Source organism: Chryseobacterium sp. G0201 (assembly GCF_003815655.1).
Lineage (GTDB): Bacteria > Bacteroidota > Bacteroidia > Flavobacteriales > Weeksellaceae > Chryseobacterium.
The window spans coordinates 4,210,015-4,440,700 of the sequence record NZ_CP033917.1; the positions used below are offsets into that span (position 1 = coordinate 4,210,015).

The 230,686-nt window shown below is 33.6% G+C and carries 217 protein-coding genes, 1 other RNA gene, 1 pseudogene and 1 riboswitch (1 of these 220 cut by a window edge); of the genes and pseudogenes, 88 read left to right on the top strand and 131 right to left on the bottom strand.

Features of this window, described 5'->3' with window-relative positions; genetic code table 11:
- Window positions 1-28 carry the 3' end of a S41 family peptidase gene (locus tag EG348_RS18845; RefSeq protein ID WP_123984496.1) on the top strand. 983 nt of this gene lie to the left of the window's left edge, so the window shows 28 of its 1,011 coding nt (coding positions 984-1,011); its start codon lies beyond the left edge, outside the window; its stop codon occupies window positions 26-28.
- A 9-nt stretch (window positions 29-37) separates the two neighbouring features.
- A complete protein-coding gene (locus EG348_RS18850) occupies window positions 38-559 on the top strand; it encodes a GNAT family N-acetyltransferase (protein WP_123984497.1) in 522 nt (173 codons plus the stop codon).
- 1 nt (window position 560) lies between these two features.
- On the opposite strand, the gene pdeM is transcribed toward EG348_RS18850, so the two are convergent.
- The 10 genes from pdeM to EG348_RS18900 form a co-directional block, all read right to left on the bottom strand.
- A complete protein-coding gene (gene pdeM / locus EG348_RS18855) occupies window positions 561-1,205 on the bottom strand; it encodes a ligase-associated DNA damage response endonuclease PdeM (RefSeq protein ID WP_228414783.1) in 645 nt (214 codons plus the stop codon).
- Window positions 1,206-1,379: 174 nt separating this feature from the next.
- Window positions 1,380-3,776 carry a ligase-associated DNA damage response DEXH box helicase gene (locus EG348_RS18860; protein ID WP_164463344.1) on the bottom strand — a complete coding sequence of 799 codons (2,397 nt, stop codon included), beginning with the start codon at window positions 3,774-3,776 and terminating at the stop codon, window positions 1,380-1,382.
- 244 nt (window positions 3,777-4,020) lie between these two features.
- On the bottom strand, window positions 4,021-5,601 hold the full coding sequence (locus EG348_RS18865; RefSeq protein WP_123984500.1) for an ATP-dependent DNA ligase: 1,581 nt from the start codon (window positions 5,599-5,601) through the stop codon (window positions 4,021-4,023).
- Window positions 5,598-6,620: a ligase-associated DNA damage response exonuclease gene (locus EG348_RS18870; RefSeq protein ID WP_123984501.1), complete on the bottom strand. Its 1,023-nt coding sequence runs from the start codon at window positions 6,618-6,620 to the stop codon at window positions 5,598-5,600. Before EG348_RS18870 ends, EG348_RS18865 begins: the two co-directional genes overlap by 4 nt.
- Window positions 6,621-6,694: 74 nt before the next feature.
- Window positions 6,695-8,032 carry an MATE family efflux transporter gene (locus tag EG348_RS18875; RefSeq protein ID WP_123984502.1) on the bottom strand — a complete coding sequence of 446 codons (1,338 nt, stop codon included), beginning with the start codon at window positions 8,030-8,032 and terminating at the stop codon, window positions 6,695-6,697.
- A complete protein-coding gene (locus EG348_RS18880) occupies window positions 8,008-9,321 on the bottom strand; it encodes a lysine N(6)-hydroxylase/L-ornithine N(5)-oxygenase family protein (protein WP_123984503.1) in 1,314 nt (437 codons plus the stop codon). The genes EG348_RS18875 and EG348_RS18880 overlap by 25 nt, the downstream gene beginning before the upstream one ends.
- A 129-nt stretch (window positions 9,322-9,450) precedes the next feature.
- Complete coding sequence (locus EG348_RS18885) at window positions 9,451-11,871, bottom strand: GNAT family N-acetyltransferase (protein ID WP_123984504.1); 2,421 nt, start codon at window positions 11,869-11,871, stop codon at window positions 9,451-9,453.
- The gene (locus tag EG348_RS18890) at window positions 11,849-13,366 is read right to left on the bottom strand and encodes a pyridoxal phosphate-dependent decarboxylase family protein (protein WP_123984505.1); all 1,518 of its coding nucleotides are present in this window, start codon (window positions 13,364-13,366) and stop codon (window positions 11,849-11,851) included. Before EG348_RS18890 ends, EG348_RS18885 begins: the two co-directional genes overlap by 23 nt.
- A gap of 238 nt (window positions 13,367-13,604) precedes the next feature.
- On the bottom strand, window positions 13,605-15,836 hold the full coding sequence (locus tag EG348_RS18895) for a TonB-dependent receptor (protein WP_123984506.1): 2,232 nt from the start codon (window positions 15,834-15,836) through the stop codon (window positions 13,605-13,607).
- A gap of 291 nt (window positions 15,837-16,127) precedes the next feature.
- Entirely contained in the window at window positions 16,128-17,615 is a 1,488-nt protein-coding gene (locus EG348_RS18900) for a PLP-dependent aminotransferase family protein (protein WP_123984507.1), read from the bottom strand.
- Between the two features lie 67 nt (window positions 17,616-17,682).
- Between EG348_RS18900 and EG348_RS18905 the strand changes: the two genes are divergently transcribed.
- The 7 genes from EG348_RS18905 (at window position 17,683) to EG348_RS18935 (ending at window position 23,949) form a co-directional block, all read left to right on the top strand.
- Window positions 17,683-18,306 carry a hypothetical protein gene (locus EG348_RS18905; RefSeq protein ID WP_123984508.1) on the top strand — a complete coding sequence of 208 codons (624 nt, stop codon included), beginning with the start codon at window positions 17,683-17,685 and terminating at the stop codon, window positions 18,304-18,306.
- On the top strand, window positions 18,299-19,408 hold the full coding sequence (locus EG348_RS18910) for an aminotransferase class I/II-fold pyridoxal phosphate-dependent enzyme (RefSeq protein WP_123984509.1): 1,110 nt from the start codon (window positions 18,299-18,301) through the stop codon (window positions 19,406-19,408). Before EG348_RS18905 ends, EG348_RS18910 begins: the two co-directional genes overlap by 8 nt.
- Window positions 19,405-20,016 (top strand): dethiobiotin synthase, encoded by a 612-nt coding sequence (gene bioD / locus EG348_RS18915; RefSeq protein WP_123984510.1) that lies wholly within the window; start codon window positions 19,405-19,407, stop codon window positions 20,014-20,016. Before EG348_RS18910 ends, bioD begins: the two co-directional genes overlap by 4 nt.
- Window positions 20,016-21,029, top strand: a complete 1,014-nt coding sequence (gene bioB / locus EG348_RS18920; protein WP_123984511.1) for a biotin synthase BioB — start codon at window positions 20,016-20,018, stop codon at window positions 21,027-21,029. Before bioD ends, bioB begins: the two co-directional genes overlap by 1 nt.
- A gap of 113 nt (window positions 21,030-21,142) precedes the next feature.
- Window positions 21,143-22,435 (top strand): adenosylmethionine--8-amino-7-oxononanoate transaminase, encoded by a 1,293-nt coding sequence (gene bioA / locus EG348_RS18925; RefSeq protein WP_185145484.1) that lies wholly within the window; start codon window positions 21,143-21,145, stop codon window positions 22,433-22,435.
- Window positions 22,436-22,663: 228 nt separating this feature from the next.
- The gene (locus tag EG348_RS18930; RefSeq protein WP_123984513.1) at window positions 22,664-23,371 is read left to right on the top strand and encodes a YetF domain-containing protein; all 708 of its coding nucleotides are present in this window, start codon (window positions 22,664-22,666) and stop codon (window positions 23,369-23,371) included.
- An 11-nt stretch (window positions 23,372-23,382) separates the two neighbouring features.
- Entirely contained in the window at window positions 23,383-23,949 is a 567-nt protein-coding gene (locus EG348_RS18935) for a sugar O-acetyltransferase (protein WP_123984514.1), read from the top strand.
- 18 nt (window positions 23,950-23,967) lie between these two features.
- Here EG348_RS18935 and EG348_RS18940 read toward each other — a convergent pair whose 3' ends face one another.
- Both EG348_RS18940 and EG348_RS18945 read right to left on the bottom strand, forming a co-directional pair.
- The gene (locus EG348_RS18940; RefSeq protein ID WP_228414784.1) at window positions 23,968-25,230 is read right to left on the bottom strand and encodes a CynX/NimT family MFS transporter; all 1,263 of its coding nucleotides are present in this window, start codon (window positions 25,228-25,230) and stop codon (window positions 23,968-23,970) included.
- A 474-nt stretch (window positions 25,231-25,704) separates the two neighbouring features.
- A complete protein-coding gene (locus EG348_RS18945; RefSeq protein WP_123984515.1) occupies window positions 25,705-26,175 on the bottom strand; it encodes an Lrp/AsnC family transcriptional regulator in 471 nt (156 codons plus the stop codon).
- A gap of 143 nt (window positions 26,176-26,318) precedes the next feature.
- Between EG348_RS18945 and EG348_RS18950 the strand changes: the two genes are divergently transcribed.
- The 9 genes from EG348_RS18950 (at window position 26,319) to EG348_RS18990 (ending at window position 34,392) form a co-directional block, all read left to right on the top strand.
- Complete coding sequence (locus EG348_RS18950) at window positions 26,319-27,707, top strand: MFS transporter (protein WP_123984516.1); 1,389 nt, start codon at window positions 26,319-26,321, stop codon at window positions 27,705-27,707.
- 232 nt (window positions 27,708-27,939) lie between these two features.
- Window positions 27,940-28,524 (top strand): TIGR00730 family Rossman fold protein, encoded by a 585-nt coding sequence (locus tag EG348_RS18955; RefSeq protein ID WP_123984517.1) that lies wholly within the window; start codon window positions 27,940-27,942, stop codon window positions 28,522-28,524.
- A 235-nt stretch (window positions 28,525-28,759) separates the two neighbouring features.
- Complete coding sequence (locus EG348_RS18960; protein ID WP_123984518.1) at window positions 28,760-29,428, top strand: YEATS-associated helix-containing protein; 669 nt, start codon at window positions 28,760-28,762, stop codon at window positions 29,426-29,428.
- A 37-nt stretch (window positions 29,429-29,465) separates the two neighbouring features.
- Window positions 29,466-29,882: a hypothetical protein gene (locus tag EG348_RS18965; protein ID WP_123984519.1), complete on the top strand. Its 417-nt coding sequence runs from the start codon at window positions 29,466-29,468 to the stop codon at window positions 29,880-29,882.
- Complete coding sequence (locus tag EG348_RS18970) at window positions 29,879-30,973, top strand: hypothetical protein (protein WP_123984520.1); 1,095 nt, start codon at window positions 29,879-29,881, stop codon at window positions 30,971-30,973. Before EG348_RS18965 ends, EG348_RS18970 begins: the two co-directional genes overlap by 4 nt.
- 5 nt (window positions 30,974-30,978) lie before the next feature.
- The gene (locus EG348_RS18975; protein WP_123984521.1) at window positions 30,979-31,587 is read left to right on the top strand and encodes a hypothetical protein; all 609 of its coding nucleotides are present in this window, start codon (window positions 30,979-30,981) and stop codon (window positions 31,585-31,587) included.
- Between the two features lie 23 nt (window positions 31,588-31,610).
- A complete protein-coding gene (locus tag EG348_RS18980) occupies window positions 31,611-32,405 on the top strand; it encodes a caspase family protein (RefSeq protein ID WP_123984522.1) in 795 nt (264 codons plus the stop codon).
- A 23-nt stretch (window positions 32,406-32,428) separates the two neighbouring features.
- Entirely contained in the window at window positions 32,429-32,932 is a 504-nt protein-coding gene (locus EG348_RS18985) for a hypothetical protein (protein WP_123984523.1), read from the top strand.
- The gene (locus EG348_RS18990; protein WP_123984524.1) at window positions 32,929-34,392 is read left to right on the top strand and encodes a LytR/AlgR family response regulator transcription factor; all 1,464 of its coding nucleotides are present in this window, start codon (window positions 32,929-32,931) and stop codon (window positions 34,390-34,392) included. Before EG348_RS18985 ends, EG348_RS18990 begins: the two co-directional genes overlap by 4 nt.
- A gap of 52 nt (window positions 34,393-34,444) precedes the next feature.
- Here the strand turns inward: EG348_RS18990 and EG348_RS18995 are convergent, their stop codons facing one another.
- The 6 genes from EG348_RS18995 to EG348_RS19020 all read right to left on the bottom strand — a co-directional run bounded on the left by EG348_RS18995 (window position 34,445) and on the right by EG348_RS19020 (window position 39,472).
- Window positions 34,445-35,395, bottom strand: coding sequence for a bifunctional helix-turn-helix transcriptional regulator/GNAT family N-acetyltransferase (locus tag EG348_RS18995; protein ID WP_123984525.1), 951 nt, complete (start codon window positions 35,393-35,395; stop codon window positions 34,445-34,447).
- A 182-nt stretch (window positions 35,396-35,577) separates the two neighbouring features.
- On the bottom strand, window positions 35,578-35,748 hold the full coding sequence (locus tag EG348_RS19000; protein WP_123984526.1) for a lmo0937 family membrane protein: 171 nt from the start codon (window positions 35,746-35,748) through the stop codon (window positions 35,578-35,580).
- Window positions 35,749-35,867: 119 nt separating this feature from the next.
- Window positions 35,868-36,257, bottom strand: a complete 390-nt coding sequence (locus tag EG348_RS19005) for a hypothetical protein (RefSeq protein WP_123984527.1) — start codon at window positions 36,255-36,257, stop codon at window positions 35,868-35,870.
- A 269-nt stretch (window positions 36,258-36,526) separates the two neighbouring features.
- Window positions 36,527-37,522, bottom strand: a complete 996-nt coding sequence (locus EG348_RS19010; RefSeq protein WP_123984528.1) for an SDR family oxidoreductase — start codon at window positions 37,520-37,522, stop codon at window positions 36,527-36,529.
- A 530-nt stretch (window positions 37,523-38,052) separates the two neighbouring features.
- Entirely contained in the window at window positions 38,053-38,544 is a 492-nt protein-coding gene (locus tag EG348_RS19015; protein ID WP_123984529.1) for a hypothetical protein, read from the bottom strand.
- Window positions 38,545-38,791: 247 nt separating this feature from the next.
- A complete protein-coding gene (locus EG348_RS19020) occupies window positions 38,792-39,472 on the bottom strand; it encodes an XRE family transcriptional regulator (protein ID WP_123984530.1) in 681 nt (226 codons plus the stop codon).
- A gap of 294 nt (window positions 39,473-39,766) precedes the next feature.
- Between EG348_RS19020 and EG348_RS19025 the strand changes: the two genes are divergently transcribed.
- The 8 genes and pseudogenes from EG348_RS19025 (at window position 39,767) to EG348_RS19060 (ending at window position 44,961) form a co-directional block, all read left to right on the top strand.
- Window positions 39,767-40,543, top strand: a complete 777-nt coding sequence (locus EG348_RS19025) for a YHYH protein (protein ID WP_123984531.1) — start codon at window positions 39,767-39,769, stop codon at window positions 40,541-40,543.
- Between the two features lie 284 nt (window positions 40,544-40,827).
- A complete protein-coding gene (locus EG348_RS21955; RefSeq protein ID WP_228414785.1) occupies window positions 40,828-41,139 on the top strand; it encodes a toxin-antitoxin system YwqK family antitoxin in 312 nt (103 codons plus the stop codon).
- On the top strand, window positions 41,108-41,773 hold the full coding sequence (locus EG348_RS19035) for an SCO family protein (protein ID WP_123984532.1): 666 nt from the start codon (window positions 41,108-41,110) through the stop codon (window positions 41,771-41,773). Before EG348_RS21955 ends, EG348_RS19035 begins: the two co-directional genes overlap by 32 nt.
- Before the next feature lie 722 nt (window positions 41,774-42,495).
- Window positions 42,496-42,819, top strand: a complete 324-nt coding sequence (locus EG348_RS19040) for an ArsR/SmtB family transcription factor (RefSeq protein ID WP_123984533.1) — start codon at window positions 42,496-42,498, stop codon at window positions 42,817-42,819.
- A 5-nt stretch (window positions 42,820-42,824) separates the two neighbouring features.
- A complete protein-coding gene (locus EG348_RS19045; RefSeq protein ID WP_123984534.1) occupies window positions 42,825-43,298 on the top strand; it encodes an SRPBCC domain-containing protein in 474 nt (157 codons plus the stop codon).
- 65 nt (window positions 43,299-43,363) lie between these two features.
- A pseudogene (locus EG348_RS19050) lies at window positions 43,364-43,940 on the top strand (YdeI/OmpD-associated family protein).
- A 20-nt stretch (window positions 43,941-43,960) separates the two neighbouring features.
- The gene (locus EG348_RS19055; RefSeq protein WP_123984535.1) at window positions 43,961-44,350 is read left to right on the top strand and encodes a DoxX family protein; all 390 of its coding nucleotides are present in this window, start codon (window positions 43,961-43,963) and stop codon (window positions 44,348-44,350) included.
- A 50-nt stretch (window positions 44,351-44,400) separates the two neighbouring features.
- A complete protein-coding gene (locus EG348_RS19060) occupies window positions 44,401-44,961 on the top strand; it encodes a DUF4256 domain-containing protein (protein WP_123984536.1) in 561 nt (186 codons plus the stop codon).
- A gap of 122 nt (window positions 44,962-45,083) precedes the next feature.
- Here the strand turns inward: EG348_RS19060 and EG348_RS19065 are convergent, their stop codons facing one another.
- Window positions 45,084-46,043 carry a hypothetical protein gene (locus tag EG348_RS19065; RefSeq protein ID WP_123984537.1) on the bottom strand — a complete coding sequence of 320 codons (960 nt, stop codon included), beginning with the start codon at window positions 46,041-46,043 and terminating at the stop codon, window positions 45,084-45,086.
- 261 nt (window positions 46,044-46,304) lie between these two features.
- Here EG348_RS19065 and EG348_RS19070 point away from each other — a divergent pair, with 261 nt between their 5' ends.
- Together EG348_RS19070 and EG348_RS19075 are read left to right on the top strand one after the other, a co-directional pair.
- Window positions 46,305-46,802 (top strand): hypothetical protein, encoded by a 498-nt coding sequence (locus tag EG348_RS19070; protein ID WP_123984538.1) that lies wholly within the window; start codon window positions 46,305-46,307, stop codon window positions 46,800-46,802.
- A gap of 98 nt (window positions 46,803-46,900) precedes the next feature.
- Window positions 46,901-47,221 carry a hypothetical protein gene (locus EG348_RS19075; protein WP_123984539.1) on the top strand — a complete coding sequence of 107 codons (321 nt, stop codon included), beginning with the start codon at window positions 46,901-46,903 and terminating at the stop codon, window positions 47,219-47,221.
- A gap of 36 nt (window positions 47,222-47,257) precedes the next feature.
- On the opposite strand, the gene EG348_RS19080 is transcribed toward EG348_RS19075, so the two are convergent.
- Window positions 47,258-48,289 (bottom strand): threonine aldolase family protein, encoded by a 1,032-nt coding sequence (locus EG348_RS19080; RefSeq protein ID WP_123984540.1) that lies wholly within the window; start codon window positions 48,287-48,289, stop codon window positions 47,258-47,260.
- A gap of 85 nt (window positions 48,290-48,374) precedes the next feature.
- On the opposite strand from EG348_RS19080, the gene EG348_RS19085 reads away from it, so the two are divergent.
- Complete coding sequence (locus EG348_RS19085; RefSeq protein WP_123984541.1) at window positions 48,375-49,028, top strand: metal-dependent transcriptional regulator; 654 nt, start codon at window positions 48,375-48,377, stop codon at window positions 49,026-49,028.
- A gap of 74 nt (window positions 49,029-49,102) precedes the next feature.
- Here the strand turns inward: EG348_RS19085 and EG348_RS19090 are convergent, their stop codons facing one another.
- The 4 genes from EG348_RS19090 to EG348_RS19105 all read right to left on the bottom strand — a co-directional run bounded on the left by EG348_RS19090 (window position 49,103) and on the right by EG348_RS19105 (window position 53,503).
- Entirely contained in the window at window positions 49,103-50,281 is a 1,179-nt protein-coding gene (locus EG348_RS19090; protein WP_123984542.1) for an aminotransferase class V-fold PLP-dependent enzyme, read from the bottom strand.
- A gap of 159 nt (window positions 50,282-50,440) precedes the next feature.
- Window positions 50,441-51,580, bottom strand: coding sequence for a hypothetical protein (locus tag EG348_RS19095; RefSeq protein WP_123984543.1), 1,140 nt, complete (start codon window positions 51,578-51,580; stop codon window positions 50,441-50,443).
- Window positions 51,581-51,604: 24 nt separating this feature from the next.
- Window positions 51,605-52,441: a TssN family type VI secretion system protein gene (locus tag EG348_RS19100; RefSeq protein ID WP_262696690.1), complete on the bottom strand. Its 837-nt coding sequence runs from the start codon at window positions 52,439-52,441 to the stop codon at window positions 51,605-51,607.
- Window positions 52,442-52,561: 120 nt separating this feature from the next.
- Window positions 52,562-53,503, bottom strand: a complete 942-nt coding sequence (locus EG348_RS19105) for a type VI secretion system baseplate subunit TssG (protein WP_123984545.1) — start codon at window positions 53,501-53,503, stop codon at window positions 52,562-52,564.
- A 395-nt stretch (window positions 53,504-53,898) separates the two neighbouring features.
- On the opposite strand from EG348_RS19105, the gene EG348_RS19110 reads away from it, so the two are divergent.
- The 4 genes from EG348_RS19110 to EG348_RS19125 all read left to right on the top strand — a co-directional run bounded on the left by EG348_RS19110 (window position 53,899) and on the right by EG348_RS19125 (window position 58,055).
- Window positions 53,899-54,690 (top strand): S1/P1 nuclease, encoded by a 792-nt coding sequence (locus EG348_RS19110; RefSeq protein WP_123984546.1) that lies wholly within the window; start codon window positions 53,899-53,901, stop codon window positions 54,688-54,690.
- 590 nt (window positions 54,691-55,280) lie between these two features.
- Window positions 55,281-56,147: an RNA polymerase sigma factor RpoD/SigA gene (locus tag EG348_RS19115; protein ID WP_027385416.1), complete on the top strand. Its 867-nt coding sequence runs from the start codon at window positions 55,281-55,283 to the stop codon at window positions 56,145-56,147.
- A 199-nt stretch (window positions 56,148-56,346) separates the two neighbouring features.
- Entirely contained in the window at window positions 56,347-56,937 is a 591-nt protein-coding gene (locus EG348_RS19120) for a hypothetical protein (RefSeq protein WP_123984547.1), read from the top strand.
- Window positions 56,937-58,055, top strand: a complete 1,119-nt coding sequence (locus tag EG348_RS19125) for an FAD-dependent monooxygenase (protein WP_123984548.1) — start codon at window positions 56,937-56,939, stop codon at window positions 58,053-58,055. The genes EG348_RS19120 and EG348_RS19125 overlap by 1 nt, the downstream gene beginning before the upstream one ends.
- A gap of 69 nt (window positions 58,056-58,124) precedes the next feature.
- Here the strand turns inward: EG348_RS19125 and EG348_RS19130 are convergent, their stop codons facing one another.
- The 8 genes from EG348_RS19130 to EG348_RS19165 all read right to left on the bottom strand — a co-directional run bounded on the left by EG348_RS19130 (window position 58,125) and on the right by EG348_RS19165 (window position 70,934).
- Window positions 58,125-60,911 (bottom strand): multicopper oxidase domain-containing protein, encoded by a 2,787-nt coding sequence (locus EG348_RS19130; RefSeq protein WP_228414786.1) that lies wholly within the window; start codon window positions 60,909-60,911, stop codon window positions 58,125-58,127.
- A 90-nt stretch (window positions 60,912-61,001) separates the two neighbouring features.
- Entirely contained in the window at window positions 61,002-61,475 is a 474-nt protein-coding gene (locus EG348_RS19135) for a DUF3347 domain-containing protein (RefSeq protein WP_123984549.1), read from the bottom strand.
- Between the two features lie 112 nt (window positions 61,476-61,587).
- Window positions 61,588-61,965 (bottom strand): HYC_CC_PP family protein, encoded by a 378-nt coding sequence (locus EG348_RS19140; protein WP_123984550.1) that lies wholly within the window; start codon window positions 61,963-61,965, stop codon window positions 61,588-61,590.
- A 195-nt stretch (window positions 61,966-62,160) separates the two neighbouring features.
- Window positions 62,161-64,362, bottom strand: a complete 2,202-nt coding sequence (locus tag EG348_RS19145) for a TonB-dependent receptor plug domain-containing protein (RefSeq protein WP_123984551.1) — start codon at window positions 64,360-64,362, stop codon at window positions 62,161-62,163.
- A gap of 149 nt (window positions 64,363-64,511) precedes the next feature.
- The gene (gene kdsA / locus EG348_RS19150; RefSeq protein WP_066758312.1) at window positions 64,512-65,321 is read right to left on the bottom strand and encodes a 3-deoxy-8-phosphooctulonate synthase; all 810 of its coding nucleotides are present in this window, start codon (window positions 65,319-65,321) and stop codon (window positions 64,512-64,514) included.
- 213 nt (window positions 65,322-65,534) lie between these two features.
- Entirely contained in the window at window positions 65,535-66,062 is a 528-nt protein-coding gene (locus EG348_RS19155) for a DUF1697 domain-containing protein (RefSeq protein ID WP_123984552.1), read from the bottom strand.
- Between the two features lie 12 nt (window positions 66,063-66,074).
- The gene (locus EG348_RS19160) at window positions 66,075-67,427 is read right to left on the bottom strand and encodes a hypothetical protein (protein WP_123984553.1); all 1,353 of its coding nucleotides are present in this window, start codon (window positions 67,425-67,427) and stop codon (window positions 66,075-66,077) included.
- Window positions 67,428-67,448: 21 nt separating this feature from the next.
- Window positions 67,449-70,934: a DUF2723 domain-containing protein gene (locus EG348_RS19165; RefSeq protein WP_123984554.1), complete on the bottom strand. Its 3,486-nt coding sequence runs from the start codon at window positions 70,932-70,934 to the stop codon at window positions 67,449-67,451.
- 222 nt (window positions 70,935-71,156) lie between these two features.
- On the opposite strand from EG348_RS19165, the gene EG348_RS19170 reads away from it, so the two are divergent.
- The 4 genes from EG348_RS19170 to EG348_RS19185 all read left to right on the top strand — a co-directional run bounded on the left by EG348_RS19170 (window position 71,157) and on the right by EG348_RS19185 (window position 76,720).
- A complete protein-coding gene (locus EG348_RS19170; protein ID WP_123984555.1) occupies window positions 71,157-72,194 on the top strand; it encodes a PLP-dependent cysteine synthase family protein in 1,038 nt (345 codons plus the stop codon).
- A 72-nt stretch (window positions 72,195-72,266) separates the two neighbouring features.
- Complete coding sequence (locus EG348_RS19175) at window positions 72,267-73,529, top strand: aminotransferase class I/II-fold pyridoxal phosphate-dependent enzyme (protein WP_123984556.1); 1,263 nt, start codon at window positions 72,267-72,269, stop codon at window positions 73,527-73,529.
- Between the two features lie 79 nt (window positions 73,530-73,608).
- Window positions 73,609-74,487, top strand: a complete 879-nt coding sequence (locus EG348_RS19180; protein WP_123984557.1) for a DMT family transporter — start codon at window positions 73,609-73,611, stop codon at window positions 74,485-74,487.
- 40 nt (window positions 74,488-74,527) lie between these two features.
- Complete coding sequence (locus EG348_RS19185; protein ID WP_123984558.1) at window positions 74,528-76,720, top strand: B12-binding domain-containing radical SAM protein; 2,193 nt, start codon at window positions 74,528-74,530, stop codon at window positions 76,718-76,720.
- 244 nt (window positions 76,721-76,964) lie between these two features.
- Here the strand turns inward: EG348_RS19185 and EG348_RS19190 are convergent, their stop codons facing one another.
- From EG348_RS19190 to atpD, 3 genes are all read right to left on the bottom strand, one after another.
- Window positions 76,965-77,786 (bottom strand): hypothetical protein, encoded by an 822-nt coding sequence (locus EG348_RS19190; protein ID WP_123984559.1) that lies wholly within the window; start codon window positions 77,784-77,786, stop codon window positions 76,965-76,967.
- Between the two features lie 79 nt (window positions 77,787-77,865).
- Window positions 77,866-78,147, bottom strand: coding sequence for a FoF1 ATP synthase subunit delta/epsilon (locus EG348_RS19195; RefSeq protein ID WP_123984560.1), 282 nt, complete (start codon window positions 78,145-78,147; stop codon window positions 77,866-77,868).
- Between the two features lie 56 nt (window positions 78,148-78,203).
- Window positions 78,204-79,712 (bottom strand): F0F1 ATP synthase subunit beta, encoded by a 1,509-nt coding sequence (gene atpD, locus EG348_RS19200; protein WP_123985120.1) that lies wholly within the window; start codon window positions 79,710-79,712, stop codon window positions 78,204-78,206.
- A 206-nt stretch (window positions 79,713-79,918) separates the two neighbouring features.
- Between atpD and EG348_RS19205 the strand changes: the two genes are divergently transcribed.
- Complete coding sequence (locus EG348_RS19205; protein WP_123984561.1) at window positions 79,919-80,839, top strand: bifunctional riboflavin kinase/FAD synthetase; 921 nt, start codon at window positions 79,919-79,921, stop codon at window positions 80,837-80,839.
- Here EG348_RS19205 and EG348_RS19210 read toward each other — a convergent pair.
- A complete protein-coding gene (locus EG348_RS19210; protein ID WP_123984562.1) occupies window positions 80,836-81,189 on the bottom strand; it encodes an MmcQ/YjbR family DNA-binding protein in 354 nt (117 codons plus the stop codon). The genes EG348_RS19205 and EG348_RS19210 overlap by 4 nt on opposite strands.
- A gap of 97 nt (window positions 81,190-81,286) precedes the next feature.
- Between EG348_RS19210 and EG348_RS19215 the strand changes: the two genes are divergently transcribed.
- The gene (locus EG348_RS19215) at window positions 81,287-81,943 is read left to right on the top strand and encodes an NAD(P)H-binding protein (protein ID WP_123984563.1); all 657 of its coding nucleotides are present in this window, start codon (window positions 81,287-81,289) and stop codon (window positions 81,941-81,943) included.
- Window positions 81,944-82,080: 137 nt separating this feature from the next.
- Here the strand turns inward: EG348_RS19215 and EG348_RS19220 are convergent, their stop codons facing one another.
- The 11 genes from EG348_RS19220 to EG348_RS19270 form a co-directional block, all read right to left on the bottom strand.
- Window positions 82,081-82,659, bottom strand: a complete 579-nt coding sequence (locus EG348_RS19220) for a glutathione peroxidase (RefSeq protein ID WP_123984564.1) — start codon at window positions 82,657-82,659, stop codon at window positions 82,081-82,083.
- 24 nt (window positions 82,660-82,683) lie between these two features.
- Window positions 82,684-83,346: a histidine kinase gene (locus EG348_RS19225; protein WP_123984565.1), complete on the bottom strand. Its 663-nt coding sequence runs from the start codon at window positions 83,344-83,346 to the stop codon at window positions 82,684-82,686.
- Window positions 83,347-83,417: 71 nt separating this feature from the next.
- Window positions 83,418-84,146, bottom strand: a complete 729-nt coding sequence (kdsB, locus tag EG348_RS19230; protein ID WP_123984566.1) for a 3-deoxy-manno-octulosonate cytidylyltransferase — start codon at window positions 84,144-84,146, stop codon at window positions 83,418-83,420.
- Window positions 84,147-84,303: 157 nt separating this feature from the next.
- Window positions 84,304-85,557 (bottom strand): pyridoxal phosphate-dependent aminotransferase, encoded by a 1,254-nt coding sequence (locus EG348_RS19235; RefSeq protein WP_123984567.1) that lies wholly within the window; start codon window positions 85,555-85,557, stop codon window positions 84,304-84,306.
- Between the two features lie 46 nt (window positions 85,558-85,603).
- Complete coding sequence (locus EG348_RS19240) at window positions 85,604-85,966, bottom strand: four helix bundle protein (protein WP_123984568.1); 363 nt, start codon at window positions 85,964-85,966, stop codon at window positions 85,604-85,606.
- 33 nt (window positions 85,967-85,999) lie between these two features.
- Window positions 86,000-87,715: a phospho-sugar mutase gene (locus tag EG348_RS19245; RefSeq protein ID WP_123984569.1), complete on the bottom strand. Its 1,716-nt coding sequence runs from the start codon at window positions 87,713-87,715 to the stop codon at window positions 86,000-86,002.
- Window positions 87,716-87,732: 17 nt separating this feature from the next.
- Window positions 87,733-88,344, bottom strand: coding sequence for a hypothetical protein (locus EG348_RS19250; protein WP_123984570.1), 612 nt, complete (start codon window positions 88,342-88,344; stop codon window positions 87,733-87,735).
- A gap of 145 nt (window positions 88,345-88,489) precedes the next feature.
- Window positions 88,490-89,191, bottom strand: coding sequence for a GIN domain-containing protein (locus tag EG348_RS19255; RefSeq protein ID WP_123984571.1), 702 nt, complete (start codon window positions 89,189-89,191; stop codon window positions 88,490-88,492).
- A gap of 4 nt (window positions 89,192-89,195) precedes the next feature.
- A complete protein-coding gene (locus EG348_RS19260) occupies window positions 89,196-89,927 on the bottom strand; it encodes a DUF3667 domain-containing protein (protein WP_123984572.1) in 732 nt (243 codons plus the stop codon).
- A 7-nt stretch (window positions 89,928-89,934) separates the two neighbouring features.
- The gene (locus EG348_RS19265; RefSeq protein WP_123984573.1) at window positions 89,935-90,885 is read right to left on the bottom strand and encodes a glycosyltransferase family 2 protein; all 951 of its coding nucleotides are present in this window, start codon (window positions 90,883-90,885) and stop codon (window positions 89,935-89,937) included.
- 15 nt (window positions 90,886-90,900) lie between these two features.
- The gene (locus tag EG348_RS19270; protein ID WP_123984574.1) at window positions 90,901-91,497 is read right to left on the bottom strand and encodes a DUF4199 domain-containing protein; all 597 of its coding nucleotides are present in this window, start codon (window positions 91,495-91,497) and stop codon (window positions 90,901-90,903) included.
- Between the two features lie 131 nt (window positions 91,498-91,628).
- On the opposite strand from EG348_RS19270, the gene ffs reads away from it, so the two are divergent.
- Window positions 91,629-91,726, top strand: an RNA gene (ffs, locus tag EG348_RS19275) — signal recognition particle sRNA small type.
- Window positions 91,727-91,832: 106 nt separating this feature from the next.
- On the opposite strand, the gene EG348_RS19280 is transcribed toward ffs, so the two are convergent.
- The 5 genes from EG348_RS19280 to gyrA form a co-directional block, all read right to left on the bottom strand.
- Entirely contained in the window at window positions 91,833-92,519 is a 687-nt protein-coding gene (locus EG348_RS19280) for a metal-dependent hydrolase (protein WP_123984575.1), read from the bottom strand.
- 343 nt (window positions 92,520-92,862) lie between these two features.
- Complete coding sequence (gene menA / locus EG348_RS19285; protein WP_123984576.1) at window positions 92,863-93,792, bottom strand: 1,4-dihydroxy-2-naphthoate octaprenyltransferase; 930 nt, start codon at window positions 93,790-93,792, stop codon at window positions 92,863-92,865.
- A 70-nt stretch (window positions 93,793-93,862) separates the two neighbouring features.
- The gene (locus EG348_RS19290; protein ID WP_123984577.1) at window positions 93,863-94,699 is read right to left on the bottom strand and encodes a 1,4-dihydroxy-2-naphthoyl-CoA synthase; all 837 of its coding nucleotides are present in this window, start codon (window positions 94,697-94,699) and stop codon (window positions 93,863-93,865) included.
- 514 nt (window positions 94,700-95,213) lie between these two features.
- Window positions 95,214-96,245 carry a tetratricopeptide repeat protein gene (locus EG348_RS19295; protein ID WP_123984578.1) on the bottom strand — a complete coding sequence of 344 codons (1,032 nt, stop codon included), beginning with the start codon at window positions 96,243-96,245 and terminating at the stop codon, window positions 95,214-95,216.
- A 29-nt stretch (window positions 96,246-96,274) separates the two neighbouring features.
- Window positions 96,275-98,863, bottom strand: a complete 2,589-nt coding sequence (gyrA, locus tag EG348_RS19300) for a DNA gyrase subunit A (protein ID WP_123984579.1) — start codon at window positions 98,861-98,863, stop codon at window positions 96,275-96,277.
- Between the two features lie 148 nt (window positions 98,864-99,011).
- Here gyrA and EG348_RS19305 point away from each other — a divergent pair, with 148 nt between their 5' ends.
- Window positions 99,012-99,326 (top strand): DUF4286 family protein, encoded by a 315-nt coding sequence (locus EG348_RS19305; protein ID WP_123984580.1) that lies wholly within the window; start codon window positions 99,012-99,014, stop codon window positions 99,324-99,326.
- Between the two features lie 193 nt (window positions 99,327-99,519).
- Here EG348_RS19305 and EG348_RS19310 read toward each other — a convergent pair whose 3' ends face one another.
- The 3 genes from EG348_RS19310 to EG348_RS19320 all read right to left on the bottom strand — a co-directional run bounded on the left by EG348_RS19310 (window position 99,520) and on the right by EG348_RS19320 (window position 100,939).
- The gene (locus EG348_RS19310; RefSeq protein WP_123984581.1) at window positions 99,520-99,807 is read right to left on the bottom strand and encodes a hypothetical protein; all 288 of its coding nucleotides are present in this window, start codon (window positions 99,805-99,807) and stop codon (window positions 99,520-99,522) included.
- Between the two features lie 119 nt (window positions 99,808-99,926).
- The gene (locus tag EG348_RS19315) at window positions 99,927-100,421 is read right to left on the bottom strand and encodes a GNAT family N-acetyltransferase (RefSeq protein WP_123984582.1); all 495 of its coding nucleotides are present in this window, start codon (window positions 100,419-100,421) and stop codon (window positions 99,927-99,929) included.
- A gap of 5 nt (window positions 100,422-100,426) precedes the next feature.
- Window positions 100,427-100,939 carry a DUF421 domain-containing protein gene (locus EG348_RS19320; RefSeq protein ID WP_123984583.1) on the bottom strand — a complete coding sequence of 171 codons (513 nt, stop codon included), beginning with the start codon at window positions 100,937-100,939 and terminating at the stop codon, window positions 100,427-100,429.
- Between the two features lie 124 nt (window positions 100,940-101,063).
- On the opposite strand from EG348_RS19320, the gene EG348_RS19325 reads away from it, so the two are divergent.
- Window positions 101,064-102,146, top strand: a complete 1,083-nt coding sequence (locus EG348_RS19325) for an acyltransferase family protein (protein WP_123984584.1) — start codon at window positions 101,064-101,066, stop codon at window positions 102,144-102,146.
- 175 nt (window positions 102,147-102,321) lie between these two features.
- Here EG348_RS19325 and EG348_RS19330 read toward each other — a convergent pair whose 3' ends face one another.
- The 3 genes from EG348_RS19330 to uvrA form a co-directional block, all read right to left on the bottom strand.
- Complete coding sequence (locus EG348_RS19330; protein ID WP_082891208.1) at window positions 102,322-102,456, bottom strand: bacteriocin-like protein; 135 nt, start codon at window positions 102,454-102,456, stop codon at window positions 102,322-102,324.
- A 144-nt stretch (window positions 102,457-102,600) separates the two neighbouring features.
- On the bottom strand, window positions 102,601-103,005 hold the full coding sequence (locus EG348_RS19335; protein ID WP_066758194.1) for a hypothetical protein: 405 nt from the start codon (window positions 103,003-103,005) through the stop codon (window positions 102,601-102,603).
- 321 nt (window positions 103,006-103,326) lie between these two features.
- Complete coding sequence (gene uvrA, locus EG348_RS19340) at window positions 103,327-106,158, bottom strand: excinuclease ABC subunit UvrA (RefSeq protein WP_123984585.1); 2,832 nt, start codon at window positions 106,156-106,158, stop codon at window positions 103,327-103,329.
- 189 nt (window positions 106,159-106,347) lie between these two features.
- Here uvrA and EG348_RS19345 point away from each other — a divergent pair, with 189 nt between their 5' ends.
- The 3 genes from EG348_RS19345 to EG348_RS19355 all read left to right on the top strand — a co-directional run bounded on the left by EG348_RS19345 (window position 106,348) and on the right by EG348_RS19355 (window position 108,065).
- Complete coding sequence (locus EG348_RS19345; RefSeq protein WP_123984586.1) at window positions 106,348-106,920, top strand: Crp/Fnr family transcriptional regulator; 573 nt, start codon at window positions 106,348-106,350, stop codon at window positions 106,918-106,920.
- A gap of 140 nt (window positions 106,921-107,060) precedes the next feature.
- Window positions 107,061-107,741 (top strand): type 1 glutamine amidotransferase domain-containing protein, encoded by a 681-nt coding sequence (locus tag EG348_RS19350; protein ID WP_123984587.1) that lies wholly within the window; start codon window positions 107,061-107,063, stop codon window positions 107,739-107,741.
- A 24-nt stretch (window positions 107,742-107,765) separates the two neighbouring features.
- Window positions 107,766-108,065, top strand: a complete 300-nt coding sequence (locus tag EG348_RS19355) for a putative quinol monooxygenase (protein WP_123984588.1) — start codon at window positions 107,766-107,768, stop codon at window positions 108,063-108,065.
- A gap of 65 nt (window positions 108,066-108,130) precedes the next feature.
- On the opposite strand, the gene EG348_RS19360 is transcribed toward EG348_RS19355, so the two are convergent.
- From EG348_RS19360 to EG348_RS19370, 3 genes are all read right to left on the bottom strand, one after another.
- Window positions 108,131-110,014 carry a type VI secretion system baseplate subunit TssF gene (locus EG348_RS19360; protein WP_123984589.1) on the bottom strand — a complete coding sequence of 628 codons (1,884 nt, stop codon included), beginning with the start codon at window positions 110,012-110,014 and terminating at the stop codon, window positions 108,131-108,133.
- Between the two features lie 23 nt (window positions 110,015-110,037).
- Complete coding sequence (locus tag EG348_RS19365) at window positions 110,038-110,478, bottom strand: GPW/gp25 family protein (RefSeq protein WP_123984590.1); 441 nt, start codon at window positions 110,476-110,478, stop codon at window positions 110,038-110,040.
- Window positions 110,479-110,846: 368 nt separating this feature from the next.
- Window positions 110,847-112,262, bottom strand: a complete 1,416-nt coding sequence (locus EG348_RS19370) for an APC family permease (RefSeq protein ID WP_123984591.1) — start codon at window positions 112,260-112,262, stop codon at window positions 110,847-110,849.
- Between the two features lie 384 nt (window positions 112,263-112,646).
- On the opposite strand from EG348_RS19370, the gene EG348_RS19375 reads away from it, so the two are divergent.
- The gene (locus tag EG348_RS19375; RefSeq protein WP_123984592.1) at window positions 112,647-113,156 is read left to right on the top strand and encodes a DUF4920 domain-containing protein; all 510 of its coding nucleotides are present in this window, start codon (window positions 112,647-112,649) and stop codon (window positions 113,154-113,156) included.
- 58 nt (window positions 113,157-113,214) lie between these two features.
- On the opposite strand, the gene EG348_RS19380 is transcribed toward EG348_RS19375, so the two are convergent.
- A complete protein-coding gene (locus EG348_RS19380) occupies window positions 113,215-113,625 on the bottom strand; it encodes a nuclear transport factor 2 family protein (RefSeq protein ID WP_228414787.1) in 411 nt (136 codons plus the stop codon).
- Complete coding sequence (locus EG348_RS19385; RefSeq protein WP_164463323.1) at window positions 113,579-114,175, bottom strand: NADPH-dependent F420 reductase; 597 nt, start codon at window positions 114,173-114,175, stop codon at window positions 113,579-113,581. Before EG348_RS19385 ends, EG348_RS19380 begins: the two co-directional genes overlap by 47 nt.
- Before the next feature lie 97 nt (window positions 114,176-114,272).
- Here EG348_RS19385 and EG348_RS19390 point away from each other — a divergent pair, with 97 nt between their 5' ends.
- Complete coding sequence (locus EG348_RS19390; RefSeq protein ID WP_123984595.1) at window positions 114,273-114,644, top strand: winged helix-turn-helix transcriptional regulator; 372 nt, start codon at window positions 114,273-114,275, stop codon at window positions 114,642-114,644.
- Window positions 114,645-114,648: 4 nt separating this feature from the next.
- On the opposite strand, the gene EG348_RS19395 is transcribed toward EG348_RS19390, so the two are convergent.
- Entirely contained in the window at window positions 114,649-115,758 is a 1,110-nt protein-coding gene (locus EG348_RS19395) for a M14 family zinc carboxypeptidase (RefSeq protein ID WP_123984596.1), read from the bottom strand.
- Between the two features lie 839 nt (window positions 115,759-116,597).
- On the opposite strand from EG348_RS19395, the gene EG348_RS19400 reads away from it, so the two are divergent.
- The gene (locus tag EG348_RS19400; RefSeq protein ID WP_123984597.1) at window positions 116,598-117,143 is read left to right on the top strand and encodes a helix-turn-helix domain-containing protein; all 546 of its coding nucleotides are present in this window, start codon (window positions 116,598-116,600) and stop codon (window positions 117,141-117,143) included.
- Between the two features lie 352 nt (window positions 117,144-117,495).
- Here the strand turns inward: EG348_RS19400 and EG348_RS19405 are convergent, their stop codons facing one another.
- From EG348_RS19405 to EG348_RS19555, 31 genes are all read right to left on the bottom strand, one after another.
- Window positions 117,496-118,665 (bottom strand): proline dehydrogenase family protein, encoded by a 1,170-nt coding sequence (locus tag EG348_RS19405; RefSeq protein ID WP_123984598.1) that lies wholly within the window; start codon window positions 118,663-118,665, stop codon window positions 117,496-117,498.
- A 65-nt stretch (window positions 118,666-118,730) separates the two neighbouring features.
- On the bottom strand, window positions 118,731-119,660 hold the full coding sequence (locus EG348_RS19410; protein ID WP_123984599.1) for a UbiA family prenyltransferase: 930 nt from the start codon (window positions 119,658-119,660) through the stop codon (window positions 118,731-118,733).
- An 11-nt stretch (window positions 119,661-119,671) separates the two neighbouring features.
- Window positions 119,672-120,598: a mevalonate kinase gene (locus EG348_RS19415; protein WP_123984600.1), complete on the bottom strand. Its 927-nt coding sequence runs from the start codon at window positions 120,596-120,598 to the stop codon at window positions 119,672-119,674.
- Between the two features lie 192 nt (window positions 120,599-120,790).
- Window positions 120,791-122,953, bottom strand: a complete 2,163-nt coding sequence (locus tag EG348_RS19420) for a T9SS type A sorting domain-containing protein (protein ID WP_123984601.1) — start codon at window positions 122,951-122,953, stop codon at window positions 120,791-120,793.
- 296 nt (window positions 122,954-123,249) lie between these two features.
- On the bottom strand, window positions 123,250-124,740 hold the full coding sequence (locus EG348_RS19425; RefSeq protein ID WP_123984602.1) for an MFS transporter: 1,491 nt from the start codon (window positions 124,738-124,740) through the stop codon (window positions 123,250-123,252).
- Between the two features lie 107 nt (window positions 124,741-124,847).
- Window positions 124,848-126,026: an acetyl-CoA C-acyltransferase gene (locus tag EG348_RS19430; protein ID WP_123984603.1), complete on the bottom strand. Its 1,179-nt coding sequence runs from the start codon at window positions 126,024-126,026 to the stop codon at window positions 124,848-124,850.
- Window positions 126,027-126,075: 49 nt separating this feature from the next.
- Window positions 126,076-126,522 (bottom strand): hypothetical protein, encoded by a 447-nt coding sequence (locus EG348_RS19435; RefSeq protein WP_123984604.1) that lies wholly within the window; start codon window positions 126,520-126,522, stop codon window positions 126,076-126,078.
- Window positions 126,519-126,920: a hypothetical protein gene (locus tag EG348_RS19440; protein ID WP_123984605.1), complete on the bottom strand. Its 402-nt coding sequence runs from the start codon at window positions 126,918-126,920 to the stop codon at window positions 126,519-126,521. The genes EG348_RS19435 and EG348_RS19440 overlap by 4 nt, the downstream gene beginning before the upstream one ends.
- A 426-nt stretch (window positions 126,921-127,346) precedes the next feature.
- Complete coding sequence (locus EG348_RS19445) at window positions 127,347-128,729, bottom strand: nucleoside permease (RefSeq protein WP_123984606.1); 1,383 nt, start codon at window positions 128,727-128,729, stop codon at window positions 127,347-127,349.
- Between the two features lie 21 nt (window positions 128,730-128,750).
- Window positions 128,751-129,350, bottom strand: a complete 600-nt coding sequence (locus EG348_RS19450) for a bifunctional nuclease family protein (protein ID WP_123984607.1) — start codon at window positions 129,348-129,350, stop codon at window positions 128,751-128,753.
- 189 nt (window positions 129,351-129,539) lie between these two features.
- Complete coding sequence (locus tag EG348_RS19455) at window positions 129,540-130,487, bottom strand: electron transfer flavoprotein subunit alpha/FixB family protein (RefSeq protein WP_123984608.1); 948 nt, start codon at window positions 130,485-130,487, stop codon at window positions 129,540-129,542.
- A gap of 42 nt (window positions 130,488-130,529) precedes the next feature.
- Window positions 130,530-131,276: an electron transfer flavoprotein subunit beta/FixA family protein gene (locus EG348_RS19460; protein ID WP_123984609.1), complete on the bottom strand. Its 747-nt coding sequence runs from the start codon at window positions 131,274-131,276 to the stop codon at window positions 130,530-130,532.
- 150 nt (window positions 131,277-131,426) lie between these two features.
- Window positions 131,427-132,134 (bottom strand): SDR family oxidoreductase, encoded by a 708-nt coding sequence (locus EG348_RS19465; RefSeq protein WP_123984610.1) that lies wholly within the window; start codon window positions 132,132-132,134, stop codon window positions 131,427-131,429.
- 163 nt (window positions 132,135-132,297) lie between these two features.
- Window positions 132,298-133,677: a dipeptidase gene (locus EG348_RS19470; RefSeq protein WP_123984611.1), complete on the bottom strand. Its 1,380-nt coding sequence runs from the start codon at window positions 133,675-133,677 to the stop codon at window positions 132,298-132,300.
- A 310-nt stretch (window positions 133,678-133,987) separates the two neighbouring features.
- Entirely contained in the window at window positions 133,988-134,263 is a 276-nt protein-coding gene (locus EG348_RS19475; RefSeq protein WP_123984612.1) for a hypothetical protein, read from the bottom strand.
- Between the two features lie 55 nt (window positions 134,264-134,318).
- The gene (locus EG348_RS19480; protein WP_123984613.1) at window positions 134,319-135,470 is read right to left on the bottom strand and encodes a class I SAM-dependent methyltransferase; all 1,152 of its coding nucleotides are present in this window, start codon (window positions 135,468-135,470) and stop codon (window positions 134,319-134,321) included.
- A gap of 117 nt (window positions 135,471-135,587) precedes the next feature.
- Window positions 135,588-136,028 carry a DinB family protein gene (locus EG348_RS19485; RefSeq protein ID WP_164463324.1) on the bottom strand — a complete coding sequence of 147 codons (441 nt, stop codon included), beginning with the start codon at window positions 136,026-136,028 and terminating at the stop codon, window positions 135,588-135,590.
- A complete protein-coding gene (locus tag EG348_RS19490) occupies window positions 136,028-137,191 on the bottom strand; it encodes a methylmalonyl-CoA mutase family protein (RefSeq protein WP_123984615.1) in 1,164 nt (387 codons plus the stop codon). The genes EG348_RS19485 and EG348_RS19490 overlap by 1 nt, the downstream gene beginning before the upstream one ends.
- A 104-nt stretch (window positions 137,192-137,295) precedes the next feature.
- On the bottom strand, window positions 137,296-137,652 hold the full coding sequence (locus EG348_RS19495; RefSeq protein WP_123984616.1) for an FtsB family cell division protein: 357 nt from the start codon (window positions 137,650-137,652) through the stop codon (window positions 137,296-137,298).
- Between the two features lie 2 nt (window positions 137,653-137,654).
- Entirely contained in the window at window positions 137,655-138,269 is a 615-nt protein-coding gene (gene udk, locus EG348_RS19500; protein WP_066758117.1) for a uridine kinase, read from the bottom strand.
- 129 nt (window positions 138,270-138,398) lie between these two features.
- The gene (locus EG348_RS19505; protein WP_123984617.1) at window positions 138,399-140,243 is read right to left on the bottom strand and encodes a T9SS type A sorting domain-containing protein; all 1,845 of its coding nucleotides are present in this window, start codon (window positions 140,241-140,243) and stop codon (window positions 138,399-138,401) included.
- Between the two features lie 147 nt (window positions 140,244-140,390).
- Complete coding sequence (locus tag EG348_RS19510) at window positions 140,391-140,696, bottom strand: ATP-dependent Clp protease adaptor ClpS (protein ID WP_123984618.1); 306 nt, start codon at window positions 140,694-140,696, stop codon at window positions 140,391-140,393.
- 12 nt (window positions 140,697-140,708) lie between these two features.
- On the bottom strand, window positions 140,709-142,067 hold the full coding sequence (locus EG348_RS19515) for a hemolysin family protein (RefSeq protein ID WP_123984619.1): 1,359 nt from the start codon (window positions 142,065-142,067) through the stop codon (window positions 140,709-140,711).
- A 102-nt stretch (window positions 142,068-142,169) separates the two neighbouring features.
- Window positions 142,170-143,039, bottom strand: a complete 870-nt coding sequence (gene atpG, locus EG348_RS19520) for an ATP synthase F1 subunit gamma (RefSeq protein WP_123984620.1) — start codon at window positions 143,037-143,039, stop codon at window positions 142,170-142,172.
- A gap of 86 nt (window positions 143,040-143,125) precedes the next feature.
- A complete protein-coding gene (gene atpA / locus EG348_RS19525) occupies window positions 143,126-144,703 on the bottom strand; it encodes a F0F1 ATP synthase subunit alpha (RefSeq protein WP_123984621.1) in 1,578 nt (525 codons plus the stop codon).
- A 19-nt stretch (window positions 144,704-144,722) separates the two neighbouring features.
- On the bottom strand, window positions 144,723-145,154 hold the full coding sequence (locus EG348_RS19530) for a hypothetical protein (RefSeq protein WP_123984622.1): 432 nt from the start codon (window positions 145,152-145,154) through the stop codon (window positions 144,723-144,725).
- Between the two features lies 1 nt (window position 145,155).
- Complete coding sequence (gene atpH, locus EG348_RS19535; protein WP_123984623.1) at window positions 145,156-145,695, bottom strand: ATP synthase F1 subunit delta; 540 nt, start codon at window positions 145,693-145,695, stop codon at window positions 145,156-145,158.
- 2 nt (window positions 145,696-145,697) lie between these two features.
- The gene (locus tag EG348_RS19540) at window positions 145,698-146,195 is read right to left on the bottom strand and encodes a F0F1 ATP synthase subunit B (protein ID WP_123984624.1); all 498 of its coding nucleotides are present in this window, start codon (window positions 146,193-146,195) and stop codon (window positions 145,698-145,700) included.
- An 85-nt stretch (window positions 146,196-146,280) separates the two neighbouring features.
- On the bottom strand, window positions 146,281-146,475 hold the full coding sequence (gene atpE / locus EG348_RS19545; RefSeq protein ID WP_002979108.1) for an ATP synthase F0 subunit C: 195 nt from the start codon (window positions 146,473-146,475) through the stop codon (window positions 146,281-146,283).
- 46 nt (window positions 146,476-146,521) lie between these two features.
- Window positions 146,522-147,628 (bottom strand): F0F1 ATP synthase subunit A, encoded by a 1,107-nt coding sequence (atpB, locus tag EG348_RS19550; RefSeq protein ID WP_123984625.1) that lies wholly within the window; start codon window positions 147,626-147,628, stop codon window positions 146,522-146,524.
- A gap of 59 nt (window positions 147,629-147,687) precedes the next feature.
- Window positions 147,688-148,059, bottom strand: coding sequence for a hypothetical protein (locus EG348_RS19555; protein ID WP_123984626.1), 372 nt, complete (start codon window positions 148,057-148,059; stop codon window positions 147,688-147,690).
- A gap of 194 nt (window positions 148,060-148,253) precedes the next feature.
- Here EG348_RS19555 and ffh point away from each other — a divergent pair, with 194 nt between their 5' ends.
- Entirely contained in the window at window positions 148,254-149,612 is a 1,359-nt protein-coding gene (gene ffh, locus EG348_RS19560; RefSeq protein ID WP_123984627.1) for a signal recognition particle protein, read from the top strand.
- An 82-nt stretch (window positions 149,613-149,694) separates the two neighbouring features.
- Here ffh and EG348_RS19565 read toward each other — a convergent pair whose 3' ends face one another.
- From EG348_RS19565 to EG348_RS19585, 5 genes are all read right to left on the bottom strand, one after another.
- Window positions 149,695-150,339 carry an outer membrane beta-barrel protein gene (locus EG348_RS19565; RefSeq protein ID WP_123984628.1) on the bottom strand — a complete coding sequence of 215 codons (645 nt, stop codon included), beginning with the start codon at window positions 150,337-150,339 and terminating at the stop codon, window positions 149,695-149,697.
- Between the two features lie 98 nt (window positions 150,340-150,437).
- Window positions 150,438-151,100, bottom strand: a complete 663-nt coding sequence (locus EG348_RS19570; RefSeq protein WP_123984629.1) for an outer membrane beta-barrel protein — start codon at window positions 151,098-151,100, stop codon at window positions 150,438-150,440.
- 209 nt (window positions 151,101-151,309) lie between these two features.
- Window positions 151,310-151,819 carry a hypothetical protein gene (locus EG348_RS19575; RefSeq protein ID WP_123984630.1) on the bottom strand — a complete coding sequence of 170 codons (510 nt, stop codon included), beginning with the start codon at window positions 151,817-151,819 and terminating at the stop codon, window positions 151,310-151,312.
- Window positions 151,820-151,964: 145 nt separating this feature from the next.
- Entirely contained in the window at window positions 151,965-152,633 is a 669-nt protein-coding gene (locus EG348_RS19580; RefSeq protein ID WP_123984631.1) for a porin family protein, read from the bottom strand.
- A 190-nt stretch (window positions 152,634-152,823) separates the two neighbouring features.
- Entirely contained in the window at window positions 152,824-153,780 is a 957-nt protein-coding gene (locus EG348_RS19585) for a PhoH family protein (protein WP_123984632.1), read from the bottom strand.
- A 419-nt stretch (window positions 153,781-154,199) separates the two neighbouring features.
- Here EG348_RS19585 and EG348_RS19590 point away from each other — a divergent pair, with 419 nt between their 5' ends.
- The 6 genes from EG348_RS19590 to rplI all read left to right on the top strand — a co-directional run bounded on the left by EG348_RS19590 (window position 154,200) and on the right by rplI (window position 159,657).
- On the top strand, window positions 154,200-155,027 hold the full coding sequence (locus EG348_RS19590; RefSeq protein WP_123984633.1) for an S-adenosyl-l-methionine hydroxide adenosyltransferase family protein: 828 nt from the start codon (window positions 154,200-154,202) through the stop codon (window positions 155,025-155,027).
- A 63-nt stretch (window positions 155,028-155,090) separates the two neighbouring features.
- Window positions 155,091-156,410, top strand: coding sequence for a dihydrolipoamide acetyltransferase family protein (locus EG348_RS19595; protein ID WP_123984634.1), 1,320 nt, complete (start codon window positions 155,091-155,093; stop codon window positions 156,408-156,410).
- Window positions 156,411-156,642: 232 nt separating this feature from the next.
- The gene (locus EG348_RS19600; protein ID WP_123984635.1) at window positions 156,643-157,995 is read left to right on the top strand and encodes a chloride channel protein; all 1,353 of its coding nucleotides are present in this window, start codon (window positions 156,643-156,645) and stop codon (window positions 157,993-157,995) included.
- A 297-nt stretch (window positions 157,996-158,292) separates the two neighbouring features.
- Window positions 158,293-158,634 (top strand): 30S ribosomal protein S6, encoded by a 342-nt coding sequence (rpsF, locus tag EG348_RS19605; protein WP_066758064.1) that lies wholly within the window; start codon window positions 158,293-158,295, stop codon window positions 158,632-158,634.
- Window positions 158,635-158,663: 29 nt separating this feature from the next.
- On the top strand, window positions 158,664-158,966 hold the full coding sequence (rpsR, locus tag EG348_RS19610) for a 30S ribosomal protein S18 (protein WP_123984636.1): 303 nt from the start codon (window positions 158,664-158,666) through the stop codon (window positions 158,964-158,966).
- Between the two features lie 172 nt (window positions 158,967-159,138).
- On the top strand, window positions 159,139-159,657 hold the full coding sequence (gene rplI / locus EG348_RS19615; RefSeq protein WP_072406128.1) for a 50S ribosomal protein L9: 519 nt from the start codon (window positions 159,139-159,141) through the stop codon (window positions 159,655-159,657).
- A 330-nt stretch (window positions 159,658-159,987) separates the two neighbouring features.
- On the opposite strand, the gene EG348_RS19620 is transcribed toward rplI, so the two are convergent.
- Window positions 159,988-160,887 carry a helix-turn-helix domain-containing protein gene (locus EG348_RS19620; protein ID WP_228414788.1) on the bottom strand — a complete coding sequence of 300 codons (900 nt, stop codon included), beginning with the start codon at window positions 160,885-160,887 and terminating at the stop codon, window positions 159,988-159,990.
- Window positions 160,888-161,006: 119 nt separating this feature from the next.
- Between EG348_RS19620 and EG348_RS19625 the strand changes: the two genes are divergently transcribed.
- The 4 genes from EG348_RS19625 to EG348_RS19640 all read left to right on the top strand — a co-directional run bounded on the left by EG348_RS19625 (window position 161,007) and on the right by EG348_RS19640 (window position 166,523).
- Window positions 161,007-162,263: a TolC family protein gene (locus EG348_RS19625; protein WP_123984638.1), complete on the top strand. Its 1,257-nt coding sequence runs from the start codon at window positions 161,007-161,009 to the stop codon at window positions 162,261-162,263.
- Between the two features lie 5 nt (window positions 162,264-162,268).
- The gene (locus tag EG348_RS19630; RefSeq protein WP_123984639.1) at window positions 162,269-163,315 is read left to right on the top strand and encodes an HlyD family secretion protein; all 1,047 of its coding nucleotides are present in this window, start codon (window positions 162,269-162,271) and stop codon (window positions 163,313-163,315) included.
- A gap of 241 nt (window positions 163,316-163,556) precedes the next feature.
- Window positions 163,557-165,119, top strand: coding sequence for a hypothetical protein (locus tag EG348_RS19635; RefSeq protein WP_123984640.1), 1,563 nt, complete (start codon window positions 163,557-163,559; stop codon window positions 165,117-165,119).
- Window positions 165,120-165,161: 42 nt separating this feature from the next.
- A complete protein-coding gene (locus EG348_RS19640; RefSeq protein ID WP_123984641.1) occupies window positions 165,162-166,523 on the top strand; it encodes an aldehyde dehydrogenase in 1,362 nt (453 codons plus the stop codon).
- A gap of 37 nt (window positions 166,524-166,560) precedes the next feature.
- Here EG348_RS19640 and EG348_RS19645 read toward each other — a convergent pair whose 3' ends face one another.
- Complete coding sequence (locus EG348_RS19645; protein WP_228414884.1) at window positions 166,561-167,052, bottom strand: thioredoxin family protein; 492 nt, start codon at window positions 167,050-167,052, stop codon at window positions 166,561-166,563.
- Window positions 167,053-167,185: 133 nt separating this feature from the next.
- Here EG348_RS19645 and EG348_RS19650 point away from each other — a divergent pair, with 133 nt between their 5' ends.
- From EG348_RS19650 to EG348_RS19660, 3 genes are all read left to right on the top strand, one after another.
- Window positions 167,186-168,070 (top strand): lysophospholipid acyltransferase family protein, encoded by an 885-nt coding sequence (locus EG348_RS19650; RefSeq protein ID WP_123984643.1) that lies wholly within the window; start codon window positions 167,186-167,188, stop codon window positions 168,068-168,070.
- A 6-nt stretch (window positions 168,071-168,076) separates the two neighbouring features.
- Window positions 168,077-169,045 (top strand): glycosyltransferase family 2 protein, encoded by a 969-nt coding sequence (locus EG348_RS19655; RefSeq protein WP_123984644.1) that lies wholly within the window; start codon window positions 168,077-168,079, stop codon window positions 169,043-169,045.
- Window positions 169,046-169,263: 218 nt separating this feature from the next.
- Window positions 169,264-169,818, top strand: a complete 555-nt coding sequence (locus tag EG348_RS19660; protein WP_123984645.1) for a 3'-5' exonuclease — start codon at window positions 169,264-169,266, stop codon at window positions 169,816-169,818.
- A gap of 205 nt (window positions 169,819-170,023) precedes the next feature.
- On the opposite strand, the gene apaG is transcribed toward EG348_RS19660, so the two are convergent.
- The 8 genes from apaG to glgB form a co-directional block, all read right to left on the bottom strand.
- Window positions 170,024-170,398 carry a Co2+/Mg2+ efflux protein ApaG gene (apaG, locus tag EG348_RS19665; protein WP_228414789.1) on the bottom strand — a complete coding sequence of 125 codons (375 nt, stop codon included), beginning with the start codon at window positions 170,396-170,398 and terminating at the stop codon, window positions 170,024-170,026.
- A 94-nt stretch (window positions 170,399-170,492) separates the two neighbouring features.
- The gene (gene odhB, locus EG348_RS19670; RefSeq protein WP_123984647.1) at window positions 170,493-171,746 is read right to left on the bottom strand and encodes a 2-oxoglutarate dehydrogenase complex dihydrolipoyllysine-residue succinyltransferase; all 1,254 of its coding nucleotides are present in this window, start codon (window positions 171,744-171,746) and stop codon (window positions 170,493-170,495) included.
- A gap of 39 nt (window positions 171,747-171,785) precedes the next feature.
- Window positions 171,786-174,602 carry a 2-oxoglutarate dehydrogenase E1 component gene (locus EG348_RS19675; protein WP_123984648.1) on the bottom strand — a complete coding sequence of 939 codons (2,817 nt, stop codon included), beginning with the start codon at window positions 174,600-174,602 and terminating at the stop codon, window positions 171,786-171,788.
- A gap of 123 nt (window positions 174,603-174,725) precedes the next feature.
- Window positions 174,726-175,766 carry an SRPBCC domain-containing protein gene (locus EG348_RS19680; RefSeq protein ID WP_123984649.1) on the bottom strand — a complete coding sequence of 347 codons (1,041 nt, stop codon included), beginning with the start codon at window positions 175,764-175,766 and terminating at the stop codon, window positions 174,726-174,728.
- 220 nt (window positions 175,767-175,986) lie between these two features.
- Window positions 175,987-177,255 carry a glucose-1-phosphate adenylyltransferase gene (locus tag EG348_RS19685; protein ID WP_123984650.1) on the bottom strand — a complete coding sequence of 423 codons (1,269 nt, stop codon included), beginning with the start codon at window positions 177,253-177,255 and terminating at the stop codon, window positions 175,987-175,989.
- 17 nt (window positions 177,256-177,272) lie between these two features.
- Window positions 177,273-177,803, bottom strand: coding sequence for a hypothetical protein (locus tag EG348_RS19690; protein WP_123984651.1), 531 nt, complete (start codon window positions 177,801-177,803; stop codon window positions 177,273-177,275).
- Between the two features lie 3 nt (window positions 177,804-177,806).
- Window positions 177,807-179,213 (bottom strand): glycogen synthase, encoded by a 1,407-nt coding sequence (locus tag EG348_RS19695; RefSeq protein WP_123984652.1) that lies wholly within the window; start codon window positions 179,211-179,213, stop codon window positions 177,807-177,809.
- A gap of 3 nt (window positions 179,214-179,216) precedes the next feature.
- Window positions 179,217-181,166: a 1,4-alpha-glucan branching protein GlgB gene (gene glgB / locus EG348_RS19700; RefSeq protein ID WP_185145485.1), complete on the bottom strand. Its 1,950-nt coding sequence runs from the start codon at window positions 181,164-181,166 to the stop codon at window positions 179,217-179,219.
- A gap of 212 nt (window positions 181,167-181,378) precedes the next feature.
- Between glgB and EG348_RS19705 the strand changes: the two genes are divergently transcribed.
- The 10 genes from EG348_RS19705 to EG348_RS19750 all read left to right on the top strand — a co-directional run bounded on the left by EG348_RS19705 (window position 181,379) and on the right by EG348_RS19750 (window position 191,187).
- Window positions 181,379-182,500 (top strand): alpha/beta hydrolase, encoded by a 1,122-nt coding sequence (locus EG348_RS19705; RefSeq protein WP_123985121.1) that lies wholly within the window; start codon window positions 181,379-181,381, stop codon window positions 182,498-182,500.
- A gap of 5 nt (window positions 182,501-182,505) precedes the next feature.
- Window positions 182,506-183,921, top strand: coding sequence for a leucyl aminopeptidase family protein (locus EG348_RS19710; protein WP_123984654.1), 1,416 nt, complete (start codon window positions 182,506-182,508; stop codon window positions 183,919-183,921).
- Window positions 183,922-184,062: 141 nt separating this feature from the next.
- Window positions 184,063-185,274 (top strand): acetyl-CoA carboxylase biotin carboxylase subunit family protein, encoded by a 1,212-nt coding sequence (locus EG348_RS19715; protein WP_123984655.1) that lies wholly within the window; start codon window positions 184,063-184,065, stop codon window positions 185,272-185,274.
- An 8-nt stretch (window positions 185,275-185,282) separates the two neighbouring features.
- A complete protein-coding gene (locus EG348_RS19720) occupies window positions 185,283-185,561 on the top strand; it encodes a hypothetical protein (RefSeq protein ID WP_123984656.1) in 279 nt (92 codons plus the stop codon).
- A 48-nt stretch (window positions 185,562-185,609) separates the two neighbouring features.
- On the top strand, window positions 185,610-186,323 hold the full coding sequence (locus tag EG348_RS19725; protein WP_123984657.1) for an alpha/beta hydrolase-fold protein: 714 nt from the start codon (window positions 185,610-185,612) through the stop codon (window positions 186,321-186,323).
- Between the two features lie 51 nt (window positions 186,324-186,374).
- The gene (locus tag EG348_RS19730) at window positions 186,375-187,328 is read left to right on the top strand and encodes a RimK family alpha-L-glutamate ligase (protein WP_123984658.1); all 954 of its coding nucleotides are present in this window, start codon (window positions 186,375-186,377) and stop codon (window positions 187,326-187,328) included.
- A 29-nt stretch (window positions 187,329-187,357) separates the two neighbouring features.
- Window positions 187,358-188,476: a carboxylate-amine ligase gene (locus EG348_RS19735; RefSeq protein ID WP_123984659.1), complete on the top strand. Its 1,119-nt coding sequence runs from the start codon at window positions 187,358-187,360 to the stop codon at window positions 188,474-188,476.
- A 35-nt stretch (window positions 188,477-188,511) separates the two neighbouring features.
- The gene (locus EG348_RS19740; RefSeq protein ID WP_123984660.1) at window positions 188,512-189,345 is read left to right on the top strand and encodes a type 1 glutamine amidotransferase; all 834 of its coding nucleotides are present in this window, start codon (window positions 188,512-188,514) and stop codon (window positions 189,343-189,345) included.
- A gap of 175 nt (window positions 189,346-189,520) precedes the next feature.
- Window positions 189,521-190,705 carry a hypothetical protein gene (locus EG348_RS19745; RefSeq protein ID WP_123984661.1) on the top strand — a complete coding sequence of 395 codons (1,185 nt, stop codon included), beginning with the start codon at window positions 189,521-189,523 and terminating at the stop codon, window positions 190,703-190,705.
- A 23-nt stretch (window positions 190,706-190,728) separates the two neighbouring features.
- Complete coding sequence (locus tag EG348_RS19750) at window positions 190,729-191,187, top strand: hypothetical protein (protein ID WP_123984662.1); 459 nt, start codon at window positions 190,729-190,731, stop codon at window positions 191,185-191,187.
- Between the two features lie 49 nt (window positions 191,188-191,236).
- On the opposite strand, the gene cphA is transcribed toward EG348_RS19750, so the two are convergent.
- On the bottom strand, window positions 191,237-193,867 hold the full coding sequence (gene cphA / locus EG348_RS19755; protein WP_123984663.1) for a cyanophycin synthetase: 2,631 nt from the start codon (window positions 193,865-193,867) through the stop codon (window positions 191,237-191,239).
- 201 nt (window positions 193,868-194,068) lie between these two features.
- On the opposite strand from cphA, the gene EG348_RS19760 reads away from it, so the two are divergent.
- The 3 genes from EG348_RS19760 (at window position 194,069) to EG348_RS19770 (ending at window position 196,240) form a co-directional block, all read left to right on the top strand.
- Window positions 194,069-194,956: a cyanophycinase gene (locus EG348_RS19760; RefSeq protein WP_123985122.1), complete on the top strand. Its 888-nt coding sequence runs from the start codon at window positions 194,069-194,071 to the stop codon at window positions 194,954-194,956.
- 98 nt (window positions 194,957-195,054) lie between these two features.
- Window positions 195,055-195,897: an isoaspartyl peptidase/L-asparaginase gene (locus EG348_RS19765; protein WP_123984664.1), complete on the top strand. Its 843-nt coding sequence runs from the start codon at window positions 195,055-195,057 to the stop codon at window positions 195,895-195,897.
- Window positions 195,898-196,003: 106 nt separating this feature from the next.
- Window positions 196,004-196,240 carry a YtxH domain-containing protein gene (locus EG348_RS19770; protein ID WP_123984665.1) on the top strand — a complete coding sequence of 79 codons (237 nt, stop codon included), beginning with the start codon at window positions 196,004-196,006 and terminating at the stop codon, window positions 196,238-196,240.
- 50 nt (window positions 196,241-196,290) lie between these two features.
- Here EG348_RS19770 and EG348_RS19775 read toward each other — a convergent pair whose 3' ends face one another.
- From EG348_RS19775 to EG348_RS19810, 8 genes are all read right to left on the bottom strand, one after another.
- Complete coding sequence (locus EG348_RS19775; RefSeq protein WP_185145486.1) at window positions 196,291-197,088, bottom strand: class I SAM-dependent methyltransferase; 798 nt, start codon at window positions 197,086-197,088, stop codon at window positions 196,291-196,293.
- 115 nt (window positions 197,089-197,203) lie between these two features.
- On the bottom strand, window positions 197,204-197,743 hold the full coding sequence (locus EG348_RS19780; RefSeq protein WP_123984667.1) for a hypothetical protein: 540 nt from the start codon (window positions 197,741-197,743) through the stop codon (window positions 197,204-197,206).
- A 191-nt stretch (window positions 197,744-197,934) separates the two neighbouring features.
- Window positions 197,935-198,909: a PH domain-containing protein gene (locus EG348_RS19785; protein WP_123984668.1), complete on the bottom strand. Its 975-nt coding sequence runs from the start codon at window positions 198,907-198,909 to the stop codon at window positions 197,935-197,937.
- Window positions 198,910-199,015: 106 nt separating this feature from the next.
- Window positions 199,016-199,555 carry a PH domain-containing protein gene (locus tag EG348_RS19790; protein ID WP_123985123.1) on the bottom strand — a complete coding sequence of 180 codons (540 nt, stop codon included), beginning with the start codon at window positions 199,553-199,555 and terminating at the stop codon, window positions 199,016-199,018.
- Window positions 199,556-199,624: 69 nt separating this feature from the next.
- Window positions 199,625-200,281: a GNAT family N-acetyltransferase gene (locus tag EG348_RS19795; protein WP_123984669.1), complete on the bottom strand. Its 657-nt coding sequence runs from the start codon at window positions 200,279-200,281 to the stop codon at window positions 199,625-199,627.
- A gap of 4 nt (window positions 200,282-200,285) precedes the next feature.
- Window positions 200,286-201,638: a histidine--tRNA ligase gene (gene hisS / locus EG348_RS19800; protein WP_123984670.1), complete on the bottom strand. Its 1,353-nt coding sequence runs from the start codon at window positions 201,636-201,638 to the stop codon at window positions 200,286-200,288.
- Between the two features lie 154 nt (window positions 201,639-201,792).
- Window positions 201,793-202,254, bottom strand: coding sequence for an HRDC domain-containing protein (locus EG348_RS19805; RefSeq protein WP_228414790.1), 462 nt, complete (start codon window positions 202,252-202,254; stop codon window positions 201,793-201,795).
- 14 nt (window positions 202,255-202,268) lie between these two features.
- Complete coding sequence (locus tag EG348_RS19810) at window positions 202,269-202,601, bottom strand: single-stranded DNA-binding protein (RefSeq protein WP_123984671.1); 333 nt, start codon at window positions 202,599-202,601, stop codon at window positions 202,269-202,271.
- Between the two features lie 277 nt (window positions 202,602-202,878).
- Here EG348_RS19810 and EG348_RS22010 point away from each other — a divergent pair, with 277 nt between their 5' ends.
- The 7 genes from EG348_RS22010 to EG348_RS19840 all read left to right on the top strand — a co-directional run bounded on the left by EG348_RS22010 (window position 202,879) and on the right by EG348_RS19840 (window position 207,435).
- Window positions 202,879-203,013, top strand: a complete 135-nt coding sequence (locus EG348_RS22010; RefSeq protein ID WP_262696691.1) for a hypothetical protein — start codon at window positions 202,879-202,881, stop codon at window positions 203,011-203,013.
- A 10-nt stretch (window positions 203,014-203,023) separates the two neighbouring features.
- A complete protein-coding gene (locus EG348_RS19815; RefSeq protein WP_123984672.1) occupies window positions 203,024-203,620 on the top strand; it encodes an HPP family protein in 597 nt (198 codons plus the stop codon).
- 6 nt (window positions 203,621-203,626) lie between these two features.
- Entirely contained in the window at window positions 203,627-203,971 is a 345-nt protein-coding gene (locus EG348_RS19820; RefSeq protein WP_123984673.1) for a hypothetical protein, read from the top strand.
- A 26-nt stretch (window positions 203,972-203,997) separates the two neighbouring features.
- Window positions 203,998-204,906 (top strand): TIGR01777 family oxidoreductase, encoded by a 909-nt coding sequence (locus tag EG348_RS19825; RefSeq protein WP_123984674.1) that lies wholly within the window; start codon window positions 203,998-204,000, stop codon window positions 204,904-204,906.
- Between the two features lie 21 nt (window positions 204,907-204,927).
- On the top strand, window positions 204,928-205,500 hold the full coding sequence (locus EG348_RS19830) for a hypothetical protein (protein WP_123984675.1): 573 nt from the start codon (window positions 204,928-204,930) through the stop codon (window positions 205,498-205,500).
- Between the two features lie 52 nt (window positions 205,501-205,552).
- Complete coding sequence (gene nudK, locus EG348_RS19835; RefSeq protein ID WP_123984676.1) at window positions 205,553-206,134, top strand: GDP-mannose pyrophosphatase NudK; 582 nt, start codon at window positions 205,553-205,555, stop codon at window positions 206,132-206,134.
- Window positions 206,135-206,904: 770 nt separating this feature from the next.
- Window positions 206,905-207,435 carry a Crp/Fnr family transcriptional regulator gene (locus EG348_RS19840; protein WP_123984677.1) on the top strand — a complete coding sequence of 177 codons (531 nt, stop codon included), beginning with the start codon at window positions 206,905-206,907 and terminating at the stop codon, window positions 207,433-207,435.
- Between the two features lie 16 nt (window positions 207,436-207,451).
- Here the strand turns inward: EG348_RS19840 and EG348_RS19845 are convergent, their stop codons facing one another.
- The gene (locus tag EG348_RS19845) at window positions 207,452-207,913 is read right to left on the bottom strand and encodes an Lrp/AsnC family transcriptional regulator (protein WP_123984678.1); all 462 of its coding nucleotides are present in this window, start codon (window positions 207,911-207,913) and stop codon (window positions 207,452-207,454) included.
- 154 nt (window positions 207,914-208,067) lie between these two features.
- A riboswitch (cobalamin riboswitch) is annotated at window positions 208,068-208,252 on the top strand.
- 219 nt (window positions 208,253-208,471) lie between these two features.
- Between EG348_RS19845 and metE the strand changes: the two genes are divergently transcribed.
- The 5 genes from metE (at window position 208,472) to EG348_RS19865 (ending at window position 214,068) form a co-directional block, all read left to right on the top strand.
- A complete protein-coding gene (gene metE / locus EG348_RS19850) occupies window positions 208,472-210,787 on the top strand; it encodes a 5-methyltetrahydropteroyltriglutamate--homocysteine S-methyltransferase (RefSeq protein WP_123984679.1) in 2,316 nt (771 codons plus the stop codon).
- A gap of 128 nt (window positions 210,788-210,915) precedes the next feature.
- A complete protein-coding gene (gene dcm, locus EG348_RS19855; RefSeq protein WP_317126986.1) occupies window positions 210,916-212,103 on the top strand; it encodes a DNA (cytosine-5-)-methyltransferase in 1,188 nt (395 codons plus the stop codon).
- A gap of 3 nt (window positions 212,104-212,106) precedes the next feature.
- Window positions 212,107-212,292, top strand: coding sequence for a hypothetical protein (locus EG348_RS21960; RefSeq protein ID WP_228414791.1), 186 nt, complete (start codon window positions 212,107-212,109; stop codon window positions 212,290-212,292).
- A gap of 147 nt (window positions 212,293-212,439) precedes the next feature.
- Window positions 212,440-213,420 carry an MvaI/BcnI family restriction endonuclease gene (locus tag EG348_RS19860; RefSeq protein WP_228414792.1) on the top strand — a complete coding sequence of 327 codons (981 nt, stop codon included), beginning with the start codon at window positions 212,440-212,442 and terminating at the stop codon, window positions 213,418-213,420.
- A gap of 201 nt (window positions 213,421-213,621) precedes the next feature.
- A complete protein-coding gene (locus tag EG348_RS19865) occupies window positions 213,622-214,068 on the top strand; it encodes a KTSC domain-containing protein (protein ID WP_066757909.1) in 447 nt (148 codons plus the stop codon).
- Window positions 214,069-214,423: 355 nt separating this feature from the next.
- Here EG348_RS19865 and EG348_RS19870 read toward each other — a convergent pair whose 3' ends face one another.
- The 4 genes from EG348_RS19870 to EG348_RS19885 all read right to left on the bottom strand — a co-directional run bounded on the left by EG348_RS19870 (window position 214,424) and on the right by EG348_RS19885 (window position 220,754).
- Window positions 214,424-217,642: an efflux RND transporter permease subunit gene (locus EG348_RS19870; RefSeq protein WP_123984681.1), complete on the bottom strand. Its 3,219-nt coding sequence runs from the start codon at window positions 217,640-217,642 to the stop codon at window positions 214,424-214,426.
- Window positions 217,643-217,648: 6 nt separating this feature from the next.
- The gene (locus EG348_RS19875) at window positions 217,649-218,710 is read right to left on the bottom strand and encodes an efflux RND transporter periplasmic adaptor subunit (RefSeq protein ID WP_123984682.1); all 1,062 of its coding nucleotides are present in this window, start codon (window positions 218,708-218,710) and stop codon (window positions 217,649-217,651) included.
- A 9-nt stretch (window positions 218,711-218,719) separates the two neighbouring features.
- Complete coding sequence (locus EG348_RS19880) at window positions 218,720-220,069, bottom strand: TolC family protein (RefSeq protein ID WP_123984683.1); 1,350 nt, start codon at window positions 220,067-220,069, stop codon at window positions 218,720-218,722.
- A gap of 91 nt (window positions 220,070-220,160) precedes the next feature.
- Entirely contained in the window at window positions 220,161-220,754 is a 594-nt protein-coding gene (locus EG348_RS19885; protein ID WP_123984684.1) for a TetR/AcrR family transcriptional regulator, read from the bottom strand.
- Window positions 220,755-220,936: 182 nt separating this feature from the next.
- On the opposite strand from EG348_RS19885, the gene EG348_RS19890 reads away from it, so the two are divergent.
- Window positions 220,937-224,851, top strand: a complete 3,915-nt coding sequence (locus EG348_RS19890) for a T9SS type B sorting domain-containing protein (protein ID WP_123984685.1) — start codon at window positions 220,937-220,939, stop codon at window positions 224,849-224,851.
- 39 nt (window positions 224,852-224,890) lie between these two features.
- Here EG348_RS19890 and EG348_RS19895 read toward each other — a convergent pair whose 3' ends face one another.
- The 7 genes from EG348_RS19895 to EG348_RS19925 form a co-directional block, all read right to left on the bottom strand.
- Window positions 224,891-225,715, bottom strand: coding sequence for a S1 RNA-binding domain-containing protein (locus EG348_RS19895; protein WP_123984686.1), 825 nt, complete (start codon window positions 225,713-225,715; stop codon window positions 224,891-224,893).
- 128 nt (window positions 225,716-225,843) lie between these two features.
- Window positions 225,844-226,701, bottom strand: a complete 858-nt coding sequence (locus tag EG348_RS19900; protein ID WP_164463325.1) for a DUF4476 domain-containing protein — start codon at window positions 226,699-226,701, stop codon at window positions 225,844-225,846.
- A gap of 104 nt (window positions 226,702-226,805) precedes the next feature.
- A complete protein-coding gene (lpdA, locus tag EG348_RS19905; RefSeq protein WP_123984688.1) occupies window positions 226,806-228,209 on the bottom strand; it encodes a dihydrolipoyl dehydrogenase in 1,404 nt (467 codons plus the stop codon).
- A 102-nt stretch (window positions 228,210-228,311) separates the two neighbouring features.
- Window positions 228,312-228,794 (bottom strand): hypothetical protein, encoded by a 483-nt coding sequence (locus tag EG348_RS19910; protein WP_123984689.1) that lies wholly within the window; start codon window positions 228,792-228,794, stop codon window positions 228,312-228,314.
- Window positions 228,795-228,860: 66 nt separating this feature from the next.
- Complete coding sequence (locus tag EG348_RS19915) at window positions 228,861-229,211, bottom strand: hypothetical protein (RefSeq protein WP_123984690.1); 351 nt, start codon at window positions 229,209-229,211, stop codon at window positions 228,861-228,863.
- Window positions 229,212-229,273: 62 nt separating this feature from the next.
- Entirely contained in the window at window positions 229,274-230,356 is a 1,083-nt protein-coding gene (locus EG348_RS19920; protein ID WP_123984691.1) for a glycosyltransferase, read from the bottom strand.
- A gap of 7 nt (window positions 230,357-230,363) precedes the next feature.
- Window positions 230,364-230,663, bottom strand: coding sequence for a hypothetical protein (locus EG348_RS19925; RefSeq protein WP_123984692.1), 300 nt, complete (start codon window positions 230,661-230,663; stop codon window positions 230,364-230,366).
- Window positions 230,664-230,686 lie beyond the last annotated feature (23 nt).

The window sequence follows — 230,686 nt, forward strand, 5'->3', positions numbered from 1 at the left end:
AAATCTTATTAATAAATTAGAGGAATAAATGAATAGAATGGCATCAATTATCATTAATAAAGCTTCTCTTGAAGATTTTGAAACACTACAAAATCTTGGAATACAAACATTTTCTGAAACTTTTGCAGAAAGCAATTCGGAAGAAGCAATGAAAAAATATCTTGAAGAAAGTTTTAATACAGAAAAAATTAAAGCAGAACTTAATAATCCTGATTCATTTTTCTTTATCGCTTGGGAAGAAGATGATGCTGTAGGATATTTAAAACTGAATTCCGGCAAGGCTCAAACTGAATTACAGGATGAAACTTCGCTTGAAATCGAGCGTATCTACGTTAAGAAAAGTCATCACGGCAAAAAAGTTGGACAATTATTGTACGACAAAGCCCTGGAAACTGCCCAACAACAGCAAAAATCATATCTGTGGTTAGGTGTTTGGGAAGAAAACCTGAGAGCTGTAAGTTTCTACAAGAAAAATGGCTTCTTTGAATTCGACAAACATATTTTCAGATTAGGAGATGATGAACAAACCGATCTTATGATGAAAAAAATGCTGGAATAATTTAAATTTCATGAATTTCAGAATCCGTAAAAACATAGAATCTTCCACCTTTTGGAAGATTTTTTGTATCTAACCCTGTAAATTCGCTGAAAGCAGGAAGCAATAACTGATTTTCTGTCTGCACAAAACAAGGAAGTCTTATCCTTTTCACTGCAGAATTAAGTACAATTCCGGGATGAATATGACCCGTAATCTGAAAACCTTCGATTGATTTATCAAAGTCATGAACAAACACAAAATCATTAATTTTTAATTGATTAGCTCTAAAATCAAGACATAATTTTTGAACTAAAGTTTTTGAAATACGATCATGATTTCCTTCAACTAGATAGAATTTTATATTTGAATATTGATTTTTCCATGTACAAAATTCATCAACATCAGAATTATCTCCAGCGTGAAGAAGATCACCGACTACAATGAATTTCTCAGGTTTAAAATATTCTATTAAAATCGATAATCGCTCCAAATCATTTTTCATAATATGATTCGCCAAAGCAATTCCGTTTTTCCGAAAATGAGCTGTTTTTCCGATATGCAAATCAGATAAAATCAATGCTTTTTCCTTTTTCCAAAACAACGCACGCTGATTGGTTAAAGTGAAAATTTCGTTTTGAATAGTTGTATTTTTTGTTGCTAAATTCATTTTAATTCCTATAATTTCGACGATAGTTTTATCATTCTGACGAAGGAAGAATCTCCTGTGTGTTTATAGATTCTTCACTCCATTTCATTTTGTTCATAATGACAAGCTTGATGCATAATTTATCATTTACCTACCACAAATTCACTATTGACGTATTGATAATTCACAATTCCTTCACTTTTTCTTCGCCTGTTCAATTAGTTTTTTAATCCTTGAATCTAAGCCTTCACTTGACAGAGTTTGTCGCAAACTATCAACCTTAATCGGAAAACTCAAAGGTGTAAAAGTATTGGAAAATTTCAAAATAATTTTTGATTTCTCAATTCTTTTAAAAGCTTCAACGAGCCTTTGTTCCTGCAACTGCATATTAAAAACTTCGGTATAAGCCTGTCTTACCAAAAAATGATTGGGATCGTAATCTTCCAATACTTTAAAGATAAGACCTGCAGAACTTTGCAAAGCTTTATTTGAACGTTGTTGTCCCGGAAAATTTTGAATCACCATACCTGAAATTACGGCGATATCCCTAAATTTTCGCCGCGCCATTTCAGCAGAATTAATACTTGAAATCACATCAACCATCAAATTTTCTCGGGTTAATATTTTTTGTAAATTTTCTTCATTTAACGGAATTTGTTTATCACTGAACAATTCAAAACCGTAATCATTCATTGCCATTGAAAAGGAAATCGGAGCCAGTTTTGAAATCCGGTAGGCAATCAATGCAGCCATCACTTCATGCACCAAACGACCTTCAAAAGGATACATAAATAAATGATAACCTTCCCGATTTTTGATTAATTCAACCAAAAATTCATCCTCTTTTGGAATATGTGAACGTTCTTCCTGTTTTGCCAATAAAGGATGTAAAAATTTCAGTTCTTTCTCGGAAGCTTTCGGATTCAATGCTCCGGATAATTTTTCCCTTAAAAATCGTCCTAAATTTGAACTTAAAGGCAACCTTCCGCCCAAATAACTTGGTGCCAACGCTTTTCCTTTTGATAAACGAACGTAAACGGTCATGTCTTTTACCATTGCTACTTCCAAAACACGACCAGCCAATATAAATTTTTCTTCTTTTTTTAATTTTGAGATAAAATATTCCTCAACCATTCCGATATATCCGCCAGAAATAAATTTCACTTTCAACATTGCATCGCTTACAATTGCGCCCATATTCATACGATGAAGCATCGCGATTCTTCTTGAAGTTACTTTAAACAAACCATCTTCCATCACGACAACTTTGTGGTATTCTTCATAACTTTTTAAAGCACTTCCGCCAATTGTGAGAAAATCTAGAATACTTTTCCATTCATCATCGGTGATCTCTTGGAAAGTATAAATTTGTTTAATCCTTTCATACGTTTCGTCAGGATAAAATCCGTCGCCGATTGCCAAAGTCATTAAAAATTGAACCAAAACATCAAAGCACAAAACCTGAGGCTCGCGAGGCTCAATAACATTTTGTTTGACGGCTTCTTTCAAAGCAGCAACTTCAATCAACTCCAAAGAATGGGTAGGAACACAGTAGATTTTTGAGGTTTCGAAAGGGGAGTGACCGCTTCGTCCGGCACGTTGTAGGAATCTCGCAACACCTTTTGCAGAACCTATTTGTATCACAGTATCAACAGGTTTAAAGTCAATACCTAAATCTAAAGATGAAGTAGAAACAACAGCTTTTAATTTTCCATTACTCAAATTTTCTTCAATCCAAATTCTTAAATGGGCGTCAATCGAACTGTGATGAATAGCAATTTGTCCGGCAAAATCAGGATACGCTTCGAGCAACAATTGATACCACATTTCACTTTGACTTCTTGTATTCGTAAAAACGATCGTTGACTTTGAGTTTAAAATAATAGGAACTACTTTATCAGCTAATTTATGCCCAAGATGTCCTGCCCACGGCAAAATTTCTACTTCATCCGGAAAAACAGGAATAATATCAATCTTTTTATGTTCTTTGGCAGTAATTTTTGTTTTTTTAATGTCATAGGGAATTAAAGCTTCCATCGCTTCATCAAGATTTCCAATCGTAGCCGTTATTCCCCAAACCTTCAGTTTCGGAACATATTTTCTGAGTTGAGAAACGCCCAATTCAACAATAACTCCACGTTTTGAACCCAACAATTCATGCCATTCATCAATGACAATACTTTGCAGATTTTGAAAGAATCTTGGATGATTTTTTTGTCCAAGAAGCAAGTGTAAACTTTCGGGTGTTGCCACCAGAATTTCGGGCATATTTTTCACCTGCTGCTGTCTGACTTTCGGATCTGTATCACCGTTTCTTATACCTACTGCCCAATCCAAACCAATCTCGTCAATCGCCTCCTGCATTGCTTTTGCGATATCTTTTGATAGCGACCGAAGAGGAGTTATCCATACCATTTTTAATCTTTTCCCATATTTTTCGGGATGATTTAAAAAGTCTGAAATTAATGCTAAAAAAACGGAATACGTCTTCCCAAAACCCGTCGGAGCAACAACCATACCGCTGTAACCGTTACCGAATTTTTTCCAAGTATCGATCTGGAATTTAAAAGGGGAAATACCTTTATCCGCCATCCATTGCTGAATGACGTTGAACCCGTTGGTATTTTCAAATGTTGACAAACTATTTTATTTTATTGAATATTTTATCGCAAAGTCATACAAAGAATTAAAAAAATCAAAATTTTAAAAGATAAACAAAAGCATTTCATTTATCAAAGAAATACAATTGTATTAAGTTGATAAGCGAAGCGGCTTGCTTTAACTTATTATTAATTCCAAATAGAAGAATCTTTGTATATCCTTGCGATTAATTCTATTATTGTATCAATTTTTTAATCTCTTCCAAATCATCAATTTCATCGACAGTTTTATCTTTCCGCCATCTTACGATTCTCGGAAAACGTAGAGCTACACCGCTTTTATGACGATTGCTGAATCCTATTCCTTCAAAAGCAATTTCAAAAACAAGTTCCGCTTTTACAGTTCTCACAGGTCCAAATTTTTCTATCGCATTTTTATTGACGAATTTGCTGACTTCCATAATTTCTTTATCGGTCAATCCAGAATACGCTTTTGCTATCGTAACTAATTTATCTTCATTTTTCACAGCAAAAGTATAGTCTGTATAGTAAGCACTTCGTCTACCACTACCTTTTTGAGCATAAATGAGAACCGCATCGATCGTCAACGGATTGATTTTCCATTTCCACCAATCGCCTTTTTTCCGCCCGGAATGGTAGGGCGAATTCTTTTGTTTCAGCATTAAACCTTCGCTGTTTATTTCTCTGGAATTTTCTCTGATTTGGTTTAAATTTTCCCATTTTTCAAAGTCAATAACTTGAGAAATTTTTATGTTTTCAGGTTTTTCGTTTAATAATAATTCTTCCAACATAGCTCTTCTTGCAGAGATTGGTTTTTCTCGTAAATCAGTTCCTTCCAATTCCAATAAGTCATAAGTGAAAACTTCAATCGGAATTTCGGAGAGCATTTTTTTAGTTAACGTTTTCCTGTTTAATCTTTTTTGTAATTCATTAAAATTTAAAACTTTACCTTCCTTTACCGCAAGTATTTCTCCATCTAAAACAAAGTTTCCTTTCATCGTTTTTACAACCTCTGTAATTTCAGGAAATTGCTCTGTAATCAATTCTTCACCTCTTGACCAGATGAAAACTTCGTCATTTCTTTTAATAATTTGTCCACGAATTCCATCCCATTTATATTCAATTTGCCATTCATCAGGAGTGCCCAATTCTTGCAGTTCTTTTTCCAATGGATAAGCTAAACAGAAAGGATAAGGTTTGGAATTATCAGGGTTAATTTTTTCCGCCGAAATCAGCTCTTTAAATGAAATTTCATCAGGCAGCCATTTTCCCATTAAACTATGTGTCAACGTACTTGATTCCTGGTCTGAGAATTTTGTTAAAGCATTTATTAAAGTTTTATCAGAAACTCCAATTCGGAAACTTCCGCCTAATAATTTATTGAAAATCAATCGTTCCGTATAATCTAAACCATTCCAGGAGTTTAAAACAAATTCTTTTTTTTCAGTATCCGATTGAGTTTTTAAACCAATAATATCATTCATCCATTGAGAAAGTGTACGGTCAATTTTTTCCGTCGGAGGAGGCAGAATCAGCGAAAGTGTTTCACCCAGATCTCCAACCGAAGAATAGCTTTCCTGAAACAGCCAAAACGGTAATTTTGTAATTTCCAAAGCCCATTCTTTCATGTAGTTTGTATTGACATTACGCTTTGGTCTTTTGCCCGTAAACAAAGCAATAAACCATACTTTATCCTCATCCGGAGCACGTTCCAGATAATCGATGATCGCATCAATTTTGGCATTGGTTTTATTGGTGCTTTCCAAAGCGTTAATTAAATCTGCAAAATGTTTCATGGTTCAATATTTTCGATGGTTTCTTTTTCAGTTTCCTCTTCATCATCTCCATATAAAGTTTCCACGACATCGGATTTTATCCCGATTTCATTTAAATATTTAGAAAAAACTTCGGTTTGTCCGTGCGTTACGTGAATAATTTCCGCTTCTGTGGCTTTTATAGCTTGTAATAAACCTTTCCAATCAGCATGATCACTCATTGGAAATCCTGCATCGGCACTTCGCCATCTTCGGGCACCGCGAACCTGCATCCAGCCTGAACATATCGCTGTTGCAGCGTCCGGTATTTTTTTAATTACGTTACTGTCTAACAGAGCAGGCGGAACAATCACAATTTCACCCTGAACCTGTTTTACACTTTCTCTAAAATCGGGAATTTCATAATCAGGAAGTACAATTCCTACTTCTTCAAACGCTTTGTTGAGTTTACCAATAGAGTAGTGAACATGGATTTTTCCCATTCCCTCAACCGCTTTCATAATCCTTTGAGCTTTTCCCAAAGAATAACCGATAAAAACTGATGTTTTTTGATTTTCCTGATTTCGTAAGACCCAGTTTTGAAGTCTTTTATTAAGATCAGGAACTTCCAGCCAATTGTAAATGGGAAGCCCGAAAGTACTTTCTGTTACGAATTCATTGCATTTAACCAATTCAAAAGGTGTACTTAAACCATCATCCTGAACTTTATAATCACCGGAAATAACACTCACATATCCTTTATATTCCAAACGGATTTGCGCAGAACCAATAATATGGCCTGCGGGATGAAGTGAAAGTTTAACTCCATTCATATCGATAACTTCTCCATATTCAATACTTTGACATTCGATATCGGGAGAGATTCTCTGATGTAAAATCGGTTTTGTGAAGTTATGACAAAGATATTTTTTCATTCCCCAACGAGCGTGATCGGCGTGACCATGCGTAATGACCGCCAAATCAACAGGTCGCCAAGGATCAATGTAAAATTTTCCCTGCGGACAGTAGATTCCTTTATTTGTGAATGTGATTAGTTTCAAGGGTGTGATTGGTTTGAATTTTATCATTCAAAAATCTAACCAATCACATGATAAATTGATGAGAATTAAATATTTTAAGCTTTTTTCAGTTTGAGCTTATAATTATTTAACAAGAAAAAAGTGACGATTCCTACAATTAATTCGATCAAAGCACTTCCCCAATAAATACTTTTAATTCCGAAATAATAAGGCAAAACCAACATTAATGGAATATAAAGAATAATTTGTCTTAGAAAAACTAAGAAACTGGCTTTCTTACTATCATTTACAGCCGGATAATAGGAGAGTGCCAAAACCGTAATCGGCAGTAAAGGTAAAACGGAAAAAAATAATCTAAAATCCAAAATCTGATGATTATTTACAATATACCCCGGAAGCATTAAGGCAATTAATTGCGCCGGAAAAAATAAAGCAATAAAGAAAAAAGGAAATAAAATAGCAACTCCAGCCCAAATGTAAGTTTTCAAAAATTTTCTTGCTCTTAGATAGTTTCCTGCACCAAAATTGATTCCCACAACAGGTTGTAAACCACGCATTAAACCAAATAAAGGGGTTAATAAAAACAAGAAAAATCTATTTAAAACGGTGAAAAATGAAATGTCACTTTCAGTTCCATATCTTGCAATCGCATTAAAAATAATGATACTTTGAATAACTCCCATTACGGATAAAATCATTTCGGGAAGTCCTAATTTTAGAATTTTTTTTCCAATTTCAGGATTGAAAGAAACTGATTTCCAATTGGTTTTAAAAAAACTTTTTCCTTTTGCATAATAGAAAATTCCGAGTAAAGAATAGATAATCATTCCACAATTTGTCGCCCAAGCCGCACCGGAAACGCCCATTCCAAAGGTTGAAATAAAGATTGGTTTTAAGACAATATCAATGACAAGTCCGATTGCAATCATCATGGCTGCGGTTTTCATTTTTCCTTCTGCACGGATTAACATATTTAATGCTAAACCATAAATCCAGAAAATAGTTCCGATTAATGTAACTCTAAAATATTCAACTGCAATGGTTTGTAATTCTCCTTTTGCGCCCATCATTGCCATTAATTCATGAGCAAAAATATAGGCAGGAACAGTACAAAGCGCAGAGAAAAAAATACATAGAAAGTTAAAACTTCCAAATAAATTATACAGTTTGTCTTGCTTGTTTTCTCCAATCCACATACTTACTGCTGCACCCGCTCCGGTTCCGACCAATCTTCCGAATCCCAAAACAATTTGAGATAATGGGTAGGCCATTCCGACTGCTGCAAGCGCTTTTGTATTAATTAAATAGCCAACAAAAATAGCATCCAGAAAATTATTAATTCCGTAAAGAACAATCGCCACAACGGCAGGCCATGAAGTTTCCCACATGACCTTTTTGAGATCACCGTTTAAGATGAATGTTTTGCGGTCCATGCTTTTGTTGTGTTGAATTGTTGAAAGGCAATTCGCTTTTCCACTTTATAAATTTCTTTTTCGGCGATAGAATTAATGATAATTGCATTTCGATACGCACCCATTCCCAAATCCGGCGTTACAAAACCGTGCGTATGAAGTTCGGCATTCTGAACAAATATATTTTCTTCATTATCAATTGTATAATAACGACTTACATCAAATAAACCATCTTCATTTCTTTGAATCTGATTTTCAATTCCTTTTAAAAATTTGGGTTCTTTGTATTTATAACCTGTCGCCAAAATCACATAATCTGAGTCATGTGTAAACGTAACTTCATCCTGTACATGAGTGAAATTCAGTACATAAGAATTTCCTTCAGGATAAATGCTATCTAACTGACAACTAGGCTTTAATTCTACATTTAAAGGAACATTTCCAACGCTCATTTCGTACATGGTGTCGAAAATATCGTTGATTAATTCAAAGTTAATTCCTTTATAAAGAGGTGGTTGTTTTGCCAATAAATTTTTTCGTTGATTGGGTGACATTTGATAAAAATGATCAACATATTCAGGAGAGGTTAATTCTAGTGTCAATTTTGAATATTCCATCGGAAAAAAGCGATCCGGGCGGGTAAACCAACTCATAAATAAATCCTCCTCTGTTTCCGGAAGAAGATCCTGAAAAATTTCAGCTGCACTCTGCCCAGAACCAATAATAGAAACAGATTTTGCATTCAGAATATTTTCTTTGTGATTTAAATATTCTGAAGTATGAATGACATTTGGATAGTCTTTATCCTCCATGAATTCAGGCAATCTAGGCTGAGTTCCTGTTCCTAAAGCTAATTTTTTACTATAATATTTTGTAACATCATTATTTTTTAAATCTAACACTTCAATGATGTAAAGCTTTTCTGATTCATTAAAAATAATATTTTCAACCTTTTTTCCGAAAAGACAATTTGGTAATTGATTAGCTGCCCACCGACAATAAAGATTGTATTCTTTTCTTAAAATAAAGAAATCTTCTCTAATAAAAAATTTATATAAACGGTCAGTTTCCTTTAAAAAATTCAGGAAGCTGTATTTGCTTTTAGGATCTGCCATTGTCACCAAATCTGCCATGAAAGGCACCTGCAAAGTCGCATTATCAAGCATTAAACCCGGATGCCAATCGAAGCCATCCGCCTGATCTAAAAAAAGTGAATTAATAGATTCTACAGGCTCCAAAAGCGCTGCTAATCCAAGGTTGAAAGGACCGATTCCGATCCCGATGATATCGTATATTTTGTTATTTTCCAATGTTTTTGTTTTTTGAAATTAATCTAAAATTTGTGAAGATCCTTCGACTTCGCTCAGGATGAAATCGCTAATACTAACTGCTTATTTGCTGTGTCAGGCTGAGCGTTGTCGAAGTCTCTTATTAATTAGTTAAGAACTTTTCGCTTCTAATCTGCTTTCTGGGCATTTTCCCCAATATCCTTCACGGGTACAGAAAGTTAAATATGCCGTTTTGTGAGGCATTTTGATTACACCTTCTCGAGTGTAGCCCAATTTTGTAATGATTCTATCGGTCGGAACTGCATCAACAGACGCTTCACCGATACATTTTCCAACTTCAGGAAGCATGAAAATATAATCCAAAGCAACCTGAAATGATTGAAACGAAAGCTTCTTATCTTTCTGAGTTTCTGCAACGAAAAAGTGCGTTCCATAATCGGTCGGAAGTGCATCATAATAAGCTCCCACAACATCTCTCATCGGCCAGTAAGGCTCAAAGCTAAACTGCGGAATATCATTTACATAACCGATAAAACTGTGCTGTTCATCACTCGGAAGAATCGTTCTGAACCAAAGTTCAAGATCTCTTTTCGGACCATCCATTTTCCAGTAAGGTTTAGCGTGTTCCATATTGAACCATTCGTGGATCATTTCAAAATCTTTTTCAATGTCGAAAGGACGGATGCTGATGTTTACATTTTCTTCCTCAAAGTATCTTGAATAAACAATTTCTGTAGAGTCAGGCTTGATTAATTTATTTGAAAAGAAGTATTTACTTAAAGGATTTGGTGTATCCAGAAAAACGGCAGGATATTCCAGATTTTCGTCTGCTTCATTGATATTTTGAAGACTTGTGATTAAATTTCCTTTCGTATACCAATTTCTTTTATTGATGATGTAGCTTACCAATCCTGTTTCGTCCTCATTTTCAAGCTCTTTGAATGCTTTGTAAACTAAATTAATGAGTTTCCTTTCGTTGGCTAATCCGCTGCATCCCAAAGCATTCACAACGCCTAAAATATTATTCGTCACCAAATAATAGGTATATTTTGGAGCCAATGATTCTTCATCAATAATCGACTGGCTTTCGTCTGCAATTCCAGGAAGTGCATTGGAAACCAATTCTTTTCTGCCTTCTCTGAAGAAAAATCCCTGATTATCTCTGAAGTAAATCTTCGCAGGAAAACCTTTCTTATCAAGCTCTATCATTACGTTTTGCTGGTGGAATTCACAAGCTAATCCGTAGGTATTCAAAATTCCGACAATTGGTCTTACGCAAATATGAAGATATTGTTTAAACCAATCCAAAGCGACCTGTTCTACAGATAAATCAAGATTTCTGGCTGTGTTGATGATGATATTCTGAAGTCTCGAAGGTTGTCCAAAAATTCCGTCCTGACAAAGAGCAGCTAAAAGTGTTACATTTTTAGTCTTATTTTCACCTTGGAAAGGATTTCTTCTGATACTGATATTGAATCCATTAATCACTCTACCATTAAATTTTACAGCGATAAAGGCAGGATCGACCATAAAATCAATCTCAGGATAATCTTTCTGTAAATTTTTTCCCCAATCGGTTTTTAATAACTGACTGATGTCGTGACCACGGTGAAGTTCCGGATATAAATTAATTCTCTCTGAGTTCGTAATTTTGACATGAAGAGAAAATTTATACATCCATTTGCTATTTTCGCTGTAAACTGTTCTTACAGATGAAGTAGGAGTGAAGTATTCTCCGTAATGTCCCAAAGCAAACAAAATTCCCTGCTCATGCATGATCTGAACATCTTCCTGAACCAATAAATATTCAGCTTCCCAAGGATGCATCGGAACAATTTGATAATCCGGAAATTCATCCCATAATTTTTTATGTTCTGTATCTAAAAGAGGATAGATATTTTCACCTAATTCTTTGGTAATAGGCGTTCCATCTGCATTTTTCTCAATGATATTTTCAGGATTAATTAGGAAATAAAACAATTGAAATTGCCCAGAAGTTTCCGGAGAATATTTTAATAAATCTTCCTGATTAAAGCCTTGCTTTGATTTTGGAACCGGATGTAAAATATGTCCTAAAACAAGTGATTGTTCAGCCTCAATGAAAGACATTTCCAGATCATTGACCGACTTTTTATTTTCAACCAAATGATCTAAATAAGTAGAAAGATTTTCAATGCTGTTGTTTAATCTTTTTAAGACTGTTGAAGCATCAATGTTTGGATGAATTCCTTTTGAATATTCTGCCGTCAGCGTCATAAAACCGTAAATATCAACTTCTGAAACTTCATCTGTGTCGAGAACCCTTCTCAATACGGGAAAGTCAAAAAGATGTCTTCCGGTTTCTGAAAAATAATTTACCGGAACATACACATCACAACCGATCGAAGAAAAATCAATTCTGATATGTAAATCAGTTGGTGTTTTTTTCAAGTGTTTGGCAATTACTTCATCATACTTTGGAATTCCCAAATAACGGCTCCAATTTGTAAATTCTCTCATGTAACAGTTGATCAGAGCGGTATAGTTGATCTGTTCTGCGTATTCCTGATTAGTTAACTTCAATGTATTCATTTCCGTGCTTTTTTATGGTGTCTAATATTGATTTGATGTCTTCAACTGTCGTTAAAGGATTAAGAATGGTAAATTTTAAATAGAATTGTCCGTTGACTTTAGTTCCTGCTACAAGGGCGTTTCCGTTTTTATAGAGTTGTGATTTAATGTATGTATTAATCCTGTTCAGATCAAAAGTTTTGAACGGGTTTGCAGAATAACGGAAGACCAAAGCTGATAAATCCGAGCGGTTTAACAATTCAAAATTCGGGTCGTTTTCCAAAAGATTGGCGGCTTCTTTGGCAGTATGTATAATCCTGTCAATATAACCTCCCAAGCCTTTTTTGCCGATAATTCTAAGGGTAAACCAAAGTTTTAAGGCATCAAAACGTCTTGTTGTCTGTATCGATTTATTAACCTGATTGGGTATTTCATTTTCATCATGATCTTTTGGATTTAAATAATCTGCGTAATGAGTGATCAGTCCGAAATATTTTTTATCTCTGACGATAAATCCACTGCTGCTTACAGGCTGGAAGAACGATTTGTGATAATCTACCGTTACAGAATCGGCATCTTCAATTCCTTGAATTAAATGACGATATTTTTCAGTCAGAAGTAAAGCACATCCGTAAGCCGCATCTACATGAAACCAAAGATTATATTTTTTTGCAATTCCTGAAATATTGATCATCGGGTCAACGTTTCCAAAATCTGTTGTTCCCGCTGTTGCAACAACTGCGATCGGGATATTTCCGTTTTCAATTTCTTTTCTAACTGCATCTTCCAGCAACACGCTGTTCATTCTGAAAGAACGGTCGGTTTTAATTTTAACAATAGCCTGCTCGCCAAGTCCTAAAATAGAAGCACTTTTCTGAATGCTGAAATGTGCTGCATCAGAAACGAAAATCCTGAAACGATGGGCATCTTTTGATAATCCGTCTTTTTTAATGTTGTGATTTAAATATTTCAGAGAGTAATGATCTCTCGCCAACAACATTCCCATCAGATTGCTTTGAGAACCACCGCTGGTGAAAATTCCGTCTGACAGATGATCAAAACCTATTTCTTTACAAGTCCATTCGATCAATTTTTGCTCTATCAATGTTCCGCCAGCACTTTGATCCCAGGTATCAAGGGAAGAATTGATAGAACTGATCAACATTTCTGCTGCAATCGCCGGAATGACCACCGGACAATTAAGGTGAGCAACATATTTAGGATGATGAAAGGCAATCGCATGTTGTGTATATAATTCTTTAACTTCCTCAAAAACCTCTTCATAGGTCTGTGAAGGATCGTTAAGGTTGATATTTTCAAACTGTTTTCTCAGTTCTCGTGGAGAAATTCCGCTGAAAGGCTTGTGGGTGTCTTCCAAAAATGAAATGACACTTTCCTGCGCTTTGCTGACTGCATTTTGATATTCGTGAATGTTGAGATCACAAAATAAATTTTCCAGATTTGGGAAAAGACTTTCCTTTTCCGAAACCAATTTTTCGGTAATAACTGTGTTCATAAAATTCTGGATTGGTTGTTTCTTTTTACTTTTTAATTAGAATTTTTATTGAATTTTTTAATTTTAAGCCATTAAGATTTTATGTAAAACTTTAAAAATGTTAAGCAGATTTTTTATTACATTTTGTTTCATTCAGCATAAAACCGTGTTTGTCCTTTTGACTATAAAGAAATCTACTTAACGATCAAAAATTAAATCTTAATAGTTTAAAATATTCATCTAAATTTGAATTAAATCATTAATAATTTATCGTGTACCCTACAGAAAATGTAGTTCCGCGCCCTTGATAAGCAAAGGCCTTTTGAGGTGCTCCGTAGAAAAATACAGAACGCTGCCCCCAAATTGTTGTGTATTGTTTATTGAAAATATTCTGAACGCCAAAGTTGATCGTTCCTTTGTTCAATTTTACATCTCCGATGAAGTCGAATAGGGTATAACCTGTGATTTTCATGTCTGCTAAATCGGTATAGTTCATAGAATTCTGCATTTGTAGTCTTACAGAAAATCTCTTAGCGTTCCAGCCTGTAAAAGCCATGAATTTTGATGGATTTGTTGTGTAAACAGATTGATTTTGCCAGCCTTTATCAACGGTTTCCGTTTCAGATTGCATCAATAAAATGTTTCCTCCTAATTCCAAACCTTCTGCAAAACGATATCCTAAAGCTCCTTCAAAACCGTAATTTCTTAATTTTTGGTCAAGTAAAGAAATCGTAAAAGCGGCATTGTCTATTTTCAACGTTTTGTTGGAAAGGGCATAAAAAAATGATCCCTGTCCGTAAAATCCGGCTTCCGAAGTTCTGTTATGTCTGAAACCAAATTCCATTTGATCGGTTTTTATTCCGCTTAATGGCTGTTCTGCGATGTTGATGCTGTTCAATAAGTTCCAACGGTTATTGTCTAACTGATATTTTCCAAAACCGTAAGATTTTGCGGCATCTGGAACGGCAAATCCCTGAGAAAAGCTCAACCAAGTCTGCCAAGCGGGAGTAAATTTGTATAATAAACTAGCATTTAACAACGTCACATCGTAGTTATTTTTACCACCTTTTACAACATCTGCAGAATTTCCGTATCCGAAATGCATGTAAACCTGTTCTTTAAATCCAATAAAATCATCCAACTTCACATTAATGAATTGTTGTCTTACTCCTCCGGAAAAGGTTAGTTTTTTACTAATATTCCAATCTGCCTGAATGAAACCTGCCAATGTAAATATTTTTGTATCCGGATATCTTCCTACAAAAGCATCGGTTCTGTTGATCAAACCTCCTGATTCACTGCTTTTTTGAGGATTAAATATTGCCTGATCTCCTGTGAAGTTTTCAAAATCGGTATCGACTCCGTAAGTGAAATTGAAGGAATCCCATTTTTTAGACAAAACCACTTTTGCACCGTAAACATCAGTATTTCCTCTTGCCGAAGAAAGAAATACAGGAAGCGTAACTCCCGCAGGCGGTTTTGGAACTTCCGCAAAAGATGCCCCAAAATCGACTTCTTCTCGTCTTGCGTAAACCTGTAGAATTAAATTTTGACCGCCTAAAATATTTCGGTGATTATACTGTAAATTGACCATAAAACGCTCTGTTCTTGGGACAATATCAGAATCTGCCCCATCTAAAACATTGATTAAATCTGGATTTTTAGTAGTAAATCCAACAAAATTCTGCCCGAAAGACAGCCATTTTTTATTTCTAACCTTAGAATTATAATATTGTAAATCCAAACTCAAATCCTGATCCGGACTTAATTTAGCACTTATTCCTCCTAAAATGTCAATCGATCTGTTGTATTGAAAATCTGCTTGCTTAACATCCGTTATAATTTGATTTCCGCTCGCATCAAAAGCGCCTTCATTTTGGGTAAAAGCGGCTCCCAATCTGAATTGAATTTTATCATTTCCGCCTGAAACTGACTGTGCAATCCTTTTATCGAGATCATCTTTGTGAAAGCCTGATTTCAAACCAACTGAAGTTTCGAAAGCCAGTTGATTGGACTTTGGTTTCTTGGTAATGATATTAATAATTCCTCCTGTAGAATCACCTCCGTAGATTGCAGAAGCTCCGGAAAGCACTTCAATTCTTTCGATGTTAAAAGGATCGATGGCATCAAATTGTCGGCTTGTCGCTCTCGTGCTGTTCAAAGAAACACCATTCAACAAAACAAGAACATTTCTGCCACGCATGTTTTGGGCATAATTTGTTCTTCCCTGATTTCCAAAATCAAATCCAGGAATCATATTTCCCAACACTTCTTTCAACCCGGCACCGCCTCTGATCTGAGTTTGAAGCTCTTTATCACTAATCACCCAAACCGTTCCCGGAATATCACTAATTTGCTTTGGCGAACGTGAAGACACTAGGATAATTTCGTTGATGTCTGTGGTGTTTAAACTGTCCTGCTTACTCTGAGCAGAAGTATTTGCGGCTATTGTTGCCAGCAAGAATATAGAAAGCGCGTATTGCTTTTTCATTTATTTAGAATAATTAAAAATAACGAGGTAAATATAAATGAATCTTTCAATAAAAATCAAACTGATATTTGTCATATAATTCAAAATGCAGTGAACCAATGTCAACTTAAGCTTGAATTAATGGTCAATGCAAACGATTAACCATCTTTATAGAAGCAAAATCTGCAGTCCCAAAATGAGAAAATATTTTAGAAATTAATTATTTAAATTAACAAAAATGTAATATTGTAGAATTAATTACAGCATAAAAATGCTCAATATTTGACAAATTGAAATCCCCGAAATTGATACTTATGTCAGTAATTTTACACTTTCAGATAAGATTTCGATGCTTCTTTCCATTTCATCAAAATTTAAATTTCCAAAACCCAATCTCATGGCAGTAATGTTTTTATTCTGGTAAAGTGAGGTTTTAGGAATGAAGAGATTGTTTTGAGCACAATGACGGCTAAGTTGCATCAGGTTGATCGGAATATTCCATTCTGCCCAAATAGCGAGGCCTCCAGATGGTTTTTGAAAATTGATAGAATCTCCTAAGTGTTCATTCAACAAATCAGAAAAATGATCCCGTCTTTCCTGATATACTTTTAATGATTTCTTTAAATAACGATTAATTTCACCTTCAGCAATCATTTCTCCAAGGACTCGTTCCATCAAAACATCGCCCTGTCGGTCTATAATTCCGAGATATTTCCGCATTTCGATCATTAAATTTTCGGGAGCCACAATAAAGCCTGTACGAAAGCCTGGAGCAAGAGATTTTCCAAACGAGCCGATGTAAATAACCATTCCGTTCGTATCTGCACTGGACAAAGGAAGAATCGGACTTTTATCATAATGGAATTCGTAATCGTAATCATCTTCAAGAATGATAAAACCATATTCGTTGGCTAAATTAAGAAGTTCTAATCTCCGTTTTGCGCTCAGGGTGACTGTGGTAGGATAGTGGTGATGCGGCGTCAGATACAGCATTCTGATTTTTTGCTTTTGACAAGTTTCTCTAACACTTTCTACGATAATTCCTTCTTCATCAATAGGAATTGAAATAATATTAACTCCAACTTTTTGAAAGATCATATTCACAGAAAAGTAACTTAAAGCTCCCACCAAAACGGTATCGCCTTGCGCCAACAATATTTCAGAAACAATATAAATACTCATTTCCGTACTTCGGGTGATGAGAAGATTATTCTTTGAAATAGGTAATCCTCGTGATAAATTGAGATAATGAGAAAGATTTTTCTTAAAAAACTCACTTCCATCATGATTGTAATGTCCGAGCATTTTCTGCTGTGACTTTCGCTTCAAAATCGAACTGTAAAATTTAGAATGCTGATCAATTTGGGTTAATCGGATATCCGGAACTCCATCATTGAAAACAAATTCACACGTAGAATGTTCAAAAGGATTATCCAGAATATTTGACGTTTTAAATGAAAAACCTGTCGATTTTGGATAGTTTTCAAGATGATTTTCCTCAAAAGTTTTAATCTCTAATGGTTTATCCTGATTTTTCCCGATGACAAATGTTCCTTTATTTGGCAGACTTTCAACCCATCCTTGAGCAAATAATTCATCGTAAACCGCAACAATTGTATTTCGATGTACTTCCAAAATCTGACTTAAAGCTCTTGTTCCAGGGAGTTTTGTACCAAAAGGAATATAACCTCTCTGTATTGCATTGATCAATTGATTCGCAATTTGCATATAGATAGAAGTTTCAGACTTTCTATCAATTTTTACAAAACTTTTATAAGGAATCTCAACCGGACTATCCATAATATCAAAACTGGCACCATTCAACCATCCGGCAATATACTACATTTGGTTCATAAAATAAAAACATATGGAATTTTACAATCTGCTTGAAAAAATTGTGCAGGATAACGAAATGCACGCCAAATGGCTCAACACGCTTTCTTTCATGGAAAATGCCGGAGCACGAAAAATTTCTGCTTGTGAACATCCGACGAAAGTAAGTTTAATTCAGTTAAAACATGCTGCAGAAGAGCATCGCCATTCTTATTATCTAAAAAAACAAATAGGAAAATTAGATCCTGAATTTTGTAAAACCTATGATGGAAAAGAACTTTTGGCATCAATTGCAACAAGACAATATCTTCATTCTTTGGATGTTAAAGCCTGTAAATATCTTCAAAATAACTTCACTTTAACAAAGGAAGAATTGAAATATGCAGCATATCTTTTTGTGACGTACGCTATTGAAGTTCGCGCAGATGAATTATATCCCGTTTATCAGGATATTTTGACAAAAACTTCGTCAAAAATCATGGTTAAATCAATAATTCTGGAAGAAGAAGGACATTTGGAGGAAATGATTAATCAATTGGATGAATTTTCTGAAAATTGGAAACCTCACGCTGAAAATATTTTAAAAATCGAACATGAACTTCATGATCAATGGATCAATGCGATTATTGAGGAAGTTGCAAAGTTTAATTATGCTTAAAAATTTTCACCATTTTCAGGAAGCTTTAGAAAAAAGAAGGGAAGAAGGAACCTTGAGGATTTTACAGCCAAAAGCAGAAGGAATAGATTTTTATTCTAATGACTATTTGGGATTGGCGAGAAATAATGAACTACAAAATTTATTGTTAGAAAATATTATAACAAATCCCCAATTATTATCAGGAAGTACCGGATCAAGGCTCATTAGTGGAAATAGTTCAACCGTTATTGAAACCGAAAATCATATTGCAAAAGAGCATCAATATCCATCTTCTTTGCTTTTTTCGTCAGGTTACAATGCCAATTTGGCTTTATTTTCAACACTTCCAACTCGTCATGATACGATTATCGTTGACGAAAAAATTCATCGTTCTGTGCATGATGCCTGTAAAATGTCGCATGCAAAAAAGTTGAAATTTAAACATAATAGTCCTGAAGATTTAGAACAAGTTTTAAAAAGACAAAACGGAAATTGCTACATCGCAATCGAGAGCCTTTACTCTATGGATGGGGACTTTGCACCGATTCAGGAGATTGCTGAAATCGCTGAAAAACACAATGCTCATTTAATTGTTGATGAAGCTCATGCTTTTGGAGTTTTTGAATATGGTTTGGTTGAAAAATATCAATTACAAGATAAAGTTATAGCTACAGTTATAACCTATGGAAAAGCTTTAGGAGCGCATGGAGCAGTCATTTTGAGTAACGATACAATCAAATCTTACCTTATCAATTTAGCATCACCTTTCATCTACACAACCTCAGCTCAGGACATTCAGTGGATGAGTATAAAAACAAGTTATGAATTTTTAAAAGAGAATGAAAAATTATCACTAAAACTTCAAGAGAATATTAAAATTTTTCGTCAACAAAATTTGAAAACTCCTTCTTCTGAAAACAGCCCGATTCAGGCGATTTTAATACCAGATAATAATCGTTTGAAAATTTTAAAGGAAACTTTATTGAATGAAGGATTTTTAACCTATGCGGTTTTTAGTCCGACTGTAAAAGAAGGAACCGAAAGATTGAGAATTTGCTTGCACAGCTTTAACACAGAAAAAGAAATTATACAGCTAACGAGAATTATTAAAGAATTTACATGAAATTATTTGTAACCGGAATCGGAACAGAAATAGGAAAAACCGTTTGTTCGGCAATTTTAACTAAATATTTTAATGCAGATTATTGGAAACCAATTCAGTCTGGAGATTTGGATTTTTCAGATAGCATGAAAATTCAAGATTGGGTTGGTGAAAATGTTGTCATTCATCCTGAAACATATCAATTACAATTAGCAGCATCACCGCATCAGTCGGCCGCGCAAGAGGGAATTTCAATTAATATCAATGATTTCAATCTTCCTGAAACTCAAAATAATCTAATCGTAGAAGGAGCTGGTGGATTGATGGTTCCTTTGTCTGACAGTGAATTTATGATTGATTTAATTGAAAAATTAAATATTCCGGTTGCGCTTGTTGTGAGAAATTATCTAGGCTGTATCAATCACAGTTTATTATCGATCAAGGCTTTAAACCAAAAAAAAATTAATCTAAAATATTTGATTCTTAACGGAAATTTTCCACCAGATACAGAAAGAGTCATTTGCAAAAATATTCAACCGAAAACCGAAATCATCAGAATTTCTGACATCGAAAATATAACAAAAGAAAATATAGAAAGTATTACAAAACAATTAATAAAAATAGGATAATGGATAAAACAAAATTAAGGAATAACTGGACCAAAGAAGAAATTGAAGAAATTTATCATCAGCCTTTACTTGAATTAATTTATAAAGCAGCAACCGTTCATCGCGAGTGGCACAATCCGGAAGAAGTACAGATGTCAACATTATTATCTATAAAAACAGGTGGTTGTACTGAAGATTGCTCATATTGCGGACAAGCTGCACGTTATCACACGAATATTAAAGTTCAGGCTTTACTTCCAACAGAAAAAGTTATTGAACATGCCCAAAAAGCAAAAGATAATGGTTCTTCCCGCTTCTGCATGGCTGCGGCGTGGAGAGAAGTAAGAAATAACCGTGATTTTGACAGAGTAATTGACATGGTGAAAGGAGTAAATGAACTTGGAATGGAAGTTTGCTGTACGCTCGGAATGTTGACGGAAGATCAGGCCATTCGTTTACAGGAAGCTGGTTTGTACGCTTATAATCATAATCTGGATACTTCAGAACAATATTATGAAGAGATTATTTCTACCAGAACTTTTGACAATAGAATCAACACCATCAATAATGTCAGAAAAGCAGGAATTACAGTTTGTTCGGGAGGTATTATCGGTCTTGGAGAAACACACAGAGACAGAATTTCAATGTTGTTGACCTTAGCAACAATGCCAAAACATCCGGAATCTGTTCCCATCAATGCATTGGCAAGAGTTGCAGGAACACCACTTGAAAACAATGAGAAAATAGACACTTGGGAAATGGTAAGAATGATCGCCACTACAAGAATTGTAATGCCTTCTTCAATGGTTCGTTTGAGTGCAGGAAGAATTGAAATGACAGAATTCGAACAAGGCTGGTGCTTCATGGCAGGTGCAAATTCAATCTTCACAGGAGAAAGAGAAACCTTATTGGTAACGCCAAATCCTGGGGTTTCGGAAGATATGCAAATGCTGAATACGTTAGGTTTAAAGCCGATGAAGAGAGAAACAGAAAAAGTTATGGATCAGTTTGAAACTTGGAAAACTAACGCTTAGTCTAAATCTAAAATAATGAATTGTGAATACTTAATTGTTAATATAAAGCTGGAAAATTCACAATTCATTATTTACCATTCACCAAATTACTCATTACCAATTATCCATTGCTTATGAACTTACAAGAACGTGACAGAGCCGTCAACTGGCATCCGTACACCCAGATGAAAACCGCCAACGACGCCATTCCTATCGTTAGAGGAAAAGGTGTTCATCTTTATGACCATGAAGGAAAGCAATATATTGATGCAGTTTCTTCATGGTGGGTAACTCTGCATGGGCATGCTCATCCTTATATTGCACAACGTGTTTCCGAGCAGTTGAATACCTTAGAACAAGTTATTTTTGCCGGTTTTACACATGAACCAGCCATACAACTTTCCGAAAATTTATTGAAACTGCTTCCTGAAAACCAACAGAAAGTTTTTTACTCTGATAATGGATCAACAGCCGTTGAAGTGGCTTTGAAAATGTGCATTCAATATTGTTATAATCTTGGAAAAGAAAAAACGAAAATTTTAGCTTTTAAAAATGCTTATCACGGAGATACTTTTGGAGCCATGTCTGTAAGCGGGAGAAGTGTCTGGACAAAACCTTTCGGGGAAATGCTGTTTGAAGTTATTTTCATTGATACTCCAACTTCTGAAAATCTGGAAAATTTAAAAAATCAGATTAAAAAGTATGCAACTGACATAGCTTGTTTTATTTACGAACCCTTAATTCAGGGAGCGGCGGGAATGTTGATGTATGAAGCTCAAGATTTAGACGAATTAATGAAGTTTTGCAGAGAACAGGAAATTTTAATGGTTCAGGATGAAGTTTTTACAGGTTTTGGACGAACAGGAAAGCTTTTTGCAGCCAATCATCTTTCGGAAAAGCCTGATATCATGTGTTTTTCAAAAGGCTTGACAGGCGGAACTTTACCTATGGGAATTACCACTTGTTCGAATGAAATTTACAATGCTTTTTTGTCTGAAGATAAATATAAAACATTGTTTCACGGGCATTCTTTTACCGCAAATCCATTGTCGTGTACAGCAGCTTTGGCGAGTATGGAATTATTGTTGAATGAAGAAACTCAACACAATATCCAAAGAATATCTGAACAGCATTCTCAGTTTTCAATTCTTTTAAAACAACATTCTAACGTTGAAAATGTTCGTCAGACAGGAACTATTATAGCATGGGAATTTAAAACACATCAAGGAACTTCTTATTTTAATGAAATAGGGAAAATCTTATATGACGAATTTCTCTCGAGAGGAATTATCATGCGTCCTTTAGGAAATGTAATGTATCTGGTTCCGCCTTATTGTATTACTTCTGAGGAATTAGAGTTTACTTATAAAAATATTCTGGAGGTTTTGGATAAATTTAAAATTGAGGAAGAATTAATGAAAGCATAAACACACCTTGTCATTCCGGCGGAATATCCATGTCGTAAATAAAGCATAGTAGAGATTCCTCCGGAATGACAAACTTAATGGAAATTAAATGGTTATAAAAATAAAATCTTTGCGCTTTACAATTCTCCAACAAAAAAAACATTCTCTTCGAGTTTTTTATATAAGTTTAAAACAAATCCAATGACTGATTGGCTTATTTTTTGAACTCGTGATCATAAATAATTTTCTATGTTATCGACATTTTTATTAAACCTTAACTGGAAAGAATTATTAATGGGTCATGAAGAGTGGTCATTTATTTTGGAGATCATATTGCGTACGGCAATCATGTTTTTAACGATCATTATCGGATTGCGGATCTTGGGGAAAAGAGGAGTAAAACAACTTTCCTTATTTGAGCTTGTAGTGATCATCGGCCTGGGATCGGCAGCCGGAGACCCAATGTTCAATAAAGATGTGGGAATTATCTCTTCAATCATTGTTTTCATTGTCATTATTTTACTCTACAGTATTATCACTTATTTTATCGGAAAGTACAAAGGTTTTGAGCAATTGCTTGAAGGAAAATCCATCTGTTTAATTGAAAATGGCGAATTTGCAATAGATAATTTTAAAAAGGAAAATCTCGGAAGTGATGAATTTTTTGCAGAATTACGATTGAGAGGAGTTTCACAATTAGGTCAGGTAGAAACCGCCATAGAAGAAATTTCCGGAGAGATCAGTGTTTTCTTTTATGAAGATAAAGATGTGAAATTTGGTCTTCCAATTATGCCTAATTCATTAGAAAAGCCTTTAAAAAAGATAGAAAAAGACGATCATTATGCCTGCATTTTCTGCGGACATACAGAAATAAAAACTCCCGGAGACATTCATAAATGCAGAAAATGCCAAAAAGACGAGTGGATTCCCGCAAGCAATAAAAAAAGAATTACGTAAAAGAAAAATCTATGACTGAAAAAGAAAAATGCGCCCAAGGACTTTTATACAATGCTAATTACGACCAGGAATTAATTGATGAACGAGTGAAATGCAAAGATTTGTGCCATGAATACAATCAAACAAAAAACTCTGATACAGAAAAAAGAAATGAACTGATAAAGCAAATTATTCAACATTCAAAGGAGCAGTTTTTAATAGAACAACCCTTTTGGTGCGATTACGGTTATAATATAGAACTCGGAGAAAATTTCTATGCCAATCATAATCTTGTAATTCTCGATTGTGCTAAAGTAAGTTTTGGAGATAATGTTTTTGTTGGTCCCAACTGTAGTTTTTACACTGCCGGCCATCCCATCAATGTCATCCAAAGAAACGAGGGTCTGGAATATGCACATCCCATTTCTGTAGGAAATAATGTTTGGTTTGGAGGAAATGTAGTGGTTTTACCGGGAGTTTCTATTGGAAATAACTCCATTATTGGTGCAGGAAGTGTTGTCACCAAAGATATTCCGGATAATGTAATCGCTGTAGGAAATCCCTGTAAAGTTTTAAGGCAGATCACAGAAAATGATTAAATATAATCGAAATGTAAATTAATCTTCAACATTTTTGTTTTTTGCAGCCTTCATCCCAAAATAAAACATCAAAATCACCGTAACACTTAAAAAGTAGAACGAACTTTTCCAGGAAACATCCCAATCATGTAGTTTTCCGAAAACTGGTGGACCAAACGCAGCAATCAGATATCCTACAGACTGCGCCATTCCTGAAATTTTGATAGCATTCGCACTATTTTTTGTTCTTGTTGAAAAGAATAAAATGGATAAACTAAAAGACAATCCGTTGGAAATTCCGATGATAACAGCATTTACATAAATCCATTGAGATTGTAACCAGACAAACATCATCGTACTTGCAAACATTAAAGAGCAAATAAAAACAATCAAAATTCTCTGATTCTTCATCTTACTCGCAATGATTGGGCAACAAAAAGCAACCGGAATCATCGTGATCTGGATAACAAAAAGAACCCAGCCTGTACTTTCTGCATGCATATTAAAATCTGTCAGCAACGATGGAAGCCAGGTCATCAGACAATAATAAAATAAAGACTGCAATCCCATAAAAACACTGATACTCCAGGCTTGGGACGATTTAAACATATTAAAATCTGAAACACTTAAAGCCGTTTTCGTTTGATCAGTATTCTTTTTATTAAATATTATTTCAAGAGTTAATACTATAAGCCCCAAAATCGCAATAACCAACCAAATCCCTAGTGAACCGCGCCATCCGAAACCTGTCCATTCTCCGATTCTTACACTGAAACCTGATGCCAACGCCGCCGTAAGATTCATTGAAACAGCAAAAACCCCTGTCATTAAACCTATATGTTTTGGAAAATTATTTTTGACATATCCCGGAGTTACTACATTGCCGATGCAAATTCCTAAGCCTATAAATATTGATCCTAAAAACAACATCCAAAGAGAACCCGAAATTCTTAAAAACAATCCAAAACTTAAAATAATCAATGAATACATCAAAAACCGACTGATACTGAACTTATGCGAAAATCTGCTCACCAAAACCGAGCACGTCGCAAACATAAACAGTGGAATAGAGGTCAACATACTCACCTGAAAATTATCCAGATTCAAAGCTGTACGTATATCACTCAATACCGGAGCGACTGAAATAATAGGTGATCGAAGATTACTTGAAACCAATACTACTACCAATACATTAATAATCAGTAAAATATAAGAAATGTTTTTTCCTTTTTCAGTCTTTGTCATCGCAAGAGAATTATTTTGATGCAAAATTAATACTGTCAGTTTGTTTAAGTTTGCCATTTTTTAAATATGAAACGACAAATTGACTCGTTCATTTATAATTTAAATCATAAAAGTGTTAATTTAAATAAGAACTTAAAACATAATCACCAAATTGAGATATAACATAATGTATAAAATACAAAATTTTTGTTTTAAAATTAAAAATAAAATCATAAAACATTGAAAATCAATTATTTAAAATTTGGTTTAAAACAAAAAAAGACCTCCAAAAAGGAGGTCTAAAAAAACACAAATGATGAAAAAAAATTATTTCGATCCGCAAATATAGCAAATTATATTAGGTTTCACCTAAAATTTACATAATTGATTAAAATATTTATTTTATCTAACGAAATAGATGAAAATATCTACATTATTTTCTTAATTCAAATAAGATATATCATAAAAATAATTTCATAAATAACCGTTAATCATATTATTAAAATTAATTAAAATTTACAAATCAATTAATATTAAAACTATTATTAAAAATTAGAGTATCTGAGAACTTTCTTTAATACTGTTCATTACAAAGATGCTTTTTGTTTGTCCTATTCCTTCGATCTCAGAAAGCTGATTCACAAAAAACTCATGAAATTCATCCATATTGGGTGCTAAAATTTTCAGCATAAAATCAAATTCTCCGCTGATATTGTAAAATTCAACAACTTCTTTAAGCTTGCTTACTTCCTCTATAAATTTTGTTGCAATGCTTTTATTATGGGCATTCAGAGCGATCATGCAAACGACCATCATGCCTTTATTCACTTTTTTACGGTCGAGAATTGCGGTGTATTCTTTAATGATTCCCTGTTTTTCCATACGCTTGATACGCTCATGCGTTGGCGTTGGACTAAGATTAATTCTCGCAGAAATATCTCTAATGCTCAATTTTGCATCCTTCTGTAGTAAACGCAGTATAGAAAGGTCTTTTTCGTCAACTGAATAATTTTCGGTGGCCATTTGTTCTATTTTTAAGGTTTAAAAGATAATTAAAAGCACATTTGTTCTTTATAAATAGCTTAAAAAAATATATGTTCCAAATTTAACACATAATTTTCACAAACGTTCTAATAATAGTAATTTTGCCAGAAATTTAGAACAACATGCAATCAAGAAAAAACCTGATATTAATTTTAGCATCTATTGGAACTTTTGTGGAAGCCCTTGATATTGCTATCATTAACTTAACAATCCCATCCATTCAGGAGCAATTCGGTATTGGAGCGGATACTGTTCAATGGTTGCAGACTTTGTATGTTCTATTTTTTGGTGGATTTTTAATCATTGGCGGAAAATTATCTGATCAAATCGGACGAAAAAAAATATTCCTCATTGGAGGATTGATTTTCATGTTGACTTCTCTAGGCGCAGGGCTTTCAACTAATTTTCAGGTTTTAGCAATATTCCGTGCTTTGCAAGGATTGGGAGCGGCGTTTATTATGCCTTCAGCCATATCTATTGTTACGAATACTTTCAGAGAAAATCAGGAAAGAAACCGTGCTTTAGGCGTTTTCAGCTCATTTGCAGCGATAGGATCGGGTAGCGGATTGTCTATTGGCGGTATTATCAGTACTTACATGAGCTGGCATTGGGTTTTCCTGATCAATGTTCCGATCCTTTTAATTACTCTAATTCTTGCTTACCAATATCTACCAAAGGATGAAAAGAATACGATGGTTCAAAAAACAGATGCTGTATCAGGTATACTACTCGTTTTGGGACTGTTATTTTTAACGTATGGAACACATGAGTTATTCCACATCAAAGAACAGCCGATTCAGGTTATTGGTTCTTTAGCAATATCAATGGCGTTGTTAGGATTGGTTTTTTATCGATTAAAAACGGTTGCCCAGCCTTTAATTGATCTGCAATTATTCAGACACAGATCGTTGGTTATCTCTAATCTTACATTTTTTGCATTGGGAGCCTTTTTCATTTCATTTTTATTTCTGATATCATTGATGTTGCAGAAAGATATGAATCACAGCGCAGCTTCAGCCGGATTAATGTTGGTTCCGTTTAGTTTGATGTCTGCTTTGATCTCAAAATTTGTACTTCCTCATATTTCCAAGAAAATGAATCCTTCTCAAATGGGAATTTTGGGATGGAGTTTTATGTTAATAGGAGCTTTATCTTTATTTATATCGGTTTATATTGGTCATCCGTTAACAAGTGTTTTATTAGGCGCAGCATGTATTTCAGGAGTTGGAATGACGTTTTGTTTTACAAGTTTATCGATCTTGGGAATTCAGGATGTAGAATCTTCGGATTATGGAGTTGCTTCTAGTTTAACAAGTACAAGTTATTTCTTAGGCGCAGGGATAGGTTTATCTTTTATGACCTTAATGAGCCAGCTATTTCCATCAAAATGGGCGGTTGGGAATTTAAGTTTGGGAATTTTAACAACTTATGCAGTCTGTGCTATCGGAATATTGGCTTATTTAGTGGTAAAAGAAGTGAAAACTAAAAGAGCAGAAATGGCCATATCTTAATATATTTACTGTTGTATTTTTACATTTTGTTTTTCAAAAATAAGTGAAACGGCTTTGTTTATTTTAATTTTTAACTGTTGCTCATCAGATCTTTGTGTTTAAATTTATCGCAAGGATAAACAAAGAATTTTAAATAATAAATCTCTTAATTAAAGAAAAACAAAGGCACTTCGTTTATATAAGTAAAACAAAATTTAATATTGTTGATTTTCAATCCTTTAAAATTAAAGAAATGATAAAAAGACTCACTGTATTCTGTGGATCAAGTTTTGGAACTGATAAAATCTATGAAGAACAAGCTTACGAATTAGGAAAACAATTGGCCTCCGAAAAAATCGGATTGATATATGGTGGAGCCAACGTAGGTTTGATGGGAACCATTGCTAATGGAGTAATGGAACATAACGGAGAAGCCATTGGTGTTTTACCTCATTTTTTGCAAGGAAAAGAAATTGCTCACAACCAACTTAGCGAGCTTATCTTAGTAGAAACAATGCACGAACGAAAAACCAAAATGAATGAACTTTCGGACGGCGTTATTGTTTTGCCTGGCGGTTATGGAACGTTGGAAGAATTCTTTGAAATGATAACCTGGGCTCAATTGGGATTGCATCAAAAACCCATCGCTATTTTAAATATCAATGGATTTTATACCGAATTATTAAATATGATTCAAACAATGGTAGACAAAGGTTTTCTGAAAGAAATCAATCAAAAAATGCTGATTGTAGATGAAAATATCGAAGCTCTTTTAAATAAAATAAAAAACTACGAAGCTCCAAAAGTTGATAAATGGATCTCGAAAGATAAAGTCTAATTAAATTTTTTAATTAATATATTGTTTAAAACCATGGGAATTTCCTCATGGTTTTTTGTTTTCTATAGTTCAAAATTCAAATATTTCCCCCTTAAAAGTCTGTTTTATTATCTGAATTAATAATTATGAAATTCATCGTTACCACTCACGTTATTTTTCGTGTCATTCACGACATTTATTTGCTAGAACCCTGATTAATAGTAAACTTTGTCTCAGAAAACAAAAACTAATAACCATGTTAACAGCAGTATTTTTTTTAAGCGGGCCAACAAATAATCTCATTATTATCATGCTCATTTGCGGAATCGTTGGCGGAGTAGGAAACACATTGAGAGGTACAACCTGCAACTGGGTTGTCTTATCAAAAAATATCTGTCTTGGAATTATTGCTTCTATCGCCGTACCTCTTTTTTTAAATCTTGTATCCAGCGATATTGTAAAAAGTATTTATGTGAATGAAAAAAATCACATTTCCAATTATTTAATTTTTTCAGGCTTTTGCATCATTGCTTCTTTTTCGTCACTCACTTTTCTGAATACTATTTCAGGAAAAGTAATTCAAAATTTAAAGGAAGAAATTAAACAGGTAAAATCTGAAAACGAACAACTGAGCAAAACTGTAGAAACAATCGCCGTGAGCACAGAAAGTAATACACAAATGAATGCTAATGAATTAGAGAAATTCAAAACATCTTCTTATGCAGAAATCATGAATTCTATCAAAAATAAGGAGAATAAATTCAGACCTCTGGATCTCATCAAAACTGAAGTTAACCAAGACAATACCGAAATCGACAAAAAAATAGAAATCCTTAAAAACAACAATCTTGTAAAAGAAATCGAGCTTCGAAAAGGTGAAAAAGCAGTGGCTTTAACTGAGGATGCTGAGAAAATTATGGAATAAAACACTAAAAAACAATAACCAAATAAAAATCAGAATTATGGAAAAGTATGAAACAGGGAATACGAACAATAAGATCTATGCTAGTTTTAATTTATCTAATGTGATCGAACTATTTCCACTCCGCACATTTTTACAGCTTGAGTATAAACTAATAGGAGACTTGTATCTCCATAAAACAACTATTACATCGTCTAAAGATTCCAAGATTAACATACCTAAAACATTGATTGGTACAGAATCTTATCATAAAAAAGGAACGGTTGTAATTGAATCACATATTGGATATGCAGATGAAGACAATTTGGAAGATCTTTTAAAATTGCTTCAATTTAATTATAAAATTAGTGGTGGAAGCCAAGGAGATATTACTTATGATTCTTATGATAAGTTGATACCAATTCAAAGTGAAAGAGGAAATAAAGTGATTTTATTAAAAATTATAGATTTAATATGAAAACAACAATACAAACGATTTTTATATTTTGTTGCATACTTATAAAATCGCAATCTGGAACTGATCTGAGCATAAAAGATATTGATAATACTCAATCGGTTAGTATGGCTTTACTTGATAACAGCCCAAGTATAGTTTTCGCAAACTCTATACCTAAACAGCTAAGTTTAAATACCAATAACTTATCAAACCTTTCTGTAGAAGTCACACCTTTCTATTATCTTAATAAAAAGAAGTATGAAGGATATGAATTTTTTGGATTAAAAGATAAAGATTCAACTTTTAAATATGAAAGTAGTGGTTTTCATAATTTAAGTAAAATAACCCTTTCATTGAATGCTATCCCCAAAGATTCTGCAACAACTATAGCCTTTGGAGCAAGAACAAATATTTTAACACTATACAATTCTTCTCCTAAAGAGCTTCATGAGTTATTTGAAGCAATAGCTAATGATGATAAAATAACTGAAATGGCTAAAGTAAAACTTAAAGAAAAAGGTATTGATGAACCATCTGTAACTACAGACGAATATGAAAAATATACAATACTACTTGAAAAAGAAAAGGATAATATTAAAAAAGAATTGAAAGTTGAAGAAAAATTGTCAAGTTTTATAAATCAATTAAAAAACCCAATGGTAACCCTAGATGTATCTGGTGCTTACAGTTCAATATCTCCAAATAACAGAATTTCTTCTTTTAAAACAGATAGATATGGAATTTGGTCTACGCTTGGTTTATCTTTTAATTTAAATAAAGACTATACTCGTTTTTTTAAATTCTACTTTTTTCTAAGATATTTAAAAGATAATTACATCGAGGATAAAATACTATCTACCAGTCAATTTACAGATTTTGGACTTAAACTTCAGGTTGTTTTGAGTAAGAAATTTTCGACAGCTTATGAATATGTTAAAAGAAATGGTGATGGAGGAGATTATCGCTCTGTCGGACAAATTCAATGGAAATTCAGCGATGAATTGACTTTCAATGGAGGATTTGGAAAAAACTTTGAAATTTCGAATACCAATTTAATTACTTTTTTAGGAATTAGTTGGGGATTTGTAAACAATCCTAAAACAAAAAACTAATCACCATGATCCAGCCAAACATCAACAGCATTTTGCATGTTATGAATTCTAAAAAATACAGAATTTATAACACTCCAGAAGTAGATTGGAACATCAACATCGTGGGAATAAGAAATAAAGCATTAAGACATGAAAAATTTGACGATACTTTAGTTGTTTTTCATAACTTTATGGGGAACTGGCATGTGAATTATTATCCGATAACCACAGATCCTAGCACACACTATTTGAAAAATCCTGTTAACAGCAGTGGAACAGCTATTTTGGTGGAAGGGCAATATGTAGGAACACATTGTATAGATAAACATCAAGGAAAATATGATGCTGTTTGTCAAAGATTAGGAAATGTAAAAGTCTATCGGGATGATAATAAAAATGGAAATTTAGATATTAAACCAACAACAATAATTGATACTGGAATGTTTGGAATTAATATTCACAAAGGTCCGCTTAATGGAGATTGGAACTCAGACAATACTCAATTTTCAGCGGGATGCCAGGTTTTTGCAGATGCAAGACATTTTCAGGAATTCATGCTTAAATGTAAAAACGCAAGAAATGCTTTCGGAAATAAGTTTACCTACACCTTATTAAATGAAAGAGATTTTGGATAAAAACTAATAAAAAACTACATACCATGAAAAAATATTCGTTACACATAGGGTTAAATGAAACCCTGCTCATTAGTAACAATAGTCTAAATTCCCCGGAAGCCAATGCAAAATTTTACAAAAAAATTGCAGAAGAAAATGATTTCGAAGCAATTGAGTTATTGGGAGAAAATGCCACAAGTCTCAAGTTATTAAACACGCTTAGAACCATTTCAAAGAAAATAACTCCGGAAGATATTTTTTTCGTAACCTACTGCGGACATGGTTTTACTATTAATGATATTTCAGGTGAAGAAAATACGCATTATGATCAGATTGCAGTTTTGTATGATAGGTATTTCATAGATGATGAACTAAAAAACTGCTGGTCGTGGTTTCCCGAAAATTCTAAAGTAGTACTTGTAACAGACTGTTGTTATGGCGGAACTTTAAATAAAAAATCCGTTTCTCCAACCTTTAGTATCAAAAAAAGCTTTAACCTTCATTTACGTGATGTACTTCCTTTTCTCAATAGCTTTCAGTTGCATTTTAAAGAGTTAAAAGAAGCGAACATTTTAATGAATCATATTTCCTCTTCTCAAGATCGAAATATAGCTATGGACAGCACCGAAAAAGATCAATTAAGTCCTTTTACAGAAGCATTTAAAAAGATGTATAATGACGGTGATTTTATCGGAACTTTTAATGATTTTTTTGAAGGAGTAAAAAACGAAGTTGCACAAAGACTTCCCTATAATCAACCTTTTATAGACAGGGAAATTCAAAACTTTTTAGATAAAGAATTTTTTCTCACAAAAAAACTGGTCTTAAGCACAAACTAATAAACCATATAAAAAAGAAAACCATGAGTACAATTAAAATTGAAAAAGACTTCATAAAAGTTGAAGCAACATTGAGTGGAATTTCTAATGTAAGCCCTTTCAAATTTCGAGGTGTAAGAGTCTTGAATCTTAAAACAAAAGCCGGAAGTACTTTGAAAGGAGTTGTTTTAAATATCTCCAATGAAAACCCCGGAAACCCTTGTATTTCAGAAGGTACAGACACGGTTACATATGATTTTATGTTTAAAAATGACTTAGGGTGGAGCAAAGATGATAAAGTAAGAGTTTCATTTTTAAATGAGATTGATTACAGAGATTTTGAGAAATTAATCCCTTATTTTGAAGCAAGACTTAGAAAATTTGAGTATAACGAAATTATCACAGGAAAAGAATTTTTAGATTATTCTGATGAGTGGTCAAAATTTCATGAAGATAATCCGGTAGATGATATCTGTAGAGATGGGATGAGCCCCATCCCACGCCAAACACATGACGGAGGAGTCGTGAGAATAGAAGAACTTCCATGAGAATTATAAAATATATACTCCTTATATTTTCTGCAATCATCATTAAAGCTCAGAGTTTGAACGGTTATCTCGAGAATCAAAAATTTGATGAGTTCCCCAAAAATATAGTCATAGTAAAAAGGAATATTCTTAAAGAAAAATCCTCAATAGAGTTGGCAAAATACAACTATGTTTTGGGCAAAAATTTTGAATATCTCAATCAGGAAGACTCTGCGCTTTACTACTACATGAAAAGCAGGGATCTATTTGGAAAATTAAATTATAAAAATCAGTATCACGATTTGTCGCTGGAAATTCATAAAGTAATTTCTTCACAGGTAAACTATGACAAATATGGATATACTTTTTTTAATGATTACTATAATTATGCCTCCAAAACAAGGTCAAATGAAAGATTAGCATTAGCCTACAATCAAAAAGCAATTGAAAAATTTTATGAATTTGATTTTGATAAAAGAAAAAATGTCGATGTCATTGATTCGGCCATTAAAGTTTTAGATACTGCTTATTCTTACAGTAAAAGTTCTACTGATCTTGAAACAAGAGTGAAAATTTTAAATAATTTCGGACTTTTTAATTATACAAAAAAAGATTTTCAGGAAGCAGAAAAGTTTTTTATTCAGGGAATTGACTTAGCTTCAAAACATAAAATACAATATGAGTTATTCATTCTTTATTACAATTATGGAAATTCATTTTTCATTCAAAAAAAATATAATGAGGCTGTTTTTTGGTTCCTGAAAGCTGAAGCAGTTCCTATTGAACAATATGAATTAAAATCCAAAAGGCTTCTATATCAGAAGTTAAAGGAAAGTTATGACCATCTTAACGATCATTCAAACCGAAAAAAATATGATTCTCTTTACACTCATTTAAACAAAAAAATAAATGATACAGAGCAAAATATTGCCATTCATCAAATAAATACCCAATATCAAGTAGTTGAAAAGGATAAACAGATCTCCTCCCTAAAAAAAATAGCAATGAGTTATCAGGAAAATAAAATACTGTATTTTGTTTTGATAGGATTAGTTTTTCTTATCGCTATGTATTCCTTCATTCGATGGAAGAGGGTAGACCATACAAAGAAAAAACTGGATCTGGAAAAAGAATCTCTGCAAATTGAGCATACACAGACTATTCAGGAGCTGGAAAAGGTAAAACAATTGGTCATAGAAGATCATATTGTATTGAAAAACAGAACAAAGATCTACCTCAAGGAACTTTTGTATATCAAAGCCGAAGATCATTATTTACAGCTTTATACATCGAAGAAGAAAGAATTTGTACGAGGTAAAATTTCTGAGATTATTAAAGAATTGCCACCCAACTTCACGCAGGTTCACAGATCTTTTATTATTAACAAAAATTCGATTATTTCCAATAACGGAACCTCCGTTTTTCTGGAAGGGAAAATAGAAATTCCTTTATCTAGAAATTTTAAAAAGAATATTGAATAACTTATATTAAACTTCAAAAACTTGTCTCAAGCCTCCTATAGTGGAGGCTTTTTTATAGTATTAATTCCATTTGAATATTACAGCGTTTGTAAGGCGTAGCATGCCCGGCGACTTTTTCAAAACCTAGTTTATAATACAGATTAATAGCTGGTTTTAGGATCGTATTGCTTTCAAGATATAGCTTTGAAGCGCCTAATTCCCTAGCAGTATCAGCTACTTTCTTCCCAAGAAGCCAGCCAATACTTTTTCCTTGTGCTTTGGGTGATACAGCCATTTTTGCCATTTCAAAATCGTAATTTCCGTCATTCATTTTAATTAAAGCACAAACTCCCAAAGGCTCATCATGGTACAACGCGACAAATATTTTTCCGCCTTTATCTAAGATATATTCTTTCGGATTATCCAATGCTTTGTAATCGGCTTCTTCCATTTCAAAATAGGTTGAGATCCATTCTTCATTCAGAGATCGAAAAGCTTCCTGATATTTAGGCTGATATTCTACAATCTGTACATCTTTACTTTCGCGATCTTTTTTCTGATCCAGAACTCGTTTGAAGAGCGATTTTTTTTCTAAAAGAAACTCCCATTCTGCGATAGCTTCCCAAAGATTGTGTGTAGCTTCGGATGTCATCTTTTCAATCGCATTTTCTATATCTATATATTGAATTTGCAGGGTTTTGGAAATTTCAATTCCTTTTTTGGTCAATCCTACAACATTTCTTCTTTTATCGTCAGATTGTAATTTTGAATTTATGAGATCTGCTGCAGTCATTTCTTTGATAATCTTCGTAACAGACGGCTGGGAATGACCAATCTCTTCAGCAATTTCTGTAACTGTTTTTCCTCCATTTTCTGCCAGAATAAAAAATACAGGAAACCATTTTGGAGAAAATTCTATATTGTATAATTCATAGATTTTGGCAGCATCTTCAGTTACCTTTCCCGTAAGTAACCTTAATCTGCTTCCTATCGCCATTTTTCCTGTTCTGTTATAAAAATCCATATGCTTTATTTTTCATTTATAATTAATATAAAAATGCTCACTTTCAATTCATTTAAATAATTAATTACATAATCAGTTATGCAAATATATAAAATAATTCTTTACTGATAATTTTTCCAATAAAAAAGATGTCCATCAGCTGACGAACATCTTTTTATAATGTAAGATTAATTATTGAATTTTTAATCAAGCGGTTTTCTGCCCGAAATAATATTATAAAGAATTACAACAATGGCAATTACCAATAAAACATGGATTAAATAACCCGTACTGATTCCTGGTACAATACCCAACATTCCCAATAGCCATACAATAATACAAATGACTGCTACTAACCATAATAAACTTTTCATAATAGTAATTTTTTAAGTGATTCGATTAAATACTAGCATATACTATGCCTTTTATTAAATATGAATGCGTTTTTTTAATAATAAACACATAAATAGCGACTTATATTTTTATTTAAAATTTAAGATTTCTCTAAATTATCAGTAGATTTCAAAGCCCAGCCAATCAACGGAGCCTGCATAAAAAGCCTTCCCAATCTTTGGTTATCTGTATTCAAACCAAAAGAATCTTTTCTGTTCTGATATTGAGCAATATTTCCCGGAAGAACGGCAGCAAAGAATGTTGCAACAACTTTACCCATCGTCTTTCTATACTTTTTAGGAGTTGCAATGACTGCTGTACCTAAAAGTATTTCAGCAATTCCTGAATATACTACAGTATCATCTTTCTTTAAAGGAACCCAATCCGGAACCTGAGCCTGAAATTCTTTTCTTGCAAAGGTAAGATGACCAATTCCTGCAGTAATTAAAAAGGTTCCAAGAGCAATTCTTGATATTTCTTTAGCTTCCATATTTTATATTTTAGTGATTTTTGTTTTTGAAAAGGTATGAAAAGACAGTACGTCTATCATTTCCATTAAATACTTCCAATAATAAGACCAAAGAAGCCGATCATTAAAAATTTAAATCAAAATTAAATTTTTAACGGATCATATCAATTCATTTTTATCGATTGATTCATAAGTAGGTATGCCGGAATTTTGCATAAAATGAAAACAATTATACATCAAAAAACATCTCTCAATTTGAAAGATGTTTTTGCTATTTATTTCTCCTTTGTTTACTTTTTATTTGAAGACCGATTTGCCAATAACATATAGGCCAATCCAAGGCCAACTCCGGCTAAAACAGCCATTTTTGTTTTCTTTGAAGGAATCGGAAGCATGGTTTCACCATAAATTCTGTGAGGTTCTGATGATTGGTATAAAACATTTCCGTCATCGGAAGGAGCTTTTTTTACCTTCATCATTAATCTCATTCCCGCGGAGGCAATATTGATGATCGGTTTTGGAAATAATCCATACACATTTTTAAGAATTAATGAAACTGCATCCGGAAACAGATCTTTACGCGGATTTTTTGCTAATTCAACTATTTTCGCTGCGGTATCTCTTGGATCTGCGGCAAATGGGGGGATTTTAAAATCCAGTCCCGAATACTTTGCAGAATGCATATTACCTGTAGACCTTTGGATCTGAGGATAGAGGTTGCAAATATGAACATTTGGGAAATCTGAAATTTCTCCGTGAAGACATTCCATCATCCCACGAATTCCAAATTTTGTTGTCGAATACACCGCACTGTACGGAGCAGGCATAAATCCGCCAATCGAAACATTATTGATAAGAATACCTTCATTCTGTCTTTTGAAAATAGGCAATACAGAATAGGCACCATGCATATAGCCAAACAGATTTGTTTTGATCACCTGTTCGTTAAGCTTCATTGGGATCTCTTCAAATTTTCCGCTGGCCATTACACCGGCATTATTTACCCAGATATCAATTCTACCGTTAAACTGTAAAGCTGTCTGAGCCAGATTTTCAACCTGTTCCGCTACCGAAACATCTGTAGGCACACCGATCGCCGCCACATCCAGGTCTCTGCAAAGACTTACCGTTTCATCCAATGCTTCTTTACCTCTCGCAGCAATAACAATGTTACAACCTTCCAGTGCAAATGCTTCAGCAACCGCTCTTCCTACGCCGCTGCTTCCGCCTGTAATAACAACTGTTTTTCCTCTAAGGCTTTTTTCTAATATATGATCTGATTTCATGTTGTGAATGGTTTTAAGGATTGTACTTAACTAAAAAGAACCTATTATTATGCCATACACCTATAAAACTTTCATTATAATTGATTAATATATAAATATCTAAAATTTAGCCCTTAAAATAAAAATCATGACGTTCTGAATCTCAATTAAATATTTCGTCTTTATCTAAATTATTTATTATTTTTGATAAAAACCATTAAAAAAAATACTTCTAAAATAACTGAGCCTAAAATTCTAACCTTTCAAAATGCAAGATATAGAACTTGAACATTCTGAAGAGTTACAGATTTTCATCTAACATTTTTGGTATGACAAAAGAAAATTTGGAAAAGTAGAATAGAGGTTTTGAGTTAGTAACGAATGATACGAAGATTTTATCTCCTTTAAATTTAATAGACTTTGATTCTCGTACTTTGCAAACAAACATTTAATAATAAAAAACAATATGGAAAACCAAAACAGTCAAAAAGATAATCCAAATTCATCCGCTGACAAAATTCTAAATGTTATAGGAATTGGCGGAATTTAATTCATTTTTTTAATCCGATGGTCTTTAATGCTTTGGCAGTTAATGATATTTCATCTAAAACAGAAAATGCCTCAATATCTTTAAATGTTGAACATTTTAAATCATTCTTGCTAAAGGACAATTCAACGGAATTATTATTTGATTTAATAATACGCACAACAGAATATCCGTTGTACACCAATTCAAAACCTTCAAACAAGCAGTTTCTTTCTGCGGTTTGATATATCCTATATTCTTCAAAGCCAACAGCATCGCTTTTTTTTCCGTCATTATGCTCGAGCGACTTCCATATTGCATAGTTTTTTGGTTCCTTCAGCACATTCCCTTGTGGATCTACCGGAACAAACATTCCGAGAGTTAAAGGCTGTTTTAAGAAATTAGCATAATTATTCATCAAGCGTAATGTCTGAAGATCAGCATATCCTTCGTTTGAATAATATTCAATAACAAAAGTTGTCATCGGAATCAGCTTGTGAGACGCATCAGTCGGCATAACCTATCATTTTTTTTCGGAAATAAATATAATATTTTTATTTTACTGACACGAATTTGTTGCTTTAAATTTTTAGAAGTAAAATATATGGAAATCAATAACAATGATCAGATTTATAAAACCATAATCAAATATTTGATTATGGTTTTATAAATTATTTAATTTAAACTAATCAGTAGAGTAGACTTATCTTTCTGTTTCCAACTTATTAAAGGTAAAAACAGAAAGATAATTGATGTAATGTATATTAAAAATCTTGTGGGAAAATCCCAGATGCATACTGCCATACTTCCAGAATTTCTTCAAAAGGAATGTCATAAGGCTCATAAAATGTATTATCAGCAGCAACGGTGATAAAACCTGTATTTTTTGACTTTAATCTTTTGTAAGTAATTCCGTCGTTTGAGGTCACAAATATGTAAGAAGTTCCTGATTTTAAATCATTAATTCCTTCCATATATTTTCCAATGATAAACGACCCATCCTTAAATGGAGGCATAGAATCTCCACTGGCAGGAAAAGCCCTGAATTTTCCATTCTTCAAAAAAGGCAAAGAAATCGTTTCCAAACTTTCAATATATTCAGGATCACTATACCCCCTCAAATATCCCATAGAAGCCTTTTGAGGAATAATCTCAATACTTTCATTCCCTTTCTGATCTACCACAACAGGCAACACAATTCTATTATCCGGAAGTTTCAACATATCATCCAAAGGATATTTTATCAGATCAACAGATAGCAACAAATCAATGCTTACATGAAATAATCTTGAAATCCTGATCAATACATCGACAGGAGGTTTTGATCTGCCGTTTTCGTAGGAAATATATCGTGAAGTGGTTATGGTAATCTGCTCAGACAATTCGCGTTGGGTGATTCCTAATTTACCTCGCAAAAGCCTGATGTTTTCTGAAAAAATTGACATTATTAAAAATTAGATCGCGAAAATACAAATTGTTTATTCGACATCACCAATTTTATAGTAAAAATAGGCTTAACTGTGGATAAAAAGCTATAAATAATTTCATTAGCTTGGCTTATAAAGAACAAACCGTTTGATTATCTACAAAGATGTAAGACCATAAGTTATTGTTTTGTAAAACTTTCACATATTTGTGCATTAGCAAAAATATTTTGACCATTACATCTATAAAATCTGAAAATCAATTTTAACTTTTTTCAATTTTAATCGTCCAACAATAAATACTAATAAATTATTATGACCATTAATAAGACTAAAATCCAAAACCATGTACTTGCAGCTATTGCGGCACTTAGTATTTCATCTTGCAGTAAAGATGATGACACGACAACACCAACTAATGGGAATAATACAGTTTCAGCAGTTTATTCAAAAATTTATGGTGCAACAAGCATCACCAGTGATGGAACATTTATAACCATTAAAACCAATGGTGTACCTGACCATAAAAGTGCTTATTATCCAACAACAAATGCTTTATATGAAGCATATAGTGGAACAACTTTTGGAGGGGGAACTTTTACGCAAAACCCAAATAAAATTGCAACTCAAAATTTTACTTTTAAAATTCCCGTTAATCCAACTGTTACTACAAATCATTCAGCAACACCGCTTGGTGCTATCGGAGTAGCACTTAATGGAGTAGCTTTATACAATCAATATGCAGGCCCAAATAATCAAGTGTTAACTTCTGAAATTAATAGTTTTGATAAATATTATGGACACCCTACTGCAACATCGCAATATCATTACCATGTTGAACCTTTATATTTAACAACTGTAAAATCAACAAAATCAGGTTTAATGGGGTTTTTATTAGACGGATTTCCTGTTTATGGCCCACAAGAAGAAAACGGAACAACGGTTACAAGTAGTGCATTAGATGCTTACCACGGGCATACACATGCAACAGTTGACTTTCCTAATGGAATATATCATTATCATTTTACAGCAGATGCACCATATTTGAATGGAAACGGCTATTATGGAACACCAGGAACTGTTACGCAATAATGAGAATTATTTTTTATTTTAATTTATTTTTTTTGATTTGTTCATGTTCTCAAAACAAATCAAGAGAAGTTCAATTTTCAAATCAATCCATTCCTAAAATATACATACTGAAATCTTCAACAAACATTTCTATAAAAAATGACACTGTATTTTCAAATAACAAAAGATACTCAGGTTATTTGTATGAATTATATTCAAACAATTTAGACACATTATCTATTCAAGGCTATTTTAATGGTTTACAAAGTGATATCGAAAAAAAATGGTATCCTAATAGCAAAATTATGGAATATCGCATACACTCGAACGGGAAAAAGAATGGAAAACAAACTGCATATTGGGAAAATGGTAATAAAAAATTCGAGTTTATAGCAAAAGACGATGTGTACGAGGGACAATTGAAAGAATGGAATGTAGAAGGCAAATTAATTCATTTTGCTAACTACAAAAACGGGCAAGAAAACGGAACGCAAAAACTTTGGTACGATAACGGGAAAATAAGAGCCAATTATGTAATTATTGAGGGGAAAAGATATGGATTATTAGGAACTAAAAATTGTAGAAATGTATCGGATAGTATATTTATTGTTAAGTAGTGTTTTGTTTATAAGTTGTAATCAGAATCAGAATCAGAATAAAAATAAGAAAGAAAAAGTTGCATTGCCTTATTATAATGAACCTACATTTACACCCATTTTTGAGAGCAACAAAGCTTTGGTTGAGAAAAGAATTAGTCACAAAATTGATGATTTTTCATTCTTAAATCAAGACAGCGTTCTAATAAATCAAAAAATAATTGAAGGTAGAATTCATATTGCTAATTTTATTTTCACTTCTTGTGGTAGTATTTGCCCTACAATGACAAAAAATTTAAAAATGGTGAGTGATAGTTTAGCAAACCAAAAAAACATCGTTTTCTTGTCTTTTTCGGTTACACCTTGGATAGACAAACCTTACGTTCTGAAAAGGTACAAAAGAGATAACGAGATTGAAAATAAAAATTGGCACTTTCTCACAGGAAATAAAGCAGATATTTACAAATTAGCAAGACAATCTTATTTTGCAGAAGAAGATATAGGATTTAGCAAAGACAGTACAGAATTTTTGCATACAGAACATTTTGTTTTGGTAGACAAAAACAAGAGAATTCGTGGAATTTACAATGGTACATTGACTTTCGAAATGGAACAATTATTAGACGATATTAGAACATTAAGCACTGAAAAATAATACTTTCACTACCAAGGCTAATCGACTTTTTGGATAATAATTTAAGAAATTTCTTAAAATTATAGGTGAAAGCCACTATCAAAAAATGTCTGTTGCTCGCTTTCATTCCCTTTAAGTTGTTTCTTATGTAAGGGAAGAGGTGAGTTAATTTTTCAACCACAAATCTTTCAATACACAATTTTTATAGCTTTGAATACAATAAAGTTTTATTACTTAGCTTTGAATTTTAGTCTCATTATTAAAAATAAAAACCTGAGTAGATGTACCAATTCACTGAAAAATATCAAAAAGCAATATTATAATCCAACATTTTAAAAGCACTTGAATTTTGAAGAGCAATAGCAATATTTAATTCATCGATACAGTAATTAATTAAATATTAAGCTTTTAATAAAAATAAAAAAATGAAAATAATATCAATTTAACATAATATAAATTATAGGATTTATTTATCCTAATATAAAGAGAGTACACGTTTGTATAACTATCCACTCCTAAGTCTTAAATTTGTAATTTACCTAGAGTTTTTATAGTTAAAATTATTTTTGCTCATATAACCTCTGTAATTCCATTCACATAGCATAATACCTGACTCAAAATTAGTCGCGTATTTGGTTATTCTATGAATTTTGATATTTTTATTATTCAAAATCAATAATTTATGCAAAAATATTTGCGTAGTCAAATGACTTCGTATATATTTATAGTCAAATAGCTACATAATGAATTTAAGACGAGATGTTTTTCAAGCCATAGCAGATCCTACAAGAAGATCGATCTTGATGCTGGTTGCAACACAATCAATGACTGCAGGAACTATCGCTTCCAATTTTGATACAGCCAGGCCCACGGTTTCAAAGCATCTTCAGATCCTTACAGAATGTGAATTATTGTCTCAGGAACAAAACGGCCGTGAAATTATCTATCATCTAAATCCAAATAAAATGAAAGAAATTGCTGATTTTATAGAGCCTTTTCGACAAATGTGGGACGATAGATTCAACAAACTTGAAAGCGTAATGAAAGCCTATCAACAGAAAAAATAGAAAATATGGAACTAAAAACAAAAATACACGCCGAAGATAACAAACAGGAAATCCTCATTACCAGAGAGTTTGATCTGCCTTTAGAATTATTGTTTAAAGCCTATACAGAAGCCGAATTGGTTGAACAATGGATGGGAACAAAAGTTTTAAAGCTTGATAATCAGCAACATGGCGGATATCAGTTTGAAACATTAAATCCTCAAGGTGATGTAGTTTTCCGCGCCAACGGAACAATTCACGAATTTATTCCAAATCAAACGATTACAAGAACTTTTCAGATGGAAAATACCCCTTTCCCGGCACAGTTAGAGTTTTTAGAATTTGAAAAATTAATGGAAAATACGAGCAAAATAGTAATTAAAACTATTTATAAATCAGTTGATTACAGAGATCAAATACTAAAACTCCCGTTTGCTAAAGGTATCAATATGGCCCACAATCGTCTACAGGAAATTTTTTCTAAAGAAGCTAGAAATTAAAGTTAATTTTTAGTATTCACGATCAATCATTCATAATTTATAAATCTTAATTCATAACTAAAAACATGAACCCAAAAGTTGATTTCTTTTTTGACCAAGCCAAACAATGGCAGAAAGAATTTGAAAAATTAAGAAATCGCTCTGGAGACGGGACTTGAGGAAGATTTAAAATGGGGATGCCCCTGCTATACCTATCACGACAAAAACATCTTTTTGATCCACGGATTTAAAGAATACTGCGCGCTTTTATTTTTCAAAGGTGCTTTATTGAATGATACAAACAATATTTTGATTCAACAATCTGAAAATGTGCAGGCTGCAAGACAAATTCGATTTACAGATTTAAAACAAATTGCTGATCTAGAAAAAGTTATTAAAACTTACCTATTTGAGGCACTTGAAGCAGAAAAATCAGGCATAAAAGTAGTGATGAAAGAAACCAAACAATTTGAAATGCCGGAAGAATTTCAAAAAAAATTAGATGAAAATTCAGCACTGCAAGAAGCTTTCGAAGCCTTAACACCGGGAAGACAGAGAGCCTATCTACTCCACTTTTCTTCAGCAAAACAAGCAAAAACCCGAGAATCAAGAATAGAAAAATATATCCCTCAAATTCTAATCGGAAAAGGCTTAAATGACTAATTAATAAATAATTAAAAAACATGGAAACACAAAATAAATCAACAAAAAGAAACAAGATCATCTACTGGATTTTCACTCTTTGGATGTCTTTGGGAATGTTTTCTACAGCCATTGTTCAACTGATGAAACACAAAGATGAAGTAGAAAATTTCACAAAACTCGGTTACCCAATTTATTTGATGACCATCGTCGGAATCTGGAAAATATTGGGAGTCATTGCAGCTTTAATTCCAAAATATCCTTTATTAAAAGAATGGGCTTATGCAGGATTTTTCTTTGCAATGTCTGGAGCTTTGGTTTCACATATTATTGTCGGGGATCCGATTGGGAAAACTTTTCCTCCATTATTACTCCTTATTATTACCATAATTTCATGGTATTTCAGACCGGCTGACAGAAAATTTGTTTAATTATTTTTGAATAAATTTAACCTAGAATTTTTAACACAAATAATATCAATATGAAAAATAATAAAAAATTATCCCCTGAACAGGCAGAAGCTCTACTTAAAATATTAAAATCCCGTTTTGAAAAAAATATGAATCGTCATAAAGATCTTGATTGGAATAAAATTCAGTCAAAACTGGAAGAAAATCCTGAGAAACTTTGGTCTTTAAATGAAATGGAAGAAACTGAAGGTGAACCTGATGTTGTTGATTATGACAAAAAAAATGACGAATATATTTTCTTTGATTGCTCGCCAGAAAGCCCAAAACGACGAAGTTTCTGCTATGATTATCCGGCTTGGAATGCTAGAAAAGCCAATAAACCTGAAAATAATGTGATTGATAAAGCTTCCGAAATGGGAATTGAATTATTGTCCGAAGAACAATATCGCCAACTTCAGCAACTCGGAAAATTTGATCTCAAAACTTCAAGTTGGGTGAAAACTCCTGTAGAAATTCGCGAACTTGGCGGTGCTATTTTCTGTGATCGCCGCTATAATACAGTTTTTATGTATCACAATGGTGCCGATTCTTATTATGCTGCAAGAGGTTTTCGTGGTTTTCTAAAAGTTTAATAAAAATAATTAAACCATTAAGATTCAATCAAGTAATTAAGAATATTAAGTTTTATAATCATTAATAGTATAAATCTTAATTAAACTTAACCCCTTAAAATATCTTAATGGTTTAAAATATATTAAGAATTTTTCAACCAAGGAGACTCTACGCTCCAAAATATTATGTTAACTCCCAAATAATTTTCTGCATACTCTACAAACTCTTCTTTTGTGAACGGCTTTTTCGTTTTTGGATTTTTATACGTCAAAGTTGGCTCCTGTACTGCCATCGCTACCAAAGATAAATTTCCTTTATATTTATTAAAAAATGGATATGAATTTTTCATTTGCGCATTTTTATTCGGGACAATATCCGGTCCGCCCAAGCCTATATTATTTTCTTTTGCAAATTCAAATAATCTGGACATATATTTATGATCATTTTCCCACTCACAAGGAAAAAAATTCACATATTGTAAAACGTAAGATTTCTTGAATGCATTTCTAGCAAATTTCAAATTATCCAATTCAGCCTGAAAATATTTATCACAGCTGAAACCTGTTTTATCTCGCTTCATATCAATATCGATCGCTGTTTCAGGCAAATTAATTCCTTGAATTTTTCCGTCAAATTTTTTAGCCAACTCTCCTATCAGTTTTTGAAATCTTTGCTGAACTGCCGGATTCCATTGTTGTGTAACCCAACCATTTCCGACCGGTTTATTTTCTCCGGGATTGTCAAATTGTGGAACCAAACCTCCGGTATATTCTTTTTCTTTTAAAATATAGTCAGGAACATATTTTGCTTCAGGTTCAAAAAATCGATCTTGAAGCTGAATGAATAATTTTCTATTCAACTTGGTTAAATATTCCAGATCTTTTTCAATTCTGGAAAAGTCATAAACATCTTTCGCTGTTTCTAATGATTTCCAACTATAAACGATTTGAACTCCTCCAATATCTTTTCGAGTGATCATTTTTTCAATTTTCTGAAGATCTCCCGAGGAAGTATAAATATAGTTTTGTGGAACTTCGGCTTTTAATTGATTGAGTCCAATAGTAAACAAAATAATAAAAATAATTTTAAGTAAACTTTTCATAACTAAAAATTTGTTGTTAAGTAAGAATCATTAATCATGCCTTAATTTATTTTTACGATGTACAGGAAAATATTCGGAATGTAATTTTTTAAGCGATTCTCAGCGATTAGGAAAATCATACATAATTTTACTATTTATTCGGAAATTAAATTCATAAATATATTTAAAACTAAAAATTATTTTTAATTTACATTTACTTTTATTAAAAATAGTATTGTTATTTTAGCAGCACGAAATTTGATTTAACATAATAAAAAGCATATGAAAAAATTAATTCTATTAAGTTCGTTATCAATTTTTTTAATGAACTGTAATAAAAAAAAGGAAACTCAGATTCAAAAAGCTGAAACTGATTCCACAGCAATGACTGAAACTGTAGTTGATACACTTGGTCCTAAATCTTTCTGTTATATGGAAGTAACTGGAAAAGATACCGTTTTTGTAACAATTGACGACAACTTAGGAACCGTTACAGGAAAAATGTATAATAAATTCTTTGAAAAAGATAATTCTAAAGGAACTTTATCCGGAATAAAATCTGGTGATACGTTGAAGTTAACGTACGAATTTGCTGCAGAGGGCAAAACAGGAAATACAAACGACATTTATTTTCTACAGAAAAAAGATGCTATAATAGAAGGTATCGGTGAAAGAGATTCTCAAACAGGAACAAAATATGCTAATGAGAGTAAAATAAAATATGAAGGAAAAGGCTATAAACTAGCAGATTGTAAGGTGGTTGAGAAAGCATTAAAATAAAATATAAATTATTCCCAATTTATTGAAATATATTGCATGGTATTTGCTATAGTACGGGCTCACACTCATACTAACAAAAATTATTAATAACAAACACTATGCAAAGTTTAAGTTTTAAACCGTTTTCGAAAGATGAATTGATTAATGGACTGAAGAAAACGTTTCCACAATATAAAATTCAAACAAGTTTTGGAGCACTACAGGTAAGAACCAGCGGATTTACTTTAACAGGAAATGTAAAAATAAATGCTAAACCAGAAACCGGTAAAGTAATTACTGAAACAGCTTCAGATTCAGCGTTGCTATATCTAATTTTTTGTTTTCCGATAGGTATTTATATGTACATGAAAAAGGAAAAAATCAAAAAACTTGAAAATGAAGTTATTGAAGGTATTAAGAAAATACTTGTTGAAGATTAAAATAAAAACAGCCTGATCAGGCTGTTTTTTTAGTTATTATAATTCGTTATTAATAATTTCAATAAAATTGTTTACAGGTTCATCGTCTGTATTCCAAGAAGTTATCAATCGGATTGCAGAATTGTCTTCATCGATTTTCTTCCACACATAAAATTCAAATTTCTCAGATAAAACCTGAATCAGATCATTACTCAAAATTGGAAAAATCTGATTGGTATATGTATCTGAAAGAAACTGAATTCCTTTTTCCTTCATGGCATTTTTGATCTTCATCGCTTGCTGATTGGCATGTTTTGCGAGATCAAAATACAGATCATTTTTCATCAGTTCCAAAAACTGAATTCCCAATAATCTTCCTTTTGCCAATAAAGCTCCTTTTTGTTTGATATTAAAACCAAAATCTTGTTTAAGTTCTTGATTATTAATCACAATCGCCTCTCCTATCAACGCTCCGTTTTTGGTTCCGCCTAAATAAAAAATATCGGTTAATTCCGCTACTTTTTCTAAAGTCAGATCACTAATCTCAGATGTTAATCCATGCCCAAGCCTCGCTCCATCCATAAATAAATATAGCCCGTTTTGCTTACAAAAAACGGATAACTCTTCTAATTCTTTTGCATTATAAATCGTTCCCAACTCCGTAGAATTCGATATATAAACCAATTTTGGCATTACCTGATGCGGAACATTTTGGTGATTTTCCAAAACAGGAATAATATCCGACGGTCTTAATTTTCCATCTTCCGTTTCAATATTCAAAATTTTATGTCCTGTAGCTTCGATGGCTCCGGTTTCATTATTTAAAATATGCCCTGTAGAAGCCGATATCGCACATTGATAAGGTCTTAAAATAGAAGAAATTACAATTAAATTAGCCTGTGTTCCTCCGGAAACAAAATAGATATCCGAATTTGGATTTTTAATTTTTTCTTTAATTAATTCTTTAGCCTGTAAAGAATATTTGTCTTCGCCATAGCCAGCCTGCTGATCGAGATTACTTTGTAAAAGTGCCTGCAAGATATTCGGGTGGCATCCCTCTGAATAGTCGTTTTTAAATGAAAATTTCATACAGTAAAATTAAAAAAAGTTAAAATAACAAGAGCAGAATTTTAATAATATTTTGTTAGATTTGTATTGAAAATCATCTAACATTTTGAAAACAACATTAACAGAAGAAAATTATCTGAAAGCTTTGTTTCATTTAGTTGACAATGAAGGAAAGGTTACGATTAACGAGCTCAGCAAATTTTTAAATGTAAAAATGCCGAGTGTCAATAACATGATGAAGAAGTTTGCCGACAAAAGTTGGGTAATTTACGAAACTTACAAACCTCTGAGAGTCACAGAAAAAGGAAGACGGGAAGCCGCTTTAGTCGTACGTAAGCACAGACTTACCGAAATGTTTTTGGTAAAAAAAATGAATTTTGGCTGGGAGAATGTACACGAAATCGCAGAACAGCTTGAGCACGTGCACTCTACTATTTTCTTTGACAAAATGGATGAAATATTAGATCATCCAAAGTTTGATCCGCATGGAGAGCCAATTCCTGATAAAGACGGAAATATTATTGCTCAGGATTTACAGAAATTAAGTGGATGCAATGTTGGGGAAACAGTAGTTTTTGCTTCCGTAACGCTTTCTGATGACGCTTTTCTGAATTATTTAACTGAAAGAAAACTACTTCTGAATACCAAAATAAAAATTATTAAAATTGAAAGTTTTGACAGATCTGTAACGGTTGAAGTTGAAGGAAAACATGAAGTTTTAAGTAAAAAGGCGACTGAAAAAATATTGGTTAAGAAATAAAACTGGTGATTTCGAGAGCCTAAACCACCAGCTTTTTATAATTGTTGATTGAGGTTCTCGAAATCAACAATAAATTATTTCAAACTGTTCTTTAAAATTTTGGAAACCGTTTCAATTTCTTCCATTGTATTGAAATAATGTGGTGATAATCTCACAATTCCATTCACATTTTTATTGGTAAAATCAATCAAAGCTGAATTTTTGTAGGTTACAGAGAAAAATATATTATTTTCTTTTAAAACTTTCTGAATATTTTCAAGATCGCCATCAGAACCACAAAATGTGATGATACTGCTCAGTTTATTTCCCCAATCCCAAACCTTGAAACCGCTATTTTTAAGGTTGTCTCTCAGTTTTCCAGATAAATTTTTGTTATAATTTTCAATATTATCTAAGCCAATATTATTTGCATACTTTACAGCTTCCATAAAACCTAGCAACGTACCATAAGAAATTTCCCAGTGCTCGAATCTTTTTGCGGTTTTAAATAATTCATAATCATCGTATTCCGTCCAGTTTGCACCTCGCATATCTAACAATAAAGGAGCGTAATTTTGCTTTAGAACTCTTTCTGAAACATATAGAAAACCTGTTCCTCTTGGTCCACGCATGAATTTTCTTCCTGTGGCAGTCAGGAAATCACAGTCGATTTTCTCAACATCAACAACCATTTGTCCGACAGATTGACAAGCATCAACCAAATACAAAACATCATATTGACGGCAAATTTTTCCAACACCCTCAACATTTTGAATCAATCCTGAATTTGTTGGGATATGTGTAACCGCAACTAATTTTGGATTGTGTTGTTTTATTAAATTTTCTAAATCCTCCAAATCCAATTCATTATCTGAAAGATTTTTTGTTCTTATTACTTTTATGTTCAATTTTTTCTGAAGCGAGATAAAAGTGATTTGATTTGAAATATAATCATCTACAGTGGTAATGATCACATCTCCTTCTTTGAAAACAATGCTCGCTAAAGCCTTTGCATAAGCATCTGTCGCACTGGTCGCAAAAGCAATATTTGAAGATTGACAATTGATCAGTTTTGCGCTTTCTTCATAAAACTCTTCCAATAAAGTGGTATTTCGGTTAGCGACTTCATATCCTCCAAATTGTTCTTCCTGATGAAAATAATCAACCATAGAATCAACAACTACCTTTGGCATTAATGATGACCCGGCATTGTTTAGAAATATTTTATTATCAGATAAACCTTTTGTGTCTTGTCTTATTTGGTCTAAATTCATTTTTTTTATTTTTTTTCTCCCACAGATTTTAACGATTTACACAGATTATTGCGTATATATTTGCTGAAGACCTGTAAGAATTTAATCAAACAATTTTATACAAAAAATCCCGAATTATTACGTTCGGGATTAAATATTTTTATAAAAGTGATTATAAAATTAATCTAAAACACTCCAACCTCTTTTTGGATTGTTGTTTGAAGAAACTTCCTGTTCATTAACAATGATATTTTCTTTTCTCTGACCGATGTAATCCAGTTCGCTTAATTTAGAGAAAATTGTTTCTAAACTTCTCAACATCTGCTGAATATAAAGAAGCGGTTCTCCACAATTATGATGATCGTAATTCGTTTCCGCAACAATCGATAACTGGTTTAATAATGTATGAGGAGCAATTTCACTCCATTCTAAGCTGTAATTCAACATTTCTTCCAATTCTGCAGGAATCAAAACCTGAGTGGAATTGTATAAATGAAGCGCCAGTTTTGCAAAAGATTCAATTAAAAATACAGGCGGCTGCCAAGGAATGATGTTTCTGAATTGGAAATACATATTTCCAAAAGTATTTACCATTGTCGTACACAAGAACTTAACGTTCTGAGCTAAAGCAGTATTTTGGTTTTTATGAGACGCTTTTTGAACAATCTTAAAGGCGTATTGTTGCAAATTTCCAATAGATTTTGCGTAGCTATTGTAATAATCCAACAATGCCGGATGACTTTGAATAGACGTACAAGGCGGAATAAAATTAGAATCTACCTGTGCGATATTCCCCTTTAGATCAACCTTTCCGACAATTAGATAATTCCCTCCTGAGTAGCTGCTGTTCAAAGAAGTTACGGGAAGCAATTCGATATGATGATTCGGCTGTGCATTGGGATGACGAGGCGGAATTTCTTCAGGATCGATATCTCCAAACGGAACTTTATCAAACGGATTAACGGAAATTAGGATATAATATTCTCCATCAGCCTGTTCTTCATTCATTGATTTGGCTAACGATTTTACGCTTACTCTCCTGTCATTCAATTCAACTCTATAACCAGCCAAAGTCACTGCGCTACAATGTTTTATCACTAACTGAACATCATTTGTTGCTGTATTGTGAACATCAAATATAGTTTTGTCGGTAAACTCGTTCGGGATTGGTAAAAGTCCGTAATTATATGTTGTTATCGCCAAAGAATTTGAATCTCTGATGGTATCTATTAGAAAATTATCCTGATCATTCAGATGTCTTTGGGAAACTTTCATCCCATCTACCCAATTGATTGCAAAATGTTTTATAGGCTGTATCATAGTTAATACTTTTAAAATTTGTGATTATGGTTTTCTCGTAATTCCTTCTTCTTCATGCTGGATAACCCTTTTGCAGATCACCACTTCATTTTCTGAAATGCCGTTTGCAGAAATATCCATATCAAAATCAATATACCTTCTGAAGCTGAAAAACGATTTTTTTGTATAAAAGATCCAATAATACGGTTCTTTTTCAATGTCTGACAAATGAATGATAGATCCCGGATTTTTGTGATTGTAATCATCCACTACCCTGTAAAACCAGTCTCCGAAAGTTACTCCTGTCGGTAAAGTTTTAGCTTTAATTCTAAATCTGTTGGCGTCTTCAAGGTTTTTACTTAACTCAACATTCAATACCATTAATCTATCAAAATCCGCGCCTTCAAAGTCCGGAAGTCTCTGATCCGGTGAATATCTCCAGGTTTTATAAATATCAAACGGAATACTGATAAACTGAATATAGCAATAGTAAAATACCATCGGAACCAAAAAGATCAGCATACTCGTTGCCGACATAATGGCGTAACCCGTTCCTTTGCTCATCCAATTGAAAATTAGGTAAAAAAGATATCCGCCGAAAGCAATACACGTCAATGAAAGTATTGATTCAAACAAGATACTCATCGACACAGATTCAATATGTTTTTTGAAATACTTATCTAATAAATTAACGTGAATAATCCCAAAAATAAGGTAAATGATCTGTGCAATAAGATACCAGTACGGGTTAAACAAATTCCCTGCAAACCCGAAAAAACCAGGCAAAGCAAGACACAGACTGCAAAGCAGAACGTATATGATGATAACTTTAATTTTTATAGCAGGTTTGTTTCGTCTGATCACCCCGAGGATAATCATCATGATAATTGCTATTAATGGCATTAAAATATACCTAAAAAAGATCCCTTTAACTGAAGAAATTTCCATTTGTTTCTTTTCGAATTTATATTTTGTTGGTGATTGTAAATATAATAAAATATTTTACAGAAAGGTAGAGTATCCGAGGCGGTTTGCATTTCTGCCATCATCCTCAAGCATAAATGAATATTCTTTCTTTTCTGTGATAAAATTTTCTTCCACATCTACACTTACCGGAAGAAAATAATCGTATAAAGCCTGAAGCACTTTTCTGAACGGGTTTCCATGAATATATTTTTTCATATCCGAATACGGAATCGGGCCAATATTGACTACCCAATTTCGCTGTCCGTCCATATGCTTCCCGCTCGGAATGTAGGTAACTCCCAATTTTGAATTTCCCAATAACATAGAATCATCATTTTCCCCTATTCCATCAATCACATTTGGTGCAAAAGTTACTTCTACAGGCACTTGTAGAAATGCGGTCATGCATCTTTCAAACCACTTTTTATCACCTCTGATCTGATGAAAAAACGGTAAAATATAGATGAAAATATAAGCATTCTGCTTGTCGAGCATTTTCACCAATGGCCAAAGTTCGCTCACTGTTTCGAGCAAGGTATCGGTGTCGCTGGTAAGATCAAAATCAAATTCTTTAAGCAAAGCGCTGATCTCCGTAAAGAAAACTTCAAGTTCAAACGGGCGGAAAAATTTTCTGGCATCATCTTCTACTATTTTCTGCTTACGAATTTCCTTAACAACGCTTTCAACATTTTTTCTCGTAGCACCTAATGAAGGCGGATGAAAAAGGCCTTCAGGAAGGTAATCGTAAATTCCTTCTCTGTATGTCTCTATCGTAAAAACTTCTTCATCAAAACCTAGATAATTGCTTGAAATATTTTTAATATCCTTTAAATAAGCCCTGTCATTGATCCCGATCCGTTCAATAAAGATATTGCTTACCGCTCTGTGGTATTTCAACAGATTCACTGCAACAGCTTCAGCCTTGAAATCTGTCTGCAGCTTATTGTAATACATATCTACAATATTATTCTCATACATAGTGTTTCCTGTGATTATTGGCTTGTAAAGGTAATATATCTCTAATTATTGAAAAAGCATTTTCTCAATAAATTTCTTCTAAAAATACTAATTTATTAACATTTAAAAGAATAATATACTACAATTTCCGTGAAAATACGGTAAAAATATAAGTTTGAAATTTGTAAGATCTTAATATTCAAAATTTTCACATTATAATTTATCTAAATTGTTAACAATAGTTAGTTTTGCATGCTTTACTTTTTAAATCTTTAGTAAAAAGTAAGAATGATTTAAATTAAATCTTCTATTTAGATTAAATTTTATTAACATCATTAATGATAAGAAATTCATGATATTTAATTCTATTTCGAAAAGCGAGCCGTATCTTTGCGATCTGAAAAATGTTATATAAAATGAAAAGTATTTATTCTAAAATTCTGATGTTAACATTCATCACATCTTCATTGTATTCTTATGCGTGGGGATTGACGGGGCACAGAATTATTGCAGAGATCGCTGAGAACCACCTTTCCGGGAAAGCAAGAAGAGAGATTAAAAAAATAATGGGGAGAGAGCGTCTTGCATATTGGGCAAACTGGCCGGATTTCATCAAATCTGACACTACAGGAGCTTGGAAGCAGGCTTCAGCTTGGCATTATGTAAACATTGATCCACAGGCAGATTTCAAAGCATTTGAGCAAAATCTGAAAGCTCAGGCTGGTCCGAGCCTGTATACTCAGGTGAACACATTGTCTGCTCAGATAAAAGACGAAAAAACTTCTGAAAAAGACAGAAAAATAGCTTTGATCTTCTTAATCCATATTATGGGAGATCTTGCTCAGCCTATGCACACAGGAAGATCTGAAGATTTAGGTGGAAATAAGATTAATGTAACTTATTTTGGAGAAAAGACAAATTTACACTCAGTTTGGGATGGAAAATTAGTAGATTCTCAGAAATACAGCTATACAGAATATGCAAGATTATTGGATATAAAAACTGATGATGAAGTAAAACAAATTCAGACAGGAACGTTGGAAGACTGGTTGTATGATTCTCACAAAATTGCAAATAAGATTTATGCACAGACTCCAAACGATTCAAAATTGTCTTACGATTATCAGTATAAATTCAACGATACCATGGAAAGACAGCTTCTTTACGGAGGTTTGAGACTTTCAAAATGGTTGAATGATTTGTTTTAATTGTTGATCGTTGATGGTCTTTAGTTGATTGTCAATTTAAAATTATATGAGCGGAACTTAGGTTTCGCTTTTTTTGTTTTTAAACAATAAGCTAATTTTTTAGCCTTAAAGATTTGCTGCATAAGACTTACCACAAAGTTTGTCATGCTGGAAGCATCAAGACTCGAATCTTTCCAGAATATTCTCTAATACTATGTTGAGATGCTTCCAGCATGACAAACTTTACGGATATTTCCTAATGTTTTATCAAACGACTGCAACCCTAGCCCCGATTGGAACGGCATCCTTTTTGGTTGCGGGCGGAGCGAAGCGGAGCCCGTTACCAAAAAGATATAGTGGAAAGCGGGATAAAGCTCTAAATAAAAGTTTTAATAGATTTAATTAAAAAAATTTTACTTCTTGATATGATGTTTTGAAAATTTTACAGAAGTGATGAAATAGTAAAATCGCTATTCTGTGACATGAAAGTTACAAATTACAACTAATTTTCTAATTTCAAATTAATTAAATAAAAAATAATTGAAACATGTGTAACCTTTTTACCTTTTCAAACGTATAATATATAGTAACTCTATTTTGAGGAAAAATAAATGAGACAATTAAAAATCACTAAGCAGGTAACCAACAGGGAAACTGCTTCATTAGACAAGTATTTGCAGGAAATTGGTAAAGTGGAACTGATTACTGCGGACGAAGAAGTAGATTTGGCACAAAGAATACGTGCGGGCGACAGAGCTGCACTGGAGAAATTAATCAAGGCCAACCTTCGTTTCGTAGTTTCCGTATCTAAACAATACCAAAATCAAGGTCTTTCTTTACCTGATTTAATTAATGAAGGTAACTTAGGATTGATGAAAGCGGCAAAAAGGTATGATGAAACTAGAGGTTTCAAATTTATCTCTTATGCGGTTTGGTGGATTCGTCAGTCGATTTTACAGGCTTTGGCAGAACAGTCAAGAATTGTAAGATTGCCGTTGAATAAAATTGGTTCCATCAACAAGATCAACAAAGCATATGCTCACTTAGAACAAGAAAACGAAAGACCTCCTTCTCCGGAAGAATTGGCTGAAGTTCTTGATATGAGCGAGGAAGATATTAAAGAATCTATGAAAAACTCCGGAAGACACTTGTCTATGGATGCACCTCTAGTTGAAGGTGAAGATTCTAATCTTTATGATGTATTACGTTCAGGAGAATCTCCAAGTCCAGATAAAGATCTAATGCTTGAATCTCTTCAAATTGAAATTGAAAGAGCATTAAATACTTTGACTCCAAGAGAGGCTGACTTAGTAAGATTATACTTCGGATTAAACGGAAAACATCCAATGACTTTAGAGGAAATTGGTGAAACTTTCGATCTTACAAGAGAGAGAGTCCGTCAGATCAAAGAAAAAGCAATTAAGAGACTAAAGCATAATACCAGAAGCAAGATCCTGAAATCTTATTTAGGTAAATAATTTTAGCGCAACAATTTATTAGGCGGAGTTTGATTTTTCAAGCTCCGTTTTTTTGTAACAATTTTGTAGGTATCTTCAACTAATTGAAAAACTTTAAGAATAATTTCATTCCTGAGGAATCTCAATAATTATATTTAAAAACTAGCTCTAGATTCCTCTGGAATGACAAACTTTGAAAATAAAAACTTAAAAACAAACTATGAAAAAAATACTTTTCTCCTCTATCTTAGCTTTATCATTAATTTCTTGTTCTAAAGTTAAGTCTGAAAATGATGATCTTGTAGAAAATGCTGCAGAAAATACAACTTCAAGTATTCCAATAAAAAGATTAAAAAATACTCAAACCATGTTGGATGCAGTTTATTATGAAAAAATTAAAAATAATGAAAGCCTTAAAAATTTAGATAAAAGATTTTTCTCATTACAGGAGGATAGTCGCAAGATAAAAGATTTATATAATGATATTCTTAGTAAATCAGAAGAATATTATTTTGATGCAGAATATCAAGCAAAAGGAATTAAAGACTCTACTTTAAGAAAAGAAATTATTAATCTTGTAAAGAACAGTTCAGAAAAATATGAGATAAAAGTAAAAAAATTAGAAGAAATTAAACATCAGGTTGATATCAATTATTATAAACTTTACAGCTTTTATAACGCTTTCAAAATCAAAAAAACACTTCCCGAAATCGAAAAATATCAAAACGCTCATCCTTTGAAAACAGATAGTTTGAATAATTTCATCAATAAACAAAATCAGTTATTGAACGAATTGAAAAACTTAAAATAATGAATTCAATCTCAATAATCGGAGCCGGAATTGGCGGTTTGACGCTTGGAAATGTTTTAAAACAACACAATTTAGATTTCACCATCTATGAATCTGCCCCGGAAATACAACCTGTCGGAGCGGGAATTATGATGGCTGTCAATGCGATGCAGGTCTTCGATAAATTAGGATTAAAGGAAAAAATTGAAAAGGCAGGAAATAAAATTCACGGAATTTCGATTACGGATGAAAAACTGAAACCCATCACAAAAACCAATATTTCTGAATTAGAAAAGAAATATAATTCCTGCAACGTTGCTATTCACAGGGCTGAACTACAAAAAATATTAGCTGAAAACATTGGTTTCGAACATATTAAACTTGGTCATTCTTTAGCCCAAATCGAGAAAAAAGAAAATTATATTCTAAATTTCGAAAATGAAAATACCATAGAAAGTAAAATTATTTTCGGAGCAGACGGAATTCATTCTAAAATCAGAAATCAAATTTTCGAAACTGGAACCATCCGAAATGCAGGACAAAAATGCTGGCGCGGACTCGTTAATTTTGAACTTCCAGAAATATTTTATCACGAAGCTTTTGAAATATGGGGAAAAGGCAAACGTTTTGGCTTTGTAAAAATTTCTGATAAAAAAGTATATTGGTACGCTTTGATCAACGAAAAGAAACATAGACGTTATAATAGTTTAGCTGAAAATTTTCACGATTTTGATCCTTTAGTTTTACAAATTTTAGAATCTACTCCGACAAAAAATATTATTCTCAATGATATTATAGACCTGTCTCCTATTCCAAAATGGTATTCTGAAAACCTTTGTTTAATTGGTGATGCAGCTCATGCAACAACTCCGAATATGGGACAAGGCGCTTGTCAGGCCATTGAGGATTCATATATTGTAGGAAAATTATTAGAACAAAATAAAGATTTTAATACTGTTTTCAATGAATTTCAAAAAATCAGAAGAAAAAAGGTTGATTATGTAGTGAATACAAGCTGGAAAATCGGGCAGATCTCACAATGGGAAAGTGGAAATTCTATACGAAATTTCTTGATGAGATTAATTCCAGAAAGTACCAATCAGAAATTGGTTGAGAAAATTATTCAATTGGAAATGTGATTTTTTATTAAAAAAATCCTTCAAGGTTTTGAAACCTCGAAGGATTAGTAGTTAATTATAAATAATTTATTAATAAGTTAAAGTAAGTCCGGCTCCCCAGCCCATTTCATTATCGTAATTTCCGGAGATCGAGAACCATTTTTGTACAATATATCTCAATCCTGTCGTAAATTCACCATCCGAATTAAGGCTGAAATTTCCTCTAATTCTTCTGGAAATCGGTATATCTTCCCTGCTGAGTTCTAATAAAACCGTTCCATTTTGATCTACACTGGCGTCAGCGGTAACTAACATGGGTAAAAGATATTGAGCACCAACAATAAAGGTTGCTTTATTTTTTGAAGCTTTGTTTTGTCCAAACCACGTTCTTTTACCATGAAAATCCATTCCCATTTCTTCTGCCATCCGCCTTTCCATGATCTCATGATTTTTTTGAATTCTGAAACCTGCATAAGGTAATGCCCACTGAAATTTTCCTAAAAATCTTCCGACTTTAAAATTTCCGTCAAAATGATCCATATTCCAATTGGTGTGAAATTCATTTAAATTAGCCCATCTTGGTCCGAACATCGTCATCGTTTCTGCATGAATTTTATTGCTTGCAATATCCAGCATCGCCATAGAACTCACCATTCTATTGTCTTTCATAAAGTCTTTCCATGCCAATTTTCTGTTTGGAAGCTGAGGATTCGGTTTTGAATCTTCATAACTGAAAATTCTTCCCATTCCTGCCATCATGTGGTACAAAATATGACAGTGAAAAAACCAGTCACCATCCTGATTCGCAGCAAATTCGATAACATCTGTTTCCATCGGCATAATATCAACCACATTTTTCAACGGCGAATATTCACCTTTTGAGTTGATTAGTCTAAAATCATGGCCATGCAAGTGCATCGGGTGGCGCATCATTGAGTTATTATACAGTGTAATTCTTAAAATTTCACCTTTTTTAACCAAGATTTTATCTGTTTCTGTAACGGTTTTATTGTCTAAAGTCCAGAGATAATGATTCATATTTCCTTCCAATGTAAACTTCATTTCTTTTACATTTTCGGTTGGAAGAATCGTCTTTTCAGGAGATTTTAAAATATTGTAAGATAACCTTTTAATCTGTTTTTCTTCTTTCATATCCATTCCTGAATGTTGGGAATGATCTTCTTCTTTCTTAGATCCTTTCTCTTTGATCCCCATCATTTCATTCATATGCTTAGCCGTCATTTTTCGTTGACTTTCAGAAAGTTCGGGATACATCACTTCATTCATATCCATCATCTGATTTCCCATGGTCATGTTCATAGGCTTCATATTTCCGCTCATTTCCATCATTCCGTTCATCATTTTCATCCCTTCAAAAAGCATTAGTCTTGGTAAATTTGGAGCTTCTATTTTTTCCCCGGAACCTAGCCAAAGTGAAGCATGACCAATTCTATCTTCTGAAGTTGCGCGAAATTCAAAACTCTTATTCTCAGGAATCGTCACTTCAATGTCATACGTTTCAGAAACACCGACAATCAGACGATCGACTTCCACAGGAACGACATCGTTTCCATCATTTCCGACAACTTTAAACTTTCCGCCTCCGAAATTCAGCCAGAAATAGGTTGAAGAACCTCCATTAGCCACTCTCAGTCTTACTTTATCACCGGCTTTTAAATTTGAATATTCTGAACTTGGCTGTCCGTTGATGAGGAATTTATCATAATATACATCACTCACATCCATTGCCTCCATTCTTTTCCATTCATTCAGGGCTTTTGTTCCGAAATTTCCGGATTTTATGGCTTCCCAATAACTCTGAACTGCATTTTTCTTGATCGCATACCAATCTGTATTTGCCATGTGAAGTCTTCTTGCGATCTGCATCGGATCTTCATCACTCCAATCTCCCAATAATACAGGGATTTCTTTAGTATACTGAACTTTTGGTTCGCCTTCTCTTTTATTGAAAACTAAAATTCCATTCATTCCAATCTGCTCCTGCAAACCTTCATGGGAATGATACCAATACGTCCCGTTTTGTGAAATTTTAAATTTATATAAATGTGTTTCACCAGGTTGTACGGGCTTTGTCGTAAGATACGGAACACCATCATGCTCGTTAGGCAGAATCACTCCATGCCAGTGAAAACCAGTGTTTTCTTTGAGCATATTATGAAGATAAATTTCTGCTGTGTCTCCTTCTGTAAAATATAAAGTTGGGGCTTGTAGCTTGCCGTTTACCGCAATCGCTCTACGTTTTTTTCCTGTAAAATTTACAATCGTATCTTTCACATAAAGATCGTAACGAACTGTTTTTCCTCCGAAACTTACTTTTCCATTTTCGGAATTTCTTTTAAAAATTGAATTTTCATTCTGATGATTTTCAGTTACTTTAACTTCTTTACTTTCTTTTTCAACCAGATCCATTCCGCATTTTGGACATGTTCCAAGTTTATTTGAAGTCACTTCAGGATGCATTGGACAAACGTACATTACTTGATTCTGAGACTTCTGAGATAAAGGTTTAGATAAGATTTTTATTTCCTTTTTATCTGATTTTTGAACCTCTTTTATTTTTGGTTTTACTATTGCTTTAGACTCAACTTTTGCCTTAATTTTAGATATAGGCAGTTTTTTCTTTGTTTCTACAACTTTTGTTTCTTGTTTTACAATAGGTTTCGCTACCGGTTTTGGAGTAACAGCAGGTTTTATAACAACCGTTTTTTTTACTAATGTCATTTTGCATTTCGGACAGTCTCCGGGTTTTGAAGAAACGACTTCCGGGTGCATCGGACAGGTATAATACGTTTTTGTTGTTTGTGCGAAATTGAAAACAGAAAACAAAAATATCAGAAATAGTATTAGCTTTTTCATAATATTTCGAATTATTTTTCAAGTTGCATAGCTTAAAGTTACTTATAACTTAAACTACACAACTCATTAATTTAAAGACAATTACAATACTTATTTTATTTCTGACTTTACACTTCCGCAAGAAAGCATAGAACTTCCGTAGTAAGGATTTACGATTTGTTTTTCGTTGCTCAACCAGCTTGCGTCTGCCATTGGGCAATACTGAACGAAGACCGGTTTATCTGAAAGTTTAAATTCTTTCGTTAAGGCAATCATGTTGTCTGAAAGATTAGAAAATGTCTCTCTTTGCGCTACAATACTTCTGGCATCAGAAATCGCTGTTGCATCTTTTCTAAGGGCATTTAAATTCCCTTCAGAAACTACTTTATAATCGATCGCAGAAGCTGTTTTAATGAATTCAGAAGCTGCTTTTGATGTTTTATCGGCATCATCAGAAGCCAACGCGGCTTTTATCGAAATATAATTTTGATATAATTTAGATACCTGAGCATCAGATTTTGACTGTGCTGAAATAGAAATAATTGAAAATAAAGAGAATACTGCTGTAATGATATATTTTTTCATTGTTTTAAAATTTAGAATTAATTAATAAAGAATAATTTAATATCGCCTATATCGCCTATTGCGACATGTCATGTCGTTCGTAATGACATGAATATCAAACGACTGACGAATTCTAAATTCTGAAATTACAATGATTTATAAAGATGGGAACCAAATTATTTTCAGGCGGTGCATTGATTTGAATCTGTGTAAATTTTGTAGCCGAAAAAGACTTATCTACAAAGAAAAACTGATGAGTTGGAATCTCTGAAATCTGTTTTAAAAAATCAATTTTCAAAAGATCTGATTTCTGGGAATCATCAACTTTTACAACTTTGACTTCCGTTTTGCAACAGTCTTTTTTGGTCTTTATGCCACATTTACTGCATAGATCATCCGTTTTTTGGCTTACAGAAACCATTTCCATCATGCAATAATGTACACTAACAACTGCCCCAGAGGAAAATCCGAAGTAGAATATAGAAAACAGTATGGCAAGAATCTTTTTCATATGCTTTAGCAAAGGTAGAAATAAGTATTGAATGACTGTTATAAAATTATGTGATGTTGTTATAAAATTCTGGAAACAAAAAATCTCCTGCAATTATTCAGGAGATTTTTAATTTATTTTGTTATAGATTTTTTTTCCCGCAGATCATAATGATTTTCCCAGATGATTGTGTTTTATTTTTAAATCTAAATCCTATTATTTAATTTTAAATTCAAGTTTTACGTTGAAGAAACGACCTGTCAAACGAACCGGAACCGGATACATTAAATTAGTATTTGCATCTGTGATCCATTGATTGGCAACGGTATTTCTGATATTAAATGCATTGAAAACCTGAACTCCCAAGGTTAATTCTTCAAAATTACCCCAGAATCCGTATGTTTTCTTGTTGTCTTTTCTGTCGATAAATACTTTAGAAAGTCCGATATCTACTCTTTTATAAGAAGGCAACGTTCTTTGGTATGTATATGGATCCGTAAGAACCGGTGCGCCTGTTGGTAATCCCATAGCGTAGGTTAACGTTAGATTCACGCGCATAGAAGGGAATTCTGGCATATAATCCTGATAGAACATCGCAAATCTGAACCTTTGGTCCGTTGGTCTAGGAATATCTCCTTTTCCTTCAATATTTTCATAAACTCTGGCATAACTTGCAGATAACCAAGAATCTACTCCCGGAACAAATTCCCCGAATAATCTTGTGTCAATTCCATAAGCATATCCTGTCGCATTATTCTGACCTGAATAACGAATCCTTACATTATCCATATAATAAGGAATCAGATTATTCATTTTCTTATAGTATAATTCGGTCGTCAATTTGAACGGTCTGTTATACATCGTAAATTCATAATCATTAGATAAAATAGCCTGAATTGAACGTTGAGATTTTATATTACTATTAAAATTACCATCTAAGTCTTTGATTTCCTTATAGAAAGGCGACTGATAATAAATACCTCCCGAAAGTTTGAACAACATATCACTGTCCCAATCAGGTTTGATGGCAAACTGAGCTCTTGGGGAGAAAATAGTTTCATTATTAAAACTCCAGTTTGAAACTCTTGCTCCTGCATTTACAAAAACCTTACTAGAACCCCAATAAAATTTCTGAGAATATTGTGCATAAGCAGACATTCTCGTCGGCTCAATATGATTGTTACCTGAAATATTGTACATCAATTTCAAATCTCCCGGATTTCTAGGATCAACGAAAGCTTCATGCGGAAGGCTGTAACCAGCAGAATCTACCAATTTCCATTCGTTGGTAAGATCTTTTAGGTTTTCTTTTTCATACTTAAATCCAACTTCAATATCCGTATTCGGATTAGGTGAAAAACGGGATCTGAACTGAGCTCCGTATGTTCTTACAAATAAATCATTTCTTGCATGTTCAATCTGTCCGCCAGCATCATATGAAGTCGTTGGATCTCCTGTAATAGGATCAAAAGTCTGTAAAATATAACTTGATGAAATCGTATAATATTCTCTTTCTCTGTTCTGATAAGAAAAAGCATCCAATGTAAATTTCCACTTATCTGATGGCTTATAATTCATAGAGAACGTTCCCATCATATTTTTATACTTATCATCTTCTTTACCGTTATAAAAAACGCTAAGATTGATAGGTCTTTGTAAAGAACCAAAGTCTATACTTTGCTCTTTGGGAATCATTTCGTAATCATTCTTAGAATAATATCCTATGAATGAAAGTGAAAATTTTTCGCTGATATGATAATTAAGATATGTCTGGAAATCAAAATATCTAGGGTTAAAATTGGTGTCCTCTTTTAAAGTATTAAGAACCAAATTAGTATTTCTATATCTCCCTGAAAATAAAGCGGTTAATTTCTTATTTTTCGAAGCTAAACCTGCCGTTAATCTTCCACCTATCAAACTCGCTTCTCCTGAAAGTTCAAACTTTTCAGGTTCACGGTAATAGATATTTAATGCAGAAGACATTTTATCTCCGTATTTCGGTTCAAAACCTCCGGCAGAGAAATTCACGGTAGAAACCATATCCGGATTAATGATACTCAATCCTTCCTGTTGAGAATTTCTGATCAGGAAAGGTCTGTATATTTCAATATCATTAATATAAATAAGGTTTTCATCATAGTTTCCACCACGAACCATATATTGTGAAGAAAGCTCTGTATTGGAGTTTACGGAAGGTAAAGTTTTAATAACACCTTCTATACCTCCGGAAATACTCGCCACATTCTGAGCATCTTTTGCTGAAATTTTTACAGCAGTAAGGTCATTCGTTTTTCCGGTCACTTTTTTCTGGAAAACGATTTCCTCAATATCTGTTGTTCTTGCTGTATCTCTCTTTTTTGTTTGAGAGAATACTAACATGGGAACCATAAGGCTCAGTGGTAAAACTAGTTTTTTCAAAAGAAATGTTTTAAAATTTCAAACGTGAATATATAAATTTTATTTTAACTTATTTAAACTTTATTTAACATTTATTAAAATGATATTTATATTGTAATCCTGAAGTTTAGCTTATTTAATAGGCAATTTATTGTTTTTGTTTAAATTTATTACAAAATAGCTTCTCTTACTCTTGTCAGTTTTTGTAACAAATCTTCTAATAAATCAAGTCTTAACATGTTGGCTCCATCTGATAATGCGGTTTCCGGTGTTGGGTGAGTTTCGATAAAAATTCCGTCTGCACCTACTGCAATTCCTGCTTTTGCAACAGTTTCGATAAGATCCGGTCTTCCTCCTGTAACTCCTGAGCTTTGATTTGGTTGTTGAAGAGAATGCGTAACATCCAGAATAACAGGTGCATATTCTCTCATGGTAGGAATTCCTCTGTAGTCAACAATTAGATCTGTATATCCAAAAGAATTTCCTCTTTCAATGATAGCAACTTTCTGATTATCAGAATCTGTAATTTTTTGAACGGCAAATTTCATTGATTCTGGAGAAAGAAACTGTCCTTTTTTCAGAGAAACACATTTTCCTGTTTTTGCGGCAGCAATTAATAAGTCTGTCTGACGCACCAAAAATGCAGGAATCTGCAGAACATCAACATATTGAGCCGCCAAAGCAGCATGTTCGTTCTCGTGGATATCTGTAGTAGTTGGAATATTGAAAGTCTCTCCAACTTTTTTAAGGATCTCCAAAGACTTTTCTTCTCCAATTGTAGTAAAAGAGTCTACTCTACTTCTGTTAGCTTTTTTAAAGCTTCCTTTGAAAATGTATGGAATGTTGTATTTATTGGTTAATTCAATTACTTTTTCAGCAATTCTTAACGCCATGTCTTCGCCTTCAATAATACAAGGTCCGGCAATAAGGAAAAAGTTTTTGGAATCTTTGTGATGGATATTATCTAAATACTGAATCATTTTATATTAAATTAAAAGTTCAGTAAAAATACTTATAAAGTTTCAGAATCGGAAATTATTTTGGAGTAATAAATAAGTATATACTGTACGTTATAAAACATAGATGCTTCGACTTCGCTCAGCATGACATAACTAATACTAACTGTTTTATTTTACGATTAATTTTTAGCAATGTCATGCTGAGCGAAGTCGAAGCATCTATTATTGATAGTTTTAATTCATCTTTTTCAGAATCTTCTCAAAAGTATTGATATTTCTGCTTGTAAACTGATCTTTCAGGCTCTTTTTACCTAAAATTTTACCAAAAGTAGAATCTAAAGTGTTTCCTTTGGGAATTTGCCAATAGAAAATATGATTCACAATTTTTGCATCTTCATTTTCAGTTTTTGAGGCACTTTCGAATTCTTTCATCAAAACATTCTCAATTCCATCGTTACCAACAAAAGTATAAGAATGAAGATCATCATTTTTTTCAAAAGGGTTTCCGTTCCAGAAATTTTCTATTTCTTCCTGAGATTTTATGAATAAAAATGCTTCGTAAGAAAAATGCTCAGACATTGCTTTTTCAAGGATTTTCTTTAAATCATCCGCTTTTTTATCGGACGAAAAAACAATATTTCCTGAAGCTAAAATTGAAACAATATCCTCCATTCCGGCATCTTTGAAAACCTGGCAAACGTCCGCCATTTTCATGTTGGTTCCTTTTACGTTAACGCCTCGAAGAAAAGCACAGTATTTCATAATTTAAAGTTTTTACCAATAATAATTTCCTATCAACTGCATTCCAAAAGTTTGTAATAAACAGAGAATGTATAATACTTTAAGAGTTCGGTTGTTGTTTAATTCTTTCAAAAATAACAGAAAAAACGGTACAATATACAAACAGGCCCTCGCAGTTTCTCCCGTTCCATAGGCGCCTGTAAGGAACATCACTCCTAAAGCTGTTAGTCCTGCAAATGAAAAAATATTTACCTGTTTATCTGAAAATAATCCTAAATTTTCATTTTTAAAGCTAAAAAATAGCGCCATATAAGCAAACGAAAGGAAAATTAATATTTCTCCAATATCCTCCAGTCTTGTAAAGAAATAAACTATCGGCGAATGTAATAACATAAAGCCGTTTGGGTTCTCAGAATGACTGGCTTCTCTAAAAGTCTCCCAATGATTGCTTCCTGTAAGTTCATAGCTTCCGTAGAAGAAAGCCACCGTTAAAACAAAACAAATTATAGAACTTAAAAAAACAGAATATTGTTTTTTATATAACGTCACCAAAGCTAAAAGTCCCAGAAATGCAAATAGGAAAAGTCCTGAAAATGTTAGCATATTGGTAAGAATCAATCCTGATATGCTCATTAAAATTCCTAAAAAGCTTATTTTATTTTTAATGAAAATAGTAGAAATTCCACATAAAAATAATAAGGTTGATGTAAGGACTAAAGCATCAATAGAAACTAAAAGATAGATATTTACAGATGGAATTATTGCAAATAATATTAATAAAAGTTTTCTCTTCGTTTTATCAAATCTAAAGTTTTTCATTAATAAATTCATCAACGGAAAACTGAAAAGTGAGATTACCAGAAACGAAAGACTTAATCCGAATATACTTCCATTAAACAGCTCAAGAAAAGCATAATGAATCAAGGTCGTATAAGGCGGATGCGTGCGTGTATGCATCTGAAAAGACTCTAAATTATGATTGAAATTCAATATCCATAATCTCCAATCCGTAATATTGATGGCATCAGCGTAATACTGTCTTCCTTTAAGGTAGAAAGGCTGCAAAAATGCAATATCTACATTTCCCTGCCCCATATTTCCAAGTACGATCAATAATGCACAGATGACATATATCACGAAGAAATTGAGCTTCTGGTGATATTGGTAAGCCAACAGCCCTGTGCCTAAAAATAATAGGCAGAATAAACTGCCTATTATTAGAAATGAGGATGGATAGATTACCGAAAACGGAAATAAAAGGTTGTTTCCGGTAAATACCACATATTTATTTATTAAAAATACCGCTACAGCTAAAAATATCCATGTAACGATTGCTATTAAAAAAACAGTAAAGGGAAAATTTGTTTTTTTTAAAATATTCATCATTTTTTCAAAAATTCGTTTCTATTATTGTGTTGCTTTGATAATTGACGTTGTAATCTGCTCTTCTTTTTCTTTTGAATAAGTAGAATCAAAAGGCTGCATAATATCAAATAAGTATTGATAGAAAGGCGTGATCTTCTGAACATTCTCAGATTCTTTCATCGCTTTTTCTTTCCCCATTTCTTTAAGGTTTTCAACAAATCTGTTGAATTTCTTATCAATTGGGTCAATAGATTTTACAAGATAATTATATGCCTTATCTTTTTGTCCAATCTTCGTATAAGCATCTGTAACTGCTGAAACTACTAATGAATATTCCATAGGTTTTGTTCTCATTTGTCTTCTTACAAACTGTTGCTCATAAGGAGTAAGTCCTAAATAATAGTCATATTCTTCAAAAATTCCTTTTTTAAGAACCTCTGCCAATTGTAATGCTTTTTTCTCTTGTCCGGCAACGATATATCCGTAAACCATTGAACTTAAAGAGCGAGGATCATTGTATTTTTCAGCCGGAATTTCTTTTGATGCTAAGTCTAGTAATTCAATTGCTTTTGCTTTTTGTCCGCTTAATGCTAAAGCAGATGCCGCTCTACTTGCAGAACTTCTGTAGCTCATAATATTAGACGTTGCCGTTTCATCAAAATGAACATTCAGATCCTTGAAATTACCCCATCTGAAGTTTTTAACCACATTATATAATGAATTAGGATCTACTCTGCCCATTTCTCCATCTGCAGACGGCGGTGTATGAATAGGAACTAATCTGTAAGTGAAACCGTCAAACTGAAGATATTCATCAAGATAGAAAATATTTTCACTATCATAAATTCCTCCTGAAGAGAAGTTAATTGGTCTTTTCCAATCAAAATTAGCCAAAATATCAAGCATAATTAAGTTGTTTTTGAAAAGCGTATTTCCTTTGTATGTAATCATGATCTGATTCGCAGTGTTTGCAAGATCAGCCTGATTAATGATTCCAGCTTTTAAAGCATTGTCTTTATTGACCGGTAAAATGAATTTGTTTACAGGAAGAATATTATATTTTTCATATTTATCTTCACCAAAATACATTTTCAGAAGCTCATCTTTTGCAGCAGATTTATGTTTAATAAACCTCATTGCATCTTTCATGGTCATAGAATCCTGCGTAAGATACTTTCTGAATTCTGCAAATTCTGTTTCCGGTGCACCTTGTTCTTTTAACATAGAGAAAATCCCCTCCCAATCATCTTTTTTCATCAGATAGATTTGGTCATTTACTCCATCTCTGTAGTCATCGTGTGTTAACTGACTTGGAACTGCCGCCGCATTGTACGTTCTTCTTTTTATTTGATCGATATTCCAAGGAGTCGAAGCCAACGTAAAGTTTACTACTTTCACATCGTCTCTAAAGTTTTCAGTCTCCTGAATTGCCCAAACAGGATACGTATCATTATCTCCGTAAACGAAAAGCATACCTTTTTCCGGCAATGATTTTAATACAGAATAAGAATAATCATAAGATGTATATCTACCGTGTCTATTGTGTACATTATAGTTCTGGAATCCCATCATAAATGGCACTCCCAAAAGAATCAATCCAAAAGCAATATTGGCAGCGTTAGATTTCACTTTCTCCTGTAAAAACCATAAAATAGCTCCGGCACCTAAACCAATCCATATTGCAAATGCGTAGAACGAACCTACCATTGCATAATCTCTTTCTCTTGGTTCGAAAGGTTTTACTCCTGTGTAGAAAACAATTCCGACACTTGTTAATACAAATAAAGAAAGTATTGCGTAAAATCTTCCAAAGTCTCTGTTCAACTGGAAAAAGAATCCTATTAAACCTAATATTAATGGCAAAAAGAAGAACGCAACCGTACTTTCATTTTTGAATTTTGCAGGCATTGCATCCTGGTTACCCAATCTTGCATTATCAATAGCAGGAATTCCTGAGATCCAGTTTCCTTTAGTATCTTCATAGCTTCCTTCAAGATCATTTTGTCTACCTACGAAGTTCCACATCAGGTATCTTACAAAGTAATATCCGTTCTGGAAGGTAAAGAAATAATCCATATTCTGAGCCAATGAAGGCTTCTGAACATTGATCAAATTATAAGGTTTTACCTTTAAATAATCTGCTGCTGTGATTGTTTTATCTTCGTATTTACCTCTCAATTCTTCAAAGATCTGCTTAGCCTGAGGATTATCAGCAACCTCTTCGTTTCCATAATTAAAAGTGAAATCTGGAGCTCCGTACATAGAAATGTAATTTGCCATTACATCCTTGTCTTCATTAAACATCCTTGGCATTAAACTTATCTGAGACTTACTGAAAACATAGTTGAATCTCTCACCAGTTTTTCTGTATGTTCCTGTTTTTTCGTCTTTTTCGTAAATATCTCCTGTTTTGGTAGTTTTGAAACTTCCATCTTCATTTTTCTCAATACCGTTAGCATCAAGGAAAGCTGTATAGTTTTGACCGTAAATTGTAGGCCAGTCTCCGTACTGTACTCTGTTATAATAATCCAACATACCAATAGCAGTATCAGGATCATTAAGGTTCATTGGAGGGTTTGCATTCGCTCTGATAGGAATTACCATCCAACAAGAAAAACCAATCATCATGAAAACAACAGAAAGTGCTGCCGTCTGATATATCTTTTTTCCGGCTCTTCTTGCATATTTAATAATGAAATAGCAGATCGCTATCATTAAAATAAATGCCACAATAGTTCCTGAATGGAAAGGAAGTCCTAAACCATTCACAAAGAATATCTCTAACTTACCAAACATTGACATGATTAAAGGGAAAATGATTTTAAAAACAATAATTAAAATCCCTAATGTAATCACATTTGCCCATATGAAATTCTTCCAGGTAAACTTATAATTTCTAGCATAATATACTAAACAAACCGCCGGGACAGCTAACATACACATCATATGCACCCCAACAGAAAGTCCCAAAATAAAGAAAATAAGAATGACCCATCTTTCATTATCCACCGTATTATACTCATTTTCCCATTTAGTGATCAACCAGACCAATAATGCGATAAACATTGAAGCCATCGAGTAAACTTCACCTTCCACTGCCGAAAACCAGAATGTGTCTGAAAAAGTAAAGCACAACGCTCCTACCATTCCGGCAAACAGGATAGAAATCTCCTGATGTTTTGTAATCTCTTCAAAATCTTTATTCAGAAGCCTTCTCACAAAATGAGTGATCGTCCAAAACAAAAATAAAATCGTTAACGCACTAAACAATGCAGACATTGCATTGATCACAATAGAATAATTTTCACCGTTTCCTAATGCAAAAATGGCTGCCACAGCACCCACTATCTGAAATAAAGCCGCTCCGGGAGCATGCGTTACTTCTAATTTTACTGCAGAAGAAATGTACTCACCACAATCCCAAAAACTAAAATTAGGTTCAATAGTTGACAAGTACGTGAAAAATGCAATGACGAAAATCACCCATCCTAAAACGGTGTTCCATTGCCTAAAAGTCCAATTTTTCATAGTATTAAATCAATTACGCGAAAATAAGGCTTTTATATGATTCTGTGTCGATTTTAACAAAATTTAAAAAAAATGGCGCAGTATTTGCCAACATAGTAGAGCTAGATTGCAAAAGAAAGAAAGAATATTTAGTAAACAATGCTTACAAATCAAACAAAAGTTTAGAAATTATTTATTTTTTTGTATTTTTGCGGTCAGATTTTTATTGAAAAATAACAAATAATGAGTAATGTTTACGATAATATCCTTGGCCTAATAGGGAACACGCCTATGGTGAAGCTAAATGCTGTGACGAAAGATATTCCTGCAACTGTTTATGCCAAGTTAGAATCATATAATCCTGGACATTCCACTAAAGATAGAATCGCACTTCATATTATTGATAACGCTGAGAAAAAAGGTTTATTAAAGGAGGATTCTGTAGTGGTAGAAACCACTTCAGGAAACACAGGATTTTCTATTGCAATGGTTTGCATCATTAAAGGATACAAGTGTATTCTTGCGGTAAGTGATAAAACTAAGCCTGAAAAAATTGCTTATCTAAAAGCACTTGGAGCCATTGTATATATATGTCCTGCAAACGTACCTGCGGACGATCCTAGATCATATTATGAAGTAGCAAAAAGAATTGCTTCAGAAACACCAAATTCAGTGTACATCAATCAGTATTTTAATGAGTTGAATATTGATGCCCATTATCAAAGTACTGGACCTGAAATTTGGGAGCAAACAGAAGGTAAGATCACGCACCTTTTTGCATGTACTGGAACAGGTGGAACATTATCAGGTTCGGCGAAATTTTTAAAGGAAAAAAATCCTAGCATCAAGATTATTGGTGTTGATGCTGATGGTTCTATTTTAAAAAGTTACCACGAAACAGGAGAAATTCACAAAGAAGACGTTCATCCTTATCAGATTGAGGGAATGGGAAAAAATTTGATCCCTTCTGCCCTTCTTTTCGATAAAGTGGACGAATTTGTAAGGGTGAATGATGAAATGTCGGCCTACAGAACCCGTGAGATCGCTTTAAAAGAAGCTATTATGGGAGGTTATACAACAGGAGCAGTAACTCAGGGATTAATACAATATGCACAGTCTCATGAGTTTTCTAAAGACGATGTGGTTGTTTTGATCTATCCTGACCACGGTTCAAGATACATCACCAAAGTTTACAGTGATAAATGGATGGCTGAGCAAGGTTTCGTTAATAATTGTGTTCACAATTATGATGAAGTTTTCAAAACAGAATTCATTAAATAAAAATAAATAATTTTATACAAATCAAGCCTTTTTTGTAAATCACAGAAGGCTTTTTACTTAAATATTAATAAAATGTTAGATATTTTTGATCGTATTAAACAAAATCCAGGTCCATTAGGACAATTTGCTGATTATGCAGAAGGATATTTTGTTTTCCCAAAATTGGAAGGTCCGATTGGTCCAAGAATGAAATTTCAAGGTAAAGATGTAATTTTCTGGAGTGCCAATGACTATTTAGGTCTTTGCAACCACCCGGAAGTTTTAGAAGCTGATGCAAAAGCTGCTGCAGAATATGGGATGTTTTATCCGATGGGCGCAAGAGCAATGTCAGGTGAAACGCAACAACATCAACAATTGGAAAAAGAATTGGCAGAATTTACTCAAAAAGAGGCTGCTTATCTTCTAAATTTCGGTTACCAAGGAATGGTTTCGGCTATTGATGCATTGGTTACCAGACACGATGTAATCGTATATGATGCCGATTCTCACGCTTGTATCGTAGACGGAGTTCGTCTTCATATGGGTAAAAGCTTTACGTTCAAACATAACGATATTGCAAGTTTAGAAAAAAACTTGGCAAGAGCAACCAAAGTAGCTGAAGAAAACGGAGGCGGAATTTTGGTGATCACAGAAGGTGTTTTCGGAATGAGAGGAATGCAGGGGAAACTGAAAGAAATTTGTGATTTAAAATCAAAATTCAATTTCAGATTATTGGTAGACGATGCACACGGTTTCGGAACTTTGGGTAAAACCGGAGCTGGAGCAGGTGAAGAGCAAGGTTGCCAAGATCAAATTGATGTATATTTCTCAACTTTTGCTAAATCTATGGCTGGTTTCGGAGCATTTCTTTCGGGAGATGAAACGATCATCAGATTCTTGAAATACAATCTTCGTTCTCAGATTTTTGCTAAATCTTTAACAATGCCAATGGTAATCGGAGGTTTGAAAAGATTGGAACTTTTAAGAACACGCCCAGAGATTAAAGCTAAATTATGGGAAAACGTAGTTAAACTTCAAAACGGATTAAAAGAAAGAGGTTTCAACCTTGGAAATACAAACACTTGTGTAACTCCTGTCTTTATTGAAGGAACTACGATTGAAGCTACCCTTTTAGCGAAAGATTTAAGAGAAAATTACGGTGTATTTACCTCAGTTGTAGTATACCCTGTGATTCCTAAAGGGATGATCTTGTTAAGATTAATTCCTACAGCTTCACACACAGATTCAGAAATTAATGAAACTTTAGCTGCTTTTGAAGGTATCAAAGAAAAGTTGGTTTCAGGTGCATACGCAGAAATGGAAAAACAAATGAATATCGAGTACAAACAAATGTAATTTTCGATACCATCATATAACTAAAAAAAGCCACTGATCATTTTCAGTGGTTTTTTATAAATAAAATAGAATTAAATTAATGAAGATTAAGGGTTATGCTTTAGGAATTATTTCAGCGGTTTCATATGGTTTGATTCCTATTTTCATCCTGCCTGTAAAGCAAGCACACTTTTCATTAGACATAACTTTATTTTATAGATTTTTATTTTCCGCCTTAATGATTGGTGGATATTTATTGTATTCCAAAGAAAATCTTTCTATCAATAAAAAAGAAGGGTTAATTTTAGCCGCATTGGGAACATGTTATGCATTTTCTTCCGAATTATTATTTTTAGGATACGATTATCTCACAGCAGGAATTGCTTCAACCGTGCTTTTTATTTACCCTGTGATCGTAGCATTAATCATGTTTTTCTTTTATAAAGAGAAACTCACAAAACTTTCCATTTTATCCTTACTTTTTGCTTTTACGGGCGTAATTATTTTATGTTTAAAGGGAAAAGGCTTGGAAATCAATTATGTAGGATTAGGAATCGTAATGTTAAGTTCCTTATTTTATGCACTTTACATTATTATTGTCAATAAATCGAATATTAAAGTTTCCGGGTTTAAGCTTTCCTTTTATTCCATGCTTTTCACTTCAGGTTTTTTTATGTTCAAAGCATTTGTAAGTAAAGAATCTTTTGAAATTCCATCAACAGCTGTTTTTTTTAATCTTACAATTTTTGCATTTCTTACAACCGTTATTTCAACTTTATGTTTGGTGTATGCGATCAAAAACATAGGTTCGACTCCAGCGGCAATTCTGGGAGCATTAGAACCCGTGGTTGCTGTAATGGTGAGCGTTATGATTTTTCATGAAAAATTTACCTTTAATTTATTCATCGGAATTTCGTTAATTCTTTTTGGAGTTATTCTTAATGTTCTTGCGGGAAACAAAAAAATTGCCCATTCATAAAATTTAAAATATTTAAAATAACTTTGCAAAAAATTTACTGTTGAAAGATCTGCTTCTTATCACTCCGCCTTTTACCCAGCTTAATACTCCTTATCCCGCGACAGCTTATATCAAAGGTTTTTTGAATACCAAAAATATTTCAAGCTACCAGATCGATTTGGGGATTGAGGTTATTTTAAAGTTATTTTCAAAAGACGGAATTCAAAAAATTTTCGATACAGAGATTGATCTTCAGAATATTTCAGAAAACTCACAGAGAATTTTTGCTTTAAGAGAAGAATATTTAAAAACCATCGATCAGGTTATTTCATTTTTGCAGGGTAAAAGTCCTACGTTGGCGAGACAAATCTGTAGCATGAATTTCCTTCCAGAAGCTTCCCGTTTCAATCAATTGGATGACATGGAATATGCTTTCGGAAATATGGGACTGCAAGATAAAGCTAAACATTTGGCTACCTTATATTTAGAAGATCTTTCCGATTATATCGTTGAAAATGTAGATGCAGATTTTGGTTTCAGCAGATATGCAGAACGTTTAGGAAAAAGTGCTAATTCTTTTGATGAATTATATTTAAAACTATCAGATAATCAAACATTTATTGATGATTTTACATTAAAAATTCTTCACGAAAAAATTGAAACTGTTCAGCCCAAGTTGATCTGTTTTTCAATACCTTTTCCAGGGAATTTATACTCATCTTTTAGATGCGCAAAATTCATAAAAGAAAATTATCCTCACATCAAAACTGCTATGGGAGGTGGTTTTCCAAATACTGAATTACGAGAAATTAAAGACCAAAGAGTTTTTGAATTTTTCGATTTTATAACATTGGATGATGGTGAACTTCCAATTGAACTCCTTTATCAAAATGTTATTGCTGATGTGGCTGAGCCTGTCGAAGCCAAAAGAACTTTTTTAATTGAAAACCAAGAAGTTACATATAAAAATAATTCTAAACGACACGATTACAAACAGGCAGATATCGGAACTCCAGATTATACTGATTTACAGCTAGATAAATATATTTCCGTTATTGAAATTGCCAATCCGATGCACAGTTTATGGAGCGACGGAAGATGGAATAAATTGACGATGGCGCACGGTTGTTATTGGGGAAAATGTACTTTTTGTGATATCTCTTTAGATTACATTAAAATTTACGAACCCATTTCCGCAAAAATTCTCGTAGATAGAATGGAGGAATTGATTGTAACAACCGGAGAAACAGGTTTTCATTTTGTAGATGAAGCTGCACCCCCCGCTTTGATGAGAGAAGTTGCATTGGAAATTTTACGAAGAAATCTTGTCGTGACTTGGTGGACGAATGTTCGTTTTGAAAAAAGTTTTACGCGAGATCTCTGTTTTTTATTAAAACTTTCCGGTTGTGTTGCCGTTTCGGGTGGCCTTGAAGTTGCAAGTGACCGACTGTTAAAATTAATTGACAAAGGAATTTCTGTAGAACAGGTTGCCAAGGTTACAAGAAATTTTACTGAAGCAGGAGTTATGGTTCATGCTTATCTGATGTATGGCTACCCTACACAAACCATTCAGGAAACTATTGATTCTTTGGAAATGGTTCGACAATTATTTGAAATGGGAATTTTACAAAGTGGGTTTTGGCATCAGTTTGCGATGACTGCGCATTCACCTGTCGGACTAAATCCCGAGGAATTTGGAGTTACTCCAATTAAGCAGGAAATCTTGTTCGCCAACAACGATATTGATTTTACAGACAAAACCGGAATCGATCATAGCAAATTTAGTTTTGGGTTAAAAAAATCTTTATTCAATTATATGCACGGAATTAATTTTGAAATTCCACTGAATGATTGGTTTGATTTTAAAATTCCGAAAACGACAATTCATCCCGATTATATTCACGATTGTCTTTTGGAAGAGGACGATTTTAAATTTAAAGGAAATTCAAAGATCGTTTTTCTGGACAAAAACGTAATCGCTGAGAATTACATAAAAACAAAAAAGCAGAATTCATGGGCGTATACTCAACTTACGTTCCATTTAAAAACCAATATTGTGAAAATAGATCTTGAGCAGGAAAAAGCAGAATGGCTTGTAAAAACGCTTAAAGAAAATTCTACTGATAACGCAAAAAAAATTACGCTTCAACAATTGAAGATTCAGTTTGAAGAAAATCTTGAGGATTTTGAGTTATTTTGGTTTTCTAAACCAATGCAGCAATTAAAAGATAATGGAGTTGTTTTGAGTTTATAAGTTTTGAGAACTATTTTTCTTTAATAACTTTTATACATAAAGGATACATATCAAGTTTGTGATTTCGTAGGAATCTAAACTCTAATTTTAGCAAAGCCATGTTGAGATTCCTACGGAATGACAAATTAAATGGAAAAAATAAAACTCTTGAAAATTAATTTTCAAGAGTTTTTTTATAGTTTTGGCTAAAGCCAATTGAATTTATTCTTTGAAAACGGGCTAAAGCCCGTTCCTATTGATGATATTACTTTTGAACACCATCTTTTACAACCTCTCCTACAGTTACTTTATCCTGAATTTTAATGAAACTAGGATCCATAATTGCCATACGTTCTGCGATAGCTTTATACGTAGGAAATTTTAAAATTGAAGCTCTTCCCGACATTTCTCTGTAAAGAGTAAACACCTTACCACCAGCCGTTTTAATCTGTTTTGTTGTTGTAATATACTTCCCAATGTATTTACTTTTGGCATCGTATATTTCAATATCTAAAAAAGATTTCTCAGAAACGGTATCTTCTGACCCAAAACTTACCGGTAAATTGGTAAAATATCCTACCGGAACACCATTGCTTAAAATTTCACCAACGTTATTAACCTCAATTTTCAGTCTATCAATTTTACTCCTCGTTGTGTAGGCATCTTTCGTTTTACTGTCTAGCTTTCTTTTAGGCGGATTCTTAAAAAGGTCATCTAAATTTTTGATATTGATTCCTCTTTCATCGATTATTTTCAGCCCTTTTATCGATGTAAAAACCGCAGATTTTTCTTCACCCGAAAATGCAGATGGAGAAATATAATCAAGATCTAATGTTTTATCTCTGTTGTAAACACGATTGAGGGTAATGTAACTATCTCTTACAGAATCAACTATACCTTTATCAATAAATTTTATTGTATAAATGGGAGTTTCTTTTAAATCTAAAAAAATATATTCATTTGATTTATTCGAAATTTTTGCGACATGCACTCCGTCAAGACTTACAATTCCTCTTTTGGTTTTAATACTTTGGGCATTGAGGAAAATACTCAAAATTGTAAACAACATGATCATATTTTTCTTCATAGAATCAGATTTTTACATGACATAAAAAAAGTGTAACCAAAGTTACACTTTTTGAAAATATATTTAGCTTTTCATTTAATTATTCGCAAAGGATAATTCCTTTATTATGATTAAATTCTACAACACCGCTTTTGATTGAGTAAGAAAAAACAGAGTCTTTCTCATTTTCTTTAGTTAAGTTTTTAGCGTAAGCTTCATCAATAGATTTAGCAAAAAGCTTTACTTTACCGCCGATCAAAGAAGAAACGATTCCTGCGTGGTTTTTCATGATGTGAAATTCACCATTCTTTCCAGGCAACAATACTGAGTCTACTTCTCCTTCAAAAACTACGTATTCTGGTGTTAAAATTTTTATATTCATTTTAATTTGCTTTTGGCTTTTGGCTAATAGCTATTGGCTATCAGCAATTAGCATTATTATGCGTTATCAGCTAACATTTTTTGTCCTGCTGCGATAGCTTCTTCGATAGTCCCTTTCAAGTTGAAAGCAGCTTCTGGTAAGTGATCTAATTCACCGTCCATAATCATGTTGAATCCTTTGATAGTATCTTTGATATCTACCAATGATCCCGGAATACCTGTAAACTGTTCAGCTACGTGGAAAGGCTGAGATAAGAATCTCTGAACTTTTCTAGCACGGTAAACAACAGATTTATCTTCTTCAGAAAGTTCTTCCATACCAAGGATCGCGATAATATCTTGAAGCGCTTTGTATCTTTGAAGAATTTCTTTTACTCTCTGAGCACAGTTATAATGCTCTTCACCGATAATTTCCGGAGCCAAGATTCTTGACGTTGAAGCCAATGGATCTACCGCTGGATAAATACCCAATGAAGCAATTTTTCTATCTAGTACCGTCGTTGCATCCAAGTGAGCAAACGTTGTTGCAGGAGCCGGGTCAGTTAAGTCATCCGCAGGTACGTAAACCGCCTGTACTGAAGTAATTGAACCATTTTTAGTTGAAGTAATTCTTTCCTGCATCGCCCCCATTTCAGATGCCAATGTTGGTTGGTAACCTACCGCAGATGGCATACGACCAAGAAGTGCAGATACCTCAGAACCAGCCTGTGTAAAACGGAAGATATTGTCTACGAAGAAAAGTACGTCTCTACCTTGTCCGCTTTCACCACCGTCTCTGTAGTACTCAGCTAATGTAAGACCAGAAAGTGCTACTCTAGCTCTTGCTCCTGGTGGCTCGTTCATCTGTCCGAAAACGAATGCAGCTTTAGATTCTTTCATAACCTCAAGGTCTACTTTAGAAAGATCCCAACCTCCGTTTTCCATAGAGTGCATAAAGTCATCACCATACTTGATAATTCCTGATTCTAGCATCTCTCTCAAAAGGTCATTTCCTTCTCTCGTTCTTTCACCTACTCCGGCGAAAACAGAAAGACCTCCGTGTCCTTTTGCAATATTGTTAATCAACTCCTGAATCAATACCGTTTTACCTACACCGGCACCACCGAACAAACCAATTTTACCCCCTTTTGCGTAAGGCTCAACTAAGTCGATTACTTTAATACCTGTAAATAAAACTTCTGCAGAAGTTGAAAGTTGATCAAATTTTGGAGCTGGTCTGTGAATTGGAAGACCACCTTCCTTAGAAATATTTTGAAGCCCGTCGATAGCATCACCAACAACGTTGAATAGTCTTCCGTTTACAGCTTCACCGATTGGCATAGTAATAGGATTTCCGTATCCGATCACATCCTGCCCTCTTTGAAGACCGTCTGTAGCATCCATTGCGATACATCTTACAGTATCTTCACCAATATGTTGTTCTACCTCTAAGACTACTTTTTCACCGTTTCCTTTTGTAATTTCCAATGCATCATAAATACTTGGAATTGCTTCCACATCTTTAAATACTACGTCGATTACAGGACCAATAATTTGAGAAATTTTTCCTTTAATTTGGTTTGCCATTGCTAAATTTTTTCTTGGTGCAAATATAATGATTCTTACCAAACCTGCAATTGGTAAAAAACAGATTTTTATCATACTTTTTAAGCAATGTAACCATATAAAAAAATACCAATTTAACAATAGATATTATTAAAATTATTGATACACTGTTATATTGATAGATTCTTACATAATTTCCTATATTTGCAGTCAAAATTTTTTCCGTTTTGAAAGTTTTCAAGAATTTTAGTGATTATTCTTCTCAAAAGCCTCTAGCATTGTCTTTAGGTATGTTTGACGGGGTGCATTTGGGGCATAAAAGTATTATTGATGAATTACAAAAAGTAGGTTCAGAGAACAATTTGGAGACTGCTATCCTTACTTTCTGGCCACATCCGCGATTTATTTTTAATCCAAATGAAGATCTTAAGCTTCTGAATACCTTAGAAGAGAAAAAATCTTTGATGGAAAAATATGACATTCATAATTTATTTCTTAAAGAGTTTGATGAAGAATTCAGAAATCTTACGGGAGAAGAATTCGTTCGTCAGATTTTAGTTGAAAAATTAAATGTAAAGTACTTAATTATAGGTTACGATCATTCTTTCGGAAAAAATAAAAGCGGAAACTTTGAATTGCTTCAAAAAATGTCTAAAGAATTAGATTTTGAGGTCGAACAAATGGAAGCTATCAATATTCATGAAAATAATATTAGCTCTACGAAAGTCCGAAATGCGCTTTTAGCGGGTAATATTAAGGAAGCCAACGAAATGTTGGGCTACTCCTACTCTGTTTCCGGAACAGTGGTTCATGGGAAAAAATTAGGCCGAACAATTGGCTATCCAACCGCAAATATTGCAACTGAAACTATCAAACTTTTACCTAAAAAAGGGGCTTATATTGTTGAAGTTTTAGTTAAAAATCAACAATATAAAGGAATGTTAAGCGTTGGAACCAATCCAACTGTAAATGGCGAAAAATTAACTGTAGAAGTTTATATACTTGATTTTGAAGGAGATATTTATGACGAAAATATCACTGTGAAATTCAGAGATTTTCTTCATGAAGAAATTAAATTCGATGGTCTTGAAAAACTAGTTGAAAGACTGGATGAAGATAAAAGATTAACCGAAGAGTTTAATTTTTAACTATTTACAATTTCTTCTCTTGCTTTTTTCGTTAATGAATTAAATACCAATTCATAAGATTGATCGATCAATTTAAAGATCAAATCTCTTTTTAATCCATCTACGGAAACTGAATTCCAGTGGGTTTTATTCATATGGAATGCTCCTGTAATTTGCGGATACTGCTCGCGAAGTTCTGCGCTCCATTCAGGATCTGTTTTTACATTAATTCCTAACGGCTGTCTTTCGAGCCCCATTAATAAGAACATTTTTGTTCCTACTTTCATTACAAGTGTTTCATTATCAAAAGGAAATGTTTCAGTAACTCCTTTTTTTGCTAGGCAATAGTCTAATATTTCGTTGGCATCCATGAATTTTAATAAATGATAAGTGATTAATGATAATTGATATTAATTTCAAATTTAGTAAATTTAAGAAAGAAACATCATCACCATAAACAATATTATTATGAAAGCTTTGGTAATCGGCGCTACAGGTGCTACAGGGAAAGATTTGGTCAATCAATTACTTAACGATAAAGATTTTGAAGAAGTAAATGTTTTTGTGAGAAAACCTATTGATATTCAAAACAATAAATTAAAAGTTCATGTTGTTGATTTCGAAAAACCTAATGACTGGAAAGATTCTGTAAAAGGTGATGTTGCTTTTTCATGTCTTGGAACTACCTTAAAAAATGCAGGAAGTAAAGAGGCTCAAAGAAAAGTTGATTTCGATTATCAATATGAATTTGCAAAAGCAGCAAAAGAAAATGATGTTGATGATTACGTTTTAGTTTCCGCTTATGGAGCCAATTCTAAGTCTAAAATTTTCTATTCTAAAATGAAAGGTGAATTGGAAGAAGCTGTAAAACAGTTACATTTCAATAAAATTACAATTTTCAAACCCGGAATGCTGGAAAGAAAAGATTCTGAAAGAACCGGTGAAGTTCTGGGAAGCAGAATTATAAAATTTGCGAATAAATTAGGACTTTTGGATAGTCAAAAACCACTTCCGACAGATATTTTAGCCAAAGCGATGATCAATTCTTCTAAAATAAAAAGTAATGGTTATTCGAGTATTAAGCTGGGGAATATTTTTTGTTTTGCGGAGAAAAGTAACGAGTAAAGTTATAAGTTTTGAATTATGAGTTATAAATTATTAACGCTTCAACTTCGCTTAGCATGACAGTCCGAATACTATTTTGTATAATTTGAACGTGTCACGCTGAGCGGAATCGAAGCGTTAATAAGTATTTCTTTATTTTATTTCAAATATTTTGTAATCGCCTGATCAGTAGGTTTTGTAGTACTAATAAAACTATCAACCAATTTACCGTTTTCATCGATTAAAAACTTTGTAAAGTTCCAAAGGATCGTTGTATTTTTTACTCCGTTTAAATCTTTTTCAGTTAAATATTTAAATATTGGAGCGGTATCATCCCCTTTTACTGAAACTTTTGCAGCTAATGGAAATGTTACTCCATAATTTTTCTGGCAGAAAGCACCGATCTCAGTATTCGTTCCAGGTTCCTGTCCTCCAAAATTGTTTGCGGGGAAACCTACAATGACAAGTTTATCTTTATATTCTTCATAAACCTTCTCAAGATCAGCATATTGAGGAGTAAATCCGCATTCTGAAGCTGTATTTACGATAAGAATTTTCTTTCCTTTGAAGTCTGCAAAGTTGATTTCTTTACCTTCTTCCAAAGCATTAACTTTGAAATCGTATATTGTTTTTCCCATAAGTTCGTTAGTTTTAGTTTTAGACAATTCACTTTTTTGGTTGGTGCAACTTTGTAGAAATGCTACGAAAGAAAGCATCAGTAAGAAAATCTTTTTCATTTTAGTATATATTATTTTCTTTAATTAAAATTTAAAAATATTTGCAGGAAATACTTTATTGATGTCAATTTTATTAATCAGCATTACATAATCTCCGTCTTTTTTAGGACTTGAAGATTCTATTCTGAAAGGCATTACCAAATTTCCAACTTTCTTATAATCAGAATAACTTAGCGTTTCATCTTTCTTTATTTCTTTCAAAAGCATGTAGGTTTTGGTGTCGAAATAATAGTAATTTTTATTTACGTTTTTCGTCAATTCAACTTTATGACAATAAATATCTCCTACTTTTTCTTTACCTAAATATTTTGCATCAAAACCTTTGTTTTCCCAGTCTATGAAGTCGTTATCAAAACTTTCAGGCACATAACTCGGATATTCCTGTACTTTATTGGTTGCATAGTTCATTGCATATCCTTTATTTCCGTCATACCCTTCAATGGCCGTCTCTTTATTATTAATGGTAAGTACCGTTTTAGTAAGATTCGGACGTTGTTGGTATATTTTTATGGGATATTCATCTTTAATTCCTAAGACTACTTTTCCTTGCAGTAATACTGAATTTAACAGCTTCCAATTGGTTAACCCTCCGGATAATTCGATGTTTTTATCTATGATTTCCTTTGCCGTCTGTGCAAAAGATAGTTGCGAATAAATCAGGACGAAAACTAAAAGTAATTTCTTCATTAATTCAATTTATAAATTCAAATATAAGGCTTTAAATAATTTACCAATGTATCAATCTAGTAATTTACCAATTATTCTGATATTATTTTTCTGGCTTTTTCTAAATCTTCCGGTGTATCGATTCCAACTCCGACAAAATTTGTCTCTATCATCTTGATTTTCATGCCATATTCTAAATAACGAATGCATTCTATCTTTTCTGATATTTCCAACGGCTTCATTTCTAATTTTGAAAACTGAAGTAAAGCATGTTTTCTGAAAGCATACACTCCGATATGTTTAAAATAACTTACATCATAAGAAATTTCTCTATGAAAAGGAATTACAGAACGACTAAAATACAAGGCAAAACCACTGTTATCCGTAATAACTTTTACGTTATTTGGATTCTCGATTTCTTCTTTTTCAGTCAGTTGTATTTTTAATGAAGCTAAAGAAATTTCCTGATTTTCATCTTCTCTAAAAACTTCAATTAATTGTTTTAAAGGTTCTAATTTAAGAAATGGTTCGTCACCCTGAACATTGATAACAATATCACAATCAATATTTTGTACAGCTTCTGCAATTCTATCGCTTCCTGTTTCATGTTGTCCGGTTATGACAGCTTTTCCGCCGTTATTTTCAATTTCATTAAAAATAATTTCAGAATCGGTAGCAACAAAAACTTCGTCGAACAAACCTGTTTCAACAACATTTTTGTAGGTAGTCGTAATTACAGTTTTTTCGCCCAAAATCTGCATTAATTTTCCCGGAAAACGGCTTGCTTCGTAACGTGCGGGAATGACAGCGATTATTCTCATAGCTTTAATTTGTCAAATGTGAATATGTGAATGTGTGAATTTTAAAATGCTTCGACTCCGCTCAGCATGACATCGCTAAAAATATGCTATTAAAAAGCAGATAGTATTAGATTTGTCATGCTAAGCTTAGTCGAAGCATACATTTATTTATATGAAATTACTTTAATTTGTTTAAAGCATTCTCCAATTTAGGCATCATACCTGAAATTTCTTCGATAGGCAGTCCTCCAACAGAAGCACGGAACCAAGGCTCAGATTTTTCTTCTCCGAAAGCTGAAAACGGCACTAATGCAACTCCAGCTTCATTAATTAGGTAAAATACTAAGTCTGAAGAATTTTCGATAACAGTTCCGTCAGGTTTTGTTTTTCCGATATAATCTAATTTAATGGTAAGGTAAAGCGCACCCATTGGCTCAATACTTTCAACGGCCAATCCTTTTCCTTTTAGATCCTGGATTCCTTGGTGAAGAACTTTTAAGCTTGCTTCAAGTTTCCCTTTGAAATCATCAACGAAGGTATTTACATCGTCCGGATTTTCGAAATATTTTGCTGTAGCTTCCTGCTCCGGTTTTGGAGCCCAAGCTCCAACGTGAGTCAGAAGAGCCTTCATTTTATCAATAATATGAGCCGGACCGAATCCCCAACCAACACGAACTCCAGTTGCAGCCAAGCACTTAGAAATACCATCGATATAGATCGTATATTCTCTCATTTCAGGAAAAAGAGAAACCGGATCGAAATGTTTTGCTCCAAAAGTAAGGTTAGAATAAATTTGGTCATACATTAAGTACAACGGCTTTTCGTCTTCACCTCTTTTTTTATTTTCAGCTAAAATTAATTCGCAGATTTCAGAAAGCTGTTCTTCTGTAAACATTGTTCCTGTAGGGTTCAATGGCGAACAAAGTGCTACTAAAACTGCTCCTTCCAAGTGTGGTCTCAAATCGTCTGCAGTCGGAAGGAAATTGTTTTCCTGTGTTGTTTTTACTTCAATAGCGTCTGCTGAAGTAAGGTAAGCATAATGATTATTGTTCCAAGATGGTGTTGGGTAAACTACTTTATCTCCTTCGTCAACGATTGTTTTGTAAACCGCATAAATCAAAGGTCTTGAACCTGCCGTGATCAAAATATCATTTGCAGAATAATCAAGGTTCCATCTCGTTTTCAAGTCTTTAGAAACTTCATTTCTTAAAGATAAAAGTCCATTTGCCGGCGGATAATTTGTCAGATTGTTCTGATATGCTTTCTGAACTTCTTCCTTCAACTTTGCAGGTATCGGGTAGATATTAGAGTTCAGGTCACCAATGGTAAGATTGGCTATTTCCGCTCCTTTTGCCTTTAAATCATTTACTTCATTACCAATTTTTACAATTTCAGAACCAATCAGGTTCGCCGCTAATTTTGAAACTTTCACTTTTATTTTTATTATAATGTTATTATTACTTGTTATAAGTTATTAATTATGAGTTATGAGTTTTACTCTTTGTCGTTATAATTATACTTCTTATTATTTTTAAAATTTCTGTCGCAGGATTTTTTAAGCTTTCAAATTCCTCTTTCGAGATATAATCTGTTGCAAATAAAAGCTCTAACCAATAAATTGTCTCATCACATTCTTTTTGCGAGATGGATAGTTTATGAATAAAATCCATTCTACTTTGAGCGTTTAAAGCTTCTCGAACATTAGCTCCAACAGATGTTCCAGAACGTAAAATTTGCTTAGACATTACAAATTCTTTCTTTTCTATACTAAACTTCTTGTAAAAGCAAACAATTTTTATTGCAAATTCAAAACTTTTTTTCCCAACAATGCTTTCACTCATAATTCATCACTCAAAACTTATAACCTATGATTTTTAGTTTAAATCAAGATCTTTTTTTACTTCCTGAATTTTTTCTTCCAGAGTTTCCAGTTTTTTCTTGAAATCTGCTTCAGAATTGATACTGTCTTTTACTGAAATATAAAACTTGATCTTAGGCTCTGTACCAGAAGGTCTTACACAAACTTTTGTTCCGTCCTGAGTATAATAAATCAATACGTTAGATTTTGGAATTTCGTTCATCACCAATTTTTCATTTTTGGAAACAACAAAATTAGTCTGCTCTTTGAAATCTTTTACTTCTTCAACTAATGAACCTGCTAATTGTTTAGGTGGATTTTCACGGAAGTTCTTCATCATATTCTGAATTTCTTCTGCTCCGTCTCTCCCTTTTCTTACAAGATTTACCAATCCTTCATAATACATTCCTACTTCCTGATAGATCTCGATCAAATATTGATACATCGTTCTGCCATTGGCTTTACACCATGCAGCGATCTCACACGCAACAAGAATACTTCCGCAAGAATCTTTATCACGAACGAAATCTCCTGTCATAAAACCGAAACTTTCTTCACCACCACAAATGAATTTTTCCTTTCCTTCTGCTTCACGGATCATTTTTCCGATCCATTTGAATCCTGTAAGTCCAGATTTGCACTGAACACCGAATTTTTGAGCAATATCAAAGAAAATATCTGAAGTTACGATCGTAGAACCGATGAATTCTGAACCTGTAATTTTATCTAGTTTTCTCCATTCATTTAAAATATAGTAAGTAAGAATCGTATTCGTCTGATTACCATTCAATAACTGCATTTCTCCATCAAGATTTCTTACAGCAATTCCTAGTCTGTCGCCATCCGGATCAGTTCCGATAACGATGTCTGCATTAGTGATTTTTGCTAAATCCATCGCCATTTCCAACGCTGCAGGCTCTTCAGGATTTGGAGATTCTACCGTTGTAAAATTCCCGCTTGGAATCATCTGTTCCTTAACAAGATCGATCTTTTTGAAACCTGCTTTTTCTAAAGCTTTAGGAACCGTTGTATACGTCGTTCCGTGGATGGAAGTGAAAACAATATTTAAATTTTTTTTTCCAACGTTCTGATACGTAGAGTTTTCGATACAAGCATCAATGTAAACATCGTCTTGTTCTGGTCCAATCCATTCAATTAAATCATCGTTTCCTTCGAATTTAATTTCATCAAATTTTACAGAATATACTTCATTAATGATCGCTTCGTCATGTGGCGGAACGATTTGCGCTCCATCATTCCAATATACTTTATAACCATTATATTCCGGCGGATTGTGAGAAGCTGTTAATACAATTCCTCCGTTACATTTCTTGTCACGAACCGTGAAAGACAATTCCGGAGTCGGTCTGTGATCTTTAAAAAGAAGCACTTTTATTCCGTTTGCCGTTAAAACATCAGCCACTAATTTCCCAAATTCTTTAGAATTGTGACGCACGTCATAAGCGATCGCAACCTTAATTTCTTCGTTAGGAAATTGCGCTAACATATAATTCGCAAGTCCCTGTGTTGCTTGACCTAACGTGTATTTATTTAAACGATTGGTTCCAACACCCATAATTCCACGCATCCCTCCTGTTCCGAACTCTAATTCTCTGTAAAAAGAGTCTTCCAAATCAGGCGAATTACTGTCAATTAATGATTGAACAGCGTCTCTCGTTTCTTTATCGAATGTGTCACTTAACCAAAGTTTTGCTTTTTCTAATGTTGTCATATGTGTATTTTGTTCTTTTATAGTTTGTTGAGTTCTAGTTTTAAATTGGGTAGTTTTTCTCTTAACGAGTTTAATTTTAATTGTAAATCATCAAATTCAAATATTAATTCTCCAAAAATTTCTTTGCTCATTTCAAAACTTATTTTGGTATAATCTTGTGAGATATCAGTATTAAAAATTTCTTTAAAAATTGTATTTCCTTTTTCAAAAATAAAATGACCTTTTTGTTTATCCGAAATTGTTTCTAATTCACATTTTTCTGCTACAGCATTAATTGTCGCAATACCTAAAAGACAAAACTCTTTACCCACTTCTAAATGCTTTTTTTCATTTTTGCAAGTCATTAGTTTGGTCATAAAATTTTCAGCAACAGTATTTCCATTAATTTCTCTCAACTCCATTCCTGAATTGTATTCAATTTGGAACAAATTGTTATTTATTCCTACTTTAATTTCAGAACAATTATTATCAAAATGTTCATCAATTGCAGGACAGAATACTTCCAATACAATACTGTTAAGATTATTTTCCTTAAAACATTTTTCAAAGTACAAACTTGGACGAAGCCAAACATGTTCTTTCCAATCTAAAGTTTTAATTTCACTTTCTATGTACTTTTTATCTTCCAATAAACATAAATTTTATTTTCAATATCTGCTACTTTACCCATTTGATCGGAATATGTCATTTCGAGGAACGAGAAATCTGTTTAGTCATTATCAAAGAGAGATTCTTCACTATACTTCGTTCCGTTCTGAATGACAAAATATCGTATCAGTCTAATTTTTTATTCTCTACTTTTGTCGTTTTATCTATTTTAAAAGCACGAATCGGATCATTATAATAAACAAATTTTGCAGTATTCTGAATTTGTCCTTTTAGTGAATCTTTTACATTTACTTCTGCATAATTCCCGTTTTTGGAATCTATCTTCAGGTTGGTAATTTTCCAGTAAGGAGCAATCAAACTTGCTGTATCAGAGATTTTAATGACAGCATCTTTTGTCAGTCCAAGAAAATTTGCACGGCTCGTGTTCTGCATGTCTACTTCTGCTCTTCTCGTATTCACGGAACCCATAAAAGTAGCATTATTTTTTAAATTAAGCCTAAAATTATCGGTCTTAATTTCACTTGAAATGTTCATTTCCACTGAATCTGAGATCGAAACTTTCTCAAGATTATATTTTGAATAGATCGTTACATTATAGAAGTCAACACCTTTTGTGCCTCTGCTTTCTTTGATGAAAAGTGTTTTATCTTTCACATCAACATCCAAATTATTGGCAACATTAGGGTAAGTTTCTATTTCAACAAAGTTTTTGGTACCTCTGGCATAAAATACCCGAAATTTCCCTTCAAGATCAAGATTTACAAATTCTGAAACATCAATATCTTTAGTTTCAATTTTTCCTTTCGGAGATATTTTTCCGCAAGAAACTAAAGCTAAAACAGCAACTGCATAAAATATATTCTTCATTATTTTAATTAAGTATTTTAAATAAAAGTAAAACTATCGCACAAATTTCGATTCCTAATAAGATATAAAAAACCAATAACCTCCATAATAAACCTGATTTTGAATACGAATTCTTAAAAGCATTAAAATAGGTAAAAGCAGGAAATAAAAGCAAACTATACACTAGAATTTTATCTAATATATTGATAATCTTTGACAACGGATCGTAAATTCCTATGATACTGATCACATCGTCTAATAACAAGAGCGCCAGAATTCCTGAAAGGCTGACTGATGCAATAATGACATGCTCTGCAAGATTAAGCTTAATACGTTTAAAAATAAACCATGCGTTCAGGGCAAGGATTGGTATAAGTACAAATAAAATTGTTTTAGAATATTTGGAGAAAAAATCAATAATAGTTGAGCTGTCCTCAGGAATTTCATCAGGATTTAAATCTAAATAAAAATGCAACGCTAAAACATTGAATCCAAATAAGATAAGCAACAAAGAAAATAAATTATAATATTTAATTCTTTTGCCCGAAATATAATCCATTGCCATTCTTCCGGGACCAAACAAAACATGTTTTAGCGTCCGGAAAAACCTTGCTTCAACATGCCAGATCGATCCTAAAATATCGCCTTTAATAAGAGAACGTGGAGTTATTCTTGCTGTGTCGGATTTTTGTCCGCAATGAGGACAAAACTCATCGGAAATCGAATGACCGCAGTTTAAACAACTTTTCTTATTCATATGTTAACTAAATAACCTCGTCAATATTATAATTTTTATGTTCTCTATTTGTTCTAATGATCATTTCACCTAAAAAGCCTGCAATAAAAAGTAGAGTTCCCATAATCATCATCGTTAAAGCAATGAAAAACCACGGATTATTGGTAATCAAATGACCATAAATTCCTCTTGCAACATCAATTAATTTTGAAACACCCAACCAGACGGCAGAAAGAAAACCTAAAATGAACATAATCGTTCCTACCGCTCCAAAGAAATGCATTGGTCTACCTCCGAAACGACTTACAAACCAAAGAGTTACCAAGTCTAAAAAGCCACGGATAAATCTTTCGGTACCGAATTTTGAAGTTCCGTAAGGTCTTGCCTGATGCTGAACTTCTTTTTCAGTAATTCTTCTGAAACCTGCATTGGCAGCCAAAACAGGAATATAACGATGCATATCTCCATACACATCGATCGTTTTTACCACCTGTTTTTTGTAAGCTTTCAATCCGCAATTGAAATCGTGAAGTTCAACTCCCGAAACTTTTCTTGCGGCTGCATTGAATAATTTTGACGGAACATTTTTCGTCATTACATTGTCAAAACGCTTCTTTTTCCAGCCGGAAACGATGTCGTAATTATCATTGATTACCATGTTGTATAATTCCGGAATTTCTTCTGGAAAATCCTGTAAATCAGCATCCATTGTGATGATCACATCTCCGTTTGTTCTTTCAAAAGCGGCGTGAAGCGCCTGAGATTTTCCGTAATTTTTGGAAAACTTGATCCCGTGAATTTGAGGATGCTGAACTCTTAAGTTTTCAATAATACTCCACGACAAATCTGTACTTCCGTCATCTACAAACCATATTTCATATGATAAATTATTGCTTGTACAAACATTATCAATCCTCGAAAAAAGCTCTTCCAGAGAGTCTTCTTCATTTAATAACGGAATAACTATAGATAGATTCATTTAATTTTAATAAAATTATTCTTGATTTGTTATTTCTTCGTGAACCGTTCTCGTTCTGAAAAATGCACCGAAAAATAAAGACAAAACTACGTAAAATATAAGAATTGCCGCAAAATATCCTGAAAAATGACTTGCTGTAAGCATATCTTTTCCTTTAACAGCCTCGGGAGTGAAACTTTGAAGTCTTTCTTTATATTTTTGGTCTAATTCATCAATATCTTTTTGATGTTTCATAATTTTCCTTGCAGAAGTATATTCTTTATCCAGTTCCGATTTTTGCGTGTGAACATATTGATAATTTAACAGCTTTTTCGCCTCCGGATCTACAAAATTTAAGAAAGAATAAATACTAACAATTGAAAGAATTCCACCAATAAACATCGGTACGAATGCTCTTTTAAAAGCTTGTCTAAAGTTTAATCTCTGCTTATTCCATAAAATCTTTACAGACCAAAACGCAGCTCCTGTATATAAAATCGGCAATACGAAAGCGTTGGCTTTCAATGAAATATCAAAATAATGTATTCCCGAAAAGAAGTAATATACTATGAAAAAAACGATCATAGTGGCTATAAAAAGTATAATTCCTATTGTTGATGGACTTTTAGTCATGTTTAATTTTTTAGAAAATTTTTGAAAAATTATTAGTCTAAATTTCAGTAATTTAGCTTCAATAAAGGATTTTTCAAATTATTTTTCTTTGATTTTATTTTGAAGTTTATAAAATATTCCTACCTTTGCAACGGCAAGTCCTAAACAACCAGCTCCTGAGAACCCTCCAGGGTGGGAACGCAGCAAAGGTAATTGGTCGTAGCGGTGTGATTTAGGTAGCTTGCCATTTTTTTATTTTTAAGTTGAACAGAGGTAATTTTAGAATTATCTTTTTTTGTTTCTATACTTTTCAACATTCCAATTTTCATTTTCAAATTACCTTTTATCATTTTTTCTTAAAATTCGAACTCCTCTCCTAATTTAGGTAAAACAAGTTCTACATTTTTATCTGCAAAATGCTTTAATGCACTTTCATGATTAATTTCAATTGCAGGAAATGTATCAAAATGACATCCTATTACTTTTGGAGTTTTCAATAATTCTGCTGCTGCAAAAGCTGCTTTTCTTGGACACATTGTGTAGTGACTTCCGATTGGTAAAATAGACAAGTCAATATTTCCGTATAATCTTGGGAATAATTCCATATCAGCCATTACTCCTGTATCTCCTGCCAAATAAAGGTTTCTACCTTCAGGTAATCTGAAAATATATCCTACAGGAACACCTCCATAGCTTCCATCAGGGAAAGAACTTGTATGGTGAGCTGGTACCATGGAAATTTTAAGATCGTCGATTTTTGCCGATCCTCCTAAGTTCACATCGTCTTTGTTTTTAGCTGTTTTAAAATATCCACAAACTTCCGGAACTCCGATCACTGTTGCATCAGGATGAAATTGTAAAACTTCTTCTACGTCTGCAATATGATCACCATGTGCGTGAGTTAATAAGATATAGTCAATTTTTTGAGCTGAAATATCAAACCCTGATTCCGCTTTTTTATAGTTATAAAAAGGGTCACATAAAATAGTTTTGTCTTTATAAGTGAACAAAAAACAGTTTTGTCCTAAGTATTGTATTTTCATTGCTAATTTTATATTATTAATAGTAAAAGTAATGTTGAATATATAGAGCCAATAATATTTATGAAAAAATAAAATTTGTTAGTTGATTTATTTTTAAATAATGTAATTATTGCTGGTACTATAAATAGATTCGCTAAAATTGAAAATGGAAGTATTAAGTATAAAAAACCTTCAGAACCTCCATCTTTGATAAATGTTATCAATGTTAAATAAATAAAAAACGGACTCAAAATCAATATAAAAATTGATAATATTCGGTTTATATTTTTAATTTTTGGATTATCCACTTTTATTTGTTATTTATTTCTCTCGAAGCTTATCTGTAATTTCGAGTTTGAACTTATTATTTAAAAAAATTAAGTCCAATTGCTGTAAGAATCGCCATTGTAAACGTAAGAATTCCAACTTGTTTCAAGAATGGATCTAATTCTTTAGGTTCTTTTACCGCCATGATTTTTCTTCTCAGTTTTGCAAATGGAATCAACAGGATCATCACTATAAAAACGTAATAATTTTGATTCTGAATGAAGCCATTTAACCCTAAAAATATCATAATTAAGATCAAAGGAAGCTGTAGTAAAATCATTTCATAAATCATTGCATTTTTGAAACCTATTCTCAATGCAAAGCTATTTTTCCCTGATAATCTGTCGCTTTCTATGTCTCTCATATTGTTAAGATTAAGTACAGCCATACTCATCATTCCGACTGCTGTTCCAGGTAATAACATATCCCAGCTGAAAGTTTTAGTAAACAGAAAATAACTTCCGCAAACTGAAACCAAACCAAAAAAGATAAATACGAAAAGATCTCCTAATCCCATATATCCGTAAGGTTTTTTTCCAACCGTATAACCAATTGCTGCCAAAATACTTGCCACACCTAATCCTATGAAAATGTAAAATTCATTCATATAATTTGGAATGAAAGCAATGTATAGAAGTGCAATAGTTGCTACAAAAGATAAAACCGAGAAAAGGATTACCGCATTTTTCATCTGTTTTGCTGTAATTCTTCCTGAAGCTACTGCTCGTGATTCTGCTTCTGTTGCTCTTTTTGCATCCGTTCCTTTTACTCCATCACCATAATCATTGGCGTAATTTGAAAGTACCTGATAAAGCAAAGTCACGACAAGTGCCAACGCAAAAATTTTCCAGTCCCAAATTCCGCCTTCGCCATAAAGCCTCCATTTTGCAATGAAAGCTCCCATGATAATTCCGCTTAAAGAAAGCGGTAAAGTTCTTAGCCTTGCGGCTTTTATCCAATCTTTCATAGTTATAATTGATAAGCGATAATTGATAAATGATGCATCAATGATCATTTATCAATTATCATTTATATTTTTAAGATATCCATTGATCTTTTCCGAAGTCCGGTTTTCTTTTTTCTAAGAATGCGTTTCTACCTTCTTTTGCTTCTTCGGTCATGTACGCTAAACGGGTTGCTTCACCTGCAAAAACCTGCTGACCAACCATTCCGTCATCTGTTAAGTTCATGGCGAATTTCAGCATTCTGATAGAAGTTGGAGATTTAGCTAAAATTTCCTGTGCCCATTCGTAAGCTGTATCTTCTAATTCGTCGTGAGGAATTACGGCATTTACCATTCCCATTTCTAATGCTTCCTGAGCTGAATAATTTCTTCCTAAAAAGAAAATTTCACGCGCTTTTTTCTGTCCGACCATTTTTGCTAAATAAGCTGAACCGTAACCACCGTCAAAACTTGTAACATCAGCATCCGTCTGTTTGAAAATTGCGTGCTCTTTACTCGCTAAAGTAAGATCACAAACTACGTGAAGTGAATGTCCGCCACCAACAGCCCATCCCGGAACAACCGCGATAACAACTTTCGGCATAAAACGGATCAAACGTTGAACTTCCAAGATATTTAAACGATGTCTGCCGTCTTCGCCAACATAACCTTGATGTCCTCTTGCTTTTTGATCACCTCCACTACAGAAAGCCCAACCTCCATCTTTAGGACTTGGTCCTTCACCGGTAAGCAAAACTACGCCTATTGACGCATCTTCTGAAGCGTCATAAAAAGCATCATATAATTCGGAAGTAGTTTTTGGACGAAAAGCATTTCTAAGTTCTGGTCTGTTGAAAGCAATTCTAGCTACACCATTACATTTTTTATAGGTAATATCATCGTATTCTTTGACGGTTTTCCACTCGATCATCTTGTAAAAATTTTTCCCAAAGATACGGAATTACAGAGAATTTTAACATTGATTTTTGATGATAATGATTGGAAAGTTTATAAGAATTGATCTTTTAAATTAGTTTGGATGAAATTAGTTTTAACGCAAAGAACGCTAAGTTTTCTTTCAATTATTGAGGATGTTTTTTGATTGGAAAGTTAAATCTCTCAATATCATTTTCCACTCTTTATCACCCCATAGAAATATAAACTCAAATCTGTCCAAATTAACCTCTAATCACTTTGCCTAAATCCCCACGGGATGATAAAGAGTGGAAAATGTTGAATGGAGTGACAAAATCCTAGCCCTGATTGCAGCATTGTTTGAGCTCATTTTTGAGTTTCAGCGGCGGCTTTGCCGCCGCTGAAACTCAAAAATAGCGAGTGCGGAAAGCGGGAAATTGCTCCTTAAAAAAATGGAATTGTTATTATAAAAATAAAAAAACCGGAACAAAACTGTTCCGGTTTGATTTTTAATCATAAAGATTAAATTATTATTTAGCTTTAGCGTTAAGTTCAGCTTCTTTAGCTTTCATTTCAGCAGCTTTAGCTTGGTTTTTAGTGATGTTATAAATGTCTTTCAATGTAGAAACAGCATTTAAATCATTTGGTGTTGCCTGATACCATTTTTCTGCAGATGGTATAGCTTTTTCAAATCTAGCTTTTCTCGCTTCAATTAATTTAGTAGCATCGTCCGGTTTTGATTTTCTAAGAGCATTTATCTCTTCTACAGCCTTAGAATCATCCCCAATTGTTATTAAAACTAAGTTTTGATATGCATTTGAAAAATCAGGCTTAAGCTCGATTGCTTTTTTGAATGAAGCTTCTGCATCAGCAGTTGTAGCAGGATCTTTAGATTGTAAAACTCCTAAATTATACCAGTTTGTAGCATCGTTAGGATTCTTTGCTAATTGTTCCTTCAAATTTGCCAAGAACTTATCATTATTTCCTGATTGATAGTATGCAGTTCCCTGGAATTCTTTCAACTTAGCATTATTAGGATATTTAGCTAATCCTTTTTCAATGATAGCTACCGCTTCGTCGTTCTTCTTAGCATTTAAAAGTAGTGTTGACAAAGTTTCATATAAATCTGGTTCTACACTTTTAGTCTGCTCAGTTTTGAAATCAGAATAATCTTTTGAAGACGATTTTTTCAATAAATCCCAAGTACTTTTATCGTAAGTGGCAACCTGCCCTGATTTATTCTCTTTTGCTGTATATGTTGTCTGAACTCCAGTGTAACCTGAATTGATCAATTCTGTATAGATCTTAATCGCCTCATCACTGTTGTTTGCCAAAGCATAACTTAATCCAGCATAGTACATATACGTTTTATCGTCCTGACCATTTGTTTTCAATAAATTATAAACTTCTAAAAACTTAGGAGCCGCAGCGGTATAGTTTTTCGCACTGTATGCATCCATAGCTGCTTTATTAGCAACCTGTAGCTTAGCGTTTACATCTTCTTTTTGTCCGAAAACTAAAGCTGATGCTACGATAGCCATACCTAAAATTAGTTTCTTCATAATCACTATTTTATATTAATTGTACAATTTTATTCTTCAGAATCAGAATTCCCTGTTTCCTCGGTTGTTGGATTTTCATTTTCAACCTGAGGTGCTGTATTGTCTTCTTGGTTATCAGCTACAATTTCACTTCCTTCTTGAATTTCTTCAGAATCTTCTTCTACATCTTTATCCATTGCTACTTTTGCAATGGCTGCGATTTCGTCATTTTTCTTAAGATTGATCATTCTTACTCCCTGAGTATTTCTACCCATCACTCTCATCTCATCCATATTCATACGGATTGCAACACCAGATTTATTGATAATCATCAATCCATCGTCATCTGTTACGTTTTGAATAGCAATCAGATTTCCTGTTTTTTCGGTAATGTTTAAGGTAATAACTCCTTTTCCTCCTCTGTTGGTAATTCTGTAATCTTCTACCGCAGTTCTCTTACCGTATCCTTTTTCAGATACAACAAGAACAGTTTCGTTCTCTACATCGTTCACAACAATCATACCAATAACCTCATCGCTGTCTTCCATCGTGATACCACGAACTCCGATAGATCCTCTACCCACTTCTCTTACTTTTTCCTCAGGGAAACGGATACATTTACCATTTTTAGTAGCAATCATGATCTGTGAAGTTCCGTTTGTTAAATAGGCACTTAACAACTGATCATTTTCTCTAATTTCGATAGCGTTGATACCATTTACTCTCGGTCTAGAATATGCTTCAAGAGATGTTTTCTTGATCGTACCGTTTTTAGTGATCATTACAACGCTCATTTGATTGATGTAATCTACATCTTTCAGGTCGTTGGTTCTGATATAAGCTTTGATCTTATCGTCCGGTTCAATGTTAATTAAGTTTTGTACCGCTCTACCTTTAGCAGTTTTAGAACCTTCAGGAATTTCAAATACTCTTAACCAATAACATTTACCTTTTTCAGTAAAGAACAACATATATTGGTGATTGGTCGCAGAAACGATGTACTCCAAGAAATCTGAATCTCTTGTTGTAGCCGCTTTGTTTCCTACACCACCTCTACTTTGAATCTTGTATTCTGAAAGCAACGTTCTCTTCACATATCCTGCGTGAGAAATCGTAAGAACTACCGCTTCGTTTGGAATAATATCTTCAATAGACATTTCTCCTCCTGAATAATCGATTTCAGTTCTTCTTTCGTCGCCGTATTTTTCTTTAACCTCAGCTAATTCATCTTTAATAATTTGGAATCTTCTAGGCTCATTAGCCAAGATATCTTCCAAGTCCTGAATTTCCTTCATGATCGCATCGTACTCATCTCGGATCTTATCAAGTTCCATTCCCGTTAAACGAGCCAAACGAAGATCTAGAATTGCCTGAGCCTGGATATCAGAAAGGTCAAATTCCTGAATCAATCCTTCTTTTGCACCTTGAGGGTTTGCACTGTGACGGATAATAGCAATCGCTTTATCTAATGAATCCTGAGATCCGATCACTTTCATGAATCCTTCTAAAATGTGAGCTCTTTCTTTCGCTTTTTTAAGCTCATACTGAGTTCTTCTTACAATGACAATATGTCTGTGCTCAACGAAGTGATGAATGATATCTTTTAAGTTCAATTGTTCCGGTCTACCATGTACCAAAGCAATATTATTAACACTGAAAGATGTCTGAAGAGACGTATATTTATATAATAAGTTCAGAACAACATTAGGAATTGCATCGTTTTTCAATTCATAAACGATACGAAGACCATTTCTGTCCGACTCATCTCTAATCTCGTAGATTCCTACAATCTTGTCGTCTTTTACCAATTCAGCTGTTCTGGCAATCATTTCAGCCTTGTTAACCTGGAAAGGAATTTCAGTAACGATAATTGCATTTCTGTTATGCACTTCTTCAAAGCTTACTTTAGCTCTCAGAACTACTCTACCTCTACCTGTATGGAAAGCATCTCTTACGCCATCATAACCGTAGATAATCCCTCCTGTCGGGAAATCGGGAGCAATGATATGCTGCATCAATTCGTCAATCGTAATATCTCTATTGTCGATATAAGCACCAATAGCATTTACAGCTTCCGATAAATTATGAGGAGCCATATTTGTTGCCATACCGACTGCAATACCTGAAGTTCCGTTAACCAAAAGATTAGGGATTTTCGTAGGCATAACCGTAGGTTCAGTTAAACTATCATCAAAGTTATTCTGGAAATCAACAGTTTCTTTATCTAAATCTGAAAGAATATCATCAGAGATTTTTTTCAATCTTGCTTCCGTATAACGCATTGCTGCAGGCGGGTCACCGTCCATCGAACCAAAGTTACCCTGACCGTCAACCTGAGGATAACGTAAACTCCATGGCTGAGCCATTCTTACCATTGCATCATATACTGAAGAGTCTCCGTGCGGGTGATATTTACCTAAAACATCACCAACAATTCTCGCAGATTTCAAATATTTTCTATTAGAAAAAACCCCTAATCCATACATACCATACAGCACTCTTCTATGAACGGGTTTCAAGCCATCTCTTACATCAGGTAACGCTCTTGACACGATAACCGACATCGAATAATCGATATAAGATGACTTCATTTCATCAACAATGTTGATAGGAATCAGTCTTTCTCCTTCTTTTTGCATAAACAAATTTTATTATAATGATATTCAGACCATTAGCTGTGTGTCTGAAAATTATCTATTTTGATTTTTTATTAACGTGCTAATTTACGAAAAATTTGTCGATTTTTGCCCTAGAATTTACCAACAAAATCTTAAAAATTCATAAAATATGAGCGTATTAAGTATAACTTTTCACTGCACGAAAGATAATATCGAAAAATGGGAAAATTATATGGACGAAACATTGGTTTTAATGACTGAAAACCTGCTTGATGTAAACAAATATATCCTTTCTGAAGTACACAGTGATTATATTGAAGACGGGAAAAATTATAACCTTCTTTTGATCTTCGACAACAATGATGTTCGAAATGATTTTATTGAAAGTGAACTTTTAAATATTACTGAAATAGTTGAGAAAAAATTCGGACAGGAAGTAATGATTTTTAATACATTTTTAAATCCAAAAAAAACAAGGTTTTAATTTAAAAAAAGGTCAAAATCGAAGTTAAGTTTTGGCTAAAGCCAATTTTGAGGATGAGCTTTTGTTTTAAATAATCTAAAGCCCTCTCCTAATTGATACAATTATTTTAAATTGTGAACTATAGTATCGTTTCCACTTAAATTAAAATTTTACCATAAAGCAAAAGCACTGAAAATTATCAGTGCTTTTTTATTTATAATCTTACTACAACTACCGGTCTAGGCGAAACGTAATGTCTTCTATGATGAGAATATCTGTGAGGTCTTACCGGTTTGTAATAATGTCTTGGTTTATAATAATGTCTTGCAGGTCTGTGATGCCTGTAGGCGACAGGTCTGTAGTGTGGTCTTGGTCCGTGATAATAATGTTTCGATGGTCCATGCCCACGATGATGGCGGCCTTTTTGGAGAGGTGATGCTTGGTAAAAAGCAAAAGAAAAAATCAGTAAGAAAAATCCTACTATTTTAGTTAGCATTTTCATAAATCAACTATTTTCAAATTACAATATGAAAACTTACAAGTCTAATGCCAATAATGCTTTATTATTTGATTCTATATAAATTTTAAGAAACTTTATAATTTTTACGATTTAAACATTATCTAAAAAATTATTTCACTTCTTCTTTCATAGACGATAATATCTTTCCATTCACTATTTAATTTTGCGATTTTTTTACGAACGCCAACATTTTTAAAGCCATTTTTTTGATGAAACCTGATTGCTACTTCATTCTCAGGGAAGACACTCGTCTGTAAAGTCCAGAATCCGTGGTTTTCGCTGTCCAAAATCATCTTTTTGAGCAAAACTGAACCTAAACCCAGTCCCTGATATTTATTGTCGAAATAAATGCTTACTTCTGCAACCCCCTTAAAACACTCTCTTTTACTTACATGTTTTAGAGCGCACCAGCCAACTACTTCATTATTTTCGTTCTCCAATACCCACCTGCAATCGTTAAAATATTCTGTATTCCAGACTTCTCTATTGGGAACTTCTGTTTCAAAAGTAGATATTCCTCCATCTATTCCCTGTTTTAATATCTCAAGAACTCTGGGTTCGTCATTGGGAAGCATTTCTCTTATTTCGTAATTCATTGTATTTAATGATATTTTCGTTTGTTTTTTCTTTTTATTCTGGAATAATGCGTTTGCTTATCTTTCTCGTCTTCGGAAATTACACTGATATTTCCGTCAACCTCCAAAATAGATAATTTTACATTTTTAATTCCGTCAACTCCATGCTCACGAACAGCTTCTTCAAGTTCGTCGTAAGTTATTTTAACATCATCTAAAGCCTTTTCATCTACTTTACCATCCTTAACCAGAATTACAGGATCTGCTTCCATAAAACTTTTGAAAGATTTATTTGAAAACATTAATCTTTTAACGATAAAATTTGCCACAAAAAGCACCAAAGCCGCGATAATACCACCCTGCAAAGAAGTATCCTGCCCTACCATCGCATTCTGAACCGCATTGGAGATCAGCAATAACAAAACAATATCTCCCGCATTAAGCTGAGAAAGCTGATTTTTACCGAACACCCGAATAGCAACCATCATAAAAAGGTAAACACAAAGCGAGCGGACAACTACATCTAGAATGGGATTCACAAGAGTTTATTTATACTATCAAATGTATTGAATTTTATGATTTCCTGTGATAATAATTTCAAGTTTAAACGAATTACTTTAGTTTTAAATATAAACATTAAATTTGCCGTCAATCAGGTCATAGATGATGAAACATTTAAAGGGATTAGACACATTAAGAGCATTAGCGGCGACAATTGTTGTTATAGATCATGTTGAAATCATAAAAAAAGACAACGGAATCCATAATTTCATTGACAACCCTACTCTTATCTACCCTGACGGCCATCTTTCTGTAATCCTGTTTTTTGTGATCAGCGGATTTCTTATTACCTATTTATTATTAATGGAACAGGAAAAAAGTGGTGGTATTAACCTTAAAAACTTCTATATGAGAAGAATTTTAAGGATCTGGCCATTATATTATCTCATTTTATTTCTTTCTTACATCATTTTCAATCCGGATTATTCTCTGATCAGAATTTTATTACCATTATTCATATTTCCCAATGTAGCGTATGCACTTCAGGAAACATGGGACATCAGTCCGCAGATATGGTCGATAGGCGTTGAAGAACAGTTTTACATTGTCTGGCCGTTACTTTTTATCTTTATTTCAAGAAAGAAAAAGGCGTTAAATTATATCATTGCATTAATTGCATTTTTTACACTTTTACCTTTCGGTTTGAAGTTTATTAATCAAATCTTTTTTAAAAGTGAAGAGATTTATAGTTTGATCAGCCGTTTTTTCTACGGTACAAAATTTAACTGCTTAGGAATAGGAACTTTGATTGGTTTTCTGTTTTTCAGGAATAAAGAATATATCAATAGGATTTTGGTTAAATACAACTTTTTAACTTTAATATTTACGCTATTACCCTTTATATTATGGTTTTTCAAATTTAAAACCGAACATTTAAATGATGAACTTTACGCTGTGTTATTTGCTTTTTCAATTTACAATATCGTTCAGCATCCTAAAATAAATATTGATAGCGCGATTACAAGATTTTTAGGAAAAATTTCTTACGGCATTTATCTTTATCACTGGATCTTTGTTATTTTATTCGTAAAATATATCCCAAAAATAGATAATAGTTTTTTGTATAATACAGTATTATACTTTATGATCTTATCTACTACCATCTTCATCTCATGGTTATCTTTTGTCACCTACGAAAAATTTTTCTTAAACCTTAAAAAGAAATATGAAATTGTAAATAAATAAAGTACATTTGATTGAAGCCCTTGACAGCGGATGGAAAGTTGATAACATTACTTTTTCTGAAAATTTGGAGGTAAAATGATTTAAAATCAAATTTACAGTGGTTTATTTCCAGTGCTAGTAATAAATTTAAATTTTTCAACATAAAAAAAGCTGCTTGATTTAAGCAGCTTTGTTTTTAAGGGCATTGAGCGATTGGAACCTCGCTACATACTGTCTGGTTTAGTCTTTCACAATAGACACAGTACTTTTTAGGTTGTCCGCCGTACACTGATTTTAGTTCTTCTTTGTTGAGTTTCTTTAAATTTTTCATATTGTTTTAATTTTGTGGATTAAAGTTAAAACGATATTTTATTTAGTTTATTACAGTTTTATATTTAAAACTTTCAGGATTTGCATTAAAAAACAAAACCACACAAATTGATTGTGTGGTTTTTATATAAAAGATCTTATGATATTATCTGTTGTTGATATCTACTTTTACAGGCATCACATAGGTAGAAGCGATCATATTTTCATTAAGCTTTTTGCTGTCAATTTTATATTGAAGGCTGCTTAATACTTTTTCAATTTCTTTACTTACATTTTTGCAGTCTCCTTTAGAATGTACATTTACAATTTTTCCATTTTCTGCAACTTCAAACTGCACCTGAGAATTCACAACACCTTGTTTGTAATCCGAATTTGTAAAGTCAAAATTACTCATCAAAAGATTTCTGATCTCACTGAAAGCATCATTCTTATTCAGTTGTACTTCCTGAATCGTATTATTTGAAGTGGTCTGAGCTTTAACTGTATTTACAACTGCCATAAACCCACAAACGAAAACTGTAGCAACGAATATTTGAATTTTATTTTTCATAACTCTTTGGTTTTAAATATTATATTAAACTTATTTTGTATCTCTTGACCAAAGGTATTAAAAATAATTAATACTAAATTCACATGCTGTTAACACTGGGTTAACATTGAAATATAAAATACTGATTATCAGTTGAATAAAATTTTAAAATAATTGAAAATTTAACATTGGAGGTTAATATGGAGCATAAAAAAGGCTAAACTTTATCAATTTAGCCTTAATATTTCGTTTCTCGTTTGTATTTCTGTAGGAATCTATACCCTTAAATTAACTTCATTGTCGAGATTCCTCCGGAATGACAAAGATTGCGTTGATATTATCCTATTCCAATTCCCTCTTCAAAAACTTCCCTGTCAAGCTCTTCTTAGACTTCACAATTTCTTCAGGAGTTCCTTTGGCTACAATTTCACCACCGTATTTTCCTCCTTCTGGGCCAACGTCAATAATATGATCTGCTAATTTTATCACATCCATATTATGTTCAATAATAATGAATGAATTTCCAAGCTCTACCAATTGATTGATTGCTTCCATCAGAATTTTCACGTCTTCAAAGTGAAGTCCGGTTGTCGGTTCATCAAGAATATATAAGGTATTTCCGGTTTGTCTTTTTGCTAGTTCTGTCGCTAACTTGATACGTTGAGCTTCTCCACCAGAAAGTGTTGTCGATTGTTGCCCCAACGTAATATATCCCAAACCTACATCTTGTAAAGTTTTAACCTTAGCAAAAATCTTAGGAATCGGCTGGAAGAAATCTACCGCTTCATCAATCGTCATATCCAACACATCGGAAATAGATTTTCCTTTGTACCGAACCTCAAGCGTTTCTCTGTTGAAACGTTTTCCGTTGCAGGTTTCACAATGAACATAAACATCAGGCAGGAAATTCATTTCAATAACTTTCAAACCTCCACCTTGGCAAGTTTCGCATCTTCCGCCTTTTACGTTGAAAGAAAATCTTCCCGGCTTATACCCACGAATCTTACTTTCCGGTAATTCTGCAAAAAGGTTTCTGATGTCTGTAAACATTCCAGTATAGGTTGCAGGATTCGAACGAGGCGTTCTTCCGATCGGAGTTTGATCTACATCTACAATTTTATCAATGTTGTCAAGACCTTCGATTTTTTTATATGGTAAAGGCTCCTGAACGGCTCTGTAAAAATGTTTGTTAAGGATCGGATATAAAGTCCCGTTGATCAGAGAAGATTTTCCGCTTCCTGAAATTCCTGTCACCACTACCAATTTTCCTAGCGGGATATCAAGGTTAACGTTTTTAAGGTTGTTTCCTGTTGCTCCTTTTAAAACTATATTTTTCCCGTTCCCGGCTCTTCTTTCACTAGGAACTTCAATTTTTCTTTTTCCTGTAATGTAATCTGCTGTTATTGTATCAGCTTTCAATAAATCTTTTGGTTTCCCTTGCCAAAGGATCTCGCCACCGAATTTTCCGGCTCTTGGACCAATATCCAACACCTCATCGGCTTCAAGAATCATGTCTTTGTCGTGTTCAACAACTAAAACAGAGTTTCCGATATCGCGAAGATTTTTTAATGAAGCAATAAGCCTTTCGTTATCTCTTTGGTGCAGTCCGATACTTGGTTCATCCAAAATATATAAGACATTCACCAACTGAGAACCAATCTGCGTTGCCAGACGAATTCTTTGAGATTCTCCTCCCGAAAGTGTTTTTGAACTTCTGCTTAAACTTAGATAATCCAAACCTACATCCAATAAAAATTGAAGTCTGGTTTCGATCTCCTTTAAAATTTCATGAGCGATGATTTTATGTTTTTCGGAAAACTTATCTTTAATATCAGCTAACCAATCTTTCAGGTCGGCTAAACTTAATCCGTTAACCTCAGCAATATTTTTTCCGTCAATTTTAAAGCTTAAACTTCCCGGTTGAAGACGGGCTCCATTACATGATGGACAAGTTTCTTCTGTTGTGAAATGTCTTTCCAGCAAAATCGCTTCGTAAGATTCTCTTTCATCAATCATTTCTTCCATAAAAGGAATCAGACCATCAAAACTGATCTTTATTTTTTTTGCAATTCCTGCATATTTAAGATCTTTATTGAATTCCTTATTGCAACCATTATATATATAGTCTAATGCTTCTTCAGGGATATCTTTAAGAGGAGTCGTTAAACCAAGTCCAAAGATCTCAAGGATACTTTTGATTTGAGATAAGATCCATTTATTAGATTTAATATCTTCCAAAGGTAACAAACCACCTTGGTTGATGGATAATTTAGGATTTTCAACAAAATAATCGGTGTTGATCTTTTTGATCGTTCCTAATCCTTTACAATCCGGGCAGCTTCCTTTCGGAGAGTTGAACGAAAAAGTATTAGGTTCTGGTAAGGCTAATGAATGACCAGTTTCGGCATCCATTAAGTTTTTTGAGAAATATTCAATTTCCGTACTTCCCAATTTTTGAATCCCGATCAACCCTTCTCCCATTTCCGTTGCAGTACGTAATGATTTTTCCATTCTGCTTTCAGAAGCACTTTCCCCGATGATCCAACGGTCGATTACGATATCGATGTCGTGGGTTTTGTAACGGTCAAGTTTTAGATCATATTCAATATCCTGTAATTCACCATCAATTCTTGCCTGCCCATATCCTTTTTTGGCCATCTGAACAAAAAGTTCGTGATAATGACCTTTTCTGGAACGTACAACAGGTGCCATCAACATTAGTTTTTCACCTTTATAATTTTTTTTGATGGTATCCAGAATCTGTTCTTCCGTGTAGCTTACCAATTTTTTTCCTGTGGAAAGTGAATAGGCATCCGAAACTCTCGCATACAAAAGACGAAGGTAATCGTACAATTCCGTAACGGTTCCTACTGTTGAACGTGGGTTTTTGTTGGTTGTCTTCTGTTCGATCGCAATTACAGGGGAAAGTCCTTCGATTTTATCTACATCAGGACGTTCTAATCCTCCCAAAAACTGACGTGCATATGCTGAAAATGTTTCGATGTAACGACGCTGACCTTCCGCAAAAATCGTATCAAACGCCAATGAAGATTTTCCGCTTCCGGAAAGTCCGGTGATCACGACCAATTCATTACGTGGAATTTTAACATTAATGTTCTTAAGATTATGCTCTCGCGCACCGTAAACTTCTATATATTCTGTTGATTTGCTCATAATTTGATGTGATCTTACCTGAAAATCACGTTGTGCAAAATTACGGAATTTTATGGAATTTTTTGTGTTAAAAAGTGTTAGTTTATTAACTGTAAAATAGACAAAATCTTTTATTTTAAAATAAATTTTCAGATATTAAAGTTCAGATAAGTTTATTGTTTTTAAATTTACAGGCATTAATCCAAAACTATGAACAGCCTACGAGAGCATATCGAGGAAATAACCCCAATTACAGACGAAGAGTTTGATTATATTAAAACATTTTTTACCCTAAAAAAAGTCCGTAAAAATCAATTCCTGATTCATGAAGGTGATGAAGTAAAATACGAATTTCTTGCCTTGGACGGGATTTTTAAAGTCTTTTATATAGATGAGGACGGAAAAGAACATATTCTACAGTTTGCGAAAAAAAATTGGTGGATGACAGATTATATAGGATTTTTTAAACAAAATAATGCCACCATGTTTGTAGAATGCCTAAAAGATGGTGAAGTTGCCTGCCTTACTTTAGAAGGTAGAGAAAAACTAGCCTCAGAATTTCACAAAATGGAACATTTCTTCAGAGTAAAATTAACGAACGGTTACATTGCTTTACAACAAAGAATAACTCTTCTGTTATCTAGCACACCACAAAAACGATATGAAGAATTCTCAAAATTATATCCTGACCTCCTCTCACAGATTCCCAAAAAGTATATCGCTGAATATTTGGGAGTAAGCAGGGAAACGTTGAGCAGGTTGTATTCCAACAACAATAAATAAGATAGTGTGATTTCGATCACACATTTTTTGTGACTTTACTCCTTCTCTTGAGGCATTGGGTCGGCATACATTTGCTGTAGAAATTAAAACAATTTCAAAAAGATTAATCCAATTATTTAATTAATAAAAAATTTTAAGTCATGAAATCAAAAATCTTAATCATTGTTTCTAATGCCAACACCATCGGAACAAACAACAGAAGTACAGGAACATTTTTATCTGAAGTAGCACATCCTTACGCAGAATTTGAAAAAGCAGATTATCAAGTTGATTTTGCAAGCCTTACCGGTGAATCACCATTTTTAGATGCTTTAAATTTAGCTGACGATCCTGATAATTTGAAATTCTTAACAGGTAAAGGTTGGGAAGACATGCATAAAGCTGCAAAATTATCTACAGTAGATGTCAGTAATTATGATGCTGTATTCGTTCCCGGAGGTTTGGCACCTATGGTAGATATGCCGGAAAATCCGGAGCTTAAAAAAGTAATCGCTGAAACTTACGAACGTGGTGCAGTTGTTGGCGCAGTTTGTCACGGTCCCGTATCTTTATTAAATGTAAAATTGAGTGACGGCTCGTATCTGGTAAACGGAAAAAATATTGCCTCTTTTACGACCGAAGAAGAAGATAATTATGCAAGAGCAGACGTTCCTTTTGATCTTCAGACTGCGTTGACAGATCAAGGTGCTATCTTCCATGCTGCTGAAGCTTGGTCTGCCAACAGTATTGCGGATGGAAATATTGTAACCGGACAAAATCCTGCCTCTGCGAAAGGTGTGGGTGAAAAGATCGTTGCAATTTTAGAATCTAAAAAAGCTTAATTTTTAATATTAAATCTAAAGAAAATGAGTCAAAAAGCTGTTTATGTATACGCCAAATGGCAAGTGAAAGAAGGAAAACTGGATGCTGTACTGCAAATTATGAAAGAAGCTGCCCAAAAAAGCGCTCAGGAAGAAGGAAATTTGTTTTATAAATTACATCAAAGTAAATCCGACGAAAATACTTTGATCTTATTTGAAGGATATAAAGATGAATCTGCTGTAGAAATCCACCGTAATTCTGAACATTATAGAAATTTGGTGGTAGAACAAATTATCCCTTTGCTTGAAAATAGAGAAGTCATTCTTATGGATCAACTTTTATAAGAACCCTTAAAAATAAAAATTCCGGAAAATGATTGAGCTTCCGGAATTTTTTGTTTTAATATTTTTTAATTTTCAAAAAAATCTACATCTTCATTGCTGATCTTTACAACATACTCAATTCCGTCGATCGCTTTTGAAATAATTTGATTTCTGAGGATATTCGACATGTTTTCCCAATAAGCTCTTCCGTAGAAAGAATAGTTTTGAGGAATGATCTCAACCTCAACGGTTCGTACGAAACCTTCTTTCGGTCTATTACTGATCATCGTCCCACGTTTTACTCTCACTTCTTTTACTTCGTCTTTCAGAACCATTCTGCAATAGTTTTTAACGTCTTCCAGAGAAATGATCTTATCTCTGGTCGTTAAAGCATATTTGTAAGCCTGGATGCTGTCGGTTCCTTTTTGCTCTTCAGATCCACCAATACTTTCTGTAAGAAGTATCAGCGACTGAGATTTTAACTGATTGGAAAGTTCCGTTCCCGGACGCATATGATTGGCCAATGTACAATGAGTCACCCAAAACGAGGCGTACGTGTGATCTGTTTTTTCTACAGGTTCCATGATCACGTAATTCAGTTCCTGCTTAATGCTTCTTTTCGCATTATTCACTTTCTGAACCATTGATTTCATTTTATCGGACATTTCGCTCAAAACGCCTTTCACATTATCTCTGTTTAAAAGTGAAAATGCTGCGATCTCATCTCTTGTCAGCTCCAACACATTGGCGATCATGTCAACTGCATTTCTATTGGTAAAACGTTCCATTCCGCCTTTTCGGACGGTGTATAAACCTTTTTTTAAATCATCTGCCGGAGTGAAAGGAATTTCCGTATATCTTCTTCCTTCTCCGTCCTGAACTTCATCAACATAAAGGAAATGCTCACCTTCATCTGTTACCAGAGGGATATTGTTTCCCATAATGTCCAAGCTGTACTCTGTTTTCTTCCAGGCTCTGTTATAGATCGGGAAAGCATTTAAAACAAAAGAAAAATTATCTAAAATCTCCGCAGAAAACTGTGGTGGAAACTCGAAAGTCAGCCACAAGTAACGTTTTCCTTCGATATGTTTTGAAATTTCACCTTTATCTTCAAGGAAATCCAGATTTTGAGGTAGTTTTCCCGGTTCAGAAAAAAGACTGTCTGAAGTTCCTGTGATCTCAATGAATTTATGATGATAAATACTTTTGATATCTTCAATCGTTTTTGTTCTGATCGACTGTTCACGAAACATCTGCTCATACCCTTCCGGCTGACTGCTTTTCAAATAAGATAAACCTTCTCTTACAAACAAAGGATTTCCGTTGCTGGTAACCGTGATGTACGGCAAAAGCTTGTAAACAAAATCCAAATGCTCGAAAGCAGGGTTTGAACAGAAAATACTTAAATATTTAGGAAAGTTCTCGCTTGTATATTTGCTGACGTTGATTCCGATTGTAATTTTTCTGTAATCCTCAGGTTTTCCCTGAAATCTTGAAATTGGAATCTTATTTAATCGGTCATCAATACTATAGCAGGTATTTCCTACAAACATGATCGATGTCTGAGCTTTGTTGATCCTTACATTCCCAATCGGCGTAAAAGGAATATTCACCTGTTTGTCCGATTCCGACTTTACGGTGGAAGTCATCTGCTTTTTGAAGAAAAATTCTGTATGCTCCAACAAAACCTCCGAAGATTCGTAAGGCTGTGTAAATGCAACAGCATGTGCAGGAATCGGGTGTGTATAAATGGATGGGGTTAGTAATTTTGCCAGCTTTTCTAAAATGCGGGCATTTACAGTCTGTATTTCGTTATTTGCTTTAAAAACTTCTGTACTGAACGCATCGATCAGTAATTTAACGAAAGGATCCAAAGACTGCGGACTTTTTAATCCCCAAACTTTGGTTGCGTTCTGAAGCATTCTTGCTTTTACAGATTCTTTGGAATAAATATTCTGGTCTAAATTCATAAATTCTGGTTACAATAAAATATTTAATCGATAGACATCGGGCTCAAAAATAATTCTGTAGAAAAACTGAAACGTTCTCCCGATTCTTCCATTTTTGCATTGATAGCGATTTTTACTTTCTTTTTGATTTCCGTGTGTTCTTTTGTGTCGTAGTTGTGTTCTACGATTTGTATGTGCGCATCAATCTGTGGCTGTACTATTCTGGTTTCGTATTCTTGTATCTGTCTTTTGAGACTTTTGATAAAAATATTTTCCCAGACGGCACTTGTAACTCCATTATCGAATTCCAGATTCCAAACGTCGTTTCCGTAATTTTCATCATATCTGTTTTCGCCCTTTTTGGTGGTTATCAGCAACATGATGTTGTGGGCAATACTTTCACCCATGTCGCAGGTGTCGATACTTCCTCCCTCCGTCATTAATGTTGATGGAACAAAAGGCATTCTATAATTTGGTGTGTCCATGATTCAGCTTTATTTTTTACGTCATAGTCTTGTTTACTTGAAACGAAATACCAAATTAAACATTTTTCACGAAATAGAGTATTGTAATATTTTAAAATTGCTGTTTAAAATTCTTTCCGCGTTGTTATTGAAACCTCATAGGTTTTAAAAACCTATGAGGTTTATTAAAAGACAAACAGTAGTTGATATCACTCCAGTCCTAGCCCCGATTGAAACGACATCCTTTTTTGTTGCGGCCGGAGCGAAGCGGAGGCCGTAACAAAAAAGATACAGTGGAAAGCGGGAAATAGCTCCTAAATATAAATAATGAGCAATTGGCAATGAGTAATAAAAAAAGCTGTCCGACTTAGTCAAACAGCTTTTGAAATTTATTCTTCTATTTTCTTGTTTCGATTGATAAAATAATAAACCGGAAGTCCGAGCAAGACCATTAAGAATCCCGGCCAAGTATATTGTTGCTTGTAAATTAATAATAAAATACAAAAACCAGAGCCAATAAGTAAATAAATGATCGGTGTAACCGGATATAACCACGTTTTGTAAGGTCTTTCGAGATCCGGCTGCTTAAATCTTAAATAAATAACTCCAAAAACGGTTATCATGTAAAATAAAACGATCACGAATGAGATCATATCTAAAAGATTCCCGTATTGCCCACTTAAACACAGCAAACAAGCCCAAACTCCCTGCATCCATAGTGCATTAGCGGGAACTTCGTTTTTATTGTTTTTTTCGGCCTGTTTGAAGAACATTCCGTCTTTAGCCATAGTTTGGAAAACTCTTGCTCCAGCTAAGATCAATCCATTATTACATCCGAAGGTAGAAACCATTACCAAAACGGCAATAATTACCGTTCCTGCACTTCCGAAAATAAAGTGTGAAGCGGCAACTGCTACTCTATCATTTTCTGCAAAGGCGATTGCGTCTCTATCTAAAGCATTTAAGTAAACATAATTCACTGCAATGTATAAGATCATTACGGCAGTAGTCCCGTAGATCATAGATTTTACAACGTTTTTCTTTGGATTTTCAATTTCACCCGAAACGAAGGTCACACTTTCCCAAGCCACAGAACTGAATACGGAACCTACCATTGCTGCTGCAATTCCGCCCAGTAGAGTCATTCCACCGATGGGTTCCCAACCTTCTTTCAGGAAGTTTCCGAGAGCATCTTTTTTAAGATTGCTGAAAGAATCATATCCCAAACTAAAATTTTCCGCCAAATGAGAGAAATCAACTAAAATAAATCCGGCAGCAATTAAGCCTAATATGGCTATGATTTTAGAACCTGTGAAAACATTCTGTAATATTTTTCCGCTTTCTACTCCTCTTGTATTAAAATAAGTCAATAAAATTATAGTACCGATCGCCAAAATCTGTATCCAGGTGATCTTAAATTCTCCACTTTGAAAGATTGGTGCAGCATCATTAAGAGCCGGAACCAAATAGGCCGTAAACTTTCCGAAGGCCATTGCCACGGCAGCGATTGTACCTGTCTGTATTACCGTAAATAATCCCCATCCGTATAAGAACCCCATCTTCTTGCCGAAGATTTCTTTAAGATAGGTATATTGCCCTCCCGCCTTTGGAAACAAGGCTGATAGTTCGCCATAGCTGATCGCTGCTGCAACTGTCATGATTCCCGTGATTACCCAGACAACGATAAGCCAATATCCGGAGCCAAGGTTCCGCATCATGTCGGCGCTTACGATGAAGATCCCACTTCCGATCATGGAACCCATTACCAGCATGATGGCATCCCAAAGTTTTAGTTTTTTTTGCATAGTCAAGTATAGGTGTCAAATATAAATAAATATGTGATTCGTTTCGGATTTTGTTTAAGGAGGAGAATATTTTTATTGGAAAATCGCAAAGGCGCAAAGATTTCAACTATGAATACTGTTTTTAAGGCGCAAAAAAAATCAAAGATTTTCAACCAAACTCTAAAATACAAAAGTTATAAATTTTATCTGTGATAAAATCTTTGTGCCTTAAAGTAGCTTTTTAATTATAATTTGCGCCCTCCCGATTTTCCAACTATAAAAAATAAAAGTTGAAACAATTATTTAAAATCAATTTAAACACGAGAAAACCTCACCTGTTTTTTATCAAGTTTTTAACGATTTCTGATTCAATATTTATTAGTATTTTTGGAAAAAATATTAAAAATGAAATTCAAAGCAATATTATTCGCAGTCGCTGTAAGTGCATCCACTTTAGCTTTTGCACAGGAGACAAAGAAATCCGGTCCACCAGCAGGAAATGCAGTGGTAGGTGATACTTATGGAAGCGTAGTTTCTTCCGGAGTGGAATCTAAGGCTATTTCTGTAGAAAAATTAAGCAAAAAGCTTAAAAAAGAGAACAAAAAAGTAGAAAACGTAGCTATCAAAGGAAAAGTAGTTGATGTTTGTGATAAAAAAGGTTGTTGGTTAACGATCCAAACTGAAGATAAGTCTCAGTTCTTCGTAAAAATGAAAGATTATGCATTCTTTGTTCCAACTGCTTTGAAAGGTAAAACTGTGGTGTTAGACGGAAGCGCTGAAAGAAAGGTAACTTCTATCGATGAGCAAAAACATTACGCAGAAGATGCTAAAAAACCTCAATCTGAAATTGATGCGATCACGACTCCAAAAGAAGAGATTAGATTTGTAGCGAACGGAATTAAAGTTGTGAACTAAACGTCAGCTTAATTTGTAAAAAAACAATTCGGTTTTCCCTTGAGAAAACCGAATTGTTTTAAACTTTATCTGGCATAGACCAAACATGGCATAGGACTTTCCAAACATCCTTTTCTTTACTCCATGTAACAGAATATTCTCCTTTTCCTATAATTTTTGTACCGGAAAACTCAACATCTTTAAAGATTCCGCTTTCAAAAGCTAATTTTCCATCGATAATCAGATTTTCAGGTTCAAAAATAACGTCTACTTTACCCAAGCCTCCTTTCATGAAGTCTAAAATTTTATCATTTCCCTGGATAATAGGTTTGTTAGGCGGAAAGATCAATGCTTTCTCATCATATACCTCTTTAAATATTTCCGGATCAGCATTATGCCAAGCTTCTGTCCAGATTTTCATGTTAGGATTCATATAATTATTTTTATCTTTCAAGATAGGTAAATCCGGCATCGGTATTGCTTTTTTCAAGAGCTATTGCAATGTTGAGATGGGCCATTGCTTCTAAATATCTTGCATTCTTTATATCATGAATTACAACAGCATTGAATCCGATATCTTGTGCTATTTCTTTTATTGTTTCTCCAGCCTGATTATCATTAGTTGCGATAAAAGCGGTTAATTTTTGTCCGTTGAACTTCTTACCATCTTCTTTCATTACATCTGCAAAAATTGTATTGAAAGCTTTTACAACTCTACTTTCAGATAATATTCTGGCTGTTTGCTCGCCACCACTATCTTCTCCTAAAAATATAGGAGACCAGTCGCTGCTGTTGATGGGATTGGTAATATCTACAACAATTTTTCCTTTTAACTGATCTTTATAAGCCTGTAAGACTCCATTCATTGCAGAATAGGGAATTGCAAAACAAATGATGTCTCCAAAATCTATAGCATCAGCCATTGATATCTGAGTTTCAGATGGATTTTGTGTCCCGTATTTTACAAGATGTCCCGACTTACTTAATAAATTCCCAAGACCGGATGCAACGTTTCCCGCACCTATAAAAGCAATATTCATTTTATTCATATTTATATTTTAATTGCAAAGTTTAAAAAATGCTATTACTTTTACAAGTAGTTACCAAATTGTATGTTAGTTATCAAAAAGTAAGTTTATGAATGTAAGAAAATTAAGTTCAACGAGTTTGCAAAACGAAATTGCTTTAGAAAATGATTGCCCGTTTATATATGCTCTATCTCTGATGGGTAAAAGATGGAAGCCCGCCATACTCTGGAAAATGAGTGAAGAGGGCTGCTATCGATTCAGCGGATTTAAAAGAGAAATTCCACAAATAAGCGAAAAAATGCTAACCCAACATCTAAGAGAGCTTGAAAGTGACGGTTTGATAACGAGAACTGTTTATACCGAAATGCCTCTAAGAGTAGAATATGCACTCACAGAGCTAGGGTTATCTTTACAGCCTATTCTTTCTTCACTTTATCAATGGGGAGATAAAGCACAAAAAATAAAAAAAGACTTTGGCTAGTTTTTTAGTCTTCTATTTTAAATTCTACTACAGCATCGAGTTTCGGATATTTAGTGGCAGAAACAAATTTCTTTCCGGTACAGTCGATCTCGAGCCAGCCTTTTCTTTTCTTAACATCTCCAACTTCCATTACAAACGGTACAAAAGATATTTCGTCTTTACCCTCTTCCATAATTTCTCGATACTGAACAGCGACATCTAAAATACATTCATGGTCGGTATTCAACTTTACATTTCTGTAAACGATATCGTAATGTGTTTCCTGATTTTCGGGAATTTCAAGATAAGCTTCCCAGCCTGTAATATCAGAATTTAATTCGCTGATTGCTTTTAGTGCGTAATACAACGCAATCGTATAATATTTTCTAGTTCCTTTTCTTGTATAGTCATCTACAAAATGTCCGCCTTCAAATAAAATCGTAGGCATTCCTGCTTTGATGAAATTATCGCCCGTTGAAGTTGGATAAAATTCATCAGAATATCTTCCGATCTGATTTGGAATTAATTCTTTCAGATGATGATAAACTTCAGCAATTACCGCCATGCATTTTTTTCTGTTTTCGGTAACGGTACGTTCAACATTTTCCGAAGGCGCCAAAAATGATAAAGTTGCAGGATGAATTCCGTCTGTGGTAAAAATTGTTCTCTGCTCATGCAAATTCAGAGCGTAATCATATTTTTTTGAAGCGACGGCATTTTTAAGAAATTTAATCTCTTTACTCGACTCGTTATGGAAGTCTCTGTTAAGATCAATATCTGAAGCATTGAGTCTTGTCCATTTTTCAGAGCCGTCTGGATTTAGCATAAAAATAAAATCCAGCTTGATCTTACTGAAAAGTTCATCTTTCAATTCCGGAGCTTTATCTAAAGTGATCAGCAGATCCAACATGGCATGTGTAGCGTTCGATTCATTTCCGTGCATTTGCGACCAAGCCAAAATATTGATACTTCCGGTTCCGATGCTTAATTTATAAATAGGTTTCTCCAAATATGATTTCCCGATCTCCTGAATATTTTCTGCGAGATTCGTCTGTAAGTATGAAAATAATTTTTCAGGGGAAATATAACGATTAGGGAAATTAGGGTTTTCTAAATAGATCTGTTCAAAATTCATTCTGGAATAGTTTACAAGAGTCAAATTTAACCATTTTTAGTTAAAAAATAAAATTAACGTTTGTAAACCTATTAAACAATGTAAAATGACAGTTTGTCTGTGGATAAAATTGTGGATTGTGGATAATTTAATTAAACTTATTTAAAACACTAAAAATCAGTAATTTATGAATTTTACTTAAATGTAATTTAGAACTTTACTTTAAGTGTTGAAAACCCTATTCATCACCAAATGCGTGTAATTAACTTAAACATGTGGATAGTGGATAAATATGTTAATTACTTTTCATATACAAATGTAAATTGTTAATTATTTAGAAAAGTCCTTTAAAATCGTTGTTTAATTTGGCTTAAAATAAGAAAGTAAATACTATTGAAATTTATTAGCTAAGCATTTGTTATTTAATGATAATTAAACACTGAAATGAGCCTATATTGGGTGTTTACGGAGGTAAAATAACTCAAAACATACATTTGTAATCAGTAAATATCAACAAAATCAAGTATTTAGCTAGTCTTCTACTCTAGTTGTTAAAATTATAAGCTTGTATTTACATGAATCCTCATTAACAGGATACTTAACGATTGATCAATGTTAAAATGGCTAATAATTAGCTTATTTGACCTATACCGTCAGTTGAAACTATAGAAAGTGAATTTTGGGGATAAAATGTTAAATAAAATTTATGATTTAATTTTATCCATAATATAAAGTATTGATATTTAGTTAAATAAACTAATTTACAAATGTATTGTCAATAACTTTATTTTGATTTACATTTGTATTTTGCAATTGTAAATACTATCTTTACATTTGTAAAGTGATTAAAAGCTTATTTTATGAGTTTAAACGAAAGAATTTCCAAAGTTATAGAGTATTCAAAATTGACTCCTTCTGAATTTGCAGATGAGATAGACGTACAGCGGTCTTCTATTTCTCATGTTACTTCAGGAAGAAATAAACCGTCTTTAGAATTTATCATCAAAATAAAATCTCGATTTCCGGAGATCTTATGGGACTGGCTAGTGAACGGCGACGGTGAAATGTTGAAGTCTGAATTACCGGAAACGAATGACCTTGAAGAAATGGAATTGGAAATCGACGAAGATAAAGCCAAGCCTACTTCACTTCCAGATTTATTTACCATGATGAATAATGACGATGACTTTGGATCTGACGAAACAGAAATTGAGCTCCCAAATGAGAGGCCTCAGGAATCATTTATTCCGCATCAAAGTGTACCTCAGGATAAAATATTCGATTCTCAGCGATTAGAGAAATCCAACCAACAATTCATGGATCAAGTAACTGGAAATCAAGAGAATAAGATAAAACGTATTGTTTTGTTCTATGAAAACGGAAAATTTGAAAGTTTTGAACCATAAAAAACCTGATCAAAGAAAATGATCAGGTTAAAAAATATTTGAAGAAGAAAACTAAAGCTAGTGCTTTATATTTTTCAGCTATTTAAATTAAAATGATGCGTTCATTTTATTGCTTTTTTCATGATATACAACTAAATTACAAAAAGTTTATAAACTTAACAAATAAAAATTAATTTTAATAATAAATAATTAACATAATAAATTATTCCATACATATTATAAATTTTAACTATAGATAAAAGAATGCATGATCAAAATTGGTCAGGAATTTTTATTATTTTAAATAATATTATTTATATCACAAAAAAATACCTCACAAATAATGCGAGGTATTTATATTTTTAAAAATAGATTACTTGTTCTTTCTTCTATCCAATTCTTTCTGAATAAGACCTAATTCTCGTCCTGTTTGCCCTGCCACAGAAGTGTTTTCTCTAGCTCTTCTGGTAAGGTAAGGAACAACATCTTTTACAGGTCCGTATGGAAGATATTTTGCTGCATTATACCCTTTATCAGACAAATAGAAAGTAATGTTATCACTCATCCCATAAAGCTGTCCGAAATAGATATGAGGATTGTTATTGTCAAGAGATTTAGCCTTCATTTTGTCCATGATCAATTCAGAAGAGATCTCGTTATGGGTACCAAAAAATGCTGAAACTTTATCTAAATGATTCATTACAAAATCAATTCCTGCATTATAATTTTTATCAGAAGCCTCTTTGGTTGGTTGGATCGGATCTGCATATCCTTTTTCTGCCGCTCTTGCTCTTTCCTTCTCCATATAAGCACCACGAACGATCTTATATCCAATGAAATAATTCTTTTCTCTGGCTCTCTGAAGGTTTTCTTCCATGTATTCCAATCTGCCGGTTCTATACATTTGGATCGTATTCCAAACGATAGGTTTTTCCTGATTATACTTTTCCATCATCTCTTCACACAAATGATCTGCGGCATCCTGCATCCAGGTTTCCTCGGCATCTACCATCACTTTTTTGTCGTGTTCATGGCAAAGTTTACATACTTCATCGAATCTTTTTACAACTCTTTCCCACTCTTCTTTTTGGCTTGAAGTAAGCTCTGCGTTTTTTCCAACAGCTTCATATAGATCAATTCTACCGAAAGCCGTAGGCTTAAAAACGATAAAAGGAATCGCAGGATTTCCTACTGAAAACCTTACAATATCTTTAATTTCTTTGCAAACAGCATCAAATGTTTCTTCATCTTCTTTACCTTCAATTGAGTAATCGAAAATACTTCCAACCCCTCTTTTGAAGAGTTGTTTCACGGCTTTCATGCTTTCTTCACGCGTTTCTCCACCACAAAATTGGTCAAACAAAGTGTTTTTTACAATTCCGGTTACGAAAGGAAAATTATTATGAACAGTGAAATTAAGGACAGAAGTTCCAAGACTTGTAAGAGCGGGTTGTTCAATCATTTTGAACATCCAGTACGCTTTTCTTAACTGTGCATCAGATTTATCTGCAAATGCAACTTTGGTATCGTTAAAAATGGGCATTCCTTTTTATTAAATTTAGTTTTGCAAAGGTAAGAATAACCTTAATCTTTTTACAACATTTTCTGCTATATTTTACCTTCGATTCCGTTCAGAAGCATTGCAATGATTCCTATAAAAACCCAAAGTCTTAATATATTGATTGTCAAAAAATTACTTTTTCGTGAAGAATTTAAAAGCAAATAAATACAAAAGATGAATACAAATAATCCTCCTGCAAAATAATAAGCCATAAAACCGGAAATTCCTGTTCTGAGAATCAATTTCATGGAAACTGCCATTGTAATAACCAGTAATGAAATGATGATTCCTTTCGTAGTTTTAGTTTTAAAATAATTGGGAATTGTAGTATATCCGAAGGCTTTATCTACACTTTTTGTGAGCGTGTCTTTTACTATATCAATACATAAAAGCATAAGAAAAAGAAAAATTGCCATCAACAAAACCTTCTTTGAAAAAGTCTCATAATACACCATCATTCCGAAAAAAGGATATAGGGTAAGACTCACAAAAGTGAGGTTATTGATAATTAAAATCCTGCTTAATTTATGGCTGTAAAACCACATAAAAAATTGATAAACCACAAAAAAAGCAAAAACATTATGTGAAATTGTCCACGCCACGCCCAAAGAAATGATACTTAAAAACAAATAAGCATAAAGAAAATACTTCTGTTTAATGAAACTTTGAACTCTTGTTCGGAATGGTTTTACGATATGATCTTTTTCAAAATCATAGAACTGATTGATAATTCCACCTGCAAGAATTGTTAAAACGGTACAGAAAATAATGCCGTGAACTTTAAAATCGAAGACAAATTTTCTGAAACTTTCATCCTGATTAAACAAGAAAAATGTTGAAACATACAACGCAAAAGTGAGTAAAATAGCTACAAAAAATCGTGCGCCTAAAAGAAAGCCCACGAATTGTGAAAATCTGTAAAATAGAGATTTTTGGACAAAGTTTTTTTGTTGGAAATTATCTTTTTCAGAATTCATTCCCAATACAATTAAAATCTGTAAATCACTTCTTTATGGAAGCCGTCAAGCATTTTTTCAGCTTTCTCGTAATCTTTTGTGAAACCTAAAATATAACCTCCGCCTCCGCTTCCGCAAAGTTTTAAGTAATAAGCATTTGAGTCTAACCCTTTTTTCCAGACATTAAAAATACTTTCCGGAATCATCGGACGAAAATGTTCGTATGCCCAATGAGAAAGTTTCTTTAAATTTCTAAAGAAAGGATTCATATCTTTTTTAAGGAAAGCCTCGATACAAGCATTGTTGTAGCGGATAAACTCTTCTTTTAAGGTTTTACGGAAACCTTCAGTCTTCATTTTTTCAAAGAAAATCTGAACCATTGGTCCGGTTTCGCCCGTCATTCCGGAATCGATCAGGAAAATTGCTCCTTTTCCTTCCTGGCTTTTTGGGATTGCTACTTTATCTACACTTTCTTTACTTTCGATAAGAATCGGAAGGTTCATGTAGCAAATAAGTGGGTCTATTCCAGAACTTTTTCCGTGGAAATAGCTTTCCATTAAACCAAAAACGGTTCTCAAATTTTTAAGTTCGTCTTTAGAAATATTGTCAGGATTATGTTTTGCAATTGAGTAACGTTCGAAAATAGCGGCTACTAAAGCGCCTGAACTACCAATTCCATATCCTTGCGGAATATTACTGTCAAAGAATAAACCTTCAGAGATTTCCTGTTTGAATTTCGAAACATTTAATTCAAAACCTTGAGGAAGCTCTAAATTGAGTAGATAATCTGCGTATTTTGTAAGGTGTTCATTAGATTTTTTTTCAAAATCGGAATCTAATGATGAGAACTTGAGGGTACCTTTATAGAAACTATAAGGTAATGTCAAACCTTGGGAATCTTCAATGATTCCGTATTCCCCGAACAAAAGAATTTTTGCGTAAAATAAAGGGTTTGTCATTATATAATAAATCTTTTTTGCAAAGTTAAAATTATTCTGCTCAGTATAAGCAAAATCCACGCCGAATTATAACTTATTTTAACAGAACATTGATCATTTGTATTTAATTAAATCTTAAAAACTATATTTAATATCTTAAAGTTAGCAAAAAAGCCTGACAAAATCAGGCTTTTATTATTAAAAATTCAAAAATTATTGTTTTATTAATTTCTTGCTTACTGTTTGTTTTTCTGTTTCTATTGAAACCACATAATTTCCGGTTGGCATAGTTGAGAGGTTTATCTCTGTTTTATTTCCTTTCAATGAACTTGCAGAACTTACTAACCTTCCAGCTTCATCATACATTTTATATGATTTTAAACCTTCTTTAGAAGAAATTACTATCATTGTTTTTGCAGGGTTAGGATAAATATCAATAATATTATCCTTTACAACTGTATCTTCTACCCCCAAAAATTTACATGTGAAATTAGCTTTCCAACCGTTACCGACGCCAGAGCCATTAGAGAAAAATTCTACGGTAATAGCTCCTGTAGGATGTGTTGACGTAAAAGGCCCTGGAATTAAGTTACCCGTCAAATCACTGCCATTCGAAAATAAAGGAGAGCCTGCTGGCCCATTATATACATACATATAATCACTAAATCCTTCTAAATTAAACTCAGTGAAAACTAGTCCTAGTTTGGAATTGGAAAGGGGATAGAAAGTTTTTGATAATATTTCATTATTACTATAAGTACCTGAAATTCCTCCGGAATCTGTAAACTGGATACCACTACACCAATTTCCATCTGTTAAGATAGTTCTATACTTTTGGTAAGCAGATGAGCTAGAACAATCTGTACCAATATAAAGGTTATAGTAAGTTGCAGGTTCTAAATTAGTTAAATTAAAGGCTTGTGAACTAGTATTTCCCGTTTGTACAATAGTTCCATCCATTTTTGAAAGCTTATATTTCCAAGATAATGAACTCCCGTCAATAATAAAAACATTTGCAGAATTTTGAGTAATTTCGGTAACACTAAAATCAATAATTGTCTCCTCACAAGATGTAGTACAATTAGTTCCAAGGCATGCACTAGAATTTATTATATTTCTCATTAGAGCAGCTGGCTGAGAACCAAATCCGTTACTAAAATTTATGCCTACCCCTGATACCTGATGACAATAACTCATAATCGTACCACTACTCGGAATCGGACCAGGACATACACTGCCTTGAGATCCACTTAGCCAGCCACATCCGTCAATAGCTGTGTTATTTCCGTTCCATGCACAAGCATGGGTGTGGGGTGAGCCTAAGCTATGTCCCATTTCATGTGCTACAACATTGACTGTCCATGAATAAACTGGAATAGCGTCATAATTTTGAGTAACGGGAGAAAATGCATATTTTGAGTCTTTACAAAGTGAATTTATATAAGCTACCCCACTACTTGCAGGAGAGTTAATTAAATTAGCCTGATCTCCATTAAAGATAGGTCTATTATTCCGAAACGCAGCTAAATTAGCGTCAGCACCTGCAGTATAAGGATCTTGAGCTGTCCAAACATATACTTCACTTAAAGCAATTTTTATATCATCATTATAATATAGGGTAGCTACATTATTATGAATAGCTGTAAGCCAATTTACGGTAGTTGTAGTATTTGAACCATTATTTTGGTAAGGTTTATAACATACTTCATAATATATTCTTACACAATTATCTGTTAAAGTCTTTTTTTCAGTAAGTTTAGGATCGAAAGACATTTTATTATTTTGATTTTCCTTTAATTCATCTGCTCCGCAAATAAAAGGATTTTTGCCTATTAATTTAGAATCTGAATAGCTTACAAAATCTTCAGAATTTTTAGCTTTTCCTAAAATTATATTTCCCAGTTCTGGCGTAGAAGCTACCCCCACAATATCATTTTCAAAAAAACTAAAGGCAACAACAGAATTATTTTCTCCCTGTACAATACCTTTATAGTAAACACCAGGTATATAACTTATTGCCTCTCCTTTTTTAGTTGTTACTTTAAAGTCATTTGTGAAAATTTGATCTTTATATAATTCTACCGTAATTTTTTTATGTCCCTGAAAAGGAAAAGAAATTTCAATAAACTCTGGCTTATCTTTAACAATTTTTTGAAGATTAGAAGAATTTAGATTGAAAATGGTAATATCTGTTGCCAGTCTTTTGTACTCGACTATCTTTTCAGAAGCCTTATCTACTTCAAATAAATCATATTTTTCAAAAGATTTATTCTGAAAATGATATTCTGAAATTTTTTGAGGAATTGGCTTTAAATTTTGTGAAAAACCTACAACAAAACTTTGCAAAATGCAAAGAAATAGAATCTTTTTGATCATTTTTATTAATTTCTTACAAATAAACAAAAAAAATATTATTTTTATAAAAATTAACATATAAATCATAATTATGATTTATATGTTAATTTAAAATCTTCGTATTTAAAAATTTTCAGTCTAATAATTATAAAAAATATTGAAATTGCTTATTTTAAAAAAAAACTATGAAATTTCGATGAAAGTATTTATTGTTTGTTTTTATAGAGAATGGAAATCATATTTTTGATAAAACATCCTAGAAATAAAAAAGCCAATGAATTACTTTATTGGCTAAAAATATTTAAAATATAATAATATTATAATGTATCTCTCTCTTTCATCATTTTCACTTTCATAAAACGGATCAAGATAAGACCTATTGCAAAAAATATGGTCATAGAAAGTGCAGCGATACGCATGTTATTAAAATGCTCGATCAACGTTGCAAAAATGAATGTTCCTAAAATAATCGCCAACTTTTCTAATACATCATAGAAACTGAAAAACGTTGTGTTTTCCATTGAATTTTCAGGTAAAAGTTTTGAATAGGTTGATCTCGACATCGCCTGAAGACCTCCCATTACCAGACCTACAACTGCAGCAACTCCGTAGAACTGATATTCAACAGTAGGGTTTTCTTTATTAAGGAAAAACGCCCATAAACAAGCTACAATCCATAAAACAATGGCAATTGAGATCACATTTCTGTTTCCTATTTTTCTGGATAATCTTGAGAATATGACCGCTCCGATAATTGCTTCGATCTGAATAACTAAAAGTGTTCCGATTAATTTATCCTGAGCCAGGTTTATTTCACTTTTCCCAAATAATGTTGCCATTAAGAAAATTGTCTGCATTCCAACACTGTAGAAAAAGAAACTTGAAAGGAAAAATTTTAGATTTCTATCCTTAAACAATAGATTTCCCGCTTTAAAAAGTTCATGAAAACTTTCTTTCGCAATGTCTTTATAAAAACTGATATTATCTTTAAATACTTCGAAGAAACCTCCTTGGTCTGCATGCTTTTTGAAGATATTTTTATAGTTTAATAATACAAGATCTTTAGGTAATTTCTCTTTAACATCACCAAACTGAGGTAAATGTTTGAATGTATATTGAGAAAAACCAAACCACCAAGCTCCCGTCAATAAGAAACTAATTCTTGTAAATAATAACTGTTGTGCAGCACCTTTAGCAAAAACCTGAATCAATACCAAACATAAGATTACTAAAACTACAGAACCGATATATCCGTAAACATACCCTCTTGCGGAAAGCGCATCTTGTTTATCCCGCGTCGCAATATCCGGTAAAAACGAGTTATAAAACACCAAACTTCCCCAGAATCCTACACTCGCTGTTATACTGAAAAGCAGTCCCAGAAAGACATTATGCATGCCTGTGAACATCGCCAATCCCATACAAGAGGTAGCTCCCAAGTAACAGAAAAACTGTAAAAATGATTTTTTATTACCAATAGTATCCGCTAAAGAAGACAAAAACGGAGATAATAAAACGACAATAAAGAAAGATATCGTTAATGAATATCCATAAACCGCATCCGGCTGATATTCTTTTCCAAAGATCTTGATCATGTGTCTTACCGGAACATCGATCCAGGTTTTTGTTTCCGCTACATATTCCTTTTTTTCGTACGCTGTGGTAAGAATAGAATAATAAATTGGGAAAATAGTAGACGTAATTACCAAAGAATAAACAGAATTGGCCCAGTCGTAGACTGCCCAAGCTTTCATAATCTTTGGATTATTTTTAATATTTTGTGATGGTTGAATCCCTGTTTCAGACATTTATAATAAGTATTAATTTAGCAAAAATAAAAAAACCATTAAGAAATTGATAACAATTTAAAAAAATTATCAAATCCTTAATGGTTGTAAATATACTTTAAAAAGTATTATAAATTCTCAATAACAATTGCAGATGCACCACCGCCTCCATTACAGATTGCTGCAGCACCATATTTTGCATTATTTTGTTTTAAAACATTGATCAAAGTAACGATAATTCTAGATCCTGAACTTCCAAGTGGGTGACCCAAAGCTACCGCTCCACCGTTCACGTTTACTTTAGCAGCATCCAATCCTAAGATTTTGTTGTTTGCTAAACCTACCACAGAAAAAGCTTCATTAAATTCGAAGAAATCGATGTCCGTAAGCTCTAAACCAGCTTTTTTAAGAGCAATCGGTAAAGCTTTTGCAGGCGAAGTCGTGAAGTTTTCAGGCTCCTGAGCAGCATCAGCATAAGAAACAATTCTTGCCAAAGGCTTAAGACCTAATTCTTCCATTTTTTCTTTAGAAACAAGGATCAATGCAGAAGCACCGTCATTTAAAGTAGATGCATTAGCTGCAGTTACCGTTCCTTCTTCTTTTTTGAAAACCGTTGGAAGTGTTGGAAGTCTGTCGAAGTTTACTGCTTTGTATTCTTCATCCTCTGCGAAAATGATAGGATCTCCTTTTCTCTGAGGAATAGAAACGGGAACAACTTCTTCAGCAAATTTCCCTTCGCTCCAAGCTTTTGCAGATTTTTTGTAAGATTCTATAGCGAAATTATCTTGTTCTTCTCTTGTAATATTATAGTCAGTTGCACATTTTTCTGCACAAACTCCCATGTGAACTTTGTTGTAAACGTCTGTAAGACCGTCTAAAACCATTCCGTCTAACATTTTAACGTCTCCTAATTTTGTAGCGTTTCTTGCATTGTAATAATGAGGAACTGAAGACATGTTTTCCATACCTCCCGCAACAATTACGTCTGCATCACCCGCTTTAATTGCCTGTGCAGCCATACTTACCGCTTTCATTCCTGAAGCACAAACTTTATTGATCGTTGTAGCGATAGTTCCGTTTGAAAGTCCCGCTCCTAAAGCAACCTGACGAGCCGGAGCCTGTCCTTCACCTGCCTGTAGAACGTTACCCATATAGATTTCCTGGACATTTTTAGGGTCAAGGTTAATTTTATCTAATGCTCCTTTTACAGCAATCGATCCCAACTTTGTAGCCGGAACAGCTGATAAACTTCCTAAAAAACTACCCATTGGTGTTCTTACTGCGGAAACGATGAATACTTCTTTCATGTGTATATCTTTATTTTTTCTATTTTAAAAATGATTCTAAACCTTTCGGTTATTTTGTTTTAACCTTTATTAAAACCAAATCGAATTGGTTATTATCAACTTTAGATTGAATTTTAATATAATTATCCATTGTTGCAATTACCTTATTACTAAAAACATCACCCACTTTAATAGGATTGCTTTCTTCAGTTTTTTCAAGTACGATCAGCTTATAATTACAGTCATCCACAAAAACAATACTTGATTTTATGTGATCTTTTCCATCATTATAGTATTCTGTCTGAACATTATCTTTCACGGTCATGTACCAAAGATTTTTTGGATAATTAACACGTAGAAATGTTCCTTCCTTTATATTACTGCACTTAGTAGGATTATCTACAGGCTTCTGCTGTACAGCTTCTTTCTTCTTGGTATCAGTCGTTTTTTTCTGAGCATTAATCTGGGAAACACCCAAAAACAATAATGCAACGGAGATTGTTTTTATGTACTTCATATCTGTGTTCTGTTATTTACTTTATTATTTTTTGCAAAGATCATTAGGAAAGCACCCAAGAATTCAATTGCCCAACCCCACTTTAGTTTTACAACGCCGGCAAAAGTTTCTCTCCAAGATTTAAACGGCAAAAAGCTGAAATAATCTAAAGACTGAACTTTAATAGCGATCAAACTAAGAATGAATAAAAGGATTAAAAGAACCGCAAAACTTCTTACGATTTTCGCACTATTATTCACGATCCCGAAAAGGGCACAGGCGGAAAGAATCCAGCATGCAATAGCCAGAAAATGGTCTAGTTTCCAGTAATTCCAATTACCTATAATCGGAACATGAACCAAGGGTAAAAAACTACCCACAACCACTAATAACAATCCTAATAACTGAATATTTTTCATAATTCTTAAAGTGCCAAAATACAAAAAAAAACACACTTTCTATCAGTGTGTTTTAAAAACAAATTATTTGCATACAAACATTTGTTAGTTTTAAAATAAAGATTATAATTTTGAATATTTCACAATAAAAAACGAATTTAATTATTTAATTAAAAATTAACATTCGTACTTTCAATACCTATTTTTAAGCTATATTCCTCTTTAGCATGACATCATTTTTAAAATATATGGAAAATTTCCTTTTTGAGCAGATAAATTTATATTTAACTGGTATTAATAAGCAATAAAATTCTTCTCTGCGCTTTTCATGTATCAATTGCTGTAGTATTATGTGATATAAAAAAATTACAGGAAGTAGCTTTAAGGCAAAAAAATGCACCTTTTTTCAAAAGTGCATCTTAATATCTTAATAATCAGTAAAATAAATTAATGTTTTATTGAAGAAACATCTTGCGGCTCATGTTTATGTTTAAATAAAATCGCAAAAAGAATAGTCAAAACTAAAGCATAAGCAGCAAAAGAAAGCCAGATATTCTGCCAGTCTTTTACCATTACGATAGATGATAATGTTCCGTCAGGATTTACAGCCGAATTAAAACTATTTTTAAGAATTTCTAAAAAAGTAGCATTATCAGGTGTTGTTTCCAGATAAGTGGAAAGATCTGAAGCAGTAGTGAATTTATGGGTAAAAAATTTATCGATTGCCCAGCCTGCAGCATAACTTCCGAAAACCGCTCCAAAACCGTTTGTCATCATCATAAACAACCCTTGCGCAGAAGAACGAATCTTTTTATCAGTCGTCGTTTCTACGAAAAGAGAGCCAGAAATGTTAAAGAAATCGAAAGCCATCCCGTAAACAACACAAGAAAGAATGATTAATGATAAACCATATCCGTCCGGAACTCCGTAAGCGAAGAATCCGAATCTTAAAACCCATGCAAACATGGCCATTAACATTACCTTTTTTATTCCGAATTTCTTTAAAAAGAAAGGGATCGCCAAAATAAATAATGTCTCAGAAACCTGAGAAATCGACATAATTATAGTTGATCTCTGGACTACAAAAGAATCTGCATATTTCGGAAAATGAGCAAATTCACTTAAGAAAACGTCTCCATAAGCATTCGTTAACTGTAATGCAGCTCCTAAAAGCATTGAAAACACAAAGAACAAAGCCATTTTATAGCTTCCGAAAAGCTTAAAAGCATTTAATCCAAACTGCTCAATTAAAGGAGCACTTTTGTCAATCAACTTTTGTGGCGGACATTTTGGTAATGTCAATGCATAAATTCCTAATACGATTGCCGCTATTCCTCCAATATAAAATTGCCCTTCTGTGGCTTTATTTCCTGTAAGATTGGTGATCCACATGGCCACAATAAAACCGACAGTTCCCCAAACACGAATAGGTGGAAAATCTTTCACAACATCTAAATCACTATTTTTAAGAATAGTATAAGAGATTGAATTCGCCAGAGCAAGTGTTGGCATATAGAAACACATCGCCACAAGCATTACAGAAAAAAACGAGTTTGGATCTGCGCTATGAGGCAAAATGAAAAGGGTGATTCCGTAAAGAATTTGTAAGGCGAAAAACATTCTTTCCGCATTTATCCAGCGGTCGGCAATGATTCCGATAAGGGTCGGCATAAAAATAGAAGCTATTCCCATTGTTCCAAAAACAGCCCCAAACTGAGTTCCGTCCCAATGTTTTGTACCGAACCAAAAATTAGCCATCGTAATTAGCCATGCTCCCCAGACAAAGAACTGGAGGAAGCTAAGGATGGTAAGTCGTAGTTTTAAATTCATAGTTAGTGTAAAATATCTCTTTTAGTCAATTTTCTTTTTCCTTCTTTTGATCTCCTCCTGGATCTCAAGAGCAGTATCATAATCTTCTTCTTTTACCGCTTCATCCAATAATTTCTGAAGCTCCTCCATAGAAAGAGATATTAAGTTGTCTTCTGAATGAATGGTTTCAGAAAACGGCTGTTCTTCTTTAGCAACATCTTCCAATTCCAGAAGAATTCCTGCCTCATTCAGTACTTGTTGAGTCGTAAAAATGGGAGCATCGAATCTTACTGCCATTGCAACAGCATCGGAAGTTCTGGCATCAAGAATCAATTCTTCATCATTAACTTTATTTTTAAAATTAATATTTGAAAAGAAAACTCCGTCTACGATCTGATAAATGATCACAGAAATCAATTCATAATTGGTAGAAACTATAAATTTTGTAAATAAATCATGCGTAAGAGGACGAGGCGGATGTATGTCTTTTTCCAGACCAAGAGAAATGGATTGTGCCTCGAAATTTCCTATAACAACAGGTAATTTTATATGTGTTTCTTCATGTTCCAATAACAAAGCGTACGCCCCTGATTGGGTCTGGCTGTACGATATTCCGCGAATAATTAGCTGCTTATAATCCATAGCTACAAATATAAATTAATTTTTTTATTGTAGGTTTTACTTTTAGACAAAAATAAAAGCCCGGAAGCCGAGCTTTTATCTGTATGTTGATGTTTGTCAAAGGTCAATAGTGAATTTTGCTTCGCAAGTGAATTAATTTAATTAAAAAATTAACAAGCGCAGCGAATTGACTATTTACCATTCACTTTCTTATCCTTTGATTGCCTTAATCTTTTCAGTTAATGCAGGAATAATCTGGAAAGCATCTCCTACTACACCGTAATCAGCCGATTTGAAGAACGGAGCTTCAGCATCACTGTTGATGACAACGATAGTTTTAGAAGAGTTAACTCCAGCTAAGTGCTGAATAGCTCCCGAAATACCAACTGCAATATAAAGATTTGGAGAAATCGCTTTACCGGTCTGTCCAACGTGTTCTGTGTGAGGTCTCCAACCGATGTCAGAAACTGGTTTAGAACAAGCTGTAGCAGCACCTAAAACGTTTGCTAATTCTTCGATCATTCCCCAGTTTTCAGGACCTTTCATTCCTCTACCTGCAGAAACTACAACTTCAGCTTCTTTAAGGTCTAGTTTTCCTGAACTCTGCTCGTGAGAGATCACTTTAGTATCTTCGTTTGCTACTGATAAGTTTTTCACTTCTTCAGAACCTGAAACTGCATTTTCTTTAACACCGAAAGCATTTTGAGAAACCGTAACGATTACTCCATTTCCTTCAGCTTTTGCATGCATGAAACCTTTTCCTGAGAAAGCTCTTCTTTTCACCTGGAATGGAGAAAGACTTTCCGGAGCAGCCAAAGCGTTAGTAATTAATGCAAAACCATTCATTACTGCCAACATTGGAGCGATTGAAGAAGCGTCTGTAGTGTGAGGGAAAACGATGATGTTTCCGTTTGCAACTTCACTTACAGCCTGAGCATATGCTTTAGCCGAGAAGCTTTTAAGACCTTCATCTTTAATATTGATAACATTTGATGCTCCATATTTATATAATAAATCTGAAGAATCTGTAGGGTTTACAGAGATTGCTGTAACGGTATCTCCCGCCTGATCTGCAACTGCTTTAGCGTAAGCAACTGCTTCAAAAGCCGCTTTCTTGTAAACTCCATTTATATTTTCTGCGTATACGAATACTGCCATTTTACAATTAATTTAAAGATTAAAAAATTTAATAATTAAAGATTAGATAACTTTAGCTTCTTCGTGAAGTAATCTTACCAATTCATCTAAATTATCCGGAGAAACGATCTTTACAGCAGCTCTTGGAGGAACACTGTCATAAGAAACTCCCTGAACTTTCACTTCTGAAGAAGTAGGCTCTACAACTTGCAAAGGTTTAGTTCTTGCAGACATAATCCCTCTCATGTTTGGAATGATCAAATCTTTTTCATCCACCAATCCTTTCTGACCAGCAATTACAGCAGGTAATTTCACAGAAATAGTTTCTTTACCACCTTCAATTTCTCTTACCGCAGTAGCTTCAGCTCCGTTTACGTCTAAACCTACAGATGCGTTAACGAAAGGTTGATTCAACAACTGAGCAACCATTCCAGGAACAGAACCACCGTTATAATCGATAGATTCTTTACCACAAAGGATTAAATCATAACCCCCATTTTGAGCAACAGCAGCAATTTCTTTAGCTGTTGAGAAGCTGTCTTTTGGATCAAGATTTACTCTTACCGCATCATTTGCACCGATTGCCAAAGCTTTTCTGATTACCGGTTCCGTACCAGCATCTCCTACATTGATCACTGTTACAGTAGCTCCTTGAGACTCCTGAAGTTTAACCGCTTTTGTCAACGCAAATTCGTCTAATGGGTTGATAACCCACTGAATACCGTTTTTGTCGAACGCAGATTTATCTGCTGTGAAGTTAATTTTGGAAGTAGTATCCGGAACACTACTAATACAAACTAATATTTTCATGTGTACTATTTTATTGTTTCCCTTTTTACACCATAAAAACAGGTGCTTTATGCAGAGATTTTGTTTTAATTAATTTTTGCTAATATAAATAAAAAATATATTATGCATGCATAATACTTATTAATTTATTATTCAAAGCATTAGATGTGTTTACTTGGCTGGTTTTGTTGCTCTAAACTCTATCTTGCTTGGTAAAACGCGTGGATTCATTTTTAAAATATCCAAAATAAGATTCCCCATATCATCGGGCTGGATCTTCCATTCGTCTTTTTCTGAAGGTATATTTCCGTTGAAGTTTGTTGCTACCGAGCCCGGCATTATTACGGTTGATTTAATGTTATATTTTCTCAGATCGATCATTGCAGCCTGAGTAAAGCCAACAACCCCGAATTTTGATGCATTGTAGCCAGTTCCGTTTTCGAAGAAATTAGTTCCTGCCAAGCTTGAGATGGTAATATAATATCCTTCGGACTTCTTTAGTTCATCAACAGAGGCTTTTAAAGTATAAAAAACTCCTGTAAGATTGGTTTCTATCATATCGTTCCATTCTTCAGCAGATAATTCGTCCACAGGTTTGAAGATTCCTAATCCGGCATTGGCGATCACAAAATCCAACCTTCCGAATTTTTCAACTGTTTGTTTTACAGCTTCTTCTTCGTTTACAAGAAGTTTTACGTCAGAAACTACTCCTAAAACATTTTCAGAATATTGTTTTAATTCCTGTTCCGCTTTTTCTACATCTTCTTTTTTTCTCCCCGAAAATGCCACCAAAATACCGTTTTCAAGTAAAATTTTTGCAATACCAAAACCTATTCCTTTGGTTCCTCCTGTTATATATGCGACTTTATTTTCTAACATAGAATTAATTTTAATTCTCTAAAATAAATAAAACCTTTCAATAAAAATGATTTATTGATACTAAGATTTATCACTTATCAGTCATTTATATTAAGATGAAAAACATTTAGACAACAAAAAAACGCTCTAAAATAAGAGCGTTTTATCTTTTTATAATTTCAAATTATTTTGAATAATTCTCAAAAAACAATGGGATACTTTCAATTCCTTTATAGAAGTTGAATAATCCGTAATGTTCGTTTGGCGAGTGGATAGCATCAGAATCAAGACCGAAGCCCATCAACACAGACTTAGCACCTAAAACCTGCTCAAACATTGCTGTAATTGGAATACTTCCTCCACCTCTGTATGGAAGAACTTCTTTCCCGAATGATGATTCCATTGCTTTTTTTGCAGCTGCAAATTCTTTGGTATCAGTCGGTAAAACGTAAGGCATTCCTCCGTGGTGTGGCGTTACTTTTACTCTTACGTTATCTGGAGCTATTTTATTGAAATATTTCGTGAATTTTTCAGTGATTTCTTCCGGAGTCTGATAAGGAACCAAACGCATCGATATTTTAGCAGAAGCCTTAGAAGGAATAACTGTTTTTGCACCTTCTCCTGTGTAACCACCCCAAATTCCGTTACAGTCTAATGTAGGACGGATAGAAGTTCTTTCTAATGTTGTGTATCCTTTTTCACCTTCTACACCTTCCAATCCGATTGATTTTTTGAATTCTTCAGGGTTATCCTTCAATTTATTCATATCAGCTCTGTCTTCGTCTGAAACGTCTTCTACGTTGTCATAGAAACCGTCAATGGTGATCTGCCCGTCTTCGTCGATCAGCTTAGCAATCATTCTAGAAAGTACATGAATCGGGTTTGGAACTGCACCACCGTAAAGTCCAGAGTGCAGATCTCTGTTTGGGCCTTCAATTTCAACTTCAACATAGCTTAAACCTCTTAAACCGGTTGTAACTGTCGGCTGTTCGTTGCTATAAATATGAGTATCAGAAATTAAGATACAGTCGCAAGATAATTTCTCTTTGTTTTCGTTTACAAAATCTCCTAAGCTTACAGAACCTACTTCCTCCTCACCTTCTAAAATAAATTTAACGTTACAAGGAAGAGAATTTGTTTTCATCATCGCTTCAAAAGCCTTTAAATGCATGAAAAACTGTCCTTTATCATCAGCAGAACCTCTTGCAAAGATCGCTCCGTCCGGGTGAAGTTCAGTTTTTTCGATATACGGTTCGAAAGGAGGTTTTGTCCAAAGTTCTAACGGATCAGCAGGCTGAACATCGTAATGTCCGTAAACTAATACCGTTGGCAGGTTTTTATCTAAAATTTTCTCTCCAAAAACGATAGGATATCCTTTTGTCTGGCATACTTCAACATGATCAGCACCTGCATTTTTAAGGTGTTCTGCGACAACATCTGCACATTTCAATACGTCATCTTTATAAGCAGGATCAGCAGAAATAGAAGGAATTCTCAGTAACTCAAATAATTCATCTACGAAACGCTGTTTGTTTTCGTTTATGTAATTTAATGTCTCTTGCATTGTAAAAATTTGTTTTGCTAAAAGTAAAAAAAATGCCCTGCAGGAGCAAACAAAAACATATAATTTTCCTCAGGTTTATTATTATGAAGGTTATTTAAGTCTGATTACTATTATTTTGGTGTGATAAATTGATGAAACGACTGCAACCCTAGCCCCGATTGGAGCATTTGTCTGAGATCATTTTGAGAGTTTCGGCGGCGGCTTTGCCGCCGCCGAAACTCTCAAAATAGCGAGTGCGGAAAGCGGGATAAAGCTTCAAAAAAAATGTCCCACATTACTGCAGGACATTCTTTATATTTTTACTAAATAATTAGTGTTCAGCTTTAGCTTTATCAGCCTCTACAGGTTTTACAGCAGCTGTACTGTCTGTTTTTGGAGCTTCTGCACCGTGTTTTTCAGCAACAGCCTCTTCTTTATGCTCTGCAGCAGCTTCGTGACCGTGAGCTTCAGCACCTCCTTGGTGATCATCAGAATATCTTTCTGCACCTTCTTCAAGTTTAATGATATTCTTATTTCCTCCAGCTTGTATCTTTTTACAGCTTACAGCTACAGTTGCAATAGCTAAACATATAATTAATTTTCTCATGCCTAAATTTTTGATTGCCCAAAATTAAGAAATCTTGCTTTTTTCGGCAACATTTTTATATTGATTTTAAAATAATTTTACCTTTTTTGGATTGTGTAAAAATAAGATAGCTCTCACCACCGTCTTTTAGCCCGTATTTCTTTTTAAGTTCTTCCGGTTTTAAAGGATAATTTTTTGAGATGATATTAAATTGCTCTTTCTTCTTAATATCCTTACTATCAATTACTTTCACTTCTAAAATCCTTCCTGGGAAATTATTTATTTTTTCATCAGAAGTATAGAAATGACTATTCGGATGAAGCTTTTTTAACTTAAATTTTTCTGAGATTAAATTAAAAATTCCTGCCTTTAAAATCGAATGATTTGGAATATAAATGTATTTTTCGGGCTCAGAATATTCAGAATGGGCATTTTCATCGTCTCCAAACTGATATTCGAAGTCAGATTCTCCACTTTCTAAGTTCACGCATTTACAAATAATCTTCCCTGAATTTTCATTTGATAAGAAAACCACAACTTCTTTTACATCATTTTTGAGAGCAATAATTTCAATTCTGAAAATATTCGGTAAAACAGAAACTAAATATTTCAAATCGATCAATGGAGATAGTTTTATCACCACTTCATTTGAAATTGTGAGCAATTTTCCCTGAATTTCCAAGATATTTGGAGAAAGATCTTCCAACAAAAAGACTTTGTTTTTATTGTTATCTCTTCTTGCAGGATCTAAATAAACAACATCAAAAGTTTCTTGATTGTCATTAAGGAAATCTTCCAGTTTTTGGTTGATAAATTTGGCCTTTTTTTCTAAAACAGCCCAATTGTGTGCTACAATCTCCAAAAGTTCGGAGTTTTGTTCAACAAGCGTGACATCATCAAAGTTTTGAGAAAGATAATAGGCATCGATCCCGAAACCGCTGGTTAGGTCTATGAATTTCTTACCTTTTAAAATTTCAGATTTGTATAAAGCTGTTTTTTCTGAGGATGATTGTTCTAAATTAAGCTGTGGCGGGAAAATAATTCCTTCTTTTAATAAAAACGGAAACTTTCTCTGTGCGACTTGTTTTCCTTTGATCTGTTGAACAATTTCCTGCATAGAAACTTCAGAAAATGGGGATTTTTTTAATAGTAATGAATGCAAGTCTGTGGATAGATTTGCATTGATGTAGTTTTGGATTTCTTTGTTTAGTATTTTTTTATTTCCCACAGATTCGTAAGATTCTTTGATGGAGATGCTTCGACTTCGCTCAGCATGACAACGCTACAAAATGACGTTTAGTATTAGAGATGTCATGCTGAGCGAAGTCGAAGCATCTATTTAAATTTATCTTTTATAAAAAATATAATCCGTCAATACAGGTTCAATTCCGGTTTGTTTTAATAAAGAATTGATCTGGCCTCGGTGATATGTCGAATGATTGATTGCCTGAAAAAGCATTTCAAAAATACTGTTCTCAAACTTTTTTCCTTTTGAGTTTTGATATTCAATTCTTTGGTCAAAATCTGACTTTTGAACAATTTGAATACTTTTGTGAAAGTTTTGATGATTAATTTCCTCTAAATTTTCAAAAGGATTGATTTGCCAAACCTCAAAAGCTTTTTCACCTAAAATTCTTGAATTCCAGACTTGTTGAGCATTTAAAGTATGATTGATTAAACTGATTGTTTTCTCATCAATCTTCGAAATATTTACTGAAATAATTTTAATCATTTCGCGGTTGAAATGATAGGTATATTCAAATAAATCGATCAGTTTATCCTTCATTATTCAAACATTTCTGCCCAACGAACGGCTTTTATTTCTTTTTCGTTATACAATTCTGCAACAGACTTTTTAACGTCTAATTTGGGATATAAATTAACTCCAATTATCTTTATTTTACCTTCTTCAACCCATTGTTGCTCTTCAATAGCTTGGTTGTAGATCTTTTTTTGGATAACTCCATTTTTTAGAAGCTCTAAATAACCTCCAGCTTCTTCAATTTCAACAAAGAAAGCCCAAGACTTTTCTGCAATTTGTTGGGTAATGTCTTCAACATAATAACTTCCGTTAGATGCGTCTTCAAAGACATTAATAATACTTTCGTAAGCTAAAACGATTTGCTGTTTGAAAGAAATTTCTTCCGAATTTTCCGTGCTTTTTTCTACCAAATAATTTGTGCTGTACACTGCATCTGCACCACCAATCATCGCAGAAGCTAGCTCCAATGTAGAACGGATTAGATTATTTTCACGGTCTACAACGGCTTTATTTCTTAATGAAGTTTCTGCAAAAATATAAGGAATTTGATCTAAGCCATATTCTTTGGAAAATTGATTAAAAATTAATTTAAAAGCTCTTAATTTCGCTGTTTCAAAGAAATAATTTCCTCCTACAGCTATTTTGAAGATCAATTTATTTAAAATTTCCTGTCCATAAACTTCTACAAGCTCTTTTGTTTTTGCCAAGGCAATTCCTAACTGCTGATAGATTGCAGCTCCGGCATTTTGATGCAGAGAAATGTCAACACAAATATTTCTTTTGAAATCTTTGGCTAATAATTCTTTGGCTAATTGATCATCAATTACTCCATTTTTTTCATCAAATACATCGATCAACGAAAAATATTGATCGTTATCTGCAGGGCTTATATGTTCCGCTAAATCTTTATTGTTAATGAAAATTGTTTTCTCCTCAAGGTTTTCAACGTTATGGTCTAACATAAACGCGAAAACATCATCTTCTAAACTCTCATGATACGTTGCCACCAAATGTGTACTTTCCTCAACTTTAGGAAGGTTTACCAAAGGTTTCTGAACAGAACTGTAAAAAGGCTTCACATCAATTCCTTCTAAATTTTCTTTTTTCAGAATGGTGTAAATATCTTCTGTTTTAAGCTGCTTCTTTACTAAATTTTCCCAGTTAGGAAAAGTATCTGTATTTAACATTGATTATGGATTATTTGTGAAATGTTAATGGTGAATTTTGCTTCGCAAGTGAATTTGTTAATTGACAAGTCAAGCGAGTTGACTGTTCACCATTCCCTTTTTAATTATTTTTTAGCAACATTTGTGCTGTCGACAACCAGAATAAAAATCTCTTCATTCGGTTTTTTCATAAAATAATTTTCTCTTGCGTATTTTTCTTTTTCCGATTTATTGTTCATTAGTTTCTTATAAAACGTATCATTTTTTTCGTATTCTGTTTTATAATATTCTAATTGTTCTTCGTATTTATTGATCTCACCATTGAGTTCATTAATAACCAAGAACGAAGTTTTATCAAAGAAAACCATCCAAACCAAGAACAGACAGACTGTAAGGACATATTTGTTTAAAACATAATTTTTAATAAATATGAATGTCTCTGACTTTGGTTTAATTTCTTTAATAAGTTTATTCTCTTCCATTTTTAGTGTTTTCTTAACGAGTTTTTGATGACGGTGGTCAGAAAATCAATCGCTACGGAATTTTGCTTCATGTTCGGGATAATAAGGTCTGCTTCATTTTTTGAAGGCTCAATAAATTCCTGATGCATCGGCTTTAAAGTTGTCTGATAACGGTGTAAAACCTCACTCAAATCTCTGCCCCTCTCTTGCGTATCTCTCCTTATCCTCCTGATTAATCTTTCATCAGAATCTGCATGAACAAATACCTTCAGATCAAATTCCTTTAATAATTCTTTATTCGTAAGTACCAAAATTCCTTCTACGACCAATACATTTTTAGGTTCTACAGTTACATGATCTCCGGTTCTGGAATGCGTCACAAAGCTGTAAATCGGCTGTTCTATAGGCTCGTGATTCTTTAAAGCTTTTACGTGTTTCAGCATCAATTCAAAATCTATCGACTTTGGATGGTCATAATTTAAGGCTTCTCTTTCTGTAAGCGTTAAATTATGATTGTCATGATAATAATTATCCTGAGAAAGGATGTTCATTCCTTCGATATCAAGCTGTTGAAGTATTTTATCAACAACTGTAGTTTTGCCGGATCCTGTACCTCCCGCAATTCCTATTACAAGCATTCTTTTTGTTTCTATATAGTTTTTACAAATATACTATTTTAGTTGAATGCAAGTAAAATAATGGGTGCGGAATTTGTCCAATAAAAAATCCGATGCGCAAACACCGGATTTTAATTCAACTTTTAAGTTTTATTTTTTGATAAATTTAGTTGACAATTCTATTCCTTTTATATTTAAAATATAGTCTCCTGTCTGAAGATGAGAAACATTGATTGTATTTTTCCCATTATTAATGGTAGTTTCCAATACTTTTCTTCCTTCCATGTTGTAAACTTCTACTTTTTCCTCTTTGTTAACCTTCATTGAAATATTCAATATATCAGTAACAGGGTTTGGATAAATAGCAATAATTTCTTTCTTAGAGACATCATCCACGCTTAACTGGCAATTGTAAGCCGGCAAAACATATCCCGCAGTTGTAAATTCCTGTGTCATTGTAGTGATATCGCTACAAGTATATCCGAAAGTTCCCAACATATCAATGGCAGCCTGTCTTACAGCAATAGCAGCATTTTGCTGATTTGTGTTTGAATCCGTCATAGATAATCCTTCTAAAAAGGCTCTGTCGGTTTTTGCTTTTCCGATTTTATCATAAATCCTCATCAATGCAGAAGCCCAGATTTGACCTCTTGTATGAATCGCTCCTGATCCCGGATACAAAACAGTGTAATTTGTGATTCTTCCTGACCAATATTCATTGTGACCATCCCAGCTGAACATCCAGTTGTATGCAGCTGTAGATGAAGGCCATTGCCCAAGACTTCTACTGTATGACTGCGCCCAGTAATCTCCACAACCCTCGCTTAATCCCTGAACTTGAGATAAACTTCCATTGGTTAACCAATCGTGAAGTCCGTGCCCTAATTCATGCAAAACAACGTCTGCATCTTCAGCATCATCTACACCGCCCTCTCCGAAAACTAATCTTCCGTTGCTGTAATAAGAATTATCGTCTCCGTCCAAACCATGTGGATCGTACCATAATATTCCTTCATTGGTTAAAGGTTTACAGACAATATTTAATGTTTCATTAATGTAACGTAAACTGTTGTCTACATGCCAATATGCATTCACAGCTTCAAATCCCTGATCATTTCTATTAAATAAGAATTGATTAGTTGCCTGAGTGAAAAGCCCTGTAGAAGGTGTTTCTAGGTCTTTGATTTCTGCGTAAGATCCTTTTAATTTATATACACCTGCCGTAAGATCCAATTCCGGAATTGTAACCAAAGTTCTTGCAGCATCTAAACTTGCATTGGTAGCATCATTATTATCTAAGTACTGACCTGCATAGGCAACCTGCATTTTAGAAAGCGGATCCGGATTGAAAATATATCCAGAGCCAGATACTAAAACCTTTTTAGCGCTTACGTCTTTTTTTAGATTTTTTTTTGCGGGCTTTGGAGCCTCATTTTTATCATGATGATAATTCGCAATATCTTTTACGCTTAATACATTTCCATTTTGCGCGTCTATGATTGTTTCCCAGCTTCCAGGATTGTCGTGAGAGTTGGTAAGAATTCTATAAACCAACTTAGTTTCTCCGTTTTCTGTAAAATAAACTAATAATTTATTTTCTTCAAACGTAATTTCTCCTTTAGTTTTTGATGCTGTATGAGCCTTTTGAAGAGCTTCTGACGCTGATAAAGAAGGATTGGTATTGATATCTTTAATCTCTTTTTTAAAGCTGTCCGTAGAAGTATAAGTAATTTTTCCGTCTTTGTTAAAGTGTAATACGATTTCAGATTGAAAAACTGGTACCTCTTTAATCATCTGCTGAAAACGCAATGTTTCCCCAGAACTTCCCTTCTTAACGAAATTTAATTTAAGCTGACTGAAATTTTGAATTCCCAAACTTCTGGAATTTTCACTGAGCCACCTTTTAGCCGGAGCTTCTAACGACGACTCCTGCGCCGCAAATGCTGAGTAGGAAAGGACACAGCCCAGAATTAAAGAGTTAATTTTTAATTTCATGTGATTTTTTTAATGTTATTTAGCTAAAATAAAAAATATTATCTAAATATTAATAATTCTTGATAATAATTATTAAAAAAACATTAAATAATCACAAAAAAGGAAACCTAAAACAAAAAAAGCCCTAACAATTGTCAGAGCTTTGATTTATACTATTTCGCTAGTTAATTCCCTTGAAATAAGTTTTTCATGCATGGGTTTCACAATATCCATAGATCCTGTTTTCACCGTGCATTTGCCTTTATAATGCACCAACATTGTACATTGTTCGGCCTGTTCTAACGTATGTTTACAAATCTCTATAAGAGAATCAATTACATAATCAAAGGTATGAATATCATCGTTATGTAAAATTAACTTATAAACATCATCCGTTTCTTCCAATACCAGAACTTCTTCTTCATATTGACGTTTCGGATCTTCGTAATCTTTTATATTGTTATAAAAAATCATTTTTAATTATTTTTAAACTTCCCCTAATTTTTCAGCCAGATCACTCAGGCTATTTGGTTCATCATAAACCAATTCTACAAGCTCAACGCTCTTATTATTCATTTTCAAAATTTTGAAATGATAATTTAATAAGTCAAATTCCTGGTTTTCTTCCGGAATATCTTCCAATTCATGAAGGATAAGACCAGCTAAAGAGTTGTATTCACTCTCTTCTGAAAGAGGCAATTTCTTAGGTAAATGTTCATTGATCTCGTCCAAAGGCTGTGTAGCCTGTACCCAATAGGTATTATCTCCTATTTTATCAACCAACTTTTCTTCATCATCCTCTTCATCCTGAATTTCACCTACTAATTCCTCCAAAATATCTTCTAATGTGATAATACCTTCAGTACCACCAAATTCGTCTATTACAATCGCCAAATGCTGTTTCTTTTGTTGGAAAGTCTTTAATAGATCTGAAATTTTCTTACTTCCAACAACAAAAAACGCATCACGCATTAATTCTTTAAGATCATCATGACTCAATTCACCTTTTCTCTTAACAAATTCTCTGATGATTTCTTTCGTGTATAAAATACCAATCACATTATCAATAGAATTAACATAAACAGGAATTCTTGAATACCCGCTATCCATAATTTTATTGATTATTTCATTAATATCTTCCTCAAAATCAATTGAAGTAATATTCTGACGAGGTACCATGATCTGTTTTGCAGAGTGATCTGTAAAATCAAACGCATTTTTAATGATTTCATAGTTCTCTTCTTCAATTTCACCGCTGTCAGCACTTTGTTTTACCAAAAGCTGAAGTTCTTCGGTTGAGTGAATTTCTTGTTCAGATGCCGGATGTATTTTTACTAATCTTAAAAAAGTATTAGACATTAAATTCATCAACCAAATAAATGGTTTAAAGACCGTATAAAACACTCTCAACGGAACTGCTGTTGCCATTGTAGTTGCTTCCGATTTTCTGATCGCGATTGATTTAGGAATTAATTCTCCAAATACAATATGCATGACAGTGATTAAAACAAAACTGGTAACCACTGAAATTGTGGTAATTGTTGTCTGAGCCATTTCCACATTCAACGAATGGAAAATATTGTCAACAACGTGGTGGAGAGCACTTTCTCCAACCCAACCCAAAGCAAGTGATGCCAACGTAATACCAAGCTGTGTAGCAGATAGATACTCATCAAGATGTTTGATGATATGCTCTGCCTGCTTCGCCATAGAATTACCTTCGGCTGCCTTTATTTGGATTTGTGAGTAACGAACTTTAACAATTGAAAATTCTGCGGCTACGAAAAAGCCATTTAATAATACAAGAAATACGGCTAGTAAAAGCCTGACTATGTCCGAGTCCATTTAGAAATTATATATTTAATTGATACAAAGATATACAAAATAAAAATAACAAAAAAAGCACCGAGAATATCGATGCTTTAATATTTTGTTAAATTAAATTCTTTACGAATTTTTCAAGGCTTCTGCTCCAGAAACGATCTCTAAGATTTCGTTTGTAATCGCTGCCTGTCTTGCTTTGTTGTAGAAGATAACCAAATCATTTTTAAGCTCCTGTGCGTTGTCAGTTGCTTTATGCATTGCTGTCATTCTCGCACCGTGCTCAGACGCTACAGAATCTAAAACAGCTTTGAAAACCTGAGTTTTAATAGACTTTGGAATCAAATTATCTAAAATTTCAGCTCTATTCGGCTCAAAAATATAATCTGTTTCTACCTGAGGCTCTGCAGCATCAACTTCTGCCATTGAAATAGGCAAAACTTGTTCTGTAGTAACTTCTTGAGTAGCAGCATTGATAAATTTATTGTAGATTACATAAACTTCGTCAAATTTCCCTTCTTTGAAACTGCTCATTGCTGCTTCAGTAAGATTAGAAACTGCCTCAAAGTTCAGATTATCAAAAACGGCACTTTCATTTGAGTAAACTGAACGAGTCTTTCTTACAGCATCGTAAGCTTTTTTACCAATTGTAAGAACTTCAACCTCATATTGAGCTTTATTCTGAAACTGAATGTTTAGTTCCTTTACAACATTAGAGTTGAAAGCACCCGCCAAACCTCTGTTTGAAGTTACAGCGATGAAAAGTACTCTTTTAACCTCTCTTTTTTGAGCATAAATAGAAACCTGATCAGGATCTGAACTAGAATTTACATTCTGGATGATCTCCTGTAGCTTTTCAGAATAAGGTCTTAACATTACGATTGCATCCTGTGCTTTTTTAAGTTTCGCAGCGGAAACCATTTTCATAGCACGCGTGATTTGCATCGTAGATGAAATTGAACTGATTCTTCCTCGTATTTCTTTTAAGTTTGCCATTTTTTTAACAGTTTTTAGTGTTTGGTGTTTAGTGTTTGGTTTTTTGAATTTTCTAAAGCCAAACACTAAACACTAAAAACCAAATATTAATTATATTTAGAAGCTAAATCGTTAGCCGCCTGCTTAAGAACACCTGTGATTGAATCATCGATTTTCCCAGCTTTAAGAGCAGCCATTGTTTCAGGGTGCTTAGATCTTAAGAACTCGATGTATTCGATTTGGAATTCTTTTACTTTCTTAATAGGAACGTTTCTCATTAAGTTCTCTGTACCTGCATAGATCATAGCAACTTGGCTATCTACAGGAAGTGGAGAATTTACCGGCTGCTTAAGAAGCTCTACGTTTCTTTCACCTTTAGAGATAACTGCTAAAGTAGAAGCATCAAGGTCTGAACCGAATTTAGCAAACGCTTCCAATTCTTTATATTGAGCCTGGTCTAATTTAAGAGTACCAGAAACTTTTTTCATTGATTTAATCTGAGCGTTACCTCCTACTCTCGATACAGAGATACCAACGTTGATCGCTGGACGAACCCCTGAGTTGAACAAGTCAGACTCCAAGAAGATCTGTCCGTCAGTAATAGAGATTACGTTAGTTGGAATATACGCAGAAACGTCACCAGCCTGAGTTTCGATAATTGGAAGTGCCGTTAATGAACCACCACCTTTTACGATTGGTCTTAAAGACTCAGGTAAATCATTCATTTGGCTAGCAATTTTATCATCAGCGATTACTTTTGCAGCTCTTTCCAATAATCTTGAGTGAAGATAGAAAACGTCTCCAGGATAAGCCTCACGTCCCGGTGGTCTTCTCAATAGTAGAGAAAGCTCACGGTAAGCTACCGCTTGTTTAGATAAATCATCATAAATGATCAATGCCGGTCTACCAGTGTCTCTGAAGAACTCACCGATAGATGCACCTGCCATTGCAGAATATACCTGCATTGGAACTGGATCTGATGCGTTAGCAGCAACGATTACAGTATATGCTAAAGCTCCTTTATCAGAAAGAGTTTTAACGATTTGAGCTACTGTAGAAGCTTTCTGTCCGATCGCAACATATATACAATATACTGGGTTACCAGCATCAAAAAATTCTCTTTGGTTGATGATCGTATCGATAGCAACAGTAGTTTTACCTGTCTGTCTGTCACCGATGATCAATTCTCTCTGTCCTCTTCCTACAGGGATCATAGAGTCGATTGCAACGATACCTGTTTGTAAAGGCTCAGTTACCGGCTGTCTGAAGATAACTCCAGGAGCCTTTCTTTCCAATGGCATTTCGTATAATTCCCCAGAGATAGGACCTTTACCATCGATAGGATTACCAAGAGTATCAACTACTCTACCAAGCATACCTTCTCCTACTTTAATAGAAGAGATTCTGTTTGTTCTTCTTACTGTATCTCCTTCTCTTACTAATTTACTTTCACCAAGTAAAGCAACACCCACGTTGTCTTCTTCAAGGTTAAGTACAATACCTTCTACATCACTAGAAAATTTCACCAACTCTCCGTATTGTACGTTTTCTAACCCGTATACACGAGCAATACCATCACCGATGGTTAAAACTGTACCTACTTCCTCAACGTTTGCGTGAGTATCGAAGTTGGCCAATTGCTGTTTTAAGATCGCAGATACTTCTGCCGGATTTATTTCTGCCATTGTATGGTTGTTTTTTGTCTTATTTTAAAAGTTTCAATTTAAGATCTTCGTTAGAATATTTGTTTATAAAAAGGTCTATTTTTGATTCATCGGCATTCCCGTTATCATCAAATATACCTGATTTATATATGTTCTTAATTATATCTTTATCAGATAAATCAGTAACAGCTTCTTTGTTACTCTTTAAAAATCTTACTGTATAAATAACACGAGTCCAATAAGGAGATTCGTTTGGGTAAATAGGTGGCGTTTTAGGAACTTGAAAAGTAGAACCTAAAACCGAAACAATTTCATTATTCTTTATATCAGATAAAATAAAATTGAAATCGTTATTTTCAATATGATAGATTTCTTTATCATCAACAAATACTTTATCCTTCTTAATTTTAACTTTTTGTCCAAAAGCAAAACAAGAAAAAACAAGCATTGATAAAAATAAAGTCTTTCTCATATTAGTTTAATTGAAAATCCTTTTTAACCTGATTAAGTTTAGTTTTCACAGACGCATCGATCTGCTGATCTCCTACTCTTAATATGTATCCTCCTAAAAGATCAGGATTTACATTTAGTTTCAAATCAAAGTTTGAACCTTCTTTTACTAAGTTTGTAGATCCTAATATCTGATCAATATTTTCTTTTGAAAGCTGAGTTGCAGTAGTCAAAGTTATTCTTTGTACTCCATTAACATCTTCAACTTTATTGATATATTCCTGAGCAATATTTTTCAATTGGTTTTCACGACCATGTCTGATAACCAATGTGATCAAATTTTGAGAAGAAGCCGACAAACTTTTGAAAATCTCTTTTGCTACCTCTACTTTCTTTTTAGCATCAATGTAAGGTGTCATGAAAAATTTGTTCAAATCCGTAGACTGAGACATCAATTTCGCAACATCTTTCATTTCAGAAAATACAGTAGCTGTCTGGCCTGTTTCATTAGTGAACTCAAGCAAACCCTGCGCGTATCTTTTAGCTACTTTAGATGTAAGCATTCTTAGTTAAGATTAGATTTGTTTAAATAATTTTGAACCAACTCGTTTTGAGCTTCGCTGTTGTCTAATTTTTGCTTCAAGATAGATTCAGCAATGTTTACAGATAAAGTACCAATTTGAGATTTGATGTCTGCCATTGCAGCATTTTTCTCAGCATTGATAGTCTGCTTAGCAGCTTCGATCAATTTATCTCCTTCAGTTTTAGCAGCATCTTTAGCTTCACCTACGATTCTATCTTTAATCTCTCTAGCTTCTTTAAGGATAGCATCTCTTTCGATTTTAGCTTCACGAATGATTCTTTCGTTGTCTTCTTTTAATGTTTCCATTTCAGTTCTAGCTAATTTAGCTTGATTCAAAGCGTCAACAATAGAAGTTTCTCTATCATTAATAGATTTTAAAATAGGTTTCCAAGCGAATTTACCTAACAAAAATAATAGTGCTAGAAAAATAACAGACTGGATAATAAATAATCCTGATGAAAACTGATGAATTAATTCCATTATATTAATGTATAAAAAATTATTACTTTTTTCTTAAATAACCATTACCTGTAACCAACCGTTACGGGTAATGGTTTAATTTTAATTAGTTTACTGCGAATAGAGCAGCAAACGCAACACCTTCAACAAGTGCAGCAGCGATAAGCATAGCTGTTTGGATTTTTCCAGATTGCTCAGGTTGTCTAGCGATAGCTTCAAGAGCAGCAGCTCCGATTTTACCAAGACCAATACCTACACCTAGTACTACGATACCAGCACCTACAATTTTAGGGATTTCCATAATATATAATTTTTAAAAAATTTGTTTAACTATTATTTAATTTCTATTAGTGAGCTGCATGATGTTCATGCTCATGCTCTTGAACTGCCATTCCGATGAACAAAGCTGATAACATTGTAAAGATATAAGCCTGTAAGAATGCTACTAATACTTCCAATAAATAAATTACTAATGTTAAGAACGGGAATGCGATTCCAGCTGCAACATTTTTAAATACGTAGATCAATCCGATCAAACTCATTACTACGATGTGTCCTGCAGTCATGTTTGCAAAAAGACGAATCATCAATGCGAATGGTTTAGTGATTGTTCCTAATAATTCAATTGGTAACATGATCAATTTCATTGGTACAGGAACTCCCGGCATCCAGAAGATATGTTTCCAATAATCTTTATTTGCAGAAAATGTAGTAATCAAATAAGTAAGGATAGCCAAGAAGAATGTCATTGTAATATTACCTGTAACATTGATTCCGAAAGGCATTAATCCTAATACGTTTAAGAAAAGTATAAAGAAGAATACTGTTAATAAATAACCCATGAATCTTTTATACTTGTGTCCGATGTTTGGAATAGCAACTTCATCTCTAACGAAGATAATCAAAGGCTCAAAGAATCTAGCAGCACCTGTAGGAACAACTGACTTTTTATAAGATTTAGCCATTCCTCCAAATAAAACCAATAAAAAGATTGATACTACTATAAGGATAAGAACACTCTTTGTAATTGATAAATCTAAAGGTCTTTCATTCGTAGGAAAACCATCTTCACCAAGTATTAAATTACCAGTTGCGTCAGTTTTGAAAATCTTTTCGTGGTGCAATTTATAATAAGAACCATCTACTTCAGTTGTTTCACCATGAATGAAACCTTCTTTACTGTTACTCATGAAAGAGTGAAAACCGTTATCATAAAAAATAACAGGAAGAGGAAAACCAATGTGGTGACCATCTTTGTCAACCATCAATGTAAAATCGTGAGCATCCAACAAGTGATGATCGATATACTCTTTGTTTTCTTTACTTACTTTGTCTTTTTCTGACAACTCTTGAGTTGGAGCAGCTACAGAAGCAGTAGAAGTCTCGCCATGTTGTGCAGACACTAGACTTAATACAAAAATACTGTAGAATAAAACTGCAAATTTCTTTAACATTGATAGGTTTTTTTCGTTGTGCAAAAATAGAATTTTTTTTCTAGTTTCAATAAATATTTTTACTGTTTTTTGTCATGATTAATAAGCTTGATCGCATAATACGTAAGCAGTGTTGTCAGGACAAAATAAGGCATTATAAAATGGAATTTGTACCCCGGAATCACTTCAAAATTCAATTTCTTTCTTATAAGATACATTAATCCAAACTTTAAAAGGATTAATCCTATTACTGATAATCCTAAAAATTCCGGTGCTACTCTATTAATTAAAATGATAAGAGTGATCATCATAGTAAACATTACGCTTAGGAAAAGATAAAATTTAATAATAATGATTTCATCTAAATGATAAACAAATTTCCACAGAGAAAAATGAATCAAGAATGTTAAAAAGAATAATACTACAACTAGAATATTAGGATTAAGTTTCATTATAAATTTATTTACTGTTTACAGTTTTGATGTAAACCGGTATGTATTTCTATTTGGCGCAAAAATATGATTTTTAATTATAATATGACAGCGTTTAATCCTATGATTTTATCCTTATATATAATATTACGTGTTCTATACTTTGCATCTACCAAAAATTCCTTATTTTTGCAACCTATAATTTACAAATAAATATGTTTAATAGTTTACAGGATAAATTAGACAAGGCGCTTCAAAATATTTCCGGACGTGGAAAGATTACAGAAATCAATGTTGCGGAAACCGTAAAAGAGATTCGTAGAGCATTGGTAGATGCCGATGTTAATTATAAAGTTGCAAAAGATCTTACGAAAAGAGTTCAGGATAAAGCGTTGGGACAGAACGTTCTTACATCGCTTACTCCGGGGCAATTGATGACGAAAATCGTTCATGACGAGCTGGTAGAATTAATGGGAGGTTCTCAGGAAGGAATCAATCTTTCAGGAAAGCCATCTGTTATTCTTATTGCAGGTCTTCAAGGTTCCGGGAAAACAACTTTCTCCGGGAAATTAGCGAATTTTCTAAAAACGAAAAAAAATAAAAAACCTTTATTGGTTGCGTGTGACGTTTATCGTCCTGCTGCAATTGAGCAGTTGAAAGTTTTAGGTGGACAAATTGGTGTTCCAGTTTTCACTGAAGAAGGTTCTACAAACCCATCTACGATCGCTGAAAATGCAATTGCTTTTGCAAAATCAAACGGTCACGATGTCGTAATCGTGGATACTGCAGGTCGTCTGGCGATTGATGAGCAGATGATGAACGAAATTAAATCAGTTCATTATTTCATCAAACCTAATGAAACTCTATTTGTAGTTGACGCAATGACTGGTCAGGATGCTGTAAATACGGCTAAAGCGTTCAACGATGCTTTAAATTTTGACGGAGTTGTTTTAACCAAATTAGATGGTGATACACGAGGTGGTGCTGCATTAACCATTCGTTCGGTTGTAGAAAAACCAATCAAATTTATCTCTACTGGTGAGAAAATGGAAGCTTTGGATCTTTTCTACCCGGAAAGGATGGCCGACAGGATCTTAGGAATGGGAGACGTTGTTTCCTTAGTAGAAAGAGCTCAGGAGCAGTTTGATGAGGAAGAAGCTAAAAAACTTCACAAAAAAATCGCTAAAAACGAGTTTGGTTTTGATGATTTCTTAAAGCAAATCAATCAGATCAAAAAAATGGGTAATATGAAAGACTTAATGGGAATGATCCCTGGAGTTGGAAAAGCCATTAAAGATGTTGAGATCAGCGATGATGCCTTCAAACATATTGAAGCAATAATTTATTCTATGACTCCGGATGAGAGAAGAAGACCTTCTATCATCAACACTCAGAGAAAGCAGAGAATTGCAAGAGGTGCAGGTAGAAAAATTGAAGATGTAAACCAATTGATGAAGCAATTTGATCAAATGGGTAAAATGATGAAGATGATGCAAGGCCCTCAAGGTAAGCAAATGATGCAGATGATGAGCAAGATGCCAAACATGCCGGGAATGGGCGGAATGGGAAAATAAGAAATAGTAAAACCTCTATATAAAAGTAAAATCCGACTCAAAATTGAGTCGGATTTTTTATTTTTAAGCTTAAATAAATTGATTATTTATCAGATTTTTGAGCTTTAGATTTGATGAAGTAAGAGAAACCTACGTTCACTCCGAAAGTACTTCTTGTTGTTTTATAATCAATTCCTGAATAAGTTTCCTTGTTATAAAATTGATCAAAACCAACTCCTAAGTTAATACCTAAAGACTGAGTTGCCATATACGTAACACCTCCTTTTGCTTTCCAAGCTAAACCATCTGTCGTTGTTTCTGTTTGGAAAAGTAAAGGATCAACAACTCCACCATTAATATTATATTTTATTTTGTTTGTTGAATATCCAATACCAACTCCTAAGAATGGGATAAACTTGCTACCAGTCTGAAAGTAGTAAGTTGCAGTAGGCATTACTGAAAACGAAGAAATAGTTACTTTATCTTGATCTTGCTTTGTTGTAGTGCTATTGAAACCTAAATCGATACCTACAGCTAAACCGTTAATAACAAAATATCCAACAGAAGGAGTAACAGAAAATGAACTCACTTTAGTTTCGTCGTATTTCGTTCCGTTTACCTTTGTATTAGTATTAATACTGTTGAATCCTAATCCTGTATTTCCACTGATTACCCAGTCACCTTTAGTCATTTGAGCATTAGATAAGCCAAAAAGTGCAACTGCACCAGCTAATAATAATTTTTTCATGTTTATTTAATTTTTAATTAAAAGTTTAAGTTTTTATTTACAGACAAAAAGCCCTAAGAAATTAATCTTAGGACTCTATTTTTTTGATGCTTCGTTAATTATTTAGCGAAAACATATTTAACTCCAAAAGTTACAGCTGATAAATTCAATCCGAATTTATAGTTGTTTACACTCTTAGCTCCATCAACGTCAAATTTAGAAGTGTTGTATCCAAATTCTCCGAAAGTAGCTTCGATAGACCAGTTTTTGTTCAAGAAATAATCCAAACCTGGCTTAATGTTCACTCCGATTGAAGTATAGTTTGCTTTGTTGGAAACAGAATTTGTGCTCACAGTACTTCCTACAGTTGTAGTTGTAACACCTTCTTCTTTTACTTGACCGAATTCCATAGGAACTTCAAGTTGACCGAAGATATATAATTTGTCAGCAATAGTCCAGTATTTTCTTACGAAAGGAGCAACAACGAATGCAGATGTAGTATCTTTATTTTCTGATACAGCAGTTCCAACAGGAGATACTAAAGTTGTAGTTGTAGTAGTTTTATCATTCTTATAACCAACTCCTAAACCAACAGCTAGGTTAGTTCCAACGAAATATCCTGCAGTAGGAATAACTTTGAAGCTTTCTACTTTTCTGTCGTTATTGTTGTTTTCTTCTTGAGAATAACCTACTTGTCCTGAAATATATGCAGTTCCTTTTGCAATCTGTGCATTAGATAAACCGAAAAGTGCAACAGCACCCGCTACTAATAATTTTTTCATTTTATAAAATTTTAATACTTTCTGAGGGCAAATTTACAGCAGGTACCACGAATATTAAAATTTGTTAATGTGATTAATATCATTCATAAAAATTGCCAATTTTAGAGATAAAATACACTAAACGTTTGTTTGTATTTTTTTGACAATATTTTCAATAAAAAGACTCCAATTCTGCAATCGGAGTCTTAAAATAGTTCTTTTTAAATATATTACTTTAAGAAGAAATTAACACCAAAGTTAATCGCTCCGAAGTTATAATTGTTATCATCATACCAATAATAACCGTGATCCTTATACTTACTAGCAATATTTTGGAATCCTAAATACAATTCAGCTCTCTTCATTTGATACCCTACTCTTGGCGCGATATACAAACCACTATTGATATAATCTTTAGTAGAAATAGCCGCTCCTAGATCTAATCCTACGAAAAGAGGGATTTTGGCAAATTTATATTTTCCAGAAGCTGCAATTGGAATAAAACCAAAATCATCTACATTATCTTTTCCAAAAAAGTGAGAATATCCTGTAGTAACACCAATGTCCAGACCTTTAGTAATATTCCACATATAAGCTGCGTCTATACCCAATGTAACGCTGGCTGCATCTGAAGCATCACCTAGCGGAGCTCCAACATGACCACCCAATCTAAATCCTTCCTGAGCCTGCATAGCACCGCCCAAAAGAGCAAAAGCTCCTAATAATAACAATTTTTTCATTTTAATAATTTTAAATTACTGGGCTCAAAATTACTAATTATTTTCTGTTTTAAAAGCTGAATGATTAATGAAATCCTTTATACAAAGAAAAAGGCAAAACAAGTGAACCTGTTTTGCCTTTTATATTTTAAAGTATTTAGAAATATTAGTTATTCCCGAATTTGAACCCTACACCTACTTGTGCGAAGCTATTAGTGATTTTACCACCACTGTTATCGTTAGAAAGGTTAGATACACCTAAGCTATATCTCGCATCAAAGAAAAGTCCGTTTTCAAGCATATATTCTACACCTACGAATGGAGCAAGGTTCAATTTTTTGATATCTTTTTTAATATCGATTTCACCTGAACCATCTTCATCTTCTATATCTATGCTAATAAGATCTGAACCTATTACAGTTTTTTGCTTCGCTGTAAGAATAATTCCAAAGTTAACACCACCAGCAACAGACAAATTTTCTGTAATAAAATATTTAGCAGAAATCGGCACCAAAAGTGTTCCCAAATTAACTTCAGTTTGCTCACCAAAATAAATTCCTCCTGCATTTACTCCATCAATTTTTTCTTTTGCTCCAAGTGGAGAGTAAAGAACTTCTGCCTGAAAACCGAAATTATCATTGATTTTGTATTCTGCCATACCTCCAATGTAGAAAGTATATTTAGGATCCATTTTTCTTTTCTCTAAATCGTCTTGCTTTTCATCAACTTTGATTGTTGACATTGCAAAACCTGCTTTAGGTCCGAATCTAAATTCCTGAGCGTTTACATTTGCACCTAGTACAGCTATTGCTGCAACGAGTAAAAGTTTTTTCATTGTATTAGTTTTTAAATTATTGTGTCGCAAAACTAATAAAATTTTTCTAATTAACAAATTTTAACAAAATAATTAATCTTTTAAACCGAATTTATTGATAAAATTATTTTCGAATTAAAAAAATCAATGATGAAAAAAGACTAATCTCTTAAGTGTAATTTTAGCAAAAACTATTATTTCAATTAAAAATTTAATCTTTCGACCTTTTATCTTCTTCGTTGTAGGCAAGAATGATTTTTTTCACGACAGGGTGTCTCACAACATCTTCTTCTGTAAGATGTACAAAACCAATTTCTTTTACGTCTTTTAAGATTCTCATCGCTTCTTTTAATCCTGAATTCTGTTTTGGAGGTAGATCAATTTGAGTTGGATCTCCTGTGATAATGAATTTCGCATTCATCCCCATTCTGGTTAAAAACATTTTCATCTGAGCATGAGTTGTATTTTGAGCTTCATCCAAAATAACAAAGGCATCATCAAGCGTTCTCCCTCTCATAAAAGCCAATGGAGCAACTTCAATGACTTTTTTCTCCATAAAACCTTCTAGTTTTTCATGAGGAATCATATCACGAAGCGCGTCGTATAAAGGCTGCAAGTACGGATCCAGCTTCTCTTTAAGATCTCCCGGTAAAAAGCCTAAGCTCTCCCCTGCTTCCACAGCCGGTCTCGTTAGAACAATTCTTTTTACTTCTTTATCTCTTAATGCTCTTGCCGCTAAAGCTACACTCGTATATGTTTTACCCGTTCCTGCAGGACCGATGGCAAAAACCATGTCTTTTTTCTCTGTTTCTCTTACTAATTTTTTAAGATTAGCCGTTTTGGCTTTAATTATTTTACCATTTACTCCTTTTACAATGATATCCTGATCAAAAATTAATTGTTTTTCGCTCTCATTTTTTATTTTAAGAACATTTTCAACGTCTTTCAGTTCGATAGAATTATTTTTAGAAATAAATTTTACAATATCATCCAGTTTAAGTCTGAAAATGTCCAGAGTTTCCTGATTTCCCATTGCAAAAATATAATGATCTCTTCCCGTAATTTTTAGTGTCGGAAAGCTGGATTTTATTAAATTGAAATATTGGTTATTAACTCCATAGAAGATTTTTGAATCAATATCTTCCAAATCATACGTTAATTCAAACATGCAAATATTTTTAGATTAGAATCTAAATTTAGAGTTTTTTTTCAAATAGATCTTAAATTTTTATCCACAAATAACCTTTTTAATAATATCATAACAAATCTCCTGATCTAAGTAGAACATTACTAAACTATTATCATTTTCACATTAAAATCACAACAACAAAACAAATTATCAATAACATCATCACAACCTGAACAGATTTTTTTAAAAAACAAAATTAAAACATAAACTTAAAATCATTGATTTTTAAATCTCATAAAATTAATACAGATTCTAAGTTTTTAATATTTAGCTTTAATTCAATTTATAACCGTAAGCCTTTATTTTATTCATTTTTAGGATATTTTTAAGGATTCAAATTCTCATAATTCCCTTTATTTTAAATAAATTTGCAAAAACTATCATTCTACAAATACAAAATGTCAATTATTACGCTTACTTCGGATTTCGGAAATTTAGATTACAGGGTTTCGGCTGTCAAAGGCAAGATTCTGTCTCTGAATTCGAAGGTTACTATTGTTGATATTACCCATGATATCCAGGCATTCAATCTTATACAAACTTCCTATATCGTTAGAAATGCTCATAAATACTTCCCAAAAGGCAGTATTCATATTTTGGCGGTAGACAGTTTCTTTCATAAATCAAGAAAAAATATTTTATATAAAGCGAACGGCTCCTATTTTCTGGCAGCAGATAACGGACTTTTAAGTTTAGTATTTTTTGATATTAAACCTGAAGCCATATACGAAATCACCCTGAACAATAGATTTGATGATGTGGTTAATTTCACATCAACCGATGTTTTTGTTCCTGCTGCCGTACATTTAGCGAATGGAGGTCTTCCGGAAGTTATCGGCAGAAAAATAGATACGGTAAAAGAACTATTCTTCCCGAAACCGGTTTATAATGAACCGGAAAGAATGATTATCGGTGAGGTAACCTACATTGATAATTTCGGAAATATAATTTCAAATATCAACAAAGAAATTTTTGAAAGTACAGGCAAAGGGTATGAAAATTTCACTATAAAATTCAGAAACTTAACGCTTTCAAAGATATTTCAAAGCCATACAGAAGTAGTTTCCGACTGGGAAAGAGAGACGGAGTACCATGGACAGTCGGCTGCGATTTTCAATGACAGTCAGCTTTTAGAACTTACAATCTATAAAGGGAGCAAAAAAAACGGGGCAAAATCTTTGTTTGGATTAAATGTAGGCGAGAATATTTACATTCAATTTTTCTAAAATTATACATTTCATAAAAAAACCGATTTTTTTTATATATTTGTCAAAATCTAAAAATTAAAAATGGCAGAATACAAATTATTGCTTCCTTCCATGGGAGAAGGTGTTATGGAAGCGACAATTATCACTTGGTTATTCAATGAAGGTGATAGTGTAAAAGAGGATGATTCCGTAGTAGAAATTGCAACAGATAAGGTAGATTCAGACGTTCCGACACCAGTTTCGGGGAAAATTGTGAAAATCTTAAAGCAAAAAGACGAAGTTGCCAAAGTTGGTGAAGCCATTGCTATTTTAGAAATTGAAGGAGAAGGCGGAAATACAGCGTCAGAAGAAGTGAAAACGGAAACTCCAACTTCAGCTCCAGATGCTGAAACATTAAAAACAATTGAAGGCGCTTTAAACCCTACAGCTACTTCACACGTAGAATTTTCGGGAGATCTTTATTTGTCACCTCTTGTAAAATCTATCGCTCAACAAGAAAATATTTCTGAAACTGAACTTAAAACCATCAAAGGAAGCGGTTTAGAGGGAAGAATTACGAAAGAAGATATTTTAGCTCATGTAGCTAACAGAGGGAATCAACCTCAAACAACTCAAGCGGTTTCTGCTCCGGTTGTATCAACTCCAAAACCAGTAGCAACAACTACAGTTGCAACGCCAATTTCAGTAGCAGCAGGTGACGAGATCATTCCAATGGACAGAATGAGAAAAATCATCGCCGAGAACATGGTTAAGGCAAAACATATTGCGCCACACGTTACTTCTTTCATCGAAACAGACGTTACGAACGTTGTAAAATGGAGAAATAAACATAAAGACATTTTCGAAAAGCGTGAAGGTGAAAAATTAACTTTCATGCCGATTTTCGTGAAAGCAATTGTAAAAGCGATTCAGGATTATCCGATGATCAACGTTTCTATTAATGGTGAAAATATCATCAAGAAGAAAAACATCAATATCGGTATGGCAACTGCTCTTCCAGACGGAAATCTTATTGTTCCTGTTATCAAAAATGCAGATCAATTATCTCTTTCAGGTTTAGCAAAAGCGATCAATGACTTGGCTTATAGAGCAAGAAACAAGAAACTTAGACCTGAGGACACTCAAGGTGCAACATACACTATTTCTAACGTAGGAAGCTTTGGAAACTTAATGGGAACTCCTATTATTCCTCAGCCTCAGGTAGCTATTTTGGCAATCGGAGCGATTGTTAAGAAACCTGCAGTTCTTGAAACTAAAGATGGTGATGTAATTGCCATCCGTCAGTTAATGTTTATGTCTCACTCTTATGACCACAGAGTTGTAGACGGTTCTCTTGGAGGTATGTTCCTGAAACATGTTCACGATTATCTTCAGAACTGGGATATGAACACGGAAGTATAAGTAATGAATAATTGGTAATGAGTAATTTTTGCCAATCAAATATAATTAAACCTTCGAAATTTATTTTTCGGAGGTTTTTTTTATTATTAAATTTAGGCGAGATAAGTATTGAATTAAAACAAACTTTAAATCCTAATTTATCTTTAGACAAAATAAAAATCCGTCTAGAAATATATCCCAAAGAATATGAATTCTATAAATTTCATGTAATTTTATAGCGTAAAACAAACAAATGTTGAAAATTTTCACCCTCATTCGAAGAAGTCTCAAAAAATCCTTCGACAACATCCGAAACGAACAATTGAAGTACAATCTGCTTCAGGCCATTCCTTTTTGGATAGGTTCTGTGATCACAGGTTTTGTTGCTGTGATGTACGCTAAAATTTTCGCGTGGGGAGAAAAACTTTTGGAAATCATTCTTCATTGGCATGATTGGATGATCTTTATCATTGCTCCAATTGGTTTTGTACTTTCCTGGTGGTTGGTGAAAGAATTTGCGCCAAACGCCAAAGGAAGCGGGATTCCGCAGGTAATGGCTGCCGTTGAACTGGCTAATCCAAAGGAACATACGAAAATAAGAAGTCTTTTAAGTTTAAAAATTATTGTTTTTAAAATCCTTTCTTCCGTGATATTGGTGATTGGCGGTGGTGCTGTTGGTCGTGAAGGTCCAACTATTCAGATTGCAGGTTCGGTTTTCAGAAAAGTGAACGAATACCTTCCTCATTGGTGGCCAAAAATTTCCAAGAAAAATATGATTATGACAGGAGCTGCAGCAGGTCTTGCAGCCGCTTTCAACACTCCACTTGGCGGAATTGTATTTGCTGTTGAAGAACTTTCAAAAACGCATATTAATTACTTTAAAACAGCTCTTTTTACCGCGGTTATCATTGCGGGTCTAACGGCCCAAACGTTTGCAGGATCTTATTTGTATCTGGGTTATCCCAAAACAAATGATGTTTCTTTAATGGTGATGTTTCCCATTGTTTTAGTGGCAGGAATTGCAGGAATTATGGCAAGTCAGCTTTCAGTAACCATGCTTAAAATGAATGACTGGAAAAAAAGAAAACTGAAAACAGATAGATCAAACGTTATTTTTTTGATTGCCTGTGCACTTTTTATCGCTTCTATTGCCTATTTTATTAATAGAGAAATTCTAGGTTCAGGAAAAGAAATCATGCAACGTGTACTTTTCACTCAGGATAAACATGAAGATTGGTACGTTCCCATTTTAAGGATGTTGGGTCCTGCCCTATCTTTTACGTCTGGTGGCGCAGGTGGAATCTTTGCACCAGCTTTAACTGCCGGAGCAAGTATTGGATCTGTTATTTCGGGAGCCATACATTTAACGCCAAACGAAAGCAACGTCGTTATTTTAGGCGGAATGGTTGCCTTCCTTACCGGAATTACCCGAGCTCCATTTACATCAGCGATTATCGTCTTGGAAATGACCGACAGACATTCATTGATTTTTCATTTGATGTTAGCAGGAATGGTTTCTTCTATTGCATCGATTTTAGTGAGCAGACATTCATTGTATGATGTGATAAAGGTTAATTTCTTGGCGGAGATTAGAAAGGAGGATTAGTGTTTTAGTGTTTTAGTGTTTTAGTGTTTTAGTGTTTTAGTGTTTTAGTGTTTTAGTGTTTTAGTGTTTTAGTGTTTTAGTGTTTTAGTGTTTTAGTGTGAAAAATAAATACAATTCTTGATTTTTAAATAATATTGATTCAATTATATATTAATTTTCAAAAATTCATCATTCACGATTAACAATTCACCAATTTTATTTGATATTTTTTCATAAATATTTGCGCTATACATTGTGTATTAGAAATAAAATGCATAATTTTGCACCTCGAAATAATTAACAAATTCATTTAACATTATGAACAATTACGAAACTGTTTTCATTTTAACTCCCGTTCTATCTGATGCTCAGGTGGAGGAAGCAGTGAAAAAATTCGAAGATCTTATCAAAGAAAAGAACTGCGAAATCGTTGCCAAAGAAAATTGGGGACTAAAAAAATTAGCTTATCCGATTCAATTGAAAAAGAACGGATTTTACACTTTAATTGAGTTTAAAGGTGAAGGTACTGTAGTTGCTGACTTAGAATTAGCATTCAAACGTGACGAAAGAGTAATTCGTTACCTTACTACAAAACTAGACAAGCACGCTGTAGAGTATGCTATCACTAGAAGAACTAAAGTAAAGACAGCTAAGGCTTAATATTAACCCCAAATTAAAAAAGACAAGACATGGCAATAGATGATATGGCTAAACAAGCCTCAGCTGGAGGAGAATCAGAAGTAAAATTCTTAACTCCACTTGATATCAATACAAAATCTGAAAAGAAATATTGTAGATTCAAAAAATTCGGAATTAAGCACGTTGATTACAAAGATGCTGATTTCTTATTACAGTTCGTAAACGAACAAGGTAAAATCTTACCAAGAAGATACACTGGAACTTCTTTGAAATACCAAAGAAAAGTTTCTGCTGCTGTCAAAAGAGCAAGACACCTTGCTTTGATGCCTTACGTAGCTGACTTGTTGAAATAAGCCAACAAAATAAATAAAAGAAGAGAGCTCGCTTTCTTCTTTTGTTGCTGAATAAATAATTTTAATTCTAACGATTTTTAGATAAGAGATAAAAGATGAATGATAAAAGATTTTAAAGTCTTGCTTCTTTACTCTTTATTCTTTTCTCTAAAACTAAAAACGGACAACAACAATGGACATTATCCTAAAAAAAGACGTAGAAAACTTAGGTCTTGAATTCGATACAGTAAGCGTAAAGCCAGGTTATGCTAGAAACTTCTTACTTCCTCAGGGAATTGCACTTTTAGCTACACCTAAAAACAAAGCAGCTCTAGAAGCTACTTTGGAAGCTAGAAAAGAAGAAGAAGCTAAATTAATCGCTACAGCTAACGGTGTAGTAGATCAATTGAAGAAAACTACAGTTATCATTCCTGCAAAAGTAGGTTCTGGTGATAAATTATTCGGATCTATCAACAATGCAGATCTTTCTGCTGCTCTTGCTAAAGCTGGAGTTTCTGTAGAGAAGAAATACATCAAAATCCCAGGAAACACTATTAAGAGAACTGGTAAAGTAACTGCTAACATCAGATTACACAGAAATGTTGAGTACAACTTCGAATTCGACATCGTATCTGACGCTCCGGTAGAAGCTCCAAAACCAGCTGCTCCTAAGAAAGTTGCTGTAGAAGAAACTCCTTCTGAAGAAGCTTAAGATTCTAAAGAGATTTTCTCAAATATATAAACCACTTCGTTTGAAGTGGTTTTTCTTTTTTCTATTGTCATTGCGAGGAGCGAAGCGACGAAGCAATCTCAAAACAAATACTGCAACCTCACCATCCACTTTGTCATTCCGCTGGAATCTAAGCTCCTTATGTAAAGACGAGTTGTAAACTATTGTTTAGATTCTTCCAGAATGACAAACTTCGTGGAAACCTAATTGCAGAGTTAAATTTTCTTACAGTAAGAGATTGCTTCGTCGCTTCGCTCCTCGCAATGACCACAAAATACTCCAACTCTAAAACTCTCCAACTCTCCCACTTACCTATTTCCCTCTCAATTTCTGCTGATATTCACTCGGGGCAACTCCAATTACTTTTTTAAAAATATTACTGAAAGAAGACAGACTGTTATACCCCACCATCATGGCGATCTCGTACATATTATACTTTCCTTCCAGCATTAGTTCCAATGAACGGGTAATTCTTAAAGCACGTAAAAAACGAACGTAATTCATCCCTAAAATCTCTTTAAACTTCCTCGATAAAGTTCTTGTACTCATTCCGAATTCTTTGGCTGTAGATTCGATTGTAAGCGGTTTTTCAAGGTTAGCATGAACATATTTAGCGATCTTCAATAAGGTTTCATCTTTTGGAAAAGGATGCTGGACGGGAAATGCCAGATTTTTATCTCTTTTCTCAGGTAAAATTCCTTTTAAAGCTTTGAGGAAATAATATTTTGAACTGTCATTTTTTGTGATTTTCCCATCCCAGTATTTTGTATATAAAATCATCTCTCTTAATAAATGACTTACAGAATAAATATTGATTTCATCAAAAAAGCCATCTTCATTTTCTTCTTTTTTAAAATAAAAATTATATAAATCTACTTTCGGGCTCGAACTAAAAATATAATGTGGAATTCCCGCAGGTATCCACATAAAACATCTTGCAGGAAGATACCAATGCTTTGAATCTGTAAAAACATGCACAATACCGCCCTCTGCATACACTAATTGAGCAGATCCGTGATAATGAACATCGGTTGTAACATTTCCTGTAAGTACATTATATACGTAAAATTCTGCATCTTCTTCTTCGACTGCTCCAAAATGACTGTCATTCATAAAATAAAGGTAAGGAGAAAATTTCACTTTGGCGTAAATGATCAAATCTTTTTCTGTTTTCACAAATCGTGTCTGGTACTCCACCCCGTAACTTTGCATAATCAAAATCAATTTATCAAAAAACCTTCAATTAAATTATGAAAATGATATTTAACGCATGTAGATATCAAATCATTGCGTTGTGCTTATTATTGATAAGCAGCTTTCTACACTCACAAATGATAGATTATCAATCCCTCAGCCTACAACAGGCTGTAGAATTGGGTCTGAAGAATAATAAAAATATTAAGATAAGTCACTTAAAACAACAAATGTCCGAAACCAAAGAGAAAGATCTCAAAATGGAAAAACTACCGGACATCGAATTTCATACAAGCTATACCCAGGTTTCAAATCTTTTTCAACATGAAAATGGCGTATTCGGAAAGGCTACCAAATATGACGTGATCAACGGAATGTATGACTTTACACTTTCAGCATCCATTCCTTTATACATGGGAGGAAAGATTAAAAATACAGAGAAAAAAGCATCGATTGACACCGAAATTTCAAGTTTAAAAACTCATTTAGATGAAAGACAGCTTACGATGGAAATCATCACGGCCTTCCTTCAGATCCATCATTTAAAAGAACAACAAAGTTTGATTAATGATAAAATGAAAGAAGATTCTGTGAATATCAAACAGGTCAAAGCCTTAAAAGCAAACGGCGTGGTGACCGTAAATGAAGTTCTGAGAACGTCTTTACAGCTTTCCAATCACAAAATGAGCTGGACAGAATTGGATAACGATATCCAAATTGCAGAACATAAACTAAAAACAATTCTTTCTCTTCCGGAAAATCAGGAAATGCACGTTGATACAGAAGATCTGATCTCTGATAAAGCTGAAATTCCGTATGTAGATGAATTAACAGAAACTGCTTTAACCAAGAATGAATCTGTTGAAATGACCCACAAAAATCTTTCATTGAAACAACTGGATCAAAAAATTACAAGAGCGAATTATTTACCTAAAATAACAGCGGGCGGAGAATATTTTTTAAAATATCCCAACATGATGTTTTTTCCTCCCGAACCTTACGCTTATCGCCTAGGAATGATTGGAGTAAACCTTACCTATCCTATCGAAAGTCTGTATAAAAACAAATACAAAATGCAGGAAGCAAAGGAAAATATAGACCTGGCAAAACTTCAGATCGAAGAGAACGATGAAAATGTAAGACACAATGTTTATGAAGCTTACAAAAAGTTTGAAGAAACCGATCAAAAAGTGAAAATCGCTGAAGAAGCAATTAATCAAGCCAAAGAAAACTACCGCATTGTAAGAACAAAATACATCAATAAATTAAGCTTAATTACTGAACTTATCGATGCAGACAATGCCAATCTGGAAGCTCAATCTAATCTTATTTCCGTAAAAATAAACCGACAACTTAAATATTACCAACTCCAATATACGATTGGAAATCTGTAAAAACTATGGCACAAAAGCAATTAACACAAAAAGAAAAAAGAATCAATAAAACCATCACTTTGTTGGCATGGATCCTCATTATCAGTGGGATCACGGGGATGACAAGTTTCTATCTTTTTTCGAGAAAAAATGTTACCACAAACGATGCGCAGATCGAACAATATATTACGCCTGTTTCAAGTAAAGTTTCAGGTTTCATTAAAACGATAAAATTTAACGAAAACCAATTCGTTCACAAAGGGGATACTTTGATCATCATTGACAACAGAGAATTTGTTAACCAAGTGAAAATGGCAGAAGCTAATCTTCACGCCAATTCTGAGAATATTACGACCATCCAAAGTGGGGTCAATACAAAAGAAAGCGACACCAAAATCATCGATGCAAAAATTGCTTCCGCAAGAATCGATATTTGGAGAACGGAACAGGATTTTAAAAGATATAAAAATCTGGTTTCAGAAGATGCCGCTACCGAACAGCAGTTTGAAAATGTAAAAGCTTCATACGATCAGGCAAAAGCCAATCTTTTAGCATTGGAGCAGCAAAAAAATGCGGTAAAAGCAAGTGCAAACGAACAGGAAACAAAAGTTGCTCCGGCAAAAAGTCAGATCCAGCAAAGTTCTGCAAGTTTGAATAATGCTCAACTTTTCCTTTCCTACACAGTAGTTACAGCTCCTTATGACGGTTGGGTCGGCAAAAAAACGATTCAGGAAGGCCAGTTGATCAAAGAAGGTCAGGCTTTGGTTCAAATCGTGAGCAAAGAAAAATGGATTATTGCCAATTACAAAGAAACTCAGTTAGGACAAATCGACCAACAAAAGGAAGTTGTGATTACAGCCGATGCTTTTCCGGATACAGAATTTAAAGGAAAAATTGTATCGATCTCACCGGCTTCAGGTTCGCAATTTTCGTTAGTAAAACCAGACAATGCAACAGGAAACTTCGTCAAGATCGAACAGCGATTTCCAGTGAAAATTATTCTAGATAATAATAAAAATAACGAAAAACTACTTTCCGGAATGAACGTTCTGGTGAGTGCCAAGAAGATATAGAGTTTGAGAGCGTGAGGGTTTGAGAGTTTTATATAGTAGTTAGATTCTATGTAAAGATTTAAATTTTCAAATTCCTCTTTCTCAAATTTAAAATTAACCAATTAAGTTCTTTTTTCAGCGAAAAGGCTGGACTGCAAAGCCGCAAAAACTGCCAATTTTTTCTTATGCATTTTTGCCATTTTACATTTTACTTATTTTACATTTTGCTTTCCTGCCTTTTCGCTTTTTATTCATTAAAAAAATGCAACACAATTCAGTTTATTATAAATGGGTTCCGCAATGGCTGAAGCTTCCGCTGCTCGTTTTAGCGCTGTTTCCGCACTTGATGTTATTGTCGATCCTGCATTCCAACAGTGCTTTTACAGCGTCTTTTATGGATGTTGATCCTGATGATATACAATATTTATTGATCATGATGTACGGAACATTCGTTGTCACCCTGTTGGTTTTACAACGGTTTATGGCGTATTTCAGTGTGAAATATTACATTTTGCTGATGTCTTCTATTTCAGTGATTATTTTATATGTTTTATCGGTCACGAACGATTATCACGTCATTCTGGTCATTCGATTTTTGGAAGGAATCTTCGGATTAATGGAAGGTGCCATATTTTTACCATTAATCATTGCAGAATTAAAAACAAGACACGCCAAAGTCATCGCCTACCTTTTCATGTACACGATCATGCTGACGGGCGGAACAGTCACCACTTCTTTACTAAAATCAAGCATTCAGGATTATGATTTTCAGCATATGATTTTAATGATCCTTTACTTTCACATTTTTGTTTTAATTATCGGAATTGCACTTTTCAATAAAAACAGATTTTTCCCTAAAAAGCCTTTGTACCAGTTAGATATTACGAGTTGGTTTCTGCTTTGGATTTGTTTACAGGCCGGATCGTATGCCATTATTTATGGAAAAAGATTAATGTGGTTTGAATCTGACACCATCATTTTATGCCTGTTTGTATTCCTGATTTCGGGTGGGTTGTTTATGTTAAAACAAAGAAATTCCAAACGCCCGCTTTTCCATTTTGAAGTTTTCAGTTCAAAAAATGTGATTGTCGGAATGCTTTTATTCTTCATATTTTATTTAATCCGTTCAGGTTTAAATAATGTTTACGGTATCATGGCAACCGTCTGGAAATGGCCGTGGGATTATATCGTGGACATTCAATACTGGAATGTTGCGGGAACATTGTTAGGTGTATTTTTATCAGGGATCTGTTTAATGAAAGGTGTTTCTTCAAGAATAGTATTTTTTACAGGATTTCTCTTATTAGCCATAGATTGTGCTTGGTTCACTTATACTTTTTATCCTGACACAACGCTTTTAACGATTTGTCCGCCTTTATTTTTACAAGGACTTGCACAAGGTTTATTATTTACGCCATTGGTATTTTTCCTGATCTCAGGAATGCCCGAAGAATATGTTGCCAACGCCACCGCTTTAGGAACTTCTACCCGTTTCTGGACAACCGCAATTGGTTACGCTTTAATGCAGAATTTGATGTTGTTTTTAACCTTAAAACATTCTGATACATTAAGTTTTGAATTGACAGATACCAATCCGGTTTTCTATTCACAATGGAATCAAATTTTTGGAGCAAATATTGCAAAACTTCCTGTCAATGAGTCATTATCGGTGACCGCAGGAGCTTTTAAAGCTAAAATTGCCGCACAATCCATGTTACTTTCCAATATGGAAATCTTCACAGGATTATTTTGGCTGGCATTGATTACGGCTTTGCTTTTATTACTGTATCATCCGGTGAAAATTGCGATTAGAAATATAATGTAATTTTTAGGCAAAAGATTTGCATTATTTTCTGAAATTTGGTTTATGGAAATTCAGGAAATCGTATCAAAGCAGAAAGAGTTTTTCAACACACAGAAAACGAAGAATTTAAAATTCAGAAAAATGTATCTTGAAAAATTAAGAGATATTATTCTTGAAAATGAAAACCTCTTAAATGAAGCCATTTACAAAGATTTTGGTAAGTCAAAATTTGATACGTTTACGACTGAAATTTCTTTTATTTTAAAGGATATTAATTATTATCTCAAAAATTTAAATGCTTTAGCGAAACCTAAAAAAGTAAGAACCAATCTTTCCAATCAAATCGGAAACAGTAAAATTTACTCAGATCCATTAGGCTGTATTCTAGTAATTGGAGCATGGAATTATCCTTATCAATTATCCCTCTCTCCTATTATTGCTGCTTTGGCTGCCGGGAATTGCTGTATTTTAAAGCCAAGCGAAATTGCTGAAAACACAATGAAAGCAATGTCTAAAATCATTAATGAAAATTTTCCACCCGAATATTTATATGTTTTTGAAGGAGGAATTGATGAAACAACAGAACTTCTAAAATTAAAATTCGATAAAATATTTTTCACCGGAAGTACGAAAGTTGGGAAAATTGTTTACAAAGCTGCAGCTGAATATTTAACGCCAGTAACATTAGAATTAGGCGGAAAATCTCCTGTCATTATCACTAAAGATGCTAATCTTGAAGTCGCAGCCAAACGAATTATTTGGGGTAAATTTTTGAATGCCGGACAAACCTGTGTAGCTCCCGATTATTTATTGGTTGAAGAATCTATTCAGGAACAGTTTCTGGAAATGCTGAGAAATCAAATTAAAGAATTCAAATACGAACCAGATTCTGAGCAATACACCAGAATTATCAATCAAAAGAATTTCCAGAGATTAATTAAATTAATCGATAAAGAAAAAATATATTTCGGTGGAAACTACGATGAAGAAAAATTATACATCGAACCTACAATTTTAACTAATATCAATTGGAAAGATGATGTGATGCAGGAAGAAATTTTCGGACCTATTTTACCTGTAATTTTGTTTAAAAGCTTTAATCAGACATTAAATTATCTGATTGAACTTGAAAAGCCTCTTTCGGCGTATTTATTCACGAATAATTCTGAAGAGAAAGAATCTTTTACTCAAAAACTATCTTTTGGCGGAGGCTGTATCAATGATGTTGTGATGCATTTAGGAAATGACAATCTCCCTTTTGGAGGTGTCGGAAACTCAGGAATGGGAAATTATCACGGTAAATTTGGTTTTGAAACTTTCTCACATCAGAAACCCGTTCTGGAAAAAGCAACTTGGGGAGAACCGAATATAAAATATCCTCCTTATTCTGAGAAGAAATTAAGTTGGATTAAAAAATTACTCTAAAAACAAAAAAACCGAGACAATTTCTCGGTTTTAATTTTTATGACTTAGGAGCCCATTGATTGAAAAATTCTTTTGTTTTTTCTAAACTGTAGCCCTTATCCTGTTCCAAAACATCACTTTGCTGTACATGGATCATTTTTCCGTCCTTATCTAAAACAATAAACACCGGATATCCAAATTTATCTCCAGGATTTTCATACTGAGAAAAAATCTTTTCGTTTTTATTGTCAGGAGAATAATTCAAATGATAATACACGTAATTTTTATCTACAATTCCTTTTAATTCAGGAGTTGTCTCCACAAATTGATTAAAACGAAGACACCAGATACACCAATTTCCCCCCGCTTGGATCATAATATTTTTATTTTCCTTTTTAGCCTGAACAATCAGAGCGTCAATATCTTTCTGAGCATCCGCTTTTGGGTTGTATGGTTTAGGTAATTTTGCTTTTTCCTCTGCTGCTGCCTTTTTCTTCTGCTCTATTACTTTCGGATCTTCCTTCACTTTTTCTGTCTGTGCATACGCCATCGATCCAAATGCCATAAATAGGGCTACAAAATATTTTAATGATGTCTTTTTCATACTATAAAAATAAAAAATTAATACTTATTATCAGCAAAAATGAAACCATAATTTTATTATCACTAAATTTGCACGTTTTATGAATTTCTTTATCAAAATATTATACTTAATTTCTAAACTTCCTCTGAAAATATTATATATTTTTTCAGACATTATCTTCTTTTTAAACTATTACGTAGTTGGATATAGAAAACAAGTAATCACTCAGAATTTAAAGAACTCTTTCCCAGAAAAATCGGAAGAAGAAATTGCTGCTATTAAAAAGAAATTTTATTTAAATTTTTCTGATTATTTGGCTGAAACAATAAAATCTTTCACTATGTCTGAAACTGAAACAAAGGTAAGGATGCAGCACATCAACCAAGAATTGTTTCATGAAGCTAAAGAAGAAGGGAAAAATATTATTTTATTGGCAGGCCATGTTTTCAATTGGGAATGGATGAATACTTTGGCTACCATCGTACCACAAACAAACTGTCATCCGGTTTACAGAAAGGTTAATAGTACTTTTTGGGAAAACCAGATGAAAAAAGTCAGAAGTAAATTTGGAAATGATGCGTTGGAAGCAAATGAGGTTGTTTTAAATATTTTCAGAGCTAAAAACAATGGCGATTCTATTTATCTTTTTGTAGCAGATCAAACTCCGCATTTTTCGCATGTCAGTTATGGATTAGAATTTCTAAATCAAAGAACTCCCGCATTTATAGGGTATGATAAATTAGCCACAAGAATGGATCTTATTTTCATTTATTGTGAAATGAAGAAGGTTAAACGTGGTTTTTATCAGATTAATTACCACAGAGTTATGCCTGACGGAGAGAAATTTGCAAAAAATGAAGTAGTAAGAAAATTCCATAAATTGTTAGAAAATACTTTGCATAAAAGACCCGATAATTATTTGTGGTCACACAGAAAATGGAAATATCAAGACTCTATTAAAGATTTTGATTCTGAAAAAATATAGATGAACATGTCAAAAAAACTGGCAGTTGCCATATTGAACTGGAACGGTAAAAACTGGCTTGAAAAATTCTTGCCAAGCGTTGTACAGTTTTCTCAAAATGCAGATATTTATGTTATTGACAATCTTTCAACAGATGATTCTATAGACTATTTACAAACTCATTTTCCTTCGGTTCACATTATCAAAAATAATCAAAATTTCGGCTTTGCAGGAGGTTATAATGAAGGTTTAAAAGAGATAAAAGCTGAATATTTCTGTTTACTCAATTCAGATGTTGAAGTTACTGAAAACTGGATTGAACCTGTTTTAGATTTATTTGAAAAAAATCCTGAAATATCAGCGATTCAACCAAAGATATTATCTTTTAATAATAAAAATTTCTTTGAATTTGCAGGAGCGGGAGGTGGTTTAATAGACAACCTTGGTTATCCTTACTGTAGAGGAAGAATATTTGATGATCTGGAAGAAGATAAAGGTCAGTACAACGATGAAACAGAGATTTTCTGGGCTTCAGGATGTTGTTTTTTTATTCGATCAAAAGATTTTTGGGAGCAGAAAGGTTTTGATGAAAGATTTTTTGCCCATCAGGAAGAAATTGATCTTTGCTGGAGATTAATTAATTCAGGAAAGAAAATATTTTATACCGGGAAATCTACAGTTTATCATGTTGGTGGCGGAACTTTAAATAAACAAAGTGCCCAGAAAACCTATTTAAATATCAGAAATAACCTTTCGATGATGTTGAAAAATTTACCATTTCCTACGTTAATTTGGTTGATATTTTTCAGATTGTGTTTAGACGGAATTGCAGGAATTTATTTTGGATTTAAACATGGATTTCCACATCTTTGGGCTGTTGCGAGAGCACATTTTGGTTTCTACGCACAACTTCCCGGAACCTGGAAGCTTCGTCAAAAACATCAAAAAGAGGTTTTTTATCAATCCAAATGGTTAATTTTCAAACATTTCCTTTAAGATTGCAGATTTTAGAGCTTCGTTTCAGGATTGATCAAGAATATTTAATGAATGTTGAAAGCTGCAGCCCGACTTGAGTGGAGCACATTTTGTGGTTTTCTTGAAGGAAAAAGCGTTGGCAAAACTACAAAATTGCGGGAACGGAAGGCGGGGAAAAGCTGCCCAAAATATTAGAAATAATTCATAACTTATACCCCTTAATTTTATAATTACATTTCATGGATTTTTGCGCGATAGATTTCGAAACAGCTACTAATGACCGGAGTTCAGCTTGTGAAGTTGGCATTTGTATTGTGCAGGATTCTAAAATTATAGAGACAAAAACCTGGCTGATAAAACCTCCTAGCTTTCCATATTTTAGTCAGTATAATATTGATGTGCACGGAATTTTACCGAATGATGTAAAAAACTCACCTACTTTCGACGAGATCTGGTACGAAATCCAAGAAATGATGTATGGAACATTGATGATCGCTCATAACGCGAGTTTTGACGCAGGAGTTCTAAGAGCATGTCTGAGTCATTATGGTATGTTTACCCCTAAAATAGACTATTTATGCAGCATTCAGCTGGCAAAGAAATCATGGAATTACCTTCCTAAATATGGTTTAAAACATTTGGCGGAATATCATCAGATAAAATTTAAACATCACAGAGCAGGTGCTGATGCAGAAGTTTGTGCAAAGATTTCATTATTAGCTTTTGAAAAATTATTCCTTACAAGCAACGATGAAGTTTCTGATTATATGAAGCTGAAAATTAAGAAGCTTTAATAGTTAAAATTACTCAATTTTTATAACAAGTTTGTCACTCTGTAAGAATCTACGTTTGCTTTGTCGAGATGCTTCCAGCATGATAAAATCATTAAGTATATTTGAGATTAGCTTTGTTATTTTTACCATTGATCGCAAAGATTTACACGGATGATACTGTTTAAATTTCATCTAATCTTGAGATAATTTGGTATTTCATTCAGAATTAATTGCTTAAAACTTCAGACAAAAGGTTAAATTTTGGAATGTCAATTTCAAAACTTTCCTGAGTATCCATATTTTTAACCAAATATTTTCCACTCATATTTCCTACCCCGGAACGTAACATTACATTAGAAAAGTAAGCAAAACTCTCACTTACAGGAATTTCCGGTGTTAATCCTATTACACCATCTCCTATAATCTCTGTAAATCCGAATCCTACGTCAAAAATCAACCATTTTCTTTTAAGAATTTTAATGGGAAAACTTCCGTCATTTTCTATCGTTATGCTGTATTTAAAAACATATCGATTTTCGGATGGATAACTGTTTTTGCTATCATATTCAGGTACAACTGAAACTTTGATATTCGAAGTCATTTTTGAAAACATCACTTTTGTATTTATTAAATATATACAAAAATCTCGCCTTTTTCAAAGCGAGATTGTAAGTTTATTGTAAAATTAATTAAAATTATAATTCTAAACCTCTTCTTTCGTCACCTCCCATCAATATTTCAACAGGGTTGTCGATACCTTCTTTTACTGCTACCAAGAATCCTACAGACTCTTTTCCGTCAATAATTCTATGGTCATAAGACATTGCAACGTACATCATTGGACGAATTACAACTTGTCCGTCAACCGCAACCGGTCTTTGGATAATGTTGTGCATTCCTAAGATTGCAGATTGAGGTGGGTTAATAATTGGTGTAGACAACATAGATCCGAAAGTACCACCATTTGTAATAGTGAATGTACCACCAGTCATTTCGTCAACCGTGATTTTCCCGTCTCTTACTTTCACAGCAAGATCTTTGATGTTTGCTTCAACACCTTTGAAAGACATGTTTTCAGCATTTCTCAATACCGGAACCATTAATCCTTTAGGTCCTGAAACTGCAATTGAAATATCGCAGAAATCATAGTTAATTTTGAAATCTCCGTCAATCGATGCATTTACATCAGGATATAATTTTAATGCTCTTGTAACCGCTTTTGTGAAGAAAGACATGAAACCAAGTCCAACTCCGTGTTTTTGAGCAAATTCTTCTTTATATTGCTTTCTTAGTCTAAAGATTTCAGACATGTCAACTTCGTTGAAAGTAGTTAACATCGCTGTTTCATTCTTCACAGAAACTAATCTTGAAGCGATCTTTCTTCTAAGAACAGAAAGTTTAGTAGTTGTTGAAGCTCTAGAACCTGTAGCTGTTAATGAGTTACCTCCCATTGCAGGAACAGCAGCCAATTCAGCGTCAGTTTTAGTGATTCTTCCGTCTCTTCCCTTTCCTGTAACTTGTGATGCATCAATACCCTTTTCGTCAAGAATTTTCTTAGCAGCAGGAGATGGAGCCCCAGAAGCATAAGTTTGAGGTGCCGCAACTGGTGCAGCAGGTTTTGGAGCTTCTGTTTTTACAGGCTCAGCAGCTTTAGGAGCCTCTTCTTGTTTTGGAGCTTCAGCAGCAGGAGCAGATCCTTCTGGCTTAGCAGCATCCATATCAATTAAACAAACTACCTGACCTACTTGTACTACATCACCTTCTTCAGCTTTTAAAGTAATAATTCCACTTTGTTCAGCAGGTAATTCAAGTGTTGCTTTGTCTGAGTCTACTTCAGCGATTGGTTGATCTTTTTCTACATAATCACCATCGTTTACAAGCCAAGTTGCAATTTCAACTTCTGTAATTGATTCGCCCGGTGAAGGAACTTTCATTTCTAAAATTGACATATTGAGTATTTTTTATTTTTTAATTGAATATTATTTTAATTAAGCTGTTACAGGTCTTTTAGCAGGAGCATCGTCTCTGTCGAAAACTCTGTTGATCACTGCATTTTGGTTTTTCTCAAACATTTTGTGACTTCCCGGAGCCGGAGCACCACTTGGAACCGGAGAAATTACCTGAATTCCCGTATCTCTGAAGTTTCTTAAAATGTAAGACCAAGCACCCATATTTTCTGGTTCTTCCTGAGCCCAAACAATTTCTTTTTTGTTCTCATATTTATTGAAGATCGCTTCGATTGCATCATTTTGCAATGGATACAATTGTTCGAATCTTACCAAAGCAATATTTTCAGCGTTTAATTCCTCTTTTTTAGCTAGTAATTCGAAGTATAATTTACCTGAACAAAGAACTAATTTTTCTACTTTTTTAGGATCAGCACTCGGATCGTCTAAAATCGGTTGGAAGCTTCCTGTAGCAAAATCTTCTAGCGGGGAAATTACTTTTGGATGTCTCAACAGAGATTTTGGACTCATCACAATTAATGGTTTTCTGAAACTCCATTTTAGCTGTCTTCTCAACAAGTGGAAATAGTTGGCAGGAGACGTAATGTTCGCCACTACCATATTTTCATTCGCACAAAGCGTTAAGAATCTTTCTAATCTCGCTGAAGAGTGTTCTGCACCCTGACCTTCAGATCCGTGAGGCAACAACATGATAAGACCGTCCTGAATTTTCCATTTTTCTTCTGCAGCAGCCAAATATTGGTCAACAATAATCTGCGCTCCATTCACGAAATCTCCGAACTGAGCTTCCCAGATCGTCAATGTATTAGGAGAAGCCATCGCATACCCGTAATCGAAACCTAGAACACCATATTCAGAAAGGTGAGAATTGAAAACATCAAATCTGCTTTCAGAAACATGTCTTAACGGGATATATTCTTCTTCAGTATCTTCAGTTTTTACCACTGCGTGTCTGTGAGAGAATGTTCCTCTTTCAACATCTTCTCCGGAAATTCTTACGTTGTGACCTTCAGTAAGCAATGTAGCATAAGCTAACCACTCTCCTAATGCCCAATCTAAAGAGTTTCCTTCAATTGCTTTAAGACGGTTTTCAAAAAGTCTTGTAATTTTATTAATAAACTTTTTATCAGCCGGAAGCGTTGACATTTTGATTGCCAATTCTTTCAACTTCTCTAAGTCATATTTTGTATCAACTGGTAACTGAACAGCCCCTCTTTTTCCGATTGGATAGTTTGTCCAGTCTTCAGACATAAACAGATCCATAACGTTTTTCTCAATCTCTTTGGAAGCATCAAAGTCTTTATCTAAAAGCGCTTTGAAATCAGTTTCCATTTTCTTAAGAATATCGTTGGAAATAACGCTGTCGTTGATCAATTTATCTTTATAAATTTCTCTTGGATTCGGATGCTTAGAAATTAATTTATATAAATTAGGTTGCGTAAATCTAGGCTCATCCCCTTCGTTATGACCATATTTTCTGTATCCTAATAAATCAATATAAACATCTTTTCCAAATTTTGCTCTGAAATCAGCTGCAAAATGGATAGCATGTACTACCGCTTCAGCATCGTCAGCATTTACGTGCATTACAGGAGATTCTGTAACTTTAGCAATGTCTGTACAATAGGTTGAAGATCTCGCATCTGCATAGTTTGTCGTAAATGAAACCTGGTTGTTTACAACGATATGAACAGTACCACCAGTTTTGTATCCTTCCAAAGTCATCATCTGAGCAACTTCGTAAGCAATACCCTGACCAGCCAAAGCACCATCACCGTGAATTACGATCGGTAAGATCTTAGAACCATCTCCTTTATATTTATCATCAATTTTCGCACGGCAGATCCCTTCTACAAGAGCAGATACCGTTTCCAAGTGAGATGGGTTTGGAGTTAGGTTGATTGAAACTTCTTCACCAGAAGCTGTTTTTATTTTTTTAGATGAACCTAAGTGATATTTAACGTCACCTGAGAATACATCCTCTTCAAATTCTTTCCCTTCAAATTCTGAGAAAATCTGCTTGTAAGATTTACCGAAAATGTTTGTTAACACATTCAATCTACCTCTGTGAGCCATCCCTAGAACAACTTCATCAACTCCCAATTGAGAAGATCTTGAAATCAACTGATCCAACGCAGGGATCAATGTTTCACCTCCTTCAAGAGAGAATCTTTTTTGTCCCACAAATTTTGTGTGAAGATAGTTTTCAAAAGCTACCGCCTGATTCAACTTCAATAAAATATCAGTTTTCTCATTAGCTGAAAGACTTGCATGGTTTTCGTTTACCTGTAACCATCTTTTAATGAAATCTTTTTCTTCAACATTGTTGATATAAGTATATTCAACACCTATAGAATCACAATAAATTGTTTCCAGACGTTTTACAATTTCTTGTAAAGTTGCAGGTTCTTTAAAGCCGATTTCTACCGCACAGTTGAATTTGATATTCAAATCAGCACTATTTAAACCGAAATTATCGATATCTAAAGTTGGAGTATAGTGTCTTCTTTCTCTAACCGGGTTTGTTTTTGTAAACAAATGCCCTCTCGTTCTGTAAGCCTCAATAAGGTTTACAACTTTAAATTCTTTTTTGATATGCTCAGGGACTTCGCCGTTAGCTGCTGCCTGAGATATTTGCTGAACTGCCGGAGCAGCATTAGCCGAAGCTTGAATATATTGAATGTTATCGCCTTCACCATAGTTCTCCAAAGCAAAATCGAATCCTTGAAAGAAGGATTTCCATGATGGTTCTAAAGAGTCCGGGAATTTTAAATACTGTTGGTATAAATCCTCAATTAATTGAGAATGAGCTGCGTTTAGGAATGAAAATCTGTCCATTATTACAGTTTATCTATTATTAAATTTTGTTTGTAGAATTAATCCTCAAATTTAATAAAAAAAACCGACGTGGGACAGCCCAAAACTATTAAAAAAACTATAAAAGAAATAAATATAATTAATTTACTTATAAACAGATAAAGACAACTTCATATTGACGTTCTGATCTTCCATCGGGCGCTCGATAAAAGTCTGGCGAATATCTCCGAAACGCATCTCGTCTTTTTTAGCTTTTTGGATCAATTGTTGCACCGCTTTAACTCTTCCTTCATAGGTACCTCGGTAATACATCACATAGTTCTGCGTTGGACTTACTGATCTGAAATTAAAGTTATTATCCGTAACCCCGAACTTTTTAGACAAAGGAATACCAAGGAAATAAGAGACTTCTTTATCTTTATAATTATCGGCATCAGTTATCATAAGCGGATAGCCAAATTCGTCATCTTTTTTGCCAAGATCCATCGTTACATAATTATAAACCTTGTTATAATTCATGACAACATTTTTATAAAGGGCATCTTTTTTATTTGATGTACTGACGTTAATTCCCAATAAAAGTTTGTCTTCTTCCTTCTCAACCATCAAACTGTCGTACTTTATGGCAGCCATTTGATTGTCTTTTTCTACTTTATTCCCTAAAACATTTTTCAGAGTCGTCATGCTGTTGTTGATGTTTTCAGCAAATCGGTCTTCTGTCCAGAAATTTTCTACTCTTTTCCAAACAGATAATTTGGGGGTATGAACATTCCAGATGATCTTCGTTTTTTGAGCGGAAACGGCTTTAAACTTAACATCAACCAACGTCGGGTTTTCGTTTCTATCCTCAAAAAGCTGATATCTCAACGTTTTGTTTGGATTTTCATATCTGATGAACATTTCACCATCCGTATCGTTTTTCGGGTCTACATAGCTTATGCTGCTGCCCTGCCCTTCGTAAGGTGTGTAATAATCGATATCGATAGATTTAGAACTTTTGAAGAAATTGTTCCAGCGCGTGAAATTCTGCAGATTATTAAACTGAGAAAAGACCTTCTCCACAGGATAATCTATCTCTTTCTCTATTTTAAAGCTTTTGCTTTCATCCACAAAATAATACATGGAAGCAGCATAAGCTCCTCCCAACAGTATCGCAACTATCGCTATGATTTTAAAAAAACGCATCGCACAAAAGTAAGACAAATAAAAAAAGTGACCAATATGTTGGTCACTCTTGTTTTAAATTTATTTCTAAGGATAGAAGATGTAAGAATTGATGATTGAAGTTGATATACAACCATTTAATTCTTGTCAAATATTTTAATGAAATAATTAAAATTTAACCTAAATAAAACTTTAGTCATAACATAGACTTCAATAACTTCCTACTTTAAACATCAAGCTTTTACCCGATATGAGTTCCCGGAGGAAGAATAGCTCCTTTTTTCACCACTACAATACCGTCCTGTACAGAATATGTCCCGAAATCACCGTCCGGTAAGTGTTTTCCGCCGATAATTCTTACATTATCTCCAATGTAGCAGTTTTTATCGAGAATTGCTTTTTCGATGTAGCAATATTTTCCGATTCCCATGTTGGGACGGCCTTTCCTGTCATTGATCACGATTTCTGTTGTACTTTGATAAAAATCGGCTCCCATGACATAGGAATTTACGATCGTACTTCCTTTATCAATTCTTGTTCTGTTTCCAATAACTGAATTTTCAATTTTATCAGCCATGATGATGCATCCGTCTCCAAAAACAGCTTTACTTACATAAGAACCGTTGATTTTCGATGGTGGAAGCATTCTCGCTCTTGTATAAATAGGCGAAGATGAGAATAAATTAAATTGAGGAAAATCCTGACACAGATCAATATTGGCTTCGTAGAAAGATTCGATTGTTCCAATATCCGTCCAATATCCTTCAAACTGATAACTTAACGTCGTGTATTTTCCAATGGAATTCGGGATGATGTCTTTTCCAAAATCATCTCCGGCTCCATCTTCAAACATCTTTTTAAGAATCGTTTTCGTAAATATGTAGATTCCCATTGAAGCTAAATATTCTTTTCCTGCATTTTTATTCTTCTCAGAAACTTCAGATTTTAAACTGTCTAAAATGTCATAATCCGGTTTTTCGACAAAAGAAGTAATATTTCCTTCGTCATCAGAACTTAAAATCCCGAAACCTGTGGCATCTTTAGCATTTACAGGGATTGTAGCAATAGTTACGTCCCCTCCTTTTTCAATATGGAAATCTAGCATTTCTTTAAAATCCATCTGATACAACTGATCTCCTGAAAGAATAAGAATATATTCATAATCATATTTTTCAAGATGCTTCATCGACTGGCGCACTGCATCCGCCGTTCCCTGATACCAACTCTCATTTTCCACATTCTGCTCGGCCGCCAAAATATCAACAAAACCTTTGCTGAAAATATCAAAGTGGTAAGAATTTTTGATATGCGAATTCAATGAAGCTGAATTAAACTGTGTAAGAACCAAGATTTTATTTAACCCTGAATTTAAACAATTAGAAATAGGAATATCTACCAATCTGTATTTTCCTGCGATAGGTACAGCCGGTTTTGATCTTGTGTACGTTAATGGAAAAAGTCTTGTGCCTCTTCCGCCTCCCAAAACAATGGAAATAACATTGTGATTCATAAATTATATTGCGTTTTTTATTTTAATTGTACAATTCTATTTTTCGTATTTACACTTACTCTAAAACATTCTTTATTCTCGGTTTTCAACTTATCATTGTAAACAACCACATCATATAAATTATCGTTCATCTCTTTTACAACTTTATCTACATCATCAATTTCTATATAATGTTTTTTGAGTTCATTTCTGAAAAGTTTATTTGTGATCAAAACATCCATCACATCAATTTTCTTAGCAGCAAAGCCTTCTATATCTTTATCGTATTTTATCTTCCAGTCTTTGCCATATCTTTCTTCTATTGCTGCATAGGTCTTTTTATTTTTCTCATCTACTTTTTTCTGTAGTTTGGGATCAATCATACAACCAGCAACATCAACAATTTTTATTTTCCATTTTTCGGAAATTCCTTCCATCGCTTCATGAACTCTTATGTCTGAAAGACCATATCCATAAATCCAATAATATCCTCCATGATAAATTCCTTCTTCTTTTTTACAGGAAATAATCGTGGCAAATAGCATAACAAGAAAGAAAGCTCTCAACATACTTTAGTTAGTATATAAAGCTATGTATTTTTCTGCAGATTTCTCCCATGCAAAGTCAAAATTCATATTTGCGTGAATAAGATTCTCCATAACGTCTTTTTCATTGTAAATACTTAACCCTCTATTCATCGCATGGACAATATCATCAACTCCTGGGTATGTAAAATTGATTCCTGCTCCGCCCGTCGAGATGTCTTCAACTGTATCTTTTAGCCCTCCGATATACCTTACGATAGGAATTGTTCCATATCTCATAGAATACATTTGGTTCAATCCGCATGGCTCCACTCTTGAAGGCATCAATAAAAAGTCTGCCGAAGCATAAATCTGATGCGAAAGATGTTCTTTATACCCAAGATCCAACGCAAAATTGGAATAAGTATAGTCGTATTCTTTCAGTTTATTTTCAATATATGAGTTTCCTGAGCCTAAAATCATGATATTTAAAGCTCCATAACTTTGTTTAATGCTTTTCCATACCACATCAGGAAGTAAGTCAGCACCTTTTTCTGTGGCAAATCTTCCGATAAAAGCAAATAAAGGGAGCTCAGGTTTTAGACCATATTCTTTACAAAGCTTTTCTTTATTCTTTTTTTTCTGCTGGATGGCATTTTTTACATTAAAATTAAAATCCAACATCGGATCAGTTTCAGGATCCCAGACTTCTGTATCAATGCCATTGATAATTCCGTATGCTTTGCCAAATTCTTCACGAACTAAACTTTCAAGACCTCTGAAACTTACGAAAAGTTCTTCCAGATAACCTTCCGAAACAGTCGTGAAGGCGCTTGAACATTTAATCATACTAGCTAATGGATTCATGTATCCGTTCCAATCCATCAATCCCCATTTATAGCTGTCGAAAGCAGGCATATAATTGGCCATATTCCAGCTCATCATTCCCTGATATTCGCCATTATGAATCGTTCCGATGGTTTTTACGCCTTTTAAAAATTCAAAATCCGGGCAATGTTCGATCATAAAAGGAACCAAACCTGTATGATAATCATGGCAATGCAAGACATCGGGGCGAATTTTCATCGCGCTCAGCCAATGCAAAACACCATGCTGAAAAGCCAAAAACTGATAACTTTCGTCCTGATAACCATAAGGATTATCTCTGTCTAAAAGTCCGGGAATTCTCACCATGTATAATTCGAATCCCAAAACATCGGTTTTCTCTTTGAACACCTGCACCTGAAGCATATCCGGCCCCTGATGAATGAAGCCATCAAAAACTATGTCAAACTCATGATCATAAACGAAAGGTTTGTTGTACCAAGGCATAACAACCTTAGCATCAACACCTTTTATTTTATTCTGATATTTCGGTAAAGCTCCTACAACATCCGCCAAACCGCCTACTTTAGCTATCGGATAACATTCCGTACTTAGATGATAAACAACCATTTTTTATCTTTTGTGTAATTTAATTCTATGTAATTTATACTTTTTATCTTTTTTCATTTTTAAAACGACTCCTGCAAGAGGCGGAAGTTTTAAAATTATCGAATTGGGACGGTTCATCCACGGTTCAGACTGTTCTTTAATGATTTCAGGGTTTACACCACTTCCATTATATCTTTCATCATCTGAATTGAAAACAACCTCCCAATATGTTCCCGCATTGATGCCTATTTTATAATCTAAAACTTTTGGAGTAAGATTCAAAACAACCATAAAAACGTCATCCTTCTTTTTTCCTTTCCTTAAATACGTAATAACCGAATTTTCAAGATCATCGGCTTCTACCCATTCAAAACCACTTTTATCAAACTGATTTTCGTAAAAGGCAGTTTCATATCTGTACATATGGTTTAAATCTTTAACTAAAGTCTGCAAACCTTTATGAACAGGGTATTCCAACAAATGCCAGTCCAGACTTTGGGTAAAATTCCATTCGCTCGTTTGCCCGAATTCATCTCCCATGAATAAAAGCTTCGCTCCCGGATGCGTAAACATATATACATACAGCACGCGAAGATTTGCAAATTTCTGCCATTCGTCGCCTACCATTTTATAGATCAAGCTCGCTTTGCCGTGTACCACTTCATCGTGAGACAAAGGCATCATGTAATTTTCATTATACATATACATCGAAGCAAAAGTAAGTTTATGATGACTAAATTTTCGGTCAGCGTGTTCTACTTTAAAATAATCTAGTGTATCGTGCATCCAGCCCATCATCCATTTCATTCCAAAACCAACTCCGCCGTCATGAACAGGGTTTGTAAGCATCGGAAAATCCGAACTTTCTTCTGCAATGGTGATTATATTATCGCCAAATTCTTTATATACAGCAGTATTGAATTCCTGCAAAAAAGCTTTCGCTTCCAAGTTTACATTTTCGCCATAAATATTAGGCTCCCATTCGCCTTCATTTCTGGAATAATCGAGATGAAGCATCGAAGTTACCGCATCCACACGCAATCCATCAGCATGATAACGTTCCAGCCAGAACATGGCGTTTGAAATTAAAAAAGATTTAACTTCATTTCTTCCATAATTGAAAATATAGGATTTCCAATCAGGATGAAAACCTTTTCTCGGATCTTCATGTTCATATAAATAAGAACCGTCAAAACGGTGCAAACCATTAGCATCACCCGGAAAATGAGACGGAACCCAATCTAAAATAATACCAATATCATGATTATGCAATTCATTAATTAAAAACATCAAATCCTGCGGAGATCCAAAACGTGATGTAGCCGCATAAAATCCTGTAATCTGGTAACCCCAGCTTGGATCATACGGATATTCCATCACAGGCATAAATTCTACATGCGTAAAACCCATTTCTTTGATATAAGGAACGAGCTTTTTGGCAATTTCTCTATAATTTAGAAACCTTTTAGGATCATCTCCTTCTCTTAGCCAAGAAGCCAAATGCATCTCATACACGGAAATCGGAGCATTTAAACTATTTTTTTTCCAGCGGTTTTTGAGCCATTCTTTATCATTCCATTCATACCACGTTGTGGAAACTAATGAGGCTGCCTGTCTATTTTGTTCCCAGCTCAAAGCATAGGGGTCACTTTTTTCTAAAATTTCTCCGCGAGGAGTTTCAATAGCATATTTATAAAGTGTTCCCCAGGTTAATCCCGGAATAAAACCTTCCCAAATTCCTGATTCGTCCCATCTTGGAAACAAAATATGGTCTTTGTGATTCCAATTATTAAAGTTACCTATTACTGAAACTTTTTTCGCGTTTGGAGCCCAAACCGAAAAATAAACCCCTTGAATTCCGTCTTTCTCTACAGAATGTGCACCAAATTTATCGTATAGCTTATAATGCTTACCTTCTTTAAAAAGATAAACATCATGTTCAGTGAAAAGCGTATACGTTTTAACAGAATTCATCAATATTTTGATTAATTTTTATATATTTCTTGAAACTACGAAAAATATCAACAAACAGCGTTAATTATTGTTGAAATAATTATTATGTTAATCTTTTTCACACCCTTGTGTACCAAATATATAAATTTTTAAATCGTATTATTTATTAATTTAAAAGATTGCTATAAAAAGATTTTTTATAAATTTAGCGGTTAATATTTATTACACACATGATGAAGTTTGAACTTTATACTGAAGAAAGTGACGATAGACCTATTTACATCACAGGAAATTTCAATAAATGGAATCCTAAAGATTACAACTATCAGCTTAAACAACTCGATCCACACAGGTATTTCATCGAAATTGATGATCAGATTCTGCCTTCCGTAGTTGAATACAAATTCACAAAAGGCGGATGGGAAAACGTAGAACTCGACAAATACGGAAACATTACTCCCAACCGAAAAATCGATAAATCAATAGGGAAAACTTCCGATATTATTGAAAAATGGAGACTGAATTGGGGACCATTCAAAAAAGAGTTTTTCCCGATTGTAGAAATTATTTCGGAGAAATTTTATATTCCGCAACTTGAGCGTTATCGTAAAGTTTGGGCTTTGCTGCCTTATGATTATTATACTTCTGAGAAAAGTTACCCTGTTTTATACCTTCAGGACGCTCAAAATCTTTTCAATGAAGGAAGCGGATACGGAAACTGGGAAATTGATAAGAAACTCTCAATTCTTGCAGAATACGGTCGTGGAGATGTTATTGTGATCGCCATAGAACACGGAAGTGAAGAAAGAATTAAAGAATATATTTTCGATAATGATAATGTAGCTAATGGTTCTGAGGGGAAAAAGTACATCCGTTTTATCGCGGATACGTTAAAACCTTACGTTGACGAAAATTACCGTACCAAAAAGGACAGAAACAATACTGGAATCGGAGGAAGCTCACTTGGAGCTTTAATCAGTATTTACAGTGGTTTCTTTTATCCTGAAGTCTATTCTAAGTTATTGATTTTCTCCCCATCCCTTTGGGTTGAGCCCAATAATAATTTCCCGATGATGAATTTCAGGACACCTTTTAAAACAAAAATTTATTTATATGGTGGCGCTCAGGAAGGATCAAAAATGGTAAAAAGAATCCATGTTTTTGAAGAATATTTAAAAAGATGGGAGAAAAAAAATCTGTTTGATTTTGAATTCAGAACTAATATAAATCCAGAAGGTACTCACAACGAATTTTACTGGTCGCAGGAATTCCCAAGAGCTATCGAATGGCTATTCTACGACAACAGGGAAAATCCTGTAGAAGTAAAGCCTCAACAAAAAAGCATTAAAAATTAAAATTTATGAAACTAATTAATAAAAAAAACAGAACATATACTCAGGTTTTCCAATTATTCACAGAAGAAGAATGGGCGAAAATTGGGAAAAATTTCAATAAAAATATTTCATCTTTTTTCACAGGAAAGAAGAACAAAATCTTTGTAAACGCCCACGAAGAAGGCATTACTTACTTTATCGGTCTTGGAAAATCAAGTCTTCAGAATTTTGAAATTCAGCAAGTTGCCAACAAATTTTCTCAAACTCAAAAAAAGAATCTTCAGGCAGTTCCTACATTAGTTTTGGCTGATTTTCTTAATGAAAAACAATTTGAAGAATTTGCAAAAGGTTTGTTAATAGGAACTTACAACTACCCTTTCGAAAAAAATCATCCTTTCTGGAATGCTAAGTTTGAAATTCATTTTGAAAATGTAAGTCAGAAAAAATTAGATTCAATTAGTGCAAGGGCCGAAGCTTTATGTAACGGACAAATTGCCTGTCAGGATTGGTTGAACAAACCTGCCAATCTTAAAAATCCCGATATTTTTAATGCATACCTTAAAAATTTAGCAAAGAAACATGAGTTAAAATACACAGTTTTCAATAGAAAAAAATGTGAAGAACTTGGTTTAGGGGCTTATCTTTCTGTAAATCAAGGAAGTGCTTACGATGCTGCTTTTACAATTTTAGAGTATAAAACAACAGCCAAAAATGCTAAAACCATTGGCTTGGTAGGCAAATGTGTATTATTTGACACAGGAGGAATTTCTCTGAAAAATCCTGACAATATGCACTATATGAAATCTGATATGGGCGGCGCGACGGCGGTTTTAGGAACTCTAATTTATGCTGCAGAAATGGAACTTCCTGTAAATATTGTTGCCATTTTACCGATTACAGACAATGCAATTTCCCAAAATGCATTCTTACCAAGTGATGTAATTACAGCTTATAACGGAAAGACAATCGAAGTTCTGAATACCGATGCAGAAGGAAGAATGATCCTCGCAGACGGGCTTTCTTACATGGCCAAAAACTACAAAACCGACCTCATGATCGACCTTGCAACATTAACTGGAAGTTCGGTAAGAATGTTTGGTGATACTTGTGGAGCGATGTTTTCAAATAATGAAGAATTAAAAAATCTTTTGATAAAAACAGGCGATAAAACTAATCAAAGACTATGGAATCTGCCTTTATGGGATATCTGGAAAGACGATATACAGTCTGATGTAGCAGATATGAAGAACATTTCTATGAAGCCTATTGGAGACTGCATTATTGCAGCTAAATTTTTGGAACAATTCATCGAAAATCATCCAAAATGGGCACATTTAGATATTGCCGGAGTAGCTTTTGGAAGCGTTGGATATGCCAAAGAAAAGGCTGCAACAGGCTTTGGAGTGCAATTATTAGCTGATTTAATCGAAAATTATCACTAAAAATTAGTTTATTACAAAAATTCTCTGTATAATTGATATAAGAATTTTCAAATACATACTGATAGATGGTTTTTAACATTAATTAATCAATAAAAAATCGCTTTCTTTTTTGAATATTCATCAAAATTAAAAAAACATTATATGGAGGAGAAAACAATAGTATGTATTTCGTGCTATTACAAGGGCTATGATTTCATGGAAGAAATGAAGAAGCTCGGTAATAAAATAATCTTAGTGACATCCGAAAATCTTAAGGAAAAAAACTGGCCGTGGGAAGCCATTGACGAGGTATTTTACATGCCCGAATTGAAACCTTCTGTCTGGAATCTAGATCATCTTATTCAGGGATTTTCACATTTGATGAAAACCAGAAAAGTAGACGCAGTGATCGCTTTGGACGACTATGATGTAGAAAAAGCAGCGCTTATCAGGGAGACTTTCCGTATTCCGGGAATGGGGCAGACCACTCATCGCTATTTCAGAGATAAATTGGCGATGAGACAAAAGGCAAAAGATTCAGGAATCAATGTGCCGGAGTTTACTGCAGTTTTTAATAATGATGAGGTTAATCGTTTCGTTGACAAAATTCCGGGACCTTGGGTTTTGAAACCACGATCGGAAGCTTCCGCATCAGGAATTAAAAAAATTACAAATAGAGAACAACTTTGGGAAGCTTTAAACGAGCTTGGAGAAGAACGTCATTTATTTTTATTAGAAAGTTTTAAACCCGGAGATGTTTATCACGTTGACAGTTTAACATTTAATAAAGAAATAGTATTCACTTCCGCTTCAAAATATCTTGCTCCGCCAATGGAAGTTTCTCATGAAGGTGGTGTTTTCAGAACAAAAACATTAGGAAGATATTCTGATGAATTTAAAGCTTTGGATGACGTTAATGCAAAAGTTCTTTCGAGTTTTGGATTGATTTATGGTGCCACTCACACAGAATTTATCCGAAGTAAAGATGATGGAAAATACTATTTTCTTGAGACTTCGTCAAGAGTTGGAGGTGCGCATATTCCTGATCTAGTTGAAGCTTCAAGCAATATCAATATCTGGAGAGAATGGGCAAAAATTGAAGACGCTCTTCTGAAAGGTAAAAAATATGAGGTTTCTAAACCTACAGGATATTATTCAGGATTAATTGTTGCTTTAATTAAAGATAAAGAACCTGATTACAATCAATTTGAATGTGAAGAAGTTGTAAAATTCTTACCAATAGATTACCATGTTGGCATTGTTTATAAATCAAACGATTCTACCATTGTACAGGAAAGGTTGGATCATGCCGCGAAAAAAATCCATGCCGAATTACTGAATATCCTTCCTCCAAAAAGTAAACCAAGCTCATAAAATCATTTATGAATAAAGATATTAATATTCAAGAAGTTATTGATCTCATAAAAATAAACATTCCGGAAAAATCAAGTTTAAAAAACACTTTAGAAAATGCCAAAAACGGAAATTGGGAAAGTAAGGCATATTACAGATTCGTAGATTCAAAAAATGCTAATAAACCCGATGCAGAATGGCAGTTTAAAGAAAATATTGTTTTTGATCATCCCAAATTAGGAACAATCGTTCTTGATATTCTAAAAGATGAACGACTTGGCGGAATTGAATTTGTGAAATTCATATAATTACAGATATTAATTAAATAAAATATTAAAACCCAAATAAGAAAAAGAATGCCGCAGATAGAACATACTGATTACTATTCAAATATATTAGGAACAAGCCTTAAAGTAGAGGTTACCGGACATTATGGTCATCCCATCATCATGTTTCCGACTTCGCAGGGACAATATACTCAAAACCACGATTTTCATCTTAATGGAAGCATCAACTGGTTTATTGAACAGGGAAAAGTAAAACTTTACAATATCCAGACCATCGATGGCTGGAGTTTCTATGACGAAAAAATATCTCCACAACAAAGGATTAAAAATTATGAATTGTATGTACAGTTTCTGATTCAGGAATTTGTGCCCTACATCCAAAAACTTCATAATACGCATCGCGTAGCGGTTGCAGGAGCGAGTTTTGGGGGCTATCATGCTGCCAATTTTGCTTTCAGATTTCCTGATGTCGTTTCACATTTATTCTGCCTTTCAGGAGCGTTCAGTATCCGAAATTTTATGGACGGATATTCTGATGAATTGGTATATTTCAATTGTCCGAGAGAGTTCGTTAAAAATGATGAAGCCTGGAAATACAAACACATGCACATTGTTTTAAGCACTTCAGATCAGGACATTTGTAAGGACAAAAACTTAGAAATGGCTGATATTTTAACCTCAAAAGGAATTGATTTCTGGTACGACGAGAGAAAATGGATCAACCATGACTGGCCGCTTTGGCGATTGGTTTTTCCAACGTTTATAGGATCGTTTTTCTCTTAAATTTTAAAGTACAATCTAATATTAATATACAACATTAAAAAAACAACAATTATGGTAAAAAAAGTTGGAATTCTATTCGGGATGGAAGATACATTTCCTTGGGCATTCATTGACAAGGTAAATGAATTAGGAGGCGGAGAAATCATTGCTGAACCTGTAACCATTGACAAATTGGAGCAAGGTGCAGATTATGGCTATGCAGTGATCATCGACAGAATTTCGCAGGACGTTCCCTTCTACAGAGCTTATCTTAAAAATGCAGCATTGAACGGAACTTACGTTATCAACAACCCTTTTTGGTGGAGTGCAGACGAGAAGTTTTTCAATAATGCATTGATGTCTAAGCTGGGAATCCCTCTTCCGAAAACAGTGTTGCTTCCTTCGCATGAAAGACCTACAGATACTTCAGAAACATCTTTCAGAAACCTGAAATTCCCTCACGATTGGGAATATATTTTCGAATACGTTGGTTTCCCTGCTTACATGAAACCTCATGACGGCGGCGGTTGGAAAAGCGTTTACAGAGTAGAAAATCCGGAAGATCTTTGGAATAAGCTGAGCGAAACTGAACAATTGGTCATGATGGTTCAGGAAGAGATCGTTTTTGAAGATTATTACAGAGTCTATTGTCTTGGACAAAAATATGTTCACATTATGCCTTACGAGCCGAGAAATGCGCATCATTTAAGATATGCAACTACGCATCAGACAGAAGGTGAAGAACTAAAAAAACTATTAAAAACAATTCACGATTATACCATTAAAATGAATCAGGCTTTAGGTTATGATTTCAATACGGTAGAATTTGCTATCAGAGACGGAATTCCTTACGCAATCGACTTCTGTAACCCGGCTCCGGATGCAGACAGAAACTCTGTAGGTGAAGAAAACTTCGCATGGATCGTTGAACATTCTGCTAAATTAGCAATTGAAAAAGCAAAAGAATATGTTCCCGGAAAACCAAACATTTCTTGGGGAACTTTCGTAAAAGATTCAGTAAAATAAGACATTAAAATAAAAAACACCGAAAAAAAATGCATCAATTTACTATTGGTATCGAAGAAGAATATCAAATTATAGATGTTGAGAGCCGCGATTTGGTTTCTCATGTTTCGAAAATTATTGAAGGCGGAAAAGCTGTTTTAAGTGAAAATTTAAAGCACGAAATGCACGAATCTATGATTGAAATGGAAACGGGTATCTGCCAGAACATTCAGGAAGCACAAGCTGAGCTTACAAATTTAAGAAGACACCTTATTAATACCGCTCACGAACAGGGACTTCGCGTTTCAGGAGGCGGAACACATCCTTTTTCAAACTGGGAGCACAACACCATCACAGATGGCGAACGCTACAACAAAATTGTAGATGATATGGGGGATGTTGCCCGCGGAAATCTAATTTTCGGGCTTCACGTTCATATTGGAATTCCAAATCGTGAAGAAGGCGTAAGAATCCAGAATGTTATGCGTTATTTCCTTCCTCACGTTTATGCGCTGTCTGTTAATTCTCCATTTTGGATCGGCAGAAATACAGGGTTTAGATCTTACAGACAGGAAATTTTCGTTAAATTTCCAAGAACAGGAATTCCTAGTTATTTCAACTCATTAGCAGAATTTGACAGCTATGTTGATCTTTTAGTTAAAACGGGAACGATTGATAATGCCAAGAAAATCTGGTGGGATTTGCGTGTTCACCCATTCTATCCAACGATTGAATTCAGAATTTGCGACATGCCTTTAAGAATTGAAGAAACGGTTTGTCTTGCTGCTATTATGCAAAGTTTAGTGGCTAAAATTTACAAATTACATCAGCAGAATTTAAGTTTCAGAAGTTATAGAAGATTATTATTAAATGAAAATAAATGGAGAGCTTCCAGAGACGGAATACATTCACATTTAATTGATTTTGGTAAAGAAGAATCTGTTCCTTATCCTGATTTATTAAAAGAATTGCTTGAGTTCATTGATGATGTTGTGGACGAGTTAGGATGCAGAAAAGAAGTTGAATATGCATGGACAATTCTTGAAAACGGAACAGGTGCCGACAGACAGCTTAAAGTCTATGAAGAAACAGGTGATCTTACTAAAGTTGTTGATTATATGATCTCAGAAACAGAGTACGGAATAACACATGGGCAAACTGTTTCATAATATTTTTGATAACTTTGTAAAAAATATGAAGTAGTATGAAGGATATTAGAATCGCTTTGCTGGACATGAATAACAATCAGGTAAATCAAGGCTTTAAAAATATACGAGAGATTTCGGAAGCATTCAAAAAAAATTCTGAAGAAAATGTTATCATCAAAACTTTTGATGTAAGACATAAAAATGAAATTCCAAATATTGAAGATTTTGATATTTTCATTTCATCAGGAGGTCCCGGAGATCCTCACAGAGAAGGTCTTGAATGGGAAGATAAATTTGCAGAATTTCTGGATACGGTTTATAATCATAATAAATATAATGATTATAAAAAGTATATGTTCCTGATTTGCCATTCATTCCAATTGGCAAGTATTCATTGGGAGTTGGGTAATATCTGCAAAAGAAAATCTTATTCTTTCGGAGTAATGCCGATTCATAAAACTGATGAAGGTGAACAGGAATTTTTATTTAAAAATCTTCCGGATCCTTTCTACGCCGTAGATTCTAGAGCGTTTCAATTTATTGAACCAAATCATGAGCGTTTCAATGAATTAGGAATGAAAATCGTTGCTATTGAGAAATTCCGTCCGCATATCAATCTTGAAAGAGCTGTTATGGCGATTCGTTTTTCAGAGGAGATCTTCGGAACTCAATTCCATCCGGAAGCTAATCCTGAAGGGATGGTTGAAAATCTGAAAGATGAAAAGAACAAAGAAGCCATGATCGAGAATTTCGGGATGGAAAAATATCTTGAAACTGTAGACAGAATGGATGATGAAGACAAAATCGTTCTTACGCAGGCTCAGATTCTTCCAAGGTTTTTGAAATTTGCAAAAAAAAACGTTCTGAAGGGAATTGAAGCAATGGCTTAACAACTCTAAATTATAGATGCTTCGACTCCGCTCAGCATGACATTTCTAATACTAAATGTCATTTTGGTAGCGTTGTCATGCTGAGCGAAGTCGAAGCATCTCAAAAATTAAACAAAAATCAAAACAGAAATCGAGCAATATTGCTCGATTTTTTAAAATCACAAAGAAAAAGAATATGGTCTCAAAATACAGAAAACAATTTAATCAGGAATTTTCTCAGGAAAAATATGAGCAGTTTAAAGAGATTTTAAAACAAAAAAGTGGTGTTGAGACTTCTTTCAGAATTTCCGAAAGTCCAATGTTTCTTTCAAATAAATTTAAAGACAAGCTTATTGGCGCAAGCGAAAGTATTATCGATCAGATCAAAGCTTTATCGCCTGAAACATTGCAAAAAGCCATTCCTGAAAACTGTAAAGTTCCGAATGACACTAATCAACCTCATTTTTTTACCATAGATTTTGGAATCTGTAAAAGTGAAAATGGAGAAATAGAACCTCAATTAATAGAGCTTCAAGCCTTTCCATCATTGTATGCTTTTCAAAAGATTTTTGAAGATACATTTTGCGAGGTTTATCCTTTTTTAAATGAGATCAAAAACAAAATGCCTCATGAGGAATTCAGAAATTATGTAAAAGAATTGATTGTAGGAAACGAAAATCCTGAAAATGTAATTCTTCTTGAAATTTTCCCTGAAAAACAAAAAACATTAATCGATTTTATTCTTACTGAGAAATTATTAGGAATAAAAACCGTTTGTTTAACGAAAGTAAAGAAACAGGGAAGAAAGCTATTCTATGAAAATGACAGAAAATTAGTTGAGATCAAGAGAATTTATAATAGAGTGATTTTTGATGAATTAGACCGAATTCCTGATCTTAAAACTGAATTTGATTTCCGTGAAGATGTAGACGTAACCTGGGTTACGCATCCAAACTGGTTCTTTAAAATTTCAAAGTTTCTTTTGCCAATGCTGAAACATCAATTTGTTCCAAAAAGCTATTTCCTGCACGAATTTCCAAAAAGCGAAAATCTTGAAAATTTTGTTTTAAAACCTTTATTTTCATTTGCAGGTAGTGGAGTTAATTTAGATCCAACAAAAGAAATCACAGATGCCATTGAGGATAAAGAAAATTATATTTTACAGAGAAAAGTGACTTATGCTCCTCTTTTTGAAGATATCAACGGAGAATTTTCAAAAGCAGAAATCCGATTATTGTATATTTGGCGAGAAAATGACGAACGCCCAATCCTATTGGAAAATCTTGGAAGAATGACAAAAGCCGCCATGGTAAATGTTGATTTTAACAAGAAAGATGCAATCTGGATCGGAAGTTCTAATGCATTTTTTGTGGAAGAATAATATTTTATAAAAACTAATATACAATGGAAGAACAATCAGCTTTTGAAGAGTTTGATGTAAAAAGTAATTTTGTACGAAGAAGAAGTTTATTACCTGTATGGATTAAAATTTTCACTTGGTTCTTTTTAATTGGAGGAGCTATAGCTGTTTTAATCTTGATTTGCGGGTCATTTTTAACCAACATCAGCTTGTCACTTTATGGAATTCAAACACAGCATCCTTATACATTAACAGGATTTTTAATTAGTATTCTATTTATTTTCAAAGGAATTGTTGCTTACGGACTTTGGTTTGAACAACAATGGGCTCCAAAAGCCGCAATAATTGATGCAATTGTTGGCATTATTATTTGTGGAATTATGATGTTTATCATTCCATTTACCGTTTCAAATATTAGCTTTACATTAAGATTAGAATTAATTCCTTTATATTTTTATCTTATAAAAATGCAAAAGATTAAAAAATCTTGGGAAAATCTATAGAACAAAACCTCCAAAATTTTGGAGGTTTTTTATTTTGAAAATTTATTGATTAAAAAGACTTATCATCCTCAAGCAATTCCCTCGCCTGATATTCCTGCACCAGATCGATTGCATTAGAAATCACATCACTTAAAGCCGTTATGAAAGCTCCTTCTTCAGCCATTCCCATTGCATGTTTTAAAGCATCAATTTCTTTAGGAATAATTTCATAGCTTACATCTCTTCCGGCTTCATTAATACCATCGATGATCAATGCATTGATGTCCTCTTCTTTTCTTCCACGAAGATGTTTTTCGTTTCTGATGATGATATAATCAAACATTCTTCCGGCGATTTTACCACACAGCCTGATATCTTCATCTCTTCTGTCTCCAACTCCGGAAATAATACCAATTTTCTTGGTAGATTCTACATTTTTAAGATAATCTTCAATCGCTTCATATCCGGATGGATTATGAGCAAAATCAATTAAAACTTTGAAATTTTTAAACTTGAAAACATTCAGTCTTCCTGGTGTAAGCTGTGCACTCGGAATAAAAGTTCTCAAAGAGTTTGAAATATCCTCGATTCCCAACCCTTGAAGATAACATGCTAAACTTGCCGCTAAAACATTTTCGATCATGAATTTAGCTTTCCCTTCCATCGTAATCGGGAAATCTTTTGCTTTTCCGATTCTGATCTTCCAGTCACCTTTTTTAATGGTTACAAAACCTTCTTCATAAACGCAGGTAATTTTTCCTTCTTTCGCGAATTTCTTTATATGACGATTGTTTTCATCCATACTGAAAATTGCTACATTACTTTGTAAGTCATTCACAATTCTCATAGAATATTCATCATCCGCATTCATTACGCTCCAGCCCGTTTTCTTTACGCTGTCAAGAACAACCCTTTTTACCTTTGTTAAATCTTTAAGATTATGGATATCATTCAAACCTAAATGATCTTCCGTAATATTGGTTAAAACCCCGATATCACATTGAGAAAAACCAAGTCCAGAACGTAAAATTCCACCTCTGGCAGTTTCTAGAACAGCAAATTCTACGGTTGGATCTTTCAGAATAAATTCAGCTGAAAGAGGTCCTGTAGTATCACCTTTCGTCAACATTGTATTTTGGATATAAATACCGTCTGAAGTTGTGAAACCTACTCTAAAACCGTTATTTTTAATGATATGAGAAATTAATCTTGTCGTGGTTGTTTTACCATTAGTTCCTGTCACTGCAATGATCGGAATCGTAAATGGTTTTCCTGCCGGATACAACATATCTACAACCGGAGCAGCAACGTTTCTCGGAAGACCTTCGCTTGGAGCAAGGTGCATTCTGAAACCCGGAGCAGCATTAACTTCAATAATAGCTCCACCACTTTCTTTTAGTGGTTGTGTAAGGTTTTCAGCCATAATATCAATTCCGCAGACATCCAGACCAATAATCTTGGAAACTCTTTCTGCCATGGTGATATTTTCCGGGTGAACCATGTCGGTAACATCAATAGATGTACCTCCTGTAGAAAGGTTAGCTGTTGATTTTAGATATACAACTTCTCCTTTTTGAGGAACCGTATCAAGCGTATAATGAAGTTTTTCAAGAAGTTCTGTGGTATCTTTATCTACTTCAATTTCAGTCAGTACATTTTCATGACCGTATCCTCTTCTTGGATCTTTATTTTCTTTTTCAATTAATTGCTGAATGTTTAGTTCTCCGTCTCCAACAACGTGAGCCGGAACTCTTCTTGCAGCAGCAACCATTTTATTATTGATTACTAAAACTCTGAAATCATATCCTGTAATATATTTTTCAACAATTACTTTTTTTGAATATTTCTGAGCATGTTCTAAACCAATTTTTGCAGCTTCCCAATCATTTACATTGATGGATGAACCTTTTCCGTGGTTTCCGTCCAAAGGTTTTAACACAATCGGATAATTGATTTTTCTGATAACTCTTTCCAATCCTTCTTCATCAACGATCAAATCACCGATCGGAACTGGTATTGCAGCATCATGAAGCATTCTTTTGGTTAATTCTTTATTACATGCAATATCTACTGCTATTGAGCTTGTTTTACCTGTAATTGTAGCCTGAAATCTCTGCTGATTGACTCCGTAACCCAACTGTACCAAAGAATTTGTACCCAATCTGATCCAGGGAATTTTTCTTGAAACCGCTTCTTCAACAATACTTCCCGTTGACGGACCTAAACGAACACGTTCCCTGATCTCTTTTAGCCTATGAATACAAGCATTAAGATCGTATTCTCTACCTTCGATTAAAGCTTCTGCAATTTCTACGGCCTGCTCAGCTGCATAAATCCCTGCATTTTCTTCAATATAATCGAAAACTACATTATAAATTCCGGGACTTTTTGTTTCGCGTGTTCTTCCGAATCCTGTATCCATTCCTGCTAAAGTCTGGATCTCCAAAGCAATATGTTCAATGACGTGCCCCATCCATGTTCCGGTTTCCACTCTGTGAAAAAAACCTCCTTCTACGCCCTCAGAACATCTGTGTGAAAGTAAAGACGGCATTAATTTTTCTATTCTTTCTCTGAAACCATCGATTTTATTGGTAGGGAAATTTTCCAGTTCTTCAAGATCCAACCTCATCTGTATCAGCTTTTTCCTTCTTATACTCCAAATATTAGGACCACGTAAAGCCTGTATCTTCTCAATTTTCATAGACATTTTGCATTTTTCTTATTAATGATAACATATTCCAGAATCAAAGATAATGTAAAACCATAAACAAAACTATACCACACTTGTAGATTTCTCAAAATAAAATTGAAAATTATTAATAATTCTAAAATACTCAGGATCAATTAAAATGTGGTATAGATTTCGCTAAATGTTAATAATTTTTTAAATTTGCACACTATGATGAAACCCGTTGGAAAATTAATTGTTATCGGAGGGGCTGTAAATAAAGGCAGTTTTGCTGAAACCGATTACGATCAGAATATAGAAAAGAACCTCAATTTCTTTGAAAGAGGTATTCTAAGAAAGATAATTAATGAATCTAAGCTTAAAGAAAATTCTGTAATAGAAATTATTACTACCGCATCTCAGATCCCGCAGATCGTTGGTACCGAATACAAAAAAGCTTTTGAATTCTTAGGCGCTAAAAACGTAAACATTCTTGACATTCACAACCGTGAGGAGGCCAATTCTGACGCAATGGTTGCCAGAGCTAATGCTGCCGATGTTGTAATGTTTACCGGAGGTGACCAGCTAAGACTGACTTCCATTCTTGGAGGAACAAGATTTCATGATACCATTCTCTTAAAATATCAGGAGCAGGATTTTATTTACTCCGGAACTTCTGCAGGAGCCGCTGCCGCCTCTGAAAATATGATCTATCAGGGAAGCAGTTCTGAAGCGTTGCTGAAAGGTGAAATAAAAACCACGCAAGGCTTAGGTTTAATTGATAATGTAATCATCGATACACACTTTGTACAAAGAGGAAGAATCGGTCGGTTATTTCAGGCCGTTGTTAATAATCCGAGAACATTGGGAATTGGTTTAGGTGAAGATACCGGACTTTTCATACATAATGATACGATGACTGCCGTAGGTTCAGGACTTGTAATTATTGTTGACGGAAGGTTTATTAAAGATACCAATCTTACCAATATCAATCTTGGAGAACCTATTTCTATTGATAATTTGACCGTTCATGTAATGTCGATGAATGATCATTATGACTTGACAACTAAGACATTGACGATTGAAAATTCTCAATTTAACCCGATCCCACAAGATAAATAATAAATGATTAATGATAATTGATCAATGATTTTGGTTGATAAATAAATTAACTTCGTCAAAATATCAATTATCATTTATCAACTATCAATTATATTTTTATGAAAATAATCATACACGGCGGTTTCTTCTCAGAAAGTGATCAGAGCCATGAAGTAAAAACAGCGAAGCAAGAATCGTTAAAAAATATAGCTCAAAAAGCTTTTGAATATTTACAGTCAAATTCTGCTTTTGATACGGTGGCTTACGCCGTTTCTCTTTTGGAGAATGATGAATTATTCAATGCAGGAATCGGTTCTCAGATCCAAAGTGACGGAGTAATTCGTATGAGTGCTGCCATTATGGATGGTGAAACACAGAAATTAAGTGGTGTTATCAATATTCAGGATGTAAAGAATCCGATTTTCGTTGCTAAAGACTTAATGAAGGAAGATGACAGAGTTTTAGGAGGTGAAGGAGCAAAAAATTATGCTACAGAACACGGTTTTGAGAATTTTTCTACTGAAATACCTCAACGCAGAAAAGAATATGAAGCCAAATTAAATAACGGCGGAAAAGGAACTGTGGGATGTGTTGCTTTAGATAAAAACGGAAAATTAGCCGTTGCAACCTCAACCGGAGGAAAAGGTTTTGAAATCCCAGGAAGGATCTCTGACTCTGCAACCGTTGCCGGAAATTATGCCAATTCTTTCTGCGCTGTAAGCTGTACAGGCGTTGGAGAAGATATTGTAAGCAATGCTACTTCTACCAAAATTGTAACAAGAGTCACAGACGGAATGAGCCTTCAAAATGCCTTTAATAAAACTTTTGAAGAATTAAAAACAATTGATGGTTTTGCAGGCGCCATTGCCATTGATAAAGAAGGAAATATCTATCATCAGGATTCGTATCCTACAATGGTATTCGCAAGTTTTGATGGAGAAAATTTTGAAGTTTTCAATTAAATTTTAACATAAATTTATAATTGAATTTATTTTTTTGGCACGTATTTTACATACTTATTAATAACAAATTTTAGTATTAATAACAACATTCAAAAAAATAGAAATCATGGGAAACAAAACAAATGGTATACTTGCTTTATTAGGATTAGGAGCTTTAGCATATTGGAAATACAAAAAATCTACTCCAGAGGAGCAACAAGCAGTAAAAGATAAAATCAACACTGCAAAAGACAACCTTAATAAATGGGGAAGTGATCTTAAAAGTAAAGCCAATGATGTAGCTTCTCAGGCTCAGGCAAAATTAGACGAAGCGAAAACAAAAGCTGAAGATTCTTTAAATTAAGACTAGTTTTTTTTAACATTCATATATAAGAAAAGTCATCGTAGAATATTTTACGATGACTTTTTTTGTGTGCTCAGGGCATAAACTATTGGTATTTTGTTTCCGAATTGTTTAATCCTCCATTTCCCTTTTTCAAACTCTTCAACATGTTTAAAACAAGGATATGGCGACCAATCGAATTCCTGAAAATTTTCAATCATTAAGTTATTTTTAATTAAATTCTGAAGCACTTCAGATAATGAATGATTCCACATTACGTATTCCTGAACAATGTCTGCTGAAAAATCAGCGTACGTTCCTTCATAGGTTTCTACAATCGGTTTTTCATTAAAATAATTATAAGCAATCCCTTTGAAATCGTCATCAAACATCCAAACAACGGGATGAAATTCTGCCATTACAAATTGTCCTCCAGGTTTTAGAAAATGATTAATAACTTTCGCCCATTTATCTAAATCAGGAAGCCAGCCAATGGTTCCGTAACTTGTAAAAACGATATCAAATTTTTCATTTAAAACATTCGGAAGATCATAAACATCTGAACAAATAAATTTTGTATCTTTTCCACATTGTTTGGCGAGATCGTTGGCGGCTTCTATTGCTTTATCAGATAAATCTACTCCAATAACTTTTGCACCTAATCTCGATAACGAAATAGAATCCTGCCCGAAATGACACTGCAAATGCAAAATACTTTTTTCTTTTACGTCTCCTAGAAGATCAAGCTCAATAGAGTTAAGAGAATTTCTTCCTTTTAAGAATTCATCCACAAAATAGAAATCCGACTTCAGATGCGGTTCTACTTTGGCATTCCAGGATTTTTTATTTACTTCGAGATAATTTTCCATGATTTTAATTTTAAGCTAAAATATTTAAAATAAATTAACCACAAAAGTCATAAAATTTCGCATAAAACTTCTCTGACCTTTGTGGTTAAAATAGATGGTTATTCTTTTAAGTATTCTAGTTACCCTGAATAATATAATTTTTTGTGATTAATTTTCTTTCAGGCTGAGTACTGTCATCCGGCTGAAACCAAACCTCAACTCTACTTCCGTAATAATCTCCCCACTCTCCTTCTTTAACAGTTAATCGAGTACTTAATCCAAACTCTTTTAATTCATCTGTTGGATTGTAAACTTCCATTTGAGATTCTTTTTTGATTTCTTTTTCCGAAAGAATTCTGTTTGTAACAAGGTCAAACATTTTTAAATATACTTTTCCTTTCTCTATTTTATTAAGAAAAACCTGATATTTATAATTGCCCGGCATGGAGTAATCATATAAGAAGACATCCGGTTTTTCAACTTTAAACAAGGGTTTTTCTTCATTAAGAGCTAATTTTAAAGGCATTTCAGTTTTTACGTTATTCGGGTTCTTCGCATCACCTTTATATTCTTTATATGGACTTGTAGGAAGAAAATAAGTAAAGAAAAGCATTGCCACAATTGAAATAACAACGGTAAAAAAACATTGTTTAATTCCTTCTTTAAACTCTTTCATGAACATCTTCGCGATACCCAAAATAAAGCAAAAGAAATATCCAATAAACGGCAAAGAAAAAAATAAACCCCATATCATTGCTTTTGCCGGGAGAGCAATAAGGCATAGCCAGCAAAAGATGGTGAAAATTGTAAAAATCAATAGTGCCGAATACCATTTTCCGTTGATCAACCTAATAATAAATGATTTTATCATAATCTTTCCAATAATTTCTTTTTCTGTTCAGCAAATTCTGCTTCTGTTAACACTCCCATTTCTCTTAGTTTTCCCAGCTTTTCCAATTGTTCAAAAATAGCTTCAGCGGGTTCTTTTTTTACATCTTCCGTTGCTTTTTCAGGTGTTTGTTCAGGTTTTGAAATAACCTGTTTAAATATATCAAATGGTGAAGAGTGTTTTTGAGAGCTAAATGAATGATCATTTATAGAAATCTGTATACTTTCTTGCTTAAATGATTGCTGCTGTACCTTTCCGGAATGACCGATATACTCTTTTACTCCATCGCAAAAAGCTTTGGCTGCACATTTATTATATAATTTAAATTCTGCAGTTGAACCTTGTGTATATATCTTCATTGAAGAAGTCAGAATACCCGAATCATATTCTATAGAAGTAATTTTATCATGCATAAATTCATTTTCCACAACACCTCCAAAGAATTTTTTATCGATAAACACGACTCTTTTTTGTGTAGAAAAAACAATACCTTCACGGTTATTGCCTAAGTATTTTCCTTCTGCAATAGCGACAATTTTTTCTCCATTATCCAATATATTCACTAATTCTTTCACTTCACTGTCTACGAAAATACTCAGTTTAGCATTAAGGGCAACGATCTGATCTTTGATATTATCAAGTCTTGTAGGCTGATCGTAATCCTGAAAACTGTTCGGATCAAAAAAAGTATTGACCGGTGTTTCCATTTTTTGGGTTTCAAGAACTGGTGTAGCAATATTTTCTTCGAAATCGTCAATTTTTCCGCCAAGAATAATTCCTCTTACTTCAGCAAGATTAAAACTTCCAATTGAATTTACAAGGTCTTTATTAATATTTGTCGCTTTATTGAAGCATTTATTGCATAAAATACTGCCGTCCGACAGTTTATTTTCGCCCAAAAGTGTATCCATCGACGTTAAGGGGGTTCCGCATAATGCGCAAATGATATCCATCTGGTTTTTGGTTTTATAGTTTTAAATTATATCAAATGGAGCGTAAACTCCATAAGAATAATCCAAATTACGAATTTGTGTTTAATTTTTATTTGAATGAGAAAATTTATTTAAGTTTTTCAAGAAGTATCTGCTTTTGTTCTGCAAATTCTTCTTCCGTTAAAACTCCACTTTCTTTCAATCTTCCTAACTGTTCCAACTGATCTAAAACTGTAGGTTCACTTTTAGGTTGAAAAGCTTCTTTCGGACGAGCCATGAAGTTTCTTACCTTTTCGCAAAACAGCTCTGCATAATACTTTCCTACTCCATCGATCTCAAGAATATTTTCTGAAATATGAATGTCTATTGAAGCCAGCATGAATTCTTTTTCATATTGAATTGAACTGACTTTATCATAAGAAAAGTCTTCAACTTTTAATCCGTACATGAATTCTTTATCAACAAAAATCAATCTTCTGTCGGTAGCCACCAAAATAATGTGATGTTTGGTCGTTTTATTTCTACCTTCAACGAGATAAACTATTTTCTCATCTCTAGAAAGAATCTCCGGTAATTCGCGGATTTCTTTTCTGGCAAAAATTGTAGGATTGATGTCTAGTGTTTCTAGTTCATCTTTTATTTCGTAAAGTCTTGATTTTTCGCTCATGTATTTTTAGTTTTAAAATAATTTTATGAACCTAAATTACTATTTTCCTCAAATATAATTGAATTCACCTTAAATTTTTGATTTTTCAGTTGGAATAACAACCGAAGTATAGAGACTATAAAGCTCCCAACCTAATGATTCATACAAAGATTTACCCTGTTCAGTTGCCACTAAAAAATTCTTGGAAATCCCTTTTGATAGTACGATTTTTTCAAGTTCTTTCATTACAAAAGTGGCCAGACCTTTTCTTTTATGATGATTTTCTGTTGAGATTCTATCATAAATCGCCAGATCATCAACAATAACAACTCTTCCTATTGAAGCGTATTCGTTATTTTTGGTAACAATTCGAATGACAAACGTTGAGTTATAATTTTCAAATTCTATTTTATAGTTTTGATGAAGATTGATATCAGGAATATTCATCTGATGAAAGCAATACATCATATAACCTTGTGGCTGAAGCTCCCATTTTTCAGAAATTTCATCTTTAAAATTATCGAAACCAACACAAACTTTTAGAAAAATCCAAGGTTCATCAATAGATTCTGCTAATTGAAAAAAATCTTCGCTAAGTTCAGAAAAAACATAACGTGCTTTCTGTTTTTCATCATTAACATTTACTTTAAAACCTGATTTATATGGGAATGGCAAAGGCAGATCTCTTGACAAAGACCAGCCTTTTAACCATTTTTCTATGATGTCTTTGGAGACTTCTTTTTGCATTTTATTAATTACCTAAAAACTCTTCCAAAGAAACCGTTTTCTGTTCTCCGGCTGCAAGATCTTTATAAGTAATATTTCCGTTTTTAAGTTCTTCTTCGCCTAAGAAAACAAGGTTTTTAATTCCTTTCTTTTCTGCGTAGGTAAATTGTTTTCCGATTTTTGCATTTTCGGGATATAATTCTGCTGAAATTCCTTTTTCTCTTAACTGCATGATCAATTTTAAAGCTTCCAACGTTTCTTCACCTCCGAAATTAGCAAACAAATATTCAACTTTAGAGGTAGCTTCTTCAGGGAAAAGTCCAAGTTCTTCTACAACAAGATAAATTCTGTCAAGACCGAAAGAAATTCCTATTCCCGGAATATTTTTTACTCCGAAAACTTCAGTAAGATTGTCATATCTTCCGCCGCCGCCTATGGAACCCATTTGAACTTCATCAGCTTTTACCTCGAAAATTGCTCCTGTATAATAATCTAATCCTCTCGCCAATGTAATATCAAAAACAAGATTCTGGATATCAACACCAAGACTTATAGATTTTGTTAAAACAAATTCTAATTCTTCAACTCCTTTTGTTCCAACTTCATTTCCTACAAACTTTTCTTTTAATTGAAGTAGATTTTCAAGCGCATCATCAGATTGAGTGAATAGGAAATCTAATTTATCAATCGATTCCTGAGAAATTTCTCTTTCTAATAATTCTTTAACAACACCTTCTTTTCCAATTTTATCAAGCTTATCAAGAGCTACGGTGAAATCAATCAATTTATCTGTAATTCCTGCATATTCAGCTAAACCGGAAAGAATTTTCCTGTTGTTTAAATGAATTGTCACAGGAACTTTTAAGTCCGCAAATGATTTTAAGTATAATTGAACCAAATCTACTTCCTGAAAAAGGCTTTCACTTCCTACAACGTCTGCATCACACTGATAAAACTCTCTAAACCTTCCTTTTTGAGGACGATCTGCTCTCCAAACCGGCTGGATCTGGTAACGTTTGTAAGGGAAAGTTAATTTCCCGTGATTCATAGCTACGAATCTTGCAAAAGGTACGGTAAGGTCGTAACGAAGAGCTTTATCTGAAATTTGAGACGTAAGTTTTTGATGACTTTTATTATCCCAATCTTCCTGATTTACTTTAGAGGTATAATCTCCTGAATTTAAAATTTTAAAAATCAAGCGATCTCCTTCTTCTCCGTATTTCCCTGTCAATGTTGAAAGATTTTCAAAGCTTGGTGTTTCCAATGGCTGGAATCCAAATAATTCGAAGTTCTTTTGTAAAATATTAATGATATATTTTCTTCTTGAAACTTCTTCTGCTGTAAAATCTCTCGTCCCTTTTGCTAAACTTGGTTTCATTTTATAATTGATAAATGATGATTAATAATTGATAAGTCTTGCAAAAATAAGGAATTGAAAGGACTTTTTAAACTTCATAAAAAAGTCGAAGAATGAATTCTCCGACTTCTCATTTTTATTTTCATCATTTGTGTTCTGTTGATCTATGAAAAATTCAGATACTTTCGAGAATTTCTAATATTTCTTCACCATAATTTTCAATTTTATGTTTTCCGAAACCTTTGATATCGAGTAACTCTTCTTTTTTTGCGGGCTTATATTTGGCAACAGACATTAGTTCTTTATTGGTTGCAATAAAGTATGTAGGCAGATTTTGTTCTTTTGCTTTTTCTGAGCGCCATAACTTTAAGGCATCTAAAATTTTCTCTTCATCGTAGCTAAGTGTATCATCTTCGAGAGAATATTTGGCTGTTTTGGTTTCTTTTACAATATTTAAAGTTTGTTTTAGCCTTAATTCTTCAAAATATAGAATAACAGACCAATAATTTTCATCAGATACAAATGCAGTTTCTACTTTAATGATTTCATGAGATTCAAGAAAACGGTCAAGCGTTTCCTGATCCTGATAAAGAAATTCTTCAGGTAACCTTACTTTAAAAACTTTTACTTTCATCATTTGTGTTTTTACTGTTATTTGCCTCCTAATAATAAGATCTCATCTACTCTAATCTCAGTAATATATCTTTTCACTCCATCTTTATCATCATAAGATCTGTACGTTAATTTTCCTTCAATAGCGATCTCTTTTCCTTTGGGAACATATTTTTGAAAGATCTCTGTAACCTTCCCGAAAGCCACCAGATTGTGCCATTGTGTTTCTTCTACTTTTTCACCTTTTGCATTGGTATAATGCTCAGTTGTTGCTAAAGACACAGTTGCCTTTACAGCCCCACTATCAAAGTTTACAATTTCTACTTCTTTCCCTGTATAACCGATCAGGGTTACTTTGTTTCTTAGTGACATAACTTTATAATTTTTAAGATTAATAATTCAGATAAGAGACGTTCACTGTTTTCTCAAATCTCTATGGCAAAGATTGTAGAAATTGAAAATCAGAATCGGTATAAAACTATTTAAATTCGTTTGTAGTCGTTTACAATCGGATAATTATGTATATTTGAATAAAGATTATGATATGAAAAGGGATATCAATATTTTTGAGTTTCTTCTCAATTTGGGATTGGCAAAAAAGCGCGCGAGATTGAACTAGAAAATATTTTCAGATTAGAAGCTCCCGAATATGCTATGGATTTTTGATGAAGAAACACAAGTTAAAAACCTCGATCAGATCATTGAATATGGTAAAAGACAGTCTGAACTTATTCTTAAAAATACAACCTTTCACAGAAAATTTAATTCAAATTATAAAAAATAAAGAAGAATAAATGAAGAAGACAATAAAAAGAACATTCAGAGTCTCAAAATATGTGATTTATAAAGAAACGCTGGTTGATTATAAAGAGCATTTCTGGTCGTTTTTAGGAGCATTTTTTGGAATTGGAATTATTGCATTCATCCAGTCTTATCAGTTATTACAGGCGGAAAATGTATTTCTGATCGGTTCTTTTGGGGCATCAAGTGTGTTGATCTACGGAGCCATTCAAAGTCCGTTGGCACAGCCCAGAAATTTAATTGGCGGTCATGTACTTTCTGCCATTGTCGGCGTTACGATTTATAAAATTGTCCCTGATATTATTTGGTTATCCGCTCCGTTAGCAGTTGCATTTTCGATCATATTAATGCAATACACGAAAACTCTGCATCCACCGGGCGGTGCAACAGCTTTGATCGCTGTAAGCTCAACCGGAAAGATCCCTGAATTAGGGTATTGGTACGTGATTTCCCCTGTTTTGTCGGGTTGTATTATATTATTGATTGTTGCACTATTTTTCAACAATCTCACGGCAAACAGAAGCTACCCTACCCACAACAGGCTGATCAAATTATTAAGAAAAAAACATACACACAGAATGAAAAAGTAAAAAATTATGGATTGTCTTGAATGTGGCGAAAAAATTATCGGTCGGTCAGATAAAAAATTCTGCAACGATGCCTGCCGAAATGCCTATAACAATAAGCAGAATAAAGATTCTAATAATTTTATGCGAAATGTAAATAATAAACTTCGCAAAAATTACCGGATCTTAGGAGAAATCAATGTTGACGGTAAAACTAAAGTTCCTAAACCTAAATTAGTTGGCTTGGGTTTTGATTTTGATTATTTCACCAATATAAAAGTATATAAAAATGGTTCCGAATACAAATTCATCTATGATTACGGCTATAAATTGCTGGAAGATGATTTTGTTTTAATTGTAAAAAATCAAGCATAATCGATACCAAACTAAATTTAATTATTATGAAAGAAGTTGTTTTGATCACAGGAGCCAATGGAATGGTTGCCCAAGAGCTCTCAAAAAAGCTTGAAAAAGAATATTCCGTCCGATTTTTAACCCGAAAAAAAAAGCGCGATAATGATTATGAATGGGACATAAAAAATGGAAAGATCGATGAATCTGCCTTTGAAAATGTAGCCCATATTATTCATTTAGCTGGCGCCAACATTTCCGAAAAACGCTGGACTGATGATCGAAAGAAAGAGTTAATTTCAAGCCGTGTAGATTCTGCAAAATTGCTTTTAGACACTTTAAGGAAAAAAAATAGTAAACTTAAATCTTTCATTTCAGCTTCAGGAATTAATTATTACGGAACCAAAACAACAGAAAAAATTTACACAGAAGATGACGCACCCGGAAATGATTTTCTAAGTGAAGTTGTTGTTCTTTGGGAAAGATCTGCTGATGATTTTAAAGAACAGAATCTTGCTGAAAGAGTTGTAAAAATACGTACAGCGGTGGTGCTTTCAGAAAAAGAAGGCGCTTTAAAAAAGATGTTGCCTACGATAGAATTGGGTATCGGTTCGCCTCTCGGAAGCGGAAAACAGTACATGCCTTGGATTCATGTGAAGGATATTTGCTCTATTTATGAATTTGCTTTAAAAAATTCAAATATAGAAGGCGCTTACAATGCCAACTCACCACAACATACAACAAACGAAAATTTAACTACGAAAATTGCAGAAGTGGTTAAAAAGCCATTATTTATGCCAAATGTTCCGAGTTTTGTTTTAAAATTGATATTTGGAGAATTGGCAGACGCTTTGCTGGAAGGTTCTAGAGCATCTTCACAAAAAATTCAGGATGCAGGATTTCAGTTTGAATTCACAGATTTGAAGGGAGCGTTGGAAGATCTGTTAAAAAAGAAATAAATTAAAAAAATAACGAAATTTATGAAACTGCTATTTTCATTAGGTCTTTGTTTATCATTATCTATGACGGCTTTTGCTCAGAAAAAAGAAACGTCAAGTTCAAAAGAAAAAGCAATTATTGAGCATTTTAAGAATGATTACAAAAAGAAAAACTATAAAAAATTTGAAGGTAAAATAACGGTTAAAGATAATTTTGTACAGTTTGATGAGAAGATTATTAATTACAACAAACCTGATAAAACAACAAAATTACTTTTACAGGAAGGCATTATTTATCCTCAACTTCTGACCGATTATCAAATGGAAAAATTTCTGGATGAAACGACCGATAAAACTCAAAAAAGATATTTGAAACTTCAAAAAGATCCACGCGCTTCTTTTGATGTAAATAATATGAGGATCAACAGTTCTGATGAACTCGTTTCTTTAAGTACAGATCCAAAAATCAAGAGATTTAAGTTAGTCTGTAATGACAGTAAAATTCCAGGAACGCCTATTTACATCATCGAATTGACAAATAAAGGTGCAACAAAAGAGACTTCTTCTGAAGAGTTTATTAAGAATTCTAAACTAACTTATCTTAAACAATTATAATGGATATTAAAATCCATTATTCATCAAAAAATTAATATAGAAAACATTTCTAATGCAAAATAGCAAAGTAAAGATCTTAAAAACAGAAATTTTATCGGACAATTGGTATACTTTAAATAAAATCACCTTCGAAAAAACAAAAAGAGACGGCTCCTCAGAGATTCAAAGCCGTGAAGCCTATGACAGAGGAAATGGGGCTACAATTTTACTCTATAATAAAGATCAAAATACTGTTATTTTGACTAAACAATTTCGATTACCTACTTACATCAATGGCAACTCAGACGGAATGCTTATTGAAACATGTGCCGGATTATTAGACAACGACAATCCCGAAGAATGCATAAAAAGGGAAACCGAAGAAGAAACCGGCTACAAGATCTCAAAAGTTGAAAAAGTTTTTGAATCTTACATGTCGCCAGGTTCAGTAACTGAAATTCTACATTTCTTCATAGCTGAATATTCTAAGGAAATGAAAACCACTGACGGCGGCGGACTTGAGGAGGAAGGAGAAGATATTGAAGTTTTAGAGCTTTCTTTTGATGAAACCCTAGCGATGATAGATTCTGGCGAGATCAAGGATGCTAAGACGATTATGCTGTTGCAGCATGTGAGGGTGAAAAATATTATGTAGAATTTAAATATTACCTTAAAATTAATGCCCAAATTTTCAAAAAGAAATGTAATAGTCATCCTCTGTTTCATTATCGTATTCTCTCTACAAGACTTTGTATTAAAGCCTATTATAAAAGAAAAATACCTATATGATGACTTAAAAATTTTTTAAAATTATTCTTGGAAATACACTTTATCAATTTTTGTAATAATTGCAACAATAATTATTTTCAAAATAAAAAAATCACTTAAATTAGATCAAATTCCAGTAATTATTTTAGCTCTTATAATCTTTGGAAGTAGTTTTTATTTCGGAGTACACAACCTTATTGATAACTCAATACTTTACATAAATTCAATAACGGAAGGATCAAGAATTGTAAAAACCTATCAAGTAATTAATCATAAAGAGAATCAAATCTTTTGGTTAAATAGTAATGAGTCTATTCACGATACAGATGATTTAGAAAAAATTAATAAAAGTAGAATTAGAAAAAATTTAAAATCTATTTTTGAATTTAAAAACAAGGATACTGTTAAAGTAACTTTTAATAAAGGACTAATAAATGTACATTATCTTAAATAATTTTTTCTCAATTCCATAATAACTTTCACCGATCGGTCTCTTCGAAAAAAAACGTTTTAGAGATCCGTATCCTTCCGCGATCCTGATCAAAATTTAATTGAAGTAAGCAATTACTTAAGTTAAATGATTCTAAATATGAGCAGTCATTAAATAGTGACCAAAAAATGACTAATTTCGTATAGACAATTCACTAATAAGCACTTATGTATCTTGATGAAAAAATTCTCTCTATCATACTCAGTGATTTTGAACAGGAAAAATTCGGAGCTAAGGAACTGCTGATCGAAGAAGGCAAGATCGCCCGAAAATTTTACTACGTTGAAAAGGGAGTTACGAGAGGCTGGCTCAATAATGACGGGAAGGAAATCACCTTTCAGTTTATGTTTGAAGGCGCTTTTATTTCGTCCTGGGAAAGTCTTTTTTATAGTTCGCCAAGTCTTTATAACATTGAAACAATAGAACCTGTCCTAGTTTACAGTGCTTCTCTTGAAGAGTTCAGACAAAAAATGGAAAACAATCCTTACATCAAAGATTTCTATTACAATAATTTGCAGCAAAGACTTTTAAAATATCAAAAACTATTTATTTCAAGAATAAAAGATACCCCTGAAGAGCGATACAATCAATTATTTGAGGAATCACCTGAGATTATCCGCAGAATTCCGCAGCATTATATTGCTTCTTATTTGGGGATTACCTCTGTGTCTTTGAGTAGGATCAGGAGTAGAAGATGATTAAATTTTAAAGTTTCTAAATATTCACCCCATAAATATTCTTCACTTCCGCCATCACAAAAGTACTATGCGTACTTCCGATGGAATCTACAGAGCCCAACTTATTGAACACAAAATCCTGATAATGTTTCATATCCCTTACCTGAACCTTTAGTAAAAAATCGAAATCTCCAGAAATATTATAACATTCAGCCACTTCATCGATCTGTAAAATATCTTTGACAAATTCATTTCCTACAGAACGGTCATGAATTTTCAGTTTGACCTGACAAAAAACGGTAAAACCACGATTCAATTTTTCGGCTTCCAAAACGGCTGCGTAATGTTTAATATAACCGTCTTGTTCCAGCCTTTTCATTCGCTCAAAAACAGGTGATGGTGAAAGATTAACTTCTTTAGCCAACTCCTTTACAGTCAATTTTGCGTTTTTTTGGAGGATTCTTAACAGTTGAAGATCCTTTTCATCCAGTCTTTCCACAGAATAATATTCTTTTTAAGATTAATTTTTTCAAATTTACAGAATAAATACCCATTAAATATTATTTAAACAAAATATTATCCTTAATTTTTAAACCAAAACCAATCAATTTACTTAAATCAATATCTTTATCCCAGATTTTGTTCTTTAACATACTTCATCAAACGGAAAAGGTTTTACTTAACGTAGATTAATAGGGAATCGTGTGAAAATCACGAGCTGTCGCGCAACTGTAAGTAACACAAAAAGATTTTTGTCCCAGTAAATCCACTGTGAAAACGGGAAGGATGACAAAAATTGTTACAAGTCAGGAGACCTGCCTGTTCCGAATTGACAATGCTTTCGCGGTTTGAAGCTTTTTGGTCATACAGATGATACTTTTGAACGTATTTTGGTTTAAAATTTAAATTGATTTTTAAACTAATTCTCTTTATTAAAAGAAAAATTACGTCCTCATTGTATCTACTCTATTTCTAAAAACGCTCTCTCTTCGACGGCATTCTGAAGCATTCAAAAAGAACTTTACAATTACTATTTAATTAAAAAGTTTAAAAGAAAATGCAAACACACATCCTTGGCTATCCGCGTATTGGTAGCAACAGAGAACTAAAAAAAGCTTGTGAAAACTATTGGTCCGGAAAAATAGTTTTAGACGAACTATTGGAAGTTGGCAAAACCATTTCCCAAAGCAACTGGAAACTGCAACAGGAAGCAGGAATCGATCTTATTCCTTGCAACGATTTTTCGTATTACGATCAGGTTTTAGATATGACGTTGACAGTTGGAGCAATTCCCGAACGTTATCAGGAAATTGCTTTCAAAAAGTCTGAACTTGACCTTTATTTTGCGATGGCAAGAGGTTTCCAGAAAGACGGTTTGGACATCACCGCGATGGAAATGACGAAATGGTTTGATACCAATTATCACTACATCGTCCCAGAATTTAATAAAAATCAGGAGTTTACATTATTCTCCAATAAAATCATCCAGGAATTCATCAGCGCAAAGCAGGCAGGAATCAACGCCAAGCCTGTCATCATCGGTTTGTTGACGTATTTGTTGTTGGGAAAGGAAAAAGAAGAAGGTTTTGACAAGTTAGATTTAGCCCAAAACCTAGTTCAAGTTTATATTCAAATCTTAAAAGAATTAGAAAATCATGGTGCAGAATATATTCAGTTTGATGAGCCGTTTTTAGCATTAGATTTAAATGAAAAAGCAAAAGAAACGTATCAATTGATCTACGCTGAAATCAGAAAACAGTTTCCAAATCTAAAATTCATTGTTGCCACCTATTTTGATGGATTAAAAGACAATCTCTCATTGGTGACTTCCCTTCCAATCGATGTTTTACATATTGATCTTATTCGTTCACCTGAACAATTGGATGAAGTTTTACAAACCATTCCAAACACTTTAAGTCTTTCTTTGGGAATCGTAGACGGAAGAAATATCTGGAAAAATGATTTCAGCCAATCACTACATTTCATTAAAAAAGCTGTTGAGAAAATTGGTTCTGAAAGAGTTTTTATTGCTCCTTCTTGTTCATTGCTCCACTCTCCTTTCGATCTTGATTCAGAGAAAAATGAAGATATTTTATCTCCCGAAATCAAACAATGGATGGCTTTCGCAAAACAAAAAGTACATGAAATTGTTACGTTAAAAAAACTGGCTTCAGAAAATCCGGTTTACAATACTTTACAGGAATTAGCTGAAAATAAAAAGGCAATTGAAAACCGTAAAATATCAACCTTAATTCACAATCAGGACGTGAAAAACCGTGTTGATGTGACGACTGAAGAAGATGCGCAGAGAAATTCTCCGTTCAATGTAAGAAAAGAAACACAGCAAAATGTGTTGCAACTTCCTTTATTTCCTACAACAACGATCGGTTCGTTTCCGCAGACAAAAGACGTGAGAACCTGGCGTGCAAAATTCAAAAAAGGAGAATTAAATGCCGAACAATACGACAATTTACTGAAACAGGAAACCGAAAGAACCATCCGTTGGCAGGAAGAAATCGGGATCGATGTATTGGTTCACGGAGAATTTGAGCGAAACGATATGGTGGAATATTTCGGGGAACAATTGGCAGGATTTGCGTTTACTCAAAACGGTTGGGTTCAAAGTTACGGAAGCCGTTGCGTGAAACCACCTGTGATTTTTGGAGATGTTCACAGACCGAATCCAATGACGGTTTATTGGTCGGAATATGCGCAATCTTTAACAAAAAAATGGGTAAAAGGAATGTTGACGGGACCTGTAACGATTCTTCAATGGTCTTTTGTGCGTGACGACCAGCCTCGTTCGTTGACTTGCAAACAGATTGCATTAGCGATTCGTGATGAGGTGAATGATTTGGAAAAAGCGGGAATCAGAATCATCCAAATTGATGAACCGGCGATTCGTGAAGGTCTTCCGTTGAGAAAATCTGACTGGCAGAATTATCTGAAATGGGCGGTTGAAGCCTTTAGAATCTCGGCAAGCGGTGTGGAAGATGCGACACAGATTCATACGCATATGTGTTATTCTGAATTTAATGACATCATCCAAAATATAGCCGATATGGACGCCGATGTGATTACGATTGAGTGCTCCAGAAGTCAGATGGAACTGTTGAATGCTTTTGCAGATTTCAAATATCCGAATGAGATTGGTCCAGGAGTTTATGATATTCACTCACCGAGAGTTCCGTCAAAAGAGGAAATGGTAAAACTGCTGAAAAAAGCACAAGCCGTAATTCCTGCACAGCAACTTTGGGTAAATCCTGACTGTGGTTTGAAAACCCGTCATTGGGATGAAACGGAGAAAGCGCTGATTGCAATGGTGGAAGCTTCGAGGGAGATGAGTAAGGAATTTGCTTTGCATATGCTTTAAAAATTTAATGATATTTGTTTTTTCGGGAGCCTGAGGGCTCCTGTTTTCATATAAAATATTGTTTAATTTATAGTATCATTTTCAGAGCTAAATTTGAAAAAAAATTCCGAAATTGCACACATATGAGCATGAAGTATTCAGACATAAAAGAGAGATTAAAATTTGAAGTTGTTAAAGAGACTGAAAACAATTTAGCTTACCTTACACATTATTTTCAAAACCCTAAAAATGGTATTTCACAATATTACAAGCCTAATGCTGAGAAACATCTATACAAAATATACGACAAACTTGATATTGTAGAAGAACCAAATTTTCAAACTTATTTACCAATTAAATGGGATGTCCCATTTCCTCCACCTAAAAATTCTAAGTTTAATTTTATTGATTTATTTGCAGGAATCGGAGGTATCAGATTAGCATTTCAAAATTTAGGTGGCAAATGTGTTTTCACAAGTGAATGGGATAAATTTTCTAAGCAGACTTATGATACTAATTTTGGAGAAGTACCTTTTGGAGATGTAACAAAGATTAATGAAGAAAACATTCCAGATCATGATATTCTATTAGCAGGATTTCCTTGTCAGCCTTTTTCAATTGCTGGGGTATCTAAAAAAAATTCACTTGGAAGAGCACACGGGTTTTTAGATGCAACTCAAGGAACATTATTTTTTGATGTAGCTAGAATTATAGATTATAAAAGACCTAAAGTATTTCTTTTAGAAAATGTAAAAAATCTCGTTTCACATGATAAGGGAAATACATTCAGAGTCATAAGAGAAACATTAGAAGGTCTAGGTTATAACATTCACTGTAAAGTCCTTGATGGAAAACATTTTGTTCCGCAACACAGAGAACGTATTATTATTGTTGGATTTGACACCAAAGTCTTTAACCGAGAAGAAAATTTTCAATTCCCTAAAATGCCAGAAAAAAAATTTGCAATTAAAGATATTTTAGAAAATAATGTAGATCCCAAATATACATTATCTGATAAACTTTGGAATTACTTACAAGAGTATGCAAAAAAACATAAAGCTAAGGGAAATGGTTTTGGATTTGGTTTGACGGATTTAAACGGAATTTCAAGAACATTGAGTGCTAGATATTATAAAGATGGAGCTGAAATTCTTATACCTCAAGAGGGAAAAAACCCAAGAAGGCTTACTCCTAGAGAATGCGCCAGATTACAGGGTTTTCCTGATAATTTTATTATTCCTGTTTCAGATAATCAAGCATATAAGCAATTTGGAAATTCTGTCACAGTTCCACTTATGGATTCTATCGCTAAACAAATAATTAAATCTTTTCTATAAATAATGAATTTAGAAAGTTTAAAACAAGTATTTCTTGACAACGGCTGTAAAAAAGTTTATGTAAAAAAATTAGCACCAAATGACAACTCAAAGAATCAAGTTTACTTAGCTGGAAATTTTGAGATTTTAAACATTTTTCCAATTTCAGAAATAGAAGCAGAAGAATCAGGAGAATGGGAAAACGAATGATTTAAAGCTAAAGTTAAATTTTCTTGGATATCAGAAGATGGAAACATTTATCCAGCTCCTAAATCTCAATTTATTTTATACCCTAAATATCCTGAAGTAAGATTTTCCGGCTTTCTTTCAAGATGTGAAAAGCCACCATCTAACTTAATGGCAAATCGTTCAGCTGATAGATTATTGTTCTTAAGTGTATCTTCAAATGGTATAATTCTTGGCTATGTTGTATCTCCAGATGATAAAATTTCAGAAGAATTTAGTAAACATGAAATTGACGATATTTTTGGAGTATTTAATATTATAGAATTAACTAAAACGGCAAATAATAAGAAAAAATTATTAAACGAATTATACAGAATTCATGAATTAGATTGGATTAAATCTAAACGATTAGATTCATATGGAAATATTCTTGACTGTCTATCTTCAAACTGTGGAGGATATACACTTGAGGCGGAACTTGGTATAACTCCAAATGGATATTCTGAACCAGATTACTTGGGATGGGAAATCAAACAGTTTGGTGTTAAAAATTTCAATAAAATTGATTCTTCAATAATAACTCTAATGACACCAGAACCTACAGATGGTTTATATAAAGTTGAAGGGGCTAGAGAATTTTTAATACAACACGGCTATAAAGACAAAACAGGAAGAGAGGATAGGATAAATTTTGGGGGAATTCACAAAGCTGGCATATGTCATAGCTCCACAAATTTAGAATTGCAACTCATTGGTTTTGATAAAGAAAGTGGAAAAATTAGAAACTCTAATGGGAAAATTGCTTTAATAGATAAGTTAGGAAATGATGTAGCATCTTGGAGCTTTTCTTCTATGCTACTACATTGGAATAGAAAACATAATCAAGCATGTTATATCCCTTCAATGTTAGATAAAGCTGTAGAACAAAAATATAAGTATGGAAATGAAATATTATTAGGAACTGGAACAGATTTTCAACTATTCTTACAACAAATGGACTTAGGAAATATTTACTATGATCCTGGAATTAAAATGGAGAATGCCTCAACTAAACCTAAAATAAAAAAAAGAAGTCAATTCAGAATTAAATCTAAATTTCTGAAAGAATTATATAAAAAAAATGAAATAGTGAAATTACCATTTATCGAATAGATGTATCAAAAAACGGTACTATTTTTAGTCTAAAAGTTAATATAAATTAAATTATTTAGCAATTATTTATCTTACATAAAGAATAAAAAAAACATTGTTAAATAATTTATCACTTACTTATCAAATAAATTAATACTGAATAACTTACGGTTTTTAAAATAAAAAAGCTTAATTTTGCACCCCGAAATAAGGATCATACATATGAAAAGAGTTGGTGAGCACAGAAAGCTTCTTGGGGTTGATAAAACCGTTACGTTGAAAGAATTAAAAACAATTTACAGGAATACGATGAAAGATACGCATCCTGATAAATTTGTGAATGATGAAGCTGGCAAACTGGAAGCTGAAGAAAAAAGCAAATCTATTATTGAAGCGTACCACTTTTTGGTGAGCATCAACGAAGAAACGCAGGAAAAATATAAAGAAGAATATACTGAGACGATCACAAAATCTAATATTCAGGATTTTTATTTGGAGAAATCTATTTTGAAAGTTCAGCATTTGAACGGGAAAATGTTTGAATATATTGGAGTTCCAAGAAATACCTATATCAAAATGGTGAATGCAGATTCTCCAAGCCGCTTCGCAAGAAGACACATCTATGGAAATTTTATCTTTAGAAAGTCTGGTGAGGTGATGGCTGATTAATTTTCCATATATTAAGATAAATTAAGGCTTTCAGTTCATTCTGGAGGCCTTTTTTAGGGGCTTTAAAATATTATTTTTTTGTTAATAGCAAAGGCGCAAAGATTTTTTTAAATTCATTGAGTATATTTTCGTTCGCAAAGGCGTTTTACTTAGCAAAATCACATTCACTTTGTCATCCCGGAGGGATCTAAACAATGTTTTTAGAGAATAGTGTGGAAAGATTCGTGTCTAGATCCCTCCGGGATGACAAAGATCCTGCTTATCTATTGAGACTGCTTCTTCGCTTTGCTCATCGCAATGACAAAAAAAGCGTACCATTTCTGATACGCTTTTTAGGTTAATTAAGGTTGTTATATTAATCTATGTGTTTCGGTGTGTAACCGTCTTCACTTAGTTCTTTATGTTCATATTCAGCCTTCATTTCAGCATCGTAGTCTACTTTTTCACCCATGTTGGTTCCAAACCATTTATTAAATAATCTTGTAAAGAAATTAATTGTTGATTCCATTAGAGAATACACTACCGGTACAATGATCAACGTCAGGAATAATGATGATGTTAAACCACCGATAATTACCCAAGCCAATCCGTTGTTCATCTCCGCTCCTGCTCCTTTCGCAATCGCAATCGGGATCATACCGAAGATCATCGCAATCGTTGTCATCAAGATCGGACGAAGACGGGCGTGGTTAGCCTGAATCAAAGCGTCATGCGTATTGGCACCGGCTTCTTTTCTCATATTCGCAAAGTCGACAATCATAATCGCGTTCTTCGCAACCAAACCAATCAGCATGATCATCCCCAACATCGTAAAGATATTTAAGGAGTTTCCGGTGATGGCCAAAATTACCATTACCCCGATCAATGCCAAAGGAATTGAGAATAATACCACGAACGGATATACAAATGAGTCATACAATGAAACCATTACCAGATAAACTAATACGATAGCCGCTAATAAAGCGATTCCTAAAGTACCGAAACCTTCAGTCTGGTTTTCCATATCACCACTCCAGATGTAGCTTACCCCTGCAGGTTTGGTCTTTTCATTGTCCATAAACTGAGCTGCCCATTCGTTGGCAACATCTCCTACAGGACGACCTACTACTTTAGATTTTACCTTTACAGAAGGTGCTTTATCTCTACGTTCCAATAAACTTGGTCCAGAACCCATTTTTACATCAGCAAACTGACTTAATCTGATCTGCTCTCCCTTAGGGTTCGTAAACATTAAGTTTCTTACATCATCAATCGACTGTCTGTTGGCATCCCCAAAACGGATGTTGATATCATATTCATATTCTCCGGCTCTGAATTTTCCGTCTGTATTTCCACTGAATGCAGTCTGCATCGTTTGTCCTACACTTGAAAGATTTAAACCTAAAGAAGCCATTTTATCTCTATCGATATTCACCTGAACTTCCGGGCTTCCAGAGTCAGTTGATAATTCAGCATCTACAGAACCGGGAACTTTTTTAAGCAATTCAAGAATTCTGTTGGCTTCTTTATTTGCCGTTTCGTTATCCTGAGCTGTTACCACCATTTCAATTGGTGCATTATCTGCTCCCATTAATCCGATTGGTGCTGTTTTAAATTCAACTCCTGTGAATTTTTCTTCCAACGCTCTCTTGATTTTTGCAGATTTGATATCTGTACTTTCATTACGCTCAGATTTATCAACCAAAATAACCTGGATTTCAGATTGATACAACGTAGCCTGTGCCCCACCAAAACCTGATGACTGCTGACCAACTGTTGTGATCATATCCACTACATCTTTATCATTTCTAAGGTATTTTTCAACCGCTAAAGTAACCTGATTGGTTTTTTCTACAGAAGCATCTTTTGGTAACTCCATCTGAACAAGGAACTGTCCTCTATCCATTTTAGGGAAGAATTCACCTCCAATAAATCCAAATACTACCAACATGAATGAAGAAATCAGGATAATGAACGTTACGATCACGGTCATCACTCTTCTTAATGTAGATTTCAGCACCCACTCCAAAATTCCTGTAATCCAGTGTGTGAATTTTTCCAATTGCTTTTCAAACCAAAGGATAAATTTCTCAAAAGGATTTTTACCTGTTAAATGCACCAATTTACCATATCTTGAAGATAACCAAGGAATGATGGTAAATGAAGCTAATAATGAGAATAATGTCGCAATAACTACGGTTACACAGAACTGCGCCAGGATATCAGATACCAACCCCGAACTCATCGCGATCGGTAAGAATACAACCACAATTACCAAGGTAATCGCCGTTACGGTAAATCCAATTTCTGAAGCACCATCATACGCTGCACGGATTCTGCTTTTCCCCATCTCCATGTGACGGTAAACGTTCTCCAAAACCACAATCGCGTCATCCACAAGGATACCCACTACCAATGATAGTCCTAATAAACTCATTAAGTTTAAGGTATACCCCATCAGATACATTCCGATTACCGTTGCAATCAATGACATCGGAATCGAAACCATTACGATAAATGCGTTTCTGATGTTGTGAAGGAACAATAACATTACTACTGCTACCAAGATAATCGCCAAGAATAAATCGAAGATTACGTGGTCTGCAGCTTCAAGCGTAAAGTCTGTTGTATCATCTACAATATTGATTTTAACTCCTTGAGTTTTATAATTGTTCTGAACATCAGCAATTGTTTTCTGAATAGCTTCTGAAACTGAAACCGCGTTGGCATCAGACTGTTTTTTAACCTGAAGCAAAATCGTTGAATTCTGGTTGTATCTTGCTACTTTTTCAACATCCTTTTGGGTATCGAAAACGGTTGCAATATCAGACAAACGAACCTGAGCTCCATTTTTATTAGAAACTACAAGATTATTCATCTCCTGAACGTTTCTATACTTTCCTGAAAGTCTGATCGTAGATCTTGAAGTTCTCGTTTTCAAAGCTCCCGTCGGGAAATCTAAGTTTGAAGAAAGAATTGCCTGCTGTACATCTGCGATAGCAAGACCGTACCCCTGCATTTTCTTTTCATCTAAACTTACCTGAATTTCTCTCTCCTGTCCACCTACAAGATCAACCTGAGCCACACCGTTTACACGGGAAAAAATAGGCTCTATTTTTTTATCTAAAAGGTCATAAAGATCTTTATTATTCAATTTATCACTGGAAATACTCAACGTCATGATCGGTAAATCATCCAATGAGAATTTTTGCAGTGATGGCGGATCTGCATCGTCCGGAAGGTCTGCTAAAATTGCATTTACCTTTCTCTGAGCATCATTCAACGCATAGTTTACGTCGGCACCTGTATTCAGCTGAACCATGATTACCGATAAACTTTCGTAAGATGAAGATTCTACTTTTTTTACGTTTTCCAAGGAACCAACGGCATCTTCAATCTTTCGGGTTACCGAAGTTTCCACCTCAGCAGGTGAAGCTCCCGGATATACCGTAGAAATGGTTACCATATTGGTTTCAAACTTCGGAATCAACTCGTACCCCATCATAGAGTAACTTAATAAACCACCCAGCGTAAGTATCGTAAACAATACGATAACCAGGGACGGTCTTTTAATGGATATTTCTGCTAACTTCATCTTCTGTTACTTTACGATATTGATTTTCGAACCGTTATCAAGGTTAATCTGTCCGCTGGTAATTACCTGTTCACCGCCATTCAGTCCGCTTAAGATCTGAATTTTATCGCCGTAAACTTTTCCGGTTTGTACTTTGATCAATTTAGCAGTTCCGTTGTTTACGATAAACAATTGTCCTGAACTTACTCCGTTTACGAAAGCTTCCGCAGGAACGGTTAACATATTTTGAGTTTCAGCACCGTGATTTGTTTTAAACAAAGCCGTTGCGTACATCCCTGCTTTTAAGTTTCCTCTGTTCTGAACTTCAATTTCAACCGGGAAATTTAAAGAAGCATCACTTTTTGGAGCAATAAACGTAATTCTACCGCTGAAAGAATCTTCCGGTAAAACATTAACATTAATTGGAACTTCCTGGCCTAACTGAATTCTTCCGATCTGGCTTTCGTCCACTAAAACTGAAAGTTTTAAGCTATTAATATTAACAATTTCGAACATTGAAGTTCCTATTGAAACTACTGTTCCCGGTTCAACCATTTTTTTATTGATCGTTCCGCTGATTCCTGCACGGATACTTGTATCATTTACTCTTACTCCCTGAGCTCTTACTGCAACCTGCGCATTTTTCAATTGTAATCTTGAGTTATCCAACTGTTGTTTTGTAACACCTCCTGTTTTATATGCATTTTCGTAACGTTGGTTATCGATCACTGCATTTTGCAAGTTGTTTTGAGCCTGAGAAATGTCAACTTCGATCGCATCTCTTTTAATTGTTGCTAAAACCTGACCTGCTCCAACTCTTGAACCTTCTTTTACCAAAACATTTACAATACGTCCTGAGATCTCAGAAGACTGATTCATCTCCTGCTTTGGAAGGAAAGTTCCGTTAGCGGTGTAATCTGTATTGATATTTTCTCTTGCTACCGTTACAATGTTTACATTGATCTTGTCAACCTGCTTAGCAACTTCTTTTACTTCTGTTTCTTGTTTCTTCTTATTATCGGCAATTTTATATGCTGCTAAACCAACAAGTACAGCTGCCACGATGATATATATTAAAGTTTTTTTCATTATAGTTTATTATGGGTTTTGTAATGTGTTTAATTCTCCTTTAGCTTTAATTAGCTTGATCTCAGCTTGTTTATAATCTAACAAAGCATTTGAGTAGTTCTGTTTTGCCTGCGTTAAAGCATTTTCAGAATCCAGAACTTCAGTAAGTGTCGCTAAACCGTACTGATAGTTAGACTGTGTGTTTTTCTGAACTCTTTCAGCCAAACCTACATTATCTTTCATGCTTTCGATATTAATTAATGCATTTTCCATATTGGTGATTGCATTTTTATAATCTAAACTTAAACTTAGCTGTGTATTCTGAATATCCACATCTAGATCCTGAATATCGATTTCAGCCTGATTGATCTTCGCTTTTGTTGCACCACCCGTGAAAATCGGGATGTTTACATTTAAACCAATCGCTGAATAATCACTCCAAAGAACTCCGTTATTAAGACCGTTTGTAAGCGGGAATTTTGCTCCCTGACCTCCCCAACCGTAATTGGCAACCAAATTTACGGTAGGATACAAATAGGCTTCCGTTGCTTTTTTATTGTATACAAGAAGCTCTCTGTTTTTGTTTAAAACTTTGATTTCTGTACGGTCGTCAAGATTGATATTGCTTGCGATCAATTCTGGTTTTGGTTCGATCGTTTTTTCTTCAAGTTCAATATCTGTCCCGATCGGAACACCCATGTAAAACTTCAAAGCATTTTTTGAAAGTTCCACAGAGTTGATTAATGTTTGCTTGTTTGAACCAATATTCGTTAACTGAACATTTGTACGATCTAAATCGATACCTTTCGCCAAACCGTTATCAACTAAGCTTTTAATAACATTTCTTACTTTTTCAGTATTTTTATAACTCGCTTCTACCGTCTTCAAATTTTCTTCCTGTACAAAAACCTGATAATAAGCTGTTGCCACATTTTCGATGATCTGTTCGTTCGTCAACTGAGCATTCAAAACGTAGAATTCTCTTGTTGATTTTGCCGCTTTAAGACCTGTGAAAACTCTTTGGTCAAAAATAGCCTGCTGAACCTGTACAGAAGCAGTTGAGCTCCAAGGTTGTCCCAGTTGGGCTCTTATTCTTTCTCCTCCAAATTCAAGTAAAGATTCCTGAATGATTGGGTTATACGTTAACCCCGCAGTAGCACTTATCTGTGGCAAAGCTCCGGCTCTGGCTTCGTCAATTTTATATTCAGCTTTTTTGATCTGTAAAGCAGCCTTTTTGGCTTCCGCTTTATTTTGAAGCGCCTGCTTGATGGCTTCCTGTAAAGAAACCTGCTGTTGGGCAAACACTGATGAAAAGCCGAAAATCATAAATGCAGCAGCTATCCCAATTTTCAGCTTATTTGCAGTATGTTTTCTTTTCATAATTTTTATACTTCGTTTATTTTTTTAATGTATATTATTCTCTTTATATCTATAGATGACGAATCATTTCTTAAAATACTTTAACATTTTTTTAATTTTTAAATAACATATTTAAAATAATGTCTTTTCTTTCTGAAATAATTTTGTCAAATTCAGTATCATTGATCATGAGATTCTCTAAAAATAAAGGACGAGCTGCACTCGGAAATACTAAAAGTGAAATCATATTAAGGAGAAACTGAACGGGAGCCATTTTTTCGATATTTCCCAACTCCATTTCTATTTCAATGTCTTGGTAAAGTTTTTTCAAATCATCTTCTTCTACATCTCTTTTGTGGCAGCTTCCTTTGTTGATCTGTGAAACAATGTAAGTCTCAAGATAAGGATACTGAAGACTTGTAGATAAACTTCCTTCGATAAACTCGGCTATTTTAGCTTTAAAAGGAAGATCAGAAGTCATTATAATTTCAGATTTTTCTTTTTCCACTCTGTGTGCTTCGTCAAAAATTATCTGAATCAATTTGTCTCTTGAACGGAAATAATAATTAATAAGCGTTCTGTTGACTCCCGCTTCGTCTGCAATTTCTTGCGTAGTAGCGTTAAATTTCCCTTTCACAAAGAATAAATTCTTTGCGGTTTCTTTTATTAGTTCCTGTGTTTGATCTTTTTTTTCTTGTTTTGACATTTTTGTTAAACAATTTTGTGCAAATATAAACCAAACATCTGTTTTGACAAAATTGTTAAACAAAATAATTAATGAAAATTGTTATGATTTGCATCATGTTTTATACATCCGGTTAGAGATTAATGATACTTAACCTTTCATAAGCAGGCTGTTTTTATATCTTTGCCGAAAATTAATAATCGATGCGAAAAATTTTATTTCTTTTCACACTTTTTAGCTGTGTGCTTTTGTTTTCCCAGAACAAATCTTTAAAAAACAATGAATATTTTTTCTATGAAAATAAAGGACAGATCGTTGATCAGGATGGAAAAGAAAATACCGATGTAAAATACCTTTTCCATTCTGCGGGATTGAATGTACAACTGCGTTCTAATGGATTTTCTTATGATGTTTACGAGACTAAAAAGACAGCAAATCCAAGCTCTTCAAAAAGTAATAAAAATAAAATCCCAAATGGAAATGATTATCATTTGGATGAATTCATCTATGAAAAATTGATTCACAGGGTTGATATTGAACTTATTAATTCAAATAAAAACTCAAAAATCATAGCGGACGGAAAATCTTCTGATTATGATAACTATTATAATATCCCTAAAAAATCTAAAGGAGTTACTAATGTTCATCGTTATAAGAAAATTTCATACAAAGACATTTATCCGAACATTGATTTAATATTTTTTAAACCTAATGATACTTTAAAACCTATTGAATATAATTTCGTTATCAATCCGGGTGGTAAAGTTTCAGATATTAAAATGAAATTTAACGGTGCTTCCACTTCAATAAAAGACGGTAAACTTGCCATGAATGTTCGTTTTGGGGAAATCCATGAAAATATTCCCAATAGCTGGATAGAAGGACTCAAAAGAGAAAATATCAATGTTTCATTTAAAGATCTAGGAGATCAGACTTTTGGATTTAATTCGCCAGTCGATGCTTCAAATAAAACTATTATAATTGATCCTGTTCCTACAAGAGTTTGGGGAAGTTATGTAGGTGGAACAGGTGAAGATTACGGAAGAATTAAAACTGATAGTCAAAACACTGTTTATGTTCATGGATCAACCAGCAGTTATACTAATTTTGCAACTTCCGGTACTTATCAGCAGAACCTTGCAGGAGGTACTGATGCCTTTCTTATGAAAGTAACCAAAAACGGGCAAAAACTTTGGGGAACTTACTACGGTTTCGGCATGACTGATTATTTTATGGATGTCGACTTTGATGAAAACTTCAATATTTACGCAGGAGGAATTGTTCAAAGAGCAGCGTATAACGAAAATATTGTTTTAGTAAAATTTAATACTAATGGAAGCTTGGTTTTTCAAAAAGAGTTTGTTTCAAGCAGACAAGATAAACTTTATGCTGTTTCTTACAATCAAAACCAAGTATATATTGCCGGAGATGCTTTTAGTCCGGATTTCCCTACTGTAAATGCAATGCAGCCAACAAAATCTACCCCTTCAGGATACACTGACAGTATTTTAGCTTCTATAAATACAACAACAGGAAATATAGATTGGGCAACATATTTTGGAAGAAGCGACGGCTCAACTTCCATTTTTCAAATCATGTCTTCGGTTGATAATCTCGAAATAATCGGAGCAACTCAATCATCAAATATCCCTATGGTAAATGCTTTTCAGCCTGTAAAAGGTGGAGGATCAGACGGAATTTATGTAAAGCTTTCAAAATCCGGTAACAATATTTTAAGATCAAGTTATTACGGAAATGCCGGATATGAATTTGTATTAAAAGGCAGAATAGTAAATGATATCCTTATTCTTCCGGGAAGATATTCAACAACAGCTTTTCCTTCGGGACAACCCGGCATATGGAGGGTAAGTTTAGCCACAAATAACATTTCAAAGAGTTATTTTACTTTTAGTGGTGAACCTCAATTACTAGCATATCCAGACACATTAGGAAATGTTTTCTTCACGGGACTTTATTTACAAAATTTTGGACAAGCAGATATTTCAACTCCCGGAGCTTATATGGGGGTTCCCCCAATGTATGGTTCTACCTTTTTAATTAAATACAATCAAAATGACACAAAAGAATGGGGAACTTATTATACAGGAAATGGCGCAACACAACAAGGTGAGGTTACAAAAGATAGTGAAGGTTCTATTTATCTAACAGGAATGTCTAGCGGAAACTCCTCTGGTATTGCAACTCCTGGAACTTTTCAACAATCACCAGGAGGAGGAAATGATATGTTCATTGCAAAATTTCAAGATTGCACATCATCCGGAATGGTAACCTCCAACTCTCCTGTCTGTACCAATTCAACAATCCAATTAAATGCTACAGGCGGAACAACCTACAATTGGACAGGTCCCAATGGATTTACATCAAATCTTCAAAATCCTACAATTCCCAATGCGACAGCAACCAATGCCGGAATTTATACTTGTCAAATTTCAGGCTCGGGAGCTTGCGACGGAAGCTTTACAGTAAATGTTGTGGTTGGTGACAATGTTGCGCCAGTTCCAAACATTGCAGCTCTTGCAGATATTACAGGAAATTGTCACACTTTAGTCTCAAATTTCCCGACTGCAAACGATAATTGTGCGGGAGTAATTACTGCAACGACTACAGATCCACTTTCTTATACGATTCCGGGAAATTATGTTATTCACTGGACTTATAATGATGGAAACGGAAATACTGCAACACAAAATCAAAATGTAATTGTAACTGCTCCTGCACTTCCGACAAGTAATTTAACTCAAACATTTTGTGCTACTAATCAACCCAAAATTTCAGACATCCAAATTACAGGACAAAATATCAAATGGTATGATGCAGCTAATACAATTTTACCTGCAACAACTCCACTTGTAAACGGACAGACTTATTACGCTTCTCAAACTATAAACGGTTGTGAAAGTAATAAGATTGCTATTCAGGTTACGGTAAACAATACTCCGAAACCAACAGGAAATGCTGCTCAGGATTTTTGTGCTTCGGCAAATCCTACGTTGGTAAATTTGGTGGTAAACGGAACTTCTTTAATATTCTACAATGCTGCCGGAAATATTTTACCAATTACAACTCCGCTTGTTCATGGGCAAACTTACTTTGTTACTCAAACCTTAAATGGATGTGAATCTGAAAAATTAGCTATTGCTATTACTCTTTCAACCAATAATGTTCCTGCACACGACGTTACGGATGCATTCTGTAATTCGACAACGGCAAATGCAATGACTGTAAATCTTCATTCTTATGAAGACGACATCATTAATAATCCGAATAACTATATTTTCACATACACAGATAATACGGGAAATATCATTACCAATCCATCAGGTTATATTTTAAATATCGGTACAACAATTATTCATGTGAAAGTTGCTACAGCAGACGGTTGTTTTATCATTGTAAGATTAAATATAACTCTTAATCCAAAACCTCAGATCAAACTTCCTGAAAGTATAGAATTCTGTAAAGGTAAAACAGTAACATTAGATGCCGGAAGCGGTTTTGCATCCTATTTATGGAATAACGGAGCAACTACTCAAACCATAACCGTTTCAACTCCGGGAATTTATTCTGTAAAAGTGACGAACAACTTTGGATGTGAAGACACGGACATTATTGAGGTGAAATACTCTATTCTAGCTGAAATTGTTTCTGTAAACATCAATAACAGCACCGCAACGGTTATTCTTTCCACAGCCGGAAATTATGAATATTCTTTAGATAATTTTATCTGGCAAGATTCCAATGTCTTTAATAATCTGACTATTGGAGAGTATAAAGTGTATGTAAGAACCAAAGGCGGATGTATTATTGGTGAAAAGAATTTTTCAATCTTTAATATTCCGAATGCTATAACACCAAACGGAGACGGAAGAAATGATAAATGGAAAATTGTCGGACTTGAAAATTACCCCGGAACTGAAATCAATCTTTACGATCGAAGAGGTCTTCCTGTTTTCAAAGAAATCATATCTAAAAAATCTTTTGAATGGGACGGAAAATTAAATGGAACTCCATTACCTACAGGAAATTATTGGTATACTATAAAAGTTTCTGATGGAAGAATCTACACAGGTTGGTTACTCATTAAAAACAGAGAGTAAAACATAAAAAAGGAGCAGAAAATTCTGCTCCTTTTTATTTTATACTAATTTGATCTTATCATCTAAGATCTCAACAATCTTATCTTTATATAATCCGCCAAGGGCCTTCTTAAAGTTCTTTTTACTCATTTGAAGCTCATCTTGGATCTCTTCGGGAGTAGATTTATCTGACAGATAAAGTAAACCGTAGTTGTCATTTAACTTATCTAAAATCTTTTGTTTGAACTCGTCAATGTTTTCAAAACCTTCCGGCTGTAGAGAAACATCAATTTTTCCGTCTTCACGAATTGCTTTGATGTAGCCTTTTTCTTCAGATAGCGGGTATAGTTTTTTGAAAACGTCGGAAGCATAAATAAGTCCGATATATTGTTTGTTGATCACAACATTCCAACCTAATTCACTTTCGTTCATTAAGATCAGATCAACTTTATCTCCTTTTTGGAAAGGCAGATCTTCATACTGAGGATTTCTTTTGAATGTTGTAGTTCCTGTGATCAAATCTAGCCTTTCATCAACATATAGATAAACCAAATATCTTTTTCCTTCAAGAATTTTAGACTTCTGTTGTTTATAAGGGATGAAAAGATCTTTAATAATTCCCCAATCCATAAACGCACCACTTGGAAGACTTTGTACACAGCTCATCACTGCAAACTCTCCTACCTCTGCCAATGGAGTTTCAGTAGTTGCTTTTAATTTATTATCATCCTGATATACGAAAACTTCAATTTCTTCATCGATTTCTTTTTCTTCATGAACAAAAATTTTAGGTAAAAAAGCTTTTTCACCAGATTCGTCCGTTAATATTAATCCAGAACTTGTTTTTTCTGAAATTTTTAAAGTTTGAGTTTTCCCTAATTGCATTAATGATAAAATTAAGCTGCAAAGGTACGGAAAATAATTACTAATTTGGGAATGAGTGTGTTTGAGAGTTTTAGGGCTTGAGCTTCAAAACCAAAAAAAGAGAAGCAATCTACTCCTCTTTTTTATCTTTATTTCGCTATAAATTCTCTCAGCTCCCGCTTACTGCTTTCATAATCAAATGCATCGCTCACCAGAAAATATCTATTTTTATCTACACATCTTTTGTACATGGATTTGGCCAGCATAATTTTGTTTTTATCAAAATTGATAGACTTCACCAAATCTCGGATTTGTTCGGATGTAAATTGTGAATTACTCATCTGTTGGTTGATCATCGCAATTTTACCGTCATCAAATGGCTCCTTATCAAACATCAAAAAAAACTGACGGAAGGTATTATTATCCATCACATTTCCAAAATTATTCCAATTGCCGGATAGATTCCCGTACGGATTATTCCAAACATCATTCCAGTCATTGAAGCCGTAAGATTCACTTTGAACCGGATATGAATCTAATAAATACAAACCGTTATTTGTGAAAAAATCCAGCACCAATCTGTTATTATTTTGAAGCTGTAAAGTTGTTCGGTAAATTAAAAATCCATTATCATAAATCGAAATCGGAACTCTACCCGACTGTAAATCAAAAAAACGATATTTCCCGGAATTATTTGAAATTGCTTGATCGCCAAGTTCTACCGTAAAATACCCCATTTCAGGAATTCTAAGAAAAACTTCTGCATATCCGTAATTTTGATTCCATTGATAATTGGGATTTCTTCCTCTGTTATTTTGATTATTCGGATTTCTAAAACCAGAATTATTTGAATTATTATTTCTAGTATCAAGACCTTTGTTGCTCTTTGCCGACTGCATTTCTGTTGTTGAGGCTTCATTTCTTAAAAGTTCACCTGCCTTTCCAGCTTCCTGTGCAAATGAATAAATTCCTGCAAAAAACAGCAAACCGATAAAAATATTTTTCATAAACAAATTTATTACGACAGTTTCCATTTTTATGCCAAAAAAAGAGAAACCAAAAATGATTTCTCTTTATATATTTAAATGATTAATTCTTAACCAATTATTTATTACATGTGGATAGGTCTTTTTCCTGTCGCATCCAATGCAGCTTCTTTAATAGCTTCTGCATATGTAGGGTGAGCATGAGAACTTCTTGCAATATCTTCAGCACTTGCACGGAATTCCATAGCGATTACACCTTCTGCAATTAAGTCAGCTGCTCTTGCTCCGATGATGTGCATTCCTAGAATTTCGTCCGTTTTTTCGTCAGCGATGATTTTCACCAAACCATCAACATCACCACTTGCACGGCTTCTTCCTAGCGCTCTCATTGGGAAAGATCCTACTTTAATAGCAACACCTTCTTCTTTCAACTGCTCTTCAGTTTTACCAACTCCTGCAACTTCAGGCCAAGTGTAAACAACACCAGGAATTAAGTTATAGTTAACGTGAGGTTTTTGTCCAGCCAATGTTTCAGCAACAAAAACTCCTTCTTCTTCAGCTTTGTGAGCCAACATCGCCCCTTTGATAACGTCACCGATCGCGTAGATATTGGCAACGTTAGTCTGTAAGTGATCATTTGTTTTTACTCTTCCTCTTTCGTCAAGTTCAACACCAGCCTTTTCAAGTCCAAGACCGTCTGTGAAAGGTTTTCTACCTACAGAAACTAAACAGTAATCTCCTTCTACAACTACCTCTGCTCCTTTTTTATCTTTAGCAGTGATCTTTACCGTATCTCCGTTTCTTTCAACTGCAGAAACCGCTGTAGAAAGCATGAATTTCATTCCTTGCTTCTTAAGAACTTTTGTTAATTCTTTACTTAAAGCTCCATCCATTGTAGGAATAATCTTGTCCATAAATTCAACAACCGTTACCTGAGCACCTAATCTTAGGTAAACAGAACCTAATTCAAGACCGATAACTCCACCACCGATAACTACTAAATGCTTAGGAATTTCCTTAAGATTTAAAGCTTCCGTAGAAGTAATCACTCTTTCTTTATCTAAGGTAATGAAAGGTAAAGAAGAAGGCTTAGAGCCCGTTGCAATGATTGTATATTTAGAATCGATGGTCTCAGTAGAACCGTCGTTTTTCGTTACTTTGATCTGAGTAGCAGATTCGAAGCTTCCAACACCTTCAAAAACAGTGATTTTGTTTTTGTTCATCAGATAGCTGATTCCGTCAGTATTTTGCTTGATCACCTCGTTTTTACGCTCGATCATTCTTGCAATATCAGCCTGAGGCTCATTGATAATGATTCCGTGACCTGCGAAATTATGTTTAGCATTTTCGAAATGTTCAGAGCTGTCTAGAAGCGCTTTTGAAGGGATACACCCTACATTAAGACACGTTCCGCCTAAAGTTGGATATTTTTCAATAATGGCTGTTGTGAAACCTAATTGTGCAGCACGAATTGCTGCAACATAACCACCAGGACCAGAACCGATTACGGTAACATCGAATTGACTCATGTTATTTTATGAATTTGTTTATTATTATCTTTCTTAATGATTACAAATTTACTGATTAATTACCACGTGAGAAAGTGAGATTTGTCAAATTTTTCTTTAAACTCAAATATCAAGACCATGGATTTCTTCTCCTGTATTTCCATTAATTGCTTTTATTTTAACTGGTTTCTCAATATTAAGATCCCCTTTAACTTTTATAAGTAATTCTTTACTTTTTCTTTCGTAGTCGTATAGCCAAATTGTATCACTGTTGTATTTTATAATTTTAATTTTTGAATTATAATTCATGAAAGTAAAAATTGAATCATCAGCAACTCCCCATCTGTAAATTGATTCATCATAAGGATAATCGTTCCATGCCCATCTCTTATTTTCAACTTTATTGAAAGAAAGTTTTTGAAGTTTATTCTTTTTCATAAACTTAAAAGTAAAACCGTAATATTCAGCTCTTTCTCTTGGCCATTCATAATTCCAATATCCGATACTATCCTGATAAAGTATAATATCTTCTACTTTTTCTTTAGGACTTTTACAGTTCATAAGTAAAAGAATTCCGGCTAAAGGGATGATGATCTTACTTATCATTTTTTTATTTAAAATAATTAGTAGAGAAACAATCACGAATTTATTAAAATTATCAGCATAAAGAAATTATATATCTACATTGACTTTCCCTTCTCCAAATGTTCCGGTACTTTCAAAATACGAGCCTCCATAAACATACCATTCAAGATTTTCTAAATGTTCTATAGCATTTTCAGGGGTTATTTGTGAAAGATCTTTTTTAGCGACAATCCCTTTGTACCATCTTCCTGATTTAGAATAATGTTCAAATTCAACAAAATAATGAACCCATATTCTTTGACAAAGTTTGCACTGTTGAATTGTTACTTCTGCATTTCTTCCGTTCGTATGATCTATTCCTAATTCGGAACTTCTGTATTCAGTATAACTTGAGGTTGGTTTTTCGCAAGCGCATCCAATTTTCGGGATTTTTTTCATGTATGAAATATTGACTTTTTAGATAAAATTTTGGAGAGCAAATGTAAGAAAATATAAAATCTTTATTTCTTCATTAAATCAAGCAAAACCTTTTCATATCGATCTAAAATAATATCCTTTGAAAACCTTGATCTGATTGAATTTTTAATAGAATCTTTATCATAGCTTCCATGCAGAATGCTCATTACTTTTTGTGAAAAATCTTCGTGATTTTCAATATCAGAAACTTCTCCGTTCACTCGAGATTGGATGATTTCATTAATTCCGCCCGGACAATTATTAGCTAAAGAATACGTTCCACAAGCTCCGGCTTCCAATAATACATTCGGAAAACCTTCATATCTTGATGAAAGAATAAAAAGATCGGCAAATTTCAGGAATTGATAAGGATTTTCCTGTCTTCCATGAAAGTAAACATTCTTTAATCCTAAGAAATCTTTCATTTGATGTAAAATTTCTTTGTCTTTTCCATCACCTAAAATATGGAGTAAAATATTTTCATTTTTAAGCCTTGAAAAAACTTTCAACAAATTATCAAAACCCTTTCTGGAAGATAAATTTCCTATGGCTACAACATTTTTGTAATTGTATTTAAAACTTTCAGGCTTTACGGCTGTTAATAGTTTTTGATCTATAAATTCAAAATCAACAGGATTATTTATTTTAATAATTTTCTTCGATTTAATGTTGAAATTACTCGTTAAATCTTTCATCATATCATCACTTTGCGCAATGATTCTCTGATAGTTATTGTAAAAATTATAGAAAAATTTTATTTCCTTTCTCGTTACATGCTGAGTAACAACATTGGTCTCTCTTGCAATGAATTTTGTTCTCGGAAAAAGCTTAATAAATAATGCTAAATAAGCATTCACTTCTCCAAATCCGGAAAATACAATATCCGGTTTTCTTTTATAAATTTCAGCAAGAATAGGCTTTAATGAATGTCTGATTCTTTCTGTATTAATATCAATAATTTCAACGTCTTTTTTAACCAAATCAAGATATCCGCCTGTCTTACGTAAAAGCAAAATCTTAGGTTCAAACCGATCTCTGGAAAGATGATTCGCTATTGTGGTAACAATTCTTTCTGCGCCTCCGGTTTCGAGATCCGGCAGAATAAACATAACAGAAATTTTTTTCATTAGTAAATTAATAAAAAGTTTTATTGATCTTTAGCCCCAAACTTTCAAAAACAGGAATAATTTCGTTAATATTTTCTACGCTTAGAAATACATATTCATCTTCCTTGAAATTCATCCCGCTTCTAGTAAAAAAAGAAAAATTCTCATCATTGCTTCCGAAAATATCTTCCGGTTCGCCAAAAATGATATTTCCAAAATAGTTACGATTCATTTCTACATTTATTCTTTTTATTTCTTCAAAATTTTTAGATTTCAAAATTTCCTTATTTGATTTTTCAGCAACAATTATTCTTTGATTGGTTATCAAGTAATAATTGTTTTTCAAATCAA

What these genes read in the sequence shown, in the direction of transcription:
- EG348_RS21955 (WP_228414785.1), top strand. Translation starts at nt 40,828, where the DNA reads ATGGAATATCGCATACACTCGAACGGGAAAAAGAATGGAAAACAAACT.
- EG348_RS19565 (WP_123984628.1), bottom strand. Translation starts at nt 150,339, where the DNA reads ATGAAAAAATTATTATTAGCTGGTGCAGTTGCACTTTTTGGCTTATCT.
- EG348_RS19135 (WP_123984549.1), bottom strand. Translation starts at nt 61,475, where the DNA reads ATGAAAAAATATATCATTACAGCAGTATTCTCTTTATTTTCAATTATT.
- udk (WP_066758117.1), bottom strand. Translation starts at nt 138,269, where the DNA reads ATGCTTGTAATAGGAATTGCGGGAGGTACAGGATCCGGCAAAACTACA.
- EG348_RS19035 (WP_123984532.1), top strand. Translation starts at nt 41,108, where the DNA reads ATGTATCGGATAGTATATTTATTGTTAAGTAGTGTTTTGTTTATAAGT.
- EG348_RS19915 (WP_123984690.1), bottom strand. Translation starts at nt 229,211, where the DNA reads ATGAAAAAAATCCCGAAAATTGGATGCGCTTGCGAAAAACCAACCTCA.
- EG348_RS19345 (WP_123984586.1), top strand. Translation starts at nt 106,348, where the DNA reads ATGAACAGCCTACGAGAGCATATCGAGGAAATAACCCCAATTACAGAC.
- EG348_RS19325 (WP_123984584.1), top strand. Translation starts at nt 101,064, where the DNA reads ATGATGAAACATTTAAAGGGATTAGACACATTAAGAGCATTAGCGGCG.
- EG348_RS19860 (WP_228414792.1), top strand. Translation starts at nt 212,440, where the DNA reads ATGGCAAATCGTTCAGCTGATAGATTATTGTTCTTAAGTGTATCTTCA.
- EG348_RS19010 (WP_123984528.1), bottom strand. Translation starts at nt 37,522, where the DNA reads ATGAAATCAGATCATATATTAGAAAAAAGCCTTAGAGGAAAAACAGTT.
- EG348_RS19745 (WP_123984661.1), top strand. Translation starts at nt 189,521, where the DNA reads ATGGTCTCAAAATACAGAAAACAATTTAATCAGGAATTTTCTCAGGAA.
- EG348_RS19040 (WP_123984533.1), top strand. Translation starts at nt 42,496, where the DNA reads ATGAATTTAAGACGAGATGTTTTTCAAGCCATAGCAGATCCTACAAGA.
- EG348_RS19430 (WP_123984603.1), bottom strand. Translation starts at nt 126,026, where the DNA reads ATGAAAGAAGTATTCATCGTTTCCGCAGTAAGAACACCAATGGGTAGT.
- EG348_RS19240 (WP_123984568.1), bottom strand. Translation starts at nt 85,966, where the DNA reads ATGAGTGAAAGCATTGTTGGGAAAAAAAGTTTTGAATTTGCAATAAAA.
- EG348_RS18875 (WP_123984502.1), bottom strand. Translation starts at nt 8,032, where the DNA reads ATGGACCGCAAAACATTCATCTTAAACGGTGATCTCAAAAAGGTCATG.
- EG348_RS19330 (WP_082891208.1), bottom strand. Translation starts at nt 102,456, where the DNA reads ATGAAAAATTTAAAGAAACTCAACAAAGAAGAACTAAAATCAGTGTAC.
- EG348_RS19390 (WP_123984595.1), top strand. Translation starts at nt 114,273, where the DNA reads ATGAATGTAAGAAAATTAAGTTCAACGAGTTTGCAAAACGAAATTGCT.
- EG348_RS19095 (WP_123984543.1), bottom strand. Translation starts at nt 51,580, where the DNA reads ATGATACAGCCTATAAAACATTTTGCAATCAATTGGGTAGATGGGATG.
- atpE (WP_002979108.1), bottom strand. Translation starts at nt 146,475, where the DNA reads ATGGAAATCCCTAAAATTGTAGGTGCTGGTATCGTAGTACTAGGTGTA.
- EG348_RS19680 (WP_123984649.1), bottom strand. Translation starts at nt 175,766, where the DNA reads ATGCGTTTTTTTAAAATCATAGCGATAGTTGCGATACTGTTGGGAGGA.
- EG348_RS19075 (WP_123984539.1), top strand. Translation starts at nt 46,901, where the DNA reads ATGCAAAGTTTAAGTTTTAAACCGTTTTCGAAAGATGAATTGATTAAT.
- EG348_RS19765 (WP_123984664.1), top strand. Translation starts at nt 195,055, where the DNA reads ATGAAAATAATCATACACGGCGGTTTCTTCTCAGAAAGTGATCAGAGC.
- EG348_RS19750 (WP_123984662.1), top strand. Translation starts at nt 190,729, where the DNA reads ATGGAAGAACAATCAGCTTTTGAAGAGTTTGATGTAAAAAGTAATTTT.
- EG348_RS19495 (WP_123984616.1), bottom strand. Translation starts at nt 137,652, where the DNA reads ATGGAAGAGAATAAACTTATTAAAGAAATTAAACCAAAGTCAGAGACA.
- EG348_RS19195 (WP_123984560.1), bottom strand. Translation starts at nt 78,147, where the DNA reads ATGAATATAAAAATTTTAACACCAGAATACGTAGTTTTTGAAGGAGAA.
- EG348_RS18995 (WP_123984525.1), bottom strand. Translation starts at nt 35,395, where the DNA reads ATGGATTTTTATAACAGAACAGGAAAAATGGCGATAGGAAGCAGATTA.
- EG348_RS19885 (WP_123984684.1), bottom strand. Translation starts at nt 220,754, where the DNA reads ATGTCAAAACAAGAAAAAAAAGATCAAACACAGGAACTAATAAAAGAA.
- EG348_RS19630 (WP_123984639.1), top strand. Translation starts at nt 162,269, where the DNA reads ATGGCACAAAAGCAATTAACACAAAAAGAAAAAAGAATCAATAAAACC.
- EG348_RS19105 (WP_123984545.1), bottom strand. Translation starts at nt 53,503, where the DNA reads ATGTATGAGAATAATATTGTAGATATGTATTACAATAAGCTGCAGACA.
- atpG (WP_123984620.1), bottom strand. Translation starts at nt 143,039, where the DNA reads ATGGCAAACTTAAAAGAAATACGAGGAAGAATCAGTTCAATTTCATCT.
- EG348_RS19000 (WP_123984526.1), bottom strand. Translation starts at nt 35,748, where the DNA reads ATGAAAAGTTTATTATGGTTAGTAGCAGTCATTTGTATTATTGTATGG.
- EG348_RS19005 (WP_123984527.1), bottom strand. Translation starts at nt 36,257, where the DNA reads ATGGAAGCTAAAGAAATATCAAGAATTGCTCTTGGAACCTTTTTAATT.
- EG348_RS19805 (WP_228414790.1), bottom strand. Translation starts at nt 202,254, where the DNA reads ATGATGAAAGTAAAAGTTTTTAAAGTAAGGTTACCTGAAGAATTTCTT.
- EG348_RS19190 (WP_123984559.1), bottom strand. Translation starts at nt 77,786, where the DNA reads ATGAAGAAAAATATGATCATGTTGTTTACAATTTTGAGTATTTTCCTC.
- EG348_RS19160 (WP_123984553.1), bottom strand. Translation starts at nt 67,427, where the DNA reads ATGATGAATATTTTAAAAAAAACAAATTTTCCCTTTACTGTTTTTTTA.
- EG348_RS19780 (WP_123984667.1), bottom strand. Translation starts at nt 197,743, where the DNA reads ATGAAAGAGTTTAAAGAAGGAATTAAACAATGTTTTTTTACCGTTGTT.
- EG348_RS19280 (WP_123984575.1), bottom strand. Translation starts at nt 92,519, where the DNA reads ATGAAAATACAATACTTAGGACAAAACTGTTTTTTGTTCACTTATAAA.
- EG348_RS19840 (WP_123984677.1), top strand. Translation starts at nt 206,905, where the DNA reads ATGTATCTTGATGAAAAAATTCTCTCTATCATACTCAGTGATTTTGAA.
- EG348_RS19090 (WP_123984542.1), bottom strand. Translation starts at nt 50,281, where the DNA reads ATGAATTTAGACCAAATAAGACAAGACACAAAAGGTTTATCTGATAAT.
- EG348_RS19490 (WP_123984615.1), bottom strand. Translation starts at nt 137,191, where the DNA reads ATGTTAAATACAGATACTTTTCCTAACTGGGAAAATTTAGTAAAGAAG.
- EG348_RS18950 (WP_123984516.1), top strand. Translation starts at nt 26,319, where the DNA reads ATGCAATCAAGAAAAAACCTGATATTAATTTTAGCATCTATTGGAACT.
- EG348_RS19220 (WP_123984564.1), bottom strand. Translation starts at nt 82,659, where the DNA reads ATGAAAAAGATTTTCTTACTGATGCTTTCTTTCGTAGCATTTCTACAA.
- EG348_RS18985 (WP_123984523.1), top strand. Translation starts at nt 32,429, where the DNA reads ATGAGTACAATTAAAATTGAAAAAGACTTCATAAAAGTTGAAGCAACA.
- EG348_RS19450 (WP_123984607.1), bottom strand. Translation starts at nt 129,350, where the DNA reads ATGGATTATAAGCAGCTAATTATTCGCGGAATATCGTACAGCCAGACC.
- EG348_RS19685 (WP_123984650.1), bottom strand. Translation starts at nt 177,255, where the DNA reads ATGAATCACAATGTTATTTCCATTGTTTTGGGAGGCGGAAGAGGCACA.
- odhB (WP_123984647.1), bottom strand. Translation starts at nt 171,746, where the DNA reads ATGTCAATTTTAGAAATGAAAGTTCCTTCACCGGGCGAATCAATTACA.
- EG348_RS19575 (WP_123984630.1), bottom strand. Translation starts at nt 151,819, where the DNA reads ATGAAAAAATTGTTATTATTAGGAGCTTTTGCTCTTTTGGGCGGTGCT.
- EG348_RS19555 (WP_123984626.1), bottom strand. Translation starts at nt 148,059, where the DNA reads ATGAAACTTAATCCTAATATTCTAGTTGTAGTATTATTCTTTTTAACA.
- EG348_RS19600 (WP_123984635.1), top strand. Translation starts at nt 156,643, where the DNA reads ATGTTGAAAATTTTCACCCTCATTCGAAGAAGTCTCAAAAAATCCTTC.
- EG348_RS19125 (WP_123984548.1), top strand. Translation starts at nt 56,937, where the DNA reads ATGAATTCAATCTCAATAATCGGAGCCGGAATTGGCGGTTTGACGCTT.
- EG348_RS19350 (WP_123984587.1), top strand. Translation starts at nt 107,061, where the DNA reads ATGAAATCAAAAATCTTAATCATTGTTTCTAATGCCAACACCATCGGA.
- cphA (WP_123984663.1), bottom strand. Translation starts at nt 193,867, where the DNA reads ATGAAAATTGAGAAGATACAGGCTTTACGTGGTCCTAATATTTGGAGT.
- EG348_RS19120 (WP_123984547.1), top strand. Translation starts at nt 56,347, where the DNA reads ATGAAAAAAATACTTTTCTCCTCTATCTTAGCTTTATCATTAATTTCT.
- EG348_RS19870 (WP_123984681.1), bottom strand. Translation starts at nt 217,642, where the DNA reads ATGAAGTTAGCAGAAATATCCATTAAAAGACCGTCCCTGGTTATCGTA.
- EG348_RS19065 (WP_123984537.1), bottom strand. Translation starts at nt 46,043, where the DNA reads ATGAAAAGTTTACTTAAAATTATTTTTATTATTTTGTTTACTATTGGA.
- EG348_RS19260 (WP_123984572.1), bottom strand. Translation starts at nt 89,927, where the DNA reads ATGAATAAGAAAAGTTGTTTAAACTGCGGTCATTCGATTTCCGATGAG.
- EG348_RS19485 (WP_164463324.1), bottom strand. Translation starts at nt 136,028, where the DNA reads ATGAAGGATAAACTGATCGATTTATTTGAATATACCTATCATTTCAAC.
- metE (WP_123984679.1), top strand. Translation starts at nt 208,472, where the DNA reads ATGCAAACACACATCCTTGGCTATCCGCGTATTGGTAGCAACAGAGAA.
- EG348_RS19725 (WP_123984657.1), top strand. Translation starts at nt 185,610, where the DNA reads ATGCCGCAGATAGAACATACTGATTACTATTCAAATATATTAGGAACA.
- EG348_RS19410 (WP_123984599.1), bottom strand. Translation starts at nt 119,660, where the DNA reads ATGAATTCTGAAAAAGATAATTTCCAACAAAAAAACTTTGTCCAAAAA.
- EG348_RS19130 (WP_228414786.1), bottom strand. Translation starts at nt 60,911, where the DNA reads ATGAAAAAGCTAATACTATTTCTGATATTTTTGTTTTCTGTTTTCAAT.
- EG348_RS19690 (WP_123984651.1), bottom strand. Translation starts at nt 177,803, where the DNA reads ATGTTGAGAGCTTTCTTTCTTGTTATGCTATTTGCCACGATTATTTCC.
- EG348_RS19025 (WP_123984531.1), top strand. Translation starts at nt 39,767, where the DNA reads ATGACCATTAATAAGACTAAAATCCAAAACCATGTACTTGCAGCTATT.
- EG348_RS19435 (WP_123984604.1), bottom strand. Translation starts at nt 126,522, where the DNA reads ATGAAGTACATAAAAACAATCTCCGTTGCATTATTGTTTTTGGGTGTT.
- EG348_RS19305 (WP_123984580.1), top strand. Translation starts at nt 99,012, where the DNA reads ATGAGCGTATTAAGTATAACTTTTCACTGCACGAAAGATAATATCGAA.
- EG348_RS19370 (WP_123984591.1), bottom strand. Translation starts at nt 112,262, where the DNA reads ATGCAAAAAAAACTAAAACTTTGGGATGCCATCATGCTGGTAATGGGT.
- EG348_RS19115 (WP_027385416.1), top strand. Translation starts at nt 55,281, where the DNA reads ATGAGACAATTAAAAATCACTAAGCAGGTAACCAACAGGGAAACTGCT.
- EG348_RS19060 (WP_123984536.1), top strand. Translation starts at nt 44,401, where the DNA reads ATGAAAAATAATAAAAAATTATCCCCTGAACAGGCAGAAGCTCTACTT.
- hisS (WP_123984670.1), bottom strand. Translation starts at nt 201,638, where the DNA reads ATGAAACCAAGTTTAGCAAAAGGGACGAGAGATTTTACAGCAGAAGAA.
- kdsB (WP_123984566.1), bottom strand. Translation starts at nt 84,146, where the DNA reads ATGAGAATAATCGCTGTCATTCCCGCACGTTACGAAGCAAGCCGTTTT.
- EG348_RS19045 (WP_123984534.1), top strand. Translation starts at nt 42,825, where the DNA reads ATGGAACTAAAAACAAAAATACACGCCGAAGATAACAAACAGGAAATC.
- EG348_RS19215 (WP_123984563.1), top strand. Translation starts at nt 81,287, where the DNA reads ATGAAAGCTTTGGTAATCGGCGCTACAGGTGCTACAGGGAAAGATTTG.
- bioA (WP_185145484.1), top strand. Translation starts at nt 21,143, where the DNA reads ATGAACTTACAAGAACGTGACAGAGCCGTCAACTGGCATCCGTACACC.
- kdsA (WP_066758312.1), bottom strand. Translation starts at nt 65,321, where the DNA reads ATGATTCAGTATTTAGATAATATCCATCACAAAGATTCCAAAAACTTT.
- EG348_RS19735 (WP_123984659.1), top strand. Translation starts at nt 187,358, where the DNA reads ATGCATCAATTTACTATTGGTATCGAAGAAGAATATCAAATTATAGAT.
- EG348_RS19100 (WP_262696690.1), bottom strand. Translation starts at nt 52,441, where the DNA reads ATGATGATTATCCTCGGGGTGATCAGACGAAACAAACCTGCTATAAAA.
- EG348_RS19290 (WP_123984577.1), bottom strand. Translation starts at nt 94,699, where the DNA reads ATGATCGAGTGGAAAACCGTCAAAGAATACGATGATATTACCTATAAA.
- EG348_RS19425 (WP_123984602.1), bottom strand. Translation starts at nt 124,740, where the DNA reads ATGTCTGAAACAGGGATTCAACCATCACAAAATATTAAAAATAATCCA.
- EG348_RS18960 (WP_123984518.1), top strand. Translation starts at nt 28,760, where the DNA reads ATGTTAACAGCAGTATTTTTTTTAAGCGGGCCAACAAATAATCTCATT.
- atpB (WP_123984625.1), bottom strand. Translation starts at nt 147,628, where the DNA reads ATGTTAAAGAAATTTGCAGTTTTATTCTACAGTATTTTTGTATTAAGT.
- EG348_RS19730 (WP_123984658.1), top strand. Translation starts at nt 186,375, where the DNA reads ATGGTAAAAAAAGTTGGAATTCTATTCGGGATGGAAGATACATTTCCT.
- EG348_RS19910 (WP_123984689.1), bottom strand. Translation starts at nt 228,794, where the DNA reads ATGATAAGTAAGATCATCATCCCTTTAGCCGGAATTCTTTTACTTATG.
- EG348_RS19140 (WP_123984550.1), bottom strand. Translation starts at nt 61,965, where the DNA reads ATGAAAAAGATTCTTGCCATACTGTTTTCTATATTCTACTTCGGATTT.
- EG348_RS19395 (WP_123984596.1), bottom strand. Translation starts at nt 115,758, where the DNA reads ATGAATTTTGAACAGATCTATTTAGAAAACCCTAATTTCCCTAATCGT.
- EG348_RS19865 (WP_066757909.1), top strand. Translation starts at nt 213,622, where the DNA reads ATGAAAAGAGTTGGTGAGCACAGAAAGCTTCTTGGGGTTGATAAAACC.
- EG348_RS18885 (WP_123984504.1), bottom strand. Translation starts at nt 11,871, where the DNA reads ATGAATACATTGAAGTTAACTAATCAGGAATACGCAGAACAGATCAAC.
- bioB (WP_123984511.1), top strand. Translation starts at nt 20,016, where the DNA reads ATGGATAAAACAAAATTAAGGAATAACTGGACCAAAGAAGAAATTGAA.
- EG348_RS19245 (WP_123984569.1), bottom strand. Translation starts at nt 87,715, where the DNA reads ATGACAACATTAGAAAAAGCAAAACTTTGGTTAAGTGACACATTCGAT.
- EG348_RS18990 (WP_123984524.1), top strand. Translation starts at nt 32,929, where the DNA reads ATGAGAATTATAAAATATATACTCCTTATATTTTCTGCAATCATCATT.
- EG348_RS19660 (WP_123984645.1), top strand. Translation starts at nt 169,264, where the DNA reads ATGGATTTTTGCGCGATAGATTTCGAAACAGCTACTAATGACCGGAGT.
- EG348_RS19310 (WP_123984581.1), bottom strand. Translation starts at nt 99,807, where the DNA reads ATGAAAATGCTAACTAAAATAGTAGGATTTTTCTTACTGATTTTTTCT.
- EG348_RS19210 (WP_123984562.1), bottom strand. Translation starts at nt 81,189, where the DNA reads ATGGATGCCAACGAAATATTAGACTATTGCCTAGCAAAAAAAGGAGTT.
- EG348_RS19180 (WP_123984557.1), top strand. Translation starts at nt 73,609, where the DNA reads ATGAAGATTAAGGGTTATGCTTTAGGAATTATTTCAGCGGTTTCATAT.
- EG348_RS19070 (WP_123984538.1), top strand. Translation starts at nt 46,305, where the DNA reads ATGAAAAAATTAATTCTATTAAGTTCGTTATCAATTTTTTTAATGAAC.
- EG348_RS19675 (WP_123984648.1), bottom strand. Translation starts at nt 174,602, where the DNA reads ATGGACAGATTTTCATTCCTAAACGCAGCTCATTCTCAATTAATTGAG.
- EG348_RS19695 (WP_123984652.1), bottom strand. Translation starts at nt 179,213, where the DNA reads ATGGTTGTTTATCATCTAAGTACGGAATGTTATCCGATAGCTAAAGTA.
- EG348_RS18850 (WP_123984497.1), top strand. Translation starts at nt 38, where the DNA reads ATGGCATCAATTATCATTAATAAAGCTTCTCTTGAAGATTTTGAAACA.
- ffh (WP_123984627.1), top strand. Translation starts at nt 148,254, where the DNA reads ATGTTTAATAGTTTACAGGATAAATTAGACAAGGCGCTTCAAAATATT.
- EG348_RS19355 (WP_123984588.1), top strand. Translation starts at nt 107,766, where the DNA reads ATGAGTCAAAAAGCTGTTTATGTATACGCCAAATGGCAAGTGAAAGAA.
- dcm (WP_317126986.1), top strand. Translation starts at nt 210,916, where the DNA reads ATGAAGTATTCAGACATAAAAGAGAGATTAAAATTTGAAGTTGTTAAA.
- EG348_RS19335 (WP_066758194.1), bottom strand. Translation starts at nt 103,005, where the DNA reads ATGAAAAATAAAATTCAAATATTCGTTGCTACAGTTTTCGTTTGTGGG.
- EG348_RS19705 (WP_123985121.1), top strand. Translation starts at nt 181,379, where the DNA reads ATGAAGTTTGAACTTTATACTGAAGAAAGTGACGATAGACCTATTTAC.
- rplI (WP_072406128.1), top strand. Translation starts at nt 159,139, where the DNA reads ATGGACATTATCCTAAAAAAAGACGTAGAAAACTTAGGTCTTGAATTC.
- EG348_RS19375 (WP_123984592.1), top strand. Translation starts at nt 112,647, where the DNA reads ATGAAATTCAAAGCAATATTATTCGCAGTCGCTGTAAGTGCATCCACT.
- EG348_RS18935 (WP_123984514.1), top strand. Translation starts at nt 23,383, where the DNA reads ATGACTGAAAAAGAAAAATGCGCCCAAGGACTTTTATACAATGCTAAT.
- EG348_RS19470 (WP_123984611.1), bottom strand. Translation starts at nt 133,677, where the DNA reads ATGCAAGAGACATTAAATTACATAAACGAAAACAAACAGCGTTTCGTA.
- apaG (WP_228414789.1), bottom strand. Translation starts at nt 170,398, where the DNA reads ATGACTTCGAATATCAAAGTTTCAGTTGTACCTGAATATGATAGCAAA.
- EG348_RS19540 (WP_123984624.1), bottom strand. Translation starts at nt 146,195, where the DNA reads ATGGAATTAATTCATCAGTTTTCATCAGGATTATTTATTATCCAGTCT.
- EG348_RS18970 (WP_123984520.1), top strand. Translation starts at nt 29,879, where the DNA reads ATGAAAACAACAATACAAACGATTTTTATATTTTGTTGCATACTTATA.
- EG348_RS19265 (WP_123984573.1), bottom strand. Translation starts at nt 90,885, where the DNA reads ATGAATCTATCTATAGTTATTCCGTTATTAAATGAAGAAGACTCTCTG.
- menA (WP_123984576.1), bottom strand. Translation starts at nt 93,792, where the DNA reads ATGAAAGATTGGATAAAAGCCGCAAGGCTAAGAACTTTACCGCTTTCT.
- EG348_RS19580 (WP_123984631.1), bottom strand. Translation starts at nt 152,633, where the DNA reads ATGAAAAAACTTTTACTCGTTGCAGCAATAGCTGTACTAGGTGCAAAT.
- EG348_RS19420 (WP_123984601.1), bottom strand. Translation starts at nt 122,953, where the DNA reads ATGATCAAAAAGATTCTATTTCTTTGCATTTTGCAAAGTTTTGTTGTA.
- EG348_RS18975 (WP_123984521.1), top strand. Translation starts at nt 30,979, where the DNA reads ATGATCCAGCCAAACATCAACAGCATTTTGCATGTTATGAATTCTAAA.
- EG348_RS18965 (WP_123984519.1), top strand. Translation starts at nt 29,466, where the DNA reads ATGGAAAAGTATGAAACAGGGAATACGAACAATAAGATCTATGCTAGT.
- EG348_RS19015 (WP_123984529.1), bottom strand. Translation starts at nt 38,544, where the DNA reads ATGCCGACTGATGCGTCTCACAAGCTGATTCCGATGACAACTTTTGTT.
- rpsR (WP_123984636.1), top strand. Translation starts at nt 158,664, where the DNA reads ATGGCAATAGATGATATGGCTAAACAAGCCTCAGCTGGAGGAGAATCA.
- EG348_RS18890 (WP_123984505.1), bottom strand. Translation starts at nt 13,366, where the DNA reads ATGAACACAGTTATTACCGAAAAATTGGTTTCGGAAAAGGAAAGTCTT.
- EG348_RS19640 (WP_123984641.1), top strand. Translation starts at nt 165,162, where the DNA reads ATGGAAATTCAGGAAATCGTATCAAAGCAGAAAGAGTTTTTCAACACA.
- EG348_RS19455 (WP_123984608.1), bottom strand. Translation starts at nt 130,487, where the DNA reads ATGGCAGTATTCGTATACGCAGAAAATATAAATGGAGTTTACAAGAAA.
- EG348_RS18945 (WP_123984515.1), bottom strand. Translation starts at nt 26,175, where the DNA reads ATGGCCACCGAAAATTATTCAGTTGACGAAAAAGACCTTTCTATACTG.
- EG348_RS18940 (WP_228414784.1), bottom strand. Translation starts at nt 25,230, where the DNA reads ATGGCAAACTTAAACAAACTGACAGTATTAATTTTGCATCAAAATAAT.
- EG348_RS19620 (WP_228414788.1), bottom strand. Translation starts at nt 160,887, where the DNA reads ATGCAAAGTTACGGGGTGGAGTACCAGACACGATTTGTGAAAACAGAA.
- EG348_RS18860 (WP_164463344.1), bottom strand. Translation starts at nt 3,776, where the DNA reads ATGGCGGATAAAGGTATTTCCCCTTTTAAATTCCAGATCGATACTTGG.
- EG348_RS19825 (WP_123984674.1), top strand. Translation starts at nt 203,998, where the DNA reads ATGAAAGAAGTTGTTTTGATCACAGGAGCCAATGGAATGGTTGCCCAA.
- EG348_RS19585 (WP_123984632.1), bottom strand. Translation starts at nt 153,780, where the DNA reads ATGTTTGAATTAACGTATGATTTGGAAGATATTGATTCAAAAATCTTC.
- EG348_RS19165 (WP_123984554.1), bottom strand. Translation starts at nt 70,934, where the DNA reads ATGAAAAATTGGACTTTTAGGCAATGGAACACCGTTTTAGGATGGGTG.
- EG348_RS21960 (WP_228414791.1), top strand. Translation starts at nt 212,107, where the DNA reads ATGAATTTAGAAAGTTTAAAACAAGTATTTCTTGACAACGGCTGTAAA.
- EG348_RS19400 (WP_123984597.1), top strand. Translation starts at nt 116,598, where the DNA reads ATGAGTTTAAACGAAAGAATTTCCAAAGTTATAGAGTATTCAAAATTG.
- EG348_RS19655 (WP_123984644.1), top strand. Translation starts at nt 168,077, where the DNA reads ATGTCAAAAAAACTGGCAGTTGCCATATTGAACTGGAACGGTAAAAAC.
- EG348_RS19020 (WP_123984530.1), bottom strand. Translation starts at nt 39,472, where the DNA reads ATGTCAATTTTTTCAGAAAACATCAGGCTTTTGCGAGGTAAATTAGGA.
- EG348_RS18865 (WP_123984500.1), bottom strand. Translation starts at nt 5,601, where the DNA reads ATGAAACATTTTGCAGATTTAATTAACGCTTTGGAAAGCACCAATAAA.
- EG348_RS19510 (WP_123984618.1), bottom strand. Translation starts at nt 140,696, where the DNA reads ATGATTTTTTATAACAATATAAAAGATTACGAAGATCCGAAACGTCAA.
- EG348_RS19295 (WP_123984578.1), bottom strand. Translation starts at nt 96,245, where the DNA reads ATGAAGAAACTAATTTTAGGTATGGCTATCGTAGCATCAGCTTTAGTT.
- EG348_RS19270 (WP_123984574.1), bottom strand. Translation starts at nt 91,497, where the DNA reads ATGACTAAAAGTCCATCAACAATAGGAATTATACTTTTTATAGCCACT.
- EG348_RS19315 (WP_123984582.1), bottom strand. Translation starts at nt 100,421, where the DNA reads ATGAATTACGAAATAAGAGAAATGCTTCCCAATGACGAACCCAGAGTT.
- EG348_RS19110 (WP_123984546.1), top strand. Translation starts at nt 53,899, where the DNA reads ATGAAAAGTATTTATTCTAAAATTCTGATGTTAACATTCATCACATCT.
- EG348_RS19505 (WP_123984617.1), bottom strand. Translation starts at nt 140,243, where the DNA reads ATGAAATTAAAAATTAACTCTTTAATTCTGGGCTGTGTCCTTTCCTAC.
- EG348_RS19920 (WP_123984691.1), bottom strand. Translation starts at nt 230,356, where the DNA reads ATGAAAAAAATTTCTGTTATGTTTATTCTGCCGGATCTCGAAACCGGA.
- EG348_RS18900 (WP_123984507.1), bottom strand. Translation starts at nt 17,615, where the DNA reads ATGGATAGTCCGGTTGAGATTCCTTATAAAAGTTTTGTAAAAATTGAT.
- EG348_RS19365 (WP_123984590.1), bottom strand. Translation starts at nt 110,478, where the DNA reads ATGGACACACCAAATTATAGAATGCCTTTTGTTCCATCAACATTAATG.
- EG348_RS19405 (WP_123984598.1), bottom strand. Translation starts at nt 118,665, where the DNA reads ATGCCCATTTTTAACGATACCAAAGTTGCATTTGCAGATAAATCTGAT.
- atpA (WP_123984621.1), bottom strand. Translation starts at nt 144,703, where the DNA reads ATGGCAGAAATAAATCCGGCAGAAGTATCTGCGATCTTAAAACAGCAA.
- EG348_RS19900 (WP_164463325.1), bottom strand. Translation starts at nt 226,701, where the DNA reads ATGAAAAATATTTTTATCGGTTTGCTGTTTTTTGCAGGAATTTATTCA.
- EG348_RS19785 (WP_123984668.1), bottom strand. Translation starts at nt 198,909, where the DNA reads ATGGATATCATTTGCGCATTATGCGGAACCCCCTTAACGTCGATGGAT.
- EG348_RS19830 (WP_123984675.1), top strand. Translation starts at nt 204,928, where the DNA reads ATGAAACTGCTATTTTCATTAGGTCTTTGTTTATCATTATCTATGACG.
- EG348_RS19055 (WP_123984535.1), top strand. Translation starts at nt 43,961, where the DNA reads ATGGAAACACAAAATAAATCAACAAAAAGAAACAAGATCATCTACTGG.
- EG348_RS18930 (WP_123984513.1), top strand. Translation starts at nt 22,664, where the DNA reads ATGTTATCGACATTTTTATTAAACCTTAACTGGAAAGAATTATTAATG.
- EG348_RS19440 (WP_123984605.1), bottom strand. Translation starts at nt 126,920, where the DNA reads ATGAAAAATATTCAGTTATTAGGATTGTTATTAGTGGTTGTGGGTAGT.
- nudK (WP_123984676.1), top strand. Translation starts at nt 205,553, where the DNA reads ATGCAAAATAGCAAAGTAAAGATCTTAAAAACAGAAATTTTATCGGAC.
- EG348_RS19880 (WP_123984683.1), bottom strand. Translation starts at nt 220,069, where the DNA reads ATGAAAAGAAAACATACTGCAAATAAGCTGAAAATTGGGATAGCTGCT.
- EG348_RS19715 (WP_123984655.1), top strand. Translation starts at nt 184,063, where the DNA reads ATGGAGGAGAAAACAATAGTATGTATTTCGTGCTATTACAAGGGCTAT.
- bioD (WP_123984510.1), top strand. Translation starts at nt 19,405, where the DNA reads ATGAAATTATTTGTAACCGGAATCGGAACAGAAATAGGAAAAACCGTT.
- EG348_RS19515 (WP_123984619.1), bottom strand. Translation starts at nt 142,067, where the DNA reads ATGGACTCGGACATAGTCAGGCTTTTACTAGCCGTATTTCTTGTATTA.
- EG348_RS19465 (WP_123984610.1), bottom strand. Translation starts at nt 132,134, where the DNA reads ATGTTAGAAAATAAAGTCGCATATATAACAGGAGGAACCAAAGGAATA.
- pdeM (WP_228414783.1), bottom strand. Translation starts at nt 1,205, where the DNA reads ATGAATTTAGCAACAAAAAATACAACTATTCAAAACGAAATTTTCACT.
- EG348_RS19650 (WP_123984643.1), top strand. Translation starts at nt 167,186, where the DNA reads ATGAATTTCTTTATCAAAATATTATACTTAATTTCTAAACTTCCTCTG.
- EG348_RS19590 (WP_123984633.1), top strand. Translation starts at nt 154,200, where the DNA reads ATGTCAATTATTACGCTTACTTCGGATTTCGGAAATTTAGATTACAGG.
- atpD (WP_123985120.1), bottom strand. Translation starts at nt 79,712, where the DNA reads ATGGCAAACCAAATTAAAGGAAAAATTTCTCAAATTATTGGTCCTGTA.
- EG348_RS19710 (WP_123984654.1), top strand. Translation starts at nt 182,506, where the DNA reads ATGAAACTAATTAATAAAAAAAACAGAACATATACTCAGGTTTTCCAA.
- EG348_RS19810 (WP_123984671.1), bottom strand. Translation starts at nt 202,601, where the DNA reads ATGTCACTAAGAAACAAAGTAACCCTGATCGGTTATACAGGGAAAGAA.
- EG348_RS19595 (WP_123984634.1), top strand. Translation starts at nt 155,091, where the DNA reads ATGGCAGAATACAAATTATTGCTTCCTTCCATGGGAGAAGGTGTTATG.
- EG348_RS19625 (WP_123984638.1), top strand. Translation starts at nt 161,007, where the DNA reads ATGATAGATTATCAATCCCTCAGCCTACAACAGGCTGTAGAATTGGGT.
- EG348_RS19790 (WP_123985123.1), bottom strand. Translation starts at nt 199,555, where the DNA reads ATGAGCGAAAAATCAAGACTTTACGAAATAAAAGATGAACTAGAAACA.
- EG348_RS19815 (WP_123984672.1), top strand. Translation starts at nt 203,024, where the DNA reads ATGAAGAAGACAATAAAAAGAACATTCAGAGTCTCAAAATATGTGATT.
- EG348_RS19770 (WP_123984665.1), top strand. Translation starts at nt 196,004, where the DNA reads ATGGGAAACAAAACAAATGGTATACTTGCTTTATTAGGATTAGGAGCT.
- EG348_RS19820 (WP_123984673.1), top strand. Translation starts at nt 203,627, where the DNA reads ATGGATTGTCTTGAATGTGGCGAAAAAATTATCGGTCGGTCAGATAAA.
- EG348_RS18895 (WP_123984506.1), bottom strand. Translation starts at nt 15,836, where the DNA reads ATGAAAAAGCAATACGCGCTTTCTATATTCTTGCTGGCAACAATAGCC.
- EG348_RS19875 (WP_123984682.1), bottom strand. Translation starts at nt 218,710, where the DNA reads ATGAAAAAAACTTTAATATATATCATCGTGGCAGCTGTACTTGTTGGT.
- EG348_RS19255 (WP_123984571.1), bottom strand. Translation starts at nt 89,191, where the DNA reads ATGAAGAATATATTTTATGCAGTTGCTGTTTTAGCTTTAGTTTCTTGC.
- EG348_RS19225 (WP_123984565.1), bottom strand. Translation starts at nt 83,346, where the DNA reads ATGAAGAAATTACTTTTAGTTTTCGTCCTGATTTATTCGCAACTATCT.
- EG348_RS19740 (WP_123984660.1), top strand. Translation starts at nt 188,512, where the DNA reads ATGAAGGATATTAGAATCGCTTTGCTGGACATGAATAACAATCAGGTA.
- rpsF (WP_066758064.1), top strand. Translation starts at nt 158,293, where the DNA reads ATGAACAATTACGAAACTGTTTTCATTTTAACTCCCGTTCTATCTGAT.
- EG348_RS19385 (WP_164463323.1), bottom strand. Translation starts at nt 114,175, where the DNA reads ATGAATATTGCTTTTATAGGTGCGGGAAACGTTGCATCCGGTCTTGGG.
- EG348_RS19890 (WP_123984685.1), top strand. Translation starts at nt 220,937, where the DNA reads ATGCGAAAAATTTTATTTCTTTTCACACTTTTTAGCTGTGTGCTTTTG.
- EG348_RS19645 (WP_228414884.1), bottom strand. Translation starts at nt 167,052, where the DNA reads ATGGCGTATGCACAGACAGAAAAAGTGAAGGAAGATCCGAAAGTAATA.
- gyrA (WP_123984579.1), bottom strand. Translation starts at nt 98,863, where the DNA reads ATGCAAAAAGAAGGAGAAAGACTGATTCCTATCAACATTGTTGATGAA.
- EG348_RS19760 (WP_123985122.1), top strand. Translation starts at nt 194,069, where the DNA reads ATGAAACCCGTTGGAAAATTAATTGTTATCGGAGGGGCTGTAAATAAA.
- EG348_RS19720 (WP_123984656.1), top strand. Translation starts at nt 185,283, where the DNA reads ATGAATAAAGATATTAATATTCAAGAAGTTATTGATCTCATAAAAATA.
- uvrA (WP_123984585.1), bottom strand. Translation starts at nt 106,158, where the DNA reads ATGAGCAAATCAACAGAATATATAGAAGTTTACGGTGCGCGAGAGCAT.
- EG348_RS18955 (WP_123984517.1), top strand. Translation starts at nt 27,940, where the DNA reads ATGATAAAAAGACTCACTGTATTCTGTGGATCAAGTTTTGGAACTGAT.
- EG348_RS19080 (WP_123984540.1), bottom strand. Translation starts at nt 48,289, where the DNA reads ATGAAATTTTCATTTAAAAACGACTATTCAGAGGGATGCCACCCGAAT.
- EG348_RS19175 (WP_123984556.1), top strand. Translation starts at nt 72,267, where the DNA reads ATGTTAGATATTTTTGATCGTATTAAACAAAATCCAGGTCCATTAGGA.
- EG348_RS19445 (WP_123984606.1), bottom strand. Translation starts at nt 128,729, where the DNA reads ATGAATTTAAAACTACGACTTACCATCCTTAGCTTCCTCCAGTTCTTT.
- EG348_RS19775 (WP_185145486.1), bottom strand. Translation starts at nt 197,088, where the DNA reads ATGGAAAATTATCTCGAAGTAAATAAAAAATCCTGGAATGCCAAAGTA.
- EG348_RS19475 (WP_123984612.1), bottom strand. Translation starts at nt 134,263, where the DNA reads ATGAGAAAATTAATTATATGTTTAGCTATTGCAACTGTAGCTGTAAGC.
- atpH (WP_123984623.1), bottom strand. Translation starts at nt 145,695, where the DNA reads ATGCTTACATCTAAAGTAGCTAAAAGATACGCGCAGGGTTTGCTTGAG.
- glgB (WP_185145485.1), bottom strand. Translation starts at nt 181,166, where the DNA reads ATGAATTCTGTTAAAACGTATACGCTTTTCACTGAACATGATGTTTAT.
- EG348_RS18980 (WP_123984522.1), top strand. Translation starts at nt 31,611, where the DNA reads ATGAAAAAATATTCGTTACACATAGGGTTAAATGAAACCCTGCTCATT.
- EG348_RS19360 (WP_123984589.1), bottom strand. Translation starts at nt 110,014, where the DNA reads ATGAATTTAGACCAGAATATTTATTCCAAAGAATCTGTAAAAGCAAGA.
- EG348_RS19570 (WP_123984629.1), bottom strand. Translation starts at nt 151,100, where the DNA reads ATGAAAAAATTATTAGTAGCGGGTGCTGTTGCACTTTTCGGTTTATCT.
- EG348_RS19795 (WP_123984669.1), bottom strand. Translation starts at nt 200,281, where the DNA reads ATGCAAAAAGAAGTCTCCAAAGACATCATAGAAAAATGGTTAAAAGGC.
- EG348_RS18905 (WP_123984508.1), top strand. Translation starts at nt 17,683, where the DNA reads ATGGAATTTTACAATCTGCTTGAAAAAATTGTGCAGGATAACGAAATG.
- EG348_RS19170 (WP_123984555.1), top strand. Translation starts at nt 71,157, where the DNA reads ATGAGTAATGTTTACGATAATATCCTTGGCCTAATAGGGAACACGCCT.
- EG348_RS19415 (WP_123984600.1), bottom strand. Translation starts at nt 120,598, where the DNA reads ATGACAAACCCTTTATTTTACGCAAAAATTCTTTTGTTCGGGGAATAC.
- EG348_RS19635 (WP_123984640.1), top strand. Translation starts at nt 163,557, where the DNA reads ATGCAACACAATTCAGTTTATTATAAATGGGTTCCGCAATGGCTGAAG.
- lpdA (WP_123984688.1), bottom strand. Translation starts at nt 228,209, where the DNA reads ATGAGTCAATTCGATGTTACCGTAATCGGTTCTGGTCCTGGTGGTTAT.
- EG348_RS18910 (WP_123984509.1), top strand. Translation starts at nt 18,299, where the DNA reads ATGCTTAAAAATTTTCACCATTTTCAGGAAGCTTTAGAAAAAAGAAGG.
- EG348_RS19155 (WP_123984552.1), bottom strand. Translation starts at nt 66,062, where the DNA reads ATGAAATACTGTGCTTTTCTTCGAGGCGTTAACGTAAAAGGAACCAAC.
- EG348_RS19530 (WP_123984622.1), bottom strand. Translation starts at nt 145,154, where the DNA reads ATGAGAAAGACTTTATTTTTATCAATGCTTGTTTTTTCTTGTTTTGCT.
- EG348_RS22010 (WP_262696691.1), top strand. Translation starts at nt 202,879, where the DNA reads ATGCTATGGATTTTTGATGAAGAAACACAAGTTAAAAACCTCGATCAG.
- EG348_RS19460 (WP_123984609.1), bottom strand. Translation starts at nt 131,276, where the DNA reads ATGAAAATATTAGTTTGTATTAGTAGTGTTCCGGATACTACTTCCAAA.
- EG348_RS19895 (WP_123984686.1), bottom strand. Translation starts at nt 225,715, where the DNA reads ATGCAATTAGGGAAAACTCAAACTTTAAAAATTTCAGAAAAAACAAGT.